This window comes from Sphingopyxis selenitireducens, from assembly GCF_051550705.1.
Lineage (GTDB): Bacteria > Pseudomonadota > Alphaproteobacteria > Sphingomonadales > Sphingomonadaceae > Sphingopyxis.
This window is the reverse complement of the sequence record NZ_JBPULG010000003.1, coordinates 399171-628359: the sequence shown is the minus strand read 5'-3', so window position 1 is coordinate 628359 and position 229189 is coordinate 399171. Positions and strand designations below refer to the sequence as shown.

Genomic DNA, 229189 nt, shown 5'->3' with positions numbered 1-229189 from the left:
CGGCGAACCGCGATGTCGCGATATTCGTCGCGATCCTTTTCCAGCTCGGCCTTTGCCGCTTCGGGATCTTCTTCGCGCGCGACTTCCTGTTCCAGCTGCTGCCAGATCTGGTTGAATTCGGCTTCCACCATCGACGGCGGAACTTCGAAATCATGGCTCGCGGCGAGCTGATCGAGCAGCTTGCGCTTCATATAGGTGCGAGTCAGGCCGTTCAGTTCCTGCTCGACCTGGTCCTTCATCAGCTCCTTGAGCTTGTCGAGGCTTTCGAGACCCAGCGACTTGGCGAAGTCGTCGTCGATCTTCGTTTCGGCCGGAACCTTGATTTCCTTCACCGTCACGGCGAATTCGGCGTTGGCGCCCTTCAGCGTCTCGACCGGATATTCGTCGGGGAAGGTCACCTTTACGACCTTGTCGTCGCCAACCTTGACGCCGACCAGCTGGTCTTCAAAGCCGGGGATCAGCTGACCCGAGCCGATTTCGACTGCCATGTCCTGGCCGGTACCGCCGTCAAAGGCGACGCCATCGACGCTGCCGGCGAAGTCGATGATGACCTGATCGCCGGTTGCGGCCTTGCGGGTCTTCGGCGCTTCTTCGAAACGCTTCATCTGCGCGGCAAATTCTTCGATCTTCGCCATCACGGCCGCGTCGTCGGCGGGAACGGCCAGGCGTTCGAGCTTCAGACCGTCGATCGACGGCGTTTCGATCACAGGCAGCACTTCCAGCGCGACGGTCAGTTCGGCGTCCTTGCCGTTTTCATATTCGTCGGCCAGCGTCACAGCGGGCTGCAGCGCCGGGCGGAGCTTTTCCTGCGCCATCAGGTCGCGCACACCGGCGTCGATCGCCTTGTTCAGCGCGTCGGCCGCCAGTGCCGGTCCGTGCATCTTGCGGATCAGGTTTGGCGGCACCTTACCGGGACGAAAGCCGGGCATGCGCACGGTCGGCGCGATGCTCTTCACTTCGTCATCGACGCGTGCGTCGATATCCTTGGCGGCTATGGTCAGGCGATATTCGCGCTTCAGGCCTTCGTTCAGCGTTTCGACGGTCTTCATTGCCTTGATCTTATCCTTGCTCAAAATCTCGTATCGACAACCCCGGCCAGAACGGCGGAGTTCCCTATCCCGGCCCCGCCCTCATTGGCGTTCGCGAATTGGTGCGGGCGAAGGGACTCGAACCCCCACATCTTGCGATACTGGTACCTAAAACCAGCGCGTCTACCAATTCCGCCACGCCCGCAGGAGCTTTCGGCCGGGTGCACAGGTGCTGCGCGCAAAACCACGCACGCCCGTGCGGGCCGCGCGGGGCTATAGCAGACGCGCAGCCGAGGGCAAGGGGCGGAACGAGTGCCACGTCCGTTCGTTGATCGGACAAGGAGACATGCCATGAACACCCCCGCGAGCGCCGCCGATCCGTTGCCGAAACCCAAGCCCGATATCATCGAGCCCAAGGCTCCGCCCGAACATCCCATCCAACCGGCGCCGCTGGAAGATCCCGCCGGGCAGCCGCAGGAAATTCCCGGTAATCCGGGCGGCGGCGACATCGATGAGCCCGGTCGCGGTCCCGACGAGGTGCCGCCGGACCAGATCTGATACCGCTGAAAGTTTAACCGGTCAGGCACTTGACCCTCTCCCTCCCCGCCCGCCACTGTGGGCCAACAAGGGAGAGAGAAATGAAAACAATCACCGGCGCCATCGCACTGTTTCTGACGACAACCGCGACGAATGCTATCGCGCAGGACAGCGTCCTCTATCGCGGTGGCCCGATCGTCACGATGGATGGCGACGTGCCGCAAACGGTCGAGGCGGTTGTGACGCGCGGCGACAGAATCGCCTTTGCCGGGACAGAGAAAGATGCGCGCGAGGCCGCGGGCAAGGATGTTGTAACCCGCGACCTTCAGGGCGCCACCATGCTCCCCGGTTTCATTGACGCCCATTCGCACTTCAGCTTTGCGCTGCAAATGGCGGGCGCGCTCGACCTCAGCGATAAGACGTTGCCACAGGCGAAGACCATCGCCGAACTGCAGGGCGCGATCCGCGATCATATTGCGCGCCGAGCGATCCCGAAGGGCAGCTGGGTCGTTGTGATGCAATATAATGAGGAGACGCTTGCCGAACGGCGCCACATCGACCGCGCCGAACTGGACGCCGTGTCGCCCGATCACAAGATCATCCTCTTCCACGTCTCCTTCCACGGTGTCGTCGCCAACAGCCCTGCCCTGGCTGCCGCGAAGCTGACCGATGCCAGCCAGCCGCCGCCGGGCGGGCTGATGCTCCGCGACGACGCCGGACGGCTCAACGGCGTGTTGCTCGAAAAGGCCATGTTCCTGATGATGCCCGCCTTGCCGCAACCGACCGTCGAGCAGAAGCTCGCGGGACTCGACGCCGCGCAGCAGCGCTATTTCGCCGAGGGCTATACCCATGCACAGGACGGCGCCACCCAGCCCGCCGACCTTGCCTTTTTGACCAGCCCCGCAGCACGCGAAAAGCTCAAGATCGACCTTGCGCTCCTGCCCTTCTACGCCGGGCTCGACGCGCTTCTCGCGCAACCCGACCTCAAATTCGGCACCTACAACGGCCACGTCAAACTGCAGGGAATCAAATTCCTCCTCGACGGCAGCCCGCAGGCACGCACGGCCTTTTTTACCCGTGACTATGCGCGTGGCGGCCCGGACGGCGCACACCCCTGGCACGGCCAGCCGATCATCAAGCAGGAGGAATTTGACGCGCTCGCGCGCAAGGCCAATGATCGCGGCTGGCAGATTTTCGTCCACGCCAATGGCGACGCCGCGATCGACATGGCGATCAAGGGTTTCGACGCGATCGGCATCAAGGCGGCCGAGAATCGCCGCCCGATCGTCATCCATTCGCAGTTCCAGCGCCGCGACCAGCTCGCCGACTATGCCCGCATCGGCGTCGGTCCCGCCTATTTCTCGAACCACACATGGTATTGGGGCGATATCCACCGCACCAATTTCCCGGCCGAGGTCGTCGATTTCATCAGCCCCTTCGCTTCGGCGCGTGCTGCCGGGCTGATGCCCTCAAACCACAGCGATTACAGCGTGACCCCACTCGACACACGCTTCATGCTCTGGACCTCGATGGCGCGCGTCTCACCCACCGGAGTCGTCAGCGGCCCCGCCGAACGCCTGAACGCCTACGCCGCGCTGCAAGCTCTCACCACCGCCCCCGCGTGGCAGGTTTTCGAGGAAGATCGCAAAGGCCGCATCAAAGCGGGCCTGCTCGCCGATTTCGTCATCCTCGACAAGAATCCGCTGACGACGCCCGTCGATGCCATCAAGAACATCAAGGTTCTGGAAACGATCAAGGAAGGCCGTTCGGCGTGGCGTCCGAAGGAATAGCACACGAGCGATTCTCCAGCGGCAATATCCCACTTTGGCGGGCCCGCTTTCGCTGTTAGTCTGCGCACCTGCCATTCGACAGGAGCAGTTTGCCATGCGTTCGATCGTCTCGTCTCTTGCCGTCGCTGCTGCCATGCTTCCGTTGGCCGCTGCCGCCCAGTCCGCCCCCGACGTCGCCGACCTGGTCGGCGCGCGCGGCGCTGGCGGTGAAACGCAGCTTCTTGCACGTGGCTATGAAAGCCGGATGTCGAACCTCGTCGGCGATACCCGCTATGTGTTCTGGTGGAACCAACGCACCGGCCGCTGCATCTCGGTCGCAACGATGGAGGGGCGCTATTCGGCAATTACCGCAGTCCCGGCCGAAAATTGCCAGAATGGCAACGACGGCAATGCCCCGCGCCAGCCCGCCGATCACGATGTCCCGCGCGGCGAGCCTGGCTATCGCGACGCCAATTCACTCATCCTCGTGTGCTACGGCGCCGGCACCCGCCCGACCGTCTCGAACAAACCGACCTACAGCTGGAATCCGTGGAAGCATAAGTGGGAATGGAGCAATCAGGTCGGCAATAGCGCCGAGGGCTTCAATTCGGACGTCCAGATCGAACTTTACGGCGACCATGGCCGCATCCACCTGGGCCCCAAGCTCGTTTCGCCGATCCATTCGGGCGGCGACAATGGCTGGTGGGATATCGAGAATTTGGTTGTCACCCCCGACCGCATAACCGGCAGCTATCGCCTCAATGGCATGAACAAGCCCAAGCTGACCGTCGACCGCCGCTCGGGCCGTATCACCATTCAGGCGATCACCAATTTCTCGGGCCAGTGCGACATGGGCAACTGGGGCGCCGGGCAGCGGCGCTTCTGACGCGCCGCCGCCCCTGCGGCATCAGCCCGCACAGAAACGCGCGAAGCGCTGGATCGCCTGCTTGCCGTTCGCCGTAGCCGCCATGTCGATCGCCGCGCCATCAGCGGTCATGCGCAGCCATCCATTGGCTGCGAACGCCCGGAACAGCGGCGAGGTCACAGGCATTTCCTGCGCGGAGAAGGTCGGAAGTTCGTCGGCATCGGTCGTCCCGGTCAACCGCACGCGCTGGTCGCCCGATTCAAGCTCGATCGCGGCAAGGTCTGGCGCGCCGCCCGAAATCCCCGCAAAGACGCGGCCGCTGCCCTCTTCGCAGGTGAAATTCAGCGGCTGGTCGTCGGTGTTATCGACTTCATAAGCCAGGATCGCATCCGAGGCCCGGTCTTCATTGACCCGCATCGTCCAGTCATAACCGTCATTCACCGCCGGCGTACCTGCGGCACTCGCCGCACCGGCCAGCATCAGGGCCAGCGCCCCGCCCACCAAAACTGAAACTTGCTTCGTCATCATTTCGTACCTCATCGCTGCTTTGGCTTCAATTTAGCTGCCTTTGGCATCGAAACCACTGAATTTGCTGTGAACTGAATCACTTGGCGGAGATCCCCGCGCGCATTGCCACCGGCGGCACGAGACGCGGCGGGGCCCATCCCGCCTTGCCAGCGCGTGCACTCCCCTCGCTGACGCCATATCCGTGACATCAGGCCATCACCTTCAAATCGGGAAGACAGTTCCGCTGTGGTGACGAAAAAACTTGCAAAGGCAAAGGTGCCAATTAGCAGTCGAGAAGATTTCGTCGGGGGACGGAATTCAAGGGGGTTACAGGATGAATATGGGGCCTTGGGCCGGGCGCACGGCGGCGGCCGTTTGTTCGGCCATGCTGTTCGGCGCGAGCGCGGCCGCCCAATCGCCATCTGTCATCGACCCGGCAGCGGCTCTGGCCGAAGCGGTTGCCACGACGGAAATTTCCTCTCCATGTGAATTGCATGTATGGCCCAGCGACGGCTTTACCCGCAACATCTCCACAATGCTCAGCCGTGGCGACACCGGCGTCATCGGGCTGATGATCGGCGCAGCACGTTCGGATGGCGACAAGAAGATGCGCATTCCCGACGCGTCGGACGACGCTCTGTCGGTCGTCGCCCAGACTGCTTTGCTGAACGACATGGCGGTGCCCGATATCATCGGCCTGCCCGGCCATCGACTGGTCGTCCATGATCAGGCGCTCGAAAGCCGTGTCATCCGCAACAGCCCGGGCCGCATCGCACCGTCAACGTCGCCCTGCTACGCCGAACTCGTCATCGACGACGTCGCCTTCCAGCGCGAGGCCTTTGGTGCCCGGCATCTCAAGACATTGTTCCGGTATCGCGACTTCGGATCCGGCCAGCAGCCGCAACGCAGATTTGGCACATGGGCGAACACCAGGCTCGAGCATTTCCCTCCGGAAACCGATGCCGACAAGGCCGCAGCGGCCGCCGACCTGCATTCGGCATTCCGCGCCAATCTCGTCCTGTTCGCCCAATATCTATCAAAAGCATCTCACGGGGAGAATGAAAAGAAATGAAGCATATATTGAAAGCTGCGCTCGCTGGCTGGGCCGCGACGATCGCGATTCCTGCCGCCGCACAAAGCCCGGCGCCCTGCGAGCTGCACATCTGGCCGGCCGAGCGGATGAATTCGGTCACCACGGGCCTGCTCGGCGGCGGCCTGATCGACGCCGCGCTGCACAGCGGCCGCGATGCCAGCAACAAGGCGCAGCTCGCGAGCGCACTCGACAGCCCGTCGCAACTTGACGCGCTGCAATCGCTCGACCTGCACAATCTGATCAATCTTCAACCGGGCACGGTCATCGTTCGCCACGAAGAGCCGCTGGACCGCAAGACGATGAACAAGGTCAAGACGCGCCGGTCGGATTCGACCGCAGCCTGCTACCGCGAGCTCATCGTTGCTGATGTTTTCTATCAGAAAGCGGCAATTTACGGCCGTTCGCTCAGGACGCTGTTCATGATCCGCGACTTCGGCGACGATCAGAAAATCGACATGGAATATAAGGCGTGGGGCGGCAACGGCCTGTCGCTCTTCCCGCCGAAGGAGGGCGAGGATGCCGTCGCGGCGCTCGACGAGCTCGGCACCGTCTTCAAAAAGAATTTCGAGGAATATGCCAATAACGCCCGCGCCTCGATGGCGCGCAAGGCCGGCAAGTAAACAAGCGCAAGCACCGCGCGCCCTGACCTTGCAGGGCGCGCGGACTGCGATTTTATCCGAGCGCCTTCTTCAGCAGCTCGTTGACAACCTGCGGGTTCGCCTTGCCCTGCATCGCCTTCATCGTCTGACCGACGAAGAAGCCGAACAACGCTTCCTTGCCGCCCTTATACTGCTCGACCTTGTCGGCATTGGCGGCGAGAATCTTCGCAATCTCGGCCTCGATCGCACCGGTGTCGCTCGTCTGTTTCAGCCCCTCGCGATCGACGATCGCCGCAGCACCGTCGCCGGTCTCGAGCATCTTCTCGAACACCGTCTTGGCGATCGTCCCCGAAATCGTACCGTCGGCGACAAGGCCAAGCAATTCGGCCGCCTGCGCCGGACTGACCGGCGAGTCCGAGATATCCTTGCCCAGCCGGTTGAGCGCGCCGAACAGCTCGCTCGTCACCCAGTTTGCCGCCGCGACGGGCTTTGCGCCTGCCTCCAGCAACGCATCGAACCACAGCGCCGCCTCGACCTCGGCAGTCAGCACGTCGGCGTTATAGGCGCTGATACCCTCGGCCAGATAGCGGTCGCGCTTGGCATCCGGCAGTTCGGGCAGGCTCTCGCGGCACTCGGCCAGAAACGCATCGTCGAGTTCGAGCGGCAACAGGTCGGGATCGGGGAAGTAGCGGTAATCATGCGCATCTTCCTTCGACCGCATCGACCGCGTCTCGTTGCGGTCGGGATCATAGAGGCGCGTTTCCTGCACCACCGTGCCGCCGCTTTCGATCAGCTCGACCTGGCGCTTCGCCTCGCCCTCGATCACCGCCATCACGAAGCGCACCGAATTGACGTTCTTCGTCTCGGTCCGCGTGCCGAATTCGTCGCCGGGCTTGCGCACGCTGACGTTGACGTCGGCGCGCATCGAGCCCTCTTCCATATTGCCGTCGCACGACCCGACATAGCGCAGGATCGAGCGCAGCTTGCGGACATAGGCCCCTGCCTCGGCGGGCGAGCGCATGTCGGGACGCGAGACGATCTCCATCAGCGCGACCCCTGAACGATTCAGGTCGACGTAGGACATCGTCGGATGCTGGTCGTGCATCAGCTTGCCGGCATCCTGCTCGACATGGATACGCTCGATGCCGATGCGCTTCGCTTCGGGCAGACCGGCCTTTTCATCGGCCTCGATCGTCAGCGAACCTTCGCCGACAAGCGGATGATAAAGCTGCGAAATCTGGTAACCCTGCGGCAGATCGGCATAGAAATAATTCTTGCGGTCGAACCGCGACCATTTGTTGATCTGGGCCTCGATCGCCATGCCCGTGCGCACCGCCTGACGGATGCACTCGCGGTTCGGCACCGGCAACATGCCGGGCATCGCGGCGTCGACCAGCGACACCTGCGTGTTCGGCTCGGCCCCGAACGCCGTCGCGGCGCCCGAGAACAGCTTGGCGTTGGAGGTGACCTGCGCATGGACCTCGAGGCCGATCACGACCTCCCACTCGCCGGTTTCGCCCTTGATGCGATATGTCGATTCCGTCACGTTCTCATCCATCATAATATGTTCGCAAATCAGGTCCGGCGAAGCCTTTTGCAACGAGCACACCCATCATCTCGCGGGCCTGTCCGGTTTTTGCGGGGTCGCCGGATTCAAAATCTTCATAAGCAAGATTATATTGGGCGACATCGTGGTTCAGCGCGGCTGCCTTGGTCAACCATTGCATTGCCTGAGCGGGATCGCGCCGCGCAATCCAATAATATTGGTAAAGGCGGAACGCCGCATCGCCATCGCTTTCGGCCCTCTGCAACAAAGTGTCGATCTCGTCTTCATACAGGCCGAACGCAATCGATGCCGACAAAATGCTGGCGGGGCTTATCGACTGCCCCTCTCGCGGGCAGAACAGCATGGTCAACTGGCCGCCCATCGCGAAGCCAGCCGGACCCGAGCGTCCGATCCCCCGCTCGGCTGCGCCCGGATAGACGGGCTTGTCGCCACAAATCATCGCGCCGCCGCTAAAAAAATAGGCTTCGGCGGGGCAGCCACTCGTTTTGACCCCTAGCAATCTGCCCAACTGCTTGGCGTAGGACGCTTCACCCAACTCGCTGTCGCTGACACCAAGCTGAACCAGCTTTCGCTTCTTTCCGGAAAAGCTCGGCGCGGCGGCGATCATGCCGGCCATCTCCTTGGGATGCACGGCGCGTCCATTGCCTATAAACAGCCGCCCCATTGCTCCTGTCCCGCCGACAGTAAATGCATTCCGGGGATTCCAGCGACCGCTATAGCTGTTGAGCCATCCTTCCATTTCGGACGTCGACGTCCGCATGGTCGCATCGTCGGGATCGACGCAGTCGACCGTAAGCATTACATCTTTGGCCACAGCAATGGACGGCGAAAGCAAAGCTCCGCCGAGCAAGATCGCTGCGACGGCGCGGTATGTCACCACCATTTCTCGGCGCGCGCCGTGAACCCTGCGCGTTCTTCGATCGCCAGCCCGGCGTTCAGCACGCCCTGCTCGTCGAATGCCTTGCCGATGATCTGCAAGCCCAGCGGTAGTCCTTCGCGGTTCAGCGCCGCGGGGACCGACATCGCGGGCAATCCCGCAAGGCTCGCGGGAACCGCGAACACATCGTTCAAATACATCGACAGCGGATCGGCGGTCTTTTCGCCCAATCCGAACGCCGCCGACGGCGCGGTCGGCGCCAGGATCACGTCGCAAACGCCAAAGGCCTGCTCGAAATCGCGCGCGATCAGCGTCCGCACTTTCTGCGCCTGCGTATAATAGGCGTCGTAAAAGCCCGCCGACAGCACATAGGTGCCGATCATGATGCGGCGCTTGACCTCGGGCCCGAAGCCGTCGGCACGCGTCGCGGCGTACATGTCCTGCAATCCCGCCTTTTCGGGCAGGTCGCGCAAACCATAACGCACGCCGTCATAGCGCGCGAGGTTCGACGACGCCTCGGCGGGCGCGATGATATAATAGGCCGGCAGCGCATATTTGGTGTGCGGCAGGCTGATCTCGACGACCTCGGCCCCCGCATCCTTCAGCATCGCGATACCCGCATCCCACATCGCGTCGATGTCGGGATCGATACCGTCCAATCGATACTCCTTGGGAATACCGACCTTCTTGCCCTTGAGATCGCTCGACAAAGCCGCTTCCCAATTGGGCACCGCCATGTTCAGGCTCGTCGCGTCCTTCGGATCGAAGCCCGCCATATTCTCGAGCATGATCGCGCAATCGCGCACATCGCGCGCCATCGGCCCCGCCTGATCGAGCGAGCTTGCAAACGCCACGATGCCCCAGCGCGAGCAGCGGCCGTAGGTCGGCTTGATGCCTGAAATGCCCGTGAACGCCGCGGGCTGGCGGATCGAGCCGCCGGTGTCGGTGCCCGTCGCCGCGGGGCACAGCCGCGCCGCGATTGCCGAAGACGAACCGCCCGACGAACCGCCCGGCGCGAGCGCGGCCCGGTCTTTAAGATTTGGGCCGCCGTCGTTGCGGCGCCACGGCGAAATGACATTGCCGAAATAGCTCGTCTCGTTCGACGAGCCCATCGCAAACTGGTCGAGGTTCAGCTTCCCCAGCATCCCCGCGCCCGCATCCCACAATTTCTGGCTGACGGTCGATTCATAGGGCGGGACGAAACCTTCGAGCATGTGGCTCGCGGCGGTCGTCTGCACGCCCTTGGTCGCGAACAAATCCTTCATCCCGATCGGCACGCCCGACAAGGGCTTGAGTGTTCCGGCGCCGCGGTCGGCGTCAGCCTGCTTCGCTGCGGCCAGCGCATGATCGGGAGTCTCGACGATGAATGCGTTGAGCGCCTTCGCGCCAGCAACATTGGCGCTGAACGCCTCGGCGACTTCGACGGCGCTGAAATCGCCCGCGCGATGGCCATCGCGGATTCCCGCTACGGTGAGATTGGTCAGGTCGGTCATTATTCGATCACCTTGGGCACGCCAAAGAAGCCATGCTGCGCCGCCGGAGCATTCGCCAGCACATCGTCGCGGCGATTGCCGCCGGTCAGCGGGTCGGCGTCGATCACATCGTCGCGCAGCCGCAGGCTGTTCGGGATCACTGCGGTCATCGGCTCGACCCCGGTCACATCGACTTCGCCGAGTTGTTCGACCCAGCCGAGAATACCGTTTAATTCGCCTTCCATCGCGGCGGCCTCTGCATCGCTGATCGCGATGCGCGCCAACGACGCGATTTTCCTTACTGTTGCCTGATCGATTGACATAATCGTCCTAACTTTAACGAAGCCGCGCCGCTAGCATCCCCGCCCCGGCGCTTCAACCGTCCTGATCCTCGCTGTGACGAAGTCATGGGGAGGACGACCTTTCATGGAGGGGCTGCGACGGCAGTACCAAAAGCCCCTCCCTCAGCGCTTCGCGCAGCCACCTCCCCACGGCTACCCCGCAGGGAGGATCAAAACTTACTCGAAAGTCCCCGATTCCGGTACGCCATTCACCAGAATGCGCCGCTGCTGCACCGTCTCGACTTCGATCGTCGCTTTCGAAAGGTCGACCTCAGCCCGCTTCGTCGGTGTATCGCGGACGAAATCGCCCTGCACCCAGCGCCCTTCCTTATTCTGCGTCACAAAATCAAAACTCATCGCCTCGCCCGGCTCATTCTGCCCCATCACACCGATCCGATCGTCGGCCAGCCACACCGCGACACAGGCCTTCGCGCGGCTGCACATATAGCTGCCTGACACACGTTCGAGCGCCTCGAGAGGCAGCGTGCGCTCCGCCGGGAACACGCGCAGCCGCTCGGCAAAGGGTTTTATCAGCACAGGTCCACGCGGCCCGCCGAGGTCCCAGCGATTCTTCGTCTCCAGCGCCAGCTTCGCCGCATCTGCGCGCGCCTTTTGCGGCGATCGGGTGAGTTCTTTCAGCGCCGCGCGCCCGGCTGGTCCGAAATCAAACGCCATCGCCGCCCAGTCGAATTGCTCTGTCGAGATCGCGCCCGATTTCAGCCGCGTCATTTGATCGCGCGTCGAAATCGCCCCGAAATCGACGATCGGCAGCGCAAGGAAGGTAGCGAGCAGCATCAGCCCGATCGCGAGCTTTTGCTGTAACGGCCGCAACAGATCGTCGAAATCGCCGCGTCCCTTCACCACGGCCCACACCCCCACAAGGCCATAAGCCACCGCAATTGCGGCCGCGATCACCCCCCAGATACGCTCGGGGGTCCAGCCATATTGGCCGACGCGCAGCAGCATCGAATATAGCGCGATCGCCGCCAGCGGCAGCACCGCAACCGCTAGCACCGGCGCCGCCCAGCGAAGCACCCGGTTCCCGGGCCGATCCTCGGCGCCGTTGCCGATCACTGCATTCGCCAGCAGCACGGCAAAAGCCCCCGCGGCCATCATCAGCGCCGCGGTGGAAAAGCCCGAATCCCAAAGCTTCTGCAAACCCGTACCCGCCAGCGAGAGCAGGAAGATCACCAGCGCGACCGCCAGCACCGGCGCGAGTACCGCGAGCACGATCATCACCAGCCGCTGCAAAGTGGATACAAGCTTGTCGCGTTCGCGCAGCAAGCCCACCGCTCCGCCGAACGCCGCGCCCGCGAGCATCCAGCCGAACCATTCGTCGTTCAGCAGATCGCGGATCACATTGATGCCGATAAGGTGGAACATTTCCGAAATCAGGATGACAAGCAGGAAGCTCACACCGACGAACGCCAGGCTCGCCGCGCCGATCACCGCATCGGTCCACGCATGACTGTGGAGTCGCTCATAGGGCATCTGCCACAGCTTCCAGAACCGCCAGTCGGACGCGACATCGCGCCGCGTCTGAAACAGCGGCGTCGCGACCAGCACGGCAAGCAGCCCCGACCAGAATGGCCATTCGATCGGCGATCCCTGAATATTATACGCCGACGCCTGCGACGCGATCAGCCCCATGATGGCGCCCCAGATGAGAGCGAAGCCCGCCGCCCAGTGCCAGCGCCGAAGCTCGACCCCCAGCACGAAGACGATCGTCGAAATCGCCACGAACGCCGCCAGGCCGTCCAGCAACGGCGCCGGTTCGGCGACATATTGACGGTCGACGAGCATATGAAAGGCAAGGCCCGCGACGGCGCAAATCGCCGCCATGATCCACGGCCGCAACGACCACGGCGGGTCGCTGTCGTTAAGCCGCGCGGACACGGGAAGCGACGAATCGGGGGCGATGATGGGTGATGAGGTGTCAGTCATGGCCTCAGCCTATCGCGTAACCCCGTCATCCTGAACTTGTTTCAGGATCCATGGTCCAAGGGCGCGAGTTCAGGCTATGGATATTGAAACAAGTTCAGCATGACGCTTCATTTGATGCCGTCATCACGAGCAGATACAGAAGCCGCAATCTCTCCCCTCTCCCTATGGAGCCCCAATGGCCCGCAAATTCCTCTACCTCATCGCCGCCGTCATCATCCTCATCCTCGCTGCCGGGGTCGTGTATCAGCTTTATCCGGGCTGGATCGCGCGCACCGCCTTCGTGCCCAGCACCGAATTCAAGCCGCAGGCTGCGGTGACGCCCAACGCTTATGACGACCCAAAAATGTGGTTTGCGCGGCCGGGAATGGACAAAAACCCCTCCGACTGGCGCCCCGAAGCCGCCGAGGTTCGCACACCATCGCCAGACAGCGCCGAAGCGCAGCGAAGTGACGCGCTCGTCCCGCCCGCCACCGCTGCCGAAGCTGTCGCCGCCGCCGCAACGCCCGCCCCCAAAGGCGATGCCGCGGTCTTTTTCGTCCATCCGACCAGCTATTACAGCCGGTCGAGCTGGAATGCCCCGCTCGCAGACCGCGATTCGGACCATCGCGCCAATTTGTTCGTCCAGGGCATGGCAAGCGCTTTTGCCGACGCTGGCGACATCTGGGCCCCGCGTTACCGTCAGGCGACCCTCGGCGCCTTCCTCGCCGAAGACCGCGTCACCGCGGGCAAGGCGATCGACGCCGCCTATCAGGATGTCGAACAGGCGTTCGACGCGTTCGTCGCCGCGCAGCCGAAGAACAAACCGATCATCCTCGCCGGCCACAGCCAGGGCGCGCTCCACCTCACCACCCTGCTCAAGAACAAGATCGCGGGCACCCCGCTCGCGAAGCGCATCGTCGCGGTTTATGCCGTCGGCTGGCCGATCAGCGTCGAAACCGACATGGCGGGCCTCGGCCTTCCCGCATGCCAGACCCCCGAGCAAAAGGGCTGTATCCTCAGCTGGGTAAGCTTCGCGGCGCCGGCAGACCCCGAAATGGTGCTGGGTGCCTATGACGGCACGATCGGCTTCGACGGACGGCCCCGCGCGAATACGCGGATGCTCTGCACAAACCCGATCACCGGCACCCCCGACGCCGGGGCAGCTCCTGACACCAATCTCGGCACGCTGAAGCCGACCACGGGTTTCAAGAGCGGATCGCTGATCGCGGGCAAGATCGGCGCCCAGTGCGACGACGCGCGCGGTCTGCTGATGATCGGCGACGGCGAGATCGCGAAAGACTATGTCGTCGCGGGCTATGTCCTGCCGGGCAACAACTATCACGTCTATGACATCACCCTGTTCTGGTCGAACGTCCGCGCCGACGTCCTGCGCCGGCTGGCAACGTTCGAGGGCAAACCGTCGCCCGTCCCGCCGGCGGCGGCACCCTTGGCACCCACCGCCCTTCCGGCAACGGCGGCGCCCAAATCCTGACCCGTCATTGCGGAGGAGCGTAGCGACGCGGCAATCTCCAGCCATCGGCTCTGCACCTCGCGCTGGAGATTGCTTCGCTTCGCTCGCAATGACGGGCTTTGGATTGTAAAGGCCGACAATGATCACCACCGTCGCCCCCGAATTCGCCGCCCATTTCCCCAACGGCGGTCGCCTGATCGCCCTCGACGTCGGCACCAAGACGATCGGCGTCGCCTTCTGCGACGCGAACTGGGCCTTCGCTACCCCCGACAAGACGATCAAGCGCACGAAATTCACCGCCGACCTCGAAGCGCTCAAAAGCCTCGTCGCGGCGCAATCGGTCGTCGGCCTCGTCGTCGGCCTGCCGCTCAACATGGACGGCACCGACAGCCCGCGCACCCAAAGCACCCGCGCCTTCGCCCGCAACCTTACGCCGCTGGGCCTGCCGCTGCTGCTTTGGGACGAGCGCTGGTCGACCGCCGCTGTCGAGCGCGCGATGATCGCCGCCGACGTCAGCCGCGCCAAACGCGCCGAGCGGATAGACAGCGCCGCTGCCGCCTTCATCCTTCAGGGCGCGATCGACGCCCTGACCCGCGCATGACGGTGTGCGCTTGACCGAATATATCCTGATCTGGCTTGGCGTCGCGAACGGCATCGCTTTTGGGCTGATGGTCGTCGACAAGCGCCGTGCCGAAGCGGGCGTGCGCCGGATATCCGAAAGCACCCTTCTCCGCTGGGCGTTTGTCGGCGGCGCCTTCGGCACCTTCGCCGCCTCGCGCCTCGTCCGCCACAAAACGCGCAAGCAGCCGTTCGCGGCGCAGATGCTCGTCATCCTCGCTCTCGAAATCATCCTGCTCGCGCTCTGGGCGTCCGGATTTCTTGATCCGCTGGTCGCCGCAATGCTTGCTTATTTGCCGCATCCGGCATAGAGGCCCGGCTTTAATGACTAGCGCAAAAACCCGACCCGCCAGCGACTATCCGCCCGGCGGCGATGCCTTTCGCCATCGCCACCTGATCGGCATCGCCCAGCTCACCCCGTGGGAAATTTCCTACGTTCTCGACGCCGCCGAACAGTGGGTCGACATGAACCGCGCGGGCGCCGCCAAGCATGACGATGCCCTTGCCGGCCTCACCATCATCAACGCCTTTTTCGAAAATTCGACGCGCACACTGTTGTCGTTCGAAATCGCCGGAAAACGCCTGGGCGCCGATGTCGTCAATATGCACGCCGCACAGTCGAGCGTGAAAAAGGGCGAGACGCTGATCGACACCGCGATGACGCTCAACGCGATGCGCGCCGACGCGCTCGTCATCCGCCACCAAAGCTCGGGCGCGGTGCAGCTGATCGCCGACAAGGTCGACTGTCCAGTCCTCAACGCCGGCGACGGCCGCCACGAACATCCGACGCAGGCCTTGCTCGACGCGCTCACCATCCGCCGCCGCAAGGGCAAGGTCGAGGGCCTCACCATCGCGATCTGCGGCGACGTCCTCCACAGCCGCGTCGCGCGCTCGAACATCCTGGCGCTCACCCTGCTTGGCAACGAAGTGCGCGTCGTCGCGCCGCCGACGCTGACCCCGCCCGCAATGGAGCGGATGCACGTCACCACCTTCACCGACATGGACGAAGGCATCAGGGACGCGGACGTTGTGATGATGCTCCGCGTCCAGAATGAACGCATGGACGGCGCCTATATTCCCAGCGCGCGCGAATATCATGCGCTCTACGGCCTCACGCCGAAACGGCTCGAAAAGGCGAAGCCCGATGCGATCGTCATGCACCCCGGCCCGATGAACCGCGGGGTCGAAATCGACAGCAGCGTCGCCGACGATCCCGTCCGTTCGACGATCACCGAACAGGTCGAAATGGGGGTCGCGGTCCGCATGGCCTGCCTCGATATTTTGACCCGCCGCAAACGAAAGATACCGGGATGGGCGTGACCCCCCTTCACATCGTAAATGCTCTGCTGATCGACGGCGATGCGCCGCGCCCGGGCAGTCTGCTCGCGGTCGAGGGCCGCATCGCGGCGATCGACCCCACCGAGCTTCCCGAGGGCACGGAAACGGTCGACGCGCGCGGCCAGTGGCTCGCCCCCGGGATCATCGATCTCGGCGTCTTCGCGACCGACAAGCCAGCCTTTCACTTTGGCGGCATCACCCGCGCCGCGCTGATGCCCGACAATGGCGGCCTCGACGGCGCCGGGCTCGTCGAACGCGCGGCCAAGGGCGGCAAGCCCGACCTCTGGGTCCACCCGCTCGCCGCCGCGACCAAGAAGCTCGAAGGCGCCGAACTCGCCGAGATCGGCCTGATGAAACAGGCGGGCGCCCGCGCCGTCGCCACCGGCCGCGCGCGGATCGCCGACACGGGCGTGATGCGGCGCGTCCTCAGCTACGCCGCCTCGCTCGGCCTCGTCACGATCATCCATGCAGAGGATGAAGGCCTCACCGCTGGCGCGGTCGCGACCGATGGCGAAATGGCGACGCGCCTCGGCCTCGCCTCCGCCCCCGCCGTCGCCGAAGCGATAGCGATCGCACGCGACCTGATGCTCGTCGAGGAAACCGGTGCTCCCGTCCATTTCCGTCAGGTGACGACCGCGCGCGGGCTCGATCTGATCCGCGCGGCCAAGGCTAAGGAGCTGCCCGTCCTCTGCGGCATCACCCCCGCGCACCTCTTCCTCTCGGACACGGCGATCGGCGATTTCCGGACCTTCGCACGTCTGTCGCCCCCGCTCCGCAGCGAAGACGACCGGCATGCCTGTCTTGCCGCCATCGCCGATGGCACGATCGATATCCTCGCCTCTGGGCACGACCCGCGCGGTCCAGAGGACAAACGCTTGCCTTTCGCCGAAGCACAGCCCGGCATGGCGGGTGCCGAGACGCTGCTCGCGCTCGGCCTGGGCCTCGTCCGCGACGGCCATGTCTCGCCTGGACGCCTGTTCGAGCTGCTGGCGGGCACCCCCGCCTGCCTGCTCGGCATCGACGCCGGGCGCCTCGCGGTGGGGATGGAGGCTGACCTCATCCTCGTTGACGCCGACACGCCGTGGCAGGTCGATGCGAAGAAAATGGCGGCTTATGCGGGCAATACGCCGTTCGACGGCATGCCCGTGCAAGGCCGCGCAACAATGATGTGGAAGGGCGGCCAGCGCATCCGCTAAGTCGCGCCCCTCCCCCAATCAAGAAAACAGGTTCGATCACATATGAATAGCGACCAGCTCGCCCGCGACCTCCTCGACTGGAACCGGCGCCACCTGCTCCACGACGCCCCCCTGACGGAAGCCGCGATCGGCGAGAAATTCGCCGCGGCCTTCACCGTCTGCGCAAATGGACGCGTTCACCCCGCGAACCATGCCAACTACCTCGAATTCCTCAACGGGTTTCGCGCGACGATCGCGTCGATCGACTATGAAATCCACCGGACTGTCACCGAGCAGGACTCCACCGTCCTCGCGATGACCGCAACGGTCAGCCGCATCGACGGCAGCGTCGACCGGTTCGAGGCGATGCTGCTTTTGACCTTCGATGCCGATGGACTGGTCACGCTGTGGCATGAAGTCTACCTCAAAACCGGATGATCCCGGACCAAAGCCAGCACGACCCACCCCTTAATGAACGTGCCGGAGTTTGTCGGGGTTGCGCATGACATAGATGGCGGAAATCTTGCCATCCGCCACCTCCAGCGCCGTCGTTTGCAACTCGCCATCGGCTTCGCGGGTAACGAAGCCCGGCAGGCCGTTGATCATCCCGGCGTGGATCAGCGTCGATCCATATTTGCCGAACAGCACCGCGAGACTGCGGTGGAGCTTCATCACGACGTCGTACCCCAGCACCGGCATCAGCGCCGCGGGGCGTTTGCCGCCGCCATCGGACCACATGCCGACATCGGCCGCAAGCAGCGCGCCGAGAGCTCCCATGTCGCCACTGCGCGAAGCAGCGAAGAAGGCGTTGGCAATCTCCATCCCCTGCTCCTTCTCCAGCTTGTAACGCGGCCGGGCGTCGCGAACATGCGTTCGCGCCCGCGCGGCGAGCTGGCGCGTTGCAGCGGCGTCGCGGCCGATCGTCGTCGCCACCTCGTCAAAGCCGACGCCGAAGACATCGTGGAGCAGGAAAGCGGCGCGCTCTAACGGCGACAGGCGTTCAAGCGCGAGCATCAGCGGCAGGGTGACATCATCTTCTTCCTCTTCCTCGACCAGCGGGTCGGGGAGCCAGGGCCCCACATACGTCTCGCGCTGGTTGCGCGCCGACTTGATCTGGTCGAGGCAGAGCCGCGTCACCGTGCGGCGAAGAAAGGCCGCAGGCTCGCGCACCTCTGCACGGTCGGTCCCAAGCCAGCGGATGAAGGCGTCCTGCACCACATCCTCGGCATCGGCGACCGAGCCGAGCATGCGATAGGCGACGCGCGTGAGCAGCGGACGCAGCGGGTCGAAACTGACCGCCGCGTCCGCCGCATCACGATGGCCGTCGGGCGTCATCAGGCCGCCTTGGCCGCGGGCATTTCGTACCAGAGGTCAAAGCCGACCGCGATGCGATTCCAGCCGTTGATGATGTTGATCATCAGGGTAAGCTTCACCTGTTCCTCCGGCGTGAAATGCGCTTCGAGTGCACCCTTGGCTTCTTTCTGTGTGTGGCCTTGCGACACGCGGGTCAAGGCGTCGGTCCATGCCAGCGCCGCACGTTCGCGGTCGGTATAGACCGGCGCTTCCTGCCACGCCGCAAGCAGATAGATACGCTGTTCGCTTTCGCCCGCCGCGCGCGCTTCGGTCGTGTGCATATTGATGCAGTTGGCGCAGCCGTTGAGGATCGAAGCGCGGATTTTCACCAGCTCGATCAGGCTCTTTTCAAGGCTTTCCTGCACCGCGAGCGAGGTCGCCATCCACTGCTTCATCAGTTGCGGGGCGGCGGCGAAGGGGTCGGTTACTTTCGTCATGTCGAAGCTCCTTTTCAAAGGGTGGTGCCAAGTTGACGAGACAGGGTTTGCGGATGTGACATCGAACGCGAAAATAATTCGCGTTCGGACATTTTTGTATGAAAACATTGGAAATCGGCTAGCCTCCGGGCCGTCGATCAACGACAAGGAGGGGGTTCTCATGAAATTTCTCGATGGTTTCGGCGAACAGGCTTATGCGCTGCTGCGCATCGTCTCAGGCCTGTTATTCCTCGCGCATGGCGTACAGAAATTCTTCAATTTCCCGGCAGCGTTCCCGATGCCGCTCAATCCGATGCTGATGGCGGCCGGTGCAATTGAAATCGTCGCGGGCGGCCTGATCGTCCTCGGCCTCTTCACGCGCCCCGCTGCCTTTCTGGCCAGCGGCATGTCGGCGGTGGGATATTGGGTCGCGCATGGCGCCAAAAATCCCTTTCCGATCGTCAACGGAGGCGAGACGATCGCGCTTTACTGCTTCCTCTTCCTGTTCATCGCGACACGCGGCGCCGGGATCTGGAGCGTCGAAGGTGCGGCAAAGAAATGATCTGACGCAAAATAAGGGGCGGCCCTTTCAGGCCGCCCCAGTTGCGGGCTTCACAGGGTGAAGTGGGTCAGAGTTTGCGGGTGTTGGTTTCAATCAGCTTCTTTGCTTCGGCGATCGCCTTGGCAGTGGTCAGCTTCTTTTCCTGAATTTCGTCGGCGATTTCGAGCAGGCGGCCGCTGATCACCGTTCCGGTGTCGGCCTTTTCCTCGATCGCGATGCCGCCCTTGGCCTGTGCGACGCGGTCCCATTCGGCGCGAATGGCGGCCCAATAATCCTTCGTCGCGGCCCAATAATCGTCGGCCGCCTTCACGTCATACTGGTCATATTTGATATAGGTGTTGAGGACATATTCCTGAACGATCGGCACCAGTTTGCCGTCCTTCGTCCCCATTTTGGTGTTGTCCTGCCAATGGACCCAGCCGTCGGGGCTCGGCTGATGACGGTTGATCGACAGATAGCGATCATAGACGGGATTACGCACGGCGTCGCGGCGCGCGAGCGGGCGCCAGGTCCAGCTGGAGCGCCAGCGGCGGACGCCGCCCTGCGTTTCAAACTGGCCCCAACCGCCATAGCGCGGGCTGTCGTCGACCTGCCACACCGTCTGCGACCAGCGGCCGGTGCGCATCTTTTCGGGGACATCTTCCCACGTCCAAGCATTGCGATCCGAATAGGCCAGCACCTTTGCGGGCTCATATTCCCAGTCCTGACGCCAATGCTTGATGACGAAGCTCTTGTCGTCGTCGCCAGTGATGACGAGCATGTGCTGGAGCGAGATTTTGCGGCCGGTGTCCTCGATCACGCGGACGACCTCATTGCCCCCCGAACGCTTGGGTTCGAGCACTTCATAATCCGGATCCCAGCGGGTCGATTCCTGCATGTTGAAGCTGACACGATAATTGCCCGCCATCGCGAGAATGTCGGCGCGGTCCTGCTCGAAATTGGCCGCAGCCTGCTCCGCCGCGATGGGCGGGTGCGCGGACGCAATGGTCGGCAATGCGGCGGAAAGCAGCAACAGGCCGACGGCGATTTTGCGATATGTTTTCATCGGTGCAGTCCTTCTTTTGTTTTTCAGAAGCGGTAGCTGAGCGACACGCTCGCGTTGCGGCCGGGCTGGGTATAGGCATCGGCACTTGCGGGCGTGACGAACGTTCCGGGCGTTCCCGCCGGCGAGCCGGCCGGCGGCGGAACCTGCAGCATCGCGAGGCCGCGCACGTCGCTCCACCAGCTGTATTTCTTGTCCAGAATGTTGAAGACACCGGCGCGCAACGTCAGCCCGTCGGTGATACGTCCGAAAATCGTCGCATCGAGGATGGTGAAGCTGTCGGGCCGGAAACATTCGGGGGTGCACACCCCTGCGGTTCGCGACGATTCCTTGCGGCCGGCGTGCGTCATGATGATCTGACCGCCGAAACGTCCTTCGCGCTCGCGATAGCCGACCCCGGCAACGAGCTTCAGCGGGTCGATCGTCGACAGCGGCGCACGCGTGCCGTCGGGATCGATAATATCCCCCTTCGCATAGGATAGGGCGAGCGTCGTATACAGGCCGGACGACGCTCGCCCCTCGAACCGCGCCTCGGCGCCTTTGACGCGAACGCGGTCGAGATTCACAAATTGATAGATGGCGGGATCGGCGGGCGTGAAGCTGCCGCCGACCACTTCCTGGCTGATGAAATCCTTGTAGCGCGCCGAAAAAGCGGTGAGATCGAGGCTGACGGCATTGCTGGAAAAGCGAAGACCGCCCTCGAAGCTCTCGCTGCGCTCGGGACCGAGATCGGGGTTCGGCTTCGACGTGTAGCCAAAGGCCAGATTTTCGAAGAACTGGTTCACCTGTCCCGGTTCGGGCGCCTTGAAGCCCGTCGCATAATTGGCGAACAGACGCACCTCGTCGGTGACCTTCCACAGCGCACCGAACTTGGGCGACAGGCGCGAGCCGTTCTGCTTGGCGCCGGCGAAGGTCGGCAGTAGCGGATCGTCCTGCGGCGACAGATCATACCAGTCGAAGCGCAGCGCCGGATAGAGGATCAGGCGTCCGTCGGCGATGCTGATTTCGTCACCCACGAACAGGCCGGCGCGGGTGAAATCAGTGCTCGGAAAGGCGCGCGCGGGAAAGACTTCGCCCGCGGGCGGGATCGTCCCGTCGCGCAGGCCCTGCTGGCGCGTCTTGCTGATGTCGCCGCCGAAGACAAGACGATGGGCGAGCGGGCCAGTGGCGAAATCGGCACGGGCGTCGGCCGAGGCGCCAAACACACGGTTCTCGAAGGTGTTGAGGCGCGTGCGATGGGCGGCGGGGGTGCGATCTTCCTCGGTATATTGACGATCCTCGCTGTCCTGCCAGTAAAGCGCGACGCGGGCGAAATCGATCGTCCCCTCGCCTTCCCAGCTCCAGTCGAGCGACACGCGCTTGCGCTCGCCAGTGTCGATACCTTCGAGACGATCGACGGTCGCGGTGATCCCGGTCAGACCCTGCGTATAGAGGCGCGTGTCAAGATATTCGCCGGTGAGGCGCAGCTTGTGACCGTTTGCGGGATCATAGACGATACGCGCGAGCGCGGCGTTCGAGCGGCCATCCTGCGGATTGGGGAGCGTGCGTGCGGGACCGGTGCCGTCCCGGGTCCCCTTGTTATCGAGTTCCTGCCAGTCTCGGCGCGTGTAGGCCGCCATCGCCGACCAGTCGCCGCTGCGGCCCGCGAGGATCGCGGTTTCGCTGAACTCCTCGTCAGCGCTGCTATAGGCGCCGCGAACCAGACCGCCGACATTCTTGCCGTCCTGCAGGAAGTCCGACGGATCGGAGGTGATGAAGCTGACCGCACCGGCCAGCCCGTCGCTGCCGTAAAGCGCCGAAGACGGCCCGCGCAGGATTTCGACCGACTTGATGAGGCCCAGATCGACATAGTCGCCGCGCCCCGAAGCCTGTGCGCCGAAGCTGAAGCCGTCGGGAACGCGGACGCCATCGACCTGAATCAGCACGCGGTTGCCGCCGATGCCGCGAATGTTGAAGCTGTCGTTGCCCGCGCGGCCGGTCGCGCCGAGCGCGGCGCCAAAGCGTGCCGGCTGGCGCTGAACGCTGACGCCGGGTTCGAAACGGATGAGGTCGCGGATATCGGTGACCAGTTCGTCGGCGATCCGCTCCTCGTCGATGACCGTGACGGTGACCGGCAGATCCTCCGCCCGCACCGCGGTCCGCGTCGCCGTGACGACGATCTGATTCTTGCGCGCCATCCAATATTCGCCGTCATTATCCTGCGCGGCGGCCGGCTGAACGGTCACAGCAAGCGCGAGGCCAAGCGCCGTTCCGGCGGCAAAGCGCGCGGCGCGCGTGGAAACGGTGGACGACAGAGCGGCTTGCGTCAAAATTCTTCCCCTTTTGATTGCGACTGATTCGCAATAGCCGCGCTCTAGACAGGCGCAGTACAGGGGTCAAGGGTTATGCTATTAAGAATCACTCGCGTTAAAATCAATCGCTCTCGGGCGAGATGTTCGCAACGCTGGCCACCGGAAGCGTTTCGGGGCCGCCGCGTAACACCCCATCGCTACGGCGGGGAGTCAGTCGGCAAGCGGCAAGCCGTTCGCAGACATGCGCGCCTTATGGCGCCGGCTATTTTATCGACCGCGAATCCGGGTCGAGCCGAGCGAAGGTCACCGGGACCGCGAATCTCGAAACGACCTTGGCGAGCCCTTCGACTGCCTTGCACGCACTCGGGATAAACTGCGCCGAGATGCCCCTCGGTCAAACGCTATCCGATGGGGCCTCGACCCCGTTCAACCCGAACGGGGATGGAGGGACGTCAAAGACCTAAGCCCCCGGCCCTTCATAGGCATCGACGATCCGGCCGACGATCGGGTGGCGGACGACGTCTGCGCTGGTGAAATAGCTGACGTTGATGCCTTCGACGCCCTCGAGCCGACCGACCGCATCGGCTAGGCCTGAACTGGCCGGAATCGGAAGATCGACCTGTTTCGGGTCGCCGCAAATCACCATGCGGCTGTTCATGCCAAAACGGGTCAGAAACATCTTCATCTGCGGGATCGTCGTATTCTGTGCCTCATCGAGGATGATGAAGGCGTCGGCGAGGGTACGTCCGCGCATGAAGGCGAGCGGCGCAATCTCGATCTCTCCGCTCGCGATGCGGCGTTCGACCTGTTCGGCGGGCAGGCAGTCGTGGAGCGCATCATAGAGGGGGCGCAGATAGGGATCGACTTTTTCCTTCATGTCGCCGGGAAGGAAGCCAAGCTTTTCGCCCGCCTCGACCGCGGGACGTGACAGGATCAGACGCTGGACGCTGCCGGTGATGAGCTGCGCGACGGCCTGCGCGACCGCGAGATAGGTTTTGCCCGTCCCTGCCGGCCCAAGCGCAAAGATGATCTCGTCGCGCGCCAGTGCCTGCATATAGGGCACTTGCGACGGCGCGCGCGGGACGATCGTCTTCTTGCGCGTGCGGATCATCACCGCCGGCGCTTCGTCTTTTTCGTGACGGATGATGCCGTCGAGCGTCGGCTGCGCCGACATCGCGATCACGCCGTCAACCATGCCGCCATCGACCTCCTGCCCCTGTTCGATGCGATTATAGAGATTCGCGAGTACATCCCGCGCCCGCGCCGCGGCCTCCGCCTCGCCTTCGATCTGGACGCGGTTGCCGCGCGCCGAAATATAGACGCCAAGGCGATTTTCGATCGCGACGAGGTTGCGGTCGAACTCGCCGAACAGGATTCCCAATAATTGTGTCCGTTCAAATTCGGCCGTCAATCGGACGCGGTCGCCGGGTTCGGCGGGGGTTGCGGCGAGTGGGCGTTTGGACACGTGGGCAATGCTCCTAGCTGAAAATCGACCGTGAAAATCTGTGGGTGCCGGGCGTGCCGCGTCGCATCAGACGACCTCGGTCGTCAGCGGCTCGGCGCCAAGGCTGTTAGAGCCACCCGACGTCACGCGGACATCGACCATATCGCCGATCGCGAGGCCCGGGACGATGACATGCACCGACTGGAGCCACGGCGACTTGCCGATCAGCTGACCGTCGAGCTTGCCCTTGCGTTCCATCAGCAGGCGCGTCGCCTTGCCGACCGTCGCCGCGTTGAACGCCCGCTGTTGCTCGTTGAGCAGCGCCTGCATGCGCAGCAATCGCTCGTGCATCACCTCGTCGGGGATCTGGTCGCCCATCGTCGCGGCGGGGGTGCCGGGACGGCGCGAATATTTGAAACTGTACGCCATCGCGTAACGCGTCTCGCCGATCAGATCGAGCGTCGCCTGGAAATCCGCTTCGCTCTCGCCCGGAAAGCCCACGATGAAGTCGCCCGAAATGGCAATGTCGGGGCGCACCGCGCGGACGCGCTCGATGATACGAAGATAGCTGTCCGCGCTGTGGCTGCGGTTCATTGCGGTCAGGATGCGGTCGCTGCCCGCCTGCACGGGCAGGTGGAGATAGGGCATCAGCTTGTCGATCTCGCCATGTGCCGCGATCAGCCCATCGGTCATGTCGTTGGGGTGACTGGTCATATAGCGGATGCGCTCCAGCCCATCCTCGCGCGCGAGTTCGCGGATCAGTCCGTCGAGGCCGATGGCGCGGCCGCGCTCATCCTCGCCGTCCCATGCATTGACGTTCTGACCAAGCAAGGTGATTTCGCGCGCACCGCCCGCGACCAGCGCGCGCGCCTCGGCGATCAGATCGGCAAAGGGCCGGCTGATCTCGGCGCCGCGCGTATAGGGTACGACGCAATAGGTGCAGAATTTGTCGCAGCCTTCCTGGACGGTCAGGAAGGCAGTCGGGCGCTGGCCGCTCGCGCGCTTGGGCAGGGCGCCGAATTTCGATTCGGCCGGCATGTCGAGATCGACCGCTTTCTCGCCGCGTTCGGCGCGGGCGATCAGATCGGGCAAGCGGTGATAGGCCTGCGGGCCAACAACGACATCGACGGTCGGCGCGCGGCGCGCAATTTCGGCGCCCTCGGCCTGCGCGACGCAGCCGGCGACGGCGATCGTCGGGCGGCTGCCGTCGGCGCGCTTCAGGCGGCCGATATCCGAATAGACTTTCTCGGCCGCACGCTCGCGGATGTGACAGGTGTTGAGCACGACGAGGTCGGCGTCGGCGCCCTCATCGGCGGCGACATAGCCTTCGGCGCCGAGCATCTCAACCATGCGCTCGCCGTCATAGACGTTCATTTGGCAGCCGAAGGATTTGACGTGAAATGTTTTGGGGGAGTCGGACTTCATCGGCTCGCTATAGGCGATGCAGAGCGGCGGCGGAAGGGACCGCCGTCGCGGCGATTTCACGCGCTATCGCGACGCGCGCCGCCTCGCTGATCGCCTTGCGATCATGGGTAACTTCGGCGGGCAGCGGATCGAGATAATGGATCGTGAGCGCGATCGGCCGTTTACGCGCGAGCAGCCGCTTGAAATTGTCGAGTCCCGATTCGGGGTCGAGCCAGGCAATGTCATTCGCCTCTGCACCATAATCGAGGAACACCGGCTGGATTCGCAAATTGGGCGGCGGCGGCACCACGGCCTGGAACAGCGACGCGCGGAACGGAAGCAGCCCGTCGCCGGGGCCCGTCGTTCCTTCGGGAAAGAGTGTCACCGGCCGGCCGCGCGCCAGTGCGTCACGCAGATTGTCCGCCTGCGCATGGATCTCGCGCTTCGCATCGCGCTGGACATAGATGGTGTGGTTCTGATCGGCGAGCCAGCCGACGAGCGGCGTGCCCTTGACCTCCGCCTTCGAAACAAAGGCCGAGCGTGCAGCCCCCCCAAGCGCCAATATGTCCAGCCAGCTGACATGATTCGACGCAAAAAGAACATCGCGCCGCAGCCGCGTACCCGTGGTGCGGATACGCAGCCCGGCGATCCAGCCGGCCGCATTGAGAAACGCCATGACCATCGGTGACGGGCGCCCGGCGGCGCGGTAGCAAAGGTGGGGAACGATCAGAAACAGCAGCGCCAGCACCATCAAGGTGAGGCGTGCGACCGAACGCCAGGTGATCGATGCGCGATCAGTCGCGCTTGCGATCGATGGCGACACCATAAAGCTCCATGCGATGGTCGACGAGGCGGAAGCCCAGCCGTTCGGCGATCACCTTTTGCAACGCCTCCAGCTCGGGATCGACGAATTCGATCACCTTGCCCGTTTCGACGTCGATCAGATGGTCGTGATGCGCCTCGGGCGCGGCTTCGTAGCGCGAGCGGCCGTCGCCGAAATCATGGCGGTCGAGAATGCCCGCCTCTTCGAACAGCCGGACGGTACGGTAAACAGTGGCGATCGAAATACCGCTGTCGACTTTCGAGGCGCGCTCATAGAGCGTCTCGACGTCGGGATGATCTTCAGAATCCGAAATCACACGCGCGATGATGCGGCGCTGCTCGGTAATGCGAAGCCCCTTTTCGTGGCAGAGAGCTTCAAGGTCGATGGAACCGGACATGCGGGCCTTTCCTGCGTCATGCAGTCGTATCTTTGTTCTGCCAACTGTATAGGGTGGCGCCACGAATAGAACAAGGGCGGCGCCCTGCGGCACCGCCCCCATTTTCCGTTTCGGCCCTTTTGTAAAGGCGTTAGGCCTTTTTGGGCTTGCGTCCGCCACCACGGCCCTTGGTGCCGAGGCCAATTTCCTTCGCCAGCGCGCGGCGCTTTTCAGCATAGTTGGGCGCGACCATCGGATAGTCGGCCGGCAGGCCCCACTTGGCGCGATAGTCGTCGGGCGTCATACCATAATGCGTCATCAGGTGACGGCGCAGCATTTTCAGCTTTTTGCCATCTTCGAGGCAGACAATGAAGTCGGGCTTTACCGATGAACGGATCGAAACCGCAGGCACCAGTTCTTCTTCTTCAACAACTTGTTCGCCCAGACCCGACAATGCCGCATGGACATTACCGATCAGGATTGCGAGGTCTGAAATCGCGACGCTATTGTTGCTGACATGTGCTGCGACGATGTCAGCCGTCAGTGTGACGAGCATTTCGTTGGTATCGGCATGGTCCGACATAAGGCTATTCCTTGCTAGATTCACCCAAAAGAGTGGGAAGCGAATATTGGTATTCTACTTCCACGGAGCCCATTACTGCCACTTTGGGGACAATTCCGCAATGGCTGATCATTAGCCTATATTCGCGTGGATGATCGCCGCATGGTAATCGCATCGCGCACAACACCATCACCGCCGCGATAGTAATCCGGGCGACGGCCGCATTCCGAAAATCCCGCACGCGTATAAAGATGAACGGCATCATTATCGGCGCGCATTTCAAGGAAATAATCGTCGACGCCCTGCGCTTCCGCCCAGCTTTGCCAATCGCCGATCAGCCGCGCCCCGACACCCCGCCCGCGATCGGCCGGATCGACCGCGAGCAACAGCAACTCACTCTCCGGCCCCGCTATACGCGCTGCGTAAAAACCGCATGGCCGCTCGCCGTCCCACGCGATCGCGACCCGCGCCGAAGGCAGCGCGAACAGCGTGAACAACTGCGCCCCGCTCCACGCTTCGCCATAGGCAGGGTCGAAGGCCGCATCCATCACGCGCATCACCGCGGCAAGATCGCCGACGCGGGCGAGGGCAAGGCGGATGTCGTCGCTCACGCAATGCTCATCGGTTTGGCATCGGGTTCGCGGCCATAGATGGGACTGGGGTCGGCGAACAACTCAGCGGCCGGCAGGCGCGGGAACGCGCGCGCATCGGGCAGCACGGACAGCGCATCGCCGGTCCCGCGCAATTCGACAAATGGCAAAGCGCGATTGCCGACCACCAGCGCATCATCGGCACGAATCGCATCATCGGGAAGCAGCGAACGCACCGCTCCGCGCGGCGTCAGGTCGGCCGCAAAAGGCTGAACGAACCATTGGCCATGGCCGCCCTCCATCACCACCAGGGCACCGCCCGCCGCCACAATGGCGTCGGCCGCGCTGGCCGCGACGAGCGACAGGGTCGAAAACCCCTGCACCGGCACCTGCCAGCCGAGCGCCAGACCGCGCGCGGCCGCAACGCCGATGCGTACCCCCGCGAAACTGCCGGGACCGCAGCCAACGACGATGACATCCGCGCGGCCGCCGTCCGCCAGGTCGGCGATCAGCGGCACCAGCCGTTCAGCATGACCGCGGCCGATCACTTCGTGGCGAAAGTCGTGTACAGCGCCGGCCTCCAGCAGCGCCACCGAGCAGGCTTCACTTGCCGAATCGATGACCAGATACCGCATGGAGATACTCGCCCGCCCCGGTCAGACGATGTGGTTGAAGCGGCCGAAGTCCGGGCGCGGGCTGCGACCAAAGATGCTCGCCGGATCGCCATAGCCAAGGGTCGTGATGAAGTTGCTCTTCACATTCGGCTGATCGGCAAAGAAAGCCGCGTCGACTCCCGCATTGTCAAAGCCCGACATCGGCCCGGTATCGAGCCCGAGCGCACGCGCGGCGAGGATGAAATAACCGCCTTGCATGCTGGAATTGCGGAACGCCGTTGCCTGCGCCAACGCGTCATTGCCGACGAACCATGCCCGCGCATCGGCGTGGGGAAAAAGGTCGGGCAGGTTTTCGTAGAATTCATTGTCCATGCCGATAATCGCAGTGACCGGAGCCTTCAGGATTTTTTCGGCATTGGCCGGCAGCGCGAGCGCGGCAAGCTTTTGCTTCGCTTCGTCCGACACGCACCAGATGATCCGCGCCGGCAAGCTGTTTGCGCTGGTCGGCGCGAACTTTACGAGATCCCAGATAGCGTGGAGCTGCGCTTCCGAAACCGGCTTGTCGAGATAGCCGTTATAGCTGCGTCCGGCACGAAACAACTGGTCGAGGGCGCTATCGGAAAGCGGCTCGCTCATGGGCATTCTCCTGTTTGGGATCGTCAGACGGCGTGGACCGCCGTCACTTCGGGAACATAATGTTTGAGCAACGATTCGATGCCATTTTTCAGCGTTGCAGTCGATGACGGACAACCGGCGCACGCGCCCTGCATCTTGAGGTAGACATTGCCCTTGTCGAAACCGCGATAGATGATGTCTCCACCGTCATTGGCGACCGCGGGGCGGACGCGCGTTTCGATCAGTTCCTTGATCTGGTCGATGATGTCGGCGTCGGCGGGATCGTCGGCGAAGCCGGCGTCATCCTCTGACGGGACCGAAAAGCCTGCGGCCGCGGCGTTGAACAGCGGCACCCTGGCAAGGAAATGATCCATGACGATGCCCAGAACATCGGGCTTCACGTCGCTCCATTCGGCCCCCGGCGCGATCGACACCGATACGAAATCGCGGCCGAAAAAGACGCCGGTGACGTCACCGAGCGAAAAGAGCGCGCTCGCCAGCGGCGAAGCCTCGGCTTCCTCCGGGCTCGCAAAGTCACGGGTGCCCGCGTCCATCACCACCCGGCCGGGCAGGAATTTGAGCGTCGCGGGATTGGGCGTCGATTCGGTTTCGATCAGCATGGGGTGCATGTGGGACGCCGTCGCCCTTTGTGCAAGATAACATAGATGCCCTAAGGGAAGACAATGCGCCGTTTCACCCACTTCGCCGCCATCGACTGGTCGGGCGCACGCGGCCCCCGGCAACGCGGAATCGCCCTGGCTGTTGCGAGCGGCACCGCCGCGCCCGCGCTGGTCCGGCCGGGACATATATGGTCGCGCGCGGAGATACTCGATTGGCTGCAGACGATCGCGGCAACGGGCGAGAATATGTTGATCGGCTTCGATTTTTCGGCCGCCTTCGCCTTTGCCGATCATGGCGCCTATTTCCCCTCATGGGCCGACAGTCCCGATGACATCCGCGCGCTGTGGGCGCTGGTCGAGCGGCTCGCACGCGATGATCCGCACCATGAAGCGGGGGCGTTTCTGGCGCATCCCGAGGCACGGCGTCATTTTCGTCATGGCCGGGGCTATGTCGGCGATCTGTTCGAACCCGGCGCCGGACGCCTGCGAATCGTCGAGCAACACCAGCGCGCGACGAAACAGGCGGCGAGCGTGAGCAATTTCAACCTCGTCGGCGCAGCGCAGGTCGGCAAGGCGAGCCTGACGGGGATGCGCCTGCTCCACCGCCTGTCGGGCCGGATCCCGCTGTGGCCGCTCGATCCCCCGCCCGCCAACGGCCCGCTGCTCGTCGAAATCTACACCAGCCTCGCCGCGCGCGCCGCGGGCGTACCCGCAGGCCGCAGCAAGATTCGCGACGGCGCGATGCTCGATACGGCACTGGCCGCGCTGGATTCGCCGCCGATCGGCGACACCGGCCCGATCAGCGACCATGCCAGCGACGCGCTGCTGACCGCCGCCTGGCTGCGCCACATCGCGGGCAATGCGGCGCCCTGGGCCCCTGCCCCGCTCACCGATACAATCGCCCGCACCGAAGGCTGGACTTTTGGCATAATTTGAATCAAAGGGCGTTGAAGACGGGCCGGCTTAGCTCAGTTGGTAGAGCACCTGATTTGTAATCAGGGGGCCAGGGGTTCGAATCCTCTAGCCGGCACCACTTTAACTTCCTTCAAACTCTACCCCTTGCCGACCGCCGCTCACATCCGCCGGTGGCTGCGCATCGCGAAGCTGGAAGTGATGCGCGACACCCCGGGCAGGCGCGACAATATGTCGCGGTGGAAGGCGCCATAATCGTCGATCCCGGCGATCTGGACGCGCAATATATAATCGCCGTCGCCGGTCATCAGATACCATTCCTGAATCTCGGGATGGCGGCGGAGCGCGGTTTCGAAACGGACCAGATATTCCTCGGTCTGCCGTTCGAGTTCGATCTGGACGATCGCGACCGTGCCTTCGTCGGGGGCGGCACCCGAAACGATCGCGGTATAGCCGCGAATGACGCCCGATTGTTCGAGCAGCCGGACGCGGCGCAGGCACGCCGACGGCGACAGCCCGACCTCGGCGGCGAGCGCGCTGTTGGTAATCCGCGCATCGAGGCGCAGCCGGTTCAGAATGCGGCGGTCCGCGTCGTCGAGGGCCTGCATGCAGAATATTCCACTTCTTCGCATAATATGCCGCATAATGCGCGATCATCAGCGCTTCATACGCCAATCCGGCCAAAAATTGATAAAAATAATCGCTATCCTCCCGGCGGGAGATGGCCATGAAGCATCAGAATATAACCGAAGCCTGCTCGAGCCGGCTTCGCATCCACCTCGGCGCGGTCCGGGCCAATTATCAAGCGATAGCCGCGCGCGTGACCCCCGCCCGATCGGGCGCGGTGGTCAAGGCGAACGCCTATGGCCTCGGCGTCGTTCGGGTCGCTCCGGCGCTCTATCGCGAGGGATGCCGTCACTTTTTCGTCGCGCAATTAAACGAGGCCGCCCTGCTGGCGCGCGTGATCGGCGACGATGCCACCATCTTCATCCTCAACGGTCTCGATCCCGGCAGCGAAGCCGATTGCGCCGAGCGCGGTTTCATCCCCGTGCTCAATTCACATTCGCAAATCACCCGCTGGCGCGAACTTGCGCGCACGAAGGGCAAGCCCCTGCCCGCCGCGCTGCAGATCGACAGCGGCATGTCGCGGCTCGGCCTGCCGCCCGCCGATGCCATCGCGCTGGCGCATGACCCCGAGCTGCCGCGTGAGATCGACCTCATTCTTCTGATAACCCATCTGGCGTGCAGCGACGAACCGGAGCATCCGGCAAACCCCGCCCAGCTGGACGCCTTCGATGCGATCCGCGCCCACTTCCCCACCGTCCCGGCGTCGATCGCCAACAGCGGCGGCACCTTTCTGCCCGGCGATTTCCATTGCGACATCGGCCGCCCCGGGGTCGCGCTCTATGGCGTCGATCCGGCGCCCGACGTTGCCGGGTTGCGCCCGGTAGTCGAGCTCGAAGCGCGCGTCGTGCAAATCCGCGACATCAATGCGGGCATCGGGGTCGGTTATGGCCTGACTTACAGAGCACCAGCCCCGCGCCGTTTGGCGACGATCGCGATCGGCTATGCCGATGGCTGGCCGCGCAGCCTGAGCGGCGTCGGCGCGGCGTGGCATCGCGGTGTGCGGCTGCCAATCGTCGGGCGGGTGTCCATGGACAGCATGACCGTCGATATCAGCGCGCTGCCCACCGATGCGCTCGCCGAGGGCGATTTCGTCGAGCTGATCGGCCCCGCGCAGTCGCTCGCCGATGTCGCGCGCGATGCAGGCACGATCGCTTATGAAATTTTGACGCAGCTTGGGCCGCGCCACGCGCGCATCATCGTCGATGACGATGGCGTGTTGGAATTCACCGCACCGGGAGAGCGGATATGAGAATTGTCATCCTCGGCGCCGGGGTCGTCGGCGTCACATCGGCATATTATCTGGCCGAAGCGGGGCACGAAGTGGTGCTGCTCGACCGTCAGCCCGGCCCGGCGCTGGAGACCAGCTTCGCCAATGCGGGCGAAATTTCGCCCGGCTATGCCTCGCCCTGGGCGGCACCCGGCATTCCGGCGAAGGCCGTGCGCTGGCTGATGATGAAGCACCCCCCGCTGATCGTCCAGCCGCGTCCCGACATGGCGATGCTGCGCTGGGTGCTGGCAATGCTGCGCAACTGCACCGCGAGCCGCTATGCGCTCAACAAAAGCCGGATGGTACGGCTCGCCGAATATAGCCGCGACGAACTGATCGCGCTGCGCGGCGCGCTCGGCATCACATATGACGAGCGTTCGCAAGGGACGCTGCAATTGTTCCGCACCCAGAAGCAGCTCGACGGCAGCGCCGACGATATCGCGGTGCTGCAAAGCTATGGCGTGCCCTATGAAGTGCTTGATCGCAGCGGCTGCGTCGGCGCCGAGCCGGGACTGGCCACGTCGCAGGATCATTTTGTCGGCGGACTGCGCCTGCCGCATGACGAGACCGGCGATTGTCATATCTTCACCCGTGCGCTGGCCGAACGCCTGCCCGCGATGGGGGTCGAGCTGCGTTACAACAGTAGCATCGAAGCGATCGAGAAGGACAGCGACCGGATCATCGGCGTCCGCACCGACGATGGCTTGGTGCGCGGCGACGCCTATCTGGTCGCCCTCGCCAGCTATTCGCCCGCCTTGCTCGCACCGCTTGGCATTCGCCTGCCCATCTATCCGGTGAAGGGATATTCGATCACTTTGCCCGTCGCCGATGCAGCGTGCGCACCGGTCTCGACGCTGCTCGACGAAAGCTACAAGATCGCGATCACCCGTCTGGGCGACCGTATTCGCGTCGGCGGAATGGCCGAATTATCGGGTTACGACCGCAGCCTGTCGCCGCGCCGCGAGGCGACGCTGCGTCATTCGCTCAACGATCTGTTTCCCGGCGCCGCCGACAATGATGCGCCGTCGGGCTTCTGGAGCGGCTTGCGTCCGATGACGCCCGACAGTACGCCGATCATCGGCAGGACGCCGGTTTCCAACCTGTTCCTCAACGCGGGTCACGGCACTTTGGGCTGGACGATGGCATGCGGCTCCGGCCGCCTCATCGCCAGCATCATCGGCGGCACACCGCCGCCGATCGATCCCGAAGGGCTGGAGCTCGCCCGTTATTCACGCTGATATGAACCACAAAAAGGAAAATGATATGACCATCGAACGTCTCCACTCGGGCTCGCGCATGAGCCAGGCCGTCATTCACGGCGGCCTCGTCTATCTCGCCGGTCAGGTCGCCGCCCCCGGCGAAGATGCGACCGCGCAGACCCGCGCCATCCTTGGCCAGATCGACGCGCTGCTCGCCGAAGCCGGCACCGACAAGTCGCGCCTGCTGACCGCGACGATCTGGCTCGCCGACATGGCCGATTTCGGCGCGATGAACGTCGTGTGGGAAGAATGGATCGGCGGCGCCAACGCCCCGACCCGCGCGACCGGCGAAGTCCGCCTCGCGACCCCCGACTACAAGGTCGAGGTGATCGTCACCGCCGCACTGGCCTGACGCGAAATACGCCCCGCTTCGCTGTGACAGCGAAGCGGGGTCTCAGGCTTTCGGCGCCTTGTCGTAAACGAGACGGAAGCCGACATTGCTGGTGCCCATGCCGGGGTCGCGCCCCTGCCGCGACGCGGGGCGGTAACGCTGGCAATAATTGGGCGCGCAAAGATAGCTGCCGCCCTTCACCGTGCGCGACGGCATGCCGGGGTTGAAGGGATCGTAAGACGCCTTCTCGGTGGGGCCTTTGGGATTATCCGTTTCGTCGGGATTGTGGCCGGGGCGGAAGAAATCGGCGGTCACTTCCCACACATTGCCGACCATGTCGTACAAGCCATGCGCGTTGGGCTTGTAACAACCCACCGGCGCGATACCCTTGAATCCGTCGGTTTCGGCATTGTAATTGGGAAACGCGCCCTGCCAGCTATTCGCTTCGGCTGGCTGGACATTTTTCGAACGCTTGCCTGCGCTCGCGGCAAATTCCCATTCGGCCTCGGTCGGGATGCGCCCGCCCCGCCATTTGGCATAAGCGACCATATCGTCCCATGCGAGATGGACTGCAGGCTCGTTCGCCACCATGTCGGCGCCGCCCGGCCCATAGGGCTTTTTCCAGCTCGCGCCGGGGACATATTTCCACCAGTCGCTATAATTGTTCGACGGGAAATCGGGCGGGGTGAACACCGCCGATCCGGGCTTCAGCATATCGGGCCGGATCTGATCCACCGGCACCTGAAATTGTTTCGGATCTACGGGCTTTTCGGCGATGGTCACATAGTTTGTCGCCTTGACGAAATCGGCGAACTGGCGGTTCGTCACCTCATGCGGGTCGATCCAGAAACCGCCGACCGTCGTTTCGCGCACCGGCCCTTCTTCGGCATAGACATCGTCTTCGCCCATCTGAAAGCTGCCGCCCGCCAGCCGCACCGGCGTGTCGGCGATTTGCGGGCATTGGCGCGTTGCGACAGCGGCCTGCTTATCCTTTGGCGCGTCACTCTGACCACAGCCAGCGACCGCCAGCAGCACGGCCGCTCCGGCGATGCCCGAAAACAAGCGGCCGCCATCAGGCAAGTTATTCATACAGCCTCCAACCCGCGATCGGAAAACAGCCCGATATCAATAACCCATCAGGCTAAGCACTTCCTTGCGGCTGCGCTGATCGTCGAGGAAGCAGCCGAGCAGGCGGCTGGTGACCATGCCGACGCCCGGCGTGCGCACGCCGCGTCCGGTCATGCACCCATGCTGGGCGTCGATGACGACCGCGACCCCATGCGGCTGGAGATTGTCCCAGATGCATTTCGCGACCTCGGCGGTCAGTCGCTCCTGCACCTGCAGCCGCCGCGCATAGCCGTTGAGGACGCGCGCAAGTTTCGAGATGCCGACAACACGGTCCCTGGGCAGATAGGCGATCGACGCCTTGCCGGTGATCGGCGCCATATGATGTTCGCAATGCGACTGGAACGGAATGTCGCGCAGCAGCACGATCTCGTCGTAACCGCCGACCTCTTCGAAGGTCCGCGACAGATGAACCGACGGATCGTCGGCATAGCCCGAACAATATTCCTTCCACGCACGTGCAACGCGCCGCGGCGTGTCGAGCAGCCCTTCGCGCGCCACATCGTCGCCGGTCCATTCGATCAGCGTGCGGACGGCGTCCAGCACATGGTCGGGAACGATGATCTTGCCGTCCGGTCCCACTTCAACTTCGCTCATCGCCCCGCTTTCACTGTTGCTTTCAAGCCGCACATGTCGGGCCGTTCGGGCCGATAAGCAAGGCCGCGGTGACAAGTTTTTATGCCCCGCAGGCAAGTTTACGTTGCGGAAACCGAAGTTTTCGAGATTTCAAACGAGCCCGAAATTCCACGCGTTTCCGCGCCAAACAAGTGACTTGACGCTTTCGTCAACTAAGCGCACCTTTGTCGTCATACAGAGTTCGCTCAAGCGAACCTTATTCCGGAGAGGCTGGCGTTTTTCCCCGACGCCAGCGGGAGAGGACGATGACCAGCACCGCTGGCAAGTGGGATACATCATGGAACCGGGCCGCCTGGGCCGGGCGCCTTGTGCCACATCTGGTCATATTCCCTCCCCTTACCACAGATTGAGTTGGGCGGCCCCGCACCTCGCGGGTTCGAAAAAGGGAGGTACTAAATGAAGTTCAAGGCACTGATCGGAACGTCGATTCTTGCGATGGCGGTTGCGACGCCAACCTATGCGCAGGAAGCAGCTGAAACGGAAAGGGATGCCTTCGGCGGCGAAATCGTCGTCACGGCCCAGCGCCAGTCGGAACGCCTGCAGGACGTCCCCATCGCGGTCAGCGCCTTTTCAGCCGAAGCGCTCGAAGCGCAACAGATCGTCAACCCGACCTCGCTGCAACAGACGCTTCCGAACGTCACCTTCACAAAGACGAACTTCACATCGTCCAGCTTTACCATCCGCGGCATCGGCGACCTTTGCGTCGGCACCACCTGCGACAGCGCAACGGCGATCCACGTCAACGACATGCCGCTTCTCGGCACCCGATTGTTCGAAAGCGAGTTTTTCGATCTGGAACGGATCGAAGTCTTGCGCGGACCGCAAGGCACATTGTTCGGACGCAACGCGACGTCAGGCGTGGTCAATTTCATCACCGCCAAGCCCGATCTGTCAGGCTTTCACGCATCCGGCGAAGTCGAATATGGCAATTATGATTCGAAACGCATGAAGGCGATGGTCAACCTGCCGCTGGGCGATACGCTGGGCATCCGCGTTGCCGGTACCTGGCTGAACCGCGACGGCTATACGAAGAATCTCTTCAACGGCGGCCGCATCGACGACCGCGACCTCTATGCCGTTCGCGGCAGCCTGTCATGGGAACCGACCGACAACACGCGCATCGACCTGATGGGCTATTATTTTCGCGAAAAGGACAATCGCAGCCGCATTCAGAAGCAGCTCTGCCACCGCGACCCCACCGGCATATTGGGGTGCCAGCCCGACAAGCTCGCCTTTGAAACGTCAAACGGCAACTCCACGCTGGCCACGATCCTGACCAGCCGGGAGTTCATGGGAATAGCCGGGCTTGGCGCGCTGTCCCCCGTGGCACTGAACAGCGTCTATCAGGCCAATGACAGTTTTGCCGGCGTCATCAATCCGACCGACGTCCGGACCGTTCGCGTCGATTATACGCCGACCTATTTTGCCGAAGAACAGCAGTATACGCTGAAAATCCAACATAATTTTGGCCCGGTGAGCGTCAACCTGACCGGCGGTTACATGAAAAACAGCGTCGATTCGACGTCGGATTACAATCTGGCGGTCGGAAATGGCTATGCGACGAACCCCGGCCTGAACACGCTGAACGCAGCCGCCATACCCGGCGGCCCGCTCGCGGTGCTGAACAATATGCGTCTGGCATTGATTCCCAACGGTCCCGGAACGGTTTGCCAGTCGCGACCCGATCCGGACAATTCCGGTGTTTTTGGCGGCAAAGGCATCTGCGGTCCGACCAGCTTCGATTATGACCGTTCGCGCGCCGATGTCCGTCAATATTCGGCCGAAGCGCATATCGACAGCTCGTTCGACGGCCCGTTCAACTTCCTGCTCGGCGGCATCTATTTCGACAGCAAGACGACCGATAACGACTATTTCGTCAACAGCTTCGGCCTCGACTATGCCGCAGCCCTTCTGGGCAGTGCGCAAAGCGGCGGAACCTCCTTTGCAGCGACGCCCTTTTATCGCAACAACACGCCCGAATTCCGCCTGAAATCCTATGGCATCTTCGGCGAAACCTATTTCGAGGTTAGCGACAAGCTGAAACTCACTTTGGGCATGCGCTACAACCACGACAAAAAGACGGTCACGGCGCGCACGACCTATCTTCAGGACACGAAAAGCCGCGTTCTGCTTGGCGGCGGCGGAACGCCGCTGCTCGATCGCGAAGGCAACCAGATCGTAACGACCACGGGGGCCAGCTCCTATATCCTCGTTCCTTTCGGAACCACCGATGCGACGAGCTTCCTGAATGCGGCGGGTTTCGATTTCGACTCGTCGGCGGCGGGCAATCAGCCCTTCGCGGTCAACACGGTCAGCTTCGGCAAGGTCACCGGCCGCGCGGTGATCGACTACAAGATCACCGACGACAATCTGCTCTATGCCTCCTATTCGCGCGGTTACAAATCGGGCGGGATCAACCCGCCGCTGTCGCCGATCTTCCAGGTTCCGACCAGCTTCGCGCCGGAAAAGGTCGATGCCTTTGAAATCGGTTCGAAGAACACCTTCGGCAACGGACAATTGCGACTGAACCTCACGGGCTTCTACTATAAGTATAAGGGGCTTCAGCTCAGCCGCATCGTCGCCCGCACCTCGGTGAACGACAACATCAATGCCGATATCTACGGCATCGAGGCGGAAGCGGTGATCAGCCCGATCCCCGCGTTCGTGATCAACGCCAACGTCAGCTATCTGAAGTCGAAGGTATCGGACGATCGCTTCCTGGCGAACCCGCGCGATCCGTCGGGCGGTCGTTCCGATGCGGTAATCATCAAGGACATGCTCAACGCATCCAATTGCTCGATCCGCGCTGCCAACGGCTCGGGCGCGACGGCGGCGCAGGTCAATGCCTTCGTCGGCGCAGTCAACGGGGCGCTTGGTCTGCAAGCCCCGACGCCGGTGCCCGGCACCAACACGACGGGCGCCTACTCGGTCTGTTCGATACTGGCCGCAGCGGCGGCGGGTTCGGTCGCCAGCTTCAACCCGGCACTGGCGGCATTGCAGGGCCCACTTCAGGCTGCCTTCAACGGCGGCGCGCCCGGCTCGTTGCCCTTCGTGGTCGACCCCAGCGGCGTACCGGTTAACGTCAAGGGCAACCGCTTGCCCAACGCCCCGACCTATAAATGGGCGGTCGGCGCGCAATATACGATCGGCGCCGGCGACTGGTCGATCGTACCTCGCGCCGATCTGAACTATACCGGCGGCAGTTGGGGAACGATCTTCAACAAAAATCCGATCGATCGCATCAAGGGCTATGCCGTAGTCAATGCGCAAGTTCAGGTTAATGGCCCCGACGATCGCTTCTATGTCCGCGGCTTCGTCCAGAATCTGACCAACAGCGGGGCGACCACCGGCATGTATGTGACCGATCAGTCTTCGGGGCTGTTCACCAACATCTTCACTGTCGAACCGCGCCGCTACGGCCTCGCGGCCGGCGTGAAATTCTAAACCGACCGGCGGTTACGCCAACAGAAAACCCCGGCCTCTCGATGGAGAAGCCGGGGTTTTTCTTTGTCCACTGTTCGTGAAGGCCGGAGCGAGAGCCCCGGCCTTAAACGATCAGAATTTGAAACGGCCGGTCACGCCATAGGTGCGCGGCTGGTTGGGATAACCCGACACGCTGCCCGACTGCGCGACCGCCGGGAAGACCGTCGTCAGATATTTGGCATTGGTGAGGTTGCGGCCCCACACGCCCAATTCCAACCCGTTGGTCAGAGCGATGGTGAACGACGCATTGAGCTGGTTCACTTCGCGCGTCAGGCTCTGCGCAACGCTCGGCGGGAAGCCGTTCAGGCCTTCGACGATCTTGACCGGGCTTTCATAATGATAGTCGGCGTGGAAGATCGCGCGCGTTCCGCCCGCGAACTCGTGGGTGTAGGTGCCGCCAACTGCCATCGTCAGTTCGGGAATGCCCGCGGGCATGGTCCCCGAAATGTCGCCGAACGACGAGTTGGTGAACTTGTCATATTTCGGATCGAGATAGGTGACCGCCAGCGTCAGGTTGAGCCCCTGAACCGGACGCACCGAACCGTCGAATTCGATACCGAAGGTCGACTGCTTCTCTGCATTGACCAGTTCGAAGCCGGTGCCGTTGAAGACGTTCGACTGGAACCCCTTGATGGACTGTTTGAACACCGCAAGGTTCAAGGCCGCGACCGACCACTGCCCCTTCAGCCCGATTTCATAGACTTCCGATTCCTCGGGGGTCGCGAAGCGGGTGCCCGAAGTGAGGTTCGGCGTCGCCTGCCCGGCGGCAACGATGGCCGCGAGATCCGCCGCCAGCGGACGGCTGTCGCGCGACAGGTTGACCGAGCTTGCCTTGAAGCCCGTCGCATAGGTCGCATAGACATTGACCGTGTCGGTCACTTCATAAGCGGCGCGCAAGCTCCAGGCGAGATCATTGTCGCGGGTCCGGTTGGGCTCGAATTCATTCGGAAGATTGAAGAAATCGGGCAGGAACTGGAACGCCTTCAGCGGAGCCAGCGGGTTCGCACTGCTCCCATTGGGCAACGTGGCCGTCGGGTTGGCTGCGAGGAAAGCGGCGGTCACAGGATCTACGCCGGCGCCGACCAGCAGAGCCTGACGGAACGGCGTATAGGCCGCAGCGTCGAGATTGACCTTCGAGAAGGTGTCGCTGCTCACCACGTCGGTCGAGAAGCGCTTACGATCCTGCGTGTAGTTCGCCCCCGCAGACAAGGTCAGGCGATCGGTCACTTCGAAATCGACGGTACCGAAGACCGACCAAGCCGTGTTCTTCATGCGATAGCCTTCGTCGAGACCGTCACCTGCACGGAAGAAGCTGCCCACATATTTCGCCGGATTGCCTTCCAACGCGCCCAACGTGCCCTCAAGCACCGGAACGCTGAGCGCCCCGCCGGTTGACTGCTGAATCAGCGCATTGCCATAAGCACGGAAATCGTCGCCGAACTTGATCGCGCTCTGCTGCTTCACCTTCTCGTGGAAATAATAGCCGCCAAGCAGGAAGTTGATCGGACCGTCGAAGTCGGAGGTCAGGCGGATTTCCTGGGTAAAGGTGTCGATGCCAACCTTGTCGCTTTTTTCACCGATCAGGTCTGCGCTGGTGAAGTCCGAATCCTGATTGGTGTCGGCCTGAACCTTGCGGTACGACGTGATCGACGTCAGCGCGAGGTTGCCGAGATCATAGTCGATCTGCGCCGAACCGCCGTAATTCTCGATCTCGTTCGACGACAGGAAGTTGTTGTAGACATTGTACGAGAAGGGATTGTTCGCATCGACGCTCGGGCCGCCAACAAGCGCGTTGGTGATGCCGATGGTCGGACCGGCGATGACATTGCCCGCGATGCAGCAATTTTCGTCGATCTTGTCATAGTCACCGATCAGGCGGATCGACAGCGCATCGGTCGGTTCGAACAGCAATTGCCCGCGCACGCCCCAGCGATTGCGGTCGTTGACGTCGGTGTCGAGGTTCAGATCCTGCGCATAGCCGTCGCGGCGGTTGAAATTGCCGGCGAGCGAGAAGGCGATGGTTTCGCTGATCGGGCCGGTGATGCTGGCCTTGGCCGTGATCGCATCATAATTGCCGTAGCTGACTTCGGCCGAGCCGCCGAATTCATATTGCGGCTTTTGCGTGACGATGCTGATGACGCCCGCCGACGCGTTCTTGCCGAACAGGGTCGATTGCGGACCGCGCAGCACTTCGACGCGCTCGAGGTTCGGCAGATCGCCAATCTGGGCGGCCGAACGCGAGCGATAGACGCCGTCGATGAACACGCCGACCGAAGGCTCGATCCCGGCGTTGTTGGCGCCATTGCCAAAGCCACGGATGATGAAGTTGGTGTTGGCGCTCGACTGGAGCTGCGACACGCGCAGGCTGGGCACCGCCGACTGGAGATCGATGAGGTCGCGGATCGCCGAATTCTGGATGTCGGCGGCCGATGTCACCGACACGGCGATCGGCGTGTCCTGCAGCGTCTGCGAGCGCTTGCTGGCAGTCACGATGATGTCATTTCCATAGTCGATATCGCTCGCCGCGGCGGGTTCGCCTGCGGGGGCCGTATCCTGGGCAAAGGCGTAAGCAGGGGTGGTTGCGGCGCACAGCATCGTGGCGCCCAACAAAATATTGCGCAAATTCATGATGTCTCTCTCTCCAAACCGGTAGAAGCGCGGCACGTTGGCCAAGGAGGGAGATGCCCCACCGGTAAGTGTGTGCTGTCATAGGGCGGACCTCCACGTCAACGCGGCGCGGCGATCTCCGCGGAATTTTCCAAAATTTGTGGCCAAAAAGCAACAGATTGCGCCGCGACATAAGAGCCGCAAAGGATTTGCGTTCGGCGATTTACTGGCTATCCCCGCCCGGTGCGGGTTGGAATGGCGCCGGTTACGCAGTCAATTGTTAAGACGAGGAACATAGATTGCCGTAACGGCCGGCCGTCATCGCCCGGATCGAATAATGGGCACCCGAACCGCGCCCGTCCATCATGGAGCCGATATGATCCGTCTTTTCCTGTCCGTCGACATGGCCGGTTCGACCGAGTTCAAGGCCCGCCTCACCGGTCAGGGCAACAAGGGCTGGCTGGAAACATTCCGCGTCTTTTTCACCAATTTTCCGCTGATGTTTGCGGGGCAAGTCGGGTTCGAGTTTCTCGACGACGAATCGACCCCCGCGATCGATGTGTGGAAAGCGATGGGCGACGAGGTGATCTTCACGGCGCAGCCGTCGAGCGCCGCCGAGCTTTCGTCCATCCTGCGCGCGTTGCTCCGCACGATGACGCTGTACGAGGGCAAATATTTCGAGCGGCTGCCGCTGCGGCTGAAGGGCACCGCCTGGCTGGTCGAATTCGGCGAACAGAATATCGAACTCGAAATCGCCGAGCTGGCGGGCGACGGCGGCAATCATATCGACTTCATCGGGCCCGACATCGACCTGGGTTTCCGGCTGTCGAAATTCGCCCGTCCGTCCAGCCTCACCCTCTCGCTCGACCTCGTCGAAGCGCTGCTCACCGCGTCCAATCGCGATCAGCTTTCGCTCCATCTGCTCGGCAATGAGGAGCTCAAAGGCGTCATGTTCGGGCGGCCCTATCCGGTCATCTGGGCGTGCGACGCCGACACAGGCTTCGACTTCCTGCCATGGGAGGTGGAGAGTTGCCCGCTCGTCGCTGCGGCAACCGGCGCCGCGCCAACGGCGGCGGAACCGCTGCTAAAGGCCATTGCCGACATGCGGCTTTATCTGCGCAAGATGCACGGCGTCGATCGCGAGCCGTTGAAACTTGGCGCTTAGCGCGCCGCCGCACCTTCGAAGCAGACCACCAAAATCGCGATGTCATCCGATTGCGGCACCGTGCCGACAAAGCCGCGCACGCTGTCGGCGAGTCCCTCGGCGATATAGCGCGCCGACGGGTCGTTGCGCGCCTGTTCCAATGCGGTCTGGATACGATCGGTCGTGTAAAGCTCCTCACCCGGCCCGGTCGCTTCCGAAACGCCATCGGTGAACAGGATCAGCGCATCGCCGGGCGCCAGGGTGAAACGGGCGGACCGATATTCGACATCGTCGAAAATCCCCATCGCCATGCCCTGCTGCTTGACCAGCCGTTCGACAGCGCCTCCGTTTCGGACGATGTAAGGCGCCTCGTGCCCCGCATCGCTATATTCGACGCTACCGTCGCGCAGGTCGAGAATGCCGGCAAAGGCTGTGACGAACATTTCGGCGACATTGTCGCGCGCCAGTTCGGCGTTGACGCGCGTCATGATCGTCGCGGTCGAGGCCGCCGACAGCGCCTGCGCTTTGAACAGGGTCGTCGTCATCGCCATGAACAGCGCCGCCGGAACCCCCTTCCCCGACACGTCGCCGACGACGAAGAACAGCCGGTGATCGTCAATCAGGAAATAATCATAGAGGTCGCCACCGACCTGCTTCGCCGATTCGAGCATGGCGAAGACATCGACGTCCGAGCGCCCCGGAAAGGGCGGGAATTTGCTGGGCAGCATCCCGACCTGAATATCGCGCGCCGCGGACAATTCACCCTCGACGCGTTCGCGCGCCGCGGTCGCCGCCTCAACCTCGATCAGATAGCGCTGCAATCGCGCGATCATCGCCGCCATCGCCTCGGCAAGGCTGCCGACCTCGTCACCGCGCCCGCTGCCGATGCGCTGGATCGCTTCCATCTCCTGATGATCGGGGTTAAAGCTGCGCTGCTCCATGCTGCGGGTAAAGGCGGTCAGGCGCACCAGCGGTTCGACGATGCGACCGACGACCAGCCACCCGACCGCGAGCGACAGGACGAACATGATCATGCCGACGCCGATCGATTGCATCAGCGCCTGATTGAGTTTCCGGTCGAGCTGCCCCAGGTCGACGTCGGCCCCGACGATATAGATACGGCCGTCGGCGGCGCGAACGGGTTTATACATCGACCGGAACCGGCCGAACGCATCGCTATATTCATCATAGCGCACCCGCCCGTCGGCGAAGCTGCGCAGAAGCTGGATTGGCGCGGTGTCATAAAGGGCAAAATAGCGCGTCTGCGACCCCGCCTGCATTTCGGCCGTCGTCGCGCTGGTCGCCACGGTCCGCACCTGCGGCCCGAACTTCATATAGGTGTAGACATAGGCAAGTCCGGAATCGTTCGAGAAGCGCGACAGACGATCCTGCAAGGCGTCGAATTCGGCGGGCGCGATCGAGTCCATATTGGCGATGCGCTCATGATATCCCGCCGGGATGATCTCCTGCGCCGCATTGACCGCGGTCTGCAGCCGGCCGTCGATGCCGTTCATGATTTCGGCGCGGTCGATGCCATAGAGCACGACCGAATAGGCCACCGCCGCGATCAGATTGAGCGCGAACAACAGCAGCAGCAATTGGGGCTTCAGCCCGATTTTCCGTTTCCGCCCCGACATTTGGATCACCATCGCGTCTTTGTGCGCGCCTGACAACTCTGCAGCTAACTTCTTAAATAATTTGTTGCTATGCGAACGGGCGAAGGCGGGAGGGCGAAAGAATTTGATCGACAGTCTCAATCGCCTGTTCCGCGTTAACCGGGGCGAATGGCCCAAGCTCGTCCAGTTCGGGCTGTTCGGATTCCTGCTCCAGATGGGATTGGGGATCGGGTTCAGCGCGGGCGATGCCGCGTTCCTGAGCCACGTCGGCGCCGACAAGCTGCCCGTCATCTTCATGCTCACCCCGTTGGTGATGCTGTTCTACACCGGCATTTTTTCGGTGCTGATGGTTCGTTTCTCGATCGACCAGATGGTGACGATGACGCTGCTGCTCCTCGTCGCGGGCGGCGTAACGCTCTGGGCCCTGCTCGGCAGCACGGGCGGAAATCCGGCGCTCTACTATGCGCTCAAGCTCTATCTCGCGATGTGGTATATCGGGCTCTACAGCCTGTTCTGGAACTATACCGACGCCTATTTCGATATTCAGGACGCCAAACGGTTGTTCCCGTTGTTCGCGGCCTTTTGCGCGCTCGGCACCGCCGCCGGGGCGATGATCGTCAACCTCTCCGCCGCCATCGTGCCGATCCACGGCTTCATGGCGCTGTGGGCCGCCATCGCGCTCGGAACTATCCCGCTCGCGCGGATGCTGGGGCGGCGCTGGCAGCAGATTGCCGAAAGCGACGCCGATGCCGGCGACGCGCCGCAGGGCGTGCGCGCGCAGCTGGCGATGCTGGCGAGCAGCTTTCGGACCTCGCGCTATACCGTCGCACTGACCGCGACCTTGTTCGTCACCTTGCTGATGACCAACCTCGCCGAATTTCAATATTCGACGGTGCTGCAGGCGGGACGGAGCGAGGCCGAGCTCGCGGCGCTGTTCGGCGCGCTTTATGCCGCGTCGAACATCTTCAACCTGATTATCTGCCTGTTCGTCTTCAACCGGCTGGTCTCGCGCTTCGGCGTCCGCAACATTGCCTTCATCCTGCCCCTCACCTATTTCGCGGCCTTCGGTCTGTTCTTCCTCAGCGGCGGCTATGTGGCAGCAATCGCGGCCTTCTTCGCCTATCATGCGGTGCTGACGTCGATCGAATACAATAACCAGAATCTGCTGTTCAACGCCGTCCCCTCGGCGATCAAGCGCCCGCTGCGAACGGTGATCGAGGGAATGTGCGAACCGCTCGCCAGCCTGATCGCCGGCGCCTTTCTGCTCTATGCGGCAACACGGCTCGACCTGCGCGAACTATCGGGAATCGGAATCATATTGGGCGCGGCGCTGATAGCGATCGTCGTCCTGCTTCGTCAGCTTTATCCCGCTGCGATGAGCGCCAATATGCGGCGCGGCTGGCTCAATTTCGGTGACCCCGCGCTCGCGATGCCAAGCTTTGCGCCCGAGGCGGCGGCACAGTTGCAGAGCGATGCGCGCGGCGAAGACGCGGCGCGGGCGCAGCGGGCGCGGTCGTTGTTGGGGCTGGCCCAAAGAACATCCCCGGCGTCAGAAGGCGATGTCGACCATCTGTTCGCGGCGCTGCGCGATGGCGACGACGATGCGCTGAACCGGCTGCACGATCTCGCGACGGCTGATGACATTCACCTCGTCCCCCTGCTCGCCGACCGGCTCGGCAGCTTCCCCCGGGACCAGCGCCAAAAGGCGATCTCGCTGATCGGACGGATCGGCGATGTCGAGGCGATCCCCGATATATTGACCGCCGCGCGGACGGTGGCGCCGCGCGATCGCCGCTCCATCGCGGCGATGCTCGCGGGGCTCGGCGAGACGGCTATTCCGCACCTCGTCGCGGCGCTGCGCGACCGGCGGCGCGACTATTCCGAACGGTCGATCGCCGCACATGCCTTGGCCGAACTTTCCTATGCCCAGTTTGATGCCCAGCTCGGCAGGCTGGTCGATCATGAGCTCACCGACGCCCGCGCGCTGATCGGGGGCGCCGCCCCCGTCCCCGATGGCTCGGCCGCGCTCACCCTGCTCCTCCGCGCGCGGCGCGAACGCGCCGAGGCGTCGATCGACTTCGTCCTCGAACTTCTGGCGCTAGGCGGACTGCTGCCCAATTTCGACCTGCTGATCGTGTCGCTTCACTCGTCCAATCCCAAGGTGCGCGGCAATGCGCTGGAGGCGATCGAAAGCGGCGTCGGCCACACCCTGTTCCGCAAAATCGACGCGATTTTGCACGCGCACGGCGAAGCCGCCGCGACAACCGAGGTCGATCTTGTCACGCTGGCCAATGCCGCGCTCGACAGCGGCCAGTGGATCGAAACCGCCGCAGCGCTGTCCATCCTGCACGATCGCCTGCCCCCCGCCGCCTTCACCAGACAGGCCAGCCAGCTGGTGCAAGCCGGCATGCCGGCAGTGCTGCGCCGTCACCTCCTGCATCTCCTCGACCTTAAAAGCCGGGCCGGTCCGGACATAGTGGCGCTGGTCGATGCATTGTCGGGCATGCCCCGCCTGTCTGCCGCGACATTGCGCGCTTTGACCGATCTGGCGGGATCGGCGTGCAGCGTCCGGCCCGAATGCCCCGCAACCCACGGTATCGCGGCAGGCCAGGATTTCTGGATCGCCAACGATGCGATAATGGACGCCGCGTCGCGCCACCCCGACCTCGCGCTGGTGATGCTGCGCGTGCAGGATGGACGCGCTCATGCCGCCTGAAAAAACCATCGGTATCCAGTCGCTACTGCTGCGAACCTTCCTGCCGATCGTCGTCGTGGTCGCGATCCTGCTCGCCGCGATCGTCTATAATGCGCTTTACGCCATCACGCTGAAGGGGTTCGACGACCGCCTGATCGCCGCGAGCGCGCTGACCGGGGCGCTGATCGATCCCGCCGACCACGACCGGCTGATCCGCGCCGCAACCGACAGCAAGAATGACGCCGAAAAGGTCGAGCGGGAACCGCCCTATCGCCGCAACGTCGAACCGATGCAGCGCATCCGCGACCGGCTTGGCCTCACCTATATCTACACTCAGATCGCGGGGGGCCCCGAGGACGTGCTCTATGTCCTCGACGGCACCCAGGGCGACGATCACACGCTGATCGGCTCGCCCGACAGCCTGCCCGCCGAAACCGTCGCGGGCCTACGCAGAGTGCAGCAAAGCGGCAGCATTCATATCTCGCCCGTCGAATATCAGGAGCAATGGGGCTTGCTGAAAACCGCTGCCGCTCCGGTCTATGGCGCCGACGGCCGGATCACCGGCACCGCGGGTGCCGACGTCAACGTCTCCGTCATCCAGATCGCGACGCAGAACGCGCTGTTCCAGAGCGCGATGATCGGGCTCGCGTCGATCCTCGCCTGCCTGTTCGTCACGCTGCAGATCGTGCGGCGCGTTGCCCGGCCGATCGAGCGGCTGACGCAGGACGCGCTCGGGATCGCCGCGGGCGAGCATAGCCCGCCGACAGCGATCCGCAGCCCGCGCGAAGCCCGCGCGCTGCGCGATGCCCTCGACCGGTTGAACGGTCATGTCGCGAACGCACATCATGATGCCATGATCGCGGCCGACCGGCACCGGCTCGCAGAAAGCGAACGGCTGCTGCGGGACGAAGTCGGCGATGCCGGTGGCGTCGTCCTATTGGCGGACAGCCCGGCGCGGCGGCTTATCTGGATCGCGGCGGACGGACCGGATCTGACATCCGCACTCGCCGCGCGCGCGATGCTGCGGCTGCGCGACCGCCTTGCCGCGCAGCCGCATCTGCTCGATCATGTCGAGGCGCTCGCCGATCTGGACCATGGCGCCTGCCTGTCTTTCGATCCCGCCACCCGCCTGCTCCGCCTGATCGCGAACAGCCCGCTGACGGTCGAAGCGAATGGCAACGCGATCTCGCTCGCCCCCGATGAAGCAGCGACCATCCCCGCCGGCGTCGCCCGGCTGCGCCATGACAATGTCACGATCGAGCTGGGAAGCGAGGCGCTTCCATGATCGGCGTCGACGTCATCGCCCGCATGACCGCGCTGGCAGCGATCCCGCCGTTCGACCGGCTGACCGAACGCGAATTGCTGATGGTCGCGCAGCATGTCCGGCCGCGCCATTTCGGCAGCGAGGACATGCTGATCGAGCAAGGCCATGTCGCCGACATGCTTTATATCGTGATCGGCGGATCGGCGATGGCGGGAACGGAGCGCGCGAATGCCTTGTTCGATGCGCCATCGCTGCTTTTCACCCTGCCCGCCGCCCATGATTATCGTGCCGGCCCCGACGGGCTCCACGCTCTGTGCCTTGCCAAGCCCCACATCTTCACCATCGCGCGCGAATGCCCCGACTTCATCGTCGGGCTGATGGATATCGAGGCGCCCGCGCGATGAGCATCCGTTCGATCATCCTTTTCGTCTCGATCCCGCTGCTGATCCTGCTCGCCGCTGTGAACGGCGCCTTGCTCTATTTTCAGGGCAAGGCTGAAATGCTCAGCGGACTAAACGACCGCGCGCTGGCCGCCGCGATCACCGGCGCGGAATTCCTCAGCGCCGGGGAGCAACCCGACGCGATCGCCCGCGACCCGCTGCGCCAGCGCGCGATAGCGGCGGCGGCGCGGCATATCGACGGGCTCGACGGCTATTATCTGATCGGCGGCGACGCAAAGCCCATCGCGCTCGTTCCGTCGGTCACGCCATGGACGATCCCCGCACCGACGGCGGCCACCGAACCGGCGATCCTGCCAATCACGCGCGCCGCCGACGGGAGGCGCCATGTCGTCGCGCTGGCCCCCGTATCGCCGGGTCGCTTCGTTGCGGCACGTGTCGATGCCGAACCGGTCTTCGCCCGGATCGACCGGCTGCTCCACTGGATCGAGTTGGGCATCGCGCTCGCCGCCGTGGTTGGTCTGGCCGCCGGCTGGTATGTCGCGCGGCGGATCACCCGGGAACTGGACGCGAGTGCGCGCGTGATCGGCGCGCTGGAAACCGGCGAGGCGCCGGGAAATTCGGAAGCGCTCTCGATCGCCGAAGCGAAGGATTTGTCCGCCGCGCTGCGGCTGATCGACGCCAACCGCACCGCCGCGCGCGACCGGTTGGACCGGCAGTTGCGCTACGAAGATGCGGCGCGCACGCCGTCGAATGCGCGGCGCGCCTGGCAGCAATCGCATTTCGCGCCCATCGCAGCGACAGTCGCGGGCTGCGACATCGCTGTGCGCCTGCTCGGCGACGCCCCGCCGGGCTGCTTTTTTGCCTTGTGTCGCGGCGATGGCAAAGCCGCGCTGGTGGTCGGCGAATGCGAAGCGGCGACGGCTTCCGATGCGCTGGCACAGGCGGTCGCGGCACGCAGTTTTTTCGAACGCCAATTATTTACGGAGGGCGCCGACGCCGCACTGGCGCTCGCCCGCGCGGCTTACGCGATCACACGGATCGAGCATCTGAGCTGGGACGAGAACAACCCGCCGCCGGACCTGCGCCTGCTCGCGCTCGCCGGGCCGGAGATGGCGCTGCGCGCGCAGGCCTATGCCGCGATCGACCCTGCCGCCGAACCTTCGGCCATATTGGATGCGATTGCGATATTGTTGGAGCCGGACGGGCTATTTGCCGTTTTGCGGCGCGGCTGACCGCTTAGCGGATGGCGGCGAGACCCGCCGCGACGTCGGGCTCGATCGTGAAGATGGCGGTGAAGCCGCTGATGTCGAACACCTCGTGGACCGACGGTGACAGGCCGGTGAGCGCAAGCTTGTGCCCCGTCGCCTTCGCGGTCTTCATGCCCTTCAGAAATACGCGCAGCCCTGCCGAACTGACATAGGCCACCTCGCTCAGGTCCATGATCGTCGCGCCATGCTCCTGAACGCGGCCAGGCAGCACGGCCTCCAGCGCCGCTGCGCTGTTGCTGTCGATCCGCCCCGCGGCGGCGACAAGCCATGCGCCGTCGAGCTGTTGTTCGCTGATTTCCATTGCCGATTCCTGTTGCGGATGCACGCGCGTCCCGAGTTGGCGCCATTATGTAGAGATTGAGAATTTTTTCCACTCGATTATGTTGGCTTTCCGCAAGCTTAGGTTTTGCCCCGTTCAAGGGATCGGTATCGTGGAGACGGAATTCGCTTGCACATTGTCCAACGGACGCGCCGGTTTTCAGGCGCTGATGGACGATGCCGAAGCATTTCTGGAACGCCGCGACGTGCCGGGCACAACCACCAGCCAGATCATGATCGCGCTTGATGAGATCATCACCAATATTTTGAGCCATGGTGTCCGCGACGGCGAACCCGTCGTGCAGGTCGAGTTACGCGTCGCCGATGGCGCGGTCGCGGGTCAGATAAAGGATGACGGCATCGCCTTCGACCCGCTCCAGAATGATGAACCCGATACCAGCCAGTCGGTCGAGGACCGGCCGATCGGCGGGCTCGGCATCCATCTGGTCCGCAAGATGATGGACGGGCTGCACTATGATCGCCGTCACAGACAGAACCGGCTACAATTCCATAAGAATTTTGCTGTATAAGACACATTGAGGGACCGGACTCGCCGCTTGTGGGGCAATGCGGTGGTCTATGGGGGTAATGTTGACAGTGTTTTCGCCATCGCTGAATGCCATGATCTGCGACGACGCGGATATGGAACTGCTCGCGATCGACCATGATGCGATCGTCGGCCTGTGCGTCCGTGCGCTCCGCGATTGCGCGGCCGGGACGATACTCGACTGCTTCGCAGGTGATATCGGCCCGCAGGTGTCGCAGCACAGCCTGCAGGTCCGCGACGGCCAGCATATTTCGAACACCCGGTTCATCGGCTATCTGTCGCACGGCTGCGATCCCAATGGCCGTCTCGACATGGAAAGTTTCGAGCTGGTGGCGCTCCGGCCGATCGCCGCGAACGAGCGTGTCACGATCGACTATGCCGCGACCGAAGACCGGCTGCACGTCCAGTTCGCCTGCTCGTGCGGCGCACCCGATTGCCGCGAATGGATTACAGGCCGGCACGATCCGGTCAACGAAAACGGGCGCCGGCATCTGGCCGCACGGCCCCCTGCCCGGCCGGCCTGTGAAGCCGCCGCGATGACGGGGGATATCTGGTGGCAGCGCGGCGACCTCGCCCATATCGAGGGGCGGCTGATCTTCGCAGGCCATGATGTTGCGGCGCGGGCGGCCGAGACCGAGGGTCCGCTCTATCTCTATTCGGCCGATCGGGTGCGCGCCAATCTGGATCGCGTCCTGGCTGCACTGGCCGGAACGGGACACACGCATCGTATTTACTATGCGATCAAGGCCAATCGTCACGCGCCATTGCTGCAAATGCTGGCGGCGACCGGACGGTGCGGGGTCGATATTTGCTCGCCTGCCGAGCTTGATCATGCGCTGGCCTGCGGCTTCGCGGCGGACCAGATAAGCTTCACCGGAACCGGCGTGTCGCGCCGCGATCTCGACCGGCTGCTCGCCCATCCCGAACTCACGATCAACTGCGATTCCATCGGCATGATCCGCCGGATCGGCGAACGCGCGCCCGGCCGCGCGATCGGCATTCGCGTCAATCCGGTACGCGGTGTCGGCTATGGCGACAGCGAACGGCTGACCTATGCCGGCGCGCGCACGACCAAATTCGGCGTCTATCGCGAGCAATGGGACGAGGCGATTGCCGCTGCGCGTGCGCATGATCTTCGCATCACCAGCCTCCATTTCCATGTCGGCTGCGGCTACCTCGACCAGCAGCTCGGCGACTGGGAGGCGGCGCTGGAGGCCGGGCTCGATTTTCTCGCCGACCTGCCCGATGTACACATCGTAAACATTGGAGGTGGATTGGGGGTGCCGCACCGCGCGTCCGACAAGCCGCTCGACCTCGCGCGCTGGGCCGCGCTGCTCAAGCGCCATTTCGCGGACCGCAATGTCACAATCGCGGTCGAGCCCGGCGACTATCTGGTCAAGGATGCCGGGATGCTGGTGCTCGAGGTCACCAATGTCGAACGCAAGCGCGACACCTTGTTCGTCAGCGTCGATGGCGGATTCAACCTCCACCCCGAACCCGCCTTCTATGACCTGCCCTGCGAACCCGTCGCCTGTGTGCCACGGGGCGGCAACAGCGCGCGCATCACCATCGCGGGCAATATCAACGAGGCGCTCGACCTGTGGGCCGAAGATGTCGCCATGCCGCCGCTTGAGGAGGGCGACCGGATCGCGCTGCTCAACGCCGGCGGCTACGGCGCGGCGATGAGCAGCAACCATTGTATGCGCGGCGAATTCACCGAGCTGCTGATCTAGCCCCGCGCATCGTCACCGGCCACCGCGCCCGGTCTGCGGTTTGAAACCATAGGCAGCCATGTCGGTGAACAGGGTCTTGAGCGTCTCCTCACGGACCGGCCATTTCTCGCCCGGGAAATAATTGACCATGACCGTCCCGCGGACCTTCTTGCCCGGATTGACCCATGCGACCGTTCCCGCCGCGCCGCCCCAGCCATAGGCGCCGACATTCATCGCATTATTCCTGTCTTCCAGCACGACGAAACCGCCCGCGCCAAAGCCCATCTTCGCGTCCATCGGTCCGCCGGCGCCGCTGCGGATCATCGTGAATTCAACCCCGGCGGGCAGCAGGTTGGACATGGCGAGCTTCGCGGTTTCGGCCTTCATCACCCGCGCACCATCGAGTGTCCCGTAATTTTGCAGCATGTGCAGGAAGCGATCATAGTCGCGCGCCGACATGACAAGGCCCGAACCGCCATAGGGAAAACTGGGCGGGTCGAGCCAGACCGATGTCGCGGCGGGATCGAACGGCGTCGAATTTTCACCGATGATCATATAGTTGGTGGCAAAACGGCCAACCTCGCCCGGCGGCACGGCCCACCAGCTCGATTGCATCTTCAGTGGGTTGAAAATGCGCGTCTGGACGAAGCTGTCGAACGACATCCCGCTTGCCTTCTCGATCACCGCGCCGAGGACATCGAGCCCCATCGAATAGCTCCATTTGGTCCCCGGATCGGCGGTGAGCGGAAGCGTGGCGACGCGATCGGCAAATTCCTGGAGCGACGGCGCCCGGACTTTGCGGGCGCCCGCCTCCATCGCGCGATTGATCTGAGCCGGGTTAATGCCCTTCTTGTTATATTCCTCGAGCAGCGGGCCCATTGTCAGGATATTATAGCCGAGGCCCGCGGTATGGGTGAGCAAATGCCGCACCGTGATCGGCCGCACCGCAGGGCGTGCTTCGAGCGTATCCGCATTGAGCTGCACCGTCATATTCCTGAACGCCGGCAAGATATCGCCGACCGGCGTGTCGAGCTGAAACTTGCCATCCTCGATCAGCAGCATCGCGGCCATGCCGGTGATCGGCTTCGTCATCGAATAGACGCGCCACAGGCTGTCCGGGCCCGCGGGCGCCGCGCCCGCATCATAGGATAATTTGCCCTCGGAAACGAAAATGGTCTGCCGGTTGGCCATGCCAAAGGCGCCCACGATGCCGGGCATCTTCTTCGATGCAACATAGGATTGATAGAGCGCCGAGGTCGTTGGAAGCGGGTCGGCCGACGTCGGCCGGGAAACCGGCGCAGGTGCCCCGCTCTGCTGACGCGCGGTGGCTGTAGTGGCAGTGGTGACAAGCAACGCCAGAATGACGCTGCCCCCAATGGGCGCAAAAAACCGACGCATCTATTTGTCTCCCATGATTCGCGGGGACGAGCCCGCAAAAAGGGCCGGCATCGACACGAGGCCCCCCGACCTCGCCATACCGGCCCTTTCCGTTCGCCAAGCGGCCGAAGCCGCCGTGCGATCAAACGAGTGTGGGTGCCCAGAGCGGCGGACGCCGCGCTGCCCAGGGCCGTGCGGCCTCCAGTTCGAACGCGAGTTCGAGCAGGTCATAATCGGCGCCCATGCGCCCGGCGAACTGCACGCCGACCGGCAGGCCGGTCTTCGTCCAGTGCATCGGCAGGCTCATCGCCGGGCCGCCGCTGGCGTTCTGGAGCATGGTGTAGTCGCCATAGTGATTGAGCCGCTGCATCAGCACCGAAATCGGCAGCGATCCATGGATCTCACCGATCCGGACGGGCGGCTTGAGCAGGACCGGGGTGACGAGAATGTCGATCTTGTCGAAGAGCGAGAAATAGGCCTTCGAGCACTCCTCGATCCGCGCATAAGCCTTTTCGACATCTTCGTCGGTCAGGTCGTCGCTGATCCCGACCATCGCAAAGGATGCCGGCTCGACCAAACCCTTCAGAACCGAATCCGGAATTTCCGCACCGGCCGGAAGCATCTTCTTCGCCTCTTTGGCGCGCGCCGCATAGATGAGGGTGAAGTCCTCGATAAACCGCTCACCGGGGAACGGCCATTGCACTTCGCTGACCTGATGGCCCATCGACTGGAGCGTAGTGATCGTATTGGTCACGCTTTCCTGAACTTCCGGCGAGGGGACATGCCCGCCCATGCCGTTCATGATATAGCCGACGCGCAGCCGCTTTTTGGACGGCCCGGTGACGGTGCGCAGCGGCTGGAAGGGGGCTTGCGCCCCCTTGATCTCGACAAGCGACAACAGGTTGGCGGTGTCGCGCACCGTGCGCGACAGCACGAAGGATTCGCCCAGGAAGGATCCGACATTGCGCTTGCCATCGATAAATGCGTGATCGCCGACGATCCGGTCGCGCGAAGGCTTCAGCCCGACGAGCCCGCAATTGCTGGCCGGAATGCGGAGCGATCCGGCGCCGTCCGATCCGTGCGCCACGGGGATCACCCCGGCCGCCACCGCCACTGCCGCACCGCCCGACGAACCGCCCGGAACATGATCAAGGTTCCACGGATTGCGCGTGATGCCATAGGCCAGCGTCTCGGTCGTCGGCAGGATCCCGAATTCGGGCATCGTCGTGCGTCCGAAGATGTTGAAACCCGATTGCTCCATCAACTCGACAAGCTGATCATTTTTGGCCGCCGGCGGCATCATCTTGTCGAGCTTCGACCCGAAATGCTTTGCGGTCCCGGCAACTTCGGCCTCATCCTTGATCAGCATGGGGACGCCGCCAAAGGGCGTTTTGATGTCGATGATGGCGGCGCGTTTCAGCGCCCGCTCGTAAAGCTCTTCGCTCAGGAAATTGGCCTTGGGCTGGATGGCTTGCGCTCTTGCGATCGCCGCTTTCACCGCTTCCAGCGGCGAAAGCTTGCGCCCGCGGATCGCGGCGGCAAGCGCCGTCGCATCCATATCGGCGAAATCGGTGCCCACTGCGGCGCGGGCCAGACCGCCGATGGGGATCAACGCTGCCGCACTGGCCGTTCCCATCGCTTTCAGGAAACCCCGCCGTCCCTGTCCGGACGCATCATAAGAGAAAATAGTCATCTGGCCGCACACTCCCTAAAAATATTATAAAACAATTGCTTATATAAAAATTCAGACACGCGAAGGCGCCCACAACGGGGGACGCCGCTGCGCCCATGGCTGCGCTTGTTCCAGTTCAAAGGCGAGTTCGAGCAAAACGCGCTCGCCGCCCATCGCGCTGGCGAACTGGACACCGACCGGCAGATTATCCTTCGTCCAGTGCATCGGCAGGCTGATCGCCGGGCCGCCTGCCGCATTTTGCAGCATGGTATAGTCCGCATAATGGTTCAGCCGCATCAGCAGGACGGGCAAGGGAATCGAACCGTTGATCTCACCGATCCGCGCGGGCGGCTTGAGCAGCACCGGCGTAACCAGCACGTCCATTTTGTCGAACAGGTGGAAATAGGCCGACGAACTGACCGCCATGCGGACATAGGCCTCTGCGACCTGTTCGTCGGAGAATTCGGAACCCAGCGTGCCGACGTCGAAAGACACCGACTCAATCAACCCTTTCAGGATCGCGGGGTCGGGAGGCGGCGCACCTTTGGTCATCCGGGCGCGCGTATTTTTCGCTTTGGCCATATAGGCGAGCATGAAATCCTCGACGAACCGCGTGCCGTTGAACGGCCACTGCGCCTCCTCGACCTTGTGATCGAGCGCTTCGAGAAGCTTGACCGTCGATGTGATGCTGTCCTGAACCTCGGGCGACGGACGGTTTCCGCTCAGCCCGTTCATGATGACCCCGATGCGCAGCCGCTGCTTCGCCGGACCCGTCACCTGCCCGATCGGCGGATAGGCCGCACCGGCTCCCCGGGTTTCGACGAGCGCCAGCTGGTTCGCCGTGTCGCGCACCGTCCGCGACAGGCAGAAAGGCTGCCCGAGGAACGAGCCCCCGACGATCCGGTCACGCGATGTCTTGAGGCCTACCAACCCGCAATTGCTGGCCGGAATTCGGAGCGATCCGGCACCGTCGGAGCCATGCGCCTTGGGCACGATCCCCGCCGCCACAGCCGCCGCGGCGCCGCCCGACGAGCCGCCCGGAACATGATCGAGGTTCCACGGATTGCGCGTCACCCCATAGGCCAGCGTCTCGGTCGTCGGCAGGATGCCGAACTCGGACATGGTCGTGCGGCCAAAGGTGTTGAGACCGATCTGTTCGCACCGTTCGACCAGCACGTCGTTCCGCTTCGCCACCGGCATGACCTTGTCGAGCCGCGACCCGAAATGCTTGGCCTTGCCGACGATATCGGCTTCGTCCTTGATCAGATAGGGAACGCCGGCAAAGGGCGTTGACAGATCGACCGACGCCGCGCGACGCCGCGCGTGATCGAACAACTCTTCGGAGATGCAATTAATCTCGGACTGCACCGCCTGCGCACGCGCGATCGCCGCATCGACGGCCTCGAGCGGTGATATTTTGCGCGCCTTGATCGCCGCCGCGAGTTCGGTCGCGTCCATTTCGGCCAGCGCCGTCCCTGCCGGAGCAGGCTCGGTTCGGGCAAGCGCCACCGCCGGAAGCAAGGTGGCGACGCTCAGCACACCCGCCATCTTCATGAAATTGCGCCGCGCGGGAACGCCGCTCACCATCATCGGCCAGCCCGTCTTGCGTATCATGCGATTGCCTTTCGTCCGCGCTCGACATGCATTTTATGGCTTGGCTTCGTCGCGAGCGAACGTGTGGCGATGGTGTCGAGCAACACCCATTCGCTGGTCACTTTTTCGGGCGTCACTTCGACCGCCATATAGCCGCGGTGGCTGGTATCGGCCCATTTCAGCTCAGGGCTCGCGCCCCTGATGAATTGCGCCGTGGCAGCGGGGGGCAGCGACAGATAGGCTTCGAGCCCCGGCGAGGTAACGCTCTGTCCGCTGAACTCGACCCCGGCGGGATTGCCGCCTTCCTGCAGATCGAAAGCCCAGGCATTGTGGCTGTCGCCCGACAGAACGACCAGATCGGCATCGACCGCCTGCGCCGCGCCGAGCAGCCGCGCGCGTGCGGCGGGAAATCCGGCCCAGGTGTCGAGATCGGGCGGCAGTCCCGCCTTGGTCGCGGCGTCGATTGCCTTCACATAGGCAACTCCCTCGGGCGGAAGACGCAGGTTCTTCATCAGTTCGGGCGGCAGCGGCGGCGCACGCCACTGCCCCACCAGCACCTGCTGCGCCAGAAGCTGCCAAATGGCGCCGCGCTTCTTCGACCGCGCGAAGCCGTCGTACAGCCATTTTTCCTGCGCGCTGCCCATCAAGGTCCGCTTTGGATCGGCGAGCCGCCCGTCACGCAGCGCCTTCAACTTCTCGACCGGATCGCCCTCGCCCGCCACGATAACGCGCATGTCCAGCGGCTCGCTGCGCGCGGTCAGCCGGGTTTCGGGGCGGAAAAGCGTGGCGAGATCGCCGATGTCATAGCTGGACCAGGCCTGTCCCGACACCGGCAGCCATTCATTATAGGCTTTGATCGACGCACGTTTGCGCGTCTTGAAATCGCCTTCATCGGGCGAGTGATTTTCGGCGCCGCCCGACCAGCTGTCATTGGCCAGTTCATGATCGTCGCGCTGCGCGATCATCGGGAACATCTGGTGCAGCCGCTGAAGATCCGGGTCGGCACGATAGCAAGCGAGCCGCAGGCGGTAATCGGCGAGCGTTATCGCCTCGCCCGCGGGTTCGATCAGGCGGCCCGCCGCCGCCTTCTCGGCATCGGGATAATAGCCGCGCTTGAATTCATAGAAATAATCGCCGGTGTGCACCATCAGGTCGATGTCGTCGCGCATCGACGCGTGACCATAAGCGTTGAACCAGCCCGACGGCATGTTGGCGCACGAAAAGACGCCGAGCCCGAAGCGCGCCACCGGCCCGACCGGCAGCGTGCGGGTGCGCCCGATCGGCGACACGGCGCCATCGGGGGCAATGAAGCGGTAATAATAGGTGCGGCCGGGATCGAGCCCCTTCACCACGACCCGCGCGGTGTGATCGTCGGCGCGCTTTGCGACGGCGGTGCCGCCGGCCTTGGGGGCGATGAAATCCTCGCTGGTCGACAGTTCGACCGTCAGCCGCGTATCGCCGCGTTTGCCCGGCACATAGCGCGTCCAGAGCAGGATGGAATCGGGGCCGGGCTCACCGCTCGCTACATTGTGGGTAAAGCCCGTCGCGGTGAGCAGCGCAGCGGCGCCTGGGCCGGCGAGCGTCAACGCGGCAAGCCCCAGCGATCCGGTCAGGATCAACTCGCGCCGGTTCATGTCCAATACCATGTCGGTTTCCCACCCGCGCCCGCAGGCGCCTGTCTGCGCCTAGCGTTGCGGATTGGCTCCGGCGATCGCAGTCGTTGCCGGTGTCGCTGCATCGGCGACGGCCGGGGCTGCGACCGCTGCGGTGTCGGCGGGCTTGGCAGCGTCTGCCGCAGCGGCGGCGTCGGCCGGAATGGCGCGCAGCGCCTTGTCGACCGCATCGATCCGCTCGCGCGGCACCGCACCCGGGAACATCGCGTCGAGCGCATCCAGGCTCATCGTCTTGAATTGTTCGTACATCGGATGACTGGTGAAGCCGGGCAGTTCGGCATCGATTACCGCCCGCGCGGCGGAGTTCGCTGCGATCTTTTCGATCGGCGTCTTGATACTGAAACTCGGCTTGTCATCCTTGGCAAGACCGGGGGTGGCGGCCAGCAAGGCCAATGAGGCGATCACGCCGTGAACGAAACTATATTTCCGCATGCATCCACTCCAAGCTTGTAGAATTTTGATTTTTCCTGCCGTACTTCGCCGCATATGAGTATGCTAGTTTAAACTAACTTTCTGTAGGCTGAACGGCAAATATACAAACAATAATATACGGAATATTATTCCGGCAGCTTCGTCGCTCGACTTACGAGCCACCGACGGCGTCGGCGGCACACCCCCCCGTACGAACGTCGGTCATCGACATAACGACTTTTCGAGCCGGTAATTTTCCATCCATTGTCACGACGACATCGACCTTCTCGGCTATTGCCGTGCCTTTGATCGTCATATCCAGCGCCTGATCTCCTACGATACATGCGCCGGCGACATCGACGGCGGCCCCGACGATGGACATTTTCGACCATGAGCATTTGGAGGCTCCGCCGGTCGTCCTGTCGAGCAACACGGCCAAGGGGTCCTCACTATCGATATGCTCTTGTGTGAGGCACCGGATTTCACTGGGGGCGCTTGACATCAGATTCACCATGCGACTGCGCTCTTCGGGCGGCATGCCGTCGATTTCAAACGCCACAAGTTTTCGATCAAGTTTCCAGTTACCCGGCTCGCGCTTCGCAACACCATCCTGGATGCAACCGGTGGCAGTCAGCACGATGCCCAGCGCTGCTAGCCGGAAGACCTTCTTCGCCGTTTTCATATCCGCGAGCTCCAAATCCTGTCGCAAACCGAAGCCGCCAACGTAGGCCAAGGACCAAAATATGCCCCTACCGGCTGAACCCGGCGCGGCGATCCATGACACGGAGACCAAAAGGAAACATCGCTTCCATAACGTGGGCGGCCAATATTCTTCGGAATCATGTCAGGAAATGGCATGGCGGTTTCCCGCCATGCCAAATCTTGGTGGATTTAGTTCGCAATGATATTGAGCGAGGGAACGTGCAACGAACCCGAAACGTTCGTGCAAACGCCCGCGCTTGTCGTCGGCAGGGTCGCCACCTTGGTGGTGTTGTTCCAGCCCAAAAGAACATTGTTCTTCGTGCAGGTACCGATCGGCGTCACGATCTGAAGAGTCGCGACCTTGATCTGCGTCGGCGAGACCGCTTCGACGTTGATGGGGTAGGTCACCGCACCAGCGCCGCCAGGACCGCTGTTGCAACCCGTGAAACCCGGATAGTCACGTGCGGTGCCGCTTCCGAAGCGTCCGGTGCCATTGACAGACGGCGTCGTCGGCAAGGTGCTTCCGGTGGTGAGAACCGTTCCGTCTCCGTTGCCCATGCCAACATAGCATTTAACCGTGATAAAGCCCAACACGGTTGCCGAAACGATGCTGGTGTTGTCATCGACAACCACAAGATTTCCAGGAACGCCAACAGCTGGAGCCGTGACCTTTCCGGCCATGGCAGGCGTAGCACCCATGCTAAGAGCAAGCAAAGCGATCAGCGAAGATTTTTTCGAAATTTTCATAATAAATATCCTTTTTGGCTATGAACTAAAAAATTCGATTTCAAATTCATTGTCTAAATCACTGCATAATTCTGTTTTCCGTCAAATAGCATCTCCTCCCTGTTTTGTTTATTTCTGCGGCCCAAAATAGAATGATCAAAATCCGAACTTAACACTAAATCCATATATACGCGGATCAAGAGTGAAAACGTTGGCAAAATTTCCAAGTTCGTCGGGACCGGTATAGCTATCAGTTATTGGAGTGCTGTTCAGAATATTTTTTACATATAGCTGAAACGCCAGATCTGATTTTGGCCTTGACAGAGTGACCGCTATATTTCCGTTCCCCCAGCCTTTGAGCTTGTCGTATTCCGTATTGTAAATACGGGCATAGCTGCTCGACTGGCGATAATAGTCACCGCGGAATGCCAGCTCCCAGTCATTCATGAAAAAGGTATATTGCGCGCCAATATTGAAGGTGAACCGAGGCGCATTGGGAAGTTCATTTCCGCCGATATTGGCAGAAAATCCGCGTCCACCATTCGGCCCGCCATAGTTGAACGGATTGGCCGGATCATAGCTGCTCGCCTTGGTAGGATCATAGGGCGCAGTCGGATTATAAACGAGATTTGCTTCCTGACTGTACTGACTTCCCGGATCGAACCTTCCTTCGATAAAATTGGGAGATTCGCACAGCAACCGCATGAACAGGCCGACGCCGTCAGAGAAAACCGGTGCGTCTCCGGGCTTCCATCCTGCCGGGGGGCTGGGATTGCCCGACTTGTACAAATCCGAGTTGAGGAAACGCGATATCACCTCTCTTGGGGCGACGCAGGTGTTGGGGCTTTGCGCCCAAGGACGCAGCACAACCCAGTCATCATTCCCTTGGAGCCGATCCATAACGTCGATCGAATATTGCCCCTTGCCGATTTTGGTATTCAGATAGCCCAGCGTGCCGCCGATGCGGAAATTCCGCGAGGGAAGCCATGCCGCTTCAAGCTCCAGCCCCATCGTCCGTGCATCGACATTTTCCGTATGGAAACTGCGGTCGATCAACTGCGATATCTGATAATTTTTATAGTCGTTGAGAAACGCAGCGGCGCTGATCATCAACTTCCCGCCGGCAAACTGGTTCTTGGTGCCGATTTCGAACGCGTTGACATCTTCGGGAGCGAAAGTGTCGGCCAAATGCGTATAGTTGGCAAAATCCGGATTTACGTCATTGCCCCTCGGATTGGCGCCGCCGGCCTTGTAGCCGCGCGAATAGGACGCGTAGACCAAAGTGTTGTCGGTAAAGGAAAGCTCGGGCTTCCAATCGACCGCGAAACGTCCGGTGAAACGCTTCCACCGCTGAACCCGGTCCGGTTCCGCCGGATAGCCACGATTGACCGTACCACCGCCGAAAGGCGTCGCCGCAGCCAGCAACTGGGTTGGAATGGGGGTTAGCGTCTTCTTGTCGTCGGTATAGCGCAATCCTGCGGTGAACTTCAGATTGTCGGTCGCTTTCCAATACACCTCGCCGAACGTCGCCGCCGAACGGATTTTGGCTATGCTGATGCTGCGCAGATAGTTGTGCCCGTCCTGAGGCCCCTCGCCGATCGGATTGGGGTCGATATAGATGCATTCGACGGCAGTCTCCCGCCCTGCGGCATCGCAATTTACGCCGGCAAAATCATTCACGCCCAAGGCGATCAGCGTCAGCAGGTTGCTGTAGACGTTATATTCTTCCTGCGTTTTGAAATCGACGTAATTGGCACCAACGCTGAAGTTGAGCGGTCCGTCGAACGAGCTTTGCAACCGCACTTCCTGCGACCATTGCTTGCTCTTCGATCGGGAAATATCCACTGCCAGCGGACGATCCGAACATCCCAACTGAGGATCGCAGAATACGCCGCCACGCTCGGTCGAAGGGCCAAGGAAGGGGGCATAATTTGGCTTGATGAAGAAATTGAAGCTTTCCCGACGGGCAAAAATCGGCTCGGCATCAAAGCGAAAGAAATCCTGCGATCCGTAGTAATTGTCTTTCATGTACAGCGTCTGCGAGGTCAGGTGCAGCGTGTCGCTGGGATCGAATTCCAAGTTGAGCTGAAAAATGTCGTTCTTGGCTCGAAAGACCGGGTCATAGGTCGTCGAGATCGTCCGCAAATCGGGCGATTGCCTGTCGCCTGCCACGCGAAACGGATCGAGCACAGGATCGGCATAGAGATTGGACGGATAATCGGACGGCGAGCCAAAGCCAGCGCGGACGAGCAACATGCCGGTGACGACCGGGAAACCAAGGCCATTGGGAACGCCAAAAGCCTCGTCGGTGAATAGCGACTTGGCTTGACATCCCGGAGTAAGCGTCGAAGCTGCCCAGACATCGAACAACGGAGCGCTGTTGGGGTCGAAATTGACCGGATCGACGCTCGGATCGTTGTTGGGGTCGTTGGGGTTATCCGTATCGGTGAAGCCGCTGGGATACTGGAACTTCCCCGGCGTTGCGCCGCGCGTACACAATTGCTTGCCGGTGCGCGAACGATTGTCGTCTTCGTTGAAATGCTCCCAGACAGCATTGACGCGGAAATTGTCCGACGGCTCCCATGTCGCCGACAGGCGAGTCGACCACAGGTCGCGCCCATTCACCCGGCGGCCGGTCACGGTGTTGCGATCGAAGCCTTCGCGCTTGGTCCAGGCCCCCGCACCGCGGATAGCGAAATTGTCGCCAAGCGGGACGTTGATCATCCCGCGCAGGCGGGTCGAGCCGAAATTACCAACTTCGCCCTGGAGCTCACCATCAAACCGACCAAGCTTCGCCTTGGCCGGGATCATGTTGACGACGCCCGCAGTCGCGTTACGACCATAAAGCGTGCCTTGCGGTCCCCGCAGCACCTCCAAGCGCTCGATATCGAAATATTCCTGCTCGAACAGTCGGTTGCGCAGCAAGGTGGTGTTGTTGAAGCTGATCGCCACGGCAGGATCGGCGCTCACCGACGTCGCCTTGGTACCGATACCGCGGATCGAGAAGTTATAGCTGGTGAAGTTATCCTTCGAGAAGTTGACGTTGGGGATCGCGCGGAGCAGTTCCGCGCCGGTTTCGATCTTCTGGTCCGCCAGCTGCTCCATCGTGAAGGCCGAGACCGAGATCGGCACGTCGATGATGCGTTCTTCCATCCGCTGTGCGGTCACGACGATGTCGGTCGAGTTTTGCGGTGCGAGATCGGAGGCTTCCTGAGCCTGCGCCGTACCGGTCGCAGCCAGCAGAGCGATCAGTGCGCTGCTCTTCAGCGCACGACTTTTGACGATGCGTGCTGACGCATGTCGGGTGACGTTCGAAATCGGATTCATAGCGTGTTCCCCTGCTCCCCCTGGTGTCGGCTGTTCGGTTGCCCCAAATCATGCCGCATCCAGTAAGCATCAACATATGAAGGATATTTTATATAGTCAACACTAGCTTTATGCGTAGACGAAAGGGCCAGAACCGCTAAATTGCGGGCGTTGCCGACAATCGCTGCAGGAATGGTTCGAATAAATTATGCAGAAAAATGGATCATCCGGGAGACGACTCGCTGCCCTTACTGACACGAACGTCAGCGCCGCTCCACGGGTGATTCGGGCCGCGCCGCGATGACGATTGTTGCATCTGCGAACGCCCTGCCGCAAAAGATGTTCAGCTGTCGTCCGGAGTCGGCACGAGGCGGATTGACCACCCGCGATCCCGGCGACAATCGGAAAATATTCTCGTCACCCGAATCCTTCTCCCTTCGGATCCAGGTTCGATGCGCCCCGGCAAACGGCCCGGCGGGGCGATCGGTCACGGTCCGTTGAAACACGGTCGGAAGGCGCCTTGCGCCGCACGATCATGGGAGGGTGCTTCGGATCATGCCGGGCGACCGCATCATATTGGGAAGCCAAATCCTTGACCAAAAAAACAGAAAAACCTGCCCTCCCCAAGCGAAAGTCGATCATGGTGCCCAAGCAGGCACGCGCTATACAAACGCGCGAACGCCTGCTCGACATCGCCGGGGAACTTCTTGCCGAAGTCGGGCTGGAAGATATTTCGACGAACATGATCTGCGCCCGCGCCGGCGTCAGCCCGCCCGCGCTATACCGTTATTTCGAGGACAAGCACGCCGTGCTCGAAGCGCTGGGCACACGCCTGATGGAACGTCAGAACAAGCTGCTGCTTGACTGGCTCGAACGCCAGGCGCCGCTCGGCATTCAGTCGATGATCGACAATATCGAGGAAGTGCTGCGCGAAACGGCAGAGGCGACGATCTCCGAGCCCGGCGGCGCCTGGATCGCCCGCGTCCTCCACGCTTCACCCCGACTGGCGCATATCCGCATCGAATCGCACCGCCTGGTGACCGACGCGCAGATGGAAGTCTTCGCCGATATGCTGCCGCATATCCCGCGCGAAACGCTGTGGGCACGCATCCGCATGATGATCGAATTCGGCTATGCCGCGCTCGAAATGATGAGCGAAGAAGATCGCATTCCCAGCGACGAGGTGTTCGCCAAGGCCGCCCGGGTCGTGAAGTTCACATTGTTCGAAGGCGAATCCTGACCCGGCTGCCCCGGCTTTTTCCTGACCGCCACCTTCCTAAGCGCTCTGGCGGCCGTCCCCGGCATGATCCCCGCGCGGCGGATCGACCGTGCCGTGACGTGCCGCCCAGCGCGCGAAGATTGCCTCGCTCGTGTCGCGCGACCCGTCGTGGCTCCAGCCCGGCGGTGCGACCAGATAGGCCAGCTTGTTTTTCCACCCGGGGGCCCTCCACGCATCCCGCGCCATCTCGACCCATTCGTGAAACGCCGCCCATAGCAGGTTGAAACGGCCCAGATTCCTGACGATGCCATAGCGCGGCGCCTCGTCATCCCGCTCGCTCACAAATGTTCCGAACAGGCGATCCCAGACGATGAACACGCCCGCATAATTTTTGTCGAGATAGCGGGGATTGGTCGCGTGATGGACGCGGTGATGCGATGGCGTGTTCATTACGCTTTCGAACCAGACGGGCATGCGCCGGATCGCTTCGGTATGGATCCAGAATTGATAGATGGTGTTCAGGCTGCCGACAAAGAACAGCATCGCTGGCGGAAAACCGAGCAGAAACAGCGGCAGGAAGAAGATGAAGCCAAGGCTGATCAGCCCGGTCCAGCTCTGCCGGAGCGCGGTGGACAGGTTATAATGCTGACTGCTGTGGTGGATGACATGGCTTGCCCACATCCAGCGGATGCGGTGCGAGGCGCGATGGGCGAAATAAAAGGCGAGGTCATAGAGGATGAAGGCAAGCGCCCACGCCCACAGGCTGAAGGGGATATCGAACGGCGCAAACTGCCGTGCCCACAGCCCGATCGCCAGCACCGCCCCCGCCGTCAGCCCGCTCGCGACAAGGCTGCCCAGCCCCAGCAACAGCGAAATCCAGCTATCCTTGACGTTGTACCGCGCGCGATCCTGAAACCGCGCCAGCACCATGTCGGTCAGCACCATCAGGATGAAGATCGGGACGGCATAGGCAATGGGTTCGGGCGGGTCAGGCATGGCATTTCTCCCCCAATATTTCGATCCTGCTCGCCCATGCGGCGGCCTCTTCGCCCAGATCGAGCGCCACCTCGTCGAACATGGTTTCGGCGAATGACAGGATAAGCCTGCCCCGCTCAAGACGGACGGAGGTGGAGGGATCGAGCAGGCGCGCAACGAAATGATTGCCGTGCGGGCGGAGCATCATCACGCGCCCGGCCCGGTCGCGGAGCAATGCCGCCTTTTCGTCGTTCGCGATCGCCACATCGACCGCCTGAAAACCGCAATGCGCCTCGTCGGCGAGGCGCCGCGCATGATCCGCATCGGCGATACGCGGTTCGGCGCCAAGGCCGAGCCAGTGTGCGGCCAGAGTCATCGCGACGATCGCCACCAGCGACCCGGCGAGCAGCATCCCGTTCAAGGCGCGGCCCAGCCGGACCCGGCATTTTCCCGCCGCCAGTAAAGATACAGCATCACTGCGGTGACGCCGGCCAGGATGTGCCACAATAGTCCGTGGGGCTGAAACCAGCTAAGCGGATCGCAGAGGGGCCCGCCCGTTTGCGACAAGGTCCAGAAGAACGTCGCAGTCGCGATCGCCGCTATGCCGATGACCCAGTAATGCCGCGCCGCACGATCGGCGATCAGGCCGGCAAAGCCGAACTCCAGCACGAAATAGACGATGACGGTGATGCTGATCAGGATCACCGAATCCACGCCCGCCGCCGCAACGGCGGCGAAGGCGGCCGACGTCAAAGGATAGCCGATCCAGAATATCCGGCGGCGCGCGGCGGCGCTGATATGGGTCCGCACCAACGCCCGGTTCAGCGTGTAGAAGATCAGATAGACGGTGAAGGTGTACATCGACAGCCCGTCGATCCACGACACTTCGCGCGCGATCGAACCGTGCATCCACATGCTGCCAAGGCCAAGGAACAGAACGACGAAGACATAGAGATCGGCGATCGGGTCGGCCGACGAGATGACATTGGCCGCCGCGGTTTTGCGGCGGTCCCGCGCCATGATCAAGGCGACGAACAGGCTGGTGCCGATCGCATAAAGGTTGGACCAGGTGTTGACCGGCTGGCGCACCCCGGTCGCGCCACCAAGAACGTCGGCCAGCTCGAAATGCTCGCAATAGCAACCATGCGCAACGCATTGATCGGGCGTCGTCGGCCAGCCGATCCCGTAAGCGAAGAACAGGAACGCCCCCATCACGACGATCAGGCTCGTCCCCCAGACGATCAGGCTGCGCGGGATCGCCCGGCCGGTCAAATCGGGCTCACAGGCAATGGCATGCCGCCTGCCTCGCAGCGCCATCCAGACACCCGATCCGCCAGGCGCGGTGGTTGCACCGGAACGAAATGTAATAAGCTAGCCATAGCTATCACTTATCGCATAAGTGCCGATCGGGAAAGAGCGATTGCACCCACCCTGCCCGGCAGCGGCATGGCAGACGAACAGAGCCAATGCCGGGGGCACGCACCGGGCTCTACCGATCAGCTTTCGGCCCGGATTTCAGCCCGCAAATCTTCGATGAACGGATTTTCGGCCGGATACCCAAAGAAATAACCCTGTGCCTGCGGGCATCCTTCGTCGAGCAACATCTGGCGCTGTTCTTCGGTTTCCACGCCCTCGGCGACAATCGGCATGTTGAAGCTACGCCCCAATCCGACGATCGCGCGAACGATCGACCGCGCCGCCTCGTCATCGGCGATCGCGGCGATGAAGCTCTTGTCGATCTTGATCTTGTCGAACGGAAAGGCCTTGAGATTGCTCAGCGACGAATAGCCCGTTCCGAAATCGTCCATCGCCACCCGCACGCCCAGCGCACGTATCTCATGCAGCGCCTTCAGCGCGCTCTGCCGGTTCCGCAAAAAGGCGGTCTCGGTGATTTCCAGCTCGAGCCGGCGGGGATCGAGCCCCGAATGCGCCAGGGCGTCGCGGACGACCGCAGGCAGGTTCGGCACCTGAAACTGGACGGTCGAGACATTGACCGCGATCGAGACATTGTCGGGCCAGGTCGCGGCGACAGCGCAGGCTTCGCGAAGGACCCATTCCCCGATAGCGACAATCGCCCCGGTTTCCTCGGCGATCGGGATGAATTGGTCGGGCTCGATCGGACCCTTTTCAGGGTGATCCCAGCGGAGCAGCGCCTCATAGCCGACGATCGAGCCAAAGGCGGTTGCGACCAGCGGCTGGAACATCAGGTGCAACTCGTCGCGGGCGATGGCATGGCGCAGATCATGTTCGAGTGCGCGGCGTTCGCGCGCATGTTCGTCCATCTCCTGATCGAAGAAGGCGGCGCTGCCCCGGCCATTGTTCTTGGCCCGATATAGCGCGGTGTCGGCGTTGCGCTGGAGCATCTCCGCATCATTGCCGTCCTGCGGATAAAGCGAAACGCCAATGCTCACACCCACCGCCATCGGATCGCGCGACACATCCATTTCGACCGCCAGATTGTCCAGAATGCGGCTGGCCAGCTTGCGGGCTTCGTCGGGTTCCGAAACCGCCGCCTGAATGATCAGAAACTCGTCGCCACCGACGCGGGCGATGACATCGTCGGCGCGCGTCGACGCCCTCAGGACATTGGCCACCCGGCACAGGATATCGTCACCGGCGCTATGGCCGAAGATGTCGTTGACCGCCTTGAACCGGTCGAGATCGAGCGCGAGCAGCGCAAAGGGCATCTGGGCCGCAAGAGCGCCATCGAGCGCGCGGCCGAAAGAGGTACGGTTCGCAAGGTCGGTCAGCGCATCATGCGACGCAAGATGCTCGATCGCGCGCTGCGCCCGCTTGCGATCGGACAGATCCCGAATGGCGAGGACCTGACAACTGCGGCCCCGATACTCGATCGTCTGCGTCGAGATTTCGAGAACCTGATCGTCGTCCGAACTGCTGCGAACACGCGCCTCGACCGAGCCGCCATCGGGCGTCCCGAAAGGACCACCGTCCATCGTCACGAACCAGTCGGACGGTGCGCTGCCGATCAAAGCCCCGTTGCTGACGCCAAGGAGCGTGCAAAGCCGGTGGTTCACTTCGACGATCCGGTCGTCGTTGGTGATCGCCAGCGCTTCGAGCGTCGCATCGGCAAGGCCATGCGCGTCGGTGAGCCAGCGATCGATGATCGACCCGATCAGCGCGAGCGCGACAAGCGTCAGCGTGGCGAGCACGACGGCCGGCACCAGCCAGTCGCGATTGACTGCGGTGGAGAAGGCCACCGCGCGCGTCGGATCGGGAACCAGCGTGGTCGCAGACATCGCGGTGAAGTGCATCACCACGATGGCGAGGACCGAAAAAGTGGCGGGCAGCGCGATCTTGCGCCAGCCCATGGTCTTCGCAAAGGTCAGAAATGCGGCCCAGAAACACAGGCCCGACAGGAAGATCGATACGATGATTGGGACCGGGTCATAGGTGATCCGGGCGGGTGCAATAATCGAAGCCATGCCGGTGAAGTGCATGGCGGCGACCCCGATGGCCGCACCAGTTCCCGCGACTGCGGCGCGCCACATATCGGGAGCCTTTCCCAACCAGCGGAGCGCGCACCAGAAAAACCCGATCGCGATTGCCACCGAAAGGGCGGTGAGGCCGACATCGAACCGAATTGGCATCGATCCCCGATAGGCGAGCATCGCGACAAAATGAGTCGCCCATACCCCCACGCCCTCGGCGACGGCGGCGACGACCAGCCAATGGCGCCGGCGGATGTCGATGCAGAAGGTTGACCGGTTCAGAACGACGAAAAGGCATATATTGCCCAGAATACAGACAAATGCGGCAACAAGAACCAAGCGTGGATCATGTTGATGGGCCACACATTCGAGAACGCTGAACATATCATCCCTCCTTGGTCCCCATAGTCGTCTTGAACGCTACTGGTAAATATTGCCTTAGTCATGTCGAGGATGACTTGCTGGCAAGTATCATTCGAATCGGAGAAAAAGACGTTCTTCGGCAGGAAAGCACCCGGGATAAAAACCGTCCACCCGCCAAAGACATAGGACGCGCCCGACTGAAACCCCATTCCCCTGCAAATCCGCGGGCCGATGCCCGCCATTTTTTGACCACTCGGGAAAATGGCCGGAAAAAATCGCACATCATGCATCAACGGCGTCCGCAACCCTGTCCCGTCCAGAAGCACCTCATCCCGCTGAAATTCCATTTAAGTCACGGGGTTAGCAAAACCATGCAGGCCAAGGAGCATAACTCATATTTATCCATATGGATATTTTGGCATTAACTCAAAAGCAAATTATTAACCTGTTTTTTCTAAATATGATCAAGTCTTGTGGGGAAGACGAATTGAAAGGAATTGGCCCTTTTGAGGAGTTCTCATGATGACTATGAAACCAATAATCTCATCTGCGCTTTTCTCGATTATCGCACTTACTGTTTCACCGGCGAATGCCGCCATCACCGGAACAGTCGACGCGACCATAACGCTGACGGCGGGTTGCATAGTCAATGGACAGAATTTCGATAATGGAACGTCGGGTGCCGATTTCGGCGTGATCGACTTCGGCACGCACAACACGCTTTTCACTGAAGCCGACTCCCAGATATTGAGCGGTGCCTCCGCCTTCACTGTTCAGTGCAGCAACGGCATCACCCCCGTCTTATCCTTCGACGCCGGACAGCATGATGGCGATGGCAGCGGCGCAGGTCTCCACGCGATGGCGCATGCGACCGAGGCCGGTCAGTTCGTTACCTATAACCTCTATTCGGACTCGACCCGCCTCGCGGTCATTCCGGTTGGTGGCGACGTCAGCCTTACGAACGGCGGCACCCTGCAAACCGTCAACATCTACGCCCGCGCCTTTGGCGAAGCGGGCCTGACGCCCGGCGTCTATAACGACGTCGTCACTGTCGTGCTCGAACTTTAGGGCGCACGATCAGGGCAGGACCGCGGCCATGACCCGCGCCTTCCAACCGGCCATGCGCCTCTTGCTGGCTACGCCGCTCGTCTGCGGGATCGCCATTCCCGCAGCGCAGGCGGAAACATCGGCGCAGTTCGAGGTTTCGGCAACGATCGCCGCGGGTTGCCTTGTCGATGGGCTGGGCAGCAGCGGCAACGCCGGCACCATCGGGACACTCGACTTCGGCACCGATTCGACGTTTTCGACCGCGACCCACACGGCAACCACGACGGCATCACAGGCGATCCGCCTGCGTTGCACCCCCGGCGTCAATCTGACGATCGGCGTCGATGGTGGCAGCCATGCCGCAACAGGCGCGCGCCATTTGCAACGCGGGGGCGATACAGCGTCACGGATCGCTTATGCGCTCTGCCGCGATGCTGCCTGCAACCAGCCGATCGCCATCGGCGGTTCGGCCGCGATGTTGATCACGGGCACCAACAGCGAAGATGTCCGCCTGCCCCTTTTTGCTTCGCTCAGTCTTCCGGGCGGACTCCCGCCGGGAACCTACACCGACACGCTGATGGTCACGCTGACATGGTGACCGCCCCTCCTTTTTGGAGAGTAGGATGAAACACGCCCGTATCTTTGCCGCTCTGTGGCTCGTCGCACTTCTACTCATTGCCACGCCTCGTCCCGCGAGCGCGCAACAGCCCGGATCGCTCCTGATCTGGCCGGTCAATCCGGTGATCGAGGGCGACGCCCGCGCCGCGGCGCTCTGGCTCGAAAACCCGGGCAAGGCGCCGATCACGCTGCAGGTCCGCATTTTCGCCTGGGCGCAGCAGAACGGCGAAAATGTCTATGCGCCGCAGAATGACGTCGTCGGCACCCCGCCGATCGTCAGCATCGCGCCGGGTGAGCGGCAGTTGATCCGGCTGACGCGCACGACGCCGCCGCCCGATGTCGCCGAAAAGCCCTATCGGATCGTGGTCGACGAAGTTCCCACCGGAACTGCTTCGGCGACACCCGGCGCGTCGGTCAGCTTTCGCATGCGCTATTCGCTGCCGCTTTTCTCCTATGCCCTAGCCGACAAGCCCAAGGCCCGGCCCGCCGCGCCCGCACCCATGCCGCAAATCGGTTGGCATGTCGGGGCCGACGCCGGGGGACGCTTCCTCGAAATCCGCAACACCGGGACCAACCACGCACGGCTGACCGACGTCAGCTTTGTCGCAGGACCGAAAAAGTCGCCCGTCGCAGAGGGGCTGCTCGGCTATGTCCTTCCCGGCGCGTCGATGCGCTGGCCGTTGCCGAACGACGCCGACACCGCCGGCGAGCTGATCGCGACGGTCAACGGAGCGGGCGGTATATCCATCGCGCGTCGTCAGGAATGAAGCCGCATGGCCGGCTCGCTTCATCTGCCGGCTTATTTCCGATGGGCACCGCTGCTGGCGGTCGCACTCATGATGCCCGCCGTCGCCCGCGCAGCAGACGGACGTGACGGCTATGGCGCGCTGCCGCCGCCCCCGCAAAGCATCGATGTCGCCGCCGACCAGCGGCTCGAGCTCGAACTGTTCGTCAACGGCATGCGCAGTGGCATCATCGCGGCCGTCGCAAAACAGGGCGCGCGTTTTCGGCTCCGCACCGACGATATGCGCCGCGCCGGGCTCCAGCTGCAAACCACGGAAGATACGCTGTTCATCGACAGCCTCGAGGGCATTCGGGCGGATTATGACGCGCCGCGCCAACAGCTGCACCTGACCGTGTCGCCCGAATATCTCCCCAACCAGCGGATCGGCCGCACGGCGAAAAAATTCGAGCCGGCGAAATATGATCTGGGAGCCCTCCTGAACTATGACGTCTATGTCAGCGGCGGGGAGAAGGCGCCGACACAGGCCTCGCTATGGCATGAAATCCGCGTTTTCGGTCCGGTCGGCGCGATCTCGACGACCGGCGCGCTGCGGTCGGGTGGCGCCGGAAACTATGTCCGTTTTGACACCTATTGGCGCTGGTCCGACGAGCAGAGCATGACGACCGTCGAAGCCGGCGACATCATCACGCGCAGCCTGCCTTGGGCACCCGCAGTCCGCCTCGGCGGGCTTCAGGTCTCACGCGACTTTTCGGTGCGTCCCGACGTCGTCACCTATCCGCTTCCCGAATTCGCCGGCAGCGCCGCCCTGCCCTCGGCCGTCGAACTCGTCGTGGGTGGCCAGCGGGTATCGGGGGCAGAGGTGAACCCCGGCCCCTTCGCGATCGACACGCTGCCCCCGGTCAACGGCTATGGCGAAGCCAATCTGATCGTCACCGACATGCACGGCCGCAGCGTCGCGACCACCATGCCCTTCTATGTCAGCAGCGCGTTGCTGCGCCCCGGACTGACCGACTATGCCGTTGCTGCCGGCGCCTTTCGCCGCAATTACGGCATCCGCAATTTCGACTATGGCGGCGTCGCGGCCAGTGCTTCGGCACGCCATGGCGTGACCGACAGCGTGACGCTCGAGGTGCGCGCCGAGGTCGCCGACGACATGCGCCTCGCGGGCGGCGGCGGGGTCGTCAAGCTCGGCCATTTCGGTGTTCTCAGCGCATCTTACAGCCGCAGTTTTCGCAAGGAAGCCGACGGCGGCGAGTTGACGGTCGGCTATGATTTTCAGACGCGCGGCTTTTCTATCGGGCTTCGCCACAGCCGGCGCGACAGCGATTATACCGACCTCGGTTTGCTCGATCGCGGCGACCATGACGGCTGGGAGCGCCTGACCGCGGCAACGGCCAGCCTGTCGCTCGGCCACGCGGGGACGCTCGGCATCGGCTATTTCGACCTTGAGCAGGAACAGGGACGCGACGCCCGCCTCGCGAACATCGCCTGGGCGCTGCCACTGTGGGGCGAAAGCCGGCTTCACGCCTCGCTGTCGCGCGACTTCGTCGATCGCAGCTGGTCGGGCGCGCTGACGTTGAGCGTCGCGCTCGGCGGCGGCACCTTCGCCGCGGGCGTCGCGCAAAACGCCGACGGGCGGACCGGGCTGCGCGCCGATTATTCGCGCGCCGCACCGATTGAGGGCGGCATCGGATGGAATGCGAGCGCGGTCAGCGAGGACGGCGCCAGCCCCTATTGGCGCGGCGACACGACCTGGCGGATGCAGCCGGTCCAGCTGCGCGCCGGGGCCTATGGGCGCGGCGACGTCACCGGCTGGTTCGGTGCCAGCGGCTCGCTGGTCTTCATGGACGACGCCGTCTTCGCCGCCAATCGCGTCGCCGACGCTTTCGCCGTCGTCAGCACGAATGGTGAGCCCGGAATTCCGGTGCGCTATGAAAATCAGCTGATCGGAACCACCAACGAAAGGGGCCAGCTGCTCATCCCCTCGGCCAGCGCCTATTATCCCGCGCGCTACGACATCGACACGCTCGCGCTGCCCGCCAACGTCAAGGCGCCGGTCGTCAGCCAGCAAGTCGCCGTTGCGGCCGGCAGCGGCCATATCATCCGTTTTCCGGTCGAACATATGACGGCGGCCCGCGCAACAATCAGCACGGTTGCCGGCGAACCGCTGCCTGCCGGTTCGGCCGCGAACGTCAACGGGACGGTCGCAACCTATGTCGGCTGGGACGGCCTGCTCTTCATCGAACGCGTGGCGGCCGAAAATCGGGTGGAGGTCACCCTGCCCGACGGCAGCACCTGCCGCGCCGCCTTTGCTGCCGAGGCAAAGGCCGACGACTTCATCGAATTGGGAAATCTGACATGCCGACCCTGATGCGCTTCCTGTGCACCCTGTCCGCGCTGGCGATCGCGGCGCTGACGCCGGGCGAGGCGTCGGCGGCGTGCACGACCGCCACCTCCAGCACCAGCCTTGGCAGCGCCAGCTCCTATGCCGTCGGCACGACGCAGCAACAGGGAAGCGGATCGGCGGGCCTTCAGTGCGACGTAACGCTCGCCTTGCTCGCCGCGCATTATATTGCCCTTCGCGTCGACGCATCGACTTTTCTGCTCACCGGCCCCTCCGGACAGACGATTGCCTACACCGCCTCGCTCACCGCAGGCGGCACACCGCTGACGGTCGGCAATTTCCAGAATCTGTCCTCGACCAGCCTCCTCAGCCTCTTTTCGGGCACGAGCAACAGCATCCCCATCTATATCCGCACCACGCCGACGACGGGATTGCAGGCAGGAACCTATTCCGGTTTCATCGACATGCGCTGGTATTATTCAGTCTGTTCGGTGGGCGTCCTAGCGTGCCTCTCCTATTCTAACAGCCCCGGTCTGGTCCGCCCGCTGCTGACTCCGCCGACCAACTGGGGCAGCGGCATCGCGGTTCGCATCAATGTCGAACTGATCGTGGAAAAGGACTGCATCATCACCGCCCCTAATGCGGGCTTCGGCCCGGCGCCGCTCGTCAGCAGCTTCAATCCGATCACGCGCACCATATTGATCCGTTGTAGCGCGGGGGCGAGCTACACCGTCGGCCTCGGCGATGGTGCCAATCCGGATAATGGCGTGCGGCGCATGCGCAGCGGCACCAACTATCTGCGCTATGAAATCTACAAGGGCACCAGCTCGACCGAACGCTGGGGGTCCGTCGGCACCGCCCGGCGCAGCAGCGGGGCGGCAGAGACCAATGCCAGCATCTATGATTCGGTCACGACGCAGGGTTTCGTCTATCGCGCGGCCATCCTTCCGGGCCAGATCACCCCGCCACCGGGGCTCTATACCGACACGATAGTGGTCGATGTCGCCTTTTGAAACAGCGGCCTACCGGTTCCGTTTCGTATAGCGAGCGGCGCTGGCGTCTTCTTCGGCCGCCAGCTTGCGCCAGCGATCGAAGCGCTCGATGGACAGCGTGCCTTCGGCAATCGCCGCCCGAACGGCACAACCGGGCTCGACACCATGCGCGCAGTTGGAGAAGCGGCAGTCTCGAGCCGCTTCGATAAAATCGTCGAAAACCTCGGATATTCCAGCACCCGCGTCGGACAGTTGCAATTCGCGCATGCCGGGAGTGTCGAGCAGCCAGCCACCGCGCGCGAGCCGGTGCATTTCGCGCACCGTGGTCGTGTGACGTCCCGTCCCGTCGCGGGCACGAATGGCCTGCGTGGCAATGCTGTCCGATCTCCGCAATCCGTTGACCAGCGTCGATTTCCCGACGCCGGACGAGCCCAGAAGCGCCACGGTCTCCCCCGGTCCGCACCAAGACGCGAGGTGCGCGACACTGGCGGGGTCGCGGCCGTTAACGGTTTCGACGCGCAGCCCCGGCTCGACCGCGCGCGCCGCCGCTGCGAACACCTCGGGCGTATCGGTCAGGTCGGCCTTGGTGAGCACCACGACCGGGTTCACCCCCACCTCGCGCGCCAGAACCAGATAACGCTCCAGCCGCGCGACGCTGAAATCCTGATTGCACGACGCGACGATGAACAGCGTATCAACATTGGCGGCGATCATCTGATCCTTGCGGGGATCGCCCGGCGAGCGTCGCTTGAACAGGTTCATGCGGCCCAGCACGCGGACGGGCAGATCGGTGTGACGGTCGACAAGCAACCAGTCGCCCACCGTCGGATGATCGTCCGACGGACCCGCGCCCGGAATATGGGGGGAAATAAAGCCCTGCCCGCCCGCGCCCGCCACGGCAATCTTGCCGCGATGAACGGCCATCACCCGGACGGGATGGCACTGCTGCGCTTCGTCGGGCGTGACCTGCTCGCTGAACCAGTCCCTCCAGCCCAGCTCTTCGAGGGTCTCATCGGTGGATTTCATAGGGCTGCAGAAGCATCTTTCGCGCGGCCCAACAAGCGGTTTCCCTCCATCCGACCCGCAAATGCGGGACCTAGAGACGTTCCATGCGCAACCAGTTCCGGTCGCCCAACCATTCCCGTTCAAATGCCCGCCGCGCCGCCGCGGCCTCAAGCCCGTGTTTCTGTGCCTCTTCGCTGCGGGTCAGGCCATAAAGCGCCCAGCCGTTTCGGGGCGTTTGCAGCAGCGCCGCGCGAAAAGCCTGACCGGCCTCGTCATAGCGTCCGGCCTCGAACAGCGCCGCGCCCAGCGACTGGCTGACCGGATAATACCAATAGGCGGGTTCCTGATACGGAATCTTGCCTTCGAAACGCATCGCTTCGCGGTAGTGACGCACCGCCGCATCGAACCGCCCCTCGGCCCGCGCGAAGCGCCCGCGCGCCACGGCTTCGGCCAGCGAGAGGAGGTCGGGCGCAGGTACCCCCTGTGCGATCATCGACGCAAAGGCATCCGAATTGCGCAGCGCCACCAGCGCCGCCATCTCGCGGTCAAAACCCGCCCGGTCGCGCCGCTCGGCCTGCGCCACCGCGCGGGCGTAGTGGCGCATCGCCACGGCATAGGGAAGGCGCGGATCGGCGGGCGGCAGCGCCAAAATCTCCGCAGGCCGGGCGAACTGCGCCATTGCGAGATAGGGCGCGGCATCGATCGCCTGAATCCATGCGATCCGCGCCGATGTTTCGGGATCGAGCACAGTGCGCAGGCGCTTCGCTTCGCGAATGGCGGTGCCCATGTCGCCCGCCATCTGCGCCGATGTCACGATGAAATGGATGTTGTGCGGATAATAGCCATAGCGCACGAGGCTGCGATCGCCGGTATCGCGAATGAAGGCCTCGTCGGCGCGTGCCGCCGCGATATTGACCCGCATCGAATCGGCATAGCGTCCCCGGACCTGATAGATATGCGCCGGCATATGAACGAGGTGCCCGGCGCTGGGCGCGAGCGGCCGGGCCAGCCGGTCGGCGGCGGCTTCGGCGCGCTCCGGCTCGGCGCTATTTTCCATCAGATGGACATAGAGATGTGCGGCCTGAAGATTGTCCGGGTTGCGCGCCAGCACCGCTTCGACCAGCCGGACCGCCTCGCCGCTGCGGCCCACCGGCGTCCGCTTGTCGGCTTCCCAATAATTCCACGGGCTGGTGTCCATCACCGCTTCGGCCGTGAGGACCGCGACATCATCATCCTTGGGAAAACGCCGCGCGACGTCCAGCATCGCATCGGCATAAGCAGCATCGAGCGCCACGCGGTCGGCCTTCGGGTCGCGCGCATAACGTAGGGCGATCGCGTCAATCAGCGCCTGCTCCATTGGCGACGCTTCGCCGCGCAACGCGCGCGCGCGGTCCATCGCGGCCAGCGCCGCCTCGCGGTCGCGCTCGTCCATCGGCGCGTTGATATTCGGCCCCAACGCCAGTGCCTCACCCCACCAGCACATGGCGCATTTCGGGTCGAGACGCTGCGCTTCGCGGAACGATCGGACCGCACCTGCATGGTTAAAGCCATAGGTGAGCAGCAAGCCCTGGTTGAAATAGTCGCGCGCCCGCGCATTGGCTGTCGTGACCGGCATGCGCGGCGCGGTCAGATCGGGATAGAGCGGCATCGGGGCCGATGCCGCACCGATCGGACCCGCGACCGCCGCCGCCAGCGCAAGTTCCTGCCGCAATGTCGCCATCGCCGCCCTGCCACCGCAAAATGAAGACGCCAGCCGCGTCGGATCCAGCATCGCAAGCGCTTCGGACGAGAAATAGGGCCCCGCCGAAGAACCGGAAAACAGAAAAGAAGAGCTGAATAATATAAAGAGTTTCAGTGTTTTGCGCACGACCTTACTCCCCAGGGTATTACCGCACAACAAACTGAAATAAATTTACCACTTCGCCCTTTCTTCCTCAACACGCAAAACAAGCAGGGAAATCTCCCGGCCAGCATCTGCCACATTGCCTCAGCGCCTTTCGGAAGGTCTCCCGCGCGCCGCGCTGAGGATCGCCGGACGAGATCGAAACCGGCACGTCGCCCCGGGATTCAGGAAGGAAGACCGAAACATATTTTCAAATGAAAATGCCATGCGCGCTGGCCCGCAAAGGGGCTTGCAAGCCCACACAAACCGCCCCTCGCACCCCAAATCGAGAAATTGCGCAACGATGCTTGTTTTCGCATCGACACGCTGATAGAGGCGCCCCTCGTTGCCGCTTTAGCTCAGTTGGTAGAGCACATCATTCGTAATGATGGGGTCACAGGTTCGAGTCCTGTAAGCGGCACCATTCCCGACCGTTTTCCGGTCGCTTTTACCCCGCAAAAGCACGGTTTTCTTCTAGTTCTGGTACTGCACTTGTACCGGACCAAGGCCGCTCATGACAGCTTAGCGTCATTTGGGAGGGCCTGAGACGGGACTCAGATGAGTTGTTTGCGCTCACCAATATCGAGATACTTGCTCTCCGCCCCGCGATAAATCTTACAAGGTTGCAGACCGTCCCGGACTATAGGTTCAGGTCCAACCGACCGGCTCGATCCTCTGGCGTCTCAAATATCGCATCTACGGCGTTCAGCGGAAGCTCTGCTTCGGAAGTTCCCCGAAGTTTCGCAGAGAGCCGAGCCTAGTCGGCGAACTGATGCGCACGATCTCTACCTATAGCGGCCGAGCCGAGACACGCATCAGGCCAGCATCGGGAATGCGCCAGATTTCTCCGCAAGGATCACGGCAACCTTGGCGTAAACAGAATCCGGCATTCGAATGGTCTTTGACCGTAAGATTTCAAGATTTGTTCGGCCGCCGTCCGCGTGGCCGACATTATGCAGAACTATCTGCACATGGGCGTAGCCTATAAGGCGTTGGCTATACGGGTCCTTCTAGCTCCAGGGAACCAGTCGGCGGACGCTCCTTGTGTATCGGCACATGCTTTCCGTTGGTCCGCCGGTGATATTCTTCGACGCGCGCCCGCGGGTTATAGAATTGCCGATACCATATGCGACCGAGCTGGAAATTGCGTTCGGTTGGTAGTCCCATGATCCGTACCGCCGGCTTCTTGTTCCGCCATATGTCGAAATCCTGCTGGAACGCAGCCAACACCTCGTTCTGGACGCCCTTCGCTCTTGCGCGCTCATCGTCCCCCGGCGTCGCGGTAGACGTCATCAGCAGATTATTATGCCAGACCTTGGTCACGCCGTCCTCGACCGGCGTGTGAAAGATGAATTCAATGGAGCGGATATCGCCGATCGCCTGCCTCGAAAGCAAAAGCCCCGGGCCGGTATACCAGGTATAAGTCATCAGAAACGCATCATATTCCCGACGGAACCCGCCCTGCCTTTGGTAATAGAGATGATTCTGGAATTCATTCTCGAAATATTCGCATGGGGAGCCATGCGTTGGTCCGAGGTGATTGGCGTCGGCCATGTTATCGAGTATTTCCTGAGGATGAACCGCCAGTGATCCAAGATGGTCGTACACGCCGTTGATCCAGTTCGGCTGATCCCATTCGGTCAGGCTAGGCGGCTCGAAATCCGGTTCACCGCCCTCGGGGTCGTGCCACATCATGATTGCGCCCATCACCTCGGTTACCCGATAGGAGCCCAACTTCGCAGCCTTCGGACACGGGCCGTCGAAGCCCGGAATATCGTCGACGTGACCGTCGTGATTGAAGCGCCAGCCGTGATAGGGACAGCGGATCGTATCGCCCACGATCTGCTCTCCATGTGCGACAAGCGAGGCGCTGGTCGAGGCCGCGAGATGTGCGCCCATATGGCTGCAATGGGCATCGAGCAGGATAAGGCGGCCACTCTGGCCCCGAAAGAGCGCAAAATCCTTGCCAAAAAAGCGCAGCGGCAGTGGTGCCTCTTGAAGTTCCGATGCTTCGGCAATCATGAACCAGCCGCGCGGAAAGTCGAACTCCCCCAGTCCATAATCCTTGGTCGTAGCCACTATCGCAATTCCCTCTCGTCATCGAAATCGAGCTGACAGGCAACTCATCATATCCGGACGCTCGGTGCAGGAAATGACGCCTGCACGAACGACTCCTTTCATGGACGGCAGGCGCCGGAAACGGCCGATAATCTTCGAAACCGGCGGCCTCGTCCTTATGAGCAAAAGACAGCGAAGCTCGCTCAGCTGAAACTCGCATTCACTCGCGAAACACCCGGCGTCGACGCATTGAAGATGCCGCCGCCGGGATATGGCTCGTTCGGGCATCTCGCGGGTCTCGCGACACTCTCACCCCGAATACGAGTTCAAATTGAGTGAGATCGGGATGTAGGAATTTCGGCGACGAATATTCCAACGAACCGACAAGAATTGCAGGTGATTGTGAATCAGTTTTTGCCCATCGAGCGAACGATATTCTCCGCAGAGCATGACATGTTTCGAAGCAATGTGCGGCGCTTCATGCAGGATTCCGTCATCCCCAATCTGGATAAATGGAACAAGCAGGGCCATCCGGATCGCAAGGTCTGGCTCGAAGCCGGAAAGCACGGGTTTCTATGCGTTACAACGCCGGAGCAATATGGCGGGGCTGGCGCGGACCGGAAATATAGCGCCGTGCTGATCGAGGAGCAGCAGCGCGCCAACGCTGCGGGTCCCGGCTTTGTCATGCACTCCGAAATCGTCGCGGGATATATCGAGCGCTTCGGGGACGAACTGCAAAAGAAGACATGGCTGCCAAAGATGGCCCGCGGCGAGATCATCGGCTCGCTCGCGATGACGGAACCGCGGGGAGGTTCGGATCTGCGGGCCATTTCCACGCGCGCTGTCGTCGATGGCGACGACTATCTGATCAACGGCGCAAAAACCTTCATCACCAACGGCTACATCACCGACCTCGTTATAGTCGCCGCCAAAACCGACCAGAAGGACGGGAAAAGCGGCCTGTCCCTATTTCTCGTCGAGGCGGACCGCAAAGGTGTCAGCAAAAGCCCGCCGCTCGACAAGATCGGCCAGAAAGCCCAGGACGCAGCCGAGCTTTTCTTCGACGGCGTCCGGGTTCCCAAAGCCAATCTCCTCGGCGTTGCGGGCGAAGGCCTATCCTATCTTATGCAGGAGCTCGCTTGGGAACGGCTGATGATCGCTATCCGCGCCGTCGCCGGCTGCGAGATCGCGCTGGAAACGACCGTCGACTATACCAAGTCGCGCGAAGCATTCGGGCAGAAGTTGCTCGATTTCCAGAACACAAAGTTCAAGCTGGCCGAGTGCAAAAGCAAAACGCAAATCGCACGGGTCTATGTCGATCGCTGCATTGAACTGGCCTCGGCGGGCCAATTGAGTGCCGAGGCATCGGCCATGGCCAAATGGTGGTGCACCGAACTGCAGAACCGAGTGCTCGACGACTGCGTCCAGCTCCATGGCGGCTATGGCTATATGCTCGAATATCCCGTCGCGCGGGCATGGATCGATGCCCGCGCCCAGATGATCTACGGCGGCACGAACGAGATCATGAAAGAGATTATCTCGAGGAGCTTTTGACATGACAGCCGCTCCCGATTTTCCCGAGGAGGGCGTCGCGCTCGTCATCGGAGGCAGCGGCGGTATTGGCCGGGCGATCTGCGAAAAGCTCGCTGCGTCGGGCTCCGATGTCGTGTTGACCTATCGTACCAATGCGGCTGCAGCCGAGGACACGGCCCAGACCATAAGCGGATATGGGCGCAAGGCCGCCTGTGTCCCGCTGGCCATGGAGAATGCCGTCGATGTCGCGGCCGTTTGCGCCGGGATCATTGCGAAACATCGCCGCATCCACACCGTCGTAAACGCCGCGGGATCGCATATTGCGATGAAGTTCATCGGCGATATCGGCCCCGAAGAATTTCGGCGCGTCCTTGACGCCGACACCAACGGCTTTTTCAATCTGGTCCATGCCATGCTGCCCCACATGCGGGAAAGCGGCGGAAACTTCGTGACGATCAGCACAACCGGCCTGCTACGGTGGCCCGCAAAGGACGCCCTGTCAGTCGTCCCAAAGGCCGCGATCGACGCCTTGATGACGGGGATCGCCAGAGAGGAAGGGCGACACGCTATCCGCGCCAACACTGTGGCGCTCGGCCTGATCGACGCCGGCCTTTTCCGGAAGTTGATCGGCGTCGCCTATGACGACAAATATATCGATGCGGCCATCCGGAACTCCGCACTGAAACGGCTGGGGACCGCCGATGAAGTCGCCGACGCGGTCGTATTCCTCGCATCACATCGGGCACGTTTCGTGACCGGCCAAACGCTTACCCTTGATGGCGGATACAGCCTCTGATTCCCTGCGGGAAGGGAGCTCGTGCCGCCTTCGATGGCGCCCCCTCTTTATGCCTTCAGATAAGCGAGGGTCAATCTGACCATTTCGTCGATGAACTCCTCATCGGTCATGTCGGCCGGGCTTTCCAGGATATAGCGCCGGATGTTCGACAGGACTGCTATTTCGAGGATGTTGAGCGATCGATCGAGATTCGTGACGGTGATCTCGTCAAAATGATTCTCGAATAGCGCCTTGCTGGTGGCATGGGTAAACCGTTCGACCGACAGATTCCGCGTCAGCTCGACCAGCTCGGGCGTCTGCTTGGAAAGCGAATATAGAAGGACTTTGTGCTCCCGGAAATTTTCCAGCAAGTACGTCAATATCCTGCGGCTCGCCACATGCAGGGGGCCATCCATGGACTCCCGCAGAACGGCGCGAACACCGTTGGCAAGGCTCGACACTCTGAGTTCGATCAATGCCGATACGACCGAGTCCCGGTTCGGAAAATACTGGTACAGCGAACCGATGCTGACCCCCGCCCTCTCGGCGATATAATTGGTGGTCGCCTTATCATATCCGTCCTTGAGGATAATGAGTTCCGCCGCTTCCAGAATCGCTTCGGACGTCACTTTGGCCCTGCTTTGAATGGGTGTCTTTCGTCGCAATGATTATATCCCAGATAGAAGGCCGCGTGTCCCGACGCGGCGGCCGCCGGATCGCAGAATCAAATACTTCCGCCGAAACCCAACGCGCAAAAGATCGCAGTCGCCCGGCTTTGTCGACTGGTTTTTCGCCGCGTTCGCTGCGTCAGAAACAAGCAAAGCCGCTCCCCGTGCCCGGCGCATTTCCGGCCCCGGTCAGCGGATCGCTTAACGTCACGGCATGACCGGGGCAGCAAGTACGCGGTCAGCCAGGTCCGCGTGCCTGGCGCAAACCGGATTGCTCGATACGCGGCAATACGTCGCGCACAAGTCTGTGCAGACTGTCGACATAGTCGATCGCGCTCAGGATGACCCCGTCGATCCCCGCCGCAGAGATATCCTCCAATATGCGGGAAACGGTTTCGGCGTTGCCGACCACTGGCATGCCTGCCCCCACAGCGACCGTCCGGCGAAGGAAGCGCATCTGGTCGGACTCTTCCGCGACGCCGTTTTCGCGCGCCATTGTCGAGATGAAACTATCGACAGCTACGCGGTCGACCTTGTCCTCGGAATAGTGCCGCACATAATCCCTCGCCTCGTCGTCACCATCCTTCAGCACCAGCTGTATATTGGTCCAGACCTGCATGTCGCGCCCGTAAGTATCGCGCGCCAGCTGCTTGTATTTTTCCACCTGCGCGCGCCATTGTTCGCGGCTCTCGCCAAAGAGGCCGATCAGGCCGATATCCGAATGGCGTGCAGCAAAATGCATTCCCGTATCCGAATAACCTGCGTTCATGATCGGGACCGCAGCACGGCGCAGCGGTTGCGGCCTCGACAGCGCGGCTTTCATCGAAAACCATTCGCTCTTGAAATCAAACTCTTGATGGTCCGACCACAACCGGCGGATCAAAGTCAGCCATTCGGCCAGATATTCATAGCGCTCTTTGTGGCCGAGCAGGTCGATCCCGAACATTTCAAACTCGCGCCGGTTCCAGCCGCCGACGACATTCATCCCGAAACGACCGCCGGAAACCGCGTCGATCGTCGCCGCCTGCTTTGCCACGATCAACGGATGAACGGTGGGTGCGTGTGTGGTGGCGAATACGCCGATGCGCTGAGTCGCCTGAGCGATGGCAGCGGCATAGATGAACGGGTCAATGACTTCATGCGACGAATGATCGAAGTCGCCATCTACGTAACCTTTCCAGCGCGCGATCGGCACGGCCACCTCGAACCCCGCATCATCGGCCATTCGGGCTACACGAACACACTCGTTCCAGTCGGGCTTGAACAGTTCGGGTACGGTCGTGAGCGCCGGCGCGGTATTGATGCAGAAGACGCCCAGCTTCAGACGGTTCGCCGAATTGACGGGATGCGAAGGAAGGCCGGTCATTGCGCTTTCTCCGCGCAAACCAGGCATCGCCCGGCCGGAATAGCCTCTTCCGTTTCCGCTATCCGGCAATGGCACGAATGCATCGAATGAAAACTCATAACTGTTGTGACCATGACATTCTCCCTCTCGGCAATCTTTGGTGTTGAATAACTGGATGGAATTCCCGCGGCAGCATCTGCGGCCTGCCTTGCATCAGCCTGCGTTTTCGGCGGCGTTTTGCCATGCCCAGACATGCCCCCATTCACTGGGCGTCCCGTGCGCGGTGGGCACCCAGGTCGCGGGGTCGATCACGAGCGGATCGCAACCGACCTCCAGATCGAACCCCGATGGAGTCTGCATGTAAAAGCCGAAAGTCTGGTCGTTCACGTGGCGGCCGATCGATGCGCTTTCGGGAATATTCGCCTGCCGCATCCGGTCGTGGCATTTGCCCACGTCCGCCTGTGTTTTCATTTCCAGCATCACATGGACACAGCCGAAGGGCGACTGGGGGATATCGCCCAGCGCAAGCGAATGATGCCGGCCGTTGTTCGCGTGCATGAACGTAAACCCCATGCCGGGATCGCCCGGATCTTCACTGAAGCGGTAACGTGCGATGTCTGTGTCGCGGAACCCTATGCCGACATAAAAAGCGTGGGTTTCATCGAAATTCGGAGCCGCGAACACGACGTGCCCCATTCCCATCTCTCCGGTCACAAAGCCGGTCACCCCGGCGGGCGAAGCGAAGGCGCTGTCCGCTCGCGCGCCACCGTGGAAGAACTCCAACCCGTTTCCGGCGGGATCGGTTGTCCGGAAAAAGGCAGCTACCGCACGTAAACGCGCCTCTTCCACCGTCCCATCCTGAATCGGCCGCCCCGCCCGATTGATCCGATCACGAAGTGCCGCAAGTTCGGTAGCATCGCTCACTTCATAGGCCGCCGCCGTCAGGCGTTCCGCATCCCCCGCCTGAATCCAGAAACGGAGTGGCCTATCGTCAATGCGATAGAAGGCGGCACCATCGGGCGCATTGTCCGTGCGCATGGCCCCGACCACCGCTGTCAGATAGCTGTCCCACGCCTCGGGCTTTGCCGTCTCGACCAGAACATACCCCAAAGCCTTGATTCCCATGCGCTCACTCCCCCTGCAGCAGCCGGACGGGCCCGATCGACAGGCCCCCGCCCCCTCTTAACCTTGCGACATCGCCAGCAAGCGGAGGCCTCGCGCCCCGCCCTTTGCATCGCTTATATACGAATATACAACTTTATAGACTTTTCAAATCATCTTTTTCGTAATATTTATCGATTCGATTACGAAATATGAAACGAGATCTTCTCGTTCAACTTGAGAGAGAGGCCAGCGCAATGACTCAAGCAAACTCCAAAGGATTGGATTCCCCGGCAATTCCGACCGCGGAAGAGTTGATCGCTCGAGCCCGCGCTCTGATCCCGACGCTCAATCAACGCGCAAGGCAGACGACGCTGGACGGCGACATCTCTGCAGCGACCATGGAAGACCTGAGGGCGGCCGGCTTCTTCCGCATCCTCCAGCCACGACGCTATGGCGGCTATGAAATGGAACCCGGCATTTTTTACGAGGTGCAAAAACTGCTCGCCGAAGGCTGTATGTCAACCGGCTGGGTCTATGGCGTGCTGGGATGCCATCCCTATCAGCTGGCGCTGTTCGCCGACGAAGCCCAGCGCGAGGTGTGGGGCGACAATGCGGACATGCTGGTATCGTCCACCTATCAGCCAGTCGGAAAAGTCGAAAAAGCGGACGGAGGCTTCTATTTATCCGGCCGCTGGGGATTTTCTTCCGGCTCCTCGCACTGCGGCTGGGTGCTGCTCGGCTCGCTTTACTTCCCGGAGGACGGAACGCCGGATCTGCGCACATTCCTGCTGCCAGCTTCGGACTATCAGGTGATCAAAGGGACGTGGGATGTGTTCGGCCTGCAAGGGACCGGCAGCTTCGATATTGTCGTCGACCGCGCCTTTGTCCCCGAACATCGTACCCACAGGTCAAGCGACGGTTTCGCCTGCACCAACCCGGGGCAGCAAGTAAATGATGCGCCCCTCTATCGCCTGCCTTGGGCCCAGGTCTTCGTTCGCGCCGTGTCGACAGCGGCCTTTGGTAGCGCGCGGGCGGCGATCAGAGCCGGTCTTGAAATCGCGAACAATCGCATCTCCACCAATACGGGCAAGGCTTCGAAGAGCGACCCCATTCTCCAGTCCGCACTGGCCCGCGCGATCGCCGAAGTGGACGAGATGGAGCTCAGGCAACAGGCCAGCTTCGACACCATGATGGACTATGCCGAACGCGGCGTAGCGATCCCTATCGAGCGCCGCACGCTTTTTGCCTACCAGTCCTCGACCGTCGTGCGGCGCATGGCCGATCTGGTCGACAATATCGTGAAGCTGCTCGGCGGCCGCGCCATCTACATGTCCAGCCCCATTCTTCAGCCGTGGCTCGACCTGAAAGCTGCCCGCGCCCACGTCGCCAACGATCCGGGAATCCGTGCAGCCGACGTCCTCGGCACCATGGCCGGGGAGCAACCAGCCTTCAATTATATTTGAACCTTCGGGGATGAAAATGATGAACGAGCTCAAAAGTGCGACCTATAGGGTCGCTGGGGGATACGACATTCACATCAAGGAAACCGGGTCCGGGCCCGCAGTCGTGTTCATTCACGGCAGCGGTCCCGGAGCCTCGGGCCTGTCCAACTTTCGTGAAAATATCGACGCCTTCGCTGCCGCCGGATATCGCGTCGTCCTTCCCGACATGATCGGTTACGGCGCCTCGTCAAAGCCGGAGGGTATCGACTATAGCCTCGCGCTGTTTACCGGCACCTTGTTCGAAGCCCTGCAGGCGCATGGCCTTGAAAAGGCGGCACTGGTCGGCAATTCGCTCGGCGGCGGCGTTGCGATCCAGATCGCGCTCGACCATCCCGAATTTGTCGAAAACCTCGTGCTGATGGCGCCGGGATGTGTCGCTTCCTTCGAAGCCTATATCGCGATGCCGGGAATTTCGCGGATGCGATCGAGTTTCGGCGAGGCAGGATTCGATATCGCCGAACAGAAACGGCTCATCTCCAACCTCGTGCATCCGGACTTCGCGCCCGCCATTACGGACGAGCTCGTCGCTGAACGCTTTGCCGTCGCGCGCATCCAACCGAAAGACGTGCTCACCCGGATGCGAACGCCCGATCTCGGCGCGCGTCTTGGCGAGATCACCATGCCCATCCTGGTGCTGTGGGGCCACAACGACGAATTCTGCCCGGAAGCACATAGTCGGCTTTTTCTCGAGCGTTGCGCAGACGTGCGGACCATCAGCTTCGCACGCACCGGCCACTGGGTGCAGCTTGAACGCAGAAACGAGTTCAACAATTATTCGATCGGTTTTCTCCATGACCATCGCTGAACGATTCGGTCACGAGCTCTTCGGCGCGCTTCGCGACCGGAGAACCCTCCCGCCACTGATCGACCGTGTTCCGTCACTGACGATCGACGACGCTTATGCGATCAGCCTCGACTTTCTGTCCCGTCGGCGAAAAGAGGGCGAGCGCGTCGTAGGCAAGAAGATCGGCGTGACGTCGAAGGCAGTGCAGGACATGCTCGGCGTGCGCCAGCCCGACTTCGGCTTCCTCACCGATGCGATGCATATCCGGGGCGAAGAGATCAGCGTGGATGCGCATGGGCTGATCCAGCCTCGTGCCGAGGCCGAAATCGCCTTCATCCTGAAAGCGCCGCTCCAAGGTCCGGGTGTCACGGCCGCTGACGTGCTCGATGCCACCGAAGCCATCGCTCCTTGCTTCGAAATTGTCGACAGCCGCATCACCGACTGGAAGATCGGCATTGTCGACACGGTAGCGGACAATGCATCATGCGGGGTTTTCGTGATTGGCAAGGAACGGCTCGATCCCCGTGCGCTCGATCTTCCAAATCTGCATGTCGCCGTAGTGAAGAACGGTACACCGCTTTCGGAAGGCTATGGCCATGCGGTTCAGGGCGATCCCGCACAGGCGGTCGCATGGCTCGCCAATACGCTCGGCGCGCATGGCGTGTCGCTCGACCCCGGCGACATCATCCTGTCGGGCAGCCTTGTCCCGCTCGAACCTGTGGCACGCGGCGATGTCTTCGAAATGATCCTCGGCAATGGCCACCGCACGCTCGGCCATTGCATCGCGCGTTTTGTATAAGGAATGACCATGACACGGGTGAAGGCGGCGATCATCGGATCGGGCAATATCGGCACCGACCTGATGATCAAGATGATCAAATATCCGCAGAATATGGAGCTGGTCGCGGTCGTCGGCATCGACGCTGCTTCCGAAGGCCTTGCGATGGCGCGCGAACGCGGCGTCGCGACGACCCATGACGGGATCGACGGACTAAAGGCGATGGATGTCTATCCCGGGATCGGCATCGTCTTCGACGCCACCAGCGCCTATGCACACAAACTTCACGACGCGGCTCTGTGCGCAGACGGCAAGCAGGTCGTCGACCTGACCCCGGCCGCGATCGGCCCGTTCACCGTGCCGGCGGTCAATATGGAGGCGCATCTCGATCAGCCGAACGTCAATATGGTGACATGCGGCGGTCAGGCGACGATCCCGATGGTCGCTGCAGTCAGTCGCATCGCGCCGGTACATTATGCCGAAATCATTGCCTCGGTTTCATCACGTTCGGCAGGCCCCGGCACCCGCGCCAATATCGATGAGTTCACCCGGACGACCGCGCGCGCGATTGAGGATGTCGGCGGCGCGAAGCGCGGCAAGGCGATCATCATCCTCAATCCTGCGGAACCGCCGATGATCATGCGCGATACCGTCTTCACGCTCTCCGACACCGCCGATGAAGCGGCGATCACAGCGTCGGTCGAGGCGATGGTCGCCGAGGTCCAGTCATATGTGCCCGGATACCGGCTAAAACAGAAGCTGCAGTTCGAACGTTATGGCGACAACAACAGGCTGAAGATTCCGGGACAAGGCGAGTTCACCGGCATCAAGACCTCGATCTTCCTCGAGGTCGAGGGCGCGGGCGACTATCTGCCCAGCTATTCGGGCAATCTCGACATCATGACCGCCGCAGCGAAAGCGACCGGCGAGTTGCTGGCGAAAAAGATTCTGGACCGGAGGGCTGCGGCATGAACTTCGCCCCCACCGCCACCAAGCTCTACATCCAGGACGTTACCTTGCGCGACGGCATGCACGCGATCCGCCACATGTATGGCGTCGATCATGTCCGTTCGATCGCGAGGGCGCTCGATGAAGCGGGCGTCGATGCCATTGAGGTCGCGCATGGCGACGGGCTCTCGGGCACCAGCTTCAACTATGGCTTTGGTGCGCATACCGACTGGGAGTGGATCGAGGCGGTCGCCGATGTGCTGACCCGATCGGTGCTCACGACGTTGATCCTGCCCGGCCTCGGCACTGTCGAGGATCTGCGCCGCGCCTATGACCTCGGCGTCCGTTCGGTTCGCGTCGCGACACATTGCACCGAGGCCGATGTGTCGAAACAGCATATCGGTATCGCGCGCGATCTTGGCATGGACGTCGCGGGCTTCCTGATGATGAGCCATATGATCGAGCCCGAGGCGCTCGCACAGCAAGCCCTGCTCATGGAAAGCTATGGCGCGCACTGCGTCTATGTCACCGACAGCGGCGGCGCGCTCGACATGGATGGCGTGCGTGCGCGACTTCAGGCCTATGACCGCGTCCTGAAACCTGAAACCCAGCGCGGGATGCACGCGCATCATAATCTGTCGCTGGGCGTCGCGAACAGCATCGTCGCCGCGCAGGAAGGCGCGGTGCGTATCGACGCCAGCCTCGCGGGCATGGGTGCCGGCGCGGGCAATGCACCGCTCGAGGTGTTCATCGCCGCCGCCGACCGCAAGGGATGGAACCATGGCTGCGACGTGATGGCACTCATGGACGCTGCCGAGGATCTGGTCCGTCCGCTGCAGGACCGTCCGGTCCGCGTCGACCGCGAAACGCTCGCATTGGGCTATGCCGGAGTCTACTCCAGCTTCCTCCGCCACGCCGAGAAAGCCGCCGTCGATTACGGCCTCGACACCCGCGAAATCCTTGTCGAACTCGGTCGCCGCAAAATGGTGGGCGGCCAAGAAGATATGATCGTCGACGTCGCGCTCGATATGCTGAGCGCGCAAAGTTGAGGGAATCCCGATGACAATAGTTGACCCGGCAATCAGGGAACCGAATTCCCCGGCCGACCGGCGGCCGTTCATCGTCGCTCTGGGCGGAACAACTTCCCCAAACAGTACGACCGAAAAAGCGTTGCGGATCGTCCTGACCGGGGCGCAGGCAGCGGGTGCCGACACCCTGATGATTACAGGACCCGAGCTTGAGCTTCCTATCTATGCATGGGAACGCAAGGACCGCGATACAGCGAGCCTCCACCTGATTGCTTCGCTGCGCCGCGCCGACGGGATCATCATCGGGTCCCCCGGCTATCACGGCAGCATTTCAGGGCTGATAAAAAACGCGCTCGATTATGTCGAAGACATGTCGGGAGACGCGTCTCCCTATTTTCATGGCCGCCCGGTCGGCGCCATTACGACCGGGGCGGGCTGGCAGGGCGCGGTGACCACGCTGACCGCACTGCGCGGTATCGTCCATGCCCTGCGTGGGTGGAACACTCCGTTCGGCGTCGCGATCAATACCGTTCCGCCGCCCTTCGGCCCCGACGGCCTCTGCCTTGATTCAAAAATCGAAACGAGCCTACTTGCCCTGGGGCGAGAGGTTGCGGACGCAGCCCATATGCGGATCCATAGGACGAGAGAACCATCGGCGACACTGGCGGTGTCCGTTGCGGCGAGCTAAGAACCGGCACGGCCGAGGACACCCGGCGTATGAGGATATGCCATTGAGCTTCAGTTTCGACGCAACCGATCTCGCCATTGTCGAACAATTGCGCGAAAATGGCCGTGCGACCAATCAACAGATCGCAAAAGCGCTCGGATTGACCGCCACGACCATTTCCACACGTATCAGGCGAATGGAGGAAGCCGATCAGCTGCGCATCATTGCGGAGTCCGACTTTGCGGCGCGCGGTTATGATCTGTTGCTGCGTGTGACCATCGAAGTCGAGGGCCGTGCGGCATCCGAAGTGGCGGAGGAGCTGGCAGCACTCCCCGAAGTATTCGCCGTCCATCTCGTCACGGGTCGCTACAATATCGACATGCTCGTGGCGATGCGTGACACCGGCGAGCTCGGAGCATTTCTGCTCGACAAGATCGGGCGGATCGAAGGTATCCGTTCGGTCAGCCCCGCCATCATTGCCGACATCGTCAAATACCAGTTCGATGCCGTACCGATCATGCCGGAGAATTGACGATGGGTGCCATCCAGCTCGACGAACTCGACTTGCGCCTGATCGATCTGCTTGCGCTCGACGCCCGCGTGCCCAACGGCCAGATCGCCAGTCAGCTCGGCGTAACCGAAGGAACCGTGCGCGGCCGGATCAAACGGCTGCAAAGCGAACGACTTATCGCCTTTACCGCCATCACAGGCCTGGCAATGGCGCGCAAATCGCGTCTCGCCTTCATCAACATTCAGGCCAAAACCACATCGGTCCGTGCCGTCATGCAGGAAATTTCGCAGATTCCCGAGATCGACGGAGTCATGGCGACAACGGGCGAATTCAACATCCTCGCCCTCTGCCTGTTCAACGAACTGGACGCACTCTCCGACCTGGCTTCCGGGCGAATATTGTCCCTGCCCGGGGTGCGGCATGTCGAAACGGCCATCACGATAAAAACGTTCAAATATAATGCACGCATGGTGAAGATCACCAAAGAGCCCGCACTTCCGGACGAGCAGCCTTAGCCCCCTGTCGCGGAAGCGACGGCCAGGCTGCTGCGGACAAAATCGACCGAGCCCGCAGACACGGCCAGCCGCTCTACGCCCAATTTGCGGTTCCAGTATGTTTCCGACCCGTCGGCGAGGCGCCATTCGTGCAAGCGGCGTGAATATAACTGCAGGTCATGTTCCTCGCTGATCCCGATCGCACCGTGGATCGCATGGGCCGTAGCCGCGATGCGCGCAGCGGCAGCGCTCGTTACAGCCTTGGCAGAGGCAGCCGCCGCCAGCGGAGGCGACAAGCCTCCCGCGCAACCGAGCTGGGACGCAATGCGCGCCGCGACGACATCTTCCGCCATCATCGCCAGATTCTGCTGAACTGCCTGTTGCCGTCCGATCGGTTTGCCAAACTGGACACGCTCATTGGCAAAGGCGACCGTCATCTCGATCAACCGCCCGGCGGCTCCTGAAATCAGGCTCGCGCGCAATAGCGCGCAGATCGCGCGCAGGCCGCCGGCCGCTATCGTGCCGATGCTGTCTCCCGGGATGCCACGCCAGCCCGGACGGGCGGCAAGGCTGCCCGGCACGCCGGTGGCACCCACCTGCTCGCGGCTCGCATCGACGAGATGAAGCGTGCCGGCCGCGTCCACCAATATGTGGGTAGCGACCAGACCCGATGGAATAAGAAACGCGCCGTCGCGCTCCACCGTGCCGATCGCCAGCGGGCCTTCGGGAACGATCGCTCCTGCAGCGGTCAGAAAGTGACGCGCGATCATCGTCTCGCCGACCGGCAAAGGCACGGCATAGCGGCCGAGCGCCTCCCACAAGGGATGCACCTCCGCCAGTGTCAGCCCCCCCCCGCCCCTGTCCGGCGCGACCAGCGCATCGAGAAATCCCGAGGCGGCAAAAATATCCCACATGGCAGCGGTGTCACCGCCGCGCTCGATCGCGCGAACCTGCGACGGTGCGGCAATGGTTTCGAGCATCCGTTCGAAAGGGTCGACAAATTCGTTCATTATCTCAATCCCATCCCGCGAGCGATGATGCCTCTCATGACCTCCCGCGTGCCCCCGCGCAGCGAGAAGCTCGGCGCAATGCAGGTCAGATATGTCAGCGTTCGATAGAGTTCGGCATCCACCGGTTCATCGGGGTGAGCGGCAAGATCATCGCCGATCGCTACAGGCAAATGCTGCTCGAAGCCGGTGCCAAGATCCTTGACCAGCGCCGCCTCGACGACGGGGCTCTCACCCGCCGCCAACCGCGCTGTGCAGGCGATCGACATTGCCCGCAGCACCCCGATCCGTGCGGTGAAATCGCCGACCAGGGCGGCCGTTGCCGGATCGCTTCGTCCCACGTTCTGGAGATGACGGATCCATGCATCGAGCAGCACGACACTCGAATAGATGCGCTCGGGCCCGCTCCGTTCGAACGCAAGCTCGGCGTTCACTTGCCTCCAGCCATCGCCTTCTTGCCCTATCAGGGCATGAGAAGAGAGCTCCACATCCTCGAAAAAAACCTCGCAGAAATGCGAATCTCCGGTCAGATCGACAATCGGACGAATGGTCACACCGGGCGCTTTCAGGTCGATAATCATCTGCGAGAGACCGACGTGCCGGTCGTCCGCCGCCCCCGATGTCCGGAGCAAAGCGACCATATAGTCGCTGCGGAGCGCATGGGTGGTCCAGATTTTCTGGCCGTTCACGCACCAGCCGTTTTCGGTCCGCTCGGCGCGGGTACGTACGCTTGCCAGATCGGATCCGGAACCGGGTTCGCTCATCCCGATACAAAAGAAGATTTCGCCGCGGCAGATGCGCGGCAGATAATCTTCCCGCTGGGCTTCACTTCCAAAGTTGAGAATCAGCGGCGCCGTTTGCCGATCGGTGATCCAGTGCGCTGCCACCGGAGCGCCCGCCGAAAGCAATTCCTCGACAACGACGAAGCGTGCGAAAGGCCCGCGTTCGCTGCCCCCATAACGTTTCGGCAAGGTCAGCCCCAACAGGCCCGCCGCACCGAGCTTGCGGCTGAACGCCGCATCGAAGCCCTGCCAAGAGCGAGCCCGGACATCAACGGGAATATCCGCCATCATATCGTGGAGAAGCGCGCGGATCGCCGGACGCAGCGCCTCATCCTCCAGCGGCAAGGCCGCAAGTGTCAATGTATCGAACAGCGCCCATCTCCCATCCCTGTCCGGCGTCTATCGTCGAACAGGCAGGCCATGCCGTGCCTTCCCGTCGCGCATCAAATATTTACTCGGGTCGGTCCGATACCGTTTGTGTATCGATCGCCGCGTGCGCGACCGAAACGAAGTTTCGGGCAAGCACGCCCGCATTCCGCCGCGTTACAATTCCGAGTTCGACATACAGCGGCTCGACGAGCGGGACCATATGCACGCCCCCCGGAACGGCGCGTCTTGTCTCGGAAGGAACCAGCGCGATGCCCAGTCCGGACTGCACGAGGCTCAGGATCGTCTGAATCTGCGTCGCCTCTTGCACGATCAGGGGAGAAAAACCCGCCGATCGACAGGCGAGCAGCACGATCGAGCGCAGCACACTGACCGGACCGTGAAGCACTTGCGGCTCGTCGACCAAGTCGGAAAGCGCAAGCGTCGACCGCCGCGCCAGGGGATGCGCGGGGTCCAGTGCGACGACAAGCCGGTCGCGCTCAATCACGGTTATGTCGAGGTCCGAAGCCCGCATCAGCGGCAGGCGCACCAGCCCGACGTCGAGCCGCCCTTCGGTCAGGGCATCGGCGATCGACACACTGGTCATTTCGTCCAGATGCAGATCGACGTCTGGATAATATTCGCGGAAAGCGGGAATGATACGCGGCAATGCGGCACTCGTAGCCGATCCGACAAAGCCGATCGATAATGTCCCGCTTTCTCCCACCCGCCCGCGCTTTACTGCCTCCCGGACCCGACCTGCCTGCTCCAGCGTTGCACGAACGACAGGCAGGGCGGCGCGCCCCGCATCGGTCAACTGCACCCCGCGGCTTTCGCGGTCGAACAGCCGTGCACCGAGATCATCTTCCAGTTTGCGGATGGCGACGGTCAGCGGCGGCTGCGAGATATTGAGCCGTTCGGCCGCCCGATGAAAATTCAGGGTCTCGGCGACGACAGTGAAATAGCGTAGCTGGCGAAGGTCCATTGATAGTCAGCCCCTATCGAAATCTTGGCAATCGATATTGGTCATGCCGGACCGCAAGAGCCTAGCTCGCAGGGTAGCGCCGGACATTCCGGCTCCCCTCGAAACCGGACTGGATCTGCCATGAAACCCTTTCTTCTCGTCGAGCGCGAGGGGGCTGTCGTCATTGCGACGCTTGATCGCCCCGAACAACGCAACGCCATTTCCGAGACCGCCCACAGCGAAGAGATTGCGGCCTTCTGCGCTGAGGTCACGCGCGATCCCGGTGTCCGCGCGATCGTCCTGACCGGCAAAGGCAGCGCATTCTGCGCTGGAGGCAACATCCGGCATATGCAGGAAAAAAGCGGCATGTTCGCAGGCTCTCCTTATGCCCTTCGCAATAATTATCGCACAGGCATTCAGCGCATTCCGGAGGCTCTCTACGAACTGGAAGTACCTGTGATCGCCGCGATAAACGGACCGGCCATCGGCGCCGGCCTCGACCTCGCCTGTATGTGCGATATCCGTATCGCGGCGGACACCGCCATTTTTGCGGAGAGCTTCGTAAAGCTCGGCCTGATCCCGGGCGATGGCGGCGCGTGGTTGCTGCCGCGGGTGATCGGCATGCCCCGCGCGACCCAGATGACGCTCACCGGCGAGACGATCGATGCCGCAACGGCGCTCGCCCATGGCCTTGTCACCGAAGTGATGCCGGCCGAACGGTTGATCGAGCGTGCGCTTGGCCTTGCAGCGGACATCGCCGCCCACCCGGGGCACGCGACGCGCATGGCAAAACGACTGCTGCGCGAAGGGCAGAATATGAAACTCGCGCCGCTGCTCGAACTGTCGGCGGCGTATCAGGCCCTCGCTCATCACACGGCCGATCATGAAGAGGCGATTGCCGCATTCGTCGAGAAGCGCGCCGCGAGATTGCCCGGCGACTGATCTACACCGTCTCCCGGGACGATATATTGCGAGCAAGGAAAAGGGAGTGAGGACAGCCTCACTCCCTTTTCTTTCTGCCGGTTTCGACACCTCAGTTCAGCGCGAACCGGGCCTGTATTGCAAATGTGCGGCCCCGGTCGATCGAGCGCGCGAACGATCCGGGCGAGGCGACGACATCGGTTGCCGAACCCATGACCTTCTCGTTCGCCAGATTCTTGCCGACGAAGGCCAGTTCCCATTTTCCGTCCATGTCGCCGATACCCAGACGCAGATCGAAGCGCTGCCAGGCACCCTGCACCGTGTTCGGATCCTTGTCCGCATTCACGTTGTAGGAACTGGAGAAGGAAACCGCAGCATCGCCCTTGAACTGCAGGTTTCCGCCAATCGGATGGGTATAGCCGGCACGGGCATGTCCCGCCCATTTCGGTGCGAACGGCGGCGCTTCCCCACTCAGATCCTGAGCGCAGACCGCCACGCCGTTTGCCAGTGCTGCGGCGGATTGGGCAACCGTACAACCGGCATTTGCATAGTCTTTATAGGCCGCATCGAGATAGGCCAGATTCACCCCGAAATCGAAATTGGAACCCGGTCGCCAGTTGAGTTCGACCTCGGCACCCTGCGTCCGGAGCCCACCCACGTTGGTCACGCTGATAAAAGCGGATGTCGGCGTGCTCTGGGCGACACTCTGTTGCAAATCCTTATAATCGCTCCGGAACAGCGCGAGGTTGAAGGACACTGCCCGATCGAACAACAGGGATTTCAAACCCATTTCATAGGCACGGACCGTTTCGGGAGCAAAAGTCAGGCGATCCGCAACGCCAGTGAGCTCCACGGCATCGAAGCCGCCGGCCTTGAAGCCTTCGCTGAATTTCCCGTAGAAGGTCACGTTGCGATCGAGTTTATATTGCATCGTCACGGACGGCAGAAAATCATCACCCTCGACAGATGCGCTGGTCGTGTGATCGACAAATCCGGTCAGCGCCTGCGCTACCGGTTGCAACGCAGCGGGTAGCGGCGTGGTGGACAGGCCGAAGGCGTCATTGGCCCGCGCGTTGGTCGCCGACTGGCCCCCTTTCTTTCTGGAATGCGTGTAGCGCAGACCAAGCGTCAGCGAGAGACTGTCGGTAAAGGGATAGGTGACCGCGCCAAAGGCCGACAGAGCGGTTTCCTTCTGGTTCAGCTGGGTAACGCCGGACAGCGGCGCATAGGGTTGCAGAACCGCCAGCGGACCCTGCAGGAGCGCGGAGGCAAACGGGAAATTCAGCGTTGTTCCGACGCTCGATTTCGAGTCCAGGTAATATCCACCAAAAATATACTGCAGCTTGGAACTCGCCGGCGACGTGAAACGGAGTTCGAGGGTGGACTGCTTCAGATCCTCCGGCGAATTATAGCTGAAGAAATCGGCGGGCACGCCGTCGGTATCCGCTGCTACGAGGAAGTCATGCTTCGAAAAGGACCCCAATGCGACGACGCCGACGCCGTCGCTGTTATCGCGTTCGATTTTGAGCACATATTCCGACGCTTCGATCCCGCCCCGCTCGCCGGCCATCGAAGAACGCCGGAAATCAAAGTCAGTTTCCTGTCCGGTGGCCAAGGCATAACCGCAGGAAAATGTGGTCGCGGGATCGAACGGCGGCGCCGGGCAATTCGTCAGCTGGGTTGAAAACGCGCCAGTGGAATCCTGCTTTCCATATTCCGCCTTGAACAGCGCGGACCAGTCGGGCGCCATCTGCCATAGCGCCGAAAAGCGCACAAACTTGTCTTCGACCTTCGGGTTGCGCTCACCGGTCCCCAGATTCCGGATATATCCGTTGAGATCGGAGTACCGCCCCGCCACACGGACCGCCAATGTACCCGCCACCACGGGAGCGCTGATCGCCGCCTCGACCACGGGCTCGTTGCCAACGAACTCATAGGATGCAAGCCCATATCCTTGGATCTCGTCGAGATCGGGCTTTGCGGTTGTAACGCTGAAAGCCCCGCCGATCGCATTGTTGCCAAAATAGATGGTCTGCGGCCCCCGCAGCACCTCGATCCGCTCGATGTCGACAATCGTCGACTGCGAATAGCGCGACCGGCCGTGATAGACGCCATCGACGAATGTCGCGACCGCCTGCTCGAAGCCTGCGTTCGATCCCGAACCCACTCCGCGGATATAGATGTTGCTGGATACCGCGTCCTTGGTCACGAAAACATTGGGCAAGGACTTGGCCAGATCCTCAACTCCCGACAGCTGCATATCCTGCAGGTCTTGTCCCTGTATGGCGACCATCGAAATCGGCACATCACGGATGGATTGTTCGCGCTTTTGCGCGGTGACCACAATTTCCTCCACTTGCGCAGCTGCCGGCGTGGCACACATCAGTATCGCGGCCCCTGCAGCGGACTGCAGAAGTGTTATTTTCGCTGACCTCACAATGCTCTCCCCTCATACCGGATCAGTCGTGTTGGCGCTGATCCTGGACTTATGCGTCTGGACATGAGTTCAGTGCTAAATCCAGAAAATTCAGATTGCAGCTCGCGTTCCGCTCGCTTCCCGTCGATCCCGACCTGCAGCTGACAAGGCTGCAGCAACAAATGCCCCTCCCTTTCCCGCCTGCCCCGCGGGAGGATCGCGAAACGAGTTTTACCTGAGTGCCAGCGTCTCCAGAAAAAGGAGGACGTCCGATCAAACCCCGGCCCCAGCCGGATTAAGTCATCCGGTTCCCTGCGAACGGAGTGATGATGATCGTGCCGGACCAGTGACGGAGGAAAATTTGCACGACATCGGCATCGTTTCGATCGCGGCCTATCTGCCGCGGCTGCGCCTCGCCCGGAGCGCAATTGCGAAAGCAAACGGCTGGGCGAATCCCGCGCTGGCGTCGATCGCAAAGGGACACCGCGCGATTTGCGGACATGACGAGGACAGTCTGACGATGGCGGTGGAAGCAAGCCGTTCCTGTACGGAGTACGTGTCCGGTGTGCCGATCGAGCTCGTGCAGTTTGCAAGCACCACCCCGCCGTTCATCGATCGCGCCAATGCAGTGATCCTGACCGAAGCGCTGGCCCTGTCCCCTGACACCCGCTGCACCGACGTCACCGGTTATCTGGGCTGCGGCGTCACCGCATTGATTCAGGCGCTCGAGACCGGCAAGACCGCCTTGACCGTCGCCTCCGACAAGCGCCTTGCCAGAATAGCATCGGTCCAGGAAATGACCCTTGGCCACGCAGCGACGGCGGTTGTCACCGGCGCCGAAAAGCCGATCGCCCGCTTCGTGGCCGCACATTGCACCGCGATCGATTTCGTCGACCATTATCGCGCCGCCCACGCCGCAACCGACTATCTGCTGGAAGAACGCTGGGTGCGCGACGAAGGCCAATTGAAGATTGCGCCGCCGACAATCAGAAGCCTTCTGCGGACCGCCGATTGGGATACCGCCACGATCGATCACGCCGTCCTTGCCGGCGTCGGCTCTGCCGCCGCCCGCCAGATCGCGCGCGAATGTTCGATACATGAAAGCGCGCTGACCGACATGTTGCAGGCCGGATGCGGCGACGCCGGATCGGCGCAGCCATTGCTCATGCTCTGCCTCGCGCTGGAGAAAGCCAAGCCGGGTGAAAAAATCCTGCTGGTTAATGTCGCCCAGGGTTGCCAGGCGATGCTGTTCGAGGCCACCGAAGCCATCAACGACTGGCAGAGCGAACGGTCGTTGCGACAACAGCTGGATGACGGCGTAGAGGACGGGAATTACCTCCGCTTTCTTTCCTTCAACGATCAGATCGAAGTCGACTGGGGCGTGCGCGCCGAGCGCGATAACCGAACCGCCTTGTCGGCCTTCAATCGCCATCGGAAAGCAGTGAGCGGTTTCATCGGCGGTCTGTGCACCGCGTGCCAGACGAAACAGTTTCCCAAAGGACAGTGTTGCGTCAACCCGGAATGCCGAAAGTTCGACACGATGGTCGACGAGCCCTTCCGGCAAAAGACCGGCAAGGTGAAATCCTATACCGAAGACTGGCTCGCCGTTTCGACCAATCCGCCCCTCGCCTACGGCAATATCGCCTTCGACGACGGCGGCGTGGTCATGATGGAGTTCACCGATTTCAATCCCGGCGAACTGCGTGTCGGGACGCCGGTTCGCTTTGTTTTTCGCATCAAGGACAAAGACAGGAAACGGCAATTTCATCGCTATTTCTGGAAAGCGGTCCCCACTGATCCGACAGGAGCGCGATAAATGGCCGAAGGTATCCGGGACAAAGTCGTCATTCTTGGCATGGGATGCTCGCGCTTCGGCGAGCGTTGGGATTGCAGCGCCGAAGACCTCATCGCCGAAGCATTTCAGGAAGCCCTCGCCGATGCAGGCATAGAGCGGGACCAGATCGACGCAGCATGGTTCGGATTGGCCATGGACGAGCAGAATCTGGGCAAATCCGCCTTGGCGCTTTCCCAGGCTCTCCGCCTTCCCAATATTCCCGCAACGCGCGTGGAAAATCTGTGCGCAACGGGATCGGAAGCGCTGCGCGGCGCCGTTTATGCCGTAGCAGCCGGCGCTGCCGATATTGCGCTGGCGCTGGGCGTGGAGAAACTCAAGGACACCGGTTACGGCGGCCTGCCGGAACGGACCAGAGGGACCTTCAACGATCTTTGGCAGCCCGGTGCCACCGCACCAGGATCGTTCGCGCAATTTGCCAGCGCCTATGCGGCACAACACGATTTGCCGATGGCCACGCTCAAGGAAGCGATGGCTCATATCTCATGGAAAAGTCATGAAAATGGCTCGAAAAACCCCAAGGCCCATTTGCGACGCAGAATCGCAAAAGAGGCAATCCTCGATGCGCCAATGGTCGCCTATCCGCTCGGGCTCTTCGATTGCTGCGGGGTCAGCGACGGGTCAGCCTGCGCCATCGTCACCACTCCGGAAATGGCCACCCGTCTGGGGAGAACGGGCGCGCTGGTCAGTATAAAATCCATACAGCTGTCGCTCAGCAACGGTTCGGAACAGTCGCATAACAGCTGGGACGGCAGCTTTGCGCAGACGACGCGGATCGCGGCGCAAAGAGCTTATCGGGAGGCAGGCATCGCCGATCCGCTCCGCGAACTCGACCTTGTCGAAGTTCATGACTGCTTTTCCATTACCGAACTGGTCACGATGGAGGATCTTGGCCTGTCCCGGCCGGGTGCGGGATATCGGGACGTGCTGGACGGCAAGTTCGACGCCGACGGCGAAGTGGCCAGCAATATCGACGGCGGACTCAAATGCTTTGGTCACCCGATCGGCGCATCGGGCCTCCGGATGGTTTACGAAGCCTATCTCCAGCTTCTCCATCGCGCGGGGGATCGCCAGTTGATGCGGCCCAAAAAGGCGCTGACCCATAATCTCGGCGGTTTTCCCAACAACAATGTGTGCAGCATTTCCATCCTCGGAATGCTGGGCGACTGACTTATCTCCTGTCTCTCGAATAAAGGCCCGACATGAACAACCCTGCCTCGCTCGAAAACAAGGTCATCGTGATTACCGGTGCCGCCCACGGCATCGGCGAAGCTCTCGCCTCGCACGCCCTCCGCATGGGAGCACGGGTCGCAGCGATCGACATAGACGAGGCCGCGCTGCAACGCAGCCTCGCTGAGCACGACCCGGATCGGATCAGGGGTTTCGCTGGCGACATAACCGACAGCGGCTTCGTCGCGGACATCGTCGGAGAAACCGTCAGGACATTCGGCGACGTCAATGGCCTGATCAACAATGCAGGGATCGTGCGCGCATCGATGATCGCAGACATGTCGCCCGGACAGTGGCAGGCAGTGATCGATGTCAATCTCACAGGGGCCTTCCTTTGCCTGCAGGCCGTGGGCCGGCACATGATCGAAAAGGCCAGAAATGGTGATGCCCGCCCCGGGGCCATCGTCAACATATCCTCCGGCGCCGGACGGCGAGGCACGGTCGGACAAATAAATTACGGAGCGGCCAAGGCCGGTGTGCTGGGACTGACCATGAGCGCGGCTCGCGAATGGGGTCGCTTCAACATCGCCGTGAACAGCGTCTGCTACGGGCTGGTGGAAACGGCAATGACCGAAACCATTCGTCAGGACAAGTTTCGCGAACGCTATCTTGAAAGCATCCCGCTCGGCCGCTTTTCTTCTCCCGAAGAGATTGCCCCCGCCACCTGCTTCTTTCTGTCCGACGCGGCATCCTATATCACGGGCCAGCACATCGGCATTGACGGCGGATTTCACATCACGTCCTGAACCCTGTCACGGCCGCAATCGAGCGGACCCGCAGCACTTATTTCGTCAGATAATTCACCGCCATTTTCGTCAGTTCGTCGAGCATCTGCTCCTCGGTGATATTGGTCGGATTATGGACGACGAAATGCCGCATATTATGAATCGTGGCCTGTTCGACGAACAGAAGCGCGGTTCGCAGATCGGATACCGCCAGTTCGGTATGATGTTGTTCGAGAAATGCCAGATTTGTCGAATGCGTATGAACCTCCAGCGCCATGCTCTTGGCATATTGCTTTAATTCGGGAACTTCATCCCAGATGCTGAACAGGATGAATTCATGTTCCTTGTAGATATCCAGCAGCACTGCCATGATACGGCGCAAGGCCGGAGCAAGTGGCTCATCCATCAGATTGCGCAGATTTTCCCGAATTCTGGCGGCCGCCTTTGCCACCGTTTGCTCGATCAGCGCCTTTACAATAGCCTGCTTGTTCGGGAAATATTGGTAAAGCGAGCCGACGCTTACTCCGGCGACTTCGGCAATCCTGTTCGTCGTGGCGTTTTTAAAACCTTCGCGGATGATGATCTGCTCGGTTGCCTGCATCAGCGCTTCAGCAGTGACGACTGCGCGCGGCTGCTTGGGATTTTTACGGCGACGGACATCGGAGTCACCGACATTCTGCGGGCCGCTCCCGGGTTCCGAACCGGACGAATCTGCGCTGCGAAAAGACATCCCCACCCCAATTTCTGTAATTATATTTTGGTATCGTCATATCGCGAACAATGACGTGCCTGTCGACCTTCTACCCGACCCCCGCGTCCCATATGCGAGTTCATGCTGAGATCGGGCTTCGATAAGCCAGTCCTCGAAAGAGGAGTGCGATATGCCAGCGTATATTATCGGAAAGCTGACCGTTGAAAACTGGAACTGGTACCGGGAATACCGATCGGTCACCGAGCCGCTCGTCGAACAATATGGCGGCCGTTATCTGATCAAAGGCGGCGAGCGCGAGAAGCTTGAGGGCGACGAACCGCTGGGACATGCCATGGTGTTGATCGAGTTTCCAGATCGGGATGCCGCGCAAAGCTGGTATCGCGATCCAGCCTATTCGAAGATGATCCAGTTGCGTGAGGCGCATGACGTCATCACTCAGCTCGCTCTCGTGGAAGGGCTCCCTCCCGTCGATTGACCCCCCGGAGCTGACGACGACACCGGGCACGTCCGGCGCCCGGTTTGCGTCTATTTGCCGAGCTTCAACATATTGCAGATGTTGTTTCTCTGGATCGCTGAAGATCCGCCAAGGATCGGCATGACCAGAATATCCCGAACATGGCGTTCCATGTCGAATTCCTTGATATATCCATAGGCTCCCAGAATCTGTTGGCACAAGAGCACAATCTCCTGGGCTGTCTGGCAAACGAACAGCTTCGCCATCGATGTTTCCAGCGGTGCCTTCCCGTCGCGGTCGAGCGCGTCGGCGGCCTGATATGTCACCGCGCGGCAGGCATGGAGTTTCGTCCGGGCGTCGGCCAGCATGTGCCGGACAGACTGGAATGCGGAAATCGGCTTGCCGAACTGGTGACGCTCCTGCGCGTAGATCCAGGCCTCATCGACGGCGGCCGCAGCGATGCCCAGCGCCATCGCGGCCACCTCCATTTTTTCGATATCCAGACCGGGTCCGGCCATCATCGGCCAGGCACGATTCCACCCGGCATCCTCACCGACGATATTTTCCAGCGGAACAGAAACCTCGGAAAAACTGACATCAAAGGTTCCGGTGCCCTTCAGGCCCAGCGCGTCCTGTTCCTCATATGTAATACCGTCCGCGCACGACGGAATAAGGACCAGCGACAGATTCTTGTATTTCTCGTCCAGCGGTCCCGTTCGGACCAGCGTGTAAATATAGTCGGCGATTTTCGCGCCCGAACAAAAGCGCTTCGATCCGTTGACGATCAAGCTCTCGCCCACGACCTTCCCTGTCGTGCGCACGGCCGAGACATCGGCACCCACATCGGGTTCGCTGATGCCATAGGCGAAGATCAGGCCTTCGCTTGCCACCTTGGGCAGCAACTCCTGCTTTTGCCGCTCGCTGCCGACCTCGGCGATATTCAGCCCGGCATAACAGGCCGATTGAATATAGGGCCCACCCACCGCCATGCTGCGGCCGCAGAGCAATTCAATGGCGACTATGGTGGCGCGTATGTCTTTGCCCGCGCCGCCATATTCTTCGGGTACAGTCAATCCCATCAAGCCCAACGAAGCCAGCTTCCGATGGACATCGCGGGGGAAATAATTCTCGCGATCCCATTTCCTGACCAGATCGAGCGGCATTTCTTTCTCGATGAAGCGCGAGAGCGTTTCCCGCAGCATCTGGATATGATCGGACTCAGAAAAGTTATTCATTTCAGCCTCGTAAACACACACCACCGGCAAACCGGCGAGGCACATTTCCTCAACAAGCGAGCAAATTTCGTGGCCGGGTTAAATCCGAAGCCGTTCAGCTTGAACTCGCATAAGGACTGATCGACCGGGCGATCGCCGTGCCGAAAGTGGGCGCCGCGCATCCGTCGAGCCTCAAGGAAAAACGAGTTTTAGCTGAACCTCATGCGACCCTAAGCCGACATTCCGCAGGCGCCGCCTCCGGGATTCAGCACCAAGGTCGCAGCCAGGAACAATGGAAAACATCGCTACGTCCCTCTCAGAATCGATTGCCCGTCCCGACGCCGGGACGCAGCATGCGGCGCCTCTGTTACTGGGCGATGCCCTGACAGAAGCCGCATCGCGGTGGGGCGACAGGGAAGCCGTCGTTTACCGGCATCAACCTGCCATCGCAGACGCCGTCTGGACCTACGCGGAGCTCGACGCAGATGCCACGCGGCTGGCAGTCGCATTGATCGAAAGGGGCTTTATCCCCGGCGAACGAATTGCTGTCTGGGGCGCAAACCACGCCGAATGGGTGTTGCTGGAATATGCCATTGCCAAAGCGGGCCTCGTCCTCGTCGCGCTCAACCCCCTCTACAAGCTGAGCGAACTCGAGTTTGCTCTTCGGGATTCGAACGCCGCGGGCATATTCCACGCCGACCGGATCGGCGCCTCTATCCCCGCCGGGATCATCAGCGAAGCGCGCAAGAACGTCCCCGGCCTTCGTTACGTCCAATGTTTTTCAGGCATCGGGAACGAACTGATGCGCGGGGCGACCGGACAGCTCACGCCCCTGGCCATCGATCCCGACGACCTGTTCATGATCCAGTATACCTCAGGCACCACGGGCGTCCCGAAAGCAGTGCGGCTTTCGCACCGTGCAATCACAACCACGGCGCGCAACTCCTATCAGACATGGGGGCTCGGCGAGAAGAGCCGGGTCTGCCCGGGCTTCCCCCTGTTCCATGTCGGCGGTTCGGGAAACTCGATCCCCGGCGCAGGGCTCGTCGGCGCGACGACGCTCCCTCTCTATATTTTCAAACCCGCCGTGACACTCGACATCCTCGAACGCGAAGAATGCACGGCCTTCATCGGCGTTCCGACCATGCTGATCGCGATGCTCGACGACCCCTCTCTTTCGGGCCGGTCGCTGCAAAATCTGAAGACCATCATTCTGGGCGGTGCGCCTGTGACAAGGAACCTGCTTCGACGCTGCCAGGATGTTTTGGGCGCGGATGTCATCAATTGTTACGGCCAGACCGAAACATGCGGGGTCACCACCACCACGACGCCGACCGACAGCGCCGATACGAAGACACAAACGAGCGGCGCCCCGCTTACCGGAGTGAGCGTCGCCATTCGAGACGAACGAGGCCAGTCGGTCCCGCGCGGCGAAATCGGTGAACTTCATTACTGCGGCCCCGGAGGAATGCTCGGTTATGGCAGCGACCCGCATGCCGCCGACAGTCCGGACGCACCGCGCTGGATCGCATCGGGCGATCTGGCGACGATGAACGCCGATGGATTTATCGCCATTGTCGGCAGGAAAAAGGAGATGATCATTCGCGGTGGAGAAAATCTCTCACCGGTCGAAATCGAAAGCTACATGAAAAACCATGAAGCGATCCGCGACGTCGCTGTCGTTGGGGTCCCTGACGCAAAATATGGCGAAGTGGCCTGCGCCGTCGTTTCCGTCCACCAAGGCGTCGACATAACCGGACCGGAAATCCGGCAATGGTGCGCGGATCGCATCTCGCGCTGGAAAGTGCCCGAATATGTCGAGTTCGTCGACGAATTCCCACTGACTCCATCAGGTAAGATCCAGAAATTTATCCTGCAACAACACATCGCAACGCGGCTGGGTCTGATCCCGGACCAGCCCGCTATCAACAATATCGAAGAGGATTCACGGACATGAATTATGATCGCTACAAGGAACTTCGGATCGAACAGAACGACAGAATTCTGACGATAACCGTAAATCGCCCCGACACGAAAAATGCGATCAACCTCGCCTTGCACGAAGAGTTTTCTTATATTTTCGACGATGTCGATCGGGACGAAAATGTCGATGTCATCATCCTTGCCGGTTCCGGTGGGTCTTTTTGTGCGGGCGGCGACCTGAAATGGCTTTTGTCCCTGCATGGTGATGCTGCCGGCACCAGCGTCGGAATCCGGCGGGACCGCAAGATTCAGAACGCAATGCTGGACCTTGAGAAGCCGATCATCGCAAAGGTCGATGGCCCGGCGATCGGGCTGGGCTGCTCGCTCGCCCTCTATTGCGATTTCATCTACGCCTCGGATCATTCGGTATTTGCCGATCCGCATGTCTCGGTCGGCCTTGTCGCCGGCGACGGCGGAGCCGTTATGTGGCCGCAGCTGATCGGATATGCGCGCGCGCGCCGGTACCTGCTGACCGGCGACCCGATTCCCGCGACCGATGCTGCCGCCATCGGCTTGATCACTGCGGCGGTGCCCGCCGACGAACTCGATGCCACAGTGGCGAAGATGGCGAAAAGGCTTTCCAGCGGCGCGACTCATTCCATTAAATGGACGAAGGCATCCATCAACGCAGGCCTGAAGGTCACGGCGAATGCCATCATCGACCGGGCAGCCGCTTATGAAAACGTGACCCAGCTTCTCGATGACCACCGGATCGCGCTCGAAGCTTTCCAGAACAAGGAGAAACCCAGGTTCGTCGGCCGCTAGGCGAGCGCATCCGCAGGCATCGCGATCCCCTCGCCTGCAAAAGGCATGGCACGATCACGGAGGTGACGCCTTGCCGTTTGAGGTGCTGGAAATCATTGTCGACGAACAGTCCGCCTACCTGAGAAGCTCGCTGCTGAAAGAATGCTTCGCCTACTGGGTGGCCGCCCGTGACTCTCAAACCATGTAGGTTTTCTGATTTGGGTCAGGACTCATTGATGATCGCTGCAAGAAGGTAACGGTTGCAGCGAGGACGATGGCGGAGCTGGTGGTTTTTAACCAAAGCCCGCCGGAAGCAGACAAGCTGGCCTGTCGCGGAAGACGCTAGGGGCATTGCCGGACTGGCCGGGAGACGTCCATCGCATTACTAACGAGGCCGTCTCGTCTCTTTTCGACGATTGCCGCACTTTTTTGCACGCGATCCTAAGCGACCGGGAAACGGGCCGCATAATGGATGGACAGGCTCATCGCTCCCGCCAAAAGGTGTGCAATGGATAGAATAGACCTGATCGATCCGCCGATGCATTCGCTCGAACTCGCGGATGGCCGGCAATTGACGTGGCAGGAATTCGGCGTGCCTGGCGGCCGGCCCGTTCTCTATTTTCACGGCGGCGGCAGTGTGAGTCTGGAGGCTGGGCTATATCATCGCGAGGCCGTTCAGCGAAATATCCGCCTGATCGCAACAAACCGGCCGGGTGCGCGCGGCTCGACGCTTTGCCCCGGCCGCCCTGTCGCCGCCTATTCGAACGATCTGAACGAGTTGCTCGACAGCTTGAAAATCGACCAGTTCGCATGCATCGGCGAATCGAATGGCGGCATGGTGACGCTCGCCGTGGCGGCGACGATGGCGCCGCGCGTCATCGGGGCCGTGCCGGTCAATCCGACCGTTCCCTGGTTCGATCCGCTGGCACGGAGCGTCTCGCCGCGTTTGGCCGCCATCGGCTACCGCTTGATGAAATATTTCCCCGGGCTGGTTGTCAAAGCGGCAGAGGGTTCGGCGGTTCGACTCCGCCGCAAACGCGACGCAGCACCGCCAAGCGATGGCTTCAGCCCGCTCGATCTGCTCGGCCCGCCGCCGGGTATCGAGGAGGATGTGGGCGAATATCAGTGGCGTGTCATGGAGCAACCCGCAGGAAAGCAGGCGCTCTTGGCCGAACTGAAATGGGCCGCATCGGACTGGGGCTTCGATTTCTTCAATATTCCCACCAGGCTCGATTTCTATTGCGGCGCCTTTGACGCGCAGGCGCCGTTCGCGCTCGTCCTTGCTGACCGCAATCCCGATGCGCGCTTTCACTATTTTTCTCACGGCCACCTCGCCTATTCGCACCCCGACGCGCGGCGCCGGATGATGGACCGGATCGCCGGATATTTCGATCGGTGAAGCGAATGGGCTAGGCGTCGGGTAAGCCGCGACGACGCAATTCGCTCGGCGTCGTGCCAAACCGGCGCTGGACAGCCAGCGAAAAGCTCGATGGATGGCTGTAGCCTACGGCGTAGGCGATCTGCGTTATCGACGCCGCGCGTTCGTTCAGCATCGATAACGCCTGCTGCATTCGCAGGTCGGCGATATAATCGAACACCGTCTGCCCGACGATTTGCCTGAAACCCGCGCAGAGGCTGCTGCGGCTGAGCCCGACGTCTCGGGCGAGATCGTCGAGCGATGGCGGCGCGACGAAATTCTCCATCAAGCGCTGCTGTGCCTTGATCACGCCGCGGGTCATCTGCGCCGATGCATCGAGCATGACCTGCTCGTCGTCGTGGACCATGACCTTGAAGGCGTGGCACAATATCTCGATCGCCTTCGACCGGATGAAGAGCCGCCGGCTGTGGCCGTCCAGATCGCAGCCATGAAGATCTTCAAGGCAGCGCAGGAGCGACGCATTGAGCGGCAGGCGCTGGGCAACGGTGTGGCGGAGGCCCCCGGCGATGAAAGCCTGTAGTGCGCCCGGCAGTTCATGCGCGCGATCGGCGTAGAGGTCCTGTAACCGGCTGCGATGGATATAGACGGTCACCGTCCGGCTATGACCGATGAATACCGCCTTGCCCGGGGGCATACCCGCAGGTTCGATCACGATCGCCGACCCCGCACCTTTCAAATCGATCCGATCGCCGCGCGCCGTGACATATTCGCCGTCGCCGTCGCTCGCGATCCGGACGCGCAGCATGTCGGGCGCCGCCACCGACATCGCGTTTGGACGGTCGTGCGTGACATCGTTGAAATGGACAAGGAAACCGTCGGAAAGCACGCAACATTCGACATGGCCGCTCCCGAATTCCTTTGATGTATAAAATCGGTAGTGGCACGGGTCACCCATGGGCTCGATGACATCGATCTCCGGGGGCAATTCCTCATATTCCGGCAAACCCCAACCCGAAGCATTATAATCGAGCGCCAGCGCCGGTATGTCGCCATCTATCGTGAAGCGACGGAATTCTGGGACACTCGCCTGCACCTCGCCTGACGCGAGCTTGCGCCTGCGAATCGCAGGCAAGGTGGCCGAAAGCGGCGCCAATTGCTTCGACAAACTGCTGCGAGCCCGCAAGGATTCCATCGCATCATCTCTCCGCTTGCATCGATTCCGACGCATTCCAAACAGTTTTGTACGTTAAGCTAAGCCGCCGGTCGAGTCCGCAGTTAAGCTGCAACAAATCCACCGGGAGATGGCAGACTATGATGATCGATTCCGCGAAGCAGGCGCTGGACGCACTGGTCGACGAAGTCTGGGAAGCGGTTTTGGAACGCGATCCCTACACGGCCAGCGCCGTGGGCCGAAAGATCACGACATTCGGCCGGGGCGACCTCGCCGAAGCCGAGGCGACCGCCGCCGCTGCGGGGGAGCGCCTTGACCGGCTCGATCGCATCGACATCACGGGCCTCGACCGCACCGACCGACTGACCGCCGGATTCATACGCCACTTGCTCTGCATCGAAATGGACGAAACGCAACGCTGGTGGACCGGCTTCGGGATCGCGCCTTATTCGGGCATGTGGCTGTCGTTGGTCCCGCGCATGCTGCTTGCCTCGATCGACCTGACCGACCCAGCAGAGGCGGCGCGCTATCTGACGCTGGCCGCCCAGCTCACCGATGCGGTCGACGCGATGCGCGAGCGGGTGCTGGCGCAGGCAGAACGCGGCTGGCGGCTGCCCAAGCCGGCGCTGCCGAACGCGCGCAAGACGCTCGAAGGCAATGCGTCGATCACGGTCGCGGCGGTCCTGCTAGCCGAAGATCGGACCGCGAGCGACGATGTGCGCGAGGCGATCGCGCAGATCGTCGAGGACAAGTTGAAGCCTGCTTTCACGCGGCTCCTCGATACGATCGGACCCGATTATGAAGCCGCCGCGCCCGACGCGGCCGGCATGGTGCATCAACCCGGCGGCGCCGAAGCCTATCGTATATGGCTGCGCTATCATCTCGGCGCCGATATCGATCCGGCCGATCTTCACCAACTGGGCCTCGACGAGGTGGCGATGCTCGCCGCCGAAATGGAGCGGGTGCGGACCGAGCAGTTCGGCCACAATGGCGACGAAGCCTCGTTCCACGACCGGCTGCGGCAGGATCCGAAGGCGAAGGCACCGTCGGCCGAAGCGCTGGAAGCGACCTATGCCCGCCATCTCGACCGGATGGCGCCGGTGTTCGACCGCATGTTCCGCAAGGCGCCGCAGTCGCCCGCCGCAGTCAAGCGCCTGCCACTGCCGCTCGAAGCCGGAATGACCTTCGGCTATTATCAAGCCCCGGCCGAAGTCGGCGCCGAGGGCGTCTATTATTACAGCGGCAACGGCATCCCCGACCGGATGCAGATGAATGCCGCGGCGCTGATCTTCCACGAACTCGTTCCCGGTCATCACGTCCATCTCGCGCGCCAGCAGGAAAATGCGAGGCTCCCCGAAATTCGCCGCAACATGCCTATCTCGACCGCGTTCAACGAAGGCTGGGCCGAATATGCCTCGGGCCTCGGCGAAGAGGCCGGACTGTTCGACAATCCCTATGATTATTACGGATTTCTGTCGCACCAGCGCTTCGTCGCGCAGCGGCTTGTTGTCGACACGGGGCTCAACGCGCTCGGCTGGACGCTCGATCAAGCGCACGCCTATATGAGCGCGAACACGCTCGAAAAGCCCGAACAGGTGACGAGCGACATCCTGCGCTATGCGACCGATTTGCCGGGACAGGCGCTATGCTATCGCTGGGGCTGTCTGAAATTCCGTGAACTGCGCGCAAAAGCCGAAGCGCAGCTCGGGCCAAAATTCGACCTCGCCGATTTCCACGAGGCGATCCTCGACCAGGGTTGCCTGCCCATTCCCGTACTTGAGGAAAGCCTCGACCAATGGGCGCGCGAGCAGGCCTTGGCCGACAGCTGAGCGACGATCCGACCTTCGATGAAAGCCAATGACATGACCGATATCACCGCCCCTTTGGCCTATCCCGCGACCGAGCAGCGCCCCGAGGCCGTCGAATTCGGCACCGTGCGCTATGACGACGCGTTTCGCTGGCTCGAAGAAGATGCGGATGCCGCCGTCGCCGAATGGCAGCGCGCGCAGGACACACTCGCCCAGGCCTATCTCGCGGCCCTGCCCGCGTCCGAAAGCTTTGGCGAGCGGATCGCCGCGATCGGCGAAACCGACGATGTCACAATCCCGACCTTCGCGGGAGGACGCTGGTTCAAACGCTATGTCCCCGATGGTCAGGATCTTGCGGTGGTGGAGGTCGGCGACAGCCCGACCGCGCCCGGCCGCCGCCTCATCGACCTCAACGCGATGCGAGCCGGCGAACCGTTGAGCCTCGGGGTCTTTTTGCCCTCGCCCGACGGTCGCAAGGCGATCTTTTCGTGGACCGCGGGCGGACGCGAAGAACCCGATCTTCAAATTCTCGATATCGACAGCGGCGAAGTGCTGGTCGACGGTGTTCCGCACCGCAAGCCCCAGAATTTCGCCTGGCTCCCCGACAGCAGCGGCTTCATTTACCTTGCGCTTGACGCTGCGCTGGCCGGGGAGCCTTCGCTCTATCGCGTCAATCTGGCCGATCCGGCCGCCGTGACCGCCGAAGACGTGGCCGTCGACCACCCCGTCGCGCGGCCGATCCTGTCCGCCGACCGCCGGCATATCATACTCGCGCTCGATCATCTGGCGCCGCGGCTCGACTATATCCTCGATACCGAGGGCGACGCGGGCTGGCAGCCGTTCCTGAAGGGCATTCCGGGCGTCTTTCGCGGCGACATACTGGGCGATCATTTCCTCGCGATCACCGACGACGGCGCGCCGCGCGGCCGGCTCGTTTCGATCCCGCTCGCGACGCCGACGCAGCGCGAGACGTGGAAGGAGATCGTACCGCCCTCTGACAATGTACTCGCGTTCGTGCTGGTAACGGGCGAGCGCGCGGTGTTGCTCGAATGGCTCGACACTTATTCGCGTCTGCGCGTGATCGGCAAAGACGGCAACTTCGAGGGTGAAATCGCCCTTCCCGGTCGCGGCATGGTGAACAGCTTTGGCGCGAACATGGTGCTGCCCACGATGATCGACCCTATGGCGCGCGGCGCCGATGGCGAAATATTGTTCGTCTTCTCCGCCTTCGATCGGGCGCCAGCGCTCTACAGCGCAAACCTGGCGACCGGCGAAGCGACGCGGTTGAGCGAACCCAAATACAAGCTCGACGTCCAGGTTCGCGACCTCGACTGCCGCAGCGCCGACGGCGCGCGCGTCCTCTATCATGTCGTCGCACGCGCCGACCTCGACCTGTCGCGGCCGCAACCGACGGTGATCACGGGCTATGGCGGCTTCAACGTGACGGTGGCGCCGGGCTGGCTCGGCACCCAATGGGCAGCGTGGATCGCCGCCGGCGGCGTCGTCGCGCTCGCGCATCTGCGCGGCGGCGGCGAGCATGGCACGCCCTGGTTCGAACAGGGCCGGATGAAGCTGAAGCAGAACAGCTTCAACGACGTGCATGCGATCGCCGAGGATCTGATCGCGCGCGGGATCACAGCATCCGACCGTCTGGGTGTGACCGGCGGCTCGAATGGCGGCGTCATGGCGTCCGCGGTCGCGGTGCAGCGCCCGGATCTGTATCGCGCGAGCATTCCGGTCGTGCCGATCACCGACGTACTCGCGCGCGTTCGCGATCCCGTCACGATGGTGTCCTCGCTCGATTATGGCGATCCGGCCGATCCGGAAATGGCCGTGGCGATCCATAGCTGGTCGCCCTATCAGAATGTGCGCGACGCGATGGCTTATCCGGCGTTGCTGATCGACTGTGGCGCAAACGATCCACGATGCCCGCCGTGGCACGGCCGCAAGTTCGCGGCGCGCGTGCAGCAGGCGTCGACGGGCGACCTTCCGATCCTGCTCCGCGTGCGCGCCGACGCCGGCCATGGCGCGGTCGGCAAGGCACAAAAGATCCGCATGTCGGCGGACAACCTGGCATTCTTTGCCGAACAGCTTGGACTCGAGACCTAGAAACACGCCAATTTCGCCGCGCGCCGAACAGTTTTGCACGTTCGGCTAAGCGGCGGGACCGGCCGAAGATTAGCCTGTGACCGAAAACCCGGTCGATCGATCAAGAATGATAAAATGTTGGGGAGTTCTGTATGACCAAATGGATCGCGATATTAATGGCCGGCACCGCCGCGCTTCCGGCGGCAGCCTATGCGCAAGACGCCGCTCGCGTTGCGTCCGACGAAAGCGCGGACAGCCGGCCGGGCGACATCATCGTCACGGCGCAGCGTTACGAACAGAAGCTGCAGGACGTCCCGCTGTCGATCAGCGTCATCGGAGCGGAAGAGCTTCAAGGCCGGGGCGTCACCGCGTTGACCGACCTCCAATATTCCGTACCGGGCCTTTCGATCTATGAAGTTGGCACCGGCAAGCAGAGCATCCAGCTCCGCGGCATTTCCACGTCGATCGGCTCGACGACCGTCGGCATCTATTATGACGAGACGCCGCTGTCGCTCGATACCACGGGCGATTCTTTCATGGTCCGCATGATCGACCTTGAGCGCGTCGAAATATTGCGCGGGCCGCAGGCGACCTTGTACGGCAATGGCTCGATGGGCGGCACGATCCGTTACATCCCCGCTGCACCCCGGCTCGACGCCGTAAGCGGGTCGGCCAACATCGAATATAATCAGACCCGCCACGGCGAGGCAGGATATAAGGCGGTCGGCGTCATCAACCTGCCACTGGTGACCGACGTGGCCGCCGTGCGCCTCGCCGCTGCCTATGAACGCACCGGCGGCTTCATCGACAATGCCGCGACGGGCGAAAAGGACATTAATCGCGCCGACATCTATACGGTTCGGGGCAGCCTGCTCGTCGAACCGACCGAAAATCTGTCGATCTCGCTGCTCGGTCTCTATCAGGAATCGAAGCAGGCCAGCCAGGACATCGGCACGGATTATCAGACGGTCATGGCCGTCCCCTCTCCGCTCAACGATCGCTACACGCTGGTCCAGGGCAAGGTGGGCTATGATCTGGGCTTTGCGGAACTCAGCGCTTCGGGCAGCTATATCGATCGCCGCAACTTCACGCAGTTCGATCTGTCGGCGCTGTTCGTGCCCTTGCTGACCCTGCCGCCGCCGTTCGGCCTGGGCTTGCCGGCCGGCCTGATCACCGAAGTCCCCACCCAGGCGACCACAGACTTCAAGGTTTGGAACAGCGAGCTTCGCCTGACGTCGCAAGGCGATGGCCCCTTCACCTGGCAGCTCGGCGTCGCGCATAACGACCTCAAGGTTCATCAGTTCGGCGGGACCGACACCGCCCCCGGCACGCTGCCTTTCGCGATTATCGAGAGCGAGGATCGCCGCCGCAGCAAGGCATGGACGATCTACGGCGAAGCAAGCTACGCCCTCACGCCGGAACTGCGCGCGACCGCCGGTGTGCGTTGGTTCAGCGAGAATAAGCAGCGGCTGATTACGGCCACGAACTTCGGCCTGACGTCGGTGGACCCCGGCGACAAGACTTATAAAACGGTCAACCCGCGCTTCAATCTGAGCTATGACTTCACGCCGGACTCGATGGTCTATGTCAACGTCGCCAAAGGTTTCCGTAGCGGCGGCTTCAACCAGACTTCGGCTGGCGGCGGCGTCATTACGGTTCCACCAACCTATAAACCGGACTCGATCTGGACCTATGAACTCGGTGCCAAGCACGCCTTTGCCGGAAACAAGCTGACGCTCGACGCCAGCGTCTATCGCAGCGAATGGTCGGATGTTCAGTCGAACAATTTCGCTCCCGGTAATGTCATCACCATCGTCAATAACTCGGGCCATGTGTCTGGCTGGGGCGTGGACCTGTCGGCCGCCGCGCGTCCCACGAGCGATCTGACACTGAGCGCGACCTATGGGTGGAACAATCTGAAGTTCGACGAGGCAACCGCCGACAAAGCGGTCGGCGATCCGGTCGACGCCGCGGTGCGCGAAAGCTGGTCGGCCTCGGCCGACTGGCGTCCCGCGCTGGCAGACGGTGTCAACGGCATCGTCCGGGTCGACTACCAGCATGCGAGCCGCGGCCAGTTCACGCTGCGCAACCTGAGCCCGGCCCTGATCGTCGAGCGGCCGGAACGCGATCTCGTCAACCTGCGCGTCGGCGCCGCGTTCGGCCCGGTCGAGGTCACGCTGTTCGCCAACAATCTGTTCAACGAGAATGCACCGGTCGTGGTCGGCCCCTTCGGCCTGATCCTCGAAAATGTCGAGCAACGCCCGCGCGTGATCGGCATCAGCGCCAGCGGACGATTCTAAATCAGATCGCAACGGTTGCAGCGTTTTCCCCATGCCGGAACGCTGCAACCGTATAAGCTAGAGGCGATGAACATTGTTTGAGGAAGGCGAGCGACAGCCATGACCAGTTTGGCCAGCACCGGCGTACCGCCCGGCAATGATACGGCCGGCAGTGCCAAGACAGCCGCCGAAAAGGCGCCCGCGTCGGCGTGGTACGCGCTCGCGATCCTGATCGGCACGACGCTGTTCGCCTTCGTGGATCGACAGATTATCAATCTGATCGCGCCATCGCTGCAAAGCGATCTGGGCATCAGCGACTTGCAACTGGGTATGTTGCAGGGGCTCGGCTTCGCCTTCTTCGCCAGCCTCGCCGCCTATCCGATCGGCTGGTTGTCCGACCGCTATGGCCGGCGCCTTGTGCTCGGCTGCTGCATCATGGTGTGGTCGATCTCGACCGCGGCCTGCGCATTCCAGACAAGCTTTGCGGGCATCTTCGCCGCCGCCGCCGGGATTGCCATCGGCGAGGCCGCGTTGACGCCGGTGATCTTCTCGATGCTGCCCGACCTGTTTCCCGAGCGGCAGCGCAACACGGCGAACTTCATTTTCTTTGCGGTCGCCTTGCTGGGCGCGGCACTCGGCCTGGCGCTGGGCGGCGTGACGCTCGACCTGCTCGCAAAGAACCATGATGCGTTGCCGGCGTTTTTTGCGAGCATGGAAAGCTGGCGCGTCGCACTGATCATCGTCGCCGCGCCCGGACCGCTGTTCGTCCTGCTGCTGACGACGATCCGGATGACGAGCAACAGCGGAAAAATTACCGCAGGCGCCGAGCCCGCTTTCGACAAGATCGTCCCCTTCCTGCGGGAGCATTGGCGCACAATCGCATGCATTTATGGTGCGATCTTTGCGTACAGTCTGCCTCTCGGCGCGGTGGGCGCCTGGCTGCCCGTCGCGATGCCGCGGGCTTTCGAGGGGATCGATGCGTCGTCGGTCGGCGTGCAACTCGGGATCGCGATGGGAATCGGATCGATCACCGGGCTGATCATGGCGCCGATCGGAATCAAGCTGCTACGCGGCGATCCGGACCTCAAGCCGCTGCGGACGGCGCGCTTCTATCTGACCGTCGCAATCCTGCCGACCTTCCTCATCCTGTTCGCATTGGAGCCGTGGCAAATCTATGCCGCCGTCGGTGTGCAGGTCGCGCTCCTGCTCGCGACCGGCGCGCTGATGCCCGGCGTCCTGCAGCAATTGTCGCCGCCGCACCTGCGTTCGCGCCTGCTTTCGCTGCTGGGCATTGCCGCCGCCATTTCGGGCGGGCTGGCACCGATGATGGTGGGCGCGATGTCCGGCCTGCTCGATCCGAACCGCGGCCTGATTACCGCGATGGTCATCGTCGGCCTGCCCGCGTGGATCGTCGCTGCGATCCTTATGTCGATGGCCCGGCGCCCCTTAATCAAGACGATCGCCGCGATCCGCGGCTGACAGGAGACAGAATGTGGTAACCGAAGTGATCGGCGGCGTGACCGTGGAAGATCCGTTCCGCTGGCTGGAGGATGATACGGACCCGAAGGTCGCCGAGTGGCAAAAGCAAGCCAATGCGACGACGGTCGAAGAACTGGCCTCCTCGCCCAATGCCGCCGCCGTTGCGGCCGCAGTCCGCGCGACCTTCGAAGACATCATCATGTGCACCGCGCCCGAGCGTTTCGGCGACAAATGGTTTCGCAAAATTCTGCCGCCGGGCGGCACGCAGGTCATGTTCGAAATATCGGACAGCGCGACCGGCAAGGGCCGTGTGCTTGTCGATCCCAGCGGCGACGGCGCCAATGCGATGATTTCGTCGACCTTCCCTTCGCCCGACGGATCGTTTCTGTTCGTCGGGATCGTCAACAACGGCATATACAGCTACCGGGTGATCGACGTCGCCGACGGCAGCGTCCTGCGCGACGATTTCGGGCAGTTCAGCAACATCGGCTTCTGCGCGTGGACGCCCGACAATCGGGGCTTCTTCTTCACCACCATGGCGATCACGACGAACGCCGACGGCCAGGTCATTGGACAAACCCAGGTCTGGTGGCAGCCGCTGGAAGGTGAAGCCGAACAACAACAGATCGAACTCGATCATCCCTCCGCCTTTCCGCTGATTTCGGAGGATGGCCGCTGGGCCGCGATCCGCACCAGCCAGGTCGCGCCTTGCCCGCGATGGCTTCGCCGGCTGGACGGCGGCGAATGGACGCCATTCCTGACCGACGAGACGGCGATGGTCAAAGGGACGATCGTTGGCGACGAATATTGGGCGATCACCGACGATGTATCGGGTTGGTGCCGCCTGGTCGCCATTCCGCTGGAGGGTTCGGGCGACCGGTCAAGCTGGCGCGAAATCCTGCCGGCACGGGAAGATCACAAGCTGCTGTCGATCTCGCAATGCGGCGACTATGTCGCGCTCTCGATCATCGAGTCCGGTATCATGCAGATGAAATCTATCGACCTCGACGGTGTCGATCGCGGCAATGTCGCACTGCCCGGCGATGGCGCCTTCGGCCTGTTCGGCCTCGGCTATATCATGGGGATCGCGATGCCGATCGTCGCCGCCGACGGCGACGGCTGCACATTTGTCCATAGCGGCTTCGACCGCAGCCCCGGCGTCTACCGCGCCGACCTGTCCAACCTGTCGATCGAGGAGCTGGAGGCGCCGGCGCATGTGCTGCCCGACCGCGACGTCCAGCGCTTCGAGGCCGAAGGGCCGAACGGGACGGTGTCCTGGTGGGCAATGCGCAAGGCATCGACCCCGCTCGACGGATCGGCGCCGACGATCGTGATGGGTTATGGCGGGTTCAACGCGCCCGAGATCCCGCATTATACGGCGATGGCCGCGGCCTGGACCGAACTGGGGGGCATTTGGGTCCACAGCCAGCTGCGCGGCGGCGGCGACCGCGACCGGGCGTTCTGGGAGGCCGGACGCATGCACCGCAAGCAGGGGACGTTCGACGATCTCTATGCGGTGATCGAGGATTTGCATGCGCGCGGCTTCGCGGTGCCCGAACGTACCGGCGTCTGGGGAACCTCGAACGGCGGCCTGCTGGTCGGTGCGGCGGTGTCGCAGCGCCCCGACCTGATCGGCGCTGCGGTCGCGCAGGTGCCGATCCTCGACCTGATGCAGATGCGCAAGGACCCGGCGACGCTCGGCATCGCGATGGCCGATTATGGCAATCCCGAAGACCCTGTCGATGCGCCCGTCCTCCACGCCTATTCGCCTTATCACAATGTGAAACCCGGCGTGGCCTATCCAGCGCTGCTGTGCGATGCGGGCGCCGACGATAATCTTTGCCCGCCCTGGCACAGCCGCAAGATGGTCGCGGCGGTCGAGGCAGCAAGCAGCTCGGGACGCCGCGCGCGAATCCGGGTGCGCGGCGGTGCGGGTCACAACCAGATGACGAGCGAGCTGCTGATCCAGCGCGACATCGAGGAGCTGACTTTTTTCTACGATGAGCTTGCCCGCCCTTAGGGCGGCCTCTCATCGACTTTCGTCACCGGACAAAAAGGTTTCGCCATCGTCGCGAAGTGTGTTCTCGGTCGCCCCAAACGCCCTCCAGCGCTTTGTAACGGAGCGAAAAGATGGGATGACAATCGCTCGAGAAGACAGGCAGGACGTGAACCCCGATGGCTGGACGCACACCCAAGAACACCGCCAGCGACTGGATCGACGCCGGGCAGCGGATGCTCGTTGACGAAGGCATCGCCAAGCTGAAGGTCGACCGGCTCGCCAGCCGGCTGGGCGTGTCGCGCGGCGGCTTTTATCATCATTTCAGCAGCCGCGACGAATTCCTCGACCAGCTTGTCGGGCATTGGGAGGCGACATGCCGCTTCCTGCCTGAGGAGCCCCCGCCCACCCGGCCTGCCGAGGCGATTGCGTGGTTCGACGGCGCGATCACGCGCCTCATCGGGTCGGATGGCTACGACTATCATTTCGATTTCGCGGTGCGCGAATGGGCTCGCGCCGATACGCGCATCGCATGGGCGATCGAGCGCGCCGATCGCGAGCGGATCGAAACCCTCCAGATATTTTTCGAAGCGATCGGTTATGGCGGCGAGCAGGCCGCAACGCGCGCCCGCGTCTTTTACTATCATCAGATAGGCTATCATGCGATCGGCGTCCGGCAGAGCATTCCCGAGCGCCGCCGGAATGCGGAGCATTACATCAACATTCTCTGCGGCGAGCAGGCCTTGGCCGAGGCGCGTGCGACATGGACGGCCCGCGCGGCCTGAACCGCCGGGCGGCGCCTTCTTGCAAGAAGCTGCCGCCCGACGCTCGTCCCAGGCCGCCGCTCAGAACCTCGCGTTCGCACTGATCCCGATCACGCGCGGGCGCTGTTCGATATTCTCAGCTATCGTGCCGAGCGGACCGATCAGGTTCGGTGCATCTTCATTGAACAGATTGTTCGCGAACAGCGCGACCTCGACCGGTCCCACTTCGACACCGACGCGCAGGTTGACGAGATCCCGGCCGGGCCGCCGGATGACCGGCGGGACGGCGAATGTACGCAAGGTGATCTGCGATGCGCCGGCGTGCTGATAGTCGATGCGGAAGATGCCGGTCATGCTGGCGGTCAGTTCGGGGCGGTAATCGAGCGACGCCGACCAAGATTTGCGCACGGCGCCGTCGACCGGATCGCCGACCGCCTTGTCGATCGTCGCCTTATCGAACTTGAGGTTGTTCCAGCCATAGGTGGCGGAGAGTGTCAGGTCGCGGGTCGGCCGCGCCATCGCCGACAGATCGACGCCCCAGCCCTGTACGTGACCCGAATTGGTGACCGCCGCGAGCACGGTCCCCGGCACGAAGGTATAGGACTGCACCTTCGACCATTCGTTTCGATAAACGCTGGCGTCGAGGGTCAGCTTGCCTTCGAAAAGCTGATGCTTGGTGCCAAGCTCATATGTCCAGATTTCGTCCGAGTCATAGGTCGGCGGGATGCCGGTGCCGGCCGACGTCGCGTTGAAGCCGCCGCTGCGGAAGCCCTTGGCGACATTCGCATAGACCATCGCGTTCGGCGAGAATTCATAGCTCAAGTTGAAGCGCGGATTGAGCGAGTCAAAGGTATCGTCGCCGATATCGACCTTCGACGCACCGAAGTTCGTGCTGTCGATGTCCGCCTTTTTGTGCTCGTTGAAATAGCGCAGGCCGACGATCGCCTTGAGCTGCGGGGTGAAGGCGTAATTGAGCTCGCCGTAAAAGGCATAGGATTTGTTGCGGTACAGCACGTCGGCCGACGAGAGTATGAGCGGTGCATCATTGGGTTCGGTGAACGCCTCCGAAAACTGATGCGATTTGGAATCGCGATACAGCGCCCCGACCTGCCAGCCGAGCGGCCCGTCGCTTTGCGAGGCCAGCCGGATTTCGCCGTTATAGATGCGGAAATCGGCGTCGTTCGCAAGGCCGACTCGGTCGATGAAGCCGGGCGGAAAACCCAGGAGCCCGAGAAAGGGAACATAGGCCCCCGACACGTCCGACGCGCCGCTGTTGTGGCGATCGATATAGCTTGCCGATGCGCTGAGCTGCGCGAAATCAAGGTCGTAACTCGCCTTGCCCTGGATCAGCGTATAAAGGTCGTTGATCGGTTGCGGCACCAGTGCCGCGGTCTGATAATCGACGCCGAAATCCTGATTGTCTTGCTTCGATTTCTGGTAAACTCCCATCAGCGACAGGCTGATCCGATCGGTGGGCTGCGCCAGCAGCGTACCGCGCAGCGTATAGATGTCGGCCGAATTAATGTCGTCCTCGCCCGTCGCGGCATTGTCGATGAAACCGCCGATCCGCTCATAGCCCGCCACCAGGCGCACCCCGAGCTTGTCGCTCGCGATGGGCAGGTTGAGCACGCCGACCGCCTTGTAATTGCTGTCACCATAACGGGTGGACGAATATTCGCCTTCGAACGACCCACTGATCGCGTCGAGCCGCGGCGCCGCGGGAATATAGCGGATCGTGCCGCCCATCGATCCCTGCCCATAAAGCGTCGCCTGCGGCCCGCGCAGCACCTCGACGCGCTCCATATCATAGAGGCGGACGTTCATCGGGTCGCCCTGCGTATCGAGCCCGAGAGGGGTTTCGTCGAGGTAGACCCCGACCGTCGACGAACCGATGGTCGTCGCCATCCCGCGCAGCTGAACGAACTGGCGGCTGACGCCGTACTCGAAGGTCGAAAGACCGGGTACCGAATATTGCAGATCCTTGAGGTCGGTCGTCCCGCGCGCGCGCAGTTCCTCGGCACCGATCGCGCTGATCGACAGCGGAACGTCCTGCAGACGCTGTTCATAACGCTGTGCGGTCACGATAATGTCGGTCGATTGCGCCTCGGGCGCATCGGACCCGTTCGCGTTCGCAGCAACCGGCAACAACGCTGTGCTGGCCATCAACGTCAGGAACAATCTGGTCATCGTCAAACTCCCCAATCTTTATTTTGTTTTGAGCGTTGCCGGCGATCAGCCCCGGTCAGCCGGCATATGTTTCGAGAACCAGGCCATCACCCGGGCGTTGAAATCGAAGATCGCGGGCATGGTGCGGACGCCATGTCCTTCGGTCGGATAGGTCAGAAGGACGCTTTCGATGCCCAGGCCCTGCAAGGCGCGGTGGAATTCGAGCGCTTGCCCCGGCGGCGTGATATGATCGAGTGCGCCGCAGATATTAAGCGTCGGGGTCTTCACGCGGCCCGCATGATGGACAGGGCTATGCGCGAAATATTTGCCCGTCGGATTGCTCACATGATCGTCCAGGAACATCTGACAGAAGGACGGGACATTGCAGGTGAAATGCTGGCTGACCCAATTGCCGATCGGCGCGACGGGCACGGACGCGGCGAAGCGCTGGTCCTGCGTGATCAGCCAGTTGCTGATATAGCCGCCATAGCTGCCGCCGGTGACGCCGATCCGCTTGGGATCGGCGATGCCCGCCTTTTCCAGCGCATCGAGCCCCGACAGATAATCATAGGTATCGGCGCCGCCCATATCGCCGAACACGTGCCGCGCGAACGCCTGCCCGCGCCCGCTCGATCCGCGGGGATTGGGCTGGAACAGCGCATAGCCCGCCGCGAGCGCCATTTGCGCGAAGGCTGAGCGGCCGATGTAGAGCGGGCGCGTATACCATACGGGACCGCCGTGGACCTGCATGATCAGCGGGTGCGGACCGTTCCCGGGCGGGGTGATCAGCCAGCCATGGATTTCGAGGCCGTCGGGCGCGGTCCACTGAAAATCGCGCGCGGTTCCGAGCGGGCGGACGATGGCATCGGTCTCGGGCGAGCCGAAGCGGCGGATCTCACGCTCGGTTCCGCCTTCGAAAGCGAACAAAGTCGGCGGCTCGAAGAAGGATTCCACCTGAAACAGGAAATCTGCGGGGCTGATGCCAAGCGGTGCGACTTCGGGAAACATCGTGCCCGAGGGCGTGCGTTCGCCGCCCTGCCAAAGCGTGGTGACGCTTTTGGTCACCGTGTCGAGAAGGCCGACGAGCGTGTTGGGCCCCTGCCCCGCGACGTACAACAGTTGATCGTCACCGCGCCAATGCAGTTGCACCACGTCGCCATTCAGCGCCGCGCCGCTATCGATCGCGCCGCTGGCGACATCGATAAGGCGCAGGTCGCCGGCAACGATGTTGCGGTCGCTGCACACCGCCTCGACCACCGCAACACTTTCGCCCGACGGTGAGACCGCGAGCCAGCCAAGCTGGTCCGCCGGCGTGAACAGCGCGCGTATGCCCCCGTCGATCCCGATCAGCCGCACATCTGCGGCGTACCATGCATCCTCCTCGGGCTGGTCGGAACAGATTGCGGCGATACCATGCTGCCCGCACCATGCGGCCTGCCAGATGTTGATTCCCGCAGGGGTTACGCAGCGCACGCTATCGGCGGCTAAATCGTAAAGCCACGCGCTGCGCCATGCCGCGGCCTCGGGCGCGCCCTCGATCGCGGGAGCCCAATCGGGTTGCCCGGCGCCGTCGGTATCGAGGCTGATCGCCATTGCGCCCTGTGCGCCGGCAAGGTCGGAGCCATAGCCGGCCACACTCAGCAAGATCGTCTTGCCGTCGGGCGACCATTGCAGCGCCTCGACGAAGCCATCGACTTCGGGCACGGCGCGATCGGTTCGACTCTCCAGATCGAACAGACGCAGGCGATTGATATGCGCCTGCTCGCGGTCGGACAGAAACGCGATGGTGCGGCCGTCGGGCGACCATTTCGGCGCGCTGTCCGATCGCGGGCCGTGGGTCAGCGTCTCTATCTCACCCGACACCAGATCGACCAGCACGAGCCGCGTCGTCGATCCACCGTCGCGCGACGCCAGGCCCTCCAGCGCGTCGCAAATCGACGCGGCGGCAACCACATGGCGCCCGTCGGGACTGACTGCGAGTTGGCTGAGCAAAGCCGCTTCGCCCGATCCGGGCCGGAGCCACGCGCGCGTCAGCTCTTCGGTTTGCTTGAACAGCGGATGATTACGCAGGTCCGCCTGCGCTGCGATATCGACGGTCATGCGCCCGGCTCCGCAGCCTTGAGGCCAATCTGGTCCATCACGAAAGCCAGCCATTCGCCGTTCCATCGCGCGGCGTCGGCCGGATCGTGCGCGCCATGCCCGGTGTCGCGCCAGACGCGCAGGTGGATCGGACGATCGCCTGCATTCGCTTCGTCGAGCCGCGCGGTGAATTTGCGGCCGTGGAACGGCATGCAGCCGAGATCCTTTTCGCCGAACACCTGATAGACGGCGGGATATTCGACCCCGTCGCGGACATTGTGATACGGCGACCAGCGGCGGATGCTGGCGGCGTGTTCGGGCTCTTTGGGATCGCCATAATCTTCGAAGAAAATTGCCCTGACCCCCGCGACCGCAGGCGTGTCGGGCAACGGCTCCATCATGTCGAAGATCGGCACGGTCGGCACCACGGCGCGCCAAAGATGCGGCTGTTGGACGATAGCCACCCCCGCCAGCAAGCCGCCGTTGCTGCCGCCCATGAACACCATCTTGCCGGGGACCGACACGCCATCGGCGATCAGCGCCTCGGCCACGGCCTCGAGATCGTCGAACGTGTTCTGCTTGTTGAACAGCCGGCCGCCGTCGTGCCAGGCTTTCCCATATTCGGCGCCGCCGCGCAGCGATGCCTGAACGAACACCCCGCCCGCTTCGATGAACGGAACATGCGTCGCGGGGAAAGACGGAAGCTGCGAAAGATTGAAACCGCCATAGGCATAGACGAGCGTCGGTTGGGGCGAGCCCGGATCGACATCCTTCCGGCGCACCACGAAATAGGGAATGCGCGTGCCGTCGCGGCTGGTCGCGAAACGGCGTTCGGCGGTGGCATCGCCGAGTTGATGCTTTGCTTCCCCGATCTGGCGGAGTTCGCCCGTTTCGGAATCATGGACGAACAGGACCGACGAGCGGGTAAAGGTCGTGTGCGTCAGCGCAAATATGTCGGTCGGACGCACCGCGCGCTCGGTGAGCATCGACTGCGACGAGCCCGGGTTTTCGAGCGGGAGCGTCTGGACGAGTTTTCCATCCAGATCGAACACGCGCACGCGCAGCGATACATCGACCAGATCGCCGACATAGAGCCGCCCGCCGACGACGCCCGCCCAACCGATAAAGCCCTCGCTCTCCGGCACCAGTTCGCGCCAGCTCTCCATGTCGCGCGAGCTGGCGGCCGGGATCGCGACCACGCGGCCACGCGGCACGTCATTATTGACGCGTGCAACATAGGTGTCGCCGTCGATCCAGCTGCCATCGCATTCGCCTTCGAACCCGTCGGGCAGAAACGGCGTCGCTTCCAATGTCTCCAGATCGACATGGACCAGGGCCACATGTTCGTGCGGTTCGGTCACCGCAACGCCGCGGCTCCCGTCGGGCGATATTTGCAGCGTCAGGCCCGAATGTTTGGCGGAGACAAGATGGTCGGGAAGCAAAACCGCTGCGCGTTCGGGCGCCCCTTCGGCAACCGGCACGAAGCGCAGTTCATGCACGCCGTCGGCATTCCGGCCGTCGATCCAGAAGCCGCTCTCGTCGGGAAGCCAGCCGGGCCGCGCGCCCGAATACATTATCGCCGCGGTATCGAGCAGATGCCGCCCGGTCGCGGTCTCATAGACCGACCATTTGCCCATCATGTCGCCGTCGACGCCCCATACGACCGCAACGAAACTACCCTCCGGCGATGGCTCCATGAAGGCGAGCATGACATTGCCGCCGCCGTTCGCTTCTGAGAGAAGGCGTTTCGACACGATCGTCCGTCCCGGACCCGCCGGTTCGGCGCTGGCGCGCAGCACCTGATCGTCACCATCCGCGACATAGCCGAACCACAAAGCGCCCCGCTTGCGCGGTACAAAATAGCCGCCGGCGTCGGCCAGTTGCAGCAGCCGGCCGTGTACCGGGGCATAATTGGGCGACGCCTCGGCCGCCGCGCGCGCGATCCGGTCGCGTTCCCATTGCCAGTCCAGCGCTTCGGGCGTGTCCTCCTGCAGATGCGCGAAGCGATCATCGAAGGTGATGCCGCCGATGGTTTTCTGAACAGGTTTGGCTAGCATGTAAGGGGTCTCCAAGATTTCAAAAACTGTAACGGGCGGGACACGCCGCACCATTCGCAAGCGGATAGAATCCTTCGGCGATCCGACAGATCACACCGACGCGCGCACTCAGGCGCCCTCTTCCACCCGTGCCTTGATGCTTTCGAGATAGGCTATGAGATGCGCGTCGGCGCCGGCGGTCATTTCGGCGAGGGTGGCGGCCACCCCGGCCTTTGCATCGCCGGCGGGCGCTTCGACCTGAAGCTGCGTATGGCAATCGATCGCATAACGCGTGCCGCCAGCCATTTCCTGGGCGTGATAGGTCGCATAGACACGCATACCGCCGGGGACCGAGAGGTAATCGGCCGCCGCGCTCAGGCGCCGGGCGGCGTCGTTGCGCTCGGTGATATGAACGATGCGTTCGTCGACGACACCATTCTGTTCGAAGCGCATGCGATAGCCGCCGAACACTGCGGCCGGATCGTCGATCGCCTCGATCGCTCCCAGCTCGCGAAACTTCTTTGCCTCGATATAGTCTTCGAGGATCGCGCGCCACACCACGTCGGGGGCTGCCGCGATGTCCATCGCAACATGATTGACCATCGTGACCGGAATCGGTTCCGCCATATTCTCACCTCTCTTTGACGACGCACCGGCCTAGTTGGCCGGCTTGTCCCGCTCCCCCATCGTTGGGGGCTGCTGGGAACAGATTATGGCGGCGGGTGGACGATCTCCATTCGATAACGTACAATAGTGTATAGTGATCGTCCAAATGACGGCGCGAGGAGATGCATGCATCAGATGAACGACGCCGCTCCGGCAGCACAGCTCCCGGTTTTGCCGACCAGCCGCGGGCGATCGAATCGCCGGGCGCTCGTCGCATCAGCGCGGCCGCGGCGCTTTCCAGTCGTCGCAAACAAGATGCCGACGGTCGTACTCGATCGCGAGATCCATAACTTCACTTATGAAGAGGATAGCCGGACATCCTATCCCGACGTTGAGACGCTGACCTCGCTGGGGGATCGTAACCATTTCCGTGTCGAAGGATCGGCGAACCAGGCATTCGGCTATTATGAATTTTGCGGGCTGGACGAGGGATTCTGCGTCGTGATCTGCGACGCCACCTATCTTGCGCCGCTGGCGATATCGATGGTGGCCGAGAATTTGGTGCGCGTCCGCATCGCCAGCGATGGCGACGGCGAATATGCGGCGGCAGAGGGCGAACTGCTCGACCTGAAAGGCCCAAGCGCTTCGATCATCATCGAGCCGCCGGGCCAGCCACCGGCCGAGGCCGTCTCCGCCGGTCATCATCTCGCCGTCGAAGTCTATGTCCATCGCGACATGCTCGCGCGCCTTTACGCCCGCGACGATCATGAACTGCCGGCGGTTCTGCAGGCTTTCATCACGGGCCATTTGGAGCATACCGTCGCGCGGCGCCTGCCGCTCAGCCCCCACCTTCTCCGCGCACTCGAAGATCTGCGCGGCTGCACGCTGGAAGGTCGCAGCCGGCGGCTGGTCATTCGGTCGAAAGCGATCGAGATTCTCTGCCACGCGTTCGAGGCACTCGCTCAAGATGAAAATGGCGATGCCGTCCCGGAAGCATCCCGGCTCGCGTCGAATGGCGTGCTGAAGGCGCAGCGATTGCTGGCCGAGAATTTCGTTAGCCCGCCGTCGCTCGACGACCTCGCGCATGAGGTGGGCATGAGCCGCAGCGGCCTGTGCGCAGCGTTCCGGCAGATCGTCGGGCAGTCGGTGTTCGACTATGTCGGCGACCTCCGGATGCAGCAGGCCCTCGCGATGCTCAATCAGCAGGATGCGACCATCGCCGAGGTCGCCTATGCCGTCGGTTACGGCCATCCGTCGAGCTTTTCGGTCGCGGTGCAACGGCGTTTCGGGACGACCGCCAGCGAACTTCGCCGCCGCGGACTACCGCCGGCCTGAGCCACCGAAAACGGGCGAGGGTCAGGCCGAGTGGCCGAGGGTCAGCGTCGGCGTCGTCGCACCTTCGGCGAAGAAGACGGGGCTGCGATCCTATGGACCGGTCAACATGCATTCATGCATGCATGCTTTGTGGTTCGACGAAAAATGTGACATGAGCGGGCCGAGGGCGGCAGTTTAACGATCGCCCCGGCAGCAGGAAATCGAACGCCCATGGTTGGACGCACGCCAAAGAATACGGTGCAGGACTGGATCGAGGCCGCGCAGCGCACCCTGGTCGACGAGGGGATCGCGGGCCTGAAGGTCGATCGCCTCGCCAATCGGCTGGGCGTGACGCGCGGCGGTTTCTATCATAATTTCAAGGACCGCGACGAATTCTTCGACCAGATTATCGCGCATTGGGAAGCGACGTGCCGCTTCCTGCCCGAAGAGGCACCCCCGCCGAAAGCAGGCGATGCGGTCGAATGGCTCGACCGCATGATCGCGCGGCTGATCGAGTCCGACGGATACGACTATCATTTCGATCTCGCGGTGCGCGAATGGGCGCGTGCCGACAAGCGCGCCGAATGGGCGGTCGAACGCGCCGACCGCGAACGGCTTGAGGTATTGCAGCGCTTCTTCGAGGCGCTCGGCTATGACGCAGATCACGCCGCGATCCGGGCACGCGTCTTCTATTACCACCAGATCGGCTATTATGCGATCGGCGTCCGCCAGAGCATTCCCGAGCGCCGCAAGAATGCGCAGCTCTACATGGACATTCTCTGCGGCGAGGAAGCACTGTCCGCCGCGCGCGCCTCAGCTCAGAAGGCCCGCAAGCCCAAGGCGGCCTGAACCTGCGCCGCCAGCCCTCACGGGCCGCCCGCATCAGCGGGCGCCCTCCATCCCGAGCGCTTAAGCTGCGATGCTGGCATCTGCCTTTCTTTCTTCCAGCCAGCCATCAATCGTCTGTTCGAGGACCGGCAAGCTCACCGCACCCGCCGAAGCGAGCGCGTCGTTGAAGGCGCGAATGTCGAAGCGGGGGCCAAGCGCCGCCTCGGCGCGCGCGCGCAATTCGCGGAACTTCATATTGCCAAGCTGATATCCGAGCGCCTGCCCCGGCAATCCGACATAGCGGTCGACCTCGGCCTCGATCGTTTCGATCGGCATCGCCATATTTTCGCGGAAATAATCGATCGCGTGCGAGCGCGTCCATCGCTTGGCATGCAGGCCGGTATCGACGACGAGGCGCACCGCGCGCCACATCTCCATTTCGAGCCGCCCGTAACGCTTTTCGGGCGTGTCATAGAGGCCCATGTCCTCGCCCAGCCCCTCACTGTAGAGCGCCCAGCCCTCGAGGCATGCCGAATAATGCATCGCGCCATGGCGACGGAACGCGGGCAGATCGGTCAGTTCCTGGATCAGCGCGAGGTGCATCAAATGCCCCGGCCACGCTTCGTGAAGCGCGATCGGCAGGTGCATATAGCGGGGCAGCTTCGACGGGATCGAGGTGATCCAGTGAACGCCCGCGGCGCTGTTGTCGGCGGGATTGGGCTGCGCATAGGCGGGCGGCATCGCGGCGGCGATCGCCTCGGGAATGCTCTTCACGCCATAGGTCGCGCGCGGGATGCGGCCGAAGAATTCGGGAATCCGCGCGTCGATGCGCTTCGATAATATCTCGATTTCCTGCCGCAGTGCCTCGCCGCTTTCAAGAAGCTGGCTGTTGTCGCCCTGCAGCTGCCGCTTGAACCCCGCAAGGTCGCCGGCGAAGCCGCCGTCGGCTGCAACCGCCTCCATCTCGCCCGTGATGCGTTCGACCTCGGCAAGGCCGATCGCGTGGATGTCTTCGGGCGGCAGGTCGATGGTCGTATATTGGCGGATCAGGAAACGATAATGCCCCTCGCCGCCGACATCGCCGACACAATCGAGCGCATCGCGCGCGACCGGAAGCAGCACCTTCTCGAGAAAGAGCGCATAATTCATCAGCGCCGGCGCGATGGCTTTCGCGACCAGGGTCCGTCCTTCCTCGACGATGTCAGCAAAGGCCGCGCCGCGCGTCGCGAGTATCTTCAGCGGCCCGAAGAAGCTGTTGGCCTCGACGTCAACGGCCGCCTGTCCCTTCACGACACCCACCGCGCGTTCGATGACCAGCTTCGGATAGCGGATGCCGCGCTCGCGGCCTTGGGTCAGCGATTGCTGCACGCCTTCGAGCGCCGAGGGGACCTTGGCGAGGCGGTCGATATAGCGGCGCGCCTCATCGAGCGTCGCGATGCTCGTCATCGACGCCCAGCTCGCGAGCCCGAATTCGGGGCCGAGTGGATAGATGCTGGGGCGCAGATGCCCTTGCTGCGCGACGATATCGACGGTCTGCGCAAGCTCGCCGCGAAGAAGCATGAAGGTCGCGCGTTCGGTCTGCGACAGTGCATCGAAATCGATCGCGCCCAATTCGTCGAGCGCGGCCGACGCCCAGACGGCGCGGCGCTCATGATCGCCCGGCGCATCGCGCAGCAACAGGTCGCTGCGCGGGGTCAGTCCGGCAAGGATCGCTTCGGTCGGAAATTCGTCGCAACGGAAATCCCAATAGCGTTGGGCGAGCGCGTCGAGAGCAAGGCTGGGGGACGTCATGCTGTTTACTCCTTGATGCCGTCGGCAACGGCGCAGCGGCGCGGATCGGCGACCGCAGTGAATGTGTTCGAAGCTTCGTCGCGCGCGATCACCGAGAAACTGCCCATGTGAAAATCGTATCCGGGCTGCGCGCCGACGCGGACGCCGAGCTTGTGCAGGTCCTGAACGACGCCGGGCGCGAGCCGATCCTCGATCGCGACGAGCTGCCCGTCGGTCATCGGCAGCATGCGCGGCGCATCGACCGCGGCATAAGGATCGAGCTTGAAGTCGAGCAGATAGGCAAGAACCTGCGGCAGCGTGCAGTGGATGTTCCCCGGCGAGCCCGCCGAAAAGACCGGCTTGCCGTCCTTCAGCACCAACGTGTTGCCGATGATGCAACGCGCCTTCGCGCCCTTGATCAGCACCGTATCCATCGGGCTTTGCAGCGCGCCGAAGGTCGAATGGCTGCCGACCATCGGAATGCCGCCGATGACCTGCCCCGGAATGCCCGAGCCCTGCAGCGTGTCCATGAACTGGCACCAGTTTCCTTCGGCATCGACCACCGCGATCTCGCAGCTGCCGCTCGGCTGCTTTTCCTCATGATGGACGAGGCGCGGCTTGCCCGAGGGGCCCGCGGTCGCTGCCATAATGTCGCCTGTGCCGCCGGGGCCGTCGCCCGACAGGCGAATATGATCCGTCATATCGACCTTCGGCCGCGACCCGCGGATCAGCTTGGCGAGATGTTTGTGATAATCATCGTCGAGCACTTCGGCGCGCGGCACGTCATAAATATGGTCGTCGCGCGCATATTCCCAGTGCCGCTGCCCCTGACGCAGGGCGTGGCCCATCGCCCAGAAATGCTCGGCCGATCCCGGCGCCATGTCGCGGATGCCCAGATGCTTGAGCACGCCGAGTGCCACGCTCGAGAAAAAGCCCTGCGCCTGCGGGGGGCCAAGAAACAGGATTTCATATTCGTTGTAAGGAAAGCGCAGCGGCTCGACCCAGCGCGGCGGCGTCTCGGTCATATGCTCGAGCTTGACCTTCCAGCCGAGATCATTGCCCTTGGCGACGAACTTCTCGGCCCAGGGGCCGGTGATCATATAGTCGGGGCCGTTGTCGCGGACGCCGCGCAGCGTGTCGGCCATACCCGGCGGCGTGAAGATGTCGCCGACGTTCGGGAAATATCCGTTCGGCTGATAGAAATCGCGACCCTCGGGGAAATAGGTGATGAACTTCTCACCATAAATGTGCACGCCATATTCGAAGGTCGAGACCTCATGCCCGGTCTCGGCCCACCGCACCGCGTCGGCGCAAAGGTCGGCCCAGTCCTTGGTCGCGAACTTCGCGTGAATTTCCTTCAGCCCCGGCATGAAGCCCGGAATGATCGCCGACGGCGGCGAGGTCGCATAGCTGCCGAGCCCCGGCGGTACGGGCTTGAACGGCGACAGACCCGAGGGGTGCCCACCGAGGCTGTCGAGCTGATGAACCTTGCCCGTCTTCGCCTCATAATAGAGCATGGTGACGAGGCCCGCGTGGTTGGTCATGAACGGCTCAACCGCCGCCTGCACCATCGCGCCCGCGATCACCGCGTCGGCGGCATTACCGCCGCTGTTCAGTATCTTCATGATCGTCTCGGTGACGATCGCACTGTCAGACGTTACGGCCGCCTTCAATCCCGTCACCGGCGTCTTCGGCCCCGGGTTCACGATATAGCCTGAAAGGTCGGCCATAAGTCTCTCCTTTGATGATATGTTTTGGGCGCGCGTTTCAGAGCACGACGGTCTTGTTCCCGTTCTGGAAGATGCGGTGCTCGGCGTACCAGCGGACGGCGCGCGACAGCACCGATGCCTCGATGTCGCGGCCGATCGAGACCATTTCGTCGGCGGTGGTCCGGTGGCTGACGCGGCGCACATCCTGTTCGATGATCGGCCCTTCATCGAGATCGGCGGTGACGAAATGCGCGGTCGCCCCGATGATCTTCACGCCGCGCGTATGCGCCTGATGATAGGGTTTGGCGCCCTTGAAGCTCGGCAGGAAGCTGTGGTGAATGTTGATGCAGCGCCCCGCGAGCGCCTGCGAAAAATCGTCCGAGAGGATCTGCATATAGCGCGCAAGTACGGTCAGTTCGGCGCCGCTTTCTTCGATGATCGACAGGAAGCGCGCCTCCTGCGCCTCCTTCCCCTCGCTCATCGGCAAATGGTGATAGGTGAGGCCGTGCCACTCGGCTGTCTTGCGCATCGTCTCATGGTTCGACACCACGCCGACGATCTCGATCGGCAGCTGACCAATCTCCTTCTTGTGGATGATGTCGATCAGGCAATGGCCGAATTTCGACACCGCAAGCAGCACCGGCGTGCGCCGGGCAAGGTCGTGCAATTCCCATTCGAGCGCCAGTTCGGTCGCGACCGGCTCGACCACCTTCGCAAGCTCGTCGCGCCCGATCGGGCTCGTCAGCGCCATGCGCAGGAAAAAGCCGCCCGTGTCATCATCGCCATAAACCTCGGCCTCGCGAATGTCGCAGCCGCGCGCCGACAGTGTCGGCGCGACGGCCGCCATGATACCGGGCTTGTCGGGCGCACGGAATTTCAGAACGAGATTCGAGGTCGTCACAAATTGGCTCCTGAGATGGTCGCGCCGAGCAGCCGCGCGGCATAACCCGCCATCGACTGATCAAAGATCAGCCGGAAACGCGGCTGGCGGTCCTGATCGGGCCGGCGACTGATGAAAAATCCGGTGTCGGAAAAGGTCGATCGCTTCGCCGCACCGACGGGCATCGCTTCATCGGAAAAATCGAGTGGGCAATGCGCAGCGAGCGCTGAAGACGCTTTGGATCCACTCAGGTCGAAGGCCGCGCGAGCGTGGGTGATGTCGACCATCAGACCAAGGTTGCCCGCCGCCTCGGCGCAGTGCGTCCGGACGCGTTCGACATCGGCTTCGCCGCCCGTCACGAGCCATTCGCCGGGCGCCAGCCAGGCGATCGCGACAGGGCCGGGCTCAATCTCGCCAAGCACCGGCGGCGGCGCGATGCCGAGCGCGGTTTCGAACCAGGCATCGGGATCGGCGGCCAGAATCTGCAGCTTGGCAATGCCAAGCCTCGGGTCGGCCGTGAACCGCACACCCGCACCCTCGATCAACAAGTCCTCGGCAGCGGCGAGCGTCAACATGATTGCGCCTGTGTCAGCCATCGAGCTTTTCTCCCGCAGGGTCATAGAAGCGCGGATCGACGATGCGCGCCGGGCGCCCTTTGCCAAGATCCCAGACCTGAACCGTCTCGCCGATCCGCGCGGTGCCGCGCTCGATCAGCGCCATTGCGAGCGGACGACCGAGGGTCGGCGACTGGACCGAGGATGTGACCCAGCCCTGCGTCGCGCCAATCCCCTTGGTATCGGCCGCCAATATATGGGCCCCGCTCTCGAACATGCCGCCCGCATCAAGCGTTTCGAGGCCAACGAGCTGACGCCGATCGGCACGCAGCCCCTCGGGCGTCATCGTCGAGCGGCGGCCGACAAAATCGTCGGGTTTCTTCGCAACGGCCACGCCGAAGCCGACATCTTGCGGCATCGTGGTGCCGTCGGTGTCCGATCCGACGTGCAGGAAACCCTTTTCAATGCGCAGCGCCATCAGCGCCTCGACACCGAAGGGCGTGATCCCGTGCGGCGCGCCAGCCTGCATCATCGCATCCCACAGCGCGCGGCCAAAGCCCCACGGCACCGACACTTCGTAGGACAGTTCGCCCGAAAAGCTGACGCGCTGGATGCGCGCCGGGACGCCGCCAACTTGCCCCTCGCGATAGGTCATGTGCGGAAACGCCTCGCGCGACAGGTCAATATCGGTGCCGATCGCTTCGAGCACCGCGCGCGCCTTGGGCCCCGCGACATTCATCACCGCCCAACCGGTCGTCACATTCTCGACGAGCACCTTGAGGTCGGTCCATTCGCACTGCAGCCATTCCTGCAGCATATCGGCGATCGCCGCCGCATGGCCGCTGGTCGTGCCGACAAGGAAATGATCCTCGGCGATCTTGGCGAAAACGCCGTCGTCATAGATGATGCCATGCTCGCTGAGCATCAGGCCATAGCGGCAGCGCCCGACCTTGAGATTGCGGACGCCGTTCACATAGATACGCTGAAGGAACTCGGCGGCATCGGGGCCCTTCACTTCGATCTTGCCGAGCGGTGAGGCGTCGAACAGGCCGACCTGTGCGCGCACCGCGAGCACTTCGCGCGCGACCGCGGCATATTCGTCCTCGCCGGCGCGCGGAAAATAGGCGGGCCGCAGCCACGACCCGTAATTTTCCATCTTCGCACCCACCGCGAGCGCCGATGCATGCGCCGCGGCATGCGCGAGCGGCATCAGATTCTCGCCGACCGCGCGCCCGGCGAAACCGCCGATCGTCACCGGATCGAAGGGCGGACGGAATTTGGTCGTGCCGATCGCCTGCGGCGGCTTGCCGAGCAGGTTCGACAGCATGTGAATGCCCGTGACGTTCGAGGTCTTGCCCTGATCCGACGCCATACCGAGCGTCGTGTAACGCTTGAGATGTTCGACCGAGCGGAAATTCTCGCGCGCGGCGATCTGCACGTCGCCCGCGGTCACATCATTCTGGAAATCGACCCACGCCGTGCCCGCGCGCGCATCGCCATCTGCGAAATGGAGCGTCGGCCCGACCGCTGCCGGGAACGGCGCCTCTACCGCATCACCCTGCCCGGCCGCGCGGCCGCTGGCGAGCGCGATGTCGAGATCGAAGATGCCAGCCGCTGCGCCGACATTGACCGCCGCCTGCACCGACTTGCCCGGCAGGAACGCCTCCAGCGAGGCATGGAAGGCCAGCGAACCGCCCGACTGCGAATGGAGATGCACAGCGGGATTCCAACCGTTCGACATCAATATGGTGTCGCAGGCGATCGTCTCGCTCGCCTTTCCATCGGCGATATGCGCAACGACCACACCGCTGACGCGGCGACGGCCCTTCGCCTTGATCGGCGCGCTGTCCATGATCGTGCGGATACCGCGCGCCGTAGCGCCCTGCGTCACTTCGCCACCCTTGGTGCGACTATCGACGATCGCCGCGATTTCGACGCCCGCATCATGGAGCGTGAAGGCGGCATGATAGGCGCTGTCGTTGTTCGTCGCGACAACAACGCGGCGCCCCGGTGCGACGCCATAGCGCAGCGCATAGGTCTGCGCGGCCGATGCCAGCATCACGCCGGGAAGGTCGTTACCGGAAAAGGCAATGGGCCGCTCGAAAGCTCCCGTCGCAAGGATGACGCGCTTCGTCCGCACTTTCCAAAGGCGCTGGCGCGGACCGCTGCGCTGCGACGGGGGCAGATGATCGGTTATCCGCTCGCACAGACCGACAAGCTGGTGATCGTAGAAGCCAAAGGCCATCGTCCGGTTCATCACCGTCACATTCGGCATGCCCGACAGCGCGGCCAACATCCGGTCGCGCCATGCGATGGCAGCCAGACCTTCGATGTCGGACGGCTCCGAGAGCAAACCGCCGCCCAGTTCGACGTCGGCCTCGACCAGCAGCACCTTCTCGCCGCCTTTCGCCGCCGCGATGGCAGCCGACAGACCCGCCGCGCCCGATCCAACGACCATGATGTCGGTGTGTGCGAAACGATGGTGATAGCTGTCGGGATCGACGCCTTCGGGCGCATTGCCAAGGCCCGCCGCCTTACGGATCGCAGGCTCGAACCAGTGCCAGTTCGGCCACATGAAAGTCTTGTAATAGAAGGCGGCCGGGATGAAGCGCTTGAACAGGCTGTTCACCGCGAGCCAGTCGAACTCGGCGCTCGGCTTCGCATTGACCGGGTTCGCGACCAGCCCTTCGTAAAGCTCGATCTGCGTCGCCTTGACGTTGGGAACCGCGACCGCGCCCGCCTCCAGCTGGATGATCGCATTCGGCTCTTCGAGCCCCGCCGCCAGCAGCCCGCGCGGGCGGTGATATTTGAAACTGCGGCCGATGATCGAAACGCCGTTCGCCATCAGCGCGGAGGCAAGCGTATCGCCGACATGGCCGTGCAGCGTCCGCCCTGCCCATTGGAATGCGATCCGCTGGCCGCGGTCGACGCGGCCGGCCGTCTTCAGGCGCCAGCCGGTCATATGACGCCTCCCTGCGTCGCGGCGGGAGCCTCGCTCACACCGCTCTCGCCCGCTTCGGGACAGGCTTCACCCATCCTGTAAGTGACGCGAAACTGGTGCGTGACGGTATCGCGCGCGGCATTGAACCAGCGGCGGCAACCGGCGCTGTGGAACCAGCGTTCACGATGCTCGCCTTTCGGATTTTCGCGATAGAAGAGATAGTCGGCCCATTCGGCATCCGAAACCCGGTCATGTGGCCCCGGCCGCTCGATATGGCTTTCGCCGCCACAGCGGAATTCGATCTCCGCGCGCGGGCCGCAAAAGGGACAGTCGATCAGCAACATTTCTGGATATCCCCTAGTGCGCGATGCCAGAGGCCGAGGCCTCGTCGATCATCGCCCCGCTCTCGAATCGTTCGACGCCGAAGGCGTTCGCGAGCGGGTGCGACTTGCCCGTCGCCATGACGTGCGCGAGGCACCAACCGCCCGCCGGCACCGCCTTGAACCCGCCGGTGCCCCAACCGCCATTGATGTAGAGCCCGCCCACCGACGTTGGGCCGATGATCGGCGTCGAGTCATGGACGACATCGACGATCCCCGCCCATTGACGCAGGAAACGCATGCGCGAGAATTGCGGGAAGAGTTCGAGCACCCCGGCGGCGGCGCGCTCCATCCACGGCAGATTGCCGCGCTGCGCATAGGATAGATAGAGATCAAGCCCGGCGCCGAGCACCAGCTCGCCCTTGTCCGACTGGCTCAGATAAGTGCCCGTCGCGGGCGACAGGATCACCGTGTCGAGGCACGGCTTCACCGGCTCCGACACGAAAGCCTGCAGCGCATAGGAACTGATCGGCAGCCGCAGTCCCGCCTTTGCGGCGAGCACCGAACTATGCCCCGCGACCGCCATGCCGATGCGGTCCGAGCGGATCGTGCCATGGCTGGTCTCGACCCCGCGCACCTGTCCGCCCTCGATGATGAAGTCCTGCACTTCGCAATTCTGGATGATGTCGACGCCGAGCGCCGACGCCGCGCGGGCATAGCCCCAGGCGACCGCATCGTGCCGCGCCGATCCGCCGCGCGGCTGATTCACGCCGCCGAGGACGGGAAAGCGCGGGTTGGGGTTGAGCCCCGGGATATTCGCGTAAACGCTCGCCCCATCATGATATTCGGCGTCGATGCCATTGAGCAGCATCGCATTCGCCGAGCGCCGCGCCATTTCGACGCCATGCCGGTCGTGCGCGAGCGTCCACATGCCGCGCTGCGAGAACATGATGTTGTAATTCAGCTCGTCGGTCAGCTTTTCGTAAAGCTGAACCGAAAATTCGTAAAAGGCGGCCGATTCCGGGAAGAAATAGTTCGAGCGGATGATCGTCGTATTGCGGCCGGTGTTGCCGCCGCCAATCCATCCGCGCTCGATCAGCGCCACATTGGTGAGGCCGTGGTTCTTCGCGAGATAATAGGCGGTCGCGAGGCCATGCCCGCCGCCGCCGATAACGATCGCGTCATAATGCGCCTTGGGCGTCGGGTCGCGCCACGCCGGCTCCCAGCCGCGTTGACCGTTCAATCCCTCACGCAAAAGCGACAGCGCTGAGTAGCGTCTCGTCAAGACTCACCTTCCTCTCACCATTTAGATACACATATGTATGCAAATACGCAATAGCGATTCTGACGGAAAATCATATCGGGGCCGCACGCGGAAATCGGCGAGGAATTGAGAATAAGTGACAAAATATCTTGCCGAACGCCCTTAAGCGCATTCAGGAGGCCGGGGAATTTCCGAACGGAGACATGCACTTTTATTTAATTCATATATGTATATATATGCCTTGTCCGGCTGCTCTTATGCTTCGCCGGGCGTAGCAAGGAGAGGGTTATGGCTGCGCGCATCATCGACGGAAAACAGCGGGCAATCGCCCTGCGCCGCGACATTGCGATCGGTGTCGAACATCTCCGGGACGAAACCGGAATCACCCCCAAGCTGGTCACGGTGCTGATCGGCGACGATCCAGCCAGCGCGATCTACGTCCGCCGCAAAGGGGAGCAAGCTGCGGCGGTCGGGATGCAGACCGAAAGCCACCGGCTGTGCGAAACGATTTCACAGACCGATTTGCTATCCCTGATCGACGCGCTCAATCGCGACGAGACCGTGCACGGAATATTGGTTCAGCTGCCGCTTCCTCCGCACATCGACAAGGCCGCAGTGCTGCGCGCCGTCGAGCCCGCCAAGGATGTTGACGGATTTCACCCGATAAACGTCGGCCTGCTCGCAAGCGACAGCGACGCCGCCGCCGCCGACCGCATCGTTCCATGCACGCCAAAGGGCTGCATGATGTTGCTGGTCGACGAACTCGGATCGCTCGAGGGCCTGAACGCCGTCGTTGTCGGGTGCTCCAATATCGTCGGCCGCCCGATGGCACAGTTACTTCTGCAGGCGCGATGCACCGTGTCGATCGCCCATATCCATACGCGAGACCTGCCCGAGTTGGTCGCCGATGCCGACATATTGGTGAGCGCTGCGGGCGCGCCGGGGTTGATCAAAGGGGCGTGGATCAAGCACGGTGCGGTCGTCATCGACGTCGGGATCAATCGCGTGCCGACCGAAGACGGCCGCGGATCGCGGATCGTCGGCGACGTCTGCTTCGACGAAGCGAAAGCGCGCGCGTCGGCGATCACTCCCGTTCCGGGCGGCGTCGGGCCGATGACCATCGCGTGCCTGCTGGAAAACACGCTGCGCGCGGCCATATCCGCGAGCGCGCGCCACATGTCCGAAACCTGGGCGACGCGCGACCGGCTATCGCAGTTCGCTTTACCCTCGCGGCATCCGCAACAACAATATGTATCTGAATATTAATTCGACCGGACAGGTGGGAATGGCGCCATTTCATGAAATCAGCGCGTATATTGCGGAGCCTCTCCCGCATGATTCGAGCAACCATGTCGATCGAGCCATCGATATCTTCGGTGCGAGCATCTGTTAGCCGCCGGCCTTCGAGCTATCGCTGTTGGTTGAGTTCCAGCTTGCTTACCCCTTTTGGCATTCTTCCGGCAGGACCACAGAATTTGAATCGGAGTTGCTCGATCGGAAATTGCGAAATTGCGAGATAATCAGTGAGCCAATATAAGATTGGCGAGACCCTTAAACCAAGGCTCCAGAGCCCCAGAGGTAGACTTTGGAGCCATATAAACTCGCGCATCATCATGTTGAAAATAAACAGATTTTTCTTGGCAGTATAGGCGGCACCATTTTCGAGCGATTGCCGGCCGCAGAGCCCCACACACCGTCACTTTTCTGCCCGTTCCGGCACATATGCCGGGCGGAGCACACGGCCGGCCATCAAGCCCTCGCCAACGGCTTGCCCGCACGTTTCCGATGTGCGACGCAGCTCCCCCATGCAGACCCGCCTTGTCGAATATTTCCTTGCCCTCCACCGCGAACGGCATTTCGGCCGGGCGGCGGCGAGCTGCAACGTGTCGCAACCGACCCTTTCGGCAGGGATCGCGACGCTCGAGGGACAGCTCGGCAAGCGGCTGATCGTCCGCGACCGCAAATATGCCGGACTGACGCCCGAAGGTGAGGCGATCCTGCCATGGGCACGGCAGCTGGTCGCCGCCGCCGATGCGCTCGAACAGATCGCCGGCACCACGCACGGGCCGCTGAAAGGCGAACTGCGGCTCGGCGCGATTCCGGCATCGATGCCCGCGACCGGCTTTCTGATCGAGGCGATCCGGGCGCGCTTCCCCGATCTCAATGTCCAGGTGCGCGCCCTGACCTCGCGCCAGATCGAACGCGAACTGGCGGCCTTCGAACTCGACGCCGGGGTCACCTACCTCGATTTCGAGCCGCCCGCGCATGCGCTCGCCGTGCCGCTCTACAGCGAACGCAGCCAGCTGGTCAGCGCGAAGGACGGCATCGCGGTACCAGAACGGCCCGACTGGCCCGACCTCGCGCGCCTGCCGCTCTGCCTGCTGCATCAGGGGATGCAGAACCGCCGCATCCTCGACGCTCACCTCGCCGCGCTGGGGCTCGCGCTACGGCCGATCGTCACCGCCGACAGCTATATCGCGCTGCTCGCCATCGTCCGGCAGGGGCATCTCTGCTCGATCATGCCCGACAATCATGCGCTGTTGCTGCAAGGGCTCGATTGGGCGCAGGTCACGCCGCTACCCGAAACGGGCGAAGCCAACCGGATCGGCGTCATCGTCTCCGACCGCACACCGATGAGCCCGCTCGCGCAAAGCGTCCTCGCCGTCGCACGCGAGTTGCGGCTCCCGCAGGGTTATCGGCTCGGCTAAACACCTGCCCGCCGCTGGCACCACGGCAGGTGAAGCATGATAGACAAAATCTATCAAACATGGCGCAGATCGATTTGACCTGCGTACGCCTCTGCGCCACTGAATTTCCTGAAAAGGATGGCGTGCATGGGATTGGAAGAAGCAAAGGCGTTCGTTGACGACTGGGTGCAGCGCGAAGGCGCCGGGCGCGACCAGCTGCTGCCGCTACTGCATGCCGTGCAGGACGAGATAGGATATATCGATGACACGCTCGTCCCCGCCATCGCGGCGGCGCTGAATCTCAGCCGCGCCGACGTCCACGGCGTCCTCACCTTCTATCACGACTATCGCCGCCAGCCCGCAGGGCGCCACATCGTGAAACTGTGCCGCGCCGAAAGCTGTCAGGCGCGCGGCGGCGCAGCGATCGAAGCCGCGGCGGCCGAGCGGCTTGGCGTCGCGATGGGGGAGACGCGCCGCGACGGGCAGGTCACGCTGGAACCCGTCTATTGCCTCGGCCTGTGCGCGATCGGCCCCAACGCGCTGGTCGATGGCCGCCCGGTCGCGCGGATCGACGCGGCGACGCTCGACCGCATCGCCATCGAGATCGCGGCATGACGCGCGTCTTCATCAGCCGCGACATGGCGTCGGTCGCGCTCGGCGCCGACGATCTCGCGCGCGCCTTCGCCGATGCCGGCTGCGAGGTCGTCCGCACCGGATCGCGCGGGCTGTTCAGCATCGAACCGCTGGTCGAAGTCGAAACCGCCGAAGGCCGCATCGGCTACGGACCGGTTGGCCCCGGCGATGTCCGCGCTATCCTCGACGGCACCCACCCGAACCGCCTCGGCGATGTCGCCGCCCTGCCCTTCTTCGCCGCGCAACAACGCTTCACCTTCGCCCGCTGCGGCATCGTCGATCCGCTGGGCCTCGCCGACTATGCTGCGCACGGCGGCTGGACCGGCCTCGACATCGCGCGCTCGGCCGAACCGCAGGCCGTCGTCGACACCGTCAAGGCGAGCGGCCTGCGCGGGCGCGGCGGCGCGGGCTTTCCGACCGGAATCAAGTGGCAGACGGTGCTCGATGCGCCCGGCCAAAAAGAGGAGGGCGGCCCGAAATATATCGTCTGCAACGCCGATGAGGGCGACAGCGGCACCTTCGCCGACCGCATGCTGATGGAGGGCGATCCCTTTTGCCTGATCGAGGGCATGGCGATCGCCGCCCACGCGGTCGGGGCCAGCCACGGCTATATCTATATCCGCAGCGAATATCCGTATGCGATCCGGACGATGCGCGACGCGATCGCGCTATCGGCGGGCCGCATCGCACCCTTCACGCTCGAAGTCCGCGCCGGCGCCGGCGCCTATGTCTGCGGCGAGGAAACCGCACTACTCGACAGCATCGAGGGCAAGCGCGGTCAGGTCCGCGCCAAGCCGCCGCTTCCCGCGCTCGCGGGCCTGTTCGGCAAGCCGACGGTAATCAACAATGTGCTGAGCCTCGCCGCCGTCCCCTTCATCCTGTCCGAAGGTGCGGAAGCCTATGCGACCGTCGGTTTCGGCCGTTCGCGGGGGACGATGCCCGTCCAGCTTGCCGGCAATGTGAAGCATGGCGGATTGTTCGAGGTCGGATTTGGTATCACGCTCGGCGAACTGGTGAACGACATCGGCGGCGGCACCGCCAGCGGCCGCCCGGTACGCGCGGTACAGGTCGGCGGGCCATTGGGCGCCTATTTCCCGCCATCGATGTTCGACCTGCCTTTCGACTATGAAGCCTTTGCGGCGGCGGGCGGGCTGATCGGTCATGCCGGGATCACCGTCTTCGACGACAGCGTCGACATGGCGCATATGGCGCGCTTCGCGATGGAATTTTGCGCGGTCGAGAGCTGCGGAAAATGCACACCATGCCGGATCGGATCGACGCGCGGGGTCGAGATTGTCGACCGGATTATCGCGACGCGGACAAACGAGCCGGTGCGCCCTGTGGCGAATGACGGGACGCTCGGCAAGGCACTTTATTCGCGCGCGCCCGACCGCATCGACGTCAGCCTCGGCGCCCAAACCGCGCTGCTGCGCGACCTCTGCGACACGATGAAATATGGATCGCTCTGCGCGCTCGGCGGTTTTACCCCTTATCCGGTACTGAGCGCGCTGGATTATTTTCCCGAAGACTTTGGTGCCCCCGCATCGGTCACCGAAGCAGCGGAGTAGGAACATGGGCTTCACCCGCGAAACCGACCATGGCACGCCGCCCGCTCTCGCGACGGGCAAGCATGTTACGCTGACGATCGACGGCGAAAGCGTCACCCTGCCCGAAGGCACGTCGATCATGCGCGCCGCGTCATTGACCGGCACCGCGATCCCGAAACTCTGCGCGAGCGACAATCTGGAAAGCTTCGGTTCGTGCCGCCTCTGCCTCGTCGAGGTCGAGGGCCGCGCCGGCTATCCCGCCAGCTGCACGACACCGATTGCCGAAGGCATGGCAGTGCGGACCCAGACCGACCGGCTGAAACAGCTGCGCCGCGGGGTGATGGAGCTTTATATCTCCGACCACCCGCTCGACTGCCTGACCTGCGCCGCCAACGGCGATTGCGAATTGCAGGATCAGGCGGGCGCGGTGGGCCTCCGCGATGTCCGCTACGGCTATGACGGCGCAACCAACATGGGGCAGCCGAAGGACCAGTCGAACCCCTATTTCGATTTCGACCCGTCGAAATGCATCGCCTGCTCGCGCTGCGTCCGCGCCTGCGACGAGGTGCAGGGAACATTCGCACTCACGATCGAGGGCATGGGCTTCGGATCGAAGGTCGCCGCGTCGCAAGATGATGATTTCCTCGCGTCCGAATGCGTCTCGTGCGGCGCCTGCGTGCAAGCGTGCCCGACCGCGAGCCTGATCGAGAAGAAGGTCGTCGAAACCGGCACCCCCGACCGCGCGGTGGTCACCACCTGCGCCTATTGCGGCGTCGGCTGCACCTTCCGCGCCGAGATGCGGGGCGAGGAACTCGTCCGCATGGTGCCGTGGAAGGACGGCAAGGCGAACCGCGGCCACAGCTGCGTCAAGGGCCGCTTCGCCTGGGGGTATGCGCAGCATCAGGAACGCATATTAAACCCGATGATCCGCGCCAGCGTCGATCAGCCGTGGCGCGAAGTCAGCTGGGATGAAGCGATCGCCCACACCGCCAGCGAATTTCGCCGCATTCAGGAACAATATGGCCGCCTCTCGGTCGGCGGCATCACCTCCAGCCGCTGCACCAATGAGGAAACCTTCCTCGTCCAGAAGATGATCCGGCAGGGCTTCGGCAACAACAATGTCGATACCTGCGCGCGCGTCTGCCACTCGCCGACCGGCTATGGACTGAAGACCACCTTCGGCACCTCGGCGGGAACACAGGATTTCGACAGCGTCGAACAAAGCGACGTCATCCTCGTCATCGGCGCCAACCCGACCGACGCGCACCCGGTCTTTGGCAGCCGCATGAAACAGCGATTGCGGCAGGGCGCGAAGCTGATCGTGATCGACCCGCGCCGGATCGATCTGGTGAAGTCCCCGCATGTCGAGGCCGAACATCATCTGCCGCTGCGCCCCGGCACCAACGTCGCCCTCCTGACCGCGATGGCGCATGTCGTAGTGACCGAGAAACTCTATGACGAAGCCTTCATTCGCGCACGCTGCGACTGGGAAGAATTTCAGGATTGGGCCGATTTCGTGTCGGAAGCCGCGCGCTCGCCCGAAGCGATCGAGCCGCTGACCGGCGTCGCCGCCGCCGATCTGCGCGCCGCCGCGCGCCTCTATGCCACCGGTGGCAATGCCGCCATCTATTATGGCCTCGGCGTCACCGAACATAGTCAGGGCTCATCGACCGTGATGGCGATCGCCAACCTCGCGATGGCGACGGGCAATATCGGGCGCGAAGGCGTCGGCGTGAACCCGCTGCGCGGCCAGAATAATGTTCAGGGTGCGTGCGACATGGGCAGCTTTCCGCACGAATTCTCGGGCTATCGCCATGTCTCCGATGACAATGCCCGCGCGATGTTCGAAAGCGCGTGGGGCGTCAAACTCGACCATGAGCCGGGGCTGCGCATTCCCAACATGCTCGACGCCGCGACCGACGGGACGTTCAAGGGCCTGTTTATTCAGGGCGAGGATATCCTCCAGTCCGACCCCAACACCCGCCACGTCGCGGCGGGGCTCGCGGCGATGGAATGCGTCGTCGTGCAGGATCTGTTCCTCAACGAAACCGCCAATTACGCGCATGTCTTCCTGCCCGGGTCGACCTTTCTCGAAAAGGACGGCACCTTCACCAACGCCGAACGCCGCATTCAGATGGTGCGCAAGGTGATGGCGCCCTTGAACGGCTATGCCGACTGGGAGATCGTCCAGCGCGTCGCGAATGCGCTGGGGCTCGGCTGGGACTATACGCATCCCTCGGAAATCATGGACGAGATTGCGGCGCTGACCCCGACCTTCGCCGGCGTCCATTATGACCGGCTCGATGCCGAAGGATCGCTGCAATGGCCCGCGAACGACGCCGCACCCGATGGCACGCCGACGATGCACATCGACGGTTTCGTGCGCGGCAAGGGCAAGTTTGTCGTCACCGACTATGTCCCGACCGACGAAAAGACCGGGCCGCGCTTCCCGCTCTTGCTCACCACCGGCCGCATCCTCAGCCATTATAACGTCGGCGCGCAGACGCGGCGCACCGCGAACACCGCCTGGCACCCCGAGGACCGGCTGGAAATCCACCCCAGCGACGCCGAAAATCGCGGGATCAAGGATGGCGACTGGGTAGGCCTCAGGAGCCGCGCGGGCGAAACGACCCTGCGCGCGTTAATCACCGAACGCGTCGCGCCCGGCGTCGTCTATACGACCTTCCACCACCCCGACACGCAGGCGAATGTCATCACGACCGATTATTCGGACTGGGCGACCAATTGTCCCGAGTATAAGGTGACTGCGGTGCAGGTCGGCCTTTCGAACGGCCCGTCGGACTGGCAGGAGGATTATGCCGATCACGCGCGACAGAGCCGACGCGTCCTTCCGGTCGAAGCGGCGGAATAGATAACGATGGCGCATGACGAGGACGGCGTGATGTCGACGGGCGACCGGCTCATCTACATGGCGAACCAGATCGCCCGCAATCTGGCGAGCGAGGGGTCGGATCAGGCGGCGGCGATGGTCGCCGATCATATCCGCAGCTTCTGGGACCCTGCGATGCGCGCCCGGATCAGCCTTCTGGCGGCCGAACGGCCCGATGCCCTGTCGCCGATCGCGGCCGCCGCGATTGCGCGGATCGGACAATTTTGACCGCAAACCGGACCCCACTACAGCGCATCGCACGCAACGGCGCCCGCGAGACCATCGCGCGCGAACTGGCCGAGGAAGTGCCGATCGCGCTCGAATTTAACGGCATCGGCTATGCGGTGTTGATGGCGACCCCGACCGATCTGGAGGATCTGGTCGCAGGATTTCTGCTCGCCGAGCGGCTTCAGCAACGAAGCGACAGCACAGTCGCCGTCGCGCTCCACCCAGCCGAGGACGGGATCGTCGCGCGCGCCAGCCTGCCCGCCGAACAGGCACGCGGATTGCTCGACCGTGTCCGCCACCGCGCGTCGGACTCCTCGTGCGGGATGTGCGGTATCGAAAATATCGCGCAGGCAATGCGGCCGCTGCCGCGCGTGACGTCGGCGACGCTGGCGAGCGACGCCGCCATTTTCCATGCGCTGGGCGCGCTCGGCGTCCATCAACGGCTTAATGCGCGCACCGGGGCGGTCCATGCTGCGGCGCTGGTCGCGGCGGATGGCAGCATCCGCCTCGTCCGCGAAGATGTCGGCCGCCACAATGCATTCGACAAGCTGATCGGCGCGATGCGCCGCGCGGCGCTCAATTGGGATGGCGGCTTTGCGTTGCTCACCTCGCGCTGTTCCTTCGAACTTGTCGAAAAGGCGGCGCTGGCCGATTGCCCGATGCTGGTGACGATTTCGGCGCCAACGCGGCTCGCCGTCGAGCGCGCGGCCAGCGCCGGCCTCGCGCTTCGCGTCCTCGCACGCCCCGACGCCCTGCTCGCGAGCGATGCCTAGGGTGCGCATCGCGGGCGTGGTTCTGGCGGGCGGACAGTCGCGCCGCTTCGGGTCCGACAAGGCCGAAGAAAATTTCGGGGGCCGCTCGCTTCTCGACTGGTCGCTCGCGGCGCTCGAACCCCATGTCAAGCTTCTGCTCGTGTCGGGCCGCCCTCACCTGCGCCATCTCACCGTCGCCGACCGTCCCGTCGCGGGCCTCGGACCACTGGGCGGACTGGCCGGCGCGCTTGTCGCTGCACAGGACCGGCAATTCACCCATTTGCTGTCGCTGCCCTGCGATACGCCCCGCCTCCCGCATGGCCTGCTGGACGCGCTGCAGACGCATCCCGAGGGCTGCTTTGCGGCAAGCTGCCCCGTCATCGGCTTCTGGCCGACCCGGCTCGGCGCTGAACTCGAAACCCATCTTGCCGCAGGCGGCCCGCGATCGATGCGCGCCTGGACACAGGCGGCCGGGATCATGCCGCTCGACTGGACCGGCGACATTCCCAATATAAACAGCCCCGTCGATCTTGCCGATCTGGGCGGCACAAATGGCTGAAAAAATTCCGGTTTCCGAGGCGCTCGACCGGATCGAGCGACATGTTTCGCCGTCTGCCCCGCTATGGATCGCGGTCGATGCCGAAGCCGAAGGACATATCCTCGCCGCCCCTGTGACCGCCGCCGCCGACACGCCGCGCTTCGATTGTTCGGCGATGGACGGCTTCGCCCTCAACAGCCGCGAAACCCATGCGGCCACCCCATCGGTGCCGGTCCTTCTCGACCTCGCCGCCGACATCGCGGCCGAAGCCGTGCCCGCTGCACTGCCGCCCCGCGCCGCCGCGCCGATCAGCACCGGCGCAGCTATCCCCGCAGGCGCCGATGTAGTGGTTGCGAAAGAATATGGCCGGATCACGGGCGGCAAGCTCGAGCTGACGGAATCAGCTGCCGCCGGGCGCAACGTCCGCCGGCGCGGCGAGGATGCACCGGCCGGCGGGCATGTCGCGTCCGCGGGCGCGCGCCTGTCGCCGGAGCTGATCGCGGCGTTGCTCTCCTATGGCGTATCGCAAGTCGAAGCCCGGCGCCCTCCGTGTATCGAGATCGTCGCAACGGGTTCGGAACTCGCCCCGCATATCGGTGGCGATTCGATGGCGCGCATCGACAGCAACGGCCCGATGATCGGCGCCATGTGCCGCTCGCTCGGGCTCCCATACCGGGTGACGCGCCCGATACGCGACGACCTCGAACAGCTTTGCCATCGCCTCCTGTCGTCCGGAAATGACCCCCGGGCCGATGCACTCGTATCGACCGGCGGCGTGTCGGTGGGCGCCCATGATCTGGTGTGCGAAGCGCTCGACCGCATCGGCGCACAGATCATCTTTCACGGAATCGCGATGCGCCCGGGAAAACCCATGCTGTTTGCGATCCTGCCCGACGGCCGCCCTTTCTTCGGGCTGCCGGGCAACCCCGTCGCGGCGCTGGTCGGCTTCCGCTTCTTCGTGCTCGCCGCGATCCGAGCCATGCTCGGCCTGCCGCGCGAAACCGGGCGCCAGATTGCGGCTCCCGCGCCGCCGCGCGACGGCACGACACTCTTCCTCCGCGCCCGGACCGGATCGCCGTCATCGAACGCGGTGGAACTGCTCGACGATCAACGCTCGCACATTCTGGCATCGGTCATCGCGGCGAACAGCTGGATCAGACTCGAAACCACCGCAGAAGGCACCAGCGCGCGGCTGTTCGATCAGGCGCCCCGACTGGTCCCCTGAAAAAGCGGCCATTCGTCGCCCCGCGCGTTGCGGCGTGCGGGCCTATTCAAGGGTGGACATTTCCCGGTCCGGCGGTCAGCATCCGCGATACAGGCGCATTTCACCCTATTGATGCAACCGGCTCAAATCAGGCGCGCTTCCCGGAGGTTTTGTGACGAATGCTTTTCTCCACGGCACGGTCCATCAGGCAAAAGACGATCTTCAAGCTGCCGTGCGATCCGATCCCGGCATCCTGTCGCTATGGGAAAGCCTCACACCGCTCGGCCGGAATGAATTCATCTGCTGGGTCGATGACGCGAAACAGGCCGCGACACGCCAACGTCGTATCGAGCGGACGTGCGAAGAGTTGCTCGAAGGGAAAAAACGTCCGTGCTGCTGGGCGGGGTGCATTCACCGCACCGACAAAGCGCCGAGCCGATGGCAACAGGCGGTTCTGATCGACAAGAAGAAAAAGGACGCCCCATAAACCATGACGATCAGGCGCAGCATGACGCCCGGGCCGGGCGGCGGACACAAATGAGTCATTCGGAAACCCGGTTGGGGCGGCGGGCTTTGCTCGCCGGATCTGCGGCGCTGATCGGTGGCGGGGCGACCTCCGCCGTTGCGCGAACGGGCGCTGAATGCCGCAATGAAAATGCCAACTGGATCCCGTCCGGGGACCTGGTTCGGAACCTTCCGCGCTTGATGCAGATTGCCGGGGTGCCCGGGGCCGCCATCGCGGTCGCGGATCGCGGGGCGCTCGTGTGGAGCCGGGGCTTCGGCGTCAAAAACATTCTCACCCGCGACCCGGTGGACGAGAATACATTGTTCGAAGCCGCCTCGATGACCAAGCCGGTCTTCGCCTATGTCGTGATGCGGCTGGTCGACGAAAAGCGCCTCGACCTCGACACGCCGCTCGTCGCCTATCGCCGGCCGGCGAATTTGGGCAGCGACCCACAGCTCGAACTCATCACGGCGCGGCATGTGCTGGGGCATTCGACCGGCCTGCCCAACTGGGCTTCCGAACCGCTCGTTACCAACAGTCCGCCCGGATCGCGCTACACCTATTCCGGCGAAGCATTTGTGTGGCTCCAGCTGGTGGTCGAGAAGATCATGGGAATGGGCCTCGGCAGCGTGATGCAGGCAAAGCTGTTCGACCCGGCCGGGATGTCCCGCAGCAGCTTCGGCTGGGACGCACAGATTGCAGGATCGGTGGTATTCGGTCATTCCGAACCTCCGGAAGGCGAGCAAATCCTGCCGCCCCAACCCACCCGCGAACTGGGCGACCGGCTCCTTCAGGTCGCTTCGCGGTGGGGTAAACCGATCGCGTCCTGGACCTACGAAGATTTTATCGAGGCAATGCGCGAAGCCGATTCCAAGGCGTCGCCATCGACACGCGACCTTCTGGTCAATTCGGCGGGAGGGCTCCTGACGACCGCTTCCGACTATGCGAAGTTCGTGCTGCTGATGATGGACCGGCCAGCGCGAAAGGATTGGGAGATCAGCGAAGCAGCCCGGCAGGCGATGCTCACCCCCCGGACCGAAGTGCGCGGGCGCGACATTTCGCGCGGACTGGGTTGGGAGCTGGAGCAAGGCCCGGCGGGCCCGCTGTTCCAGCACAGCGGCAGCAACTACGGAATCTTCAAAACGCTGGGCGTCGGCGATGCCCGGAGCGGACGAGCGATCGTCATCTTCACCAACGCAGCGAACGGAAATGCGCTTGCGGGCCGGATCGTCCGGGAAGCAACGGGGATCGACCGGCTGAAGTCCCTGATCTGACCGGCGCGTCGCCGGTCAGATCATGCCACGCGCTGGATCGACTCGGTCGAGAAGCGCTGACGATATTCGTTGGGCGACAGGCCGGTGATCCGGTGAAACAGCTTCCGGAATGCCGCGGCATCCTCATAACCGACGCTCCATGCGATCTGATCGACCGTCCGCCTGGTAAACTCCAATAGCTCGCGCGACTTGCCGACGCGCAAATGCTGCGAATATTCGATCGGCGTCATCCCCGTCGCGGCCTTGAAACGACGCTGGAAAGTACGCTCCTCCAGCCCGGCCTCGGCCGCCAGCTCGCTGACGCCGCCAACGCGGCCTTCCTTCGCCTGCAGGAGGTGCTGCGCCTTCAGCACCGCCTCGTCGCCATGCGTCAGGCGCGGGGCAAAGCTCGCATAATTGCGCTGCTCGCGCCCACCGGGGTCGATCAGCAGGAAGCGCGCGGTCTCCATCATCACCGTCGGCCCCAGCAACCGCTCGACAATCCGCAGGCCCAGGTCTGTCCACGCCATCAGCCCGCCCGCCGTCACGATATCGCCGTCGTCGATCACCATCCGGTCGGACTCCAGCCGCACGTCGGGAAAGCGCTCGCGGAACTGCTCTGCAAAAAACCAGTGCGTCGTCGCCGGACGTCCGGCGAGCAAGCCCGTTGCAGCCAGCGCAAAAGCCCCGCCGCAATTGGACGCCAGTGTCGTCCCCTGCGCATGGCGATCGAGCAGCCAGCGTGCATAAGGTGCCACTTCGTCGGCCTCGAGCAGCTTGTGCAGGCTTCCGGGCGCGATCAGCACCGTCGGCGAATTGCCGGCCGGTTCGTCCGGATGGCTATCATAACAGCGCGCAAAGCCTCCACCCTCCTGCAACCGCCAATGGCTGATGCGGACGGGGGCGCGGCCATGGTCGACCGCGAAACGTCCGGCGATATGGAACAAATCGGTAATCCCGAGGACCATTCCCATCTGGCAGTCGGGATAGAGCATCATCCCGACCTCGACGAGCGCGACCTTCGCGTCCGGCACTTTTACCTTGGCCATGTCGCCTCCTTTGTCGGAATCGAACCGCATAATGTCGCTTACGCCAATCCCGATCAAGTCCACACCGGCCTATCTCTTGTCTCACCGGCAGACGAAGCCGCCTCGCACACGACGGAAGGACCGACATCATGACCACGATCACCACCAAAGACGGCACCAACATCTTCTTCAAGGACTGGGGCCCGAAGGACGGCCAGCCGATCGTCTTTTCGCACGGATGGCCCCTCAGCGCCGACGCATGGGATGCCCAGATGGTGTTTTTCGCCAACCAGGGTTTCCGCACCATCGCCCATGACCGCCGCAGCCACGGCCGTTCGGATCAGGTCTGGGAAAACAACAATATGGACCAGTATGCCGACGATCTGGCCGAACTGATCGAACAACTGGATCTGAAGGACGTCATCCTCGTCGGCCACTCGACCGGCGGCGGCGAAGTCACCCGCTACATCGGCCGCCATGGCACGAACCGCGTCGCCAGGGTCGCACTGATCGGCGCGGTTCCCCCGCTGATGCTCAAGACCGAAGCCAATCCGGGCGGGCTGCCGATCGACGTCTTCGACGGCATCCGCAAGGGCACCTTCGACAACCGGCCGCAGTTTTTCAAGGAACTGACGCTCCCCTTCTACGGCTATAACCGCGACGGCGCACTGGTGTCCGAGGCGGTTCGCGACGACTTCGTCCGTCAGGGGATGAACGGCGGCCTCAAGGGTCTTCTCGATAGCATCCGCGCCTTTTCAGAGAGCGACTTCACCGACGATCTGAAGAAATTCGACGTGCCTACCCTCGTCCTCCACGGCGACGACGACCAGATCGTGCCGATCGGCGCCGCGGCGCTGTCCACCGTGAAGATCGTCAAACATGCGGTGCTCAAAGTCTATGAAGGCGCCGACCATGGCCTGACCGTCACCCATCAGGACCGGTTCAACGCCGACCTTCTCGATTTCATCAACAGCTGACAATATGCGAGGCGCGGTCCCCGGACTGCGCCTCCTCATCAAAGGAGACGTAAGATGATATTCGGTTTGACCATCCCGCAGTTCACCACGCTCCATGTCGCGATCAGTCTGATCGGCATCGGAACGGGCCTTGTCGCCCTCCCCGCCTTCGCGCGCGGGCGCCTCCTCCCCCGCACTACCGGCATATTCCTGTGGACGACATTGCTCACCAGCCTGACCGGCTTCCTCTTCCCGATCGTCGCCTTCACCCCAGCGCTTGGAGTGGGCATCCTCTCGACCCTGATCCTGATCATCGCCTTCGCGGCCTATTATGGCCGCAAGCTCGCCGGTGCAGCCGCGACCACCTATGCGATCACCGCCACCCTCGCGCTCTATCTCAACCTGTTCGTGCTGGTTGTGCAGTCCTTCCTCAAAGTGCCCGCGCTCAATGCGCTGGCGCCGACGGGAACCGAAGGGCCGTTCGTGGCAGCACAGGGCGCGCTGCTGATCGTCGCCGCGCTGTTCGGCTACGCCGCGGTCAAGGCCGCCCGCCGCCGGACCGCGCCGGCCTGACCAGCCAAAGGCGAAACGCACAAAGGCGGCTCCGGCCGCCTTTGTCGCATGTGTCGGCGAAGGATAAACCAACCCCGCCGCCGTACCTACCCGCGGATCACCGTACCTGCCGCTTCTCCAGTTTGCGCGCCAGCGTGCGGCGGTGCATGCCGAGGCGGCGGGCGGTTTCGGAAATATTGAAATCCGTTTCCACCAGTGTCTGATGGATATGTTCCCACTCGACGGTCTTGATCGACGATTGGCGGCCATCGAGCGGGGCTTCGGGATTGCCCTCGGCGCGGTCGAAAGCCGCTTCGATATCGTCGGTGTTCGACGGCTTGGCCAGATAATAGGATGCGCCCAGCTTGATCGCCTCGACCGCCGTGGCGATACTGGCGAAACCCGTCAGCACGACGATCCGCATCGCGGCGTCGACGGCCCGCAACGTCTGGACGCAGGCCAGCCCCGATGCGGCACCAAGCTTGAGGTCGACGACCGCATAGCCCGGACGATAATCTTCCAGCACATGCGCCAGTTCTTCGGGACTGTGCGCCACGCGCACATCATAGCCCCGCCGTTCGAACGAGCGTTTGAGCGTCCGCGCAAAGGCCTCGTCGTCCTCGACGATCAACAGCTGCCTTCTGTCACTCATGACGCTTCTCCATCCGGCCGTGCCAGCGACGAAATCGGCAGGAAAATTCGTACCAGAGCGCCCCCCGCATCGCGATTGGATACGCTGGCATTACCGCCCAGCTTGCGCAGCACATTGACCAACAGGAACAGCCCCAGCCCGCCCCCCGGCCGCCCCTTGGTCGAACGATAGGGCTGGCCAAAGCTTTCGAGCATGTCTTCGCTGAATCCCGGCCCCCGGTCGGCGATCTCCATCACCACCATATCGCCATCGCGCGATGCCGAGATGCTGGTCCAGTCGGGCGACACTTCGGCGGCATTGTCCAGAACATTGCCGATCACCTGCCGCAGGGCGGGGTCCGACACGATGGCGACATCGGCGCCGAAGCGATCGTTGAACACGATGGTGCCGGGCCGGCGCACCGCACTGGTGTGCGCAACCATTTCGCCCAGAAAAGCACGCATCGTCGTCAGCTGGGGCGCCTCGCCCCGCGCCTCGCCCGCCGACATCAAAATGCCGCTGACGATCGCCTTGCAGCGCCGGACCGCCACATCCATCTCGACAAGATCTTCCTGCACCTCGCGGTCATCGGCCAGGCGCGGCACCGCCTTCCAGTCGCCGATCAGGACCGACAGCGTCGAAAGCGGCGTCCCCAGTTCATGCGCCGCGCCCGAAGCCAGCAGGCCCATGCGCACGATATGATCCTCTTCCGCCGCGCGCTGACGGCTGGCGGCCAGCGCGGCGTCACGCTCGCGGAGGTTCCGGCTGATCCGCGTGACGAAAGCGACCAGCAGCACCGCGATCAGCACGAAGCAAACAAGGCTGCCCGCAAGGTACAGGCCCATCGGATCGTCGACATAGGCGGGCGGCAGGACCAGCGGCGTCGGGTCGATGCGCAGCGCAGCGAGCGTCACCAGCGTCGCCGCAACGATCATCCACGATGAACGCGGCGTCAGCAGGATCGCACCGATCACGATTTGCAGAAGGAAGAGCGAGGCGAAAGGATTGGCGAGGCCGCCGCTGTGATGAAGCTGCCATCCAAGCACCGCCACATCGAACAGCAGCACCGCGGTCAGTTCGATATTGGTCACCGCGCGGCCGCGCTGCAACAGCAACTGGCTGGCCAGATTGATCGCGATGAGAATGGCAATCGCGCCCAGCAGCGGGGCCAGCGGCGGCCGGATATCCATCGCCATGCTCACCAACAGGATCGTCAGCAACTGGCCGCCAACCGCAAGCCAGCGCAGCTGGATCAGCAGCGACATGTTGCGGCGTCCGGCGTCGGCCTCGGGAAGCGCGACAGATGGGGTGACGACCTTGCTCATTCGTCCGCCATATTGGACCCGCGCGGCGCCGGACGCCACAGGCGCCATGCAAAAAAGAGGCCGAGCAGGGCGAGGGCGAACCAGGTCAGCGCATAGACCATATGATTGTCGGAAAAGCGCACGACGGTCAGCCCGCCGACGGGATAGCCGCCGGCGTTGGGCCGGGCGTCGGCATCGATGAAATAGGGCGCTATATGGTCCAGTCCCCTCGCCTTCGCGATGGCGGCGATGTCGCGCGAATACCATCGTCCGGCCGCAGGGTCGTTGGATCGCAAAAAGGCCCCGCCCGGCTCTGTGACGCGCAGCAAGCCGGTGACGGTCACCGCGCCGGAGGGATTGCCCTCGGCGCGTGTAGCCGGATCGCGCCGCTCCGGCGGAACGAAACCCCGGTTGACGATCAGCGTGAAACCCGGCGTCTCGAGCGGCGTCAGCACCCAATATCCGCCGCCGCGATCGGTCACCGCCTGGACGAGCGTCTCGCGGCTATGGTCGAAGCGTCCGGTCGCGCGGATGCGGCGATAGGCATGGCTGGCGGCGCTGACGGTCTGCCATTCCGCCGGTCCCGGCGCCGCTGCAGGTTCGGCATGGCTGCGCGTTTCGACCGCCGCGACCAGATCATGCTTCCACGCACGCCGCTCAAGCTGCCACACGCCCAGCGCGACGAGGCAGGCTGTCAGAACCAGTGCCGCCGCGGCAAACGCTGCGCGGCGGGCGCGCGTCACGGCAGCTGGCTGACGTCGTGCGGCATCGGCATCATGTTGGTGTTGAGATGGTGCATCACCCATAAGGATCCCGCGAGCATGATCACGACGACGATGATCGTGAAGACGAGCGAGGTCATCGACCACCCGCCCTCCGCCTTCGGCGTCATGTGCAGGAAATAGACCATATGGACGACAATCTGAACCACCGCGAACGCCATGATGATCGCGGCCGTCGCCCCGGCCTCCATCGGGCGCGTCATGACCAGCCAGAATGGAATGGCGGTCAGGATCACCGACAGCACGAAACCGATCGCATAGTCGCGCATCGACGCATGCGGCATCTCGATTTCGTGATGCCCGTCGTCGGCGGAGTGATGGTCAGGGCTCATCGCAGCATTCCCATGAGGTAGACAAAGGTAAAGACGCCGATCCAGATGACGTCGAGGAAGTGCCAGAACATCGACAGGCACATGACGCGGCGGCGGTTCGCGGCGATCAGCCCGTGCTTCGACAGCTGAACCGTCAGGGTGATCAGCCAGATGAGGCCAAAGGTGACGTGCAGCCCGTGGGTGCCGACCAGCGTGAAGAAGGCCGACAGAAAGGCGCTGCGCTGCGGCGTCGCGCCCATCTCGATCAGGTGATGAAATTCATACAGCTCGATCCCCAGAAAGGCGGCGCCGAACAGGCCGGTGACGCCCAGCCAGATCTGGGTCAGGCGCAGCTTGCCCTGCTGCATCGCCAGCACCGCGAAACCGTAAGTGATCGACGAGAAAAGCAGCATCGCGGTGTTGAGGGCGATGAGCTTGAGGTCGAACAGATCCTTCGGCGCCGGGCCCGCGGCATAGCTGCCGCCGAGCACCGCATAGCAGGCAAAGAGGATCGCAAAGATAAGGCAATCGCTCATCAGATAGATCCAGAACCCCAGCATCGTGCTGTGTCCTTCGGGATGCGGATGCTCGTTCAGTTCATAGAAGGAGACGGGTTCGGCGGTTGCGGGCAGCGTTGTCGTGCTCATGACATCAGGCTCCGGCCGCCAGCTGGCGGGTGCGCGCATCCTCGACCGCCGCAACGGTCGCGGCGGGAATGTGGAAATCGCGCTTATAGTTGAAGGTATGGATGATCGCACCGGCGATCAGGGCGACAAAGCTCGCGCCGACCAGCCACCAGATATGCCAGACAAGCGCGAAACCCATGACCAGGCTGATGCCCGACAGGATGATCCCCGCGCCGGTGTTGCTCGGCATGTGGATGTCGCGGAAGCCCGCAACCGGCCGGTCGTGCCCGCGCCGCTTCATGTCGTGCCAGGCATCCAGATCGTGGATCACCGGGGTGAAGGCGAAATTATAGTCGGGCGGCGGCGAACTGGTCGCCCATTCGAGCGTGCGGCCGTTCCACGGATCGCCGCTTTCGTCGCGAAGCTCGTCGCGGCGCCAGATGCTGACCGCGAACTGGATCAGCATGGCGGCGATACCCACGGCAATCACGGCCGCGCCGATGCCGGCGATGACGAACCAGATCTGCAGGCTCGGATCGTCGAACACGCGCATCCGGCGGGTAACCCCCATCAGGCCCAGAATATAGAGCGGCATGAAGGCAAGCCAGAAACCGACCACCCAGCACCAGAAGCTGATCTTGCCCCAGAACACGTCGAGCTTGAAGCCAAAGGCTTTGGGCCACCAGTAATTGATCGCCGCAAACAGCCCGAACAGCACGCCGCCGATGATCACGTTGTGGAAATGCGCGATCAGGAACAGCGAGTTGTGCAGCACAAAGTCGGCAGGCGGCACCGCAAGCAGCACGCCGGTCATCCCGCCGACGACAAAGGTCAGCATGAAGGCGACCGTCCACATCATCGGCAGGTCAAAGCGGATGCGTCCGCGATACATGGTGAAAAGCCAGTTAAAGAGCTTGGCCCCCGTCGGGATCGATATCACCATCGTCGTGATGCCGAAGAAGCTGTTGACGCTCGCCCCCGACCCCATGGTGAAGAAATGGTGCAGCCAGACGAGGTACGACAGGATGGTGATGCACACCGTCGCATAGACCATCGACGTATAGCCGAAGAGCTTCTTGCCCGAGAAGGTCGACGTGACCTCGGAGAAAACGCCGAACAGCGGCAGGATCAGAATATAGACCTCGGGATGCCCCCAGATCCAGATCAGGTTCACATACATCATCGGCGATCCGCCGAGGTCGTTGGTGAAGAAATTGGTCCCGGCATAGCGGTCGAGCCCGAGCAGCGCGAGGACGGCGGTCAGCACCGGGAAGGATGCGACGATCAGGATGTTCGCGCACAGGCTGGTCCAGGTGAAGACGGGCATCTTCATCAGCCCCATGCCGGGGGCGCGCAGCTTCAGGATCGTGACGATCAGGTTGATGCCCGATAATGTCGTCCCGACGCCGGCTATCTGGAGCGCCCAGATATAATAATCGACCCCGACATTGGGACTGTATGAGATGCCCGACAAGGGCGGATAGGCTAGCCACCCCGTTTGCGCGAACTCGCCGACGAACAGCGAAACCATCGTCAGCACCGCGCCCGCGGTGGTCATCCAGAAACTGAAATTGTTGAGGAAGGGAAAGCTGACGTCGCGCGCGCCGATCTGGAGCGGAACGATATAGTTCATCAGCCCGGTGATGAACGGCATCGCGACAAAGAAGATCATGATCACGCCGTGGGCGGTGAAGATCTGGTCATAGTGATGGGAATTCAGATATCCCTCGGACCCGCCGAACGCCATCGCCTGCTGGATGCGCATCATGATCGCATCGGCAAAGCCGCGCAGGAACATGATAAGGCCGAGGATCATGTACATGATCCCGATCCGCTTGTGATCGACGGTGGTGAACCATTCCTTCCACAAATAGCTCCAAAGGCCATATTTGGTGATCAGGGCCATGACGGTCATGCCGCCGATCACCACCGCGATGAAGGTCGCGACAAGGATCGGCTCGTGCAGAGGCAGCGCCTCCAGCGACAGCTTGCCAAGGAACGGGCCGGTTTCGGGTGAGGGATGCGGAATGGTCATGATGATCTCGGCTCGGTTCAGGACATCGGGCGGGCGGCGGCGGCATTCTGCGCCGTGCGCTCGGGCTTCGCCGGGACCGGCAGCCCCTCGCCCTTCAGCTTTTCGGGGGCGACCGGCTTCGCCTCGGGGCGGTCGTTCGACATCACCGGCGCGCTGCAATAGGCGGCGACATAGCGCATGCTCCAGCGTGCGGTCTCGGCGGTGCCGCGCGCGGCGAACTTGTCGTAAGTGACCTGCCGGATATTCTGGATGCCCGCGATCCCTGCCCCGCCTGCGGCGTCGAGCGACATCATGTCGTGCATGCACATCTTGCCGGGCTCGACGCACATGTTCACGACCGCGTCGAACAGCTGCGGATCGCTCGCGGCAAAGCGGCGGACGGGTTCCTTCTGCGTCGGCTTTTCCAGCGTCAGATAGGCATCGCGGCTCAAATCGCCCTCGGCCGATGCCTTGGTGGTCGCGACCCATTTGTCGAACTCGCCCGCGGGCAGGCTCTTCACCGCGAAACGCATATTCGAAAAGCCCCAGCCCGAATAATTGGCCGAGAAACCTTCAAACTCTCCCGTCTTGTCGAAGACGCCGTGCAGCTTGGTTTCCATGCCGGGCATCGCGTAAATCTGTCCCGCCAGCGCAGGCACATAAAAACTGTTCATGACCGAAGAGGAAGAGATGCGGAACCGGACCGGCCGGTCCACCGGCAGGGCCAGCTCGTTCACCGTCGCGACGCCCTGTTCGGGATAGATAAACAGCCATTTCCAGTCGAGCGCGACGACCTGAACGTCGAGCGGTTTCACATCCGCCGCGACCGGCTTCCCCGGCGCGGTACGCGCGAGCGGGCGATAGGGGTCGAGCAGGTGCGTCGCGACCCACGTCACCGCGCCCAGACAGATGATGATCAACAGCGGCGCGGCCCAGATGACGAGTTCCAGCTGGGTCGAATGATCCCAGTCGGGTTTATAGGTCGCCTCCTTGTTCGCAGCGCGATAGCGCCACGCGAAAAAGACGGTCAGCGCCATCACCGGCACGATGATCAGCAACATCAGGACGGTCGAGAGGACGATCAGATCGCCTTGCTGGCGCGCGACATCGCCCGCGGGGTCGAGCACCACCATGCCGCAGCCGGAGAGCAGCGGCAGGGTCGCAATCAGGGACAAAAGCCGGAATCGACCGGCGGAGCGGGAGAGCTTTATGGCCATCCGGCGCGCCTAGGCCCGCTTTGCTGCACCGCACATAGGACATTTTGTCCAATCCCTTGATCGTCATCAATGACGCAGGGGCCTTTCCATGAATCGGGCCTTTGCCCTATAAACCGACTCGCGCTGTCTCTTCGGACATTTGGGACAGCGCCCGATGCAGGACCGCGACACCATGTCTGCCGATACCGTGCCCACCACCCAGGCCGAACGCGACGCGCGCGCGCTCAACGACGACGGTCATCCGATCGCGCCGGCCGAAATCGCAATCGGCGTCATCATCGGCCGCACGTCGGAATTTTTCGACTTTTTCGTTTATGCCATCGCATCGGTGCTCGTGTTCCCGAAGCTGGTTTTCCCCTATATGGAGCCGCTCGAAGGCACGCTCTGGTCTTTCGCCATCTTCGCCCTCGCCTTTGCCGCACGTCCCGTCGGCACCATCATCTTCACCGCGATCGACCGCGCCTACGGGCGCGGCGCCAAGCTGACGATCGCGCTTTTCCTGCTCGGCGGATCGACCGCCGCCATCGCCTTCCTGCCCGGCTATGCCTCGATCGGCATCGGCTCGGCGCTGCTTCTCGCGCTTTTCCGCATGGGTCAGGGCGTCGCACTGGGCGGATCATGGGACGGGCTGGCCTCGCTGCTCGCCCTCAACGTCCCCGAAAAGAAGCGCGGCTGGTACGCGATGATCCCGCAACTGGGGGCGCCGCTGGGCCTGATCGTCGCCAGCCTGCTTTTCATGTTCCTGATCTCGGCGCTGCCCGCACAGGACTTCCTCGAATGGGGCTGGCGCTACCCCTTCTTCGTCGCCTTTGCGATCAACGTCGTCGCGCTCTTCGCCCGGCTCCGCATCGTCGTGACGCCCGAATATGCCGAACTCTTCGAGAATCGGGACCTTCAACCTGCGCCTCTGCTCGAAACGGTGCGCTCGGAGTGGAAGACGATCGTCATCGGCACCTTCGCCCCGCTCGCCAGCTTCGCGATGTTCCACATGGTGACGGTCTATCCGCTGTCATGGGTGTTCCTCTTCACTGAAGAGACCCCCGTCCGCTTCCTGATGATCGAGGCGGTTGCCGCGGTCGTCGGCGTCTTCTCGATCATCGCCTCGGGCTATCTCGCCGATCGGGTCGGACGACGGACCGTTCTGGGCGTCACCGCCGCCGCCATCGCGGCCTTCAGCGGCTTCGCTCCGCAATTGCTCGATGCCGGCGAGGTTGGCGAAGCCACGTTCATGATTCTGGGCTTTGCCTTGCTCGGCCTCTCCTTCGGCCAGTCGTCGGGCGCGCTGTCATCGAACTTCCAGCCGCGTCATCGCTATACGGGCTCGGCCCTCACCTCCGACCTCGCATGGCTCTTCGGCGCCGGCTTTGCCCCCCTCGTCGCGCTCTGGCTGTCCAGCCAGTTCGGCTTGATCGCCGCCGGCGCCTATCTGCTGTCCGGCGCAATCGGTACGCTCGTCGCGCTCTGGCTCAACCGCGAACTGGCGCGCACCATCGACTGAGGCCTTGTCCCGTCATTTTGGCCCCCGCCATTCTGGCGAGGCTGCGGTACGAACCCGATCTGCTTTCAGATCGGGGCGATGGCCGATAGCGGCGACAGATATCGCGTAGAGGAATCGGCACGAACAGCGACGTTCAAGCGGCCATGGTCCGGCATGGCCTCTTCAAACGCTGCACCATGTCACCATATTGACCCAATACTGGTCCATACCAGATCAAACACTCGATCTGGAAAACCATGTGCAGCAACTCCTCTCAAAAGCGCCCCGATCCACAGCGATCTCGCTCGGCGCGGGCGCCGTCGCAGCTTTCTGCGCGTACTTTTCGATGTACGCGTTCCGCAAACCTTTCGCGGCGGCGACATTCGCGGATCAACCCGATCTCTTCTTCGATCTGGATTACAAGACAACATTGCTGATCGCTCAGGTGATTGGCTACGCCTTGTCGAAGCTGATCGGCATTCGGGTGATCGCCGAGTTCGGGCGCACCGGGCGGGCCAGTGCCATTCTGACCTTGATCGGCATCTCGTGGATTGCGCTGCTCCTGTTCGGGCTGGTGCCATCGCCGTGGAATATCGTCTTCCTTTTCCTCAACGGTCTCCCGCTGGGCATGATCTGGGGACTGGTTTTCAGCTATGTCGAGGGGCGCCGCGCCTCCGAAGCGATGGGCGCGCTCCTGTGCGCCAGCTTCATCCTGTCGTCGGGCGTCGTCAAATCGGTCGCGATTCTCGTCATGGGATGGGGCGTCAACGAGTTCTGGATGCCCGCCGTCACGGGAGCGCTGTTCTCGCCGCTCTTGTTGCTGTCGCTTTGGCTGCTCGAACGGATGCCGCCGCCCGACGCCCGCGACATCGCCGAGCGCACGGCCCGCGTCCCGATGCGCGCGGCGGACCGGTCGAGATTCCTTCGCGACCATGGTGTCGCGATGCTGCTGCTTGTCGCCGGCTATGTCATGTTGACGGCCATCCGCGATTTTCGAGACAATTTCGCGGCCGAGCTTTGGGCAGCGATGGGTCAGGCCGGTGTCGCTTCGGTCTTTTTCGCCTCCGAATTGCCGGTCGCGATCGTCGCTCTGGCGGCGCTGGGCGCGCTGATGCTGATCCGAAACAACATGCGCGCTTTGCTGGCGATGCACGGCATCATTTTGCTGGGCGCTCTGATCCTGGGGCTGTCGACCTTCGCCTTCCAGCAGGGTTGGGTCGGCCCGCTTCCCTACATGATCCTGACGGGCGCGGGGCTTTACTTTGCCTACACGCCCTTCAATGCGATGCTGTTCGATCGAATGATCGCGACCCTCGGACATGCGGGCAACGCCGGCTTCCTCATCTATATCGCCGACAGTTCAGGCTATGTGGGAAGCGTGGCCCTGCTGCTGTATCGCAGCCTCGCCGCGCCATCGCTGGACTGGCTGACCTTCTACATCCATTGCGCCTATTTCACCGCCGCTGCGGTGTCGGTGCTGGCTGTCTGCTCCGCGGCGTGGTTCTGCTTCCATGTCGAGAAACTCCATCTCCGCCGATCGGTCGCCTGATCTCGGCGTGATCGTCCGGAAAACAGGTGAACAGCGCATCCGTCCGCCATATGCGGTCGTTACGGACACCCATTAACAAAGTGGATTGGTCCGGGATTGGCGCGCCGCAGCGCCGCGAGCCGACACCGCTGGAGCGTGGAGATCAGACGTCTGACTCACTGCGCACCGACAGGTCGACATGGACGCGGATGGCGTCGTGGCGCCAGAATTCCTGATCATATTCCACCACACGCCCATTATCGTCGAAGCTCGTTCGGACGACGATCAGGCTCGGCGCGCCCGGCTTGGTTCCCAGCGCTTCGGCCGCTTCTTTCTCCAGCGCGCACGGTCGCATATCGACGCGGTTACGTGCGACCACCACGCCATATTCCTGCTTGAGAATCTGCGTCAGCGAGCCGTCGAGGTTGTGATCTGACAGGCCTGGTGCCAGGCTGGGGTCGACCGTGATACGCTCGACCAGAACGGGGCGGCCATCGATCGTCCGCATGCGTTCGATCACGTAGAGCGGAGTCCCCGGCGCGACCCGAAAAATATCGGCCAGCATGGCGCTCGCATTCACCGTCCGCTTCGCGATCGTGATGGTGGACGGCGTCCGGCCCTGCTCGGCGACATAGGCCATAAAACCCGCCCAGCGGGTAGGATCATAAGTGATCGCGGGCGGAGAGACATACCAGCCCGATCGGTCACGGCGATAGATCAGCCCTTCGGCTTCCAGCTGCGCCAGCGCCTGGCGGATGGTGCCACGCGCAAAGCCGGCACTGGTCTGAAGTTGCCGCTCCGATGGCAGGCGCGCGCCAGGCGGCAGTTTGCCAATCTCGATATTGAATGCGATCTGATCGCGCAGCGCAAGATATTGCGGCCCGGCCGGCTCTCCTGGCTTGCTTTCCATGGCGATCATGTCTGTGCTTTGGCGCATGGGGAAGATTTGCCGAGGCTATGGGACGCGGTCAAGCTGCGATGCTCGGCCGCTATCCGATTGAAACGGATAGCGGCCGAGCCTCTGTCAGAAAAAATGGCTGATCAGAAAACGTAGCTGGCGCGCGCCAGGAAGGTGCGGCCCGGCTCCATATAATCCTTCATGTACGACGGATTGTCGCCTTTGGTCGTCCAGTATTTCCAGCCGCCCAGAATATTGGCGACATCGAAATCGACAGCGAACTGGTCCGTCAAATGAAAGCGCGAGTGGAAATCGAGGCTCTTGTTGGGCCGGACCCATTTGTCGACGGCATTGTCGCGCATATCCTCGATAAACTTACCACGATAATTGTAGGAAAGCTTCGCTTCGATCCCGTATTTCTGGAACGTAACAGCTGCGTTGTACATAAGATGCGGCGTGTTCACGAGGCGGATCGGGCGGCCCCTTCGATAGGCGAGGCCCGTTTCCGCTTCGCTGTGCTGCACGGTCACATTGGCCTCGACCCCGAAACCGTCGAACGGCTCCGGCAGCCCCTGCAAGGACTTTATGAAGTTCAGTTCCATGCCATAGACTTTGGCGACCTCACCATTTTGCGGCTGGGTGATCTCGATCGTGCCGTTTGACGTGGTCGCGGGAACCTCGCTGCCGTTGGTAAAGATGAAATTGCGGATATGCTTGTAATAGGCGGTCGCCGAGATGATGCTCGACGAGTCCGGATAATATTCCGCCGAGAGGTCGAAGTTGACGGCTCTCGCCGCCTTGAGGTCGGGATTACCGCGGCTGATAGCGATGATCTCGCCCGTCCCCGGCTCGCGCGTCACGCTCTGGCCGGCGGAGATATAGCCATATTCAGGCGGCGAATAGCCCGTCCAGATCGCGGCTCGCACCGTGGCTTTCGGCGAAGGGCGCCAGATGGCGTTTACGCTGGGAAGAAGGACATTATAGCCACGATCGGTCGTATCGAACCCGCTGTTGGCACCATCTTCCGACCAGAACACATTGTGCGTCTCCCGGCGCTCCATACGGGCACCGGCGATGACCCTCAGCGCGTCGAAATCGAAATTGGCCAGTGCATGGGCCGCATAGACTTTCTCGGTCGATCTCTTGTCGTCCGCCAGTTGATCCATATCGTCAGGATCGAAAGGATTGACCTGTTCGGCCGCTCTGATCGCGGCGATCACCGCATCCCGGCTGAACACATCGCCATAATAATATTGGCCGCCCAGCATGCTGGTGACCTCCTTGTCGACCAGCCCCGATTGTTCGAGGTTCAGTCCGTCGAGCGGGGTTCCCGCAAAATCGCCATCGAACAGGCGGATGCTGTCATATTTCCGCTTCGACTGCATGAATTTGACGCCCGTCTTCACATGATCGAGCACGCCGCCGACGTCATACCGCGCGTCCATCCTGAATGCGATGCGGTTGTCGGTCTGCTTGCTGCGCTCGTGCGAGGCGCCATCGAAGGGAAGCAGTGAGGAATCCATCTCGACGAAGCGAGCAAAGGCGGGCAGACCGGCTTTTGGAAAGCGAGGATCGCTCGACACCCAATCGATGCCCGTGGCATTGAGCGGCCAGGCACATTTGTCGCAATTATAACCGATCGAATAGCTGTCGGGGTTGCTGCGCTCACCGCCGGAGTAGCTGAGTTCATAGTCCAGGGTCAGCTTGCCCAACTGGCTGCTGCCGCCACCATTGATCGTGTACAGCGTCTGGTCGAGATTGATCGTTCCGAAACTGCGGGCGAACTGGAACTGCTTTGGATCCCACACGCCCGAACGGCCATTCAACGACCAATAGCCATTGCTGCTGCCGTCGGCATCGGTGATAATCCCGTCGCCGTCGCGATCGATAATCTGCGCCGTCGTATAGCCGTATACCTTCCCCTTAACCGGATCTTCTCCGACGATCATCGCGTCGGGTTGCGCCAGGTTCCGGTCTTCCACATTCACCTGTGTCAGGCGGGGGGTCGGCCGGTTGCGATAATCGGTGACATCGTTGGTCCCGCGCTGCTCCTGCCGCGAATACTGACCCCGCAAATAAAGCTGGGTGGCATCGCCGCGATAGTCGAACGAGATATTCCCGCCGTAGCGTGTCTGTTTCAGGCGTCGATAGTCGAGGTTGATGCCCGGAAGATGCATATTGCTCTCGTCAATGACCTCCTCGCTGTCCTTTCGCCAATTATAGGGTTCCCACTCGCCATTATTCTCGGTTTCCTGACCGTTGCCGTGGGACACGCCGTAATTGGCTGACGCGAAGATGCCGAACCGATCGTCGGCGAACCGGGTGCCAAAATCGCCCTGCAGCTGATAGCTGGCCGCCTTCTCTCCGGCCTTGTCCGCCTGCTGGTTGATACCTGCGGCCCCATAAAGGCGGATTATCGTGCGATCCTTGAAATCAAAAGCCGTGGGAGTCCGGAAATTGATCGTGCCGCCTATCGCGTCCCCGTCCTGATCGGGCGTCAGCGTCTTCGTCACGCGAACCTCTGCAAGGCCGTTGGGCGGAAGAACGGTCAGCGATACGTCGCGGCTGTCCGGATTGGTCTGCGCGACGCGAACACCGTTGATCGACACGGCATTATAGGTCCCCGCAAGACCGCGCACCGTAACAAATTCGCCCTCGCCCGTGTCCTGATTGACGATCACCGAGATACCCGGAATGCGCGCCAGCGAATCCGCGACATTGGCATCGGGAAGCTTGCCCAGATCGTCGGCCGCGATGACGTCCACGACATTTTCGGCAGCGCGCTTGGCTCCGATCGACGTCTCGGTGCTGAGCCGCTGGCCGGTTACGACGATGGCCTCGCCGGCTTCGTCGCCCTCGGTATATGCCGCGGCAGACGCGCATGTGGCCGCAAGTGCAAAGCAGGAGGCAGATAGGCGAAAGGCTGAACGAGCGGTCCGCTGACAGAAGGATTGCATGATCGGTTTCCCTGGATGATTTCACGTTTGACCGATCAGTCGGGTTCGACGGATCGCATCGCATCCGAATCACCCCCCTCCGCGGTCAACTGGTATAGGCCAGAAAGTCGTGACAGGCCGATTACATTGCCGGGCTCTGCGAACGATAAAAAACTGATCTTGCCAACGGGGAGACACGGATGCGCCAGGCAGGCGTGACCGTTCCCGACAGCATGGCTGCTGATCGCCAGATGTCGCGACAGAATAGCGTCACCACCACCCCCGCGATGCGGTTCGAACCGGACGGTAAAACCCCGGCCGATAATCCTTAGTCCTGCTGTCCCTTCGGCGCGTCAGCACCGTGGTTCGTCATGAGCTTCTCGAGCAGCGGGCGATAAAATTCGAGATCGGCAACGGCCCAATCCCTTTGCTTCCCGGTGTCATCGTATCTCCGCAGCTTGATCGCATCGTCGAAATAGGGGCTTTGCGCGAAGACGTCCGCCTCGTCGGCGCTCATCGGGCCACCCTGCAGTTGAAGGCTGAGTTCCGATGCGCGGCTGAGCGCGGCACGATAGTCGGGCTCCACCGCACAAAGATAGCGCTTGGCCTCGACATGCATTCTCACGGGCTCCGTTACGCTCTCGGGAAAGCTTCGTGCGAGAAAGGTCGCACCGATGACTTCATGCCGGGCGTCGATCCCGCGTTGCTCTGCAGCATTTCCCGCGTCGTCGATGAACTGCCCGATGTCGTGCAGCAGCGCTGCCGCAATCAGCGTATCGCCGGCCCCGTCCTCGCGGGCAATTTGGGCACATTGCAACGCATGCTCGATCTGGGTGATGTCCTCGCCATAGGTGAGTCGACCGAATTTATTGATTATATTGAATATTACGTCGATCATCTGGTGTCATTTCCATCGGATGAATGCAGGAAGCCGATCGGCGGCGAACCGAAGTGAGCTTCAGATTATTGGACTATACCAAAAATGCAAATAAGTCGCTAGCGGCGGCGTTGCAACGGATCGCTATTTGACGAGGGTAAAGGTGTCGCGAACCCGGCCTTCGGCGTCGATCGCTTCGGCCTCCAGCCTGTCTCCCGCGCCGCGCAGCATCACAAAATGATGGTCGCGGAACGCCTTTCGGTTGAACCACGGCTTGGTGGGCTGAAAATCTTCCAGATTGCCGCCCATCCCGCCTACCTGAAGATAGGTAACGCCCTTCACCAGATCGACTTTCCCGCCCTTAATCGGCCAGCTTCGTTCATAGGTATGAAGGTGACCGACGATGACGAGATCGACCGAATATTGCTCGTAGAGCGGTTGCAGCTCCGCTGCCGGAACAGCGTCGCCGCCGCGCGATACGCCAGTCCAGCTGTCGCCGTAATCATCGTCGTCGGTCGACATCAGGGCGTGGTGGTGCATGGCGATCTTCCATTTCGCGGTCGACGAAGCGAGAGCCTGCTTCAACCAGGCCTTCTGCCTCTCGCGAAAGCCGGGTTCGCGCTGTTCACGGTCTTCCAGATTGCTGTCGATCACAAAGATTTCCGCGTCGCCGTAACGCAGATTGAAATAAGCTCCATCGCCGGGTTGGCGGTGATAGTGGCGGAACCAGTGCAATTCGCTTTCGCCATTTCCCGGAGCGGCGATCACCGGCACGCGGCCGAACAGCGGCCCCATGCCGGCGAAATATTCATGCGTCCATTCAAAGCGATTGTCGATTGAGCCGCCATCCGTAAGGTCACCCGCGAGCAACAGGACATTGGGCCGCTGCTCCCAGATCAATGAACTCATCCGCCCGTTGATATGCGTGCGCGCCTCGGTATCTGCGCTGATCGCCATCGTAAACGGCGCGCCGGGGGGCGGCGCGGTGCGAAAGGACAGGATGCCCGACCGGACTTCATTGCCGTCCGCATCGGTGCCGCTCACACGATAGAAATAGGGCGTATCGGCCTTCAGACCCTCCAGCTGAATCCCGCCAATACGTTTCGCGCTGCGCGGGATTTCCCGCGATTGCAGCGCGCTGGTCGTCTCCCCCCACTCAACGGTTGCGGCGACCGGGCGATCCGTCTCCCAGGAAAGCTGGATACCAGAAGTGGTCGGCGCGTTCAGGTAGGGCGGCTGCGTGAAGTGGAGCGCCTTGTCGGTCAGCTTTCCGTCGTCGACCAATCGCGCACGGCGGTCGAATGCCGCCTTGACCTCTGCGGGGCTCAGCGCGCGATGATGGACAGCCGCCGCCTTGACCAGGTTCGGAAGGCGCATGAAGCGCTCTGCTTCAAAAAAGCCGCTCAGTTGCAAGGAGGGTGAGGAAGCAATGGGGGAACGCGATTCGGCCTGCCCCTGAACCACGCCATCCAGATAAAGCGTCCATCGCGCACCGTCACGGACGCCGACGAGATGATGCCACCGCCCTTTGTATCCATCCCCGGTCTTCACCTTCAACATCGGCAGGCCATCCGCGCCGACCGGACCGAACAGCGCTTCACCCGTCACATAACCCAAAGCCCAGTCCGGGCGCGACGCCTGACCGCTGTCGATCAGGGCGCCGATTCGCTGGTTCACATGATCGAGCAGCCAGAGTTCCACTGTGAACGAGTCGCCGCTCTGCCCCGCATCGAGTATGCGGCGATCGGTCGCCCGCATGTCGGAAAGGATACGCGGCGCAGGCACCGACGAGATCGTGGGGACACTGGTCGTTTCAGCCTCTGACGCCGGTCCGGCCCGCCTCGGCAGGGCGTTCTCCAGCTCCGGCATCCATTCGACTGCGGGCTGGTGCGCTTCCGAAGATGCAGCGATCTGCCCCTGGGCCTGAGCGATGCCGGCAGGAAAGACCGGACTCAGCAGCAGCACAATCGCGGAGAGCGAGCCCCCGACCCAACGCCCCCGACCGGTGCCTTTGTCCGCTCTATCCGTCATCACCAACACAGCTGCCTCCATTTGAAATTGGACTATACCAATAATCCGCAATCGGGACAGTTCGGTGACAGGCTTTGGGTGGTCAGGAGACGCATCGAGAAGACGCATTGCCAGGCGTTGGCGCGCGCTGAAGAGGACATCCGGATCGGAGCTCGCACGTCCGCGTGCGACTGTCTTACTCTGTTTAAGGGCACGCTACCGCCCCAATGCGCGGGTGGAGTCAGGAAGAAAGGGCATCAATCGGACACATGCCAGCTCACGACACCTTGATAGACGCCCTCGGCTTTCTTCAGCTTGCGCGCGTAATCGCAAGTCGCCGCATCCAGATCGGAATGGCCGCTCGAAGTAACGATCCTGCAGTCCGTGACAGCCCCCGATGGCGCGACCGTTATGCGGAACTCTGCCCGCCCCTCACGTCCTTCGACCAAGGCCAGCACGGGATAGTCCGGCAAAGGCTCTCTGCGTGGCGGCGGGCCGGCCCCCTCACCGCAAGCGGATGCAAATAAAAGGCGATCCTCAGCGTCTTCGCTCAAATCGATCCACGGATCATCCGCCCGAACCTGTTCGCCGGGCTTTTGCGACGCCGGTGCCGGATCATGCGAAACCGTCCGACGTTTTCGCGTTCGGCAGTTGATTTGAGCGCGTCCCATCGTCGCGGCCGACGACGTGGAATCGTTTGGTCCGCTTTCGATCCTGAAGCCGATTTCCTGAATATCGACGTCCACTTGACGCCGCGTCCCAGGGATTATGGTGAAAACGGCTTTCCCGTCCGGATGAACGAATGGCTGCTTATTCTCGCCATTCGGCGGAAGGTCGGGCGCGTTCGGCGTCCCTCCAGCGCCCGGTGCAAACTGGTCCCCGGACTGAGCCTGAACAGATTCGGGCGCAGCCGGATTCATCGGAGCCAACAGCCCCGCCATCAGCGCAACAATCTCCCAGGACATGCCCTTCCCCTTAAACCGATTTGGCACCGCCCTGCGCCAAAACCACTTACCGCCGCGCAGGCGTCACTTCAAGATTCGCACGGCAAGAAGGCCGGCAAGTCACAGAAACCAGCAGACTGGGTCACTCCGGCCGCAAGCCGGAGTGAAGCTGAATGGCGGCGTCACTTGTTTTGCCTCGCGGCCCACAGGCGAAGCAGACCCCACAGGATCGTGGCCAGCCCCAAGGCGATCAGGACCGAATTGACCATAAAACAGGTCCAATGATATTCGGTCGAAACGGGGTCGATTTTGTTCAGATATAGCTTGGCAAACATGGGGTAAGCGATGGGATCAAATCGCGTTTGGTCCTGCACGATCCATGCAAACGGCCAGCCAAACGACACGTCCGACAGCTCCGATCGCGAATTCACCGGAACCGGCAAGATATTGGCAAGCGTCCAGCAGAGGACCGGCGCAATCGGCGAGCATGACAAAAATGCGGTCATCCAGCTGATGGGACGGACACCGATCCTATTCGACATAGGGTTCGAATCTCAGGCCTCGCGACGTGCGCATAATGGTCAAAACAAAATTCCTTCCCGGCTTTTCGAACGGGCCGATCATAGCGCTGCGGGTCGATACCGTCATCGCAGCCCGAGCGCCAGCGAGCGACCTGAAACCAGTGACCATCCTCGACTGGCCATGTGCGTTCTCATTTCGCGGTCGCTCAGGTAACGCATGGACCCAACTCGATTGCCCCTCAAGACACCACAGGCCGAACGCATGAGCAGGAAACAGAAATCGCAAATGGGCCAGAAAATTGGCACAGGCCTCGTCGCGGCTTTCCTTTGCTGGCTGGTTTGGGCTGGCGTGCACGCGCTTGCAGGCGTGATACAAGACGGTCGCATCGTCAATCGACGGGGACCGGACGTCTATATGAGCGACAGCCCCGTCATATTTTGGGCCTTAAGCGGATTTTTCGCGCTCGGCCTGCTTCTTGCGACCGGCTTGGCATTGATATGCTTGCTAAACTGGCTTTCGCTTTTCCGTCGTTCCGACCAAAAATGAGCGAGAAAAAGCCGGGTTGAGGCAGCCGCGGAATTTTGAACCGTGCGCAGCAGGCCGTATACGCGAGATGCCATCTTGGCTTGTGCCATTTTGCAAAGACAATTGGGAGACATCGATATGATTGCTGCACGCCGAGCCATGATGAGTGTCCCCATATTAGCCTTGGCATTGTGGGGCTGTTCGGAAACAGCCGACACGTCCGGGAAATCGGCAGCGGGGGAAACGCGTGCCATCACCGGCACGGCTGGCCCCAAAGCGTCCCCCCAGCCGCGTTCGGAAGTCGAAGGCCTGACGTTCACCGCCCTGTCCGAGCTTCCAGCCAATAGCGCCAGCGATCCATTCAACGAGTCATGCAGTCACTATCGGCCCGCAGGCGGACCGAAGAGCGCGGGCGGCAAGATAGCCGAAAAACGGGGCTGGTTCGTCACATCGGAGGAAAAGCTGGGTCGCTACGACGCGATCAGCTTCGTCGGACAGCTGGAAACCGCCACCAGCGGGGTCTGCATGGTCCACGACGGCAATGTCGCGCTGTTCGACGGCGGCCAAATGGTTGCGTTGGGCTATGCGAGAAAGGGCGCCGAACAACCGTCGATCGGGCAACTCGAAGATCGCGGCAATGCGACGCTTCTGATCGGATCGGGCGAAGGTCCGGTCGCGCCGATTGCGATACTGAAGGAAGAGGGGGGCGTCCCGGTTCTTGCGAAATTGCCTGCCGAGGAACAATTGTGCGATGGCGCGGTCAAGGTGCCCAACATCTATGGCAAACCGATCCTCGCGGCACGCAAGACGCTGGCGGCAACGGGGTGGAAGCCGGTGGCGCAGGAACTGCCCGAAGGCGGATTTGGCCGCGAAAATGATTTCCATAAGCAAGGCGTCGTCGAAGTCGAAAGCTGCTCGGGCACCGGCTATGGTTTTTGCAGCTTCCAATATGCGCAAGGGTCGAGGACGCTCGGCGTAACCACAGTCGGCGAAAGCCCGGACGATTTTGTGAGCTTCTACTCTGTGTCCTGTGACTAGAAGAGAGGTTTCCGCCCTGCCCGCTTTTCACAACGGGCTTGGCAGGATGGCCGCTATGGGGCGATCATCGCGGTGTTGGCCACTATCGAAGCGGGATCACAGGTCAGGCGTGCGATCTCCACATTCTTGTCACGGCTGAAGAAATCATCAGCCGATTTATAGACCCTCACTTCGGCTTCGCGAACCCGATTTCCAAGACGCTCGTCTTGGGTCACGAAGAAGGAATATACGATCTTCCCAAGCTGATAGCCCATACCGGAAGACGTGTCTGACTGGTGTTCGAGGATGAAGTCTTTGGTGGAAAACAGGACCTTATCTGTTTCGAAATACAGCTCGGCCGGTTCGTCGCCGATGACATATGAGTAATAGGCCTCCTTCTTCGAAGGATGGGCTTCCGTGTCGGCGATCCGGCAAAACTCGGCCCGCGCATGCTTATGCTCGATGTCGCATGCAAAGTGGGTCTCCCAAGGGGGCGAGCAGCTTGCGGCAGCCGGGACAGGCAGCAAGACAAACAGAAAGAATAATATGATCCCGCGCATATCTTATTTCTCTCTACAAATCTTCTGGGAAGGATCGTCGATGGGATGAAGGCATTCGCCTTCGAGCGAAAGGAGGAGCGTTTTACCACCCAGCGACATGATGATGCGATCGGAATCCTGTCGGTAATGCCCGGTCACTTCCGGAAGGCTGGTACCATTCTGCCAGAACCGCACCGTCCCACCCTCAAGGGCCATGGTGGCACGACTGCCTTCGCCGTCATCCGCATGGTAAACGCCTTCGAGGCGATCCCCTTGGCACCCGGGCAGCACAAACAGCGCTAAAATTAACCCGCCTATGTTCATGGGCTTCGTCACCATAGCCCGGCAACGATAATCAAGAACCTCGGTCAGTCAATCATCGCTTCCGAATACGACGCGAAGGCGCGCCGCCCCATCCGCCTTCAGATGGTATCTGAACCTGCTTTTGCCTCGCGCCGGCAACGCGCATGGGCCCTGTACCGTGGGGATTGGCCGGTTGCGGATGGGCAGCTTAAGGATGAAAATCCCGGATAGCGGACCATAACCGGGCTGAGCTCACGGGCTATTTGGCTGACGACAGAAAATGGTCACGACGCAGATCGCCGCCATGCTCAACAATCCGATCCAAAGAAGAGCGCCAAAGGCGACGCCTTCGAATAGCAATGGCGGAAGGCAAGACACCCCAACCAGCACCCATCCTGTCGGACGGAGCCACGCCGGCGGCATCGTCGTTCGCTGCCGCCCGATCACGCGCCAATGCTGGATCTGGCTCAAACCCAGGGCGGCAAATCCGAGTAGCGCGACGAGAAGCCCACCGGCGATGGAGAGGATCATCATTCGGTCACGCTCCGTGCGCTTGCGCTCGCGATCCTCTCCGCGCGGCGCAGCTTGACCGCACTCCAGGCCGCTATGGCCGAGGTGGCCAGCAATGACAGGTCCACGCCGGCGCTGTGCCAAAGACCCGCAGAAATAGCGTCAAAAAGCCCAGTGTCTGTAGTCCAGGCGTTGAGAACCACGGCAAGGAGGCATCCTGCGGCAACCATCCACGCTTGGTCGCGCCATGCCGCCCGGCCTCGCGCAAAGGCATGAACGGCGGAAGCGATCCAGACGAGGTGGAATATCCACATTTCGGTCGATGCCCGGTCGAGCGTTGTGATCGGCAGCGTTCGATTGGCAATCAGGAACCCGAGCGTTGCGAGCAAAGGCCCGATCGTCGCCGCGATCACAAAGGCCTCCACGATCCGCACACCCCGACGGCCGTCTCTCTGGTGCCGCTTGCGCCGGGACTGAACCCAGAACAGCATCCCCGTCGCTATCAACAGGCAGCCGGCGAGCCCCGAGACGAAATAGAGCCAGCGCAGCGGCCAATGGTGGAACTGGACGAGATGGATGCCGTAGAGGAAATCATAGGCACGCCGTGTGCCCGTGGATGGCGACGCACCGAGGCGCGCACCGGTCGCGGCGTCAAACCACATCGCCTCGGTGCTGAAGGATATTTTGCTGCCATTCGGTGGGCGAAGTTCGACATAGCTGCCCGCATCGCCCGGGTGGACAATCTGGACATAATCGGGCCGCGCGCCCCAATGATCTTTGGCCCGGTCGCGAAGCGCCTCAAGCGAGACGATCGCGCCGCCGGGCCTCCCGGCCGCGTCGCGGGAGAAATAGCCGGCTGTCATGGCCTGCGGGTCGCCGCTGAACATGATCGCCTGCGCTGACGGCAAATAGGTGTAAGTGAAGATCGCGACGCCGGTGAACGAGATCATCAACAGAAATGGGAGAAACAGCACGCCCGACAGATTGTGAAGATCGAGCGTGGTTCGCTGGGCCTTCCTGACGATGCGTAGCGTGAAGAAGTCGGCGAAGATCTTGCGATGAATAATCACCCCCGACACGCACAATGCAACCATGATCACGGCGGCCAGCGCACAGAGAAACAGCCCGATTGCGCCCGAATGAAGATTATAATGATAGGGATAGAAGAAGTCGGAGGCGCCTGCTGTCCCCTCGTCGGGGAGGATCTGCATCGATACCGGATCGATGAAGCGGCGGACGTAAGAGCCGTCGGCAAAGCTCGCCTGCACCTCGGCTACGGGCACGCGATCGTCGGGAAGGATCATCCGCCAGCCGCGCGATCCCTCGACCAGATCGCGCACCACCGGCATCAGCGCATCGGCGGATACGGAGCTGACGATCGGCAACCGGGTCGCCGGCATTGTCCAGCGATCGATCTCGCGATCAAAAACGGCCAGCGTCCCGGTCCAGAAAATGATGAAAAGCAATGCGCCGACGACAAGCCCGAACCAGGTATGAAACCAGTTGAGCGCGAGGCGAAGGCCGCCGGGATCGTCCGGGCTTGCCGGCGCGCTCATGATACGCCCCCGGACGCCGACATGGCGGGCGCGACAAGCCAGGCCGCAAGATGCGTGACCACCGCGGCGGCAACCACGACCGCCCACACGCGCAGCAACCGCCGTTCGGCAAAACACCACAGCATCAGGAAGACAAAGAGCAGATAGCCGAGCACACTACCGATAATCAGCGCATCCGATCGTCCCAGTCTCGCGACCACGACAAGCAATACACCGATCAGCGCCGACGCCCCGGCGGAGACCGCATAGGAACCGACGACCGCGGCCAGCACCCGCGCAGCCATCCGCAAGCCTGCGCGCGGCGCCATGTCAGAACCGGCGCGCGACCGACAGCATCGCCGAGCGGGGGCGACCAAAGGTACTCGCGCCATAGATGCTGACCGCGCTCAGATAGCGCTCGTCGAAGAGGTTGAAGACGTTCAGCCGGATATCCCAACCGGGGATGCCGCGATAGAAAAGCTGTGCATCGACGACCGGCGGCGGATTATAGGCAAGCTGGTTCTGCGGGAAGGTAAAGGGATAATATTTGCCCAAATCCCGGACGCTACCCCCAAAACCCAGCCCTTTGAGCGGACCTGACTGGAGTTCATATGTCGCAAGGAAGGCGCCTGTGAATTTCTGCGCATCATAGGGGACCGTCCCTGCGAGGCCGTCATTGCTCCTTGTCACCTCGGCATCCTGCACCGCCGCCGATGCCACCAGCTGGAGCCCCGGAACGGGCGAACCGACGACCTCGATCTCGACGCCCTTATGGACCTGTTCGCCGACCGGAATGACGAAATATTCGCCGGTCCCGCTGCGCGGATCAAAGGTCGCGATATTGCGCCTCAGCATGCGATAGGCGGCGATCGATGCGTTGAGCTTGTCCTCGAACAGCGACGCCTTGAGCCCGGCCTCGACCTGATAACCCGTTTCGGGATCGACCAGATCGCCTTCGATCGTCCGGCCCGACGACGGAATGAAGCTCTCATTATATGTCGCGTAGGCGGTAAGCGCGTCGGTGATCTGATAGGTGAGCGATGCACGTCCGGTGAAGGCTTCGGCCTTCTGCGTTGCCGCGTTCAGGCCCGCGACGGTTCGCGACCAGTCATATCGCCCGCCCAGGTGGATCGCGAAGCGGTCGGCGGGACGGATGATCGCCTGGCTATAAATGCCCCAGCCCGACCGGCCGCTGGCGTAAGTGGTCGGAAGGTCGGTCGGAAAGGCACCGATGTCGGTGCTATAGTCGGGGTCGAAAATGTCGATCATCGCGACATTGCTGACCCGCCCGCCCCGAACCGTCTCCTCATTGTCGAAATAGTCGGCGCCAAGGAGCAGGTCGCTCGACAGCCCGAAAAGCGGCACGCTGCCCGAGACAAAGGTGTCGAGCGCCACCATGTCGAAATCATAGCGGCGGTTGAGCTTGTTCAGCCTGACAATCCCCGCGTCGCGGTCGGCATAGCTGCCGAATTCGGTGGTCCGCTGCGCATTGAACCCGTCCTCGTAGCGGCCGCGAACGGTCAGCGACCAGTCGGGCGCGAGCCCCTGCCTGAACTCGGCATCGATCCAGCCCAGCTCGCCTTCGGACTTGGGTGCCGGAATACCGACGAAGCGCGAACGCGGAATATCGGGCACCCATCCGTCGGCTCCGACGGCAAAGGAGCCGCCCTCGACGAACTTTCGGCGCTGGAAGCTCCCGGTCACGTCGAACGTGGTGCTCGGCGAGAGATCGATCCCGAACGCAGCGGTTCCCACCCACAAATTGCTGTCGCGAAAATCGATCCATGACCCTTCATCGACATATTTGGCGCTGATGCGGCCGCGTAGCGCGCCGCTCTGCGTCAGCGTCCCGCCGACGTCGCCCTCGAGGACGATTGCATCATAGCTGCCGATGCGCGCCGTCACCGCGCCGCGCAGCGTCGCCGGCGCGCGCTTGGGAATGAGGTTGATGATCCCGCCCGGCGGCACGGCACCGCCGAACATCGAGGCGGGGCCGCGCACGACTTCGACGCGCTCGAGCGCCGAAAGATCGACGGTAGCCCGGTTGTGCGTGCGCAAACCATTGACCCGGCGGTAATTGAGCTGGCCGCTCTCATAGATGCCGCGGATATTATATTCGACGCCCAGGCTGTTGTTGCCGCCCCCGGCCCCGCCCGTCGCGCCTTCGTTGAACGCGACGACGTTGGGGATGAAATACATGGCTTCGGAAAGCGACTGGGCGCCGCGGTCCGCAATCACATCGGCGGTCGCGACCGAGATCGATTGCGGCGTATCCTTGATCGCAAGCGATGTCTTCGTAGCGCTGCGCTGTTCGGCAGCGCGATAGCCTGTAACGACGATCTCCCGATCGGGCACGCCTGATGCGTCTTCGGAAGACAGCGGCGTGGCCGCACCCGCCGGGCCCGATGCCGTCAGAACATAGCCGCCCGCTCCGTCAGGCGCCGCGCGCAAACCGGTACCGCGAAGCAGCGCATCGAGCGCTGCGCGCGCCGCGAGCCGCCCCCGTACCGCAGAGCTGGTCCGTCCCCGCGTCAACGCCGCATCGGCTGCGACGAGCACCCCGGTCGCCTGCGTATATCGTGCCAGCGCGCGTCCGAGCGGTTCGGCCGGCAGGTCAAGCTGACGCATATCGGCCTCTTGCGCGGCGATGGGCGCGGCAACGACCGCCGCCGAGCAGCAGAGCAACGCGCTTGCGCCGCGGAGAATCAGATTTTTCATTCATACCCCCAAATTGGTCTCGCCTTCCGGACGGATCAGCGGGGCAGAAGGGACAGTGGCTTTCCCAAAAAAAGCAGAACGCGATCACCGCCGGATGATGATCGGGCCGCCTTCCGACTTGTTGACCGTCACGGGAAGCGCCGCCGAAATACTCTTCAGCGCCCTGTCGGTGTCGGTAAGCGGGAAAGTTCCCGAGATCCTGAGCCCCACAATATCGGCCGGAGAATAGCGGATCTTGCTCTGCCGGTATCGATTCAGCTCGTCGATGACCGAGGTCAGCGGCCGGTCATCGGCGATGAGCAATCCTGCCGCCCAGGCGCTTTCACCGACCGGATCGACATTCGCCCCGCGATGCGCGCCGGCGCCGTCAAGCGTCGCCGACTGGCCGGGCCCCAGCGTCACGCAAGCCCGGTCTCCGAGCGCGGCGCATGCCTCGACCCGCGACTCGATGACGCGGACAGTCGTGACGTCACCGTCCACCCGCACACTATAGCGTGTTCCCAGCGCGCGCGCCGTGCCCTGCGGCGTGCGGACCGTGAAGTGCGCGGCCGCGCCGGGCTTGACCTCCGCCATCACGGCGCCGCGCCAAAGCCGGACTTCGCGCAAGGCTTCGTCGATATCCGCGGCGCTTTCGCTGTCCAGCGTGACCCGATCGCCTGCCCCGAACGCAATCCGTTCCTGCTGACCGATCGCCGTCCGGTCTTCCGCCAGACGGCTGCGAATATCGGGCCGGTCCACCGCCCACCATGCCGATGCGACCAGCGAGCCAAGCAACAGCGCCACAGGAATGGCGATCCGGCGTCGCGCACGCCGCCGCGCCTCCCCGTTCTGCGCCGGATCATGAACTGCGCCCCCGGCGAGGACCGTCATCCGGTCGTAAGCCAGTCGATGCGACGGATGGGCCGATATCCACTCCCGAAAGGCGACGCGGTCATCGTCGCTGCGATTCTCGTCGCCCATTTGCGCCTGCCAGGCGGCGGCCGCCTCGATTGTTTCGCGCGTCGGTTCGTTCGGGTCAGTCGGGACAGCCATGGGCGATCATGTAACAATGGGCGAACGCCCGCGCGACATATTGCTTCACCATGCTGGAGGAAACGCCAAGCTCGGCGGATATTTCCGCGTAAGTGAACCCATCGACACGGCTCATCAGGAACGCCCGCTGCACATTCCCCGGGAGGGCGCCGAGCAGTTCGATCATCGCCGAAAGCTGGTCGACCGCTTCTGCAATCCGGTCGGGTCCCGGTTGAAAGCTGTCCCCGGCATGGACCCGCAAGGCACAAAGAAAAGATCGCTCGGAATTCTCGCGCCGACTGTCGTCAATCAGCAATCGGCGCGCGACGGTCGCCAGATAGCGGCGCGGGTGGGAGTGCAGGCGGAGCCCCGGCTGCTCCGCAAGACGGCAGAATGTCTCCTGCGCAAGATCGCTCGCGCGTGATACCGAATGAGCGCGGCTCGACAGCCATGCAACCAGCCACCCGCTGTGATCCCGGTACAAGCTATCCAGGTTGACAGGCGCGAGCGAAAGCATCGAGCGGGCCTAATCATATTGCGAGTCATTCGCAAGACCGAACTGACCAATTTCAGACAGACCGCTTTTGGGCGACCGAGGCGCAAGGAACTCGCGGTGCTGAACCTTTCCGACGAAATCCGCGCCGAACGCCTCGGCCTGACCGCCCCCTATGCCATCCGCCAAGCGGGCCGCTCACCCGGCGAATGGGGCACCTATGTGCCGACCAAATATGCGCTCGAAGCCTTTGCCGAAGCGATGCCACTGAACTCGCCGCCTGAGGTATCAAGGTTGGGGGTGATCGCACCGACGGGTAGTGCCCGGTTTTGATCGTAAATGGTGCCCCTGGCCGGACTCGAACCAGCACTCCTTGCGGAACCGCATTTTGAGTGCGGCGCGTCTACCAATTTCACCACAGGGGCCCCTCGCCCGACGGTATCGGGCGCGAGATGGATCCGGATCATGGTCAAAGCCCATGAACAGGAAGGGCGTCCCGATAAGCCGGAACGCCCCATTTTGCCAAGCTATTTCTTGAGCTCTTTCGCGAGAGTTTTCGCGGTCGCCTTGCCATAGGGTGGTTTAAAGCCCGCAAGCCCCGCAACGTCGAGCTTGGGCTGGCGATAGACCGCGCGCGCGTGGCTGAAGGTGCGGAAGCCGTCGAGGCCGTGATAATTGCCCATTCCCGACGGGCCGACCCCGCCGAACGGCAGGTCTTCCATCGCATTGTGGAACAACACGTCGTTGACCGTGACCCCGCCCGAGATCGTCCGCGTCAGCACACGGTCTTCCTCGCTCTTGTCCTGCCCGAAATAATAAAGGCCGAGCGGGCGGTCATTGGCGTTCACATAGTCGATCGCGTCGTCGATGCTCTTGTACGTCTTGACCGGCAGGATCGGGCCGAAGATTTCCTCCTGCATCACCTTCATATCGTCGGTCGGGTTGCGCACAATGTGAAGCGGCATCTTATGCCCGTTCGAGCTGGCGAAATCCTCACCGCCCGGATTCACCTCGATCACCTCGGCGCCCTTTTCGCGCGCGTCGGTCAAATAGCTCTGCAGCCGGTCGTAATTGCGCGTGTTGACGACCGAGGTGTAGTCGTCATTGGCGAGCAGGGTCGGATAAAGCGCAGCCGCGCCCTTGGTGACGCTGTCGATCACCGCGCCTTCCTCATCCTCGGCAACCAGCAGATAGTCGGGGGCGAGGCAGATTTGCCCGGCGTTCATCATCTTGCCCAGCGCGACACGCTGGCCGACCAGATCCTTGTTCGCGCTGCGCCCGATGAAGGTCGGCGACTTGCCGCCAAGCTCCAGCGTCACGGGAACGAGATTATCGGCGGCGGCGCGCATGATATGCTTGCCGACGCTCGTCGCGCCGGTGAAGATCATATGATCGAAGGCGAGTTTCGAGAACGCGACCCCGATGTCCGCGTCGCCGGTGAACACCGCCATCTCGCTCTCATCGAAATATTCGGGCACCAGCCGCGCCATCAGCGCGGAGACATTTTCGGTAAACTCGCTGGGCTTGATCATCGCGCGATTGCCTGCGGCGAGAATGCCCGCCATCGGCACGAACACCATCCCGATCGGGAAATTCCACGGGGCGACGACGCCGACGACGCCCTTCGGCTGAAACACGACCTCGGCCTTGGCGCCGAGCAGCCCGAGCGGAAAAGTCGGTTTGCGCTTCTCGCCCTTCGACCAGCTCGCCATATGTTTTTTGGCATGCTTCAACGCGCTGACCGACGGCATGATATCGGTCATCAGCGTCTGGTCGCGGCTGCGATGGCCAAAATCCTCGCTCACCGCTTTGGCGAAATCTTCGGCATGATCGACGAGCAGCGCGATCGCGCGGTCGATGCGGTCGCGGCGCACATCAAGGCTTTCGGGCATGGCGGCCGTAAAGCTCGCCTTCTGCGCCGCCAGCACCTGGCTCATACGCTGCGTTTCGCTGTCGATGTGATTTGCGACCATGGTCATTTTCTATCTCCCCATTCGTTGTGCCGTTTGAACATGAGCGCGGTCCGGTTGCAAGATGAAACCCGGTACAAACGCGGCGCGCGATTTTCGGAAGTCAAAGAAACTCCGCTCGCGGCGAAGCAAGCAACGCAGTCTATGGTGTCATATTAGTCAAATTCAGGGGGCAAATATATTGCCGCCGCTATTCCTCTTCATGACACATGGCCGCCGCCGATCCTATTTCGTCCGCCGCCCGCGAAAAGGCGCTTTCCTATTAGATTCCGCCATGGTCCATATTGCCGGATGAACGAACATTTCCCCACCATAAGGGCGCGCGGCACTGCTCCGCAGACGCTCGCATCACCGGACCCGACCGTCGGGGCGCGAAAGTCGCAGTCGCGCGTGGGCCCAGATGGCGGAGGGACGAAACACAGGGGGGACGCGGGCTGTACTTCCGATACTTTGGAATATTATTGCGCGGACGAAGGCCCGCCAGCAAAGCAAAGCCGGGGCATGACGCACCCCTTTCGCAAGTGCAGCATTTCCGCTAACCGGACCGCCGAAACATCTTTCCCCACCGGAGTCTTTTGCCATGACCGCCACCGATCCCGTCGTTTTCCTCTCCTATGCACGCACCCCGATGGGCAGCATGCAGGGCAGCCTGTCGGACGTGAGCGCGACCGATCTGGGCGCGACTGCGGTCAAGGCGGCGGTCGAGCGCGCGGGCGTCTCGGGCGACGATATCGAACGCATCTATATGGGCTGCGTGCTTCCCGCGGGCCTCGGTCAGGCCCCCGCACGTCAGGCCGCGATCAAGGCCGGCCTGCCCAAGTCGGTGCAGGCGACAACCGTGAACAAGGTCTGCGGTTCGGGCATGCAGACTGTGATCATGGGCGCCGAAGCGCTCGCCGCGGGCAGCATCGATCTGGTCGTCGCGGGCGGCATGGAATCGATGACCAACGCCCCCTATCTGCTCAAGAAGCATCGCTCGGGCGCGCGCATCGGCCACGACACCGCCTATGACCATATGTTCCTCGACGGGCTCGAAGATGCCTATGAAGCCGGCCGCGCGATGGGCACCTTTGCTCAGGACACCGCCGACGCCTATCAGCTCAGCCGCCAGTCGCAGGACGAATATACGCTCGAATCGCTGAGCCGCGCCAAGGCCGCGATCGCCGACGGCGCCTTCACCAATGAAATCGCGCCGGTGACCATCGCGACGCGCAAGGGCGAAGTCACCATCGACACCGACGAAGCCCCCGGCAAGGCGATGCCCGACAAGATCCCGACGCTGAAGCCCGCCTTTGCCAAGGATGGCACGATCACCGCGGCGACCAGCTCGTCGATTTCGGATGGCGCCGCCGCCGTCGTGCTGACGCGCCAGTCGATCGCCGAAGCCAAGGGCGCCAAGCCGATCGCAAAGCTCGTCGCGCACGCCGCGCACGCGCAGGAGCCCAAGGATTTCACCGTCGCTCCCGTCGGCGCGATCAACAAGCTGCTCGCCAAGACCGGCTGGGCGATCGGCGACGTCGACCTGTTCGAGGTCAATGAGGCGTTCGCATGTGTGGCGATGTTCGCGATGCACGACCTCGGCATTCCGCACGACAAGATCAATGTCCATGGCGGTGCAACCGCGCTGGGCCATCCGATCGGCGCCAGCGGCACGCGCATCATCACCACGCTGATCGCGGCGCTCCAGCGCCACGGCAAGACGCGCGGCATCGCGAGCCTCTGCATCGGCGGCGGTGAAGCGACCGCAGTTGCGATCGAACTGGTCTGATCAATATCGTCGCCCCCGCGAAGGCGGGGGCCGCTGGCCACCTTGAGCAAGGCCGATAGCGGCCCCGCCTTCGCGGGGGCGACGACTTTTGCGGAACGGTTCCGCGCGTTCACCCCACGCGCGCCTCATCCCATCGTTTGTCGCGACATTTTGCGACACTCATGTCCTGAAAATAAACGGCGCATTCGGGCTCCGTTCAAATCGACTCGCCTAATCCTTTGATTGTCATCGGGCATTCCCCTCCCCCTGACGGATTGAAAGGATAGAAAAATGAAAACCAAATTCCTCACCGTCGGCCTGATCGCGGCCCTGATGGTTCCCGGCGTCGCCTCGGCGCAGTCGCAGCGCGAAATGCGCGAAAGCCGTCAGGATCTTCGCGAAGAACAGCGCGACCTGCGAAACGCCCAGCGCTATGGCGACCGCAACGATGTTCGCAAGGCACAGCGCGATGTGCGCGATGCCCGTCAGGAATATCGCGAAGACCGCCGCGACTGGCGTCAGGACAAGCGCTATTCCAACTATCGCGCGCCGTTCAAATATCAGCAGTTCCGCGTCGGGTCGCAGCTTCGTCCCAACTATTACAGCTCATCCTATCGTCCGAGCTGGGACAGCCGCTGGGGCGTGCCGCGGGCAGGTCGCAACCTGACCTATGTGCGTCACTACAACGACCTGCTGCTCGTCAACGAGCGCAACGGCCGGGTGGTCAAGGTGTATCGCAACCACTTCAACTGGCGCCGTTAACCGATAAGGAAAGCGCTAGCCGATAAGGAAAGACGGGGCCGGGCGGGAAACCGCTCGGCCCTTTTTCGATGGGCGATCGATCAATCGCCCCAGATATGGCCGGTTTCGATCCAGCCCTTGCGGCCCTTCACGTCGATCAGGCACCAGCCATTCTTGCAGTCGGTGATGCGGCCGACAACCCCCGCCTCGGCGCGATAGGCAATGGCGGCCGATCCGCTCGCTGACGCACGCAGCGGGCGGATGCCGCCGGTGACGATCGCGGTGCGGGTCCGGCTGAGCAGGCGTGCCGCCATCCATCCCTGTGTGCCGTCGGGATCCTCGATCTTGCGCCAGGTTTCGTGACGCGCAACGACCTTTACCGGCAAATCCTTGCGGCGATACTCCCAGGTCACCGGCACGTCGGGCGACGGCCCCTTGCGCATCCGCGCCTCGTCGACGCTGATCGACGCCCAATAGGGAAGTTCGGGGTCGGATTGGGCGGCGGCGGGGCCGATCGCGGCAAACAGGGCAAGCACGCCAATGGCGGGACGGATTTTCATGACTTAGCCTTGTCAAAATCGGCGCCATTTATCAACCGGTCACACCGCGCTCTTCGCCTTCTGTCCACAGCCGCGTTTGCCCTGCCCCCCATTCCCCCCCTCGCCGCCCCCTCCCCCTTGACCTCTCGCCGCACACGCGCTCTATCGGCGGCCATGCCCGATTCATCCCGTCCGAAACGCCCGCGCGTCATCGTCACCCGCCAGCTGATGCCGCATGTCGAAGGCCGCATGGCCGAATTGTTCGATGTCGCGCTGTCGGCGCACGATCACGCCTTTACCGAAGACGAGTTGAAGGCTGCGGTCGCCGACTGCGACGTGTTTGTTCCCACCGTGACCGACCGCATCGACGCCGACGTCATCAACGCGGCGGGCGAGCGGCTGAAGCTGATCGCCAATTTCGGCGCCGGGGTCGACCATATCGACCTTTCGGCGGCGCGCGCCAAGGGCATCATGGTATCGAACACGCCGGGCGTCTTCACCGAAGACACCGCCGACATGACGATGGCGCTGATCCTGTCGGTCCCGCGCCGTTTGGCCGAGGGTGAGAAGCTGATGCGGTCAGGCCAGTGGGCCGGCTGGGCGCCCAGCACGATGCTGGGCCACCGCGTCGGCGGCAAGTTTCTGGGCATCATCGGCATGGGACGCATCGGCCTTGCGGTCGCCCGCCGCGCCCGCGCCTTCGGACTGTCGATCCATTATCACAACCGCCGCCGCCTGCCCGCCGCGATCGAGGAGGAATTAGGCGCGAGCTATCATGCCAGCGTCGACACGCTGCTAAGGATCAGCGACATCGTCTCGGTCCATTGCCCGCACACCAGCGAGACGCACGAGATGGTCAACGCCGCGCGCATCGGCGCGATGAAGCCGACAGCTTATCTGATCAACACCGCGCGCGGCGACATCGTCGATGAAAAGGCGCTGGTCGCGGCGCTGAAAGCCGGCCGCATCGCCGGCGCCGGGCTCGACGTTTACACCCACGAGCCCGCGGTCGACCCCGCGCTGCTCGCGCTCGACAATGTCGTGCTGCTCCCGCACCTCGGCTCGGCGACGATCGAGGGACGCGAAGCATCGGGCGAAAAGGTCATCGCCAACATCCGCGCCTGGTGCGACGGGCACCGTCCGCCGGATCAGGTGCTGGAGGGTTGGGCCTAAGCCCCTCCCCAGGCCGCGACCGACCGGTCCACTTCAACCGAACTGAACCTATCTGCTGTTTCCAGCGAGAAACTTGCGCATAATAAATAGCGGCATTCATTCCTTGGGGGGAGGGTGCCATGCGTCGAGCCATTATTTCGTGCGCGTTTCTTGCATTATTCAGCGGCTGCACGTCGATTCAACTCGTTTCGAAATATGACGAAACGACCGACAAGGAAGCCTCGGCAATACAGAAGAAATTGTCCGAGTTCTTCGTCAGACAACAGGCTGCATCGACCGATGCGGAACGATCCTTCGCCAGAAGCCAGCCATTTTATCAGGATGTTTCGGCATCGCTGAACGCGCTGCAGGTTCGCGCGGGGGGCATTTACAAGAACAGCCTGACGATGGCTCAACTGCAACTTGCCGAAGATAATCTTGCCTATCTGGCCTTGCTTCACAAAGCCTGCATCACGGGCAATCTCAGCGACATCCAGCGTAACGCGGTGCGCACGCGAGGCGTCGACGCGTCGCTCGACTGTCGCGTCCAATATGGCGCGAGCACCGACCAGTCAAACAGGGGCGGCCAAGTCCTGAACGCAGCCCTCCTCCCTTCGGTCAGCAGCATATTCGACCAGACGTTCGGCGCCGTCATTGCGCTGGAACTGGCCAAAAAGCGTGGAGAAGGAGACAAGAAATGAGCGGTATCGACATCGAAACGGTCGCGGCAACCATGCTGGCTGCCAGCAAAGCTTCGCTTCAAAACAACTGGCCGAAAGTGAAAGAATATATGACGGGCGAGGCGAAAAAGATCGCGCTGACCTTTGCCCAGATCGAAACGCTCAAACAGCAGGGCAAGATAACCGAAGCTGAGGCGCATGTTCTGTTCGAAATGCAGAGAAATGCGTCACGCGCCGTTCTCCTCGCGGTGCAAGGTATGGGCATGATCGCAGTGGAGGAAGCGATCAACGCAGCCCTCGGCGCCGTGAGCGATATCGTCAACGGCGCGTTGGGCTTCGCGCTGATCTAGGTTCGAGCAGTAAGATAAAACGGCGCGGGCGCCGCCCGCACTCAATCTCCCGTCAAAATCCGGTCGACGAGTTCTTTCACTGTCGGGGTGAAATTGTTCGAGTAAAAGGGATCGGTCTTGAAATTAAATGCGGCATGGCCCGCAAACATCAGATTCTGCTCCGGATCGCCATCATGGGCGATGTCCTGAAGCGTCTTCTGGATGCAGAAGCTGCGCGGGTCGGCGAGATAGCCGGTGGTGTAATCGTCATGGTCCTTCCACGACGAGAAACCACAATGCGACAGACAGCCCATGCAATCGGTCTGATCCTTGCGAATCTCCGCCTTCGATTCCTCGGTAACGAAAACGACCGTGTTATCGGGGGTCTTCAGCGCTTCTGTATAGCCTTCGGCCGCCCAGTCGCGCGCCCTTGCACGGTCATGCGGTGTGACCCAGAAATTCTTGCCCTTCACCCCGACGTCGAGTTGGACGATATGATCACCCGCTTCCTGCTTGGAATAAGGAATCTGTCGTTCCGAGCGCGCTTCAAGGTCGCGCAGGAAGGGGGTACGCACCGCGCTCGAGTAAAAGCCGGTGGGCGAGAAGCGGTGAAGCAGCACGTCGCCGTCGTCGAGGGTACGGAGGCGATCCTTCCACGCCTGCGGGATCGGGCTTTCTTCGGTGAGCAGCGGGCGGGTGCCGAACTGGAAGACGATCTGACCGAGTTCGGGATTGTCGATCCAATTGTCCCAGTCGCGCAGATACCAGACGCCGCCGGCCATCACGATCGGAACGCTGTCGGCAATATTTTCGGCCCGCATGACGTCGCGCAGCGCCTTGACGCGCGGATAGGGATCCTGCGGGACCAGCGGATCTTCGGCGTTCGACAGGCCGTTGTGGCCACCGGCAAGCCAGGGGTCTTCATAGACCACGGCGCCCAGAAGCTGCGGAACCTTGTGATAGGCGCGCTTCCACAGCGCACGGAATGCCCGTCCCGAGCTGACGATCGGAAGATAGAGAACATTGTGCCGCTCGGCAATTTCGCTGAGCTTATAGGGCATGCCCGCACCGCAGGTAACGCCCGCGACCATCCCTTTGGTCTGCGCGAGCACACCTTCGAGGATCTGTTGCGCGCCGCCCATTTCCCAGAGCACGTTGATGTTGATCGCGCCCTTGCCGCCCGCAATCGCGTGCGCGCGCTTGACCTGTTCGACCGCGCCGGCGATCGCATATTCGATCAGCTCTTCGTGGCGTTCCTTGCGCGTCAACGCGTTATAGATTTGCGGAACGATCTTGCCTTCGGCGTCATAGCTGTCGGCATTGACCGCGGACACGGTGCCGATGCCGCCCGCCGCAGCCCAGGCGCCGCTCGACATATGGTTGGTCGCCGAAACGCCCTTCCCGCCCTCGACCAGCGGCCAGACTTCGCGTCCGCCGTAAAGGATGGGCTTCAAACCTTTGAACACGTGTAAACCTCTTTCTCTCCACCGGCCGCTTGCCGCAAACCGGTCCCCAGTACCGTTTCCGTAAGCGGAAGCCGGCCATGAAAGTCAATGGGCGCCCCGCCTAATTCCCCGTGAACAGGCGGCGTCCACTTAGCGCCCGACCATAGAGATTTTCATAGGCGGCGACCATGGTAGATTCGTCGAAGCGTTCGGCGGCGACGCGCCGGTTCGCAGCGCCGATCTGTGCACGCAAACCAGCGTCGGCCGCGAGTTCCTCCAGCGCGACGCGAAAACCGCGTTCGTCCGCGACGATGAGATGGCGATTGTCGGCCGCGACCATCGCCGCGACATCGCCAACATCGGGGCTGACGACGGGCAAGCCCGCTGCCATCGCCTCGATCACCGCGATCGGCGCCTGTTCGCTGAGCGACGACAGCGCGAGCAGGTCGAAATGACCGATCCAGTGCGCGGGTTCGGCCATGAACCCCGGCATCACAAGCCGGTCGGCCATCCCGCACGCCGCGGCCTCGGCGGCGACAGCTCCCCGCTCAGGTCCTTCGCCGACGATGACGAGCCGGACGTGTGGGGGCAGCGTCGCGACGGCGCGAACGAGGCGCGGCAGATCCTTGACCTTGCGCAGCCCCGCGACGGTGCCGATCACCACCTCGCCCGCGCGGCGTTCTAGACCGGGGATGGCCACAGATGGCGCACTCGCATAGCTCGCCACATCGATGCCATTGCGGATCAGTTCGGTGCGATTGCCTACCCCCCATTCGTCCGCCGCGATCCGCTGAAGCAACCTCGAGGGCACGACGACCGCGCCCGCCGAGCGCAGCGCGTGGCGGCGAAACAAATTGCGTTTCCAGTTCCGCCGGACACTTTCGTCCTCGTTAAAGCCATCCTCATGATGCACCAGATGCGGCGGCATGTCGTACCAACGCCGGTTTTTGAACAGCCGGTGCGTCATCACGCCGTCCATCGAGCCCCAATTATAACTGAGGATAAGGTCGAAGCGGAACAGATAGTCGGCGAGAGTGCGATAGCGGGACAGCGAGGGTTTTCCATGCAGCGGCGGCGCGGCCTCGCCCGGAAAATCGACCTTGATGCCGCGATCGATCGCGTCGCGCGCGCCGAGCGCATCGGGGACCGCCGACAGGATTGTGTGCTGCGCCCGATCCCCCATCAGATTCATCAGACGCACGGCGCGCGCTTCCTTGCCGCCAAGCGAAAAACTCGAGTGGAGATGGATGATGCGAACCGGCTGCTCCACGTCGATTGGGATGGCATCGCTCACGCTGCGGGCAACTCCGCAACCCATTGACCGATAGCGGTGCGGGCTCTGGCTTCGTCCATCGTCGGAGCATGGCCGACGCCGGGAACCTCGACAAGCCGTGCCTTGGGCAAGGCCTTCGCCATTTTTTGCGCCGCCGGCTTCGCCAATATGTCCGACAGGGCGCCGCGCAGGATCAGCACCGGAATTTCACCAAAGCTTTGCCAGGCAGGCCACAGATCGAAACCGGCCTCGCTGCCCGCAAGGCGCAGCGGCGCTGCGATCTGCTTGTCATAATCGGCAACGATGCGCCCCTCGGCGGTCAGACGGTGGGTGCGTTTGGTGATGCGAAGCCAATCGTGCAGGCCAAAAGCGGGATAAATGGCGGCATTGACCTCGGCATAAGCGCGCGCCGCGTGCATCCACGTGGGCTGGCCGCCGCCGACGCCGATATAGTCGCGAATGCGGTCGAGCCCGGCCTTTTCGAGTTCGGGTCCGACATCGTTGAGCAGAGCGCCAACCAGCCGCCCGGGCATGCTCGCCGCCATCAGCATCGACACGATCCCGCCGAGCGAAGTGCCAACCGTCGCAAAGCGATCGACCGACAGTTCGTCGAGCAGCGCAACCACGTCCTGAACATAGGTCAGCGGGACGTAGGTCATCGGATCCTTGGCGAAGGCGCTTTCGCCCCGGCCGCGAAATTCAACGACGATCACGCGCCGATACTGTCCAAGAAACGGCGCAAGGTCCTCGAAATCGCGGGCGTTACGGGCGAGACCTGGCATGCACAGGATCGGCGGCATGGCCTCCGCGCCCTGCGGCCCGGCATAGATACGCGCATGCAGACGCACGCCGTCGCCCGACCACCAATAATGGTCGGACCACTCACGGCGATTGTCGCGTTGGACTTCCTGTTTGACCGAAATCGCGCGTTCCCTTCTTCGCTCGTCCTCCCGGCGTCTATCGCCAACCCCATAGGCGGTGCAACCCATCCCTCATGCGGTTCGGCCTCACAGGTTGCCGCCGTCCGCTTTCACCGATAAGAGGCTTGCGACCATGACCGAAATACTGGTTTCCCACGCACCCGCGACCGGCGAAGAGCTGTGGCGCCGCCCGTCCAGCGATGTCGATGCGGAGGTGGAGGTCGCGCGCCATGCCTGGCCCGAATGGGCGTCGAAATCCGTCGCTTTTCGCACCGAAACGCTGCGCCGCTTCGCCAATCAGGTGAAGGCGGAGGGCGAAAAGCTGGCCGACCTGATCGCGCGCGAAACGGGCAAGCCCCTTTGGGAGGCCCGCACCGAAGTCGAATCCGTTGCGAACAAGGTCGATATTTCGGTCAAATCCTATGCCGAACGCACCCCCAACCGCCGGATCGAGGGCGCGATGGGGCTGCGCAACGCGGTGCGGCACAAACCGCATGGCACCCTCGCCGTCCTCGGCCCCTATAATTTCCCCGCGCACCTGCCGAACGGCCATATCGTCCCGGCGCTGATCGCGGGCAATTCGGTATTGTTCAAGCCGTCCGAGAAAACCCCGGCGACCGGCGCCATGCTGGTCGATCTGTTCCATGCCGCAGGGGTTCCCCCGGAGGTGCTCCGCCTCGTCGTCGGCGGCCCCGAAACGGGCAAGGCGCTCGCCGGTCATCCCGGCCTCGACGGACTGCTCTTCACCGGATCGGCGCGCACGGGGCTCGCGCTTAACCGTCAGTTCGCAAACCGCCCCGACAAGATCCTGGCGCTCGAAATGGGCGGCAATAATCCGATTGTGGTCTGGGACACCCCCGACCTGCGTACCGCCGCCACCATCGTCGTCCAGTCGGCCTTCCTCAGCGCCGGACAGCGGTGCAGCAACGCACGGCGCCTGATCGTCCGCGACAGCATGGCCGACCGGCTGGTCGAAGAGGTCCGCGACCTCACCAATCGCCTGATCGTCGACCATCCCCACGCCGACCCCGTGCCCTATATGGGGCCGGTGATCGACAATGAGGCCGCCGACGGGCTGACCGAGAGTTTTCTGATCCTGATGTCGAACGGCGGTCAGGTGATCCGCCACATGACGCGGCCGGTCGCCGACCGACCGTTTCTGACCCCGGGCATCATCGACGTTACTGCCATGCCAGAGCGCCCCGATATCGAACTGTTCGGCCCGCTTTTGCAGGTTATTCGCGTCGACAGTTTCGAGGCCGCGATTGCCGAGGCGAACAACACCGCATTCGGCCTGTCGGCGGCGCTGATCGGCGGCACGCCCCAACTTTACGACCAGTTTTGGGCCAACGCCCGCGCCGGGGTGATCAACTGGAACCGCCCGACCAATGGCGCATCGTCAGCGGCGCCTTTCGGCGGCGTCGGCCTGTCGGGAAACCACCGCCCCAGCGCCTTTTACGCCGCCGATTATTGCGCCTATCCGGTCGCAAGTTCGGAAAGCGACACGATGCGCGCATCGATCGGCGTCGGCCTGCGCGACGACGAACGCGACGCGCCGAAGCTGGTGCGCAAAGGCTTTCTCTAACCACCCATTGCAGGGCACCCAAGTTTGCCTTCATCGGGGGCAAAAAAGCCTGCTTTGCTATCTGGACGTCGGCACGCCATTTCCGCCTCATGGACAAGCATCCCCTCCCTTCAGGCAAGCTCTGGCTCGTCGGCGCCGGTCCCGGCGACCCCGACCTGCTGACACTGCGCGCCGCGCGCCTGCTCGAAAGCGCCGATATCGTCGTTCATGACGGGCTGGTCGGCGAAGGCGTGCTCGCGCTGATCCCGCCGCATGTCGAGCGGATATCGGTCGCCAAGCAGCGCAGCCGTCACACGATGAAGCAGGAATTGATCAACGAACTGCTCGTCCGCGAAACGCTTGCGGGCAAGCAGGTCGTGCGCCTGAAGGGCGGAGATCCGTTTATTTTCGGTCGCGGGGGCGAAGAACTCGATGCCGCGCGCGAAGCCGGCGTTGCGTGCGAGGTTGTCCCCGGCATCACCGCCGCCGCGGGCTGCGCCGCACAGGCCGGCCTCCCCCTCACCCACCGCGAAGACGCCAGCGCGGTCAGCTTTGTTGCGGGCCAGTGCAAGAATCTGACCGATCAGGACTGGTCGGGCCTTGCGGGGCATGGCCGCACCCTCGTCATCTATATGGGCCTCGCGACCGCATCGGCGATCGCCGACAAGCTGATCGCCGACGGCGTGTCGCCGGACCTGCCCGTCGCGGTGATCGAGCGTGGCACCACCGCCGATGCCCGCGTCATGCGCTCGCTGCTCACCGATCTGGGCGACCTAGTCCTGCGTGAAAAGGTCGCCAGCCCGTCGCTCATCATCGTCGGCAAGGTCGCAGCGCGCGCCGATGCCCTCGACTGCCTGGGAACGCCGGGCGTTGCCGAACTCATAAAGGATTTTTCATGAAACTGCTGACGGGCAACGACCTGAAAACAGGATTTGTCACCTGGTGGACCGGCGCCGACTGGTCGCTGCATATCGAGGACGCCGCCGATGTTGGCGAGCAAGGTGAAGCCATCCTAGCCGCCGAAGAAGGCGCGCGCCGGGTCAACGCACCCTATATTATCGCCGGCGAAGCAACCCCCGAAGGGCCGCGACCCGCGCATATCAAGGACCGTATTCGCGCGCTCGGCCCGACCGTGCGCCCCGACCTCACATTGAAACCCGCCGATCCCGCGGCCGGCGACTGGGTGATCTGACATGTATAAATATGACGAATATGACCATGCGATGGTCGATGCCCGCGTTGCAGAGTTCAGCGACCAGGTGCGCCGCCGTCTCGCCGGCGAAATCACCGAGGATCAGTTCAAGCCGCTGCGGCTGATGAACGGCCTGTACCTCCAGCTTCACGCCTATATGCTGCGCGTCGCAGTGCCCTATGGCACGCTCGACAGCCGCCAGATGCACATGCTCGCGCATATCGCGCGCAAATATGACCGCGATTACGGCCATTTCACCACGCGTCAGAATATCCAGTATAACTGGATCAAGCTGGAAGATGCGCCCGCGATCCTTCAGGATCTGGCTTCGGTCGAAATGCATGCGATCCAGACCAGCGGCAATTGCATTCGTAACATCAGTTCCGACCAGTGGGCGGGCGCTGCCGCCGATGAGATCACCGATCCGCGCCCCTGGGCAGAACTGCTCCGCCAATGGTCGAGCTTCCACCCCGAATTCAGCTATTTGCCGCGCAAGTTTAAAATCGCGGTGATCGCTGCCGAGGAAGATCGTGCGGCGATGCGACTCCACGACATCGGCATCCAGATCGTCGAGCGCGACAGCGTTCATGGCGCCGCTTTCTATGTTGGCGGCGGCATGGGCCGTACCCCTATGATCGCGCCGCTGATCAAGGATTTCGTGCCGCTCGAAGATATGCTGAGCTATGCCGAAGCGTGCCTGCGCGTCTACAACCGCTATGGCCGCCGCGACAATATCTACAAGGCACGCATCAAGATCTTGATCCACGAACTGGGCGCCGACGAATATCGCCGCCAGGTCGAGGACGAATTCGCGCATGTCAAATCGCTGGGCATCGATCCGCCGCGCGCCGAATTCGACCGCATCGCCGCGCAATTCGCCCCGCCGCCGCTCGACGCCTCGGCCCCCGACGCGATCGATCGCAGCGATCCCGATTTCGCGGTCTGGGTCGATCAGAATGTCGCAAAGCACCGCGCTGCAGGCCACGCGATCGTCAACATCAGCCTGAAGCCCGTCGGCGGCATCCCCGGCGACGCCACCTCGGCGCAAATCGACCTGATGGCCGACCTCGCGGAAAAATACAGTCACGACGAACTGCGCGTCACCCATGCGCAGAACATCGTCTTGCCGCACGTCCGCAAGGCCGATCTTTACGCCATCTGGCAGGCGCTCGACGCCGCCGGGCTCGCGACGCCAAACCTCGACCTGATCAGCGATATCATCGCCTGCCCCGGGCTCGACTATTGCAGCCTCGCCAATGCGCGCTCGATCCCGGTCGCGCAGAAGATCGCAAAGCGCTTTGCCGATCCGGTGCGCCAGCGCGATCTGGGCGAATTGAAGCTCAAGATTTCGGGCTGCATCAACGCCTGCGGCCACCATCATGCGGGCCACATCGGCATCCTGGGCGTCGACCGCAAAGGCACCGAAAACTACCAGCTTTCGCTCGGCGGGTCGGGCGCGGAAGACGTCAGCCTCGGCACGATCACCGGCCCCGGCTTTGACGAGGACGGCGTGGTCGACGCAATCGAGCGCGTCACCGACAAATATCTGGAGACACGCACCGAGGGCGAGCGCTTCGTCGACACCTTCCGCCGCGTCGGCATGGCCCCGTTCAAGGAAGCGATTTATGGTTGAGCATATCCATTCGGACGGCGAAGAACCCGCCGTCACCCTCGACGCCTTCCTGTCGCAATCGAACGCGACCGCAGTACGGCTTGAGCCCGACGAGGATGCCCGCGCGCTGATCCCGCATCTCGACCGGCTGGCGCTGATCGAAGTCGCCTTTCCGAAGTTTCGCGATGGCCGCGGCTATTCGTCGGCGCGCATCCTTCGCGAGGCGGGTTATGCGGGCGAACTGCGCGCGCAGGGCGACGTTCTTGTCGACCAGATTTCCCATATGAAGCGCTGCGGATTCGATACGTTCGCGCCCGAAAAGTCGCTCAATCCCGCCGATGTCGAAGCCGCGCTGACGCGCTGGCCCGAACATTATCAGGGCGCCGCCGATGGCGCCGTGCCGATATGGAAATTGCGTCATGGCTAGCAAATCCGCGCCTGAAGACCGCACTCGCGACACCATCGACGTGGCCCCGCGTTTCACGCAGGCTGACGTCATTCGCCTTAACAACCTCTTCCGCGGTCAGGATGCGGCGGAGGTGGTCGCGAGCGTCATCGGCGCAGGGCTGCTCGGCGAAACCGGGATCGTTTCGAGCTTTGGCGCCGAAAGCGCGGTGCTGCTCCACCTCGTCACCCGCGCCGCGCCCGATATGCCGGTGCTGTTTCTCGACACCGGCAAGCATTTCCCCGAAACGCTGGCCTATCGCGACGAACTGGCGGCAAAGCTGGGGCTCAATATCGTCAACCTGACCCCCGACGCGCAAGATTTGGCGGCGAAGGACGCGACCGAGCTGCGCTGGTCTTACGACCCCGACGGTTGCTGCGAGATCCGCAAGGTTAAACCGCTCGAAAAGGCGCTTGCCGATTTCGACACGTCGATCACCGGGCGCAAGGGGTTTCAGTCGTCGACGCGTCAGGGTCTGGCGCGCTTCGAACTGGATGGCAGCAGCGGCCGGTTGAAATTCAACCCGCTCGCCAACTGGACGCGTGAACAGCTCGATGCCTATTTCGAAGAGCATGATCTGCCGCGCCATCCGCTCGAAGCCGAAGGCTATCCGTCGATCGGTTGCTCGCCGTGCACGTCAAAGGTCAAGCCGGGCGAAGACCCGCGCTCGGGCCGGTGGCGCGGATGGGACAAGACCGAATGCGGCATTCACGAAGAAGTCGTGACGCCGATCGGCGACGATCCCGCGAACGACCCGGCGTTCTGACACCACCCTCCGTCATTCCGAGCGTAGCGAAGCAATGACGGAGTTTCGTTACTCGTAATCCTCAAACGCCTGGCTGTCGTCGGCGAGATCGCTGAACTTGGTCGTCTTCGCCTCGAAGTGGAGGCGGACCTTGCCGATCGAGCCGTGTCGGGACTTGGCGATAATCACTTCGGCAAGGCCGAAGACGCGCTCCATTTCGGCGGCCCATTCTTCATGCTGGGCGTGAATCTTGACATCGTCGCCTTCGACCGGACGTTTCGGCTCGCGCGAGCCGACATAATAATCCTCGCGAAACACGAAGATCACCATATCGGCGTCCTGTTCGATCGAGCCCGATTCACGAAGGTCGGACAGCATCGGCCTTTTGTCTTCGCGCTGTTCGACCGCACGGCTGAGCTGCGACAGCGCCATCACGGGCACATGAAGTTCCTTCGCCAGCGTCTTTAAACCACGCGAAATTTCCGAAATTTCCTGCACGCGGTTGTCGCCGCTCTTCGACGAACCCTGCAACAGCTGGAGATAATCGATTACGATGAAGCCGATGCCATGGCGTCGTTGCAGACGCCGAGCACGGGTGCGCAGACCCGCGATCGTCAGACCGGGCGTGTCGTCGATGAACAAGGGCAAGGTCTGAAGCTGCTGCGCCGCGCGCGACAGCTGCTGGAACTGCTCCTTGCTGATCTTGCCCATTCGCAAGGCTTCGCCCGACACCCCCGATTGTTCGGCGAGCACGCGCGTCGCGAGCTGATCGGCCGACATTTCGAGGCTGAAGAAGGCGACCTTCGCGCCCATATTTTTTTCGGGCGGGATGCCGTCATCCTCATCGCGGCGCCAGCGTTCGGCGGCGTTGTAGGCAATATTGGTCGCGAGCGAGGTTTTGCCCATGCCGGGACGTCCGGCGAGGATCATCAAATCGGAATTGTGCATACCACCGATCTTGGCATTCAGGCTCCCGATGCCGGTGGTGACACCCGACAGGTGACCGCCCGAATTGAGCGCGCGTTCGGCGGCCTGCAGCGCGGTCAGGCTGGCCTGACTGAAGCTTTTGACCGATCCCATTTCGGCCTCGCCCCCCGCGACGCGGTACAGCGCGGTTTCGGCCTCTTCGATCTGCGCCTGCGGATCGACGCGCTCGCTGGTGTCGAGCGCATTCTCGACGAGCGTCCGCCCGACCCCCGCCAGTTCGCGAAGCAAGGCAAGGTCGAAAATCTGCCGCGCGAAATCGCGCGCGCCGATCAGGCCGGCGCCGCTGCCCGTCAGCTGCGCCAGATAACCAACCCCGCCAACCGCCTTCATCGCCTCGTCGGCGTCGAAATAGGGTTTGAGCGTCACCGGGGTGGCCACGCTGTTGCGCTCGATCAGCCCCATGGTGTGCTGAAAGATACGGCCGTGCAGCGGCTCGAAAAAATGATCAGGATGAAGCGCGACGGGCAGATCCTCGACGACTCGGTTGTCGATCAGAATCGCCCCCAGAAAGGCGGCTTCGGCCTCGATATTGCGCGGCAATTGGCGGTCATCCCCGGCGGGGGATGCGGGAAGTCGAACAACATCAAGCATGCGTCTTCATGCGCCGAAGCCGCGGCGGGCGCAACCGGGTGGTGGCATATGATGTCCTGTGCGGTCGACGGGCGCGTCATCACTGTGGAGCATCCTGTGGATAGTTTTTTGATGGGACGCAGATGGCGGCTCGCATCACTATCCAAATGCAAACGGAAGCCCCCTTGCCCTTCGCGACGGGCCAAGTAGAAGCACTGGCAGCATGGCTGACGCAGACCCCTCGAAACAACGGATCATTTCGGTCGAACTGGACGAGGGTTCGATCGTCTGGCGCAATCCCGATGTCGAGCAGGAACGCCGCGTCGCGATCTTCGATTTGATCGAGGATAATAAATTCGTTCCGCAGCGCGGGCACCCCGATGGTTATGCAGGCCCCTATCGCCTCATGTTGCGTGTCGAAGAAGGCCGGCTGATCTTTGAAATATCGCGCGAAGATGGCTCACCGCTGGAGGCAATCATCCTCGGCCTCGGACGCTTTCGCCGCCCGATCCGTGACTATTTCGCCATTTGCGACAGCTATTATCAGGCAATCAAGACATCTACTGCGCAGCAGATCGAAACCGTCGATATGGCGCGGCGCGGCCTGCACAATGAGGCGGCAGAGATGCTGATGGACCGGCTCGACGGAAAGATCGCGGTCGATTTCGACACGGCGAGGCGATTGTTCACGCTCATCTGCGTCCTTCATATCAAGGGCTGAGAATGGCAACGGGGGCGATCAAAAACAAAGGCGCGGCGAAACGGAGCGGCGGCTGGAAAGAGGCTGTGGCGCATGCGCTGCGCCGCGCTGGCGCCGCGCTGGTGTTGTTGCTGCTCGCTGCCGGCCTCGCCCTCTGGTGGGCGGCGCGCTGGACGCCGCCGCGCGAAACCTATCCCATGCAGGGCGTGACGATCGACGCCGGCAATGGCGCCGTCCGCTGGGGCTCGATCAAGGCTGCCGGCGCCGATTTCGCTTATGTGATGGCGACGCAGGGCACGCGCGGAATCGATCCGATGTACACGCGCAACGTCGCCGGTGCGCGCGAAGTCGGGATGCGGACGGGCGCGATCCACCGCTATAATCTTTGCCAGCTCGCGACCGATCAGGCGGCGAATTTCATCCGCCATATCGCGCGACGCCCCGATGCGCTGCCTGCGGTTGTGTGGCTTGATTTCGATGACCGTTGCCCCGACCGGCCGACGCGCGCGCTGCTCCTGTCCGAACTCGCGACTTTCCTCGCGCAGATCGAGGCGCATATGGGCAAGCGCAGCCTGATCGCACCCGGCCCCGCGTTCGAGGCCGAATATCAGGTGACGAGCGGCATCGCGCGCACCACCTGGCTCCGCCGCGATTTCTTCGAGGCCGATTATGGCGCACACCCCTGGGCGATGTGGCAGGCGAATAATTATATCCGCCTGTCGGGCGCCGATGGCACCGTCGGCTGGAATGTGCTGCGCCCCGAAGGAGAGACGCGATGACCGATGATATGAACCGCGACGAACTGATCGCCGCCGCGCGCGACGCCGCGGCCCGGGCCTATGCCCCCTATTCGGGTTTCCACGTCGGCGCCGCGCTGCTGCTCAAAAATGGCGACGTCGTCACCGGCGCCAATGTCGAGAACGCAAGCTATGGCCTGACGCTGTGCGCCGAAACCGCAGCGGTCGCGAAGATCGCGAATGAAGGCTGGATTGGCGAGCTTGCCGAAGTCGCGATCATCGGCGGACGGCCCGATGGAGACCAGCTGCTCGGCAGCGATCCGGTCAACCCGTGCGGCCGCTGCCGCCAGATTTTGAACGAAGCCGCCGAGCGGTCGAAAACCGATATTCTGGTCCATTGCGCGTCGGGCGATGGCAAGGCGGTGAAAAGCTATAAGCTTAGCGAGTTGCTCCCCGCCGCCTTCGGCCCAAAGGATCTGGGGCTGATCCGCGACTGACCGCTTGCGCAATCGCGCTTGCCCCGACAAACAGCGCCATGGCCATTCTTTCCGACCGCTGGATTCGCGAAGCCGCCCAAACGCAGGGCATGATTGAACCCTTTGTCGAGGCGCAGCGCCGCGACGGCTGTATCAGTTACGGCCTCTCCTCCTATGGTTATGACGCGCGCGTCGCGCCCGAGTTCAAGATTTTCACCAATGTCGACAGCACGATCGTCGATCCCAAGGATTTCGATCCGAAGAATTTCGTCGACCGCGAAACCGACGTCTGCATCATCCCGCCGAACAGTTTTGCGCTCGCCCGCACGGTCGAATATTTCCGCATTCCACGCGACGTGCTCGTTATCTGCCTTGGCAAATCGACCTATGCGCGGTGCGGCATCATCGTGAACGTCACCCCGCTCGAGCCCGGCTGGGAGGGGCATGTGACGCTGGAATTTTCGAACACCACGCCCCTGCCCGCCAAGATTTACGCCAATGAGGGCGCGTGCCAGTTCCTGTTCCTGCAGGGCAATGAGCCATGCGAGATCAGCTATGCCGACCGCGCGGGCAAATATATGGGCCAACAGGGCGTGACGCTGCCCAAGCTGTGATCCGGAACCTCCCGGCCTCCTGCGCGTCGTAAAAGGACAAGCGCGGGGGCATTGAGTGGAGGATCACCCATGTCCATGCTTGCCGTCTTCATCGGGCGCCTGTTCATCGCCGTCATCTTCATCGTGTCGGGGATCAACAAGCTTATCCATGTCAGCGACACCAGCGCGATGATTTCCGCCGCCGGACTGCCCGGCGCGCTGGCCGTTCCGACAGGATTGTTCGAACTGATCGCGGGACTTTGCATCGCTCTCGGCATCGCGACGCGACTGGTATCGGTGCTGCTCGCGGGCTTTGTGCTGCTCACGATCCTCTTCTTTCACCGCGATTTTACCGACCCCATGCAGGCGATGGCGGCGATGAAGAATCTGGCGATCGCGGGCGGCCTGCTCTGCCTGTTCGGCTATGGCCATACGCGGTGGAGCTATGACGCGCTGCGCCAGCGGCGACGCGATGAGATGGCCGCACATGATGCCCAGCAACGCGCCGTCGAAGCAGAACTGCGCGCCGCGCGCGCCGAAGGGCGGGCCGAGACCGCAGGTGGCACGGTGTTGGTGAAAAAACGCCCCTTCTGGCGCCGTTGACGCTTCCCCGCTTGGCATCCCCTTTCACCTGCGCTAGCCTCAGGTTGACGTTTACGTAAATGGGAGGGATGCCATGGCTACCCGCGAGTTCGACATCATCGTCTATGGCGCGACCGGCTTCACCGGCCGTCTGGTCGCCGAATATCTGGTCCAGCATTATGGCGACCGCGCCGACGCACCGAAATGGGCGATGGCAGGGCGCAGCGCCGACAAGCTCGCCGAAATCCGCGACCTGATCGGGGCACCGAAAGACACCCCGCTGGTCGTCGCCGACGCAAGCGATCCCGCGAGCCTCGACACGATGGCGGCGCGCGCGAAGGTCATCCTCACCACTGTCGGGCCGTATCAGCTCTATGGTGCCCCGCTGGTCGCCGCCTGCGTCAAAGCGGGCACAGCCTATGCCGACCTCTGCGGCGAGCCCGGCTGGATGCGCGAGATGATCGACGAGCATCAGGACGCCGCCAGGGCATCGGGCGCGCGGATCACCTTCAGCTGCGGCTTCGACTCCATCCCCTTCGACCTCGGCGTCCATTTCCTGCAGGCCGAGGCGATCAAGCGCCATGGCAAACCGGCGCCGCGGGTCAAAGGCCGCGTCCGCAAAATGTCTGGCGGCGCGTCTGGCGGCACGATCGCCAGCCTGACCGAAACGCTGAAAGCCATTGCGAAAAAGCCGTCGCTCGCGCTGCTGCTGAAATCCAGCTTCGCGCTGACCCCCGGCTTCGAGGGCCCGTCGCAGCCGACTGGACTGGTTCCCGAATATGATCCCGCGACGGGTGCCTGGACCGCCCCCTTCGTGATGGCCCCGATCAACACGAAGAATGTCCACCGCACCAATTACCTGCTCGGTCACGCATGGGGCGAGGATCTGGTCTATGACGAGATGCTGGTGACGACGATCGGCGACGCCGGCAAGGCAATGGCCGAAGCGATCGCCAAGGCGAACCCGTTCGGCGAATCCAAACTCCAGCCCGGCGAAGGCCCGAGCAAGGAAGAGCGCGAAAAGGGTTTCTATGACGTGCTGTTCGTCGGTGAATATCCCGACGGCACCACCGTCCGTGCGAGCGTCAAAGGCGACCGCGATCCGGGCTATGGCTCGACGTCGAAGATGCTCGCCGAAACGGGGCTCGCCTTGCTTGCAAACAAGGGCGACGGCGGCGTGTGGACCCCCGGCGCGTTGCTGGGTGATGCGTTGATCGCCCGGTTGACCGAACATGCAGGGCTGACCTTCCAGATCGAGGAATGAAACCAGAATGACGACCTCCCCCAGCGCGCTCGACGCGCTGCTTTCGACGCTGCGCACCGAAGAGGGCGTGGCGAAGGCACATATCGACGAAGGATGGATGCAGGGCCGAACCGCCTATGGCGGGATCAGCTCGGCGGTCGCGCTTGCCGGCGCGATGGCGCTGCACCCGACCGAAACGCCGCTGCGCTATGCACAGATCAGCTTCGTCGGTCCGGTCGGCGGCGATTGCACCGTCGAAACGCGCGTGCTGCGCCAGTCGAAATCATCGCTGTTCGTCGATGCCGGCGTGTCGAGCGACGCAGGCTTTGGCACGGCCGCCGTCTTTGCCTTCTCAGGCGACCGCAGCAGCCATATCGACCATAATCGCCTGAGCATGCCCGATGCGCCCGATCCCGAAACGCTGGCCCCCGTCCCCGAACATCACGCGCGCCCATCCTTCACGCGCCATTTCGACATGCGCCCGACCACCGGCCCGCGCTTCGCATGGAAGAGCGATGTCGGCGATTATCTGACCTGGGTACGCTTCGTCGAGGAACCCTCATGCCATCCCGCTGTCGCGCTGCTGGCGATGGGCGACGCCCTGCCCCCCGCCGCGATGGCATTGTTCAGCCAGTTCGGGCCGATCAGTTCGATGAACTGGACGGTCAATATGTTGACCGGTACGCCGCAGACCGATGACGGCTGGTGGCTGCTGTCGGCCAAGACCGGCTATGCGCGCGGCGGTTTTTCGGTGCAGGACATGATGATCTGGAACCGCGCCGGCGAGCCGATCGTCAGCGGCAGCCAGGGAATCGCGATTTACACCTGAATCGCCCTGAACAGCCATTTTTACTGATCGGAATAGCCCGGCTGGTAGCGACCGGCACCCGTCATTCACTTTCTTCATCACCGCGGACTTGATCCGGGACCATGGCTTCAGCGCCGCGCTGGATTCCGGATCAAGCCCGGGATGGCGGGCGGCTGGAAGCGACCGAAGGTGGTCATTCCCTAATTCCGTTTGCATCGAGCGAAGTCGAGATGCCCCTCGGGGCAGCGCGATCTCAATGGGTGTCTCGACTTCGCTCGACACGAGCGGAACAGGGGAGCGTTCGGTAAGGACCGGAAGCTGCCCTATCCATCATCGTCGCCCCGGGCTTGACCCGGGGCCTGCCTTGCCTTTGCAAGGTCGAACGGGAGGAAGGCGGGTCCCGGGTCAAGCCCGGGATGACGAAGGTGGAAAATGACGGCTTGCCACCCCATTTGCGCCGTTGGCTGCCGATATGAATCAAACGACCGGAAGCGACAGGTGGCGGACATTGTTTGTCCACGGAACCAATGCAGGATAAAGAGCTGCCATGGTCTTGCTTATCGCAATCCCGCCTGCGCTAATCATTCTATCCAGCTTGTTGCTCGGTAAAGCATTCCAAGCGCGATTTCCGACGCGCTGGTGGCTTGTCCGCCTAGGCTTTGTTCCGCTGATTTTTCTCTGTTTCGCGTGCTATGTCATGGCCACTCCGACGCCAATCCCTTACGACTATGACCTCGAGTTTCATGGAAACACTGGGCGGACGGACTTCCTCGCCATCATGGTGTTGGGGCTTATTCTACCAACCATATACGTCGCCGTCGCGTTTCCGGTTTCGATTGCATATGCTTTTTGGAAGCGGCGAACTCAAACGCATCCTCAATAGAACGGCGTCCGCTCCCCACCCCAAAACGACCCGCGCCTCGTCGAACAGCAGCGATGGCTCCGCTGGCGCTATATTTGAACCGGCAGCGAAATCACGGCATCGAGCCCGCCGCCGTCGCGGTTGACGAGCGTCAGCGTACCGCCCTCGCCCTCCGCAATATCGCGCGCGATCGACAGGCCAAGGCCAGCGCCGCCGGTCGCGCGGTTGCGCGATTCCTCGCCGCGCGCGAAAGGCTCGATCAGCGTTTTGATCTGTTCGTCGGTCAGTCCGGGGCCGTCATCGGACACGATGATCCGTACCTGACCGCCCGTTGCGATCACCGACAGGCGCGCGCGCGCGCCATAGGCAATCGCATTGTCGGCGAGGTTGCGCAGCGCGCGCTTGAGCAGCATCGGCCGCGCCATCACCTCGACGTCGGCGATGTCGGCGATCGCGACATCCTTGCCGCGCTCGCGGTAATCGGCCGCCAGTTCACCGACCAGCGTGCCGAGCCCGATGCGCTCCTGCTCCTCGGTCCCCGCGCCCGACCGCGCGAGCGCCAATATGTCGGTCAGCATCGCGGTCATTTCCTCGATGCTCGCGATCATCTTGTCGCGCAGAGCGTCATTATCGACCTGTTCGACCCGCACGCGCAGGCTCGCAAGCGGGGTGCGCAGGTCGTGACCGACAGCACCGAGCATGCGGTCCTTGTCGGACAGCATCGTCACGATCCGCGCGCGATAGGTGTTGAAGGCGCTGATCAGGTCGCGCACGTCCGACGGCCCTTCCTCCTTCAGCGCCCGCGCTTCACGCAGCCCGGGATTGATGCGCGCGGCGCGCGTCAGATCGCGCAGCGGCCGCGCCGCGCGCCAGGCGATCAGCATGATGGGCACGAGAAGCATCAGGTAAAGCAACAGCGTCTGCCACACCAGAAAGCCCTGCAATCCGCCGCCACCTGAGGGCATGCGAGTGCGAACGATGTAATAGCGACCATCGACATTCGCCGACACCATCACCGTCCGCCCCGGATATTTGCCTCCCTTGGCGTGCGGACGCTGGTGTAGTCCCCATGCTTCGACGGTGCGCGGCCGAAGGTCGGCCTCTATCAGCAATCCCGATACATAATCGGCGAGATCGGGCAGCGCCACGGCATGCGGCGGAACGCGCGGAGGATGATCGAGAACGCGGAAACGCTGGCCGCGTTCGCCCGCATCGCGATGGTCGGCCTCGAGGACGCCGCGCCTGTCGCGGTCGATCGCATCGACGATCCGCCCGACCGCCATGCCGCCGCCGTGCGCCAGCATCTGTTGCTTCTGGCCGCGCGCCAGCATCGTAAAATTGATCGCCTGCGCGATGAACAGCATCACCGCGACGGCAAAGACCAGCTGTCCGATCAGGCTTTTGGGCCACAGGCGGAGTGTCACGCCGCGGGCCCCATCCGCTTGACCTCGCAGGCCAGCGTATAGCCGCCGCCCCACACGGTCTTGACGATCTGCGGATGCGCCGGATCCTCCTCGATCTTCTTGCGCAGGCGGCTGACCAGATTATCGATCGCGCGGTCGAAGATATCGGCCTCGCGCCCGCGCACCAGATCGAGCAGCCGGTCGCGGCTCATCACCTGTCGCGGATGGCGGACGAGCGCCTGAAGCAAGTGAAACTCGCCCGACGACAGGGCAACCTCCTGCCCCGCATCATCGACGAGCACGCGCTCGACCTCACGCAATACCCAGCGGCCGAAGGCATAGCTGGTGCCGGTCGCGTCGATTGCGCGGCCGCCTTGCTGCGTGCGGCGCAGTACGGTGCGGATGCGCGCAACCAGTTCGCGGGGATTGAAGGGTTTGACGACATAATCGTCCGCGCCAATTTCCAGCCCGACGATCCGTTCGGTATCCTCGGCCCTTGCAGTCAGCAGGATGACGGGAATGCTGCTCGTCTCGCGCAGATGGCGGGTCAGCGACAGCCCGTCTTCGCCCGGCATCATGATGTCGCTGACCACCAGATCGACGCTTTGCGCGCGCAGCACCGATCGCGCCTCGGCGGCGTTCGCGGCGTCGGTGACGGCAAAGCCCTGCGCGGCCAGATATTCGGCCAGCGGTTCGCGGATCGACGGTTCGTCGTCGATCAGGAGGATGCGGGGCGTGTCGCTATCGGTCATTCGGTGTCCGCTATTTCAGGCAGTGGTGCGCCCATCGATCAAGGACCGATGAGCGCACCCGTGCTGGCAGGGACCGGTGGCAAAGGCAATGGCGGAGGGGGAAAGCCTGTCCGTTGCCGCCGGTCCCGGCCAAGGGCTTAGTTGCTGGCGGGCGAAGCCGGCGGAGCGCCGCGCTTGCCGCGCATCGCCTGACGGGCTGCCTGGCGTTCCTCGGCGGTCACCTGACCATCCTTGTTCGCATCCATGCGGTCGAAGCGAGCGAGCGCCGATGCCGTGAACTCGGCCTGGCTGATCGCCTTGTCGCCATTGGTATCGGCCTTCATCCAGCCGCCGCCCATCTCGCCATGCCGGCCGCCATGATGGCCGCCTCGCTTGCCATGGCCGCGCATTCCGTCACCGCGCTTGCCGCCCTGGACTTCACCCGCAGCCGCGCGCTTTTCGCCTCGTTCGGCACGCTTGGCGGCACGATCGGCGCTATGCTGATCCCATTCGGCCTTGCTGATGCTGCCGTCCTTGTTGGCATCGAGCGCGGCAAAGCGCTTTGCCTGCATTTCGGTACGGCGGGCGGCATGATCGGCCGCGTCGATCTTGCCATCCTTGTTGGCATCCATGCGGGCGAACATCTGTGCCGCCGAAGCCTGCGCCTCGGCGCGGGTCAGCACGCCATTGCCATCGGCGTCGCCCATGTTCCGGTCGCCGGGGGCGGCAAGAACGGGTGCTGCGATCAACGCGGCACCCAGCGTAAGAAGGGAAATCTTCGTTTTCACGTCACGAACTCCTGTCAAAGGACCCAAAGGGGCGTCCTGATGACAGCGTTCTAGGCGCCACTTGTCCCAGCGGATTGCCGGATTGACAGAAAATTGTAGCAAATTGTCGCAGAAACGGCGCGCCGTTCATCTCGCCGCAAGCGGGCAAGCCAGCGCGCCATTATCTGCAGCCAACGCCGTCAGGCGCTGACAGGCTCGTCATCATCGTTATTGTCGATGATGAGCGCGGCCGTCACACCGCCAATCAGGCCGATCAGCCCGATGATCCAGCTTGCATTGCCACCCAGATCATTTTCGCCGCTGGTCGTCGAAGTGGCGCGCGCGCTGGGCGCAGCCGAAGCAGCCACCGGCGCTGCTACCAGCGCAATAGCAGCGAGCGACGCCGAAATTTTCCTGAAGTTGGACATGAAATCCTCCGTGCTGACGATGGGTTTGGATGAACAACAGAAACGAATGTCGCGCTCCATTGATCCCGTCAGCACGCGCTTGTCACAGCCGTTCGACCGCTAATCGGCACGGCCCATGGCGCTTATGACGCCCGTCCGCTCGCTTCATCGTCCGAGTTGCGTTTGCAGCGCGTCGAGCACGCGATAGCATGGCATCACCTGTGCGACGCTGGCATTGGGCTCGCGCCCCTCGCGGATCGCCGCGATAAATTCGCGGTCCTGCAATTCGATGCCATTGCTCGAAACCGCGACCCCCGTCAGGTCGACCGGCTCTTCCTTGCCCGACACCAGATCGTCGTAGCGCGCGATCCATGTGCCATTGTCGCAGATATAGCGGAAGAAGGTGCCCAGCGGGCCGTCGTTGTTGAAACTGAGCGACAGGGTGCAGATCGCGCCGCTTTCCGCCTTGAGCTGGATCGACATGTCCATCGCGATCCCGAGTTCGGGATGGATCGGCCCTTGAATCGCATTGGCCGCGACGATCGGCCCCGCCTGATATGCGAACAGGTCGACGGTGTGCGCGGCATGGTGCCAGAGCAGATGATCGGTCCATGATCGCGCCTCGCCCTTCGCGTTCATATTCTTGCGGCGGAAGAAATAGGTCTGGACGTCCATCTGCTGGATATCGAGTTCGCCCGCGGCGATCCTGCGGTGCAGATATTGGTGGCTGGGGTTGAAGCGCCGCGTATGGCCGACCATCGCGACCAGTCCCGTTTCCTGCGCCTTGGCCAGCACGGCTTCACCCTCGGCCAGATTGTCGCACAGCGGAATCTCGACCTGCACATGCTTGCCGGCCTCCAGGCACTGGATCGTCTGGCTGGCGTGCATCTGGGTCGGGGTCGCGAGGATCACCGCGTCGAGGCCGGGCTGGTCCAGCGCTTCGGCCAAATCGGTGCAGGCGTGGCCGATGCCATATTTCGCCGCGACCGCCTGCGTCGGCTCCAGCCGCCGTCCGACCACCGAAACCACCTCGACCCCGTCGATCCGTTTCAGCGCATCCAGATGCTTTTCACCAAAGGCGCCGGCGCCGGCGAGAGCAATTTTCACATTCATTCTCCAACGGGTTCAAGGACGATATGCCCCACGGCGGTATTGCTCGCGGGCACATGATAATGACGGTGCAGCGTGCGCGTCGTGGCTCCCAGCGCCCCGCGCATGACCAGCCACATCACCATCTCGATCCCCTCCGATCCTGTCTCGCGAAGATATTCGATGTGCGGGATGTGGCGCAGCTCCTGCGTGCTGCCCTCGAGACGGTCGAGAAAATGATTATCCCATTCGCGGTTGATCAACCCCGCGCGCTCGCCCTGCAATTGATGGCTCATCCCGCCGGTGCCCCATATCTGCACGTTCAGATCCTCGGGAAAGCTCGCCACCGCGCGGGCGATCGCTTCGCCGAGCGCCCAGCAGCGATTGCCCGACGGCGGCGGATAGGTGACGACATTGACCGCAACCGGGATCACCCGGCACGGCCATGCGGCAGGCTTTCCGAACATCATCGTCAGCGGCACGGTCAGGCCATGATCGACCTCCATCTCGTTGATGATCGTCAGGTCGAATTCGTCGAGGATGCAGCTTTGCGCAATGTGCCAGGCCAGGTCGGGATGCCCCTTCACCACCGGCACCGGGCGCGGTCCCCAACCCTCGTCGGCGGGCTGATATTCCTCGGCACATCCGATCGCAAAGGTCGGGATAATCTTCATGTCGAACGCCGTGGCATGATCATTATAGACGAGGATCACCACGTCGGGCTTCTGCTCTTCCTCCCACCGCTTCGTCCATTCATAACCGGCAAAGGCGGGGGCCCAATAGGGTTCGGCGGTCTTGTCCAGATCCGACGCGACGCCAAGCGCCGGGATATGGCTCGACGCCACGCCTGCGGTGATCCGCGCCATTATCGTTTGTCCCTGATCGATCGCTGCCCCTCGGGCGAGCGTCCTCCGGCGATCATCATCGCCGAATAATCCTCAAGGCTCATGCCGCTCATCGTGCTCACCGCCTGAAGAAAGCTCTGTCCGTCGGTCGAAAAAATCTTGGCCATGAAATAGATGTTCCCGCCCAGATCCAGCAGCCGGTTGTAGTCGCGCGCGAGCACGGCCTGCCTCTGATCCTCGCTCATCGGCCATTCGTCGAGATAGGCGCGCTCGCCCGCCTTCCAGCGCTCGCGGTTCTCGGCCTTGATCAGGCTCATCGCGAACTGGTTGAGGTGATAGCCCTGCCGCGCGCGCTTCGCGGTGAAGACGCGCGTGCCGGGAATGTCGTCGAACGCCGCGAGATAATCGTGGATGTCCTGTGGGCCGCTCATAGTCCGCGCGCTTTCAGCCGGGCGTCGAGCCGCGGAAAGACGCGCCGCGCATTGCCCTCGAAGATCGCATGGCGCTGCGCCTCGTCGATCGGCAGCGCGTCGATATAGCGTTTGGTGTCGTCGAAATGAAAGCCAGTCTGCGGATCGATGCCGCGCACCGCGCCGACCATCTCGCTGCCGAACAGGATATTCCGCGTGTCGATCACTTCATTGAGCAGGTTGATGCCCGGCTGGTGATAGACGCAGGTATCGAAAAAGACATTGTTCATGACATGCCCATCGAGGTCTGGCTGTTTCAGCATGTCGGCCAGCCCGCGATACCGCCCCCAATGATAGGGCACCGCGCCGCCGCCATGCGGAATAATGAAACGCAGCGCCGGGAAATCGGCGAACAAATCGCCCTCGATCAACTGCATGAAGGCGATGGTGTCGGCCGCGATATAATAAGCGCCGGTCGCGTGGAGCCCCGGATTGCAGCTGCCTGAAACATGGATCATCGCCGGAACGTCGAGTTCGACCATCTTCTCGTAGAAGGGATACCAGAAACGGTCGGTCAGCGGCGGGGCGGTGAAATGCCCGCCCCCCGGATCGGGATTCAGATTGCAGCCGATGAAACCCATATCGACGCAGCGCTCCAGCTCTTCGATCGAGCCCTGCATGTCGGCGCCGGGCGATTGCGGCAACATACACACCGGCGCGAAAATATCGGGATAGAGCGCGGCGCAGCGCGCGATCAGGTCATTGTTCACCCGCGCCCACGCCCTGGAAACACTCTCGTCGCCGACATGCGGCGCCATCGCCGAGGCTCGCGGCGAGAAGATCGTCATATCGGCGCCGCGCTCGCGCAGCAGACGAAGCTGGTTCGCCTCCAGCGTTTCGCGGATCTGATCGTCGCCGATCGCGGGATAGGCCGGGGCCGCCTCCCCGGACTTAAACGCCGCCTTTTGCGCGTCGCGCCATTCATTATGCGCGGGCGGCGCGGTTGTGTAATGGCCGTGGCAATCGATAATCAGCGTCACGCGGCCTCACCCTTTCCATATGTTCCGAGCATCTCGAGCTTGGCCGCCAGCCCTTCGGGCGCGGCCAGCCCCAGCTTGCCAATCGCGCGTTGGCGCTCGGCGGTGCCCCGCGTCATCGCCGAGCCCGTCCCAAGCGCGTCGAGGGTCTTCACCACCTCTTCCATCTCGGCGGCGCGGCGCAGCCCGTGGACCATCATCCGCTCGAGATTATAGTCGGCCTTCCCGGCCCATCCTCCCCCGGCCCCGCCGGCATCGAGCGACGCGAGAAGCTGTTCGGTGACACCCGCCGCGTGCGCCGCGAGAAAGCATTCGGCGGTCAGCGCCTCCAGTCCCTTGACCATGACCGAGCGGATCATCTTGATTGACGAGGCCGCGCCCACGGGTCCGGCGATCGCCGTGACATTGGTGAAGCCGATCTCGGCCAATAGCGCAGCGCCCGCTTCGGCGTGCGGGCCGCTGACGAGCAAGGGAACGCTTTGCCGCGCCGGATGGACCGGCGCCATGATCGCCACATCGACATAACGCCCGCCCGCGGCTTCGACGGCGGCGGCGGCCGCGCGCTTGGTGTCCGGCGCGACGCTGTTCATGTCGAGCCACAGCGCGCCATTTTCGAGCAGGGGTGCGGCGGACTGCGCCGCGATCAACGCCTGATCGGCGGTCACCAGCGACAATATTGCATGCGCGCCGCCCAGTGCTTCGGCCGCCGTGTCGCATGCCGCCACCCCGGCGCCGGCAAAATCGTCGAGCTTCGCGCTACGTCGGGCGGGATCGTCGGTCGCAAGGTCATAGCCGCGCGCGGGCGCAACGCCGGCAAAGGCAGCGCCCGCTTCTCCAAAACCGATAAAGACGAAGGCGGCGGTCATCCGCCGGGCATAGGCAGCGTGCAGGACGGCCGCCAATCCAATTGCCTGACAGCTTATTTATTTTCCGGAATTCTGGTTTCTATTGCTGCGCTTTGGAGCAGACCAATAAACCGGCGCTGCGCCGCGGTCGGTCGCCAGCCTGCCCGGGTAGTAATCCCGATCGTCCGCACGCCGCCTTCCAGCGGCCGACCGATCGCGGCAAGGACCCCGCTCTCAACCTCCAGCGCCACCTGATCGGGCGACAACAGGGTGAGCAAGTCGCTGTCCACAAGAATCCCGCGGATCACCATGACCGACCCGCATGCGATCGGCGCCTCGGGCGGGCTTCTCCCTGCGAACAAGCCATCCCAATGCGCGCGCAGCGGTGCATTGCCATGGCCGACGATCCAGCCGAACCGCGCCAGATCGTCGAGGCCGGGGTCGGGCATCGACGCCAGTGGGTGCCCCGCGCGCCCGATCACGACCAGCCGGTCGGTGAACAGCGGATGCTGCTCCAATCCCTGTGGCGTCTCGTCGCGCAGCGCGCCGATCATCAGGTCGATCACTCCGTCGCGCAGCGGCTCCACCAGCTCGCGCCACGATCCTTCGACCACATCGACGAGCGCGCGCGGCGATCCCCCGACGAAGGTCGCGATCGCCCGGGGCAGCAGCAACGCGCGCGAAAGCGGCATCGCCCCGACCGCGATCACCCCGCTTTCCTCTTCGCCCGAAAGCTCGGCGATTCCGGCCCCGATTTCGCGCGCGGCGAGCCGAACCCCGCGCGCGAGCGCACGCCCCGCGGCGGTCAGCACAACTCCGCGGCCACGCCGCTCGGCCAGCGCAACGCCGCAAACCTGTTCCAACTCACGGGTCGCGCGGTGGAGCGCGGGCTGCGACACTCCCGTCACCCCCGCCGCGCCGACAAAACTGCCCGCATCGGCTAGCGCGAGAAAGGCCTGGAGCTGGCTGGCGGTCATCAACTGCTCGGGCCGCGCAAAGCCGCGCCCGCCGCGACGGGCGGCCCCGCGCATCGCTGCAGCCAGATGTTCGAACGCCGCGGCGGCCCGCGCCGCCATCAGCGTTCCCGCCGCCGTCGGCACCACCCCGTCGGGACGGCGATCGAACAACGCCGCGCCCAGCTGCCGCTCCAGCTTTGCCAGTCCCTGAGTCAGCGCCGGCTGCGACATATGCACCGCATGGGCCGCGGCATTCATCGTGCCGTGCGCCATGATCGCGGTGAGCGCGCGCAGATGCCGGAGGTTGAGATCAAAGGGCGATATCATCGCCCCAGATATAGCAAAAACTTATCGGCCGCGCATAGTTGTGAATTGAGCGCGAGCCCGGCTGCACCCTATGCTCCTTCCGACTTCAGGAGAATATCATGGCAGGACGCGTCGTCCGCAACATCGCCCGCGCCGAGACAGCGGTGATCGACGGGCTCGCCGCCTGCGGAGTTGCCACGGTGCACGAGGCGCAAGGCCGGATCGGCCTGCTCGCCAGCCGGATGCGTCCCATTTATCCCGGCGCGCGGGTCGCCGGATCGGCGGTGACCATATCGGCGCCGCCCGGCGACAATTGGATGATCCATGTCGCGATCGAGCAGTTGCAGCCGGGCGACATTCTCGTCCTCGCACCGACAAGTCCCTGCGAGGATGGCTATTTCGGCGACCTGCTCGCGACTTCGGCGATCGCACGCGGATGCCGCGGACTGGTGATCGACGCGGGGGTTCGCGATATACGCGACCTGACCGCGATGGGGTTTCCCGTGTGGTCCAGGGCGATTTTCGCGCAAGGCACAGTCAAGGCGACGCTGGGGTCGGTCAATGTGCCGATCGTCTGCGCGGGCGCGGCGATCGAGGCCGGCGATGTCATCGTCGCGGACGATGATGGCGCCTGCGTCGTCAAACGCGCCGACGCCGCCAACGTGCTGGCAAAGGCACAGGCGCGCGAGGCGAATGAGGAAGTGAAGCGCCAGCGCCTCGCGGCGGGTGAACTCGGGCTCGATATTTACGCCATGCGCGGCAAGCTGGAAGCGATGGGCCTTGTCTATGAATGACGGCACCCGCTGCATGTGGATGCGCGGCGGGACATCGAAAGGCGGCTTCTTTGTCGCCGATGACCTGCCCGCCGACACCGCCGAACGCGATGCGTTCCTGCTGCGGGCGATGGGATCGCCCGACCCGCGCCAGATCGACGGAATGGGCGGTGCCGACCCGCTGACCTCCAAGGTCGCGATTATATCGAAATCGGTCCGCGACGGCGTCGATGTCGACTATCTCTTCCTTCAGATCTTCGTCGATCAGGCCATTGTTTCCGACAGCCAGAATTGCGGCAATATGCTGGCCGGGGTGGGCCCCTTTGCGATCGAGCGCGGGTTGGTTGCCGCTACCGGCGATGAAACGCGCATCGCGATCTTCATGGTCAATACCGGCCAGACCGCGGTGGCGACGGTTCAAACCCCGAGCGGCCTGCCGTCCTATGATGGCGAAGCGCGGATCGACGGAGTGCCGGGAAGCGCGGCGCCGATCCCGCTCGAATTTCGCGACACCGCCGGATCGTCGTGCGGCGCCCTGCTACCGACCGGCCGAGCGGCCGACATGATCGACGGCATTGCCTGCACATTGATCGACAATGGCATGCCGTGCGTCGTCCTGCGGGCGGGCGATGTCGGCGCCACCGGATATGAAGGCCGCGAGGAACTCGACGCCGCGACCGGGCTCAAGGCCCGGATCGAGGCAATCCGGTTGCAGGCCGGAGCGATGATGAACCTCGGCGATGTTACTGAAAAATCGGTCCCCAAGATGATGCTCGTCGCCCCGCCCGCACATGGCGGCGCGGTGACGGTGCGCAGCTTTATCCCGCATCGCGCCCATGCGACGATCGGCGTTCTGGGCGCCGTCAGCGTCGCGACCGCCTGCCTGATCAACGGATCGCCCGCCGCCGCGGTTGCTGTCGTCCCCGATGGTTCCCGCAAGATGCTGTCGGTCGAGCATCCGACCGGCGAGATGAGCTGCGTGCTGGAACTCGGCGCAAATGGCGACGTCGCAAGCGCCGCGCTGCTCCGCACCGCGCGCAAGCTGATGGACGGGATGATTTTCGCATGAGCGCAGACGAACAGGGCCGGATACGCAGCTGGGCCGAACAGCCGTCGAAGCCGCACTATGTGCCGCCGGCCGGAGCGGTTGACGCGCATTGCCACGTGTTCGGCCCCTCCGCTGAATTTCCGTTCAGCCCGCAGGCCAAATATCTGCCGCAGGATGCCGAACCCGACATGCTGTTCGCGCTGCGCGATCATCTGGGCTTTGCACGCAATGTGATCGTTCAGGCGAGCTGCCACGGGACCGACAATCGCGCGACACTCGATGCAATAGCCAGGTCGAACGGCAACGCGCGCGGGGTCGCGGTCGTCGATCCCGCGATAGCGGACGGCGACCTGACGGCGCTCCACGCACAAGGCATTCGCGGCGTGCGCTTCAATTTCCTCAAGCGGCTGGTGGATAACGCACCCAAGGATCAATTCCTCGAACTCGCGCACAGGCTGCCCGACGGATGGCATGTCGTCGTCTATTTCGAGGCTGACATTCTGGAGGAGATGCGCCCCTTCCTCGCCGCGATTCCGGTGCCGATCGTCATCGACCATATGGGGCGGCCCGACGTCGCGCAGGGCCCCGACGGCGCCGACATGCGCGCCTTTCGCACATTGCTCGACAGCCGGGACGATATCTGGAGCAAGGTCACCTGCCCCGACCGCCTTTCGCCAAAGGGTCCGCCCTATGACGATTTCGTCGCAGCGGTCGCCCCGCTGGTCGAGGCGTATCAAGATCGGGTACTCTGGGGCACCGACTGGCCGCACCCCAATATGGAACATCACATCCCCGACGATGGCGGGCTGGTCGATGTCATCCCGCGGATCGCGCCGACCGCCGCACTCCAGCACAAGCTGCTCGTCGCCAACCCGATGCGCCTCTATTGGCCCGAAGAATCCTAGCCCCCGGCGCCCCCAATCCAGTGTAGTTCGCCGGATTATCGAAGGCAAAGCCGGGACGCGGATAGCGCCCGCTTCAGCCTTTATGGGCGCCCCGTTCAGGACGGGCACGCCTCCAGCGCAGGCCGATCATCAACACCAGCGGCCAGAAGATCGTGTTGATAATGTCGAAAATCGTGTCGGGCATCCGCCAGGCGCCATGGGCAAGCCGATCGACCGCTTCCTTTGCCAAAGCGGCCGCCAGCACGACCAGAAACGGCGTCCATGTCGCGAGGGACCGTCTGGTCACCACCCGCGCGAGAAACATCACCGCCATCCCGGCGTGGACGTGAAGAAGCGAATCGGGTGCCCCGGTCCGGTCTCCGATACTCTGGACCAGTAATCTGTAGCTTTCGAAATGGTCGATCATTGCGTGTCTTTGGACGCGCGTGCCCGGGCTGTCTATTATCTTACGCCGGAACTGCTGGAATTCCGGCAAGAGCGAATGATAGTAATCGTCCGCATCCCACAGCCGATGCGGACAGGATTCGCCTAACGGCCAGAAAAGGTTCGATTGAATGGATAACCAGATCATCGACAACCCCGACCAGCGACGCTTCGAACTGGCGCTGGATGACGATTTGATCGCTGCCGCTTACTACCGGATCGAGGACGGCCGGGTCGTGCTGACCCATACCGAAGTGCCTTATGAAGTTTCAGGCCAGGGGATCGGGTCGCGGCTCGCGCGCGGCGTGTTCGATGCCATCAGGGCCAGCGGGCGCAAGGCCGTGCTCAAATGCAGCTTCATGGTGCGCTTCTATGCCGCGCATCCCGAATATTCGGATATTGTCGACGGCTGACCGCCGACGGAGGAGATGAGATATGATCGAAATGGTGATTGAACAGCGCCGCCGCAGCCTTGGCGGCGGGCTGGAAGTCGGCCGGGTTTTGCCCTTCGCCAAGCGGCGCATGGTCGGTCCCTTTGTTTTCTTTGATCATATGGGGCCGCTCGACGTCGCGGCAGGCGTTGGGAGCGACCTCGACGTCCGGCCGCATCCGCATATCGGCCTGTCGACCGTCACCTATCTCTTCTCGGGCGAGATCATGCACCGCGACAGCGTCGGGTCCGAACAGGCGATCCGGCCGCAGGAGGTCAACTGGATGACCGCCGGGAGCGGGATTACCCATAGCGAACGGTTCGAAAAGGCGCGCGCGGTCGGCGATCATCTGCACGGGATTCAAGCGTGGGTCGCGCTGCCGACTGCCGATGAGGAAGAGACGCCCTCCTTCTCGCACCACGCGGGTGCCGACCTGCCGCACTGGAGCGATGGCGGGGTCGAGGGGCATTTGATCGCGGGAAGTGCCTTTGGCCTGACCGCCGCGGCGCGCACTCATTCGCCGCTCTTCTATGCCCATCTGGATATGGCGCCCGGCGCGGTTGCCGAAATCCCGTCCGATTTCTCGGAACGCGCGCTTTATGTCGCGACCGGTGCGGTCGAATTTGACGGTGCGCGTTATGAGGCCGGCAAGATGCTGGTGCTCGGCAAAGGCGCGTCGAAACTGCGTGCCGCCGAACAATCGACCGTCATGCTGCTGGGCGGCGAACCGATCGGCGAGCGCTATCTTTATTGGAATTTCGTTTCCTCGTCGCAGGACCGGCTGGCGCAGGCGGCCGAGGATTGGAAGGCGGGCCGGATGAAGCTGCCCGATGCCGACCATGACGAATTTATCCCCCTGCCCGACGGACCGCCGCCGCCCACAAAAGCCTGAAAGCCGCGCGAGGAGACACAGATGACCGACCTGATCAGCGCCACCGTCACGGAAACCGGCGAGAGCGATTTTGCCGTGCGCATCACCACCGGCCGCCACAGCCTGACCGGTGACGAGCCTGCCGATATGGGCGGCGCAGACCTTGGCCCGTCGCCCTATCAACTGCTGGCATCGGCGCTGGGCGAGTGCACCGCGATGACGGTGCGCTGGTTCGCCCGGCAGCAGAAATGGCCGCTCGACCATGTCGCGGCCGAGGTCACGCACCGGAAGGGCGAGGTCGAAGGGCGCGCCGGAAAAGTCGATATTTTCACGAAGACGGTGGCGCTCCGTGGCGATGCGCTGACCGATGAGCAACGCACCCGGCTGCTCGATGTCGCGGCGAAATGCCCGGTGCATCGCACGCTGGAAAATGGCGCGCATATCACGACGGAAATGGCCGCCGCGACATAGGATTCAGGGGTGGATGATGCCATCGCCCTCCCCGCAGGCGATGGTTTCGGCCTGGATCGTCGCGTGCGAGATGTGGAACCGCGACCCCAGCATGTCGATCACCGCGTGGCGAACCGTCTCGGCGTCGGCGCCCCCCGCCAGCGCGACATGCGCGGTCAGGCTGGCGTCGTCGCCGGCGACCGACCACAGGTGGAGGTCGTGGACGCCGTCGACCCCCGCAACCTCGCCCATCGCAGTCCGGATGGCATTGAGGTCGAAACCGCGCGGGACGCCCTGAAGCAGAATATGGGTGGTATCGCGCAGCAATATCCAGGTGCGCGGCAAGACCCACAGGCCGATCGCAATCGCGACGATCGGGTCGATCCAATTATAGCCGGTGAGATAGATGGCGATCGCCGCGCCGATCACCCCCAGCGAGCCGAGCATGTCGGCCCACACCTCCAGATAGGCGCCCTTGATATTGAGGCTGCTGTCGCGTCCCCCGGCGAGGATGCGCATCGCGATCAGGTTCACGATCAGCCCCAGCGAAGCGACCGCCAGCATCCCCAGCGATTCAACCGGACGCGGGTCGAAAAAGCGCCCGATGCCTTCGATCGTCACATAGCCCGCGACCGCGAACAACAGGATCGCGTTGAACGCCGCCGCCAATATCTCGAACCGCCGATAACCGAAGGTACGCTGATCGTCGGGCGGACGCTGGCCGATCTTTACCGCCGCCAGCGCAATCGCGAGCGCGGCGGAATCGGTGAACATATGCGCCGCGTCAGACAATAGCGCGAGGCTGTCGAAGACATAGGCCCCGACCATTTCGGCCACGAGGAAAGTCGAGGTCAGCCCCAGCGCGAGAGCGAGCCTTTTGCTGCTCGCCCCCGCGCCATGGTTGTGACCGGCATGACCACCGCCACCGGCGTGATCCGCATGGGAGTGGGGGTCGCTCACATCGCTTCTCCTAACTGCCCTGGTTCGGAACCGCGGGTCCCCCCAACGCCGTGACATCGCTGTAATCGCCAGCGACATGTTTCGGATATCGCCCGCGCAACAGCAAGTGGCTGATCGCGGGGAGGACGAACAGCGTCAGCAGGGTCGAGGTGATCAGCCCGCCGATCACGACGATCGCCAGCGGTTTCTGCACCTCGGCCCCGGTCCCGGTGGCGAGCGCCATGGGCACGAAGCCGATCGCCGGGACGATCCCCGTCATCAGCACCGCACGCACCCGCTCCATCACCCCCTCGCCAATCGCGACATCGACGGTTTTGCCGGCGTCGATGCGCTGGTTGATGCTCGTCATCACGACGAGCCCGTTGAGCACGGTGACGCCCGATAGCACGATGAAGCCGACCGCCGCCGAGACCGAGAACGGCAGACCGGTCAGGAGCAGCGCGAACACCCCGCCGGCGAGCGCCAGCGGGATCGCCGAATAGACCGCGACCGCCTGTCGCACCCCGCCCAATGCCATGAACAGGATGCCGAAGATTGCGGCGAAGATCAGCGGGATGACGACCGACAGGCGCGCCGAGGCGGCTTGCAGATTTTCAAACTGCCCGCCCCATTCGATGAAGCTGCCCGACGGCAATTTCACCTGTTCTTTCACCTTTTCCTGTGCCTCGGCGACGAATGAGCCGAGGTCGTTGCCGCGCACATTCGCCTGTACGACGACGCGGCGCTTGCCATTTTCGCGGCTCACCTGATTCAGTCCTTCGGAGAAGCTGAATTTGGCCAGTTCGCTCAATGGCACCGAAGCGCGCGTGCCGCCTTCGCCGGGAAGCAGGACCGGCAGCGCGCCGACCGCATCGAGATCGTCGCGCGTTGCGCCGTCGAGCCGGACGACGATATCATAGCGCCGGTCGCCCTCGAAGATGATGCCCGCCTCACGCCCGCCAAGCGCCGCCGCGACGGTATCGCTGACGTCCTGCAGGGTCAGGCCGTAACGCGCGATGGCGTCGCGATCGAACTGGACATCGAGGACGGGAAAGCCCGCCGTCTGTTCGACCTTGACGTCGGCCGCGCCGGGGACGGTGTTGAGGATCGCCGCGACCTGCTGGGCTGCCCGGCCCATTTCATCGAGATCGTCGCCATAAAGCTTGATCGCGATGTCGCCGCGCACCCCGGCGATCAGCTCGTTGAAGCGGAGCTGGATCGGCTGGCTGATTTCAAAGGCATTGCCGACCAGTGGATCGAGCTGTTTCTCGACCCGCTCGATCACATCATCCTTCGTCCGCACCCCGTCGGGCCACGCGTCGCGCGGTTTCAGGATGATGAACGTATCCGATGCATTGGGCGGCATCGGGTCGCTTGCGACCTCCGCCGTCCCGGTTTTCGAATAGATGAAGGCGACCTCGGGCAGTTTCGCCACCGCCTTTTCAACCTGAAGTTGCATCGCCTGCGACGTCGCGAGCGAGGTCGAGGGGATGCGCAATGCCTGCATCGCCAGATTGCCCTCCCCCAGCACCGGGATAAACTCGCTGCCGAGCATGCCAAACGCCAGCACCGCCGCGGCGAAGGTGCCGCCGCCCGCACCGATCCACGGCCAGGGGCGCGCAATGACCCGATCGAGCAGCGGCGCATAGCGGCGTTTGACCCAGCTGATCGCCTTCACTTCCTTTTCGGCGACCTTGCCGCGAATGAGCAAGGCGACCATCGCAGGAACAAAGGTCAGCGAGGCGATGAACGCCGCGCCCAGCGCGAGCAGGACCGTAATCGCCATCGGCGAGAAGGTCTTGCCCTCGACCCCGGTAAAGGTCAGCAGCGGCACGAAGACGAGGAAGATGATCGCCTGACCATAGATTGTCGGCTTGATCATCTCGCGAGAGGCTTCGAACACCTCGTGCAACCGCTCCGACAGCGTGAGCAATCGCCCTTCATGATGCTGGCGTTCGGAAAGACGCCTGAGGCAGTTTTCGATGATGATGATCGACCCGTCGACGATCAGCCCGAAATCGAGCGCGCCGAGGCTCATCAAATTGCCCGACGTGCCCGTGACGTTCATCCCCGTCCCCATGACAAGGAAGGAGATCGGGATGACCAAAGTCGCGATCACCGCGGCGCGGAAGTTGCCGAGCAGCCAGAACAGCACGGCGGCAACGAGCAAGGCACCCTCGGCCAGATTTTTCTCGACCGTGCCGATCGTCGCATCGACCAGTTCCGACCGGTCGAGGACAGGCTTCACCACAATCCCCGGCGGCATTGATCGCGCGACCTCTTTCAGCCGTTCGGCCGCCGCCGATGCGACGAGACGGCTGTTGCCATCGGCGAGCATCAGTACGGTGCCGATGACCAGTTCCTTGCCATTTTCCGACGCCGATCCGGTTCGCAGATCGCCCCCGATCACCACCGTCGCGACATCGCGCACCAGCACCGGAACCCCGCCCCGGCTCGCCACGGTCGCACGGCCAATCTCGTCGAGCGTGCGGATGCGGCCATCGGCGCGGACGAGAAAGGCCTCGCCGCCGCGTTCGACGAAATGGGCGCCAACCGAGATATTGGCACGTTCCAGCGCTTCGGCGAGTTCGGAGAAGCTGATGCCATAGCTCGCCAGTTTCGTCGCGTCGGGCTGAACGACAAACTGCTTCTCATAGCCGCCGATCGAATCGATCCCGGCGACACCGGACACCGACCGAAGCTGCGGGCGGATCACCCAGTCCTGCACGGTGCGCAAATAGCCGAGCTTTGCGACCTCATCGGTCAGCAGTTCGCCCGACGGGGTCATGTACGAACCGTCGGTCTGAAACCCCGGCTTGCCGGCGGTCTTCGCCTTGGCTGCCGTCGGCGCGAAATCGACCGTGTACATCAGCACTTCGCCAAGCCCGGTCGAAACCGGGCCCATCTGCGGTTCGGCGCCTTCGGGCAAAGTGCCCTTGGCCTGCGCGAGCCGTTCGGCGACCTGCTGCCGCGCGAAATAAAGGTCGGTATGATCTTCGAAAATCACCGTAACCTGACTGAAGCCGTTGCGCGAGATCGAGCGCGAGCTTTGCAGGCCGGGAATGCCGGCCATTGCCGTTTCGACCGGAAAGGTGACGAGCCGTTCGATGTCGAGCGGCCCCAGATTGGGCTCGACCGTGTTGATCTGGACCTGTTTGTTGGTGATGTCGGGAACGGCATCGATCGGCAGCTTCAAAAGCTGCGTCAGTCCGTAAGCCGAAATGATGAGGGTGATGAGGACCACCGCCCAGCGAAAGCGTATCGACGCATCGAGAAGTTTTTCGATCATCTCAATGCTCCGCCTCGCCCTTGCCGAGTTCGGCCTTGAGCATGAAGGCACCGCGCGTCGCGATCACCGCGCCGGGCTTGACCCCGTCGACAATCTCGATCCGTCCGCCGCCGCGATTGCCGGTGACGACCGGAACCGCCTGAAATCCCTTGGCGGTCTTCACGAACACCACATCGCGTCCCTCGACCGACTGCACCGCCTCATCGGGTAGCGCGATCAGGCTGGAGGCCGTGCCTCCGCGCGGCTTGATCCGCGCGCGCAGTCCCTGCCCCGGGGTCAATTCGACCACGCTATCCGGCGCCAGCACGACCGTGACGGTCCGGCTTTCCGGATCAAGCCCAGGCGTCGCCGATCGCACGACCGCGCCCACCGTCGCACCGCCGGGCAGCTCGATGACCGCCGTGTCGCCGGGCTGGACCCGGCGCGCATCGACGGCGGGCACCGATGCCTCGACCTGAATGCGCCGCGGGTCCGACACGCGAAACAATTCGGCGCCCGCTGGCACATAAGCCCCCAGCCGCGCGTCCGATTTGGTGATCCGGCCCGAAATCAAACTGGTCACTGCCAGCGTGCGGCCATCGCCCGACAGATTCGCCGCCGACGCCGCCGATTGCGAACGCCGCGCTTCGGCTTCGGCCTCGGCAAGCGCGGCAGCGGCACCTTCCAGATCCTGTTTCGCGGTGATGCGGGCGTCGAACAATTTCTTCTCACGCGCATAGGTCGACCGCGCAAGCGCCAGCCGCGCCGAGGCGGAGCTGCGTTCCGAAGCGATCGCCGCAGCGTCACGGCTTTCGATCACAGCGACAACATCGCCCGCGCGCACCGCATCGCCGAGACGGCGATGGATGCGGGTGATCGCGCCGTCGGCGCGCGCGGTCAGCACCGCCTCGCCATCGGGGGTCGCCGCGACAATCGCCTGCGCCAATATTTCCGATCCTAGCCCGCCCGCCTGAACGGTTTCGGTGAGGATGCCGGCGCCCTTGGCGCGGGCTTCATCCATCAATATCTGGCCCTCGACATGCCCTTCCTCTTCCGCTTCGGCGGGCGCCGCAGCGGAGGCCGGTGCCGATGGCGCCATCGACCGGCCGAGCAAAACACCCCCGCCGCCCAGCACAAGCGCGCCGACCGCAACGGCGGCGAGCAGATAATTACGGTTTTCCATGATGTTCATGATCAATATCCCTATTGCGCGTTGGCACGGCCCAGCGCGGCGAGCGCGCGGGCGCGGTCGAGCTGCGCTTCGATGAGTTTGAGGTTGGCACCGGTCAGCGCCTCTTGCGCATCGATCAGCTCGACCAGCGTGAATTTGCCTTGCTGATAGCCAATGCCGGCGATCCGTGCGGCCTCACTCGCCTGCCACAACCCTGCACCCGACAGCGCCGACAGGCGCTCGCTGGCGGCCGCCAGCATCAGTTCGGCATCCCGGCGCGAGAAGCGCGTGTCGAGGCGCGCCTGGGCGAGCTGCGCTTCGGCCGCCTCACCCTCCGCCCGCGCCGCCGCGATATTGCCACGATTGCGATTGCTGAACGGCAAAGGGATGGACACGCCCATCATCAGCGCCGTCTCGCCGCCCTCACGGAAATTGCGCACCCCGCCCGATGCGGTGACATCCGGAACACCCTCCGCCTGCGCCAGACGGATCCGCGCCGACGCCGCATCGCGCTCGGCCGAGGCCAGCCGTTCGTCGAGGCTCTGCGCATCGGTCGCCAGCGTGGGCGGCGCCGGGACATCCTGCGCCACCGCCGACAGGTCCGGATCGTCGCTGCCGATCAGCAAGGCCAGCCGTTGACGCGTCGACAAAAGCTGCCCAGCGGCGCGCAGCCGTTCGGCGTTCGCCTCGGCGAGCAGCGCATCGGCGCGCAATTTGGTCAGCGGCGGATCGCGGCCAACATCGACGAGCGTTTCGGCGATCCGTGCCAATTCGGTGGCGCGCGCAAAGACGCTTTGCGCCAACCCCGCCCGGTCATCGGCCGCACGCAATTCGGCATGCGCAACCCCGATGTCATAGGCAAGATCCGCCTCGGCACGCCGCAACGCGAGCTCGGCAAAATCGCGCTCAGCCGCAGCGACCGCCTTTCGCGCCCGCCGCTTGCCACCCAGTTCAAACTGCTGCGACACCGCGACACTGGTCTCGGTCTGGCCAAAGCTGCGATAGGGTCCGCTGCCGCTGAAATTTTCAACGTCGACGGACAATTCCGGGTTCGGCCGGACGCCCGCCTGCAAGGCGCGCCCTTCGGCGGCCTTCACTTCGGCGCGCGCCTTGGCGATCCGCGGCGACACATCCTGTCCGCGCGTGAGTGCGTCGGCCAGCGTGACGGGTTCCGCAAATGCCGGACTCCCCGTCATGGTCAGCGCCCCTGCCAGCAGCAGGGGGCCCAATGATTTCAACATAAATGCTCCTGATCAATGCGTGACGACGCGGGCGAAGGCCCGCGCGAAGCAAGGATCAGGCTGAAGGAGGCTGGGTCGGCGGCGCGGTCGCGCGCGATGCGAGAACCGCCGTGCGCTGACGGAAGAACAGGCCATCGGGAACGGGCCTGTCGCGCGCCTGCGAAGCCGCGTCGAGTTCGATACAGGCCGAGCAATGATGATGATCGATGTGGAGCGCAGGCTCACCGTCCGGGACGGTTTCGCCGTCCAACTCTTGCGCCTCGATCAGGCTGCAATCGATGTCGATCATTTCCAGCGCATGGTGCCCCGGCTCCGCCTGCGCCAGCGCCGGAACGGCCACGCTGCCGAACAACAGCGAGAATGCGAGGACAATACGGACCAGAAACGCCGACATGGGCCGCCACCTAACATGCGCGGCGCCCGACGACAATCGCATCGCCTTTCCCGCATCCATGTCAAAACGGCCAAGCATCGAAAATCCCCGTCGATCGCATTCGAGTCGGGCCAGCTTATGCACGCTGTAGCAGCTACAGGGTCAAGCGCTGAAACGACGCTGCATCATCGTTCGACCTTGGTCGCCAATATGACCGACGTCGTCGTGCGCTCGACCCCGTCGAGCAAGCCAATCTCGTCGATCAGCTCGTTTAGCTGGGCGCCATCCTCGGCCTCCAGCATCGCGATAATATCATTTTCGCCGCTGATCGCATGGATCGCCTGAACCAGCGGAAGCTGTGCCAGCGCCTGTTCGACTTCGCGATGATAGCGCGGCAATGTCTTGATCATCATATGCGCACGGACCCGGCTCGCCGTGAACGCGCTGCCCAGCCGGACGGTATAGCCCGCGACGACATGCGCCTCCTCCAGCCGCGCGAGGCGCGCATAAATCTGCCCGCGCGAAATGCCGAGTTCCTTGGCGAGCTGGGCGATCGTCTGGCGGGCATCATCGCGCAACAGGGTGAGCAGGCGCTCGTCGACTTCGTCGAGCGTGACCCCCGATTGCGGCATCAGTCCGGCCATTTTTCATCGGCGAAGATCGCGGTTTCGGCGGCCCCTCCGGCGGTCATCCGGCCACGATACATGCCCAGATCATTGATCGCAAAGGCCGGGCGGCCATCGGGACCCATGGCGATCAGCCCGCCGTCGCCACCAATCGCGCCAACCGCCATGATCGTCGCCTGCGCCGCATCCTTCAGGCTTTCGCCCTTCCACGCGACGCGATCACAAACCTGCCGCGCCGCGCTTTCGCGGATGAAATATTCACCCGACCCCGTCGCCGATACCGCGCATTGGCCGTTCTTGGCGTATGTGCCCGCACCGATGATCGGTGAATCGCCGATCCGGCCCCAACGCTTGCCGGTCATTCCGCCTGTCGAGGTCGCTGCGGCCAGATTGCCGTCGGCGTCGATCGCGACCGCACCGACGGTGCCGAACAAATGGGTCGGATCGATCGCCGCCGTCTGCTTTTCGCGCCAGCCCAGAAGGCCCTGCCAGCGCTCCTCGGTGCGGAACCAGCTGGGGTCCACCTGTTCAAGGCCGCGTTCGACCGAGAAGCGGTCGGCGCCCGGACCGGCGAGCATGACGTGCGGGCTTTTGTCCATCACCGCACGTGCGAGGTCGATCGGGTGGCGGGTGCGGGTGATGCCCGCGACCGCGCCGGCTTTCAGTGTCTTGCCGTCCATGATCGCGGCGTCGAGTTCATTCTTGCCCTCGGCGGTGAACACCGCGCCGCGCCCGGCGTTGAACAGCGGATTATCCTCCAGCACCCGGACCGCCGCAGCGACGGCATCGAGCGACGCGCCGCCCTTGTCGAGCACCGCCGCGCCCGCGCGCAGCGCTTCGTCGAGCCCGGCGCGATATGCCTTTTCCTTGGCGGGCGACAGCGAACCGCGTTCGATCACCCCCGCCCCGCCATGGATTGCGAGCGACCATCGCGGAACCTCCACCACCTCGCCCGCACGTACCGCATAGTCGCGGACGAACACCGGCGCGTCGATCCGGCCCGATGGCAGATGGATGACCGATCCCGGCCCCACCCCGCTGACACGGATGCGCGGGGCGTCGAGCGGACCGCGACCTGTTACGCCGCGCAGCCCGGCCCCGTCGACGAGCCAGGCATAGCCGTCGGGTTCGGTGGCATAGATGCGACCCGACCCGTCGGGTTCGACCGCCAATGCGGCGCTTTCATCGACGCCGAGTCCGATCATCGCCGGTTCATCGTCGGCGCGGCCGATCTGCGCCTTGGCGACAAAGGCAAAGAGACGGCCGAGCCGGTCGCGTTCCTTGAAATGCGTGTCGGTGACGACGCCCTTGAGCAGCGCGAAACGCAGGAAATCCCCCTCGATCGTGTTTGCGGGGCCCAGCGGATCGGCCAGCGCCTCGGCGCTGGTGATGCTGCCATCGTCCATCGCGCCGTAAAGCTTTTCGCCCTGCACCGCGAGGCCCGCGCTCGTTCCGGCGAGCGGTTTGCCTGCGGCGACATGGGCATTGAGAATGTCGCCCACCGGCGTCCCGCGCCAGTATCGGACGTAACGCGCCTGATCCCCGCCCGCGATGAAAATGCCGTCCGCTTTGCGCAGACGTTCGAGGATTTTCTTGTTCGTCGCCTGCGTGCGGCTGTGAAAGACAAAGATTTCGGTCGACTGGATACCGCCGATATCCTTGTAGAATTCCTGGCCGATCTCTTTGCCATAAGACGCGCTGATCACGACGATATGGCCGTTTCCGGCTTTGCCGAAGAACCACTTCATCGCGTCGATATTGCGATCGCCGCCGCCCATCAACAGCAGGCCCCCCGACACCGGGCCGGGGGTGGGGGTATCAAGCTTTCCGAAGACATAATGCTCATATGCCTTCGGCTTGGCCTCCTTCGCCCCAACCGGTGCGAGCGCGAGGCCAAGCGCAGCAAGCAGCGGCACCACCATCGCCCGCATCATAAATCGCAACATTTCCTTCTCCCGCCCCGATAGACTGCCCGATAGACTGAACGCAGGATGTTACATAATATGCACAGTCAAAGACAATATGATTTCACATAATGTCATATTGATTGAAATTATCGGCGCTTTCTGGTGAAGGCGGGATGAAACGGGATTGTGTGGGCGCGGCTTGAGTCGCGCCGCAAAGAGCAAAAGGGGCATGTCATGAAGGGTCTGGGTCAACATTCGTTGCGCATCGTGCTGGGATTGGGCGTCTGCCTGCCGGCCATGGTCGCGCCGGTCTGGGCGCAGGACGCGGCGAGCGACGCGGCGGCAAGCGATGAAAT

At 62.9% G+C, this 229189-nt stretch carries 207 protein-coding genes, 4 tRNA genes and 1 pseudogene (2 of these 212 only partly in view); 103 read left to right on the top strand and 109 right to left on the bottom strand.

The window, feature by feature from the left end:
* Together tig and ACSYDV_RS12935 are read right to left on the bottom strand one after the other, a co-directional pair.
* On the bottom strand, positions 1-1049 hold the 5' portion of the coding sequence (tig, locus tag ACSYDV_RS12940) for a trigger factor (protein WP_438324221.1). 553 nt of this gene lie to the left of the window's left edge; 1049 of the gene's 1602 nt are visible here — the first part of the coding sequence; the start codon lies at positions 1047-1049; its stop codon lies beyond the left edge, outside the window.
* Between the two features lie 99 nt (positions 1050-1148).
* A tRNA-Leu gene (locus ACSYDV_RS12935) sits at positions 1149-1233 on the bottom strand.
* Positions 1234-1379: 146 nt separating this feature from the next.
* On the opposite strand from ACSYDV_RS12935, the gene ACSYDV_RS12930 reads away from it, so the two are divergent.
* The 3 genes from ACSYDV_RS12930 to ACSYDV_RS12920 all read left to right on the top strand — a co-directional run bounded on the left by ACSYDV_RS12930 (position 1380) and on the right by ACSYDV_RS12920 (position 4220).
* Complete coding sequence (locus tag ACSYDV_RS12930) at positions 1380-1586, top strand: hypothetical protein (RefSeq protein WP_438324220.1); 207 nt, start codon at positions 1380-1382, stop codon at positions 1584-1586.
* An 80-nt stretch (positions 1587-1666) separates the two neighbouring features.
* Positions 1667-3355, top strand: coding sequence for an amidohydrolase (locus tag ACSYDV_RS12925; RefSeq protein ID WP_438324219.1), 1689 nt, complete (start codon positions 1667-1669; stop codon positions 3353-3355).
* Between the two features lie 94 nt (positions 3356-3449).
* A complete protein-coding gene (locus ACSYDV_RS12920; RefSeq protein WP_438324218.1) occupies positions 3450-4220 on the top strand; it encodes a hypothetical protein in 771 nt (256 codons plus the stop codon).
* A gap of 21 nt (positions 4221-4241) precedes the next feature.
* Here ACSYDV_RS12920 and ACSYDV_RS12915 read toward each other — a convergent pair whose 3' ends face one another.
* Positions 4242-4727, bottom strand: coding sequence for a hypothetical protein (locus ACSYDV_RS12915; RefSeq protein WP_438324217.1), 486 nt, complete (start codon positions 4725-4727; stop codon positions 4242-4244).
* A 313-nt stretch (positions 4728-5040) separates the two neighbouring features.
* Here ACSYDV_RS12915 and ACSYDV_RS12910 point away from each other — a divergent pair, with 313 nt between their 5' ends.
* A complete protein-coding gene (locus ACSYDV_RS12910; RefSeq protein ID WP_438324216.1) occupies positions 5041-5778 on the top strand; it encodes a hypothetical protein in 738 nt (245 codons plus the stop codon).
* Entirely contained in the window at positions 5775-6419 is a 645-nt protein-coding gene (locus tag ACSYDV_RS12905) for a hypothetical protein (RefSeq protein WP_438324215.1), read from the top strand. Before ACSYDV_RS12910 ends, ACSYDV_RS12905 begins: the two co-directional genes overlap by 4 nt.
* 52 nt (positions 6420-6471) lie before the next feature.
* On the opposite strand, the gene gatB is transcribed toward ACSYDV_RS12905, so the two are convergent.
* From gatB to ACSYDV_RS12880, 5 genes are all read right to left on the bottom strand, one after another.
* On the bottom strand, positions 6472-7956 hold the full coding sequence (gene gatB, locus ACSYDV_RS12900; RefSeq protein WP_438324297.1) for an Asp-tRNA(Asn)/Glu-tRNA(Gln) amidotransferase subunit GatB: 1485 nt from the start codon (positions 7954-7956) through the stop codon (positions 6472-6474).
* Entirely contained in the window at positions 7949-8764 is an 816-nt protein-coding gene (locus ACSYDV_RS12895) for a hypothetical protein (RefSeq protein WP_438324214.1), read from the bottom strand. Before ACSYDV_RS12895 ends, gatB begins: the two co-directional genes overlap by 8 nt.
* 74 nt (positions 8765-8838) lie before the next feature.
* Complete coding sequence (gene gatA / locus ACSYDV_RS12890) at positions 8839-10335, bottom strand: Asp-tRNA(Asn)/Glu-tRNA(Gln) amidotransferase subunit GatA (protein WP_438324213.1); 1497 nt, start codon at positions 10333-10335, stop codon at positions 8839-8841.
* Positions 10335-10637 (bottom strand): Asp-tRNA(Asn)/Glu-tRNA(Gln) amidotransferase subunit GatC, encoded by a 303-nt coding sequence (gatC, locus tag ACSYDV_RS12885; protein WP_438324212.1) that lies wholly within the window; start codon positions 10635-10637, stop codon positions 10335-10337. Before gatC ends, gatA begins: the two co-directional genes overlap by 1 nt.
* Before the next feature lie 195 nt (positions 10638-10832).
* Complete coding sequence (locus ACSYDV_RS12880; protein WP_438324211.1) at positions 10833-12599, bottom strand: DUF4153 domain-containing protein; 1767 nt, start codon at positions 12597-12599, stop codon at positions 10833-10835.
* Between the two features lie 175 nt (positions 12600-12774).
* Between ACSYDV_RS12880 and ACSYDV_RS12875 the strand changes: the two genes are divergently transcribed.
* The 6 genes from ACSYDV_RS12875 (at position 12775) to ACSYDV_RS12850 (ending at position 17618) form a co-directional block, all read left to right on the top strand.
* Positions 12775-14070 carry a DUF3089 domain-containing protein gene (locus ACSYDV_RS12875; RefSeq protein WP_438324210.1) on the top strand — a complete coding sequence of 432 codons (1296 nt, stop codon included), beginning with the start codon at positions 12775-12777 and terminating at the stop codon, positions 14068-14070.
* A gap of 118 nt (positions 14071-14188) precedes the next feature.
* Positions 14189-14650 (top strand): Holliday junction resolvase RuvX, encoded by a 462-nt coding sequence (gene ruvX, locus ACSYDV_RS12870; protein WP_438324209.1) that lies wholly within the window; start codon positions 14189-14191, stop codon positions 14648-14650.
* Positions 14651-14660: 10 nt separating this feature from the next.
* The gene (locus ACSYDV_RS12865; RefSeq protein WP_438324208.1) at positions 14661-14978 is read left to right on the top strand and encodes a DUF1294 domain-containing protein; all 318 of its coding nucleotides are present in this window, start codon (positions 14661-14663) and stop codon (positions 14976-14978) included.
* Between the two features lie 13 nt (positions 14979-14991).
* Positions 14992-15987 carry an aspartate carbamoyltransferase catalytic subunit gene (locus ACSYDV_RS12860; RefSeq protein ID WP_438324207.1) on the top strand — a complete coding sequence of 332 codons (996 nt, stop codon included), beginning with the start codon at positions 14992-14994 and terminating at the stop codon, positions 15985-15987.
* The gene (locus ACSYDV_RS12855; protein ID WP_438324206.1) at positions 15978-17201 is read left to right on the top strand and encodes a dihydroorotase; all 1224 of its coding nucleotides are present in this window, start codon (positions 15978-15980) and stop codon (positions 17199-17201) included. The genes ACSYDV_RS12860 and ACSYDV_RS12855 overlap by 10 nt, the downstream gene beginning before the upstream one ends.
* Before the next feature lie 42 nt (positions 17202-17243).
* Positions 17244-17618: a hypothetical protein gene (locus ACSYDV_RS12850; RefSeq protein ID WP_438324205.1), complete on the top strand. Its 375-nt coding sequence runs from the start codon at positions 17244-17246 to the stop codon at positions 17616-17618.
* Between the two features lie 30 nt (positions 17619-17648).
* Here ACSYDV_RS12850 and ACSYDV_RS12845 read toward each other — a convergent pair whose 3' ends face one another.
* Both ACSYDV_RS12845 and ACSYDV_RS12840 read right to left on the bottom strand, forming a co-directional pair.
* Complete coding sequence (locus tag ACSYDV_RS12845; protein WP_438324204.1) at positions 17649-18515, bottom strand: sigma-70 family RNA polymerase sigma factor; 867 nt, start codon at positions 18513-18515, stop codon at positions 17649-17651.
* Positions 18515-18970, bottom strand: a complete 456-nt coding sequence (locus tag ACSYDV_RS12840; protein WP_438324203.1) for a carboxymuconolactone decarboxylase family protein — start codon at positions 18968-18970, stop codon at positions 18515-18517. The genes ACSYDV_RS12845 and ACSYDV_RS12840 overlap by 1 nt, the downstream gene beginning before the upstream one ends.
* Positions 18971-19130: 160 nt before the next feature.
* On the opposite strand from ACSYDV_RS12840, the gene ACSYDV_RS12835 reads away from it, so the two are divergent.
* Positions 19131-19511 (top strand): DoxX family protein, encoded by a 381-nt coding sequence (locus ACSYDV_RS12835; RefSeq protein ID WP_438324202.1) that lies wholly within the window; start codon positions 19131-19133, stop codon positions 19509-19511.
* Positions 19512-19578: 67 nt separating this feature from the next.
* Here the strand turns inward: ACSYDV_RS12835 and ACSYDV_RS12830 are convergent, their stop codons facing one another.
* The 11 genes from ACSYDV_RS12830 to ACSYDV_RS12780 all read right to left on the bottom strand — a co-directional run bounded on the left by ACSYDV_RS12830 (position 19579) and on the right by ACSYDV_RS12780 (position 29892).
* The gene (locus tag ACSYDV_RS12830) at positions 19579-20556 is read right to left on the bottom strand and encodes a DUF6607 family protein (protein ID WP_438324201.1); all 978 of its coding nucleotides are present in this window, start codon (positions 20554-20556) and stop codon (positions 19579-19581) included.
* Positions 20557-20579: 23 nt separating this feature from the next.
* Positions 20580-22862 carry a TonB-dependent hemoglobin/transferrin/lactoferrin family receptor gene (locus tag ACSYDV_RS12825; RefSeq protein ID WP_438324200.1) on the bottom strand — a complete coding sequence of 761 codons (2283 nt, stop codon included), beginning with the start codon at positions 22860-22862 and terminating at the stop codon, positions 20580-20582.
* 442 nt (positions 22863-23304) lie between these two features.
* Positions 23305-24309: a PhoH family protein gene (locus tag ACSYDV_RS12820; protein ID WP_438324199.1), complete on the bottom strand. Its 1005-nt coding sequence runs from the start codon at positions 24307-24309 to the stop codon at positions 23305-23307.
* Between the two features lie 66 nt (positions 24310-24375).
* Positions 24376-25713 carry a tRNA (N6-isopentenyl adenosine(37)-C2)-methylthiotransferase MiaB gene (gene miaB / locus ACSYDV_RS12815; protein WP_438324198.1) on the bottom strand — a complete coding sequence of 446 codons (1338 nt, stop codon included), beginning with the start codon at positions 25711-25713 and terminating at the stop codon, positions 24376-24378.
* Positions 25714-25720: 7 nt separating this feature from the next.
* Positions 25721-26518 carry a lysophospholipid acyltransferase family protein gene (locus ACSYDV_RS12810; RefSeq protein WP_438324197.1) on the bottom strand — a complete coding sequence of 266 codons (798 nt, stop codon included), beginning with the start codon at positions 26516-26518 and terminating at the stop codon, positions 25721-25723.
* Positions 26487-26912, bottom strand: coding sequence for a Fur family transcriptional regulator (locus ACSYDV_RS12805; RefSeq protein ID WP_088473140.1), 426 nt, complete (start codon positions 26910-26912; stop codon positions 26487-26489). Before ACSYDV_RS12805 ends, ACSYDV_RS12810 begins: the two co-directional genes overlap by 32 nt.
* Positions 26913-27042: 130 nt before the next feature.
* Positions 27043-27474 carry a Ros/MucR family transcriptional regulator gene (locus ACSYDV_RS12800; protein ID WP_438324196.1) on the bottom strand — a complete coding sequence of 144 codons (432 nt, stop codon included), beginning with the start codon at positions 27472-27474 and terminating at the stop codon, positions 27043-27045.
* A 116-nt stretch (positions 27475-27590) separates the two neighbouring features.
* On the bottom strand, positions 27591-28064 hold the full coding sequence (locus ACSYDV_RS12795) for a GNAT family N-acetyltransferase (RefSeq protein WP_438324195.1): 474 nt from the start codon (positions 28062-28064) through the stop codon (positions 27591-27593).
* Positions 28061-28678 (bottom strand): tRNA (adenosine(37)-N6)-threonylcarbamoyltransferase complex dimerization subunit type 1 TsaB, encoded by a 618-nt coding sequence (tsaB, locus tag ACSYDV_RS12790; protein ID WP_438324194.1) that lies wholly within the window; start codon positions 28676-28678, stop codon positions 28061-28063. The genes ACSYDV_RS12795 and tsaB overlap by 4 nt, the downstream gene beginning before the upstream one ends.
* A 21-nt stretch (positions 28679-28699) precedes the next feature.
* Positions 28700-29293, bottom strand: a complete 594-nt coding sequence (locus ACSYDV_RS12785) for a malonic semialdehyde reductase (protein WP_438324193.1) — start codon at positions 29291-29293, stop codon at positions 28700-28702.
* 23 nt (positions 29294-29316) lie between these two features.
* Complete coding sequence (locus ACSYDV_RS12780) at positions 29317-29892, bottom strand: NifU family protein (RefSeq protein ID WP_438324296.1); 576 nt, start codon at positions 29890-29892, stop codon at positions 29317-29319.
* A 63-nt stretch (positions 29893-29955) separates the two neighbouring features.
* On the opposite strand from ACSYDV_RS12780, the gene ACSYDV_RS12775 reads away from it, so the two are divergent.
* Positions 29956-30828, top strand: coding sequence for a hypothetical protein (locus ACSYDV_RS12775; RefSeq protein WP_438324192.1), 873 nt, complete (start codon positions 29956-29958; stop codon positions 30826-30828).
* 21 nt (positions 30829-30849) lie between these two features.
* Positions 30850-30925 (top strand) — tRNA-Thr (locus tag ACSYDV_RS12770).
* Between the two features lie 40 nt (positions 30926-30965).
* On the opposite strand, the gene ACSYDV_RS12765 is transcribed toward ACSYDV_RS12770, so the two are convergent.
* The gene (locus ACSYDV_RS12765; RefSeq protein ID WP_438324191.1) at positions 30966-31412 is read right to left on the bottom strand and encodes an Lrp/AsnC family transcriptional regulator; all 447 of its coding nucleotides are present in this window, start codon (positions 31410-31412) and stop codon (positions 30966-30968) included.
* A gap of 119 nt (positions 31413-31531) precedes the next feature.
* On the opposite strand from ACSYDV_RS12765, the gene alr reads away from it, so the two are divergent.
* The 3 genes from alr to ACSYDV_RS12750 are packed head-to-tail and all read left to right on the top strand — an operon-like array spanning position 31532 to position 34309.
* A complete protein-coding gene (gene alr, locus ACSYDV_RS12760) occupies positions 31532-32680 on the top strand; it encodes an alanine racemase (protein ID WP_438324190.1) in 1149 nt (382 codons plus the stop codon).
* Positions 32677-33936 carry a D-amino acid dehydrogenase gene (locus ACSYDV_RS12755; protein ID WP_438324189.1) on the top strand — a complete coding sequence of 420 codons (1260 nt, stop codon included), beginning with the start codon at positions 32677-32679 and terminating at the stop codon, positions 33934-33936. The genes alr and ACSYDV_RS12755 overlap by 4 nt, the downstream gene beginning before the upstream one ends.
* A gap of 25 nt (positions 33937-33961) precedes the next feature.
* The gene (locus tag ACSYDV_RS12750) at positions 33962-34309 is read left to right on the top strand and encodes a RidA family protein (protein ID WP_438324188.1); all 348 of its coding nucleotides are present in this window, start codon (positions 33962-33964) and stop codon (positions 34307-34309) included.
* 42 nt (positions 34310-34351) lie between these two features.
* On the opposite strand, the gene ACSYDV_RS12745 is transcribed toward ACSYDV_RS12750, so the two are convergent.
* Together ACSYDV_RS12745 and folE are read right to left on the bottom strand one after the other, a co-directional pair.
* Complete coding sequence (locus ACSYDV_RS12745; RefSeq protein WP_438324187.1) at positions 34352-35377, bottom strand: formylglycine-generating enzyme family protein; 1026 nt, start codon at positions 35375-35377, stop codon at positions 34352-34354.
* 36 nt (positions 35378-35413) lie between these two features.
* Positions 35414-36010, bottom strand: coding sequence for a GTP cyclohydrolase I FolE (folE, locus tag ACSYDV_RS12740; RefSeq protein WP_438324186.1), 597 nt, complete (start codon positions 36008-36010; stop codon positions 35414-35416).
* A gap of 435 nt (positions 36011-36445) precedes the next feature.
* Here folE and ACSYDV_RS12735 point away from each other — a divergent pair, with 435 nt between their 5' ends.
* Entirely contained in the window at positions 36446-39493 is a 3048-nt protein-coding gene (locus tag ACSYDV_RS12735; RefSeq protein WP_438324185.1) for a TonB-dependent receptor, read from the top strand.
* 111 nt (positions 39494-39604) lie between these two features.
* Here ACSYDV_RS12735 and ACSYDV_RS12730 read toward each other — a convergent pair whose 3' ends face one another.
* A complete protein-coding gene (locus tag ACSYDV_RS12730) occupies positions 39605-42160 on the bottom strand; it encodes a TonB-dependent receptor (RefSeq protein ID WP_438324184.1) in 2556 nt (851 codons plus the stop codon).
* A 355-nt stretch (positions 42161-42515) separates the two neighbouring features.
* Here ACSYDV_RS12730 and ACSYDV_RS12725 point away from each other — a divergent pair, with 355 nt between their 5' ends.
* Complete coding sequence (locus ACSYDV_RS12725; RefSeq protein ID WP_438324183.1) at positions 42516-43304, top strand: hypothetical protein; 789 nt, start codon at positions 42516-42518, stop codon at positions 43302-43304.
* Here the strand turns inward: ACSYDV_RS12725 and ACSYDV_RS12720 are convergent.
* Positions 43301-44920, bottom strand: coding sequence for a PP2C family protein-serine/threonine phosphatase (locus tag ACSYDV_RS12720; protein WP_438324182.1), 1620 nt, complete (start codon positions 44918-44920; stop codon positions 43301-43303). The genes ACSYDV_RS12725 and ACSYDV_RS12720 overlap by 4 nt on opposite strands.
* Before the next feature lie 103 nt (positions 44921-45023).
* Here ACSYDV_RS12720 and ACSYDV_RS12715 point away from each other — a divergent pair, with 103 nt between their 5' ends.
* The 4 genes from ACSYDV_RS12715 to ACSYDV_RS12700 are packed head-to-tail and all read left to right on the top strand — an operon-like array spanning position 45024 to position 50491.
* Entirely contained in the window at positions 45024-47615 is a 2592-nt protein-coding gene (locus tag ACSYDV_RS12715; RefSeq protein ID WP_438324181.1) for an MFS transporter, read from the top strand.
* Positions 47605-48879 (top strand): histidine kinase, encoded by a 1275-nt coding sequence (locus ACSYDV_RS12710; protein ID WP_438324180.1) that lies wholly within the window; start codon positions 47605-47607, stop codon positions 48877-48879. Before ACSYDV_RS12715 ends, ACSYDV_RS12710 begins: the two co-directional genes overlap by 11 nt.
* On the top strand, positions 48876-49262 hold the full coding sequence (locus ACSYDV_RS12705) for a cyclic nucleotide-binding domain-containing protein (RefSeq protein ID WP_438324179.1): 387 nt from the start codon (positions 48876-48878) through the stop codon (positions 49260-49262). The genes ACSYDV_RS12710 and ACSYDV_RS12705 overlap by 4 nt, the downstream gene beginning before the upstream one ends.
* A complete protein-coding gene (locus ACSYDV_RS12700) occupies positions 49259-50491 on the top strand; it encodes a hypothetical protein (protein ID WP_438324178.1) in 1233 nt (410 codons plus the stop codon). Before ACSYDV_RS12705 ends, ACSYDV_RS12700 begins: the two co-directional genes overlap by 4 nt.
* 4 nt (positions 50492-50495) lie before the next feature.
* Here the strand turns inward: ACSYDV_RS12700 and ACSYDV_RS12695 are convergent, their stop codons facing one another.
* Positions 50496-50828, bottom strand: coding sequence for an STAS domain-containing protein (locus ACSYDV_RS12695; RefSeq protein WP_438324177.1), 333 nt, complete (start codon positions 50826-50828; stop codon positions 50496-50498).
* Positions 50829-50958: 130 nt separating this feature from the next.
* Between ACSYDV_RS12695 and ACSYDV_RS12690 the strand changes: the two genes are divergently transcribed.
* Positions 50959-51375 carry an ATP-binding protein gene (locus ACSYDV_RS12690; RefSeq protein WP_438324176.1) on the top strand — a complete coding sequence of 139 codons (417 nt, stop codon included), beginning with the start codon at positions 50959-50961 and terminating at the stop codon, positions 51373-51375.
* A 67-nt stretch (positions 51376-51442) separates the two neighbouring features.
* Positions 51443-53125: a diaminopimelate decarboxylase gene (locus ACSYDV_RS12685; RefSeq protein WP_438324295.1), complete on the top strand. Its 1683-nt coding sequence runs from the start codon at positions 51443-51445 to the stop codon at positions 53123-53125.
* A gap of 12 nt (positions 53126-53137) precedes the next feature.
* Here ACSYDV_RS12685 and ACSYDV_RS12680 read toward each other — a convergent pair whose 3' ends face one another.
* From ACSYDV_RS12680 to ACSYDV_RS12645, 8 genes are all read right to left on the bottom strand, one after another.
* Entirely contained in the window at positions 53138-54502 is a 1365-nt protein-coding gene (locus tag ACSYDV_RS12680) for a serine hydrolase domain-containing protein (RefSeq protein WP_438324175.1), read from the bottom strand.
* 121 nt (positions 54503-54623) lie between these two features.
* Positions 54624-56174 (bottom strand): amidase family protein, encoded by a 1551-nt coding sequence (locus ACSYDV_RS12675; protein WP_438324174.1) that lies wholly within the window; start codon positions 56172-56174, stop codon positions 54624-54626.
* A 51-nt stretch (positions 56175-56225) separates the two neighbouring features.
* Positions 56226-57767: an amidase family protein gene (locus tag ACSYDV_RS12670; protein ID WP_438324173.1), complete on the bottom strand. Its 1542-nt coding sequence runs from the start codon at positions 57765-57767 to the stop codon at positions 56226-56228.
* Positions 57764-59392 (bottom strand): alkaline phosphatase D family protein, encoded by a 1629-nt coding sequence (locus ACSYDV_RS12665; protein ID WP_438324172.1) that lies wholly within the window; start codon positions 59390-59392, stop codon positions 57764-57766. Before ACSYDV_RS12665 ends, ACSYDV_RS12670 begins: the two co-directional genes overlap by 4 nt.
* 39 nt (positions 59393-59431) lie before the next feature.
* Positions 59432-59851: a hypothetical protein gene (locus ACSYDV_RS12660; RefSeq protein ID WP_438324171.1), complete on the bottom strand. Its 420-nt coding sequence runs from the start codon at positions 59849-59851 to the stop codon at positions 59432-59434.
* A 151-nt stretch (positions 59852-60002) separates the two neighbouring features.
* Positions 60003-60512, bottom strand: coding sequence for a DUF3617 family protein (locus ACSYDV_RS12655; RefSeq protein ID WP_438324170.1), 510 nt, complete (start codon positions 60510-60512; stop codon positions 60003-60005).
* A gap of 209 nt (positions 60513-60721) precedes the next feature.
* Complete coding sequence (locus ACSYDV_RS12650) at positions 60722-61279, bottom strand: hypothetical protein (protein WP_438324169.1); 558 nt, start codon at positions 61277-61279, stop codon at positions 60722-60724.
* A gap of 135 nt (positions 61280-61414) precedes the next feature.
* A complete protein-coding gene (locus ACSYDV_RS12645) occupies positions 61415-64411 on the bottom strand; it encodes a TonB-dependent receptor (protein WP_438324294.1) in 2997 nt (998 codons plus the stop codon).
* A gap of 745 nt (positions 64412-65156) precedes the next feature.
* On the opposite strand from ACSYDV_RS12645, the gene ACSYDV_RS12640 reads away from it, so the two are divergent.
* A complete protein-coding gene (locus ACSYDV_RS12640) occupies positions 65157-65804 on the top strand; it encodes a TetR/AcrR family transcriptional regulator (protein ID WP_438324168.1) in 648 nt (215 codons plus the stop codon).
* Positions 65805-65840: 36 nt separating this feature from the next.
* Here ACSYDV_RS12640 and ACSYDV_RS12635 read toward each other — a convergent pair whose 3' ends face one another.
* From ACSYDV_RS12635 to ACSYDV_RS12620, 4 genes are all read right to left on the bottom strand, one after another.
* Positions 65841-66779 carry a sterol desaturase family protein gene (locus ACSYDV_RS12635; protein ID WP_438324167.1) on the bottom strand — a complete coding sequence of 313 codons (939 nt, stop codon included), beginning with the start codon at positions 66777-66779 and terminating at the stop codon, positions 65841-65843.
* Complete coding sequence (locus ACSYDV_RS12630) at positions 66772-67179, bottom strand: hypothetical protein (protein WP_438324166.1); 408 nt, start codon at positions 67177-67179, stop codon at positions 66772-66774. The genes ACSYDV_RS12635 and ACSYDV_RS12630 overlap by 8 nt, the downstream gene beginning before the upstream one ends.
* A complete protein-coding gene (locus ACSYDV_RS12625) occupies positions 67176-68030 on the bottom strand; it encodes a ceramidase domain-containing protein (RefSeq protein WP_438324165.1) in 855 nt (284 codons plus the stop codon). The genes ACSYDV_RS12630 and ACSYDV_RS12625 overlap by 4 nt, the downstream gene beginning before the upstream one ends.
* 224 nt (positions 68031-68254) lie before the next feature.
* A complete protein-coding gene (locus tag ACSYDV_RS12620) occupies positions 68255-70591 on the bottom strand; it encodes a bifunctional diguanylate cyclase/phosphodiesterase (protein ID WP_438324164.1) in 2337 nt (778 codons plus the stop codon).
* Between the two features lie 498 nt (positions 70592-71089).
* Between ACSYDV_RS12620 and ACSYDV_RS12615 the strand changes: the two genes are divergently transcribed.
* Genes ACSYDV_RS12615 through ACSYDV_RS12595 form a run of 5 tightly spaced genes read left to right on the top strand, consistent with a single transcriptional unit; the run spans position 71090 to position 76337 of the window.
* Complete coding sequence (locus ACSYDV_RS12615; RefSeq protein ID WP_438324163.1) at positions 71090-71638, top strand: Csu type fimbrial protein; 549 nt, start codon at positions 71090-71092, stop codon at positions 71636-71638.
* 28 nt (positions 71639-71666) lie between these two features.
* Positions 71667-72215 (top strand): Csu type fimbrial protein, encoded by a 549-nt coding sequence (locus ACSYDV_RS12610; RefSeq protein ID WP_438324162.1) that lies wholly within the window; start codon positions 71667-71669, stop codon positions 72213-72215.
* 25 nt (positions 72216-72240) lie between these two features.
* A complete protein-coding gene (locus tag ACSYDV_RS12605) occupies positions 72241-73002 on the top strand; it encodes a fimbrial biogenesis chaperone (protein WP_438324161.1) in 762 nt (253 codons plus the stop codon).
* Between the two features lie 6 nt (positions 73003-73008).
* Positions 73009-75351, top strand: a complete 2343-nt coding sequence (locus ACSYDV_RS12600) for a fimbria/pilus outer membrane usher protein (RefSeq protein WP_438324160.1) — start codon at positions 73009-73011, stop codon at positions 75349-75351.
* Positions 75339-76337: a Csu type fimbrial protein gene (locus tag ACSYDV_RS12595; protein WP_438324159.1), complete on the top strand. Its 999-nt coding sequence runs from the start codon at positions 75339-75341 to the stop codon at positions 76335-76337. The genes ACSYDV_RS12600 and ACSYDV_RS12595 overlap by 13 nt, the downstream gene beginning before the upstream one ends.
* 9 nt (positions 76338-76346) lie before the next feature.
* Here the strand turns inward: ACSYDV_RS12595 and rsgA are convergent, their stop codons facing one another.
* Both rsgA and ACSYDV_RS12585 read right to left on the bottom strand, forming a co-directional pair.
* Positions 76347-77342: a ribosome small subunit-dependent GTPase A gene (gene rsgA / locus ACSYDV_RS12590; protein ID WP_438324158.1), complete on the bottom strand. Its 996-nt coding sequence runs from the start codon at positions 77340-77342 to the stop codon at positions 76347-76349.
* Between the two features lie 70 nt (positions 77343-77412).
* A complete protein-coding gene (locus ACSYDV_RS12585) occupies positions 77413-79092 on the bottom strand; it encodes a tetratricopeptide repeat protein (RefSeq protein WP_438324293.1) in 1680 nt (559 codons plus the stop codon).
* Positions 79093-79551: 459 nt separating this feature from the next.
* Here ACSYDV_RS12585 and ACSYDV_RS12580 point away from each other — a divergent pair.
* Positions 79552-79627 (top strand) — tRNA-Thr (locus ACSYDV_RS12580).
* A gap of 572 nt (positions 79628-80199) precedes the next feature.
* On the opposite strand, the gene ACSYDV_RS12575 is transcribed toward ACSYDV_RS12580, so the two are convergent.
* A complete protein-coding gene (locus ACSYDV_RS12575; protein ID WP_438324157.1) occupies positions 80200-81282 on the bottom strand; it encodes an aromatic ring-hydroxylating dioxygenase subunit alpha in 1083 nt (360 codons plus the stop codon).
* A 375-nt stretch (positions 81283-81657) separates the two neighbouring features.
* Here ACSYDV_RS12575 and ACSYDV_RS12570 point away from each other — a divergent pair, with 375 nt between their 5' ends.
* Positions 81658-82815, top strand: coding sequence for an acyl-CoA dehydrogenase family protein (locus tag ACSYDV_RS12570; protein WP_438324156.1), 1158 nt, complete (start codon positions 81658-81660; stop codon positions 82813-82815).
* Between the two features lies 1 nt (position 82816).
* The gene (locus ACSYDV_RS12565) at positions 82817-83590 is read left to right on the top strand and encodes an SDR family NAD(P)-dependent oxidoreductase (protein WP_438324155.1); all 774 of its coding nucleotides are present in this window, start codon (positions 82817-82819) and stop codon (positions 83588-83590) included.
* Between the two features lie 47 nt (positions 83591-83637).
* Here ACSYDV_RS12565 and ACSYDV_RS12560 read toward each other — a convergent pair whose 3' ends face one another.
* The 3 genes from ACSYDV_RS12560 to ACSYDV_RS12550 all read right to left on the bottom strand — a co-directional run bounded on the left by ACSYDV_RS12560 (position 83638) and on the right by ACSYDV_RS12550 (position 86707).
* Entirely contained in the window at positions 83638-84198 is a 561-nt protein-coding gene (locus tag ACSYDV_RS12560; protein WP_438324154.1) for a TetR/AcrR family transcriptional regulator, read from the bottom strand.
* 277 nt (positions 84199-84475) lie between these two features.
* Positions 84476-85603 (bottom strand): LLM class flavin-dependent oxidoreductase, encoded by a 1128-nt coding sequence (locus ACSYDV_RS12555; protein ID WP_438324153.1) that lies wholly within the window; start codon positions 85601-85603, stop codon positions 84476-84478.
* Between the two features lie 192 nt (positions 85604-85795).
* The gene (locus tag ACSYDV_RS12550) at positions 85796-86707 is read right to left on the bottom strand and encodes a VOC family protein (protein WP_438324152.1); all 912 of its coding nucleotides are present in this window, start codon (positions 86705-86707) and stop codon (positions 85796-85798) included.
* A gap of 233 nt (positions 86708-86940) precedes the next feature.
* Between ACSYDV_RS12550 and ACSYDV_RS12545 the strand changes: the two genes are divergently transcribed.
* Genes ACSYDV_RS12545 through ACSYDV_RS12510 form a run of 8 tightly spaced genes read left to right on the top strand, consistent with a single transcriptional unit; the run spans position 86941 to position 93419 of the window.
* Complete coding sequence (locus ACSYDV_RS12545) at positions 86941-88149, top strand: acyl-CoA dehydrogenase family protein (protein WP_438324151.1); 1209 nt, start codon at positions 86941-86943, stop codon at positions 88147-88149.
* A gap of 19 nt (positions 88150-88168) precedes the next feature.
* Positions 88169-88993, top strand: coding sequence for an alpha/beta fold hydrolase (locus ACSYDV_RS12540; RefSeq protein ID WP_438324150.1), 825 nt, complete (start codon positions 88169-88171; stop codon positions 88991-88993).
* Positions 88980-89771, top strand: a complete 792-nt coding sequence (locus ACSYDV_RS12535; RefSeq protein ID WP_438324149.1) for a fumarylacetoacetate hydrolase family protein — start codon at positions 88980-88982, stop codon at positions 89769-89771. Before ACSYDV_RS12540 ends, ACSYDV_RS12535 begins: the two co-directional genes overlap by 14 nt.
* A gap of 9 nt (positions 89772-89780) precedes the next feature.
* A complete protein-coding gene (locus ACSYDV_RS12530; protein ID WP_438324148.1) occupies positions 89781-90722 on the top strand; it encodes an acetaldehyde dehydrogenase (acetylating) in 942 nt (313 codons plus the stop codon).
* A complete protein-coding gene (dmpG, locus tag ACSYDV_RS12525; RefSeq protein ID WP_438324147.1) occupies positions 90719-91747 on the top strand; it encodes a 4-hydroxy-2-oxovalerate aldolase in 1029 nt (342 codons plus the stop codon). The genes ACSYDV_RS12530 and dmpG overlap by 4 nt, the downstream gene beginning before the upstream one ends.
* 10 nt (positions 91748-91757) lie before the next feature.
* Positions 91758-92414 carry an NADPH-dependent FMN reductase gene (locus ACSYDV_RS12520; protein ID WP_438324146.1) on the top strand — a complete coding sequence of 219 codons (657 nt, stop codon included), beginning with the start codon at positions 91758-91760 and terminating at the stop codon, positions 92412-92414.
* Between the two features lie 43 nt (positions 92415-92457).
* Positions 92458-92925, top strand: coding sequence for an Lrp/AsnC family transcriptional regulator (locus ACSYDV_RS12515; protein ID WP_438324145.1), 468 nt, complete (start codon positions 92458-92460; stop codon positions 92923-92925).
* Between the two features lie 2 nt (positions 92926-92927).
* Entirely contained in the window at positions 92928-93419 is a 492-nt protein-coding gene (locus tag ACSYDV_RS12510; protein ID WP_438324144.1) for an Lrp/AsnC family transcriptional regulator, read from the top strand.
* On the opposite strand, the gene ACSYDV_RS12505 is transcribed toward ACSYDV_RS12510, so the two are convergent.
* The 3 genes from ACSYDV_RS12505 to ACSYDV_RS12495 all read right to left on the bottom strand — a co-directional run bounded on the left by ACSYDV_RS12505 (position 93416) and on the right by ACSYDV_RS12495 (position 96538).
* Positions 93416-94408, bottom strand: coding sequence for an acyl-CoA dehydrogenase family protein (locus ACSYDV_RS12505; protein WP_438324143.1), 993 nt, complete (start codon positions 94406-94408; stop codon positions 93416-93418). The genes ACSYDV_RS12510 and ACSYDV_RS12505 overlap by 4 nt on opposite strands.
* Complete coding sequence (locus ACSYDV_RS12500) at positions 94408-95532, bottom strand: acyl-CoA dehydrogenase family protein (protein ID WP_438324292.1); 1125 nt, start codon at positions 95530-95532, stop codon at positions 94408-94410. The genes ACSYDV_RS12505 and ACSYDV_RS12500 overlap by 1 nt, the downstream gene beginning before the upstream one ends.
* 106 nt (positions 95533-95638) lie before the next feature.
* Positions 95639-96538: a LysR substrate-binding domain-containing protein gene (locus ACSYDV_RS12495; RefSeq protein ID WP_438324142.1), complete on the bottom strand. Its 900-nt coding sequence runs from the start codon at positions 96536-96538 to the stop codon at positions 95639-95641.
* Positions 96539-96658: 120 nt separating this feature from the next.
* On the opposite strand from ACSYDV_RS12495, the gene ACSYDV_RS12490 reads away from it, so the two are divergent.
* Complete coding sequence (locus tag ACSYDV_RS12490; RefSeq protein ID WP_438324141.1) at positions 96659-97459, top strand: crotonase/enoyl-CoA hydratase family protein; 801 nt, start codon at positions 96659-96661, stop codon at positions 97457-97459.
* 91 nt (positions 97460-97550) lie between these two features.
* On the opposite strand, the gene ACSYDV_RS12485 is transcribed toward ACSYDV_RS12490, so the two are convergent.
* Positions 97551-99794, bottom strand: coding sequence for a TonB-dependent receptor (locus ACSYDV_RS12485; protein ID WP_438324140.1), 2244 nt, complete (start codon positions 99792-99794; stop codon positions 97551-97553).
* A gap of 580 nt (positions 99795-100374) precedes the next feature.
* Between ACSYDV_RS12485 and ACSYDV_RS12480 the strand changes: the two genes are divergently transcribed.
* From ACSYDV_RS12480 to ACSYDV_RS12470, 3 genes are read left to right on the top strand one after another with little or no spacing between them, the layout of a single operon-like run.
* Positions 100375-101670 (top strand): OB-fold domain-containing protein, encoded by a 1296-nt coding sequence (locus ACSYDV_RS12480; RefSeq protein ID WP_438324139.1) that lies wholly within the window; start codon positions 100375-100377, stop codon positions 101668-101670.
* Entirely contained in the window at positions 101671-102876 is a 1206-nt protein-coding gene (locus ACSYDV_RS12475) for an acetyl-CoA acetyltransferase (RefSeq protein WP_438324138.1), read from the top strand.
* Positions 102877-102908: 32 nt separating this feature from the next.
* Complete coding sequence (locus ACSYDV_RS12470) at positions 102909-103682, top strand: SDR family NAD(P)-dependent oxidoreductase (RefSeq protein WP_438324137.1); 774 nt, start codon at positions 102909-102911, stop codon at positions 103680-103682.
* Between the two features lie 37 nt (positions 103683-103719).
* Here the strand turns inward: ACSYDV_RS12470 and ACSYDV_RS12465 are convergent, their stop codons facing one another.
* On the bottom strand, positions 103720-104391 hold the full coding sequence (locus tag ACSYDV_RS12465) for a TetR/AcrR family transcriptional regulator (protein ID WP_438324136.1): 672 nt from the start codon (positions 104389-104391) through the stop codon (positions 103720-103722).
* Between the two features lie 151 nt (positions 104392-104542).
* Between ACSYDV_RS12465 and ACSYDV_RS12460 the strand changes: the two genes are divergently transcribed.
* On the top strand, positions 104543-104848 hold the full coding sequence (locus ACSYDV_RS12460) for a DUF1330 domain-containing protein (protein WP_438324135.1): 306 nt from the start codon (positions 104543-104545) through the stop codon (positions 104846-104848).
* Positions 104849-104898: 50 nt separating this feature from the next.
* On the opposite strand, the gene ACSYDV_RS12455 is transcribed toward ACSYDV_RS12460, so the two are convergent.
* Positions 104899-106062, bottom strand: a complete 1164-nt coding sequence (locus tag ACSYDV_RS12455; protein ID WP_438324134.1) for an acyl-CoA dehydrogenase family protein — start codon at positions 106060-106062, stop codon at positions 104899-104901.
* Between the two features lie 271 nt (positions 106063-106333).
* On the opposite strand from ACSYDV_RS12455, the gene ACSYDV_RS12450 reads away from it, so the two are divergent.
* The 3 genes from ACSYDV_RS12450 to ACSYDV_RS12440 all read left to right on the top strand — a co-directional run bounded on the left by ACSYDV_RS12450 (position 106334) and on the right by ACSYDV_RS12440 (position 110167).
* Positions 106334-107998, top strand: a complete 1665-nt coding sequence (locus tag ACSYDV_RS12450) for an AMP-binding protein (protein ID WP_438324133.1) — start codon at positions 106334-106336, stop codon at positions 107996-107998.
* Positions 107995-108789, top strand: a complete 795-nt coding sequence (locus ACSYDV_RS12445) for an enoyl-CoA hydratase/isomerase family protein (RefSeq protein ID WP_438324132.1) — start codon at positions 107995-107997, stop codon at positions 108787-108789. The genes ACSYDV_RS12450 and ACSYDV_RS12445 overlap by 4 nt, the downstream gene beginning before the upstream one ends.
* A 487-nt stretch (positions 108790-109276) precedes the next feature.
* Complete coding sequence (locus ACSYDV_RS12440; RefSeq protein ID WP_438324131.1) at positions 109277-110167, top strand: alpha/beta hydrolase; 891 nt, start codon at positions 109277-109279, stop codon at positions 110165-110167.
* Positions 110168-110177: 10 nt separating this feature from the next.
* Here ACSYDV_RS12440 and ACSYDV_RS12435 read toward each other — a convergent pair whose 3' ends face one another.
* The gene (locus ACSYDV_RS12435) at positions 110178-111338 is read right to left on the bottom strand and encodes a helix-turn-helix transcriptional regulator (protein WP_438324130.1); all 1161 of its coding nucleotides are present in this window, start codon (positions 111336-111338) and stop codon (positions 110178-110180) included.
* Between the two features lie 119 nt (positions 111339-111457).
* Between ACSYDV_RS12435 and ACSYDV_RS12430 the strand changes: the two genes are divergently transcribed.
* The 6 genes from ACSYDV_RS12430 (at position 111458) to ACSYDV_RS12405 (ending at position 121752) form a co-directional block, all read left to right on the top strand.
* Entirely contained in the window at positions 111458-113146 is a 1689-nt protein-coding gene (locus ACSYDV_RS12430) for a DUF885 domain-containing protein (RefSeq protein WP_438324129.1), read from the top strand.
* 33 nt (positions 113147-113179) lie between these two features.
* Positions 113180-115234 (top strand): prolyl oligopeptidase family serine peptidase, encoded by a 2055-nt coding sequence (locus ACSYDV_RS12425; RefSeq protein ID WP_438324128.1) that lies wholly within the window; start codon positions 113180-113182, stop codon positions 115232-115234.
* Positions 115235-115365: 131 nt separating this feature from the next.
* Positions 115366-117513: a TonB-dependent receptor gene (locus tag ACSYDV_RS12420; RefSeq protein ID WP_438324127.1), complete on the top strand. Its 2148-nt coding sequence runs from the start codon at positions 115366-115368 to the stop codon at positions 117511-117513.
* Between the two features lie 99 nt (positions 117514-117612).
* Complete coding sequence (locus ACSYDV_RS12415) at positions 117613-118971, top strand: MFS transporter (protein ID WP_438324126.1); 1359 nt, start codon at positions 117613-117615, stop codon at positions 118969-118971.
* Positions 118972-118984: 13 nt separating this feature from the next.
* The gene (locus ACSYDV_RS12410) at positions 118985-120991 is read left to right on the top strand and encodes a prolyl oligopeptidase family serine peptidase (protein ID WP_438324125.1); all 2007 of its coding nucleotides are present in this window, start codon (positions 118985-118987) and stop codon (positions 120989-120991) included.
* A 155-nt stretch (positions 120992-121146) separates the two neighbouring features.
* Positions 121147-121752: a TetR/AcrR family transcriptional regulator gene (locus tag ACSYDV_RS12405; protein WP_438324124.1), complete on the top strand. Its 606-nt coding sequence runs from the start codon at positions 121147-121149 to the stop codon at positions 121750-121752.
* 60 nt (positions 121753-121812) lie between these two features.
* Here the strand turns inward: ACSYDV_RS12405 and ACSYDV_RS12400 are convergent, their stop codons facing one another.
* From ACSYDV_RS12400 to ACSYDV_RS12385, 4 genes are all read right to left on the bottom strand, one after another.
* Positions 121813-123918 (bottom strand): TonB-dependent receptor, encoded by a 2106-nt coding sequence (locus ACSYDV_RS12400; protein WP_438324123.1) that lies wholly within the window; start codon positions 123916-123918, stop codon positions 121813-121815.
* Between the two features lie 45 nt (positions 123919-123963).
* Entirely contained in the window at positions 123964-125997 is a 2034-nt protein-coding gene (locus tag ACSYDV_RS12395) for a S9 family peptidase (protein ID WP_438324122.1), read from the bottom strand.
* A complete protein-coding gene (locus ACSYDV_RS12390) occupies positions 125994-128033 on the bottom strand; it encodes a prolyl oligopeptidase family serine peptidase (protein ID WP_438324121.1) in 2040 nt (679 codons plus the stop codon). The genes ACSYDV_RS12395 and ACSYDV_RS12390 overlap by 4 nt, the downstream gene beginning before the upstream one ends.
* Before the next feature lie 108 nt (positions 128034-128141).
* On the bottom strand, positions 128142-128639 hold the full coding sequence (locus tag ACSYDV_RS12385; protein WP_438324120.1) for an SRPBCC family protein: 498 nt from the start codon (positions 128637-128639) through the stop codon (positions 128142-128144).
* A 165-nt stretch (positions 128640-128804) separates the two neighbouring features.
* Here ACSYDV_RS12385 and ACSYDV_RS12380 point away from each other — a divergent pair, with 165 nt between their 5' ends.
* Both ACSYDV_RS12380 and ACSYDV_RS12375 read left to right on the top strand, forming a co-directional pair.
* Entirely contained in the window at positions 128805-129953 is a 1149-nt protein-coding gene (locus ACSYDV_RS12380; protein ID WP_438324119.1) for a helix-turn-helix transcriptional regulator, read from the top strand.
* A 210-nt stretch (positions 129954-130163) separates the two neighbouring features.
* Positions 130164-130781 carry a TetR/AcrR family transcriptional regulator gene (locus ACSYDV_RS12375; RefSeq protein WP_438324118.1) on the top strand — a complete coding sequence of 206 codons (618 nt, stop codon included), beginning with the start codon at positions 130164-130166 and terminating at the stop codon, positions 130779-130781.
* Positions 130782-130841: 60 nt separating this feature from the next.
* Here ACSYDV_RS12375 and ACSYDV_RS12370 read toward each other — a convergent pair whose 3' ends face one another.
* From ACSYDV_RS12370 to ACSYDV_RS12340, 7 genes are read right to left on the bottom strand one after another with little or no spacing between them, the layout of a single operon-like run.
* Entirely contained in the window at positions 130842-132551 is a 1710-nt protein-coding gene (locus tag ACSYDV_RS12370; RefSeq protein WP_438324117.1) for a DUF885 domain-containing protein, read from the bottom strand.
* A 5-nt stretch (positions 132552-132556) separates the two neighbouring features.
* Positions 132557-134260 carry a gamma-glutamyltransferase gene (locus tag ACSYDV_RS12365; RefSeq protein WP_438324116.1) on the bottom strand — a complete coding sequence of 568 codons (1704 nt, stop codon included), beginning with the start codon at positions 134258-134260 and terminating at the stop codon, positions 132557-132559.
* 37 nt (positions 134261-134297) lie between these two features.
* Positions 134298-135140, bottom strand: coding sequence for a formyltetrahydrofolate deformylase (gene purU, locus ACSYDV_RS12360; protein ID WP_438324115.1), 843 nt, complete (start codon positions 135138-135140; stop codon positions 134298-134300).
* Positions 135137-135715, bottom strand: coding sequence for a sarcosine oxidase subunit gamma (locus ACSYDV_RS12355; RefSeq protein ID WP_438324114.1), 579 nt, complete (start codon positions 135713-135715; stop codon positions 135137-135139). The genes purU and ACSYDV_RS12355 overlap by 4 nt, the downstream gene beginning before the upstream one ends.
* Positions 135708-138635 (bottom strand): sarcosine oxidase subunit alpha family protein, encoded by a 2928-nt coding sequence (locus tag ACSYDV_RS12350; RefSeq protein WP_438324113.1) that lies wholly within the window; start codon positions 138633-138635, stop codon positions 135708-135710. The genes ACSYDV_RS12355 and ACSYDV_RS12350 overlap by 8 nt, the downstream gene beginning before the upstream one ends.
* Positions 138632-138958 (bottom strand): sarcosine oxidase subunit delta, encoded by a 327-nt coding sequence (locus ACSYDV_RS12345; protein ID WP_438324112.1) that lies wholly within the window; start codon positions 138956-138958, stop codon positions 138632-138634. Before ACSYDV_RS12345 ends, ACSYDV_RS12350 begins: the two co-directional genes overlap by 4 nt.
* A 13-nt stretch (positions 138959-138971) precedes the next feature.
* Entirely contained in the window at positions 138972-140219 is a 1248-nt protein-coding gene (locus ACSYDV_RS12340) for a sarcosine oxidase subunit beta family protein (protein WP_438324111.1), read from the bottom strand.
* Positions 140220-140486: 267 nt separating this feature from the next.
* Between ACSYDV_RS12340 and ACSYDV_RS12335 the strand changes: the two are divergent.
* The 11 genes and pseudogenes from ACSYDV_RS12335 to ACSYDV_RS12285 form a co-directional block, all read left to right on the top strand.
* A pseudogene (locus ACSYDV_RS12335) lies at positions 140487-141365 on the top strand (bifunctional 5,10-methylenetetrahydrofolate dehydrogenase/5,10-methenyltetrahydrofolate cyclohydrolase); the annotation flags it as partial.
* Between the two features lie 638 nt (positions 141366-142003).
* On the top strand, positions 142004-142906 hold the full coding sequence (locus ACSYDV_RS12330) for a LysR family transcriptional regulator (RefSeq protein ID WP_438324110.1): 903 nt from the start codon (positions 142004-142006) through the stop codon (positions 142904-142906).
* Between the two features lie 126 nt (positions 142907-143032).
* Positions 143033-143500 carry a formate dehydrogenase subunit gamma gene (locus ACSYDV_RS12325; RefSeq protein ID WP_438324109.1) on the top strand — a complete coding sequence of 156 codons (468 nt, stop codon included), beginning with the start codon at positions 143033-143035 and terminating at the stop codon, positions 143498-143500.
* Positions 143497-145086, top strand: coding sequence for an NADH-ubiquinone oxidoreductase-F iron-sulfur binding region domain-containing protein (locus ACSYDV_RS12320; protein WP_438324108.1), 1590 nt, complete (start codon positions 143497-143499; stop codon positions 145084-145086). The genes ACSYDV_RS12325 and ACSYDV_RS12320 overlap by 4 nt, the downstream gene beginning before the upstream one ends.
* Positions 145087-145090: 4 nt before the next feature.
* Positions 145091-147937, top strand: coding sequence for a formate dehydrogenase subunit alpha (gene fdhF / locus ACSYDV_RS12315; RefSeq protein ID WP_438324107.1), 2847 nt, complete (start codon positions 145091-145093; stop codon positions 147935-147937).
* A gap of 6 nt (positions 147938-147943) precedes the next feature.
* The gene (locus tag ACSYDV_RS12310) at positions 147944-148183 is read left to right on the top strand and encodes a formate dehydrogenase subunit delta (RefSeq protein WP_438324106.1); all 240 of its coding nucleotides are present in this window, start codon (positions 147944-147946) and stop codon (positions 148181-148183) included.
* A gap of 26 nt (positions 148184-148209) precedes the next feature.
* Positions 148210-148956, top strand: coding sequence for a formate dehydrogenase accessory sulfurtransferase FdhD (locus ACSYDV_RS12305; RefSeq protein WP_438324291.1), 747 nt, complete (start codon positions 148210-148212; stop codon positions 148954-148956).
* A 1-nt stretch (position 148957) separates the two neighbouring features.
* Entirely contained in the window at positions 148958-149494 is a 537-nt protein-coding gene (gene mobA / locus ACSYDV_RS12300) for a molybdenum cofactor guanylyltransferase (protein WP_438324105.1), read from the top strand.
* Entirely contained in the window at positions 149487-150698 is a 1212-nt protein-coding gene (locus tag ACSYDV_RS12295; protein WP_438324104.1) for a molybdopterin molybdotransferase MoeA, read from the top strand. Before mobA ends, ACSYDV_RS12295 begins: the two co-directional genes overlap by 8 nt.
* A gap of 151 nt (positions 150699-150849) precedes the next feature.
* On the top strand, positions 150850-151164 hold the full coding sequence (locus ACSYDV_RS12290; RefSeq protein ID WP_438324103.1) for a YdeI/OmpD-associated family protein: 315 nt from the start codon (positions 150850-150852) through the stop codon (positions 151162-151164).
* A gap of 215 nt (positions 151165-151379) precedes the next feature.
* Positions 151380-152456, top strand: a complete 1077-nt coding sequence (locus ACSYDV_RS12285; protein WP_438324102.1) for a serine hydrolase domain-containing protein — start codon at positions 151380-151382, stop codon at positions 152454-152456.
* 20 nt (positions 152457-152476) lie between these two features.
* Here ACSYDV_RS12285 and ACSYDV_RS12280 read toward each other — a convergent pair whose 3' ends face one another.
* A complete protein-coding gene (locus ACSYDV_RS12280; protein ID WP_438324101.1) occupies positions 152477-153484 on the bottom strand; it encodes a GlxA family transcriptional regulator in 1008 nt (335 codons plus the stop codon).
* A gap of 128 nt (positions 153485-153612) precedes the next feature.
* Here ACSYDV_RS12280 and ACSYDV_RS12275 point away from each other — a divergent pair, with 128 nt between their 5' ends.
* Both ACSYDV_RS12275 and ACSYDV_RS12270 read left to right on the top strand, forming a co-directional pair.
* Entirely contained in the window at positions 153613-154440 is an 828-nt protein-coding gene (locus ACSYDV_RS12275) for an alpha/beta fold hydrolase (RefSeq protein ID WP_438324100.1), read from the top strand.
* A gap of 54 nt (positions 154441-154494) precedes the next feature.
* On the top strand, positions 154495-154992 hold the full coding sequence (locus ACSYDV_RS12270) for a hypothetical protein (RefSeq protein ID WP_438324099.1): 498 nt from the start codon (positions 154495-154497) through the stop codon (positions 154990-154992).
* Positions 154993-155089: 97 nt separating this feature from the next.
* Here the strand turns inward: ACSYDV_RS12270 and ACSYDV_RS12265 are convergent, their stop codons facing one another.
* The 7 genes from ACSYDV_RS12265 to cyoA are packed head-to-tail and all read right to left on the bottom strand — an operon-like array spanning position 155090 to position 161856.
* Complete coding sequence (locus ACSYDV_RS12265; RefSeq protein WP_438324098.1) at positions 155090-155623, bottom strand: response regulator transcription factor; 534 nt, start codon at positions 155621-155623, stop codon at positions 155090-155092.
* Positions 155620-156927 (bottom strand): ATP-binding protein, encoded by a 1308-nt coding sequence (locus tag ACSYDV_RS12260; RefSeq protein ID WP_438324097.1) that lies wholly within the window; start codon positions 156925-156927, stop codon positions 155620-155622. The genes ACSYDV_RS12265 and ACSYDV_RS12260 overlap by 4 nt, the downstream gene beginning before the upstream one ends.
* A complete protein-coding gene (locus tag ACSYDV_RS12255) occupies positions 156924-157649 on the bottom strand; it encodes an SURF1 family protein (protein ID WP_438324096.1) in 726 nt (241 codons plus the stop codon). Before ACSYDV_RS12255 ends, ACSYDV_RS12260 begins: the two co-directional genes overlap by 4 nt.
* Positions 157646-158020: a cytochrome o ubiquinol oxidase subunit IV gene (gene cyoD, locus ACSYDV_RS12250; RefSeq protein WP_438324095.1), complete on the bottom strand. Its 375-nt coding sequence runs from the start codon at positions 158018-158020 to the stop codon at positions 157646-157648. Before cyoD ends, ACSYDV_RS12255 begins: the two co-directional genes overlap by 4 nt.
* Complete coding sequence (cyoC, locus tag ACSYDV_RS12245; RefSeq protein WP_438324094.1) at positions 158017-158646, bottom strand: cytochrome o ubiquinol oxidase subunit III; 630 nt, start codon at positions 158644-158646, stop codon at positions 158017-158019. Before cyoC ends, cyoD begins: the two co-directional genes overlap by 4 nt.
* Positions 158647-158650: 4 nt before the next feature.
* Positions 158651-160660, bottom strand: a complete 2010-nt coding sequence (gene cyoB, locus ACSYDV_RS12240) for a cytochrome o ubiquinol oxidase subunit I (protein ID WP_438324093.1) — start codon at positions 160658-160660, stop codon at positions 158651-158653.
* 17 nt (positions 160661-160677) lie between these two features.
* On the bottom strand, positions 160678-161856 hold the full coding sequence (cyoA, locus tag ACSYDV_RS12235; RefSeq protein WP_438324092.1) for a ubiquinol oxidase subunit II: 1179 nt from the start codon (positions 161854-161856) through the stop codon (positions 160678-160680).
* 172 nt (positions 161857-162028) lie between these two features.
* Between cyoA and ACSYDV_RS12230 the strand changes: the two genes are divergently transcribed.
* Complete coding sequence (locus tag ACSYDV_RS12230) at positions 162029-163354, top strand: MFS transporter (RefSeq protein ID WP_438324090.1); 1326 nt, start codon at positions 162029-162031, stop codon at positions 163352-163354.
* A gap of 325 nt (positions 163355-163679) precedes the next feature.
* Positions 163680-164882, top strand: coding sequence for a DUF5690 family protein (locus tag ACSYDV_RS12225; protein WP_438324089.1), 1203 nt, complete (start codon positions 163680-163682; stop codon positions 164880-164882).
* 142 nt (positions 164883-165024) lie between these two features.
* Here the strand turns inward: ACSYDV_RS12225 and ACSYDV_RS12220 are convergent, their stop codons facing one another.
* Together ACSYDV_RS12220 and ACSYDV_RS12215 are read right to left on the bottom strand one after the other, a co-directional pair.
* Positions 165025-165780: a UTRA domain-containing protein gene (locus ACSYDV_RS12220; protein WP_438324088.1), complete on the bottom strand. Its 756-nt coding sequence runs from the start codon at positions 165778-165780 to the stop codon at positions 165025-165027.
* A gap of 122 nt (positions 165781-165902) precedes the next feature.
* Entirely contained in the window at positions 165903-168716 is a 2814-nt protein-coding gene (locus ACSYDV_RS12215) for a TonB-dependent receptor (protein WP_438324087.1), read from the bottom strand.
* Positions 168717-168895: 179 nt separating this feature from the next.
* Here ACSYDV_RS12215 and ACSYDV_RS12210 point away from each other — a divergent pair, with 179 nt between their 5' ends.
* A complete protein-coding gene (locus ACSYDV_RS12210; RefSeq protein WP_438324086.1) occupies positions 168896-169027 on the top strand; it encodes a hypothetical protein in 132 nt (43 codons plus the stop codon).
* On the opposite strand, the gene ACSYDV_RS12205 is transcribed toward ACSYDV_RS12210, so the two are convergent.
* The 4 genes from ACSYDV_RS12205 to ACSYDV_RS12190 all read right to left on the bottom strand — a co-directional run bounded on the left by ACSYDV_RS12205 (position 169024) and on the right by ACSYDV_RS12190 (position 173032).
* Positions 169024-169593 carry a phosphonate degradation HD-domain oxygenase gene (locus ACSYDV_RS12205; protein ID WP_438324085.1) on the bottom strand — a complete coding sequence of 190 codons (570 nt, stop codon included), beginning with the start codon at positions 169591-169593 and terminating at the stop codon, positions 169024-169026. The genes ACSYDV_RS12210 and ACSYDV_RS12205 overlap by 4 nt on opposite strands.
* Before the next feature lie 123 nt (positions 169594-169716).
* Positions 169717-171603: a metallophosphoesterase gene (locus ACSYDV_RS12200; RefSeq protein ID WP_438324290.1), complete on the bottom strand. Its 1887-nt coding sequence runs from the start codon at positions 171601-171603 to the stop codon at positions 169717-169719.
* 236 nt (positions 171604-171839) lie between these two features.
* A complete protein-coding gene (locus ACSYDV_RS12195) occupies positions 171840-172547 on the bottom strand; it encodes an energy transducer TonB (protein WP_438324084.1) in 708 nt (235 codons plus the stop codon).
* Positions 172548-172708: 161 nt separating this feature from the next.
* Positions 172709-173032, bottom strand: a complete 324-nt coding sequence (locus tag ACSYDV_RS12190; protein WP_438324083.1) for a hypothetical protein — start codon at positions 173030-173032, stop codon at positions 172709-172711.
* 277 nt (positions 173033-173309) lie between these two features.
* On the opposite strand from ACSYDV_RS12190, the gene ACSYDV_RS12185 reads away from it, so the two are divergent.
* Positions 173310-173594, top strand: a complete 285-nt coding sequence (locus ACSYDV_RS12185; RefSeq protein WP_438324082.1) for a hypothetical protein — start codon at positions 173310-173312, stop codon at positions 173592-173594.
* A gap of 117 nt (positions 173595-173711) precedes the next feature.
* Entirely contained in the window at positions 173712-174611 is a 900-nt protein-coding gene (locus ACSYDV_RS12180) for a hypothetical protein (protein WP_438324081.1), read from the top strand.
* Positions 174612-174664: 53 nt separating this feature from the next.
* Here the strand turns inward: ACSYDV_RS12180 and ACSYDV_RS12175 are convergent, their stop codons facing one another.
* The gene (locus tag ACSYDV_RS12175) at positions 174665-175150 is read right to left on the bottom strand and encodes a hypothetical protein (protein ID WP_438324080.1); all 486 of its coding nucleotides are present in this window, start codon (positions 175148-175150) and stop codon (positions 174665-174667) included.
* Between the two features lie 45 nt (positions 175151-175195).
* Here ACSYDV_RS12175 and ACSYDV_RS12170 point away from each other — a divergent pair, with 45 nt between their 5' ends.
* Complete coding sequence (locus ACSYDV_RS12170; RefSeq protein WP_438324079.1) at positions 175196-175432, top strand: hypothetical protein; 237 nt, start codon at positions 175196-175198, stop codon at positions 175430-175432.
* Positions 175433-175684: 252 nt separating this feature from the next.
* Here the strand turns inward: ACSYDV_RS12170 and ACSYDV_RS12165 are convergent, their stop codons facing one another.
* The 6 genes from ACSYDV_RS12165 to ACSYDV_RS12140 form a co-directional block, all read right to left on the bottom strand.
* On the bottom strand, positions 175685-175966 hold the full coding sequence (locus tag ACSYDV_RS12165) for a DUF3325 family protein (RefSeq protein ID WP_438324078.1): 282 nt from the start codon (positions 175964-175966) through the stop codon (positions 175685-175687).
* Positions 175963-177498, bottom strand: a complete 1536-nt coding sequence (locus tag ACSYDV_RS12160) for a PepSY-associated TM helix domain-containing protein (protein ID WP_438324077.1) — start codon at positions 177496-177498, stop codon at positions 175963-175965. The genes ACSYDV_RS12165 and ACSYDV_RS12160 overlap by 4 nt, the downstream gene beginning before the upstream one ends.
* Complete coding sequence (locus ACSYDV_RS12155; protein WP_438324076.1) at positions 177495-177782, bottom strand: hypothetical protein; 288 nt, start codon at positions 177780-177782, stop codon at positions 177495-177497. The genes ACSYDV_RS12160 and ACSYDV_RS12155 overlap by 4 nt, the downstream gene beginning before the upstream one ends.
* Positions 177783-177807: 25 nt before the next feature.
* On the bottom strand, positions 177808-180195 hold the full coding sequence (locus tag ACSYDV_RS12150) for a TonB-dependent siderophore receptor (protein ID WP_438324075.1): 2388 nt from the start codon (positions 180193-180195) through the stop codon (positions 177808-177810).
* 84 nt (positions 180196-180279) lie between these two features.
* On the bottom strand, positions 180280-181227 hold the full coding sequence (locus ACSYDV_RS12145) for a FecR family protein (RefSeq protein WP_438324074.1): 948 nt from the start codon (positions 181225-181227) through the stop codon (positions 180280-180282).
* Complete coding sequence (locus ACSYDV_RS12140) at positions 181211-181690, bottom strand: sigma-70 family RNA polymerase sigma factor (RefSeq protein WP_438324073.1); 480 nt, start codon at positions 181688-181690, stop codon at positions 181211-181213. Before ACSYDV_RS12140 ends, ACSYDV_RS12145 begins: the two co-directional genes overlap by 17 nt.
* A 129-nt stretch (positions 181691-181819) precedes the next feature.
* Between ACSYDV_RS12140 and ACSYDV_RS12135 the strand changes: the two genes are divergently transcribed.
* A complete protein-coding gene (locus tag ACSYDV_RS12135) occupies positions 181820-182032 on the top strand; it encodes a hypothetical protein (protein ID WP_438324072.1) in 213 nt (70 codons plus the stop codon).
* Positions 182033-182039: 7 nt separating this feature from the next.
* On the opposite strand, the gene ACSYDV_RS12130 is transcribed toward ACSYDV_RS12135, so the two are convergent.
* Together ACSYDV_RS12130 and ACSYDV_RS12125 are read right to left on the bottom strand one after the other, a co-directional pair.
* Positions 182040-182124: transfer RNA gene (locus ACSYDV_RS12130), tRNA-Leu, on the bottom strand.
* A 102-nt stretch (positions 182125-182226) separates the two neighbouring features.
* Entirely contained in the window at positions 182227-183678 is a 1452-nt protein-coding gene (locus ACSYDV_RS12125) for a coniferyl aldehyde dehydrogenase (RefSeq protein WP_438324071.1), read from the bottom strand.
* 571 nt (positions 183679-184249) lie between these two features.
* Between ACSYDV_RS12125 and ACSYDV_RS12120 the strand changes: the two genes are divergently transcribed.
* Positions 184250-185437: an acetyl-CoA C-acyltransferase gene (locus tag ACSYDV_RS12120; RefSeq protein WP_438324070.1), complete on the top strand. Its 1188-nt coding sequence runs from the start codon at positions 184250-184252 to the stop codon at positions 185435-185437.
* A 270-nt stretch (positions 185438-185707) separates the two neighbouring features.
* Positions 185708-186178: a hypothetical protein gene (locus ACSYDV_RS12115; protein WP_438324069.1), complete on the top strand. Its 471-nt coding sequence runs from the start codon at positions 185708-185710 to the stop codon at positions 186176-186178.
* An 80-nt stretch (positions 186179-186258) separates the two neighbouring features.
* On the opposite strand, the gene ACSYDV_RS12110 is transcribed toward ACSYDV_RS12115, so the two are convergent.
* The gene (locus ACSYDV_RS12110) at positions 186259-186717 is read right to left on the bottom strand and encodes an SH3 domain-containing protein (protein WP_438324068.1); all 459 of its coding nucleotides are present in this window, start codon (positions 186715-186717) and stop codon (positions 186259-186261) included.
* Between the two features lie 153 nt (positions 186718-186870).
* Here ACSYDV_RS12110 and ACSYDV_RS12105 point away from each other — a divergent pair, with 153 nt between their 5' ends.
* The 3 genes from ACSYDV_RS12105 (at position 186871) to ACSYDV_RS12095 (ending at position 188878) form a co-directional block, all read left to right on the top strand.
* Positions 186871-187869 (top strand): 2-hydroxyacid dehydrogenase, encoded by a 999-nt coding sequence (locus ACSYDV_RS12105; RefSeq protein WP_438324067.1) that lies wholly within the window; start codon positions 186871-186873, stop codon positions 187867-187869.
* Between the two features lie 119 nt (positions 187870-187988).
* Entirely contained in the window at positions 187989-188549 is a 561-nt protein-coding gene (locus tag ACSYDV_RS12100) for a hypothetical protein (protein ID WP_438324066.1), read from the top strand.
* Positions 188546-188878, top strand: a complete 333-nt coding sequence (locus ACSYDV_RS12095) for a hypothetical protein (protein ID WP_438324065.1) — start codon at positions 188546-188548, stop codon at positions 188876-188878. The genes ACSYDV_RS12100 and ACSYDV_RS12095 overlap by 4 nt, the downstream gene beginning before the upstream one ends.
* A 41-nt stretch (positions 188879-188919) precedes the next feature.
* Here the strand turns inward: ACSYDV_RS12095 and ACSYDV_RS12090 are convergent, their stop codons facing one another.
* The 3 genes from ACSYDV_RS12090 to ACSYDV_RS12080 form a co-directional block, all read right to left on the bottom strand.
* Positions 188920-190323, bottom strand: coding sequence for an NAD(P)H-dependent flavin oxidoreductase (locus ACSYDV_RS12090; protein WP_438324064.1), 1404 nt, complete (start codon positions 190321-190323; stop codon positions 188920-188922).
* Positions 190324-190423: 100 nt separating this feature from the next.
* Entirely contained in the window at positions 190424-191620 is a 1197-nt protein-coding gene (locus tag ACSYDV_RS12085; RefSeq protein ID WP_438324063.1) for a glycosyltransferase family 4 protein, read from the bottom strand.
* The gene (locus tag ACSYDV_RS12080; protein WP_438324062.1) at positions 191593-192423 is read right to left on the bottom strand and encodes an alpha/beta fold hydrolase; all 831 of its coding nucleotides are present in this window, start codon (positions 192421-192423) and stop codon (positions 191593-191595) included. The genes ACSYDV_RS12085 and ACSYDV_RS12080 overlap by 28 nt, the downstream gene beginning before the upstream one ends.
* A gap of 205 nt (positions 192424-192628) precedes the next feature.
* On the opposite strand from ACSYDV_RS12080, the gene astD reads away from it, so the two are divergent.
* The 6 genes from astD to ACSYDV_RS12050 all read left to right on the top strand — a co-directional run bounded on the left by astD (position 192629) and on the right by ACSYDV_RS12050 (position 198074).
* Entirely contained in the window at positions 192629-194080 is a 1452-nt protein-coding gene (astD, locus tag ACSYDV_RS12075; RefSeq protein WP_438324061.1) for a succinylglutamate-semialdehyde dehydrogenase, read from the top strand.
* Between the two features lie 89 nt (positions 194081-194169).
* Positions 194170-194958 carry a uroporphyrinogen-III C-methyltransferase gene (gene cobA, locus ACSYDV_RS12070; RefSeq protein WP_438324060.1) on the top strand — a complete coding sequence of 263 codons (789 nt, stop codon included), beginning with the start codon at positions 194170-194172 and terminating at the stop codon, positions 194956-194958.
* Positions 194955-195251: a DUF2849 domain-containing protein gene (locus ACSYDV_RS12065; RefSeq protein ID WP_438324059.1), complete on the top strand. Its 297-nt coding sequence runs from the start codon at positions 194955-194957 to the stop codon at positions 195249-195251. Before cobA ends, ACSYDV_RS12065 begins: the two co-directional genes overlap by 4 nt.
* Before the next feature lies 1 nt (position 195252).
* Positions 195253-196884, top strand: a complete 1632-nt coding sequence (locus ACSYDV_RS12060) for a nitrite/sulfite reductase (RefSeq protein ID WP_438324058.1) — start codon at positions 195253-195255, stop codon at positions 196882-196884.
* The gene (locus tag ACSYDV_RS12055) at positions 196877-197290 is read left to right on the top strand and encodes a DUF934 domain-containing protein (protein ID WP_438324057.1); all 414 of its coding nucleotides are present in this window, start codon (positions 196877-196879) and stop codon (positions 197288-197290) included. The genes ACSYDV_RS12060 and ACSYDV_RS12055 overlap by 8 nt, the downstream gene beginning before the upstream one ends.
* The gene (locus ACSYDV_RS12050; protein WP_438324056.1) at positions 197283-198074 is read left to right on the top strand and encodes a phosphoadenylyl-sulfate reductase; all 792 of its coding nucleotides are present in this window, start codon (positions 197283-197285) and stop codon (positions 198072-198074) included. The genes ACSYDV_RS12055 and ACSYDV_RS12050 overlap by 8 nt, the downstream gene beginning before the upstream one ends.
* Positions 198075-198122: 48 nt before the next feature.
* On the opposite strand, the gene ACSYDV_RS12045 is transcribed toward ACSYDV_RS12050, so the two are convergent.
* A complete protein-coding gene (locus tag ACSYDV_RS12045; RefSeq protein ID WP_438324055.1) occupies positions 198123-199631 on the bottom strand; it encodes a replicative DNA helicase in 1509 nt (502 codons plus the stop codon).
* 202 nt (positions 199632-199833) lie between these two features.
* Here ACSYDV_RS12045 and ACSYDV_RS12040 point away from each other — a divergent pair, with 202 nt between their 5' ends.
* The 7 genes from ACSYDV_RS12040 (at position 199834) to ACSYDV_RS12010 (ending at position 204770) form a co-directional block, all read left to right on the top strand.
* Entirely contained in the window at positions 199834-200331 is a 498-nt protein-coding gene (locus ACSYDV_RS12040; RefSeq protein ID WP_293846978.1) for a UPF0262 family protein, read from the top strand.
* 2 nt (positions 200332-200333) lie between these two features.
* Entirely contained in the window at positions 200334-201089 is a 756-nt protein-coding gene (locus ACSYDV_RS12035) for a glycoside hydrolase family 25 protein (RefSeq protein WP_438324054.1), read from the top strand.
* Complete coding sequence (locus ACSYDV_RS12030) at positions 201086-201544, top strand: cytidine deaminase (RefSeq protein ID WP_438324053.1); 459 nt, start codon at positions 201086-201088, stop codon at positions 201542-201544. The genes ACSYDV_RS12035 and ACSYDV_RS12030 overlap by 4 nt, the downstream gene beginning before the upstream one ends.
* Before the next feature lie 38 nt (positions 201545-201582).
* A complete protein-coding gene (dcd, locus tag ACSYDV_RS12025) occupies positions 201583-202137 on the top strand; it encodes a dCTP deaminase (RefSeq protein ID WP_039574764.1) in 555 nt (184 codons plus the stop codon).
* Between the two features lie 69 nt (positions 202138-202206).
* Positions 202207-202719, top strand: a complete 513-nt coding sequence (locus ACSYDV_RS12020; protein WP_438324052.1) for a DoxX family protein — start codon at positions 202207-202209, stop codon at positions 202717-202719.
* Positions 202720-202792: 73 nt separating this feature from the next.
* Positions 202793-203962 carry a saccharopine dehydrogenase family protein gene (locus ACSYDV_RS12015; protein WP_438324051.1) on the top strand — a complete coding sequence of 390 codons (1170 nt, stop codon included), beginning with the start codon at positions 202793-202795 and terminating at the stop codon, positions 203960-203962.
* A gap of 7 nt (positions 203963-203969) precedes the next feature.
* A complete protein-coding gene (locus ACSYDV_RS12010; protein WP_438324050.1) occupies positions 203970-204770 on the top strand; it encodes an acyl-CoA thioesterase in 801 nt (266 codons plus the stop codon).
* Positions 204771-205700: 930 nt separating this feature from the next.
* On the opposite strand, the gene ACSYDV_RS12005 is transcribed toward ACSYDV_RS12010, so the two are convergent.
* From ACSYDV_RS12005 to ACSYDV_RS11960, 10 genes are all read right to left on the bottom strand, one after another.
* Positions 205701-207035, bottom strand: a complete 1335-nt coding sequence (locus ACSYDV_RS12005; RefSeq protein WP_438324049.1) for a sensor histidine kinase — start codon at positions 207033-207035, stop codon at positions 205701-205703.
* Positions 207032-207766: a response regulator gene (locus ACSYDV_RS12000; protein WP_438324048.1), complete on the bottom strand. Its 735-nt coding sequence runs from the start codon at positions 207764-207766 to the stop codon at positions 207032-207034. The genes ACSYDV_RS12005 and ACSYDV_RS12000 overlap by 4 nt, the downstream gene beginning before the upstream one ends.
* A 137-nt stretch (positions 207767-207903) precedes the next feature.
* Positions 207904-208533 carry an EF-hand domain-containing protein gene (locus ACSYDV_RS11995; RefSeq protein WP_438324047.1) on the bottom strand — a complete coding sequence of 210 codons (630 nt, stop codon included), beginning with the start codon at positions 208531-208533 and terminating at the stop codon, positions 207904-207906.
* Between the two features lie 179 nt (positions 208534-208712).
* Positions 208713-208940: a hypothetical protein gene (locus ACSYDV_RS11990; RefSeq protein WP_438324046.1), complete on the bottom strand. Its 228-nt coding sequence runs from the start codon at positions 208938-208940 to the stop codon at positions 208713-208715.
* A 144-nt stretch (positions 208941-209084) separates the two neighbouring features.
* Positions 209085-210026: a Gfo/Idh/MocA family oxidoreductase gene (locus ACSYDV_RS11985; RefSeq protein ID WP_438324045.1), complete on the bottom strand. Its 942-nt coding sequence runs from the start codon at positions 210024-210026 to the stop codon at positions 209085-209087.
* 2 nt (positions 210027-210028) lie between these two features.
* Entirely contained in the window at positions 210029-210874 is an 846-nt protein-coding gene (locus ACSYDV_RS11980; RefSeq protein WP_438324044.1) for a class III extradiol dioxygenase subunit beta, read from the bottom strand.
* Entirely contained in the window at positions 210874-211284 is a 411-nt protein-coding gene (ligA, locus tag ACSYDV_RS11975; RefSeq protein WP_438324043.1) for a protocatechuate 4,5-dioxygenase subunit alpha, read from the bottom strand. Before ligA ends, ACSYDV_RS11980 begins: the two co-directional genes overlap by 1 nt.
* The gene (locus ACSYDV_RS11970) at positions 211281-212303 is read right to left on the bottom strand and encodes an amidohydrolase family protein (RefSeq protein WP_438324042.1); all 1023 of its coding nucleotides are present in this window, start codon (positions 212301-212303) and stop codon (positions 211281-211283) included. The genes ligA and ACSYDV_RS11970 overlap by 4 nt, the downstream gene beginning before the upstream one ends.
* Complete coding sequence (locus tag ACSYDV_RS11965; protein WP_438324289.1) at positions 212300-213166, bottom strand: NAD(P)-dependent oxidoreductase; 867 nt, start codon at positions 213164-213166, stop codon at positions 212300-212302. Before ACSYDV_RS11965 ends, ACSYDV_RS11970 begins: the two co-directional genes overlap by 4 nt.
* Positions 213167-213219: 53 nt before the next feature.
* Positions 213220-214428, bottom strand: coding sequence for a LysR family transcriptional regulator (locus ACSYDV_RS11960; RefSeq protein ID WP_438324041.1), 1209 nt, complete (start codon positions 214426-214428; stop codon positions 213220-213222).
* 98 nt (positions 214429-214526) lie between these two features.
* Here ACSYDV_RS11960 and ACSYDV_RS11955 point away from each other — a divergent pair, with 98 nt between their 5' ends.
* Genes ACSYDV_RS11955 through ACSYDV_RS11945 form a run of 3 tightly spaced genes read left to right on the top strand, consistent with a single transcriptional unit; the run spans position 214527 to position 217133 of the window.
* Positions 214527-215201, top strand: a complete 675-nt coding sequence (locus ACSYDV_RS11955; RefSeq protein WP_438324040.1) for a 4-carboxy-4-hydroxy-2-oxoadipate aldolase/oxaloacetate decarboxylase — start codon at positions 214527-214529, stop codon at positions 215199-215201.
* Entirely contained in the window at positions 215194-216249 is a 1056-nt protein-coding gene (locus ACSYDV_RS11950) for a 4-oxalomesaconate tautomerase (protein ID WP_438324039.1), read from the top strand. The genes ACSYDV_RS11955 and ACSYDV_RS11950 overlap by 8 nt, the downstream gene beginning before the upstream one ends.
* Positions 216246-217133: an amidohydrolase family protein gene (locus ACSYDV_RS11945; protein ID WP_438324038.1), complete on the top strand. Its 888-nt coding sequence runs from the start codon at positions 216246-216248 to the stop codon at positions 217131-217133. The genes ACSYDV_RS11950 and ACSYDV_RS11945 overlap by 4 nt, the downstream gene beginning before the upstream one ends.
* A 73-nt stretch (positions 217134-217206) precedes the next feature.
* Here ACSYDV_RS11945 and ACSYDV_RS11940 read toward each other — a convergent pair whose 3' ends face one another.
* Entirely contained in the window at positions 217207-217539 is a 333-nt protein-coding gene (locus ACSYDV_RS11940) for a hypothetical protein (RefSeq protein WP_438324037.1), read from the bottom strand.
* Between the two features lie 148 nt (positions 217540-217687).
* Here ACSYDV_RS11940 and ACSYDV_RS11935 point away from each other — a divergent pair, with 148 nt between their 5' ends.
* From ACSYDV_RS11935 to ACSYDV_RS11925, 3 genes are read left to right on the top strand one after another with little or no spacing between them, the layout of a single operon-like run.
* Complete coding sequence (locus ACSYDV_RS11935) at positions 217688-217969, top strand: GNAT family N-acetyltransferase (protein ID WP_438324036.1); 282 nt, start codon at positions 217688-217690, stop codon at positions 217967-217969.
* A gap of 22 nt (positions 217970-217991) precedes the next feature.
* Positions 217992-218879 (top strand): pirin family protein, encoded by an 888-nt coding sequence (locus ACSYDV_RS11930; protein ID WP_438324035.1) that lies wholly within the window; start codon positions 217992-217994, stop codon positions 218877-218879.
* 21 nt (positions 218880-218900) lie between these two features.
* Positions 218901-219329 (top strand): OsmC family protein, encoded by a 429-nt coding sequence (locus ACSYDV_RS11925; protein ID WP_438324034.1) that lies wholly within the window; start codon positions 218901-218903, stop codon positions 219327-219329.
* Between the two features lie 3 nt (positions 219330-219332).
* Here ACSYDV_RS11925 and ACSYDV_RS11920 read toward each other — a convergent pair whose 3' ends face one another.
* From ACSYDV_RS11920 to ACSYDV_RS11890, 7 genes are all read right to left on the bottom strand, one after another.
* On the bottom strand, positions 219333-220268 hold the full coding sequence (locus ACSYDV_RS11920; RefSeq protein ID WP_438324033.1) for a cation diffusion facilitator family transporter: 936 nt from the start codon (positions 220266-220268) through the stop codon (positions 219333-219335).
* 10 nt (positions 220269-220278) lie between these two features.
* Positions 220279-223536: an efflux RND transporter permease subunit gene (locus tag ACSYDV_RS11915; RefSeq protein WP_438324032.1), complete on the bottom strand. Its 3258-nt coding sequence runs from the start codon at positions 223534-223536 to the stop codon at positions 220279-220281.
* 1 nt (position 223537) lies between these two features.
* On the bottom strand, positions 223538-224707 hold the full coding sequence (locus tag ACSYDV_RS11910; RefSeq protein WP_438324031.1) for an efflux RND transporter periplasmic adaptor subunit: 1170 nt from the start codon (positions 224705-224707) through the stop codon (positions 223538-223540).
* A gap of 11 nt (positions 224708-224718) precedes the next feature.
* Positions 224719-225927 carry a TolC family protein gene (locus ACSYDV_RS11905; protein ID WP_438324030.1) on the bottom strand — a complete coding sequence of 403 codons (1209 nt, stop codon included), beginning with the start codon at positions 225925-225927 and terminating at the stop codon, positions 224719-224721.
* A gap of 55 nt (positions 225928-225982) precedes the next feature.
* A complete protein-coding gene (locus ACSYDV_RS11900; RefSeq protein ID WP_438324029.1) occupies positions 225983-226399 on the bottom strand; it encodes a hypothetical protein in 417 nt (138 codons plus the stop codon).
* An 86-nt stretch (positions 226400-226485) separates the two neighbouring features.
* Entirely contained in the window at positions 226486-226944 is a 459-nt protein-coding gene (locus tag ACSYDV_RS11895) for an Lrp/AsnC family transcriptional regulator (RefSeq protein ID WP_438324028.1), read from the bottom strand.
* Positions 226932-228872: an isoaspartyl peptidase/L-asparaginase gene (locus tag ACSYDV_RS11890; RefSeq protein WP_438324027.1), complete on the bottom strand. Its 1941-nt coding sequence runs from the start codon at positions 228870-228872 to the stop codon at positions 226932-226934. Before ACSYDV_RS11890 ends, ACSYDV_RS11895 begins: the two co-directional genes overlap by 13 nt.
* Before the next feature lie 195 nt (positions 228873-229067).
* Here ACSYDV_RS11890 and ACSYDV_RS11885 point away from each other — a divergent pair, with 195 nt between their 5' ends.
* On the top strand, positions 229068-229189 hold the 5' portion of the coding sequence (locus ACSYDV_RS11885; protein WP_438324026.1) for a TonB-dependent receptor plug domain-containing protein. It continues 2629 nt past the right edge of the window; only the first 122 of its 2751 coding nucleotides appear in the window; the start codon lies at positions 229068-229070; the stop codon falls past the right edge of the window.

What these genes read in the sequence shown, in the direction of transcription:
- ACSYDV_RS12455 (WP_438324134.1), bottom strand. Translation starts at nt 106,062, where the DNA reads ATGAATAACTTTTCTGAGTCCGATCATATCCAGATGCTGCGGGAAACG.
- ACSYDV_RS12930 (WP_438324220.1), top strand. Translation starts at nt 1,380, where the DNA reads ATGAACACCCCCGCGAGCGCCGCCGATCCGTTGCCGAAACCCAAGCCC.
- ACSYDV_RS12745 (WP_438324187.1), bottom strand. Translation starts at nt 35,377, where the DNA reads ATGAATAACTTGCCTGATGGCGGCCGCTTGTTTTCGGGCATCGCCGGA.
- ACSYDV_RS12540 (WP_438324150.1), top strand. Translation starts at nt 88,169, where the DNA reads ATGAACGAGCTCAAAAGTGCGACCTATAGGGTCGCTGGGGGATACGAC.
- ACSYDV_RS12710 (WP_438324180.1), top strand. Translation starts at nt 47,605, where the DNA reads ATGCCGCCTGAAAAAACCATCGGTATCCAGTCGCTACTGCTGCGAACC.
- gatC (WP_438324212.1), bottom strand. Translation starts at nt 10,637, where the DNA reads ATGTCAATCGATCAGGCAACAGTAAGGAAAATCGCGTCGTTGGCGCGC.
- ACSYDV_RS12880 (WP_438324211.1), bottom strand. Translation starts at nt 12,599, where the DNA reads ATGACTGACACCTCATCACCCATCATCGCCCCCGATTCGTCGCTTCCC.
- ACSYDV_RS12600 (WP_438324160.1), top strand. Translation starts at nt 73,009, where the DNA reads ATGGCCGGCTCGCTTCATCTGCCGGCTTATTTCCGATGGGCACCGCTG.
- ACSYDV_RS12645 (WP_438324294.1), bottom strand. Translation starts at nt 64,411, where the DNA reads ATGGAAGAACGCATCATCGACGTGCCGATCTCGGTCTCGGCCTTCACG.
- ACSYDV_RS12675 (WP_438324174.1), bottom strand. Translation starts at nt 56,174, where the DNA reads ATGACTATTTTCTCTTATGATGCGTCCGGACAGGGACGGCGGGGTTTC.
- ACSYDV_RS12280 (WP_438324101.1), bottom strand. Translation starts at nt 153,484, where the DNA reads ATGGCCAAGGTAAAAGTGCCGGACGCGAAGGTCGCGCTCGTCGAGGTC.
- ACSYDV_RS12180 (WP_438324081.1), top strand. Translation starts at nt 173,712, where the DNA reads ATGATTGCTGCACGCCGAGCCATGATGAGTGTCCCCATATTAGCCTTG.
- ACSYDV_RS12460 (WP_438324135.1), top strand. Translation starts at nt 104,543, where the DNA reads ATGCCAGCGTATATTATCGGAAAGCTGACCGTTGAAAACTGGAACTGG.
- ACSYDV_RS12735 (WP_438324185.1), top strand. Translation starts at nt 36,446, where the DNA reads ATGAAGTTCAAGGCACTGATCGGAACGTCGATTCTTGCGATGGCGGTT.
- ACSYDV_RS12440 (WP_438324131.1), top strand. Translation starts at nt 109,277, where the DNA reads ATGGATAGAATAGACCTGATCGATCCGCCGATGCATTCGCTCGAACTC.
- cyoC (WP_438324094.1), bottom strand. Translation starts at nt 158,646, where the DNA reads ATGAGCACGACAACGCTGCCCGCAACCGCCGAACCCGTCTCCTTCTAT.
- ACSYDV_RS12395 (WP_438324122.1), bottom strand. Translation starts at nt 125,997, where the DNA reads ATGACCGTCGATATCGCAGCGCAGGCGGACCTGCGTAATCATCCGCTG.
- ACSYDV_RS12905 (WP_438324215.1), top strand. Translation starts at nt 5,775, where the DNA reads ATGAAGCATATATTGAAAGCTGCGCTCGCTGGCTGGGCCGCGACGATC.
- gatB (WP_438324297.1), bottom strand. Translation starts at nt 7,956, where the DNA reads ATGGATGAGAACGTGACGGAATCGACATATCGCATCAAGGGCGAAACC.
- ACSYDV_RS12445 (WP_438324132.1), top strand. Translation starts at nt 107,995, where the DNA reads ATGAATTATGATCGCTACAAGGAACTTCGGATCGAACAGAACGACAGA.
- ACSYDV_RS12505 (WP_438324143.1), bottom strand. Translation starts at nt 94,408, where the DNA reads ATGAACGAATTTGTCGACCCTTTCGAACGGATGCTCGAAACCATTGCC.
- ACSYDV_RS12565 (WP_438324155.1), top strand. Translation starts at nt 82,817, where the DNA reads ATGACAGCCGCTCCCGATTTTCCCGAGGAGGGCGTCGCGCTCGTCATC.
- rsgA (WP_438324158.1), bottom strand. Translation starts at nt 77,342, where the DNA reads ATGAAATCCACCGATGAGACCCTCGAAGAGCTGGGCTGGAGGGACTGG.
- ACSYDV_RS12765 (WP_438324191.1), bottom strand. Translation starts at nt 31,412, where the DNA reads ATGCAGGCCCTCGACGACGCGGACCGCCGCATTCTGAACCGGCTGCGC.
- astD (WP_438324061.1), top strand. Translation starts at nt 192,629, where the DNA reads ATGACCGAAATACTGGTTTCCCACGCACCCGCGACCGGCGAAGAGCTG.
- ACSYDV_RS12435 (WP_438324130.1), bottom strand. Translation starts at nt 111,338, where the DNA reads ATGGAATCCTTGCGGGCTCGCAGCAGTTTGTCGAAGCAATTGGCGCCG.
- ACSYDV_RS12860 (WP_438324207.1), top strand. Translation starts at nt 14,992, where the DNA reads ATGACTAGCGCAAAAACCCGACCCGCCAGCGACTATCCGCCCGGCGGC.
- ACSYDV_RS12150 (WP_438324075.1), bottom strand. Translation starts at nt 180,195, where the DNA reads ATGAAAAATCTGATTCTCCGCGGCGCAAGCGCGTTGCTCTGCTGCTCG.
- ACSYDV_RS12055 (WP_438324057.1), top strand. Translation starts at nt 196,877, where the DNA reads ATGGTTGAGCATATCCATTCGGACGGCGAAGAACCCGCCGTCACCCTC.
- ACSYDV_RS12420 (WP_438324127.1), top strand. Translation starts at nt 115,366, where the DNA reads ATGACCAAATGGATCGCGATATTAATGGCCGGCACCGCCGCGCTTCCG.
- ACSYDV_RS12655 (WP_438324170.1), bottom strand. Translation starts at nt 60,512, where the DNA reads ATGAAAACGGCGAAGAAGGTCTTCCGGCTAGCAGCGCTGGGCATCGTG.
- ACSYDV_RS12230 (WP_438324090.1), top strand. Translation starts at nt 162,029, where the DNA reads ATGTCTGCCGATACCGTGCCCACCACCCAGGCCGAACGCGACGCGCGC.
- ACSYDV_RS12190 (WP_438324083.1), bottom strand. Translation starts at nt 173,032, where the DNA reads ATGACCGCATTTTTGTCATGCTCGCCGATTGCGCCGGTCCTCTGCTGG.
- ACSYDV_RS12535 (WP_438324149.1), top strand. Translation starts at nt 88,980, where the DNA reads ATGACCATCGCTGAACGATTCGGTCACGAGCTCTTCGGCGCGCTTCGC.
- ACSYDV_RS12725 (WP_438324183.1), top strand. Translation starts at nt 42,516, where the DNA reads ATGATCCGTCTTTTCCTGTCCGTCGACATGGCCGGTTCGACCGAGTTC.
- ACSYDV_RS12390 (WP_438324121.1), bottom strand. Translation starts at nt 128,033, where the DNA reads ATGCTAGCCAAACCTGTTCAGAAAACCATCGGCGGCATCACCTTCGAT.
- ACSYDV_RS12915 (WP_438324217.1), bottom strand. Translation starts at nt 4,727, where the DNA reads ATGATGACGAAGCAAGTTTCAGTTTTGGTGGGCGGGGCGCTGGCCCTG.
- ACSYDV_RS12370 (WP_438324117.1), bottom strand. Translation starts at nt 132,551, where the DNA reads ATGACGTCCCCCAGCCTTGCTCTCGACGCGCTCGCCCAACGCTATTGG.
- ACSYDV_RS12650 (WP_438324169.1), bottom strand. Translation starts at nt 61,279, where the DNA reads ATGAAAATTTCGAAAAAATCTTCGCTGATCGCTTTGCTTGCTCTTAGC.
- ACSYDV_RS12785 (WP_438324193.1), bottom strand. Translation starts at nt 29,293, where the DNA reads ATGAGCGAGCCGCTTTCCGATAGCGCCCTCGACCAGTTGTTTCGTGCC.
- ACSYDV_RS12050 (WP_438324056.1), top strand. Translation starts at nt 197,283, where the DNA reads ATGGCTAGCAAATCCGCGCCTGAAGACCGCACTCGCGACACCATCGAC.
- fdhF (WP_438324107.1), top strand. Translation starts at nt 145,091, where the DNA reads ATGGGCTTCACCCGCGAAACCGACCATGGCACGCCGCCCGCTCTCGCG.
- ACSYDV_RS12060 (WP_438324058.1), top strand. Translation starts at nt 195,253, where the DNA reads ATGTATAAATATGACGAATATGACCATGCGATGGTCGATGCCCGCGTT.
- cyoB (WP_438324093.1), bottom strand. Translation starts at nt 160,660, where the DNA reads ATGACCATTCCGCATCCCTCACCCGAAACCGGCCCGTTCCTTGGCAAG.
- ACSYDV_RS12840 (WP_438324203.1), bottom strand. Translation starts at nt 18,970, where the DNA reads ATGACGAAAGTAACCGACCCCTTCGCCGCCGCCCCGCAACTGATGAAG.
- ACSYDV_RS12165 (WP_438324078.1), bottom strand. Translation starts at nt 175,966, where the DNA reads ATGATGATCCTCTCCATCGCCGGTGGGCTTCTCGTCGCGCTACTCGGA.
- ACSYDV_RS12015 (WP_438324051.1), top strand. Translation starts at nt 202,793, where the DNA reads ATGGCTACCCGCGAGTTCGACATCATCGTCTATGGCGCGACCGGCTTC.
- ACSYDV_RS12110 (WP_438324068.1), bottom strand. Translation starts at nt 186,717, where the DNA reads ATGAAAATCCGTCCCGCCATTGGCGTGCTTGCCCTGTTTGCCGCGATC.
- ACSYDV_RS12470 (WP_438324137.1), top strand. Translation starts at nt 102,909, where the DNA reads ATGAACAACCCTGCCTCGCTCGAAAACAAGGTCATCGTGATTACCGGT.
- ACSYDV_RS12415 (WP_438324126.1), top strand. Translation starts at nt 117,613, where the DNA reads ATGACCAGTTTGGCCAGCACCGGCGTACCGCCCGGCAATGATACGGCC.
- cobA (WP_438324060.1), top strand. Translation starts at nt 194,170, where the DNA reads ATGGACAAGCATCCCCTCCCTTCAGGCAAGCTCTGGCTCGTCGGCGCC.
- ACSYDV_RS12855 (WP_438324206.1), top strand. Translation starts at nt 15,978, where the DNA reads ATGGGCGTGACCCCCCTTCACATCGTAAATGCTCTGCTGATCGACGGC.
- ACSYDV_RS12035 (WP_438324054.1), top strand. Translation starts at nt 200,334, where the DNA reads ATGGCAACGGGGGCGATCAAAAACAAAGGCGCGGCGAAACGGAGCGGC.
- ACSYDV_RS12670 (WP_438324173.1), bottom strand. Translation starts at nt 57,767, where the DNA reads ATGATACGCAAGACGGGCTGGCCGATGATGGTGAGCGGCGTTCCCGCG.
- ACSYDV_RS11965 (WP_438324289.1), bottom strand. Translation starts at nt 213,166, where the DNA reads ATGACCGCCGCCTTCGTCTTTATCGGTTTTGGAGAAGCGGGCGCTGCC.
- ACSYDV_RS12325 (WP_438324109.1), top strand. Translation starts at nt 143,033, where the DNA reads ATGGGATTGGAAGAAGCAAAGGCGTTCGTTGACGACTGGGTGCAGCGC.
- ACSYDV_RS12275 (WP_438324100.1), top strand. Translation starts at nt 153,613, where the DNA reads ATGACCACGATCACCACCAAAGACGGCACCAACATCTTCTTCAAGGAC.
- ACSYDV_RS11945 (WP_438324038.1), top strand. Translation starts at nt 216,246, where the DNA reads ATGAGCGCAGACGAACAGGGCCGGATACGCAGCTGGGCCGAACAGCCG.
- ACSYDV_RS12910 (WP_438324216.1), top strand. Translation starts at nt 5,041, where the DNA reads ATGAATATGGGGCCTTGGGCCGGGCGCACGGCGGCGGCCGTTTGTTCG.
- ACSYDV_RS12380 (WP_438324119.1), top strand. Translation starts at nt 128,805, where the DNA reads ATGCATCAGATGAACGACGCCGCTCCGGCAGCACAGCTCCCGGTTTTG.
- ACSYDV_RS12520 (WP_438324146.1), top strand. Translation starts at nt 91,758, where the DNA reads ATGACAATAGTTGACCCGGCAATCAGGGAACCGAATTCCCCGGCCGAC.
- ACSYDV_RS11925 (WP_438324034.1), top strand. Translation starts at nt 218,901, where the DNA reads ATGACCGACCTGATCAGCGCCACCGTCACGGAAACCGGCGAGAGCGAT.
- tsaB (WP_438324194.1), bottom strand. Translation starts at nt 28,678, where the DNA reads ATGCGGTATCTGGTCATCGATTCGGCAAGTGAAGCCTGCTCGGTGGCG.
- ACSYDV_RS12425 (WP_438324128.1), top strand. Translation starts at nt 113,180, where the DNA reads ATGACCGATATCACCGCCCCTTTGGCCTATCCCGCGACCGAGCAGCGC.
- cyoA (WP_438324092.1), bottom strand. Translation starts at nt 161,856, where the DNA reads ATGGCCATAAAGCTCTCCCGCTCCGCCGGTCGATTCCGGCTTTTGTCC.
- ACSYDV_RS12605 (WP_438324161.1), top strand. Translation starts at nt 72,241, where the DNA reads ATGAAACACGCCCGTATCTTTGCCGCTCTGTGGCTCGTCGCACTTCTA.
- ACSYDV_RS12775 (WP_438324192.1), top strand. Translation starts at nt 29,956, where the DNA reads ATGCGCCGTTTCACCCACTTCGCCGCCATCGACTGGTCGGGCGCACGC.
- ACSYDV_RS12170 (WP_438324079.1), top strand. Translation starts at nt 175,196, where the DNA reads ATGAAGGCATTCGCCTTCGAGCGAAAGGAGGAGCGTTTTACCACCCAG.
- ligA (WP_438324043.1), bottom strand. Translation starts at nt 211,284, where the DNA reads ATGAGCGGCCCACAGGACATCCACGATTATCTCGCGGCGTTCGACGAC.
- ACSYDV_RS12310 (WP_438324106.1), top strand. Translation starts at nt 147,944, where the DNA reads ATGGCGCATGACGAGGACGGCGTGATGTCGACGGGCGACCGGCTCATC.
- ACSYDV_RS12480 (WP_438324139.1), top strand. Translation starts at nt 100,375, where the DNA reads ATGGCGGTGGAAGCAAGCCGTTCCTGTACGGAGTACGTGTCCGGTGTG.
- ACSYDV_RS12400 (WP_438324123.1), bottom strand. Translation starts at nt 123,918, where the DNA reads ATGACCAGATTGTTCCTGACGTTGATGGCCAGCACAGCGTTGTTGCCG.
- ACSYDV_RS12545 (WP_438324151.1), top strand. Translation starts at nt 86,941, where the DNA reads ATGACTCAAGCAAACTCCAAAGGATTGGATTCCCCGGCAATTCCGACC.
- ACSYDV_RS12045 (WP_438324055.1), bottom strand. Translation starts at nt 199,631, where the DNA reads ATGCTTGATGTTGTTCGACTTCCCGCATCCCCCGCCGGGGATGACCGC.
- ACSYDV_RS12755 (WP_438324189.1), top strand. Translation starts at nt 32,677, where the DNA reads ATGAGAATTGTCATCCTCGGCGCCGGGGTCGTCGGCGTCACATCGGCA.
- ACSYDV_RS12805 (WP_088473140.1), bottom strand. Translation starts at nt 26,912, where the DNA reads ATGTCCGGTTCCATCGACCTTGAAGCTCTCTGCCACGAAAAGGGGCTT.
- ACSYDV_RS12375 (WP_438324118.1), top strand. Translation starts at nt 130,164, where the DNA reads ATGGTTGGACGCACGCCAAAGAATACGGTGCAGGACTGGATCGAGGCC.
- ACSYDV_RS12530 (WP_438324148.1), top strand. Translation starts at nt 89,781, where the DNA reads ATGACACGGGTGAAGGCGGCGATCATCGGATCGGGCAATATCGGCACC.
- ACSYDV_RS12495 (WP_438324142.1), bottom strand. Translation starts at nt 96,538, where the DNA reads ATGGACCTTCGCCAGCTACGCTATTTCACTGTCGTCGCCGAGACCCTG.
- ACSYDV_RS12105 (WP_438324067.1), top strand. Translation starts at nt 186,871, where the DNA reads ATGCCCGATTCATCCCGTCCGAAACGCCCGCGCGTCATCGTCACCCGC.
- ACSYDV_RS12585 (WP_438324293.1), bottom strand. Translation starts at nt 79,092, where the DNA reads ATGCTGGATCCGACGCGGCTGGCGTCTTCATTTTGCGGTGGCAGGGCG.
- ACSYDV_RS12345 (WP_438324112.1), bottom strand. Translation starts at nt 138,958, where the DNA reads ATGTTGCTGATCGACTGTCCCTTTTGCGGCCCGCGCGCGGAGATCGAA.
- ACSYDV_RS11950 (WP_438324039.1), top strand. Translation starts at nt 215,194, where the DNA reads ATGAATGACGGCACCCGCTGCATGTGGATGCGCGGCGGGACATCGAAA.
- ACSYDV_RS12925 (WP_438324219.1), top strand. Translation starts at nt 1,667, where the DNA reads ATGAAAACAATCACCGGCGCCATCGCACTGTTTCTGACGACAACCGCG.
- ACSYDV_RS12810 (WP_438324197.1), bottom strand. Translation starts at nt 26,518, where the DNA reads ATGGTGTCGCCATCGATCGCAAGCGCGACTGATCGCGCATCGATCACC.
- ACSYDV_RS12145 (WP_438324074.1), bottom strand. Translation starts at nt 181,227, where the DNA reads ATGGCTGTCCCGACTGACCCGAACGAACCGACGCGCGAAACAATCGAG.
- ACSYDV_RS12010 (WP_438324050.1), top strand. Translation starts at nt 203,970, where the DNA reads ATGACGACCTCCCCCAGCGCGCTCGACGCGCTGCTTTCGACGCTGCGC.
- ACSYDV_RS12355 (WP_438324114.1), bottom strand. Translation starts at nt 135,715, where the DNA reads ATGGCTGACACAGGCGCAATCATGTTGACGCTCGCCGCTGCCGAGGAC.
- ACSYDV_RS12620 (WP_438324164.1), bottom strand. Translation starts at nt 70,591, where the DNA reads ATGTTCAGCGTTCTCGAATGTGTGGCCCATCAACATGATCCACGCTTG.
- ACSYDV_RS12205 (WP_438324085.1), bottom strand. Translation starts at nt 169,593, where the DNA reads ATGATCGACGTAATATTCAATATAATCAATAAATTCGGTCGACTCACC.
- ACSYDV_RS12475 (WP_438324138.1), top strand. Translation starts at nt 101,671, where the DNA reads ATGGCCGAAGGTATCCGGGACAAAGTCGTCATTCTTGGCATGGGATGC.
- ACSYDV_RS12270 (WP_438324099.1), top strand. Translation starts at nt 154,495, where the DNA reads ATGATATTCGGTTTGACCATCCCGCAGTTCACCACGCTCCATGTCGCG.
- ACSYDV_RS12115 (WP_438324069.1), top strand. Translation starts at nt 185,708, where the DNA reads ATGAAAACCAAATTCCTCACCGTCGGCCTGATCGCGGCCCTGATGGTT.
- alr (WP_438324190.1), top strand. Translation starts at nt 31,532, where the DNA reads ATGAAGCATCAGAATATAACCGAAGCCTGCTCGAGCCGGCTTCGCATC.
- ACSYDV_RS12210 (WP_438324086.1), top strand. Translation starts at nt 168,896, where the DNA reads ATGCGCCAGGCAGGCGTGACCGTTCCCGACAGCATGGCTGCTGATCGC.
- ACSYDV_RS12490 (WP_438324141.1), top strand. Translation starts at nt 96,659, where the DNA reads ATGAAACCCTTTCTTCTCGTCGAGCGCGAGGGGGCTGTCGTCATTGCG.
- ACSYDV_RS12450 (WP_438324133.1), top strand. Translation starts at nt 106,334, where the DNA reads ATGGAAAACATCGCTACGTCCCTCTCAGAATCGATTGCCCGTCCCGAC.
- ACSYDV_RS12730 (WP_438324184.1), bottom strand. Translation starts at nt 42,160, where the DNA reads ATGAATTTGCGCAATATTTTGTTGGGCGCCACGATGCTGTGCGCCGCA.
- ACSYDV_RS12350 (WP_438324113.1), bottom strand. Translation starts at nt 138,635, where the DNA reads ATGACCGGCTGGCGCCTGAAGACGGCCGGCCGCGTCGACCGCGGCCAG.
- ACSYDV_RS12040 (WP_293846978.1), top strand. Translation starts at nt 199,834, where the DNA reads ATGGCTGACGCAGACCCCTCGAAACAACGGATCATTTCGGTCGAACTG.
- gatA (WP_438324213.1), bottom strand. Translation starts at nt 10,335, where the DNA reads ATGACCGACCTGACCAATCTCACCGTAGCGGGAATCCGCGATGGCCAT.
- ACSYDV_RS12660 (WP_438324171.1), bottom strand. Translation starts at nt 59,851, where the DNA reads ATGCGGAAATATAGTTTCGTTCACGGCGTGATCGCCTCATTGGCCTTG.
- ACSYDV_RS12225 (WP_438324089.1), top strand. Translation starts at nt 163,680, where the DNA reads ATGTACGCGTTCCGCAAACCTTTCGCGGCGGCGACATTCGCGGATCAA.
- ACSYDV_RS12215 (WP_438324087.1), bottom strand. Translation starts at nt 168,716, where the DNA reads ATGCAATCCTTCTGTCAGCGGACCGCTCGTTCAGCCTTTCGCCTATCT.
- ACSYDV_RS12895 (WP_438324214.1), bottom strand. Translation starts at nt 8,764, where the DNA reads ATGCTTACGGTCGACTGCGTCGATCCCGACGATGCGACCATGCGGACG.
- ACSYDV_RS12155 (WP_438324076.1), bottom strand. Translation starts at nt 177,782, where the DNA reads ATGGCTGCGCGGGTGCTGGCCGCGGTCGTCGGTTCCTATGCGGTCTCC.
- ACSYDV_RS12295 (WP_438324104.1), top strand. Translation starts at nt 149,487, where the DNA reads ATGGCTGAAAAAATTCCGGTTTCCGAGGCGCTCGACCGGATCGAGCGA.
- ACSYDV_RS11895 (WP_438324028.1), bottom strand. Translation starts at nt 226,944, where the DNA reads ATGGCCGGACTGATGCCGCAATCGGGGGTCACGCTCGACGAAGTCGAC.
- ACSYDV_RS12330 (WP_438324110.1), top strand. Translation starts at nt 142,004, where the DNA reads ATGCAGACCCGCCTTGTCGAATATTTCCTTGCCCTCCACCGCGAACGG.
- ACSYDV_RS12020 (WP_438324052.1), top strand. Translation starts at nt 202,207, where the DNA reads ATGTCCATGCTTGCCGTCTTCATCGGGCGCCTGTTCATCGCCGTCATC.
- ACSYDV_RS12320 (WP_438324108.1), top strand. Translation starts at nt 143,497, where the DNA reads ATGACGCGCGTCTTCATCAGCCGCGACATGGCGTCGGTCGCGCTCGGC.
- ACSYDV_RS12365 (WP_438324116.1), bottom strand. Translation starts at nt 134,260, where the DNA reads ATGGCCGACCTTTCAGGCTATATCGTGAACCCGGGGCCGAAGACGCCG.
- ACSYDV_RS12705 (WP_438324179.1), top strand. Translation starts at nt 48,876, where the DNA reads ATGATCGGCGTCGACGTCATCGCCCGCATGACCGCGCTGGCAGCGATC.
- ACSYDV_RS12850 (WP_438324205.1), top strand. Translation starts at nt 17,244, where the DNA reads ATGAATAGCGACCAGCTCGCCCGCGACCTCCTCGACTGGAACCGGCGC.
- ACSYDV_RS12195 (WP_438324084.1), bottom strand. Translation starts at nt 172,547, where the DNA reads ATGTCCTGGGAGATTGTTGCGCTGATGGCGGGGCTGTTGGCTCCGATG.
- ACSYDV_RS11930 (WP_438324035.1), top strand. Translation starts at nt 217,992, where the DNA reads ATGATCGAAATGGTGATTGAACAGCGCCGCCGCAGCCTTGGCGGCGGG.
- ACSYDV_RS12680 (WP_438324175.1), bottom strand. Translation starts at nt 54,502, where the DNA reads ATGCGTCGGTTTTTTGCGCCCATTGGGGGCAGCGTCATTCTGGCGTTG.
- cyoD (WP_438324095.1), bottom strand. Translation starts at nt 158,020, where the DNA reads ATGAGCCCTGACCATCACTCCGCCGACGACGGGCATCACGAAATCGAG.
- ACSYDV_RS11940 (WP_438324037.1), bottom strand. Translation starts at nt 217,539, where the DNA reads ATGATCGACCATTTCGAAAGCTACAGATTACTGGTCCAGAGTATCGGA.
- ACSYDV_RS11890 (WP_438324027.1), bottom strand. Translation starts at nt 228,872, where the DNA reads ATGTTGCGATTTATGATGCGGGCGATGGTGGTGCCGCTGCTTGCTGCG.
- ACSYDV_RS12200 (WP_438324290.1), bottom strand. Translation starts at nt 171,603, where the DNA reads ATGACGGATAGAGCGGACAAAGGCACCGGTCGGGGGCGTTGGGTCGGG.
- ACSYDV_RS11955 (WP_438324040.1), top strand. Translation starts at nt 214,527, where the DNA reads ATGGCAGGACGCGTCGTCCGCAACATCGCCCGCGCCGAGACAGCGGTG.
- ACSYDV_RS12875 (WP_438324210.1), top strand. Translation starts at nt 12,775, where the DNA reads ATGGCCCGCAAATTCCTCTACCTCATCGCCGCCGTCATCATCCTCATC.
- ACSYDV_RS12550 (WP_438324152.1), bottom strand. Translation starts at nt 86,707, where the DNA reads ATGGGAATCAAGGCTTTGGGGTATGTTCTGGTCGAGACGGCAAAGCCC.
- ACSYDV_RS12220 (WP_438324088.1), bottom strand. Translation starts at nt 165,780, where the DNA reads ATGATCGCCATGGAAAGCAAGCCAGGAGAGCCGGCCGGGCCGCAATAT.
- ACSYDV_RS12720 (WP_438324182.1), bottom strand. Translation starts at nt 44,920, where the DNA reads ATGTCGGGGCGGAAACGGAAAATCGGGCTGAAGCCCCAATTGCTGCTG.
- ACSYDV_RS12555 (WP_438324153.1), bottom strand. Translation starts at nt 85,603, where the DNA reads ATGACCGGCCTTCCTTCGCATCCCGTCAATTCGGCGAACCGTCTGAAG.
- ACSYDV_RS11900 (WP_438324029.1), bottom strand. Translation starts at nt 226,399, where the DNA reads ATGCTTGGCCGTTTTGACATGGATGCGGGAAAGGCGATGCGATTGTCG.
- ACSYDV_RS12030 (WP_438324053.1), top strand. Translation starts at nt 201,086, where the DNA reads ATGACCGATGATATGAACCGCGACGAACTGATCGCCGCCGCGCGCGAC.
- miaB (WP_438324198.1), bottom strand. Translation starts at nt 25,713, where the DNA reads ATGAAGTCCGACTCCCCCAAAACATTTCACGTCAAATCCTTCGGCTGC.
- ACSYDV_RS11980 (WP_438324044.1), bottom strand. Translation starts at nt 210,874, where the DNA reads ATGGCGCGGATCACCGCAGGCGTGGCGTCGAGCCATATCCCGGCGCTT.
- ACSYDV_RS11935 (WP_438324036.1), top strand. Translation starts at nt 217,688, where the DNA reads ATGGATAACCAGATCATCGACAACCCCGACCAGCGACGCTTCGAACTG.
- ACSYDV_RS12920 (WP_438324218.1), top strand. Translation starts at nt 3,450, where the DNA reads ATGCGTTCGATCGTCTCGTCTCTTGCCGTCGCTGCTGCCATGCTTCCG.
- ACSYDV_RS12100 (WP_438324066.1), top strand. Translation starts at nt 187,989, where the DNA reads ATGCGTCGAGCCATTATTTCGTGCGCGTTTCTTGCATTATTCAGCGGC.
- ACSYDV_RS12610 (WP_438324162.1), top strand. Translation starts at nt 71,667, where the DNA reads ATGACCCGCGCCTTCCAACCGGCCATGCGCCTCTTGCTGGCTACGCCG.
- dcd (WP_039574764.1), top strand. Translation starts at nt 201,583, where the DNA reads ATGGCCATTCTTTCCGACCGCTGGATTCGCGAAGCCGCCCAAACGCAG.
- dmpG (WP_438324147.1), top strand. Translation starts at nt 90,719, where the DNA reads ATGAACTTCGCCCCCACCGCCACCAAGCTCTACATCCAGGACGTTACC.
- ACSYDV_RS12780 (WP_438324296.1), bottom strand. Translation starts at nt 29,892, where the DNA reads ATGCTGATCGAAACCGAATCGACGCCCAATCCCGCGACGCTCAAATTC.
- ACSYDV_RS12700 (WP_438324178.1), top strand. Translation starts at nt 49,259, where the DNA reads ATGAGCATCCGTTCGATCATCCTTTTCGTCTCGATCCCGCTGCTGATC.
- ACSYDV_RS12835 (WP_438324202.1), top strand. Translation starts at nt 19,131, where the DNA reads ATGAAATTTCTCGATGGTTTCGGCGAACAGGCTTATGCGCTGCTGCGC.
- ACSYDV_RS12385 (WP_438324120.1), bottom strand. Translation starts at nt 128,639, where the DNA reads ATGGCGGAACCGATTCCGGTCACGATGGTCAATCATGTTGCGATGGAC.
- ACSYDV_RS12430 (WP_438324129.1), top strand. Translation starts at nt 111,458, where the DNA reads ATGATGATCGATTCCGCGAAGCAGGCGCTGGACGCACTGGTCGACGAA.
- ACSYDV_RS12800 (WP_438324196.1), bottom strand. Translation starts at nt 27,474, where the DNA reads ATGTCGGACCATGCCGATACCAACGAAATGCTCGTCACACTGACGGCT.
- ACSYDV_RS12845 (WP_438324204.1), bottom strand. Translation starts at nt 18,515, where the DNA reads ATGACGCCCGACGGCCATCGTGATGCGGCGGACGCGGCGGTCAGTTTC.
- ACSYDV_RS11910 (WP_438324031.1), bottom strand. Translation starts at nt 224,707, where the DNA reads ATGAACATCATGGAAAACCGTAATTATCTGCTCGCCGCCGTTGCGGTC.
- ACSYDV_RS12695 (WP_438324177.1), bottom strand. Translation starts at nt 50,828, where the DNA reads ATGGAAATCAGCGAACAACAGCTCGACGGCGCATGGCTTGTCGCCGCC.
- ACSYDV_RS12095 (WP_438324065.1), top strand. Translation starts at nt 188,546, where the DNA reads ATGAGCGGTATCGACATCGAAACGGTCGCGGCAACCATGCTGGCTGCC.
- ACSYDV_RS12260 (WP_438324097.1), bottom strand. Translation starts at nt 156,927, where the DNA reads ATGAGCAAGGTCGTCACCCCATCTGTCGCGCTTCCCGAGGCCGACGCC.
- ACSYDV_RS12510 (WP_438324144.1), top strand. Translation starts at nt 92,928, where the DNA reads ATGGGTGCCATCCAGCTCGACGAACTCGACTTGCGCCTGATCGATCTG.
- ACSYDV_RS12635 (WP_438324167.1), bottom strand. Translation starts at nt 66,779, where the DNA reads ATGCCTGACCCGCCCGAACCCATTGCCTATGCCGTCCCGATCTTCATC.
- ACSYDV_RS12085 (WP_438324063.1), bottom strand. Translation starts at nt 191,620, where the DNA reads ATGGGTTGCGGAGTTGCCCGCAGCGTGAGCGATGCCATCCCAATCGAC.
- ACSYDV_RS12175 (WP_438324080.1), bottom strand. Translation starts at nt 175,150, where the DNA reads ATGCGCGGGATCATATTATTCTTTCTGTTTGTCTTGCTGCCTGTCCCG.
- ACSYDV_RS12665 (WP_438324172.1), bottom strand. Translation starts at nt 59,392, where the DNA reads ATGGTATTGGACATGAACCGGCGCGAGTTGATCCTGACCGGATCGCTG.
- ACSYDV_RS12120 (WP_438324070.1), top strand. Translation starts at nt 184,250, where the DNA reads ATGACCGCCACCGATCCCGTCGTTTTCCTCTCCTATGCACGCACCCCG.
- ACSYDV_RS12000 (WP_438324048.1), bottom strand. Translation starts at nt 207,766, where the DNA reads ATGACCGATAGCGACACGCCCCGCATCCTCCTGATCGACGACGAACCG.
- ACSYDV_RS12160 (WP_438324077.1), bottom strand. Translation starts at nt 177,498, where the DNA reads ATGAGCGCGCCGGCAAGCCCGGACGATCCCGGCGGCCTTCGCCTCGCG.
- ACSYDV_RS11915 (WP_438324032.1), bottom strand. Translation starts at nt 223,536, where the DNA reads ATGATCGAAAAACTTCTCGATGCGTCGATACGCTTTCGCTGGGCGGTG.
- ACSYDV_RS12185 (WP_438324082.1), top strand. Translation starts at nt 173,310, where the DNA reads ATGAGCAGGAAACAGAAATCGCAAATGGGCCAGAAAATTGGCACAGGC.
- ACSYDV_RS12750 (WP_438324188.1), top strand. Translation starts at nt 33,962, where the DNA reads ATGACCATCGAACGTCTCCACTCGGGCTCGCGCATGAGCCAGGCCGTC.
- ACSYDV_RS12405 (WP_438324124.1), top strand. Translation starts at nt 121,147, where the DNA reads ATGGCTGGACGCACACCCAAGAACACCGCCAGCGACTGGATCGACGCC.
- ruvX (WP_438324209.1), top strand. Translation starts at nt 14,189, where the DNA reads ATGATCACCACCGTCGCCCCCGAATTCGCCGCCCATTTCCCCAACGGC.
- ACSYDV_RS12065 (WP_438324059.1), top strand. Translation starts at nt 194,955, where the DNA reads ATGAAACTGCTGACGGGCAACGACCTGAAAACAGGATTTGTCACCTGG.
- ACSYDV_RS12265 (WP_438324098.1), bottom strand. Translation starts at nt 155,623, where the DNA reads ATGAGTGACAGAAGGCAGCTGTTGATCGTCGAGGACGACGAGGCCTTT.
- ACSYDV_RS12615 (WP_438324163.1), top strand. Translation starts at nt 71,090, where the DNA reads ATGATGACTATGAAACCAATAATCTCATCTGCGCTTTTCTCGATTATC.
- ACSYDV_RS11990 (WP_438324046.1), bottom strand. Translation starts at nt 208,940, where the DNA reads ATGTCCAACTTCAGGAAAATTTCGGCGTCGCTCGCTGCTATTGCGCTG.
- ACSYDV_RS12465 (WP_438324136.1), bottom strand. Translation starts at nt 104,391, where the DNA reads ATGTCTTTTCGCAGCGCAGATTCGTCCGGTTCGGAACCCGGGAGCGGC.
- ACSYDV_RS12595 (WP_438324159.1), top strand. Translation starts at nt 75,339, where the DNA reads ATGCCGACCCTGATGCGCTTCCTGTGCACCCTGTCCGCGCTGGCGATC.
- ACSYDV_RS11905 (WP_438324030.1), bottom strand. Translation starts at nt 225,927, where the DNA reads ATGTTGAAATCATTGGGCCCCCTGCTGCTGGCAGGGGCGCTGACCATG.
- ACSYDV_RS12830 (WP_438324201.1), bottom strand. Translation starts at nt 20,556, where the DNA reads ATGAAAACATATCGCAAAATCGCCGTCGGCCTGTTGCTGCTTTCCGCC.
- folE (WP_438324186.1), bottom strand. Translation starts at nt 36,010, where the DNA reads ATGAGCGAAGTTGAAGTGGGACCGGACGGCAAGATCATCGTTCCCGAC.
- ACSYDV_RS12125 (WP_438324071.1), bottom strand. Translation starts at nt 183,678, where the DNA reads ATGACCATGGTCGCAAATCACATCGACAGCGAAACGCAGCGTATGAGC.
- ACSYDV_RS11960 (WP_438324041.1), bottom strand. Translation starts at nt 214,428, where the DNA reads ATGATATCGCCCTTTGATCTCAACCTCCGGCATCTGCGCGCGCTCACC.